We start from the raw sequence: 230,686 nt of genomic DNA, 5'->3' as shown, positions 1-230,686 counted from the left end.
GCATCATCCGCGTCGGCGCGGAGGTGCGCGCCGGAGACATCCTCGTGGGAAAGGTCACGCCAAAGGGCGAGACGGAGCTGAACGCCGAGGAGCGCCTGCTGCGCGCCATCTTCGGCGAGAAGGCGCGCGAGGTGCGCGATACCTCGCTGCGCGTGCCGCACGGCGAATATGGAATCATTGTCGACGTAAAGGTCTTTACGCGTGAAAACTGCGACGAGCTTTCGCCGGGCGTCAATATGGTCGTGCGTTGCTACATTGCACAGAAGCGCAAGATCAGCGTCGGCGACAAGATGGCCGGACGCCATGGCAACAAGGGCGTTGTCTCGCGCGTGCTGCCGCAGGAGGATATGCCGTATTTGCCCGACGGGCGGCCGCTCGATATCGTGCTCAACCCCTTGGGCGTTCCGTCGCGTATGAACATCGGACAGGTGCTTGAGGTCCACCTCGGGCGCGCAGCGGCGGAGCTTGGCTGGAAGGTCATGACGCCGGTCTTTGACGGCGCGGATGAGACGGACATCGCCGACTGCCTGGAGCAGGCGGGGCTCTCGCGCGACGGCAAGACCTGGCTGCACGACGGCCGTACCGGCGAGCTGTTTGACAATCCGGTTACAGTTGGTTATATGTATTATCTCAAGCTGCACCACCTGGTCGACGATAAGATCCATGCGCGTTCCACAGGCCCGTATTCGCTTGTTACGCAGCAGCCGCTCGGCGGTAAGGCGCAGTTCGGCGGCCAGCGTTTCGGCGAGATGGAGGTTTGGGCGCTCGAAGCGTATGGCGCGGCCTACACGCTTCAGGAGATTCTGACGGTCAAGTCGGACGACGTTGTCGGACGCGTCAAGACGTTCGAATCGATCGTCAAGGGCAAGAATGTGCCGCAGCCGGGTATTCCTGAATCGTTCAAGGTTCTGATCAAGGAGCTTCAGTCGCTTGGGCTTGACATGCGCGTGCTTGACAAGGACAACAATGAGATCGATCTCAAGCAGACCTTTGACGATGACGATAACATGGGGCTGACCCCGGTTGACGATTCGCTGATGGACGGCGTCGAGGTTGCGTCCGAATTCGAGGACGGATTTGATATCGAACATCCCGATCCGGACGCCGACGCCGACGCAGATATCGATCTGCTCGACGTTGACCTGACGGATAATGACATCGAGGAAAGCTTCGACCCGATTGAGGAGCTGGGCCTGGGCGGAATCGCGAATGACGACAGCTTCTGAGACAAGCAGAACGACCGATATTGCCGCCTGCAAAAGAAGAGAGGGGTTCGCTTTTGGAATTTAATGTTTTTGAATCGATAAAAATCGGACTGGCGTCGCCGGAACTCGTCCGCGAATGGTCGTGGGGCGAGGTCAAGAAGCCGGAAACCATCAACTACCGCACCCTCAAGCCCGAGCGCGAAGGGCTGTTCTGCGAAAAGATCTTTGGACCAACAAAGGACTGGGAATGCTATTGCGGCCGTTACAAGCGCATCCGCTACAAGGGCAAGGTCTGCGAACGCTGCGGCGTCGAGGTCACGCGCTCCAAGGTGCGCCGCGAGCGCATGGGCCACATCGAGCTGGCCGCGCCGGTTTCGCATATCTGGTATTTTAAGGGGACGAGCAGCCGTATGGGGTTGCTGCTCAATATGTCGCCGCGCCTGCTGGAGAAGGTGCTCTATTTTGCGTCGTATATTGTCATCGATCCAGGCGTTACGAATCTAAAAAAATACACGCTGCTTTCCGAAAAGGAATACCGCGACCTCAAGGAGGCGTATGAGGATGATTTCCGCGCCGGTATGGGCGCGGAGGCCGTCAAGGAGCTGCTGGCCGAGCTTGATCTCGACAAGCTTTCGGAGGAGCTGAAAACGGACCTCGAAACAGCCGCCGGTCAGAAGCGCGTCAAGCTGCTCAAGCGCCTTGAGGTGGTCGAGGCGTTCCGCCAGAGCCACAACCGGCCCGAGTGGATGATTTTGGATGTTGTGCCGGTCATTCCGCCGGATATCCGCCCGATGGTCCAGCTTGACGGCGGGCGCTTTGCAACGAGCGACCTCAACGATCTGTACCGCCGCGTCATCAACCGCAACAACCGTCTGAAAAAGCTTTTGGAGCTGGGTGCGCCTGACATCATCGTGCGTAACGAAAAGCGCATGCTCCAGGAGGCGGTCGACGCGCTGATCGACAACGGCCGCCGCGGCCGTCCGGTCACGGGGCCGAGCAATCGCCCGCTCAAGTCGCTGTCCGACATGCTCAAGGGCAAGCAGGGACGCTTCCGTCAAAACCTGCTCGGTAAGCGCGTCGACTACTCGGGCCGTTCCGTTATTGTCGTCGGCCCGGAGCTGAAGATGTATCAGTGCGGCCTGCCCAAGGAGATGGCGCTCGAGCTGTTTAAGCCGTTCGTCATGAAGCGCTTGGTTGACCTCAAGGTTGCCACCAACATCAAAAATGCGCGAAAAATGGTTGAGCGCGCGAGCGTCAAGGACGTATGGGACGCGCTCGAGGTCGTCATCAAGGACCATCCCGTGTTGCTCAACCGCGCGCCGACGCTGCACAGGCTCGGCATTCAGGCGTTTGAGCCGGTCCTCGTTGAGGGCCGCGCGCTCAAGCTTCATCCGCTCGTCTGCACCGCATACAATGCCGACTTTGACGGCGATCAGATGGCTGTGCACGTTCCGCTTTCCGCGGAGGCGCAGTCCGAAGCGCGCTTTTTGATGCTCGCCGCGAACAACCTGCTCAAGCCGTCCGACGGAAAGCCTGTCGCTGTCCCAACACAGGACATGGTCCTCGGCTCGTATTATCTGACGATGCTGCGCGAGGAGGAGCCGGGCGCCGGCAAGGTGTTCCGCGACTTCAGCGAGGCCACTATGGCGTATCAGGCGGGCGCGGTCGGGCTCCATGCGCCGATCAAGGTGCGCGTCACACGCCAGGTCGGCGACGAGCGCGTCTCGCATATCATCGACACAACGGTCGGACGCATCATCTTCAACGATCCCATCCCGCAGGATTTGGGCTATGTGGACCGCAACGATCCGGAGCATGTGTTCGATCTTGAAATCGGGTTCCTGGTGCGTAAAAAGGAGCTTGGAAAGATCATCGACCGCTGCATCCGCACGTACGGGACCGCCAAAACGGCTGAGGTGCTCGACCGCATCAAGGCGCAGGGCTTTAAATATTCTACGCGCGGCGCGGTCACCGTCGCCGTTTACGATGCAGTCATCCCGCCTGAGAAAGCGGAGTTTATCGCGGCGGCCGATAAGCAGGTCGACGCGATCAAGCGCCAGTATGACCGCGGCTTTATCTCCGAGGATGTGCGGTACGAGCGTGTCGTCTCAACATGGAACGACTGTACGGCCAAGGTCAAGGACGCGCTGCAAAAGACGCTTGACGAGCGCAATCCGATCTATATGATGGCCGATTCCGGCGCCCGCGGTTCGATGGACCAGATCCGTCAGCTTGCCGGTATGCGCGGCCTGATTGCAAACACATCCGGTCGCGCGATTGAAATCCCGATCAAGGCGAACTATCGCGAGGGCCTGAATATCCTGGAATATTTCAATTCCTCGCGAGGCGCGCGCAAGGGTCTGGCCGACACAGCGCTGCGCACAGCGGACTCCGGCTATCTGACCCGCCGCCTGGTCGATGTCTCGCAGGACGTGATTGTACGCGAGCATGACTGCGGCACGCATGAGGGTATCGTCGTCTGCGACATCGTCGACAGCGGCCGTGTTATTGAAGATTTTGTCGAGCGCATGGTCGGCCGTTATGCGGCCGACGACGTGATCGATCCAAATACGGGCGAGCTGATCGTCGGCCGCGATCAAATGATGACCGAGGCTGACGCGCAGCGCATCAAGGCGGCGGGCTTCACAGAGCTGAAGATCCGCACGCCGCTCAACTGTGAATCGAAAATCGGCGTCTGCGCCAAATGTTACGGCGCGAACCTCGCCAACGGGCAGCCTGTGGGCGTCGGTGAAGCAGTCGGCATCATTGCGGCGCAGTCGATCGGCGAGCCGGGCACGCAGCTGACAATGCGCACATTCCACACAGGCGGTATCGCGTCCGCCGCTGATATCACGCAGGGCCTTCCGCGTGTTGAGGAGCTGTTTGAGGCGCGCAAGCCGAAAAACAGCGCGGTCATTTCGCATCTCGACGGAATCGTTTCATTTGAAAAGGATCAGAAGGGCGGCGACTTTGTCGTCGTCACGGCCGACGACGGCGAGCGGTTCGAACGCCAGGTCGTTTACGGATCGACGCTGCGCGTCTCCGAAGGCGACGTTGTGCGCAAGGGCGACATGATTACCGAAGGCGCGGTCGAGCCGAATGAGATCCTCATGGTTTCCGGCCATCTGGCCGTTCAGGACTACCTGATCAAAGAAGTGCAGAGAACGTACCGGACACAGGGCGTTGACATCAATGATAAACACATCGAGGTCATTGTCCGTCAGATGATGCGCAAGGTCAAGATTGACGACGGCGGAGACACCGGGTTGATCACCGGCGCGAATGTCGATAAGAGCGAGCTTCTGCGCGTCAATGCGGAGATTGAACGTAAAAATGCCGAGGACGGCGGCGCGCGCCGTCCCGCCACAGGGCTGCCGGTTCTGCTTGGTATCACAAAGGCGTCGCTCGCGACGGAGAGCTTCATGTCGGCCGCTTCCTTCCAGGAGACGACGCGCGTGCTGACCGAGGCCGCGATCAAGGGCAAGGTCGACAAGCTCCAGGGGCTAAAGGAAAACGTCATCATCGGTAAGCTTGTCCCGGCTGGTACAGGCACGGTTTCCTACGATGCGCTCGAACTTGTGAACGCAGGCGGCCTGTCCGATCACGGCGGCTATGAGTTTATCAGCAGCATCAGCGGCGCCGACGATATGCAGCCGGCCTAATGAGACGGTTTTGTTGTGCAAACGTACGAAATATGTAAAATCTGACTGTATGTATTGACAAAGAGTGGTCGAAAGAGCTATAATCAAATACTGTGGGATTGGCCCACAGACAGGGTTTCACCGGGGCAAAGCAGCCGCTTTGCCCCGTGAAATAAAGTTCACATTTTTTTGTAAGGAGGTGCAATATGCCAACCTTTAATCAGCTCGTTCGTAAGGGCAGGGAAGTGACTGCCAAGAAATCCACGGCTCCCGCGCTGCTGAAAGGATGGAACGCCAAAAAGAGGGTTGCCATCGATCAGACTTCGCCGCAGAAAAGGGGCGTGTGCACGGCGATCCGTACGTCCACGCCGAAAAAGCCGAACTCCGCGCTTCGTAAGGTGGCCAGGGTCAGGCTGTCGAATGGTTTCGAGGTCACATCCTATATTCCGGGCATCGGCCACAATCTTCAGGAACACAGCGTTGTCCTGATCCGCGGCGGCCGTGTCAAGGACCTGCCTGGCGTGCGTTATCACATCATCCGCGGCACACTTGACGCGCAGGGCGTCGCCAAGAGGATGCAGGCCCGCTCCAAATACGGTGCGAAGCGTCCGAAGGCTGGTGCCAAGAAGTAATAAAACTGCTGATTATTCTGCCAGTGATTGGCTACCATATAGATGGGCCGATGATTGGCGCGAACGGGAGTTTTGTCACTTTCGAGTACCAATGATTTCATTATAATTGTGAAGGAGGGAAGCGAAGTGCCAAGAAGAGGTCAAATTGCAAAACGCGACGTTTTGCCGGACCCGCTGTACAATTCGAAGCTCGTCACCCGGCTGATCAACAACATCATGTATGACGGCAAAAAGGGCGTCGCGCAGAAAATCGTATACGGCGCATTCGATATCGTCAAGGAAAAGACGGGTAAGGACCCGCTTGAAGCGTTCCAGCAGTCCATGGAGAACATCATGCCTGTCCTCGAGGTCAAGGCCCGCCGCGTCGGCGGCGCGACCTATCAGGTCCCGATGGAGGTACGCCCGGAGCGGCGGCAGACGCTTGGTCTGCGCTGGCTGACAACATACGCGCGCAACCGCGGTGAAAAGACCATGAGAGAGCGCCTTGCCGGCGAGATCATGGATTCTCTCAACCAGACCGGCGGCGCCGTCAAAAAGCGCGAAGATACCCACAAGATGGCGGAAGCCAACAGGGCGTTTGCGCATTACAGGTGGTAATTTTCCGCCTGCGCGCCGCCTGACGGCGGCGTAACCTATGGACCTTGATTTTTACCGGCGGCGTCAGCGGCTGCTGAACCGGCGTCGGAGCGCAAGAAATAAGGGAGGACACTATGCCTAGAGATGTATCTCTGGAAATGACACGCAATATCGGCATAATGGCCCACATTGACGCCGGCAAGACGACGACCACCGAGCGTATCCTGTATTATACGGGAATCAACCACAAGATCGGTGAGACACATGAAGGCACGGCGACAATGGACTGGATGGCGCAGGAGCAGGAGCGCGGCATTACGATCACGTCCGCTGCCACCACAGCCTACTGGAAGGGCCACCGAATCAACATCATCGACACACCCGGACACGTTGACTTCACAGTTGAGGTTGAGCGTTCGCTGAAGGTGCTCGATGGCTCGGTTACGGTTTTCTGCGCCAAGGGCGGCGTCGAACCGCAGTCCGAAACTGTTTGGCGCCAGGCCAACAAATATAATGTCCCGCGCATGGGATACGTCAATAAGATGGATATCATGGGCGCGGATTTCTACCACGTTATTGATATGATGCGCAAGCGTCTGAAATGTAACGCGGTTCCGATTCAGCTGCCAATCGGCGCTGAAACATTCTTCAAGGGTATCATCGACCTCATCGAGATGAAAGCCGACGTCTATTATGACGACCTCGGAAAGGACATGCGCGTTGAGGAAATCCCGGAGGATATGCTCGAAAAGGCGCAGCAGTACCGCGAGGAGCTGCTGGAGAGCCTGGCCGATCAGGATGAGGCCCTGATGGAGAAGTATCTCGCGGGCGAGGAAATCTCTACCGATGAGATCAAGGCGGCTATCCGCAAGGCCACGATTGCCAACACGATCGTTCCGGTCTGCTGCGGTACGTCCTACAAGAATAAAGGTGTGCAGAAGCTGCTCGACGCGATCGTTGATTTCATGCCTGCGCCGACTGATGTTCCGAACATCAAGGGAACCAATCCTGAGACAGAGGAAGAGGAGGAGCGCAAGCCGGGCGATAAGGAGCCGTTCGCGGCCCTGGCGTTCAAAATCGCGACTGACCCGTATGTGGGCAAGCTCTGTTTCTTCCGCGTCTATTCCGGTATGGTCGATGCGGGAACATCCGTTTACAATTCCAGCAAGCAGAATTCCGAGCGTATGGGCCGCATCCTCCAGATGCACGCCAACCATCGTAAGGATCTTGAAACATGCTATTGCGGCGATATCGCGGCGGCTGTCGGCCTTAAAAACACGACGACGGGCGATACGCTCTGTGATCCCAAACATCCGATTATCCTTGAGTCCATGGAATTCCCCGAGCCGGTTATCGATTTGGCGATTGAGCCCAAGACGAAAGCCGGCCAGGAGAAGATGGCGATCGGCCTGAGCAAGCTGGCCGAGGAGGATCCGACCTTCCGCACCTATACCGACGCGGAAACGGGCCAGACGATCATTGCCGGTATGGGAGAGCTTCATCTGGAGATCATTGTCGACCGCCTGCTGCGCGAGTTTAAGGTGGAGGCAAATGTTGGTAAGCCGCAGGTCGCCTATAAAGAGACGATCCGCAAGATGGCTGATGTCGATCACAAGTATGCCCGTCAGTCCGGCGGTAAAGGCCAGTACGGTCATGTCAAGATCAAGATTGAGCCGAACGAGAGCGGCAAGGGCTATGAGTTTGTCAACGCAATCGTCGGCGGCGCAATTCCCAAGGAGTATATCGGTCCGATCGACCAAGGTATTCAGGGCGCGATGCAGGCCGGTGTTCTGGCCGGTTATCCGGTTGTCGATGTCAAGGTTACTTTGTACGATGGCTCCTATCACGAGGTCGACTCGTCTGAAATGGCGTTTAAGATCGCCGCGTCCATGGCGTTCAAGATGGCGATGGCAAAGGCCGATCCGGTTATTCTCGAACCGATCATGCGCGTTACGGTCAATACGCCCGAGGATTACATGGGCGACGTCATCGGCGACCTGAACAGCCGCCGCGGCCAGATCCAGGGCATGGAAGCTGTTTTCGGCGCTCAGGAGATCAAGGCGTTCGTACCGCTTTCCGAGATGTTTGGCTACTCCAACGACCTGCGTTCTAAGACGCAGGGCCGCGGCAGCTATGTCATGGAGCCGAGCCACTATATCGAGGTGCCCAAGTCGATTGCTGAGGGAATTATGAGCACACGCGGCAAAAAAGCCGAATAATGCTTGCTTTTTTTCCTGTGAATTGGTAGAATACAAATCATAGACAAGGCGTGTCGTTTCAGCGCCAGCAAGCTATTTTCCTGAAACAAAGAGTTTTTATTAAAGGGAGGAACATTTTCGATGGCAAAGGCACATTTTGAAAGAACCAAGCCCCACGTAAACATTGGTACGATCGGACACGTCGACCACGGCAAGACCACGCTGACCGCTGCGATCACCAAGTATCTGTCTCTGAAGGGCCAGGCCCAGTTCGAGGCTTATGACATGATCGATAAGGCTCCGGAGGAGCGCGAGCGCGGCATCACGATCAACACCGCGCACGTTGAGTATGAGACTGACAAGCGCCACTATGCGCACGTTGACTGCCCCGGACATGCCGACTATATCAAGAACATGATCACCGGCGCTGCTCAGATGGACGGCGCGATCCTGGTTATCGCCGGTACCGACGGCCCGATGGCGCAGACCAAGGAGCACATCCTGTTGGCCCGTCAGGTTGGCGTTCCTGCGATCGTTGTTTTCATGAACAAGGTCGATCAGATGGACGGCGACGAGGAGATGATCGAGCTTGTCGAGATGGAAATCCGCGAGACGCTCTCCAAGTATGAATTCCCGGGCGATGATATTCCGATCATCAAGGGTTCCGCACTCAAGGCGCTCGAGGCCCCCAACAATCCGGACGATCCGGCTTACGATTGCATTAAAGAGCTGATGGATGCTGTCGACAACTATATCCCGACTCCGGAGCGCAAATCCGACCTGCCGTTCCTGATGCCGGTTGAGGACGTCTTCACGATCACCGGACGCGGTACTGTTGCGACCGGCCGTGTCGAGCGTGGCCAGCTGCGCACCAGCGACGAGGTTGAGATCATCGGTCTGACCGAGGAGCGTAAAAAGACAGTTGTTACCGGTATCGAGATGTTCCGCAAGATCCTCGATTACGCTGAGGCGGGCGACAATATCGGCGCTCTGCTCCGTGGTATTCAGCGCACCGAGATCGAGCGCGGTCAGGTTTTGTGCAAGCCCGGCTCCATTCATCCGCACACCAAGTTCCGTGGCCAGGTTTATATCCTGAAGAAGGAAGAAGGCGGCCGTCACACCCCGTTCTTCAACAATTATCGTCCGCAGTTCTATTTCCGCACGACCGATGTCACAGGCGTCATCACGCTGCCGGAAGGCACCGAGATGTGCATGCCGGGCGACAACGTCGAGATGGACGTTGAACTGATCACAGAGATCGCGATCGAGGAAGGTCTGCGTTTCGCGATTCGTGAAGGCGGCCGCACTGTTGGTTCGGGCGTTGTCACCAAGATCAACGAATAAGTTTTTTAATAAAATGCGCCCCATGTGCATGGGGCGCATTTTTTGTGCGTTCATCATTGATTTTTTATCAAACACACTTGACAATGATAGGGATCGTGCTATAATAAATGACGAAAATAGTCTGTTTCAGGGCGAGGTGCAAGTCCTCACTGGCGGTAAAGTCCGCGACCCGGCGTAAGCCGGCTGAATGGGTGCAATTCCCATACCAACGGTAATAGTCCGGATGAAAGAAACGGCATGTATCCGCGGATTTCCGTCGATATGCCCACGCCCTTGCGCTGCGCGCAGGGGTGTTTTCATTTTCCCCGACAGACTCCAACATAATCTTGGAGGGTCACATATGAAAGTAACCGAAACGACACGTAAACTCACCACGATGGCTATGCTTACCGCGATCTCGATTGTGCTGGTAGCGTTTGTCCATTTCCCGTTGTTGCCGGCGGCGCCATGGATGGAATATGATCCCGCCGATATCCCGATTTTCATCGGAACGTTCCTGTTTGGTCCGGCAGCGGGGCTTGGTTTGACTGCGGTTGTAGCGATTATTCAGGGGACGACCGTCAGCGCAGGTTCAGGGTGGATCGGTATTGTGATGCATTTTTTGGCGACCGGCACCTTTGCGCTGTTGGCAGGAACGATCTATCGCCGCCGTCACACACGCGGCGGTGCGGCCGTGGCTTTGATTATGGGCGTGCTTGCGATGACGGCTGTCATGGTCGGCTGTAACTTGATTTTCACGCCGATCTTTATGGGGACCCCTATTGACGCTGTGATCCCGATGCTGCTTCCGGTAATTGTACCCTTCAATCTTGTCAAGGCAGGCATCAACGCCGTTATCACCTACTTGGTTTATAAACCTGTGGCGCGCCTTGTCCGGATTGAGATTCAGACGGTGTGACGCTTGACAAAGCCGTGCGTATCGTGTAGAATAGGGTCAGGATTTAAAAATGAATATGCTTCTACCTTATAAAGAGCGGCGGAGGGACTGGCCCTGTGAAGCCCGGCAACCTGCATTGCAAGGTGCCAAATCCAGCGGTATGACCGAGAGATGAGGATGTATAAAAACGCCCGGCGGTCAACCGGGCGTTTTTTTGTCGCCGAACGCAGGAATCTGTCGATTTATTTGCACTGCGTAAATAGCGTATGTCCGACCGTTGGCGGATGCGCTACAATGAAGGTTTTGAAGGAGGTTTTCTATGCGGTATCATTCATTTGGCAAAAAGCTTCTTAGCTGTTCCATGGCAGCCTGTATTTGCCTTGGTCTTGCGCCGGCGGCGTGGGCGGCGGATAGTTATAACGATTTTGATTATATTACAGGTCACGTCAATTTACAGACTGGAGGACAATTGAAGATCACACGGCCTGCGGACGATCTGACGACATCGGCTTCCAGTTATTTTATTACAGGCAACTCCGACCCGGATCAGCCGTTGACAATGAACGGCGAATCCGTTGCAGTTCGCGGTGCTGGCGGCAGCTTTGGTGTGCTTGTTTCGATTGACGAGGGTGTGAATACATTTGTGTTCCGTCAGGGCGGCGCTTCGGCTGCTGTTGAAATTACAAAGGGCGTTGACGCGGTTGCAACGATCGGCGACGTCCGTTCGCCAGCGCCTGACTACGACTGCGCGGCCTATTCGGGCGACCAGATTACTTTATCGTGTGTCGCGCCATCCGGCGCATCGGTGACAGCCAGACTTGGCGGCCGTACGGTTACGCTCAATCAGGCGGTGGCTACAGCCCGAGAGGGTGTTCCCGCCACGTTTTCCGCGCGGTTAACCGCACCCTCCGCCAATGGGACGGAGGAACTTGGGCCTGTCACTTATACAATGCAGTACAATGGCAAAACGGCGTCTGCCACCTCCGAGGGCAGCGTGTTTATCAACGGCGACGGCCGTCTTGTGGTCCAGGTCAAGAATACGGCCGCGAGTCTCTATCTGGATGAGAATTTGAGCGCCTTTATTGAATCGCCGCGCGGCGGCGGCGCCGATTTGGTCGCGGAAATAAAAGGAAACCTTTACAGGCTTTCAACCGGCGGATGGATTCCGCGTTCGTCGGTGCGCCCGCTCACTGGCAGCGTTTCTTTAAAAAACAAGGTGTCCGATGTCACGATTGATGTCTCAGAAAAGGGCGAGACATATACGCTGAGTGGGACGGCTAATCCGATGTTCCGCGCTTATATGGATGAGGAAAAGCTGTTTGTGCGTCTTTACAATACGACAGGAATCAAATCCATCAAGCCATATACTGACAGCGGCTTATTCAGTTCGGTTAAGGTGTCGGAGGAGGACGGCAGTACTGTTTTGCAGTTTATGCTCAGCGGTCAGCGCCGGCTGTGGGGTTATGACATCAGTTATGAAAATGGAAATACTTTGATCTATGCGAAATATGCGCCGCGTCTCTCCGGAGGCGGCCAGCCTTTGGCGGGCGTTACAATCGCGGTGGATGCCGGCCATGGCGGAACCGATCCGGGGGCAATTGGAATTCCGGGCACGGACGGCGCGATGGAAAAGGATATCACGCTAGCTTCAGCGATTGCAGTGCAAAAACGCCTGGAGTCCCTGGGTGCGCATGTAGTCATGTGCCGCACGGATGACAGCGACGTATCCATGAATGATCGTATGGATCTGACGCGCGCCTATGAGGCGGATTTGTTTATTTCCCTGCACTGCAACAGCCTGAACTACTCCCAGGATATGAACAAGATCGGCGGCACAGAGGTTTATTACTATGAGAGCATCGCAAAAGCACTTGCAACAACGCTGTCCGCCAATCTGTCCGGATATACGTCGCGAACCAACCGCGGACCGAAACAGTCAAATTTTCGTGTGACGCTCAATACCTTTGCGCCGTCGGTGCTGGTGGAAATGGGATTTGTGACAAATCCGGCCGAATATGACAGCATGACTTCCCGGCAGGGAATTTATCGCACAGCCAACGCCATTGGCGACGGGGTATTGGCGCTGTTAAGTTGATTGACCAGGCCAGGGAGGGCCGTCACGATAGAAAGGAGAGCATTATAAATGACAAAGTATTTGTTTACATCGGAGTCCGTGACCGAAGGGCATCCCGATAAAATCTGCGATCAGATTTCAGATGCGGTGCTTGACGCGATCATCGCCAAGGATCCAGGCGCGCGTGTGGCGTGTGAAACGGCCGTTACCACAGGCATGGTGATGATTATGGGCGAGATATCAACATCCTGTTACGTTGATATCCCGGCGCTTGCGCGCAGCGTTATCAAGGAGATTGGATATGACCGCGCAAAATATGGATTTGATTCCCAAACCTGCGCCGTGCTCACAAGCATTGACGAGCAGTCCGGCGATATCGCGCAGGGAGTCGATCAGGCGCTCGAACAGCGCGAGGGCACGTCTGATGAAGCCGATACGACCGGCGCGGGCGATCAGGGGATGATGTTTGGTTATGCGGCGGATGAGACGCCGGAGCTGATGCCGATGCCTGTTTCTTTGGCGCACAAACTGGCCAAACGCCTTTCTCAGGTGCGCCGCGACGGTACGCTTGCTTATCTGCGTCCCGATGGAAAAACGCAGGTTACGGTTGAATATGTTGACGATAAGCCGGTGCGCATCAATGCGGTTGTTATTTCAAATCAGCATGCGCCGGAGGTTTCATTGGAGCAAATCCGCGCCGATGTGATCGAGCATGTGATCAAGCCCACGATTCCCGCGGGGCTGATGGATACTGATACAAAGATTTATGTCAATCCGACGGGACGTTTCGTCATTGGCGGCCCGCAGGGGGATTCCGGGCTGACTGGACGCAAGATCATCGTCGATACATATGGCGGGTTCGGGCGCCACGGCGGCGGCGCATTTTCGGGAAAGGATCCCACGAAGGTAGACCGTTCGGCTGCTTATGCGGCGCGGTGGGTTGCTAAAAATATTGTCGCCGCGAAGCTCGCGCGCCGCTGCGAAGTGCAGCTCGCCTATGCAATCGGCGTAGCGCGTCCGGTTTCGGTCAACGTCAATACGTTTGGTACCGGCGCAGTCAGCGATGAAAAGCTTGCCGAGGCGGTCAACAAGGTATTTGACCTGCGTCCCGCGGTCATTATCCGTTCTCTGGACTTGCGCCGGCCGATTTACCGGCAGCTCGCAGCCTACGGCCATATGGGCCGCGAGGAGCTTGGCGTAAACTGGGAAAAAACAGATAAAATTGATGCGATTTTAGCGGCTGTTAAGGAATAACCGTCAATTTTGATGAACACAAAATCACCTCGGAACATACGATGGTTTCGAGGTGATTTTTTATGATCGACACAGTTTGTTGGTTCCTATTTGTGGCGCTGGCTTGTATCGGGTTTGTACATACGGCGGCCTGGATTGCGGTACGTCTAAGCTGTAAAGGCAATCGTGTTTACAAAATTGTGCCGGTCGGCGGCGAGCATGCAGGCGATCAGATGTCGCTGTTTTACGCCTGTTTGCAGTGGGAGTCGAATCCAAGCCGTGAATCGTTTATTCTTTATGATGTTGGGCTTGATGAAGCAGGTGTGCGGGACTGCGCGGCGCTGGCCAAAAGCGCCGGTGCGGCCTTTGTCCGCTCCCCATCCGAGCTTGACGCCCGCCTGCGCTCCTGCTTTTTCGAAAAAAAGCTTCGGCAAAAAACTTTCCGGCCTTTTTGAAAAAAAGCTTGGCAAAAAACTTTAGTCGGCTGCGCCGCGAACAGTGGGGCAGGTTCCGGCATTTATACAGGCCGCACCTGCCCCGGGGCTGGGTCCATGGGATAGGGGCGGCCCGCCCCTTCCGCCGGACGTACTGGCGTGCGCCCAATATGATCGCGCCAAGCAGAGGTGGGGATAACATAAGGGGAGGCGTCGCTCGACCCTCCCCTTGTGAGGCGCGCTGAGGGGCGCTGCCGCGGCTTGTCCGCGCCCGGCGGCTATAGCCGCCGGAAAGCCCCGAATAGCCGGCCGGGCAAGCGCAGCGGCCGACGGTGAGCGACCCGCGCACGGGTCGCGCGCGCCAGCCGGCCGGGCAAGCGCAGCGGCCGACGGTGAGCGACCCGCGCACGGGTTGCGCGCGCCAGCCGGCCGGGCAAGCGCAGCGGCCGACGGTGAGCGACCCGCGCACGGGTCGCGCGCGCCAGCCGGCCGGGCAAGCGCAGCGCCCGGCGGTGAGTGGCCCGCGCACGGGTCGCGCGCGCCGCCGCAAGAGCCTGCTCAGGCACGCCGCCTGTCCCCGGCAAAATCCACGACAGACGCTATGCAGCCGGCGTGGATTTTGCAAGCGCTTTGCTTTTTGGCCTTTTTTCCAAAAGGATTTCGCGGAACAAACAGCACAGGACGTATCCTTCGCAGGTGCGTTTACAATCCGCGAAATCTGTATTATAATGGAACAAAGCAGAACAGAGCGGGGAGGAACGGACATTTTGGAGGCCGGCGAGCGTTACAGGGTGGAAGGCGGCGTGGAGACGATTGTTTACCGCAACGAAGAAAATGGATTTACTGTACTGGAGCTGTCAACAGAAGCGGAGCTTTTGACAGTGGTTGGCGAATTTTCGGATATCGTGGTTGGCGAAACATTGATTGTAACCGGAGCCTATACAACACATGCTAAATACGGTATGCAGTTGCGCGCAGAAGCATATGAGCGCCTGATGCCGGCGACTGCCTCCGCGATTGCAAGCTACCTGTCGTCGGGCGCTGTTAAGGGCGTCGGGCCGGCCATTGCACGCAGATTGGTCCGGGCCTTTGGCGATGACACGCTCACAGTGATGGAACAAAATCCGGCAAAGCTCGCTGAGGTGCAGGGAATTTCGCCTAAAAAAGCGGAGCAAATTTCCAATGAGTATAAAAAGTTGTTTGGAATCCGATCTGTAATGCTAAATCTTGAAAAATTGGGAATCCCTGCGCCATATGCCATTAAAACATGGAAAAAATATGGGGCTGCGGCACAGGAGGTTGTGTCGGAAAATCCTTATGCGCTCTGTATTGAGGAGATCGGCGTCCCGTTTGAGCTGGCTGACGCGGCCGCTGAGCGAAACGGTCTGGCGCCGGACAGCTACGAACGGATTTCCGCGGGTCTGCTGCATGTGCTGCGTCACAATGTATCGAACAACGGGCATACCTGTCTGCCGGAGGAAAAGCTGCTGGAGACAGCCGCGCTGCTTGTAGAGACGGATACCTATCATGTTTCGGATGCGTTGGAGGAGCTGATTGCGCGCGGCGAGCTTGTGCGGTTGGCTGTAAAGGATCGCAGCTTTCTATACCTGCCGCGCTATTATGAGGCGGAATGCTGCATCGTCAACCGGTTGTCGCTGATGCTCTCCAACGGCTCCGCGGAGCGCGCGCCGGATACGGAGGAGATTCTTAGCCGGTTGGAATGCGAAAGTGGTATTGTGTATGCAGAGTTCCAGCGCGCGGCGATTGTTACAGCGGTCACATCGCCGCTGATGATCCTGACCGGCGGACCCGGTACTGGCAAAACGACGGCCATCTCGGCGATCATCCGATTGCTCGGACAGATGGGGGAAAAGGTGGCGCTGGCTGCTCCGACCGGACGCGCAGCCAAGCGCATGTCGGAATTGACAGGTGCGGAATCAAAAACAATCCATCGCCTGTTGGAAGTCGATTTCGCCGATGGCTCGGGCTTGATGAAATTCAAGCGGAATGAGAAAAATCCGCTGCCGTTTGACGCAGTCATCATCGATGAGACGTCGATGATGGATACGCTGTTGTTTGAATCACTGCTGCGCGCGCTGAAATTTTCCTGTAGGCTGATCCTTGTCGGCGATCCGGATCAGCTTCCGTCAGTTGGCGCGGGCAATATTCTGGGCGATCTGATTGCAGGCGGCCATCTGCCGGTTGTGCATCTGACGGAGATCTTCCGTCAGGCAGCAAAAAGCCTGATTGTAACAAATGCGCATGCCGTTGTCGCGGGGGAATATCCGCGGCTTGACGCGCGTGACAACGACTTTTTCTTTTTACCGGACGCCTCGGCGGCGCATGCCTGCACGACAGCGGCGGATTTGTGCGCGCGGCGTTTGCCCAAGCGGTATGGCTTTTCGCCAATGTGGGACATTCAGGTGATCGCGCCGACGCGCGTCGGCGCGGCTGGTACGACAGAGCTAAACCGCGTGCTGCAAAATGCAGTCAATCCGCCGGACCCCAGCAAAAAGGAATACACCTCTGGACCGGTTACGTTCCGGGAAGGAGACAAGGTGATGCAGATCCGGAATAACTATGATCTGGTGTGGCAGAAGGACGGCGGAGAGGACGGTATGGGTGTCTTTAACGGGGACATCGGCGTGATTGATTTGATTAACCGGCCAAGCGCGACGATCGTCGTTCGGTTCGATGAAGACCGCCTGGCGGAATATTCATTTGATATGGCCAACGAACTGGAGCTGGCCTATGCAATCACGGTTCATAAAAGCCAGGGCAATGAATACGATGCGGTGATCCTGCCGCTGATGGAGGGAAAAAGCCGGATGTATTACCGAAGCCTGCTTTATACCGCGATTACCCGTGCAAAAAAGCTGCTGATCATCCTTGGCGCCGCATCGGCCGTTAAAACGATGGTGGACAACCACAAACGTTCGCGCCGGTATGCAAATCTGCGTTATCTGCTTGACGAGGTGTGTGGTGGCTAGCGTATTTTGGGAGCGGGCGCTGACGCTGCTGTTTCCACATAAATGCTTTCTGTGCGGCCGGGTGCTTGCGGGAATGGGCTGGTTATGCAGCGAATGTGCGCCGCCATATGCGGGCGTGCTCTGTACACATTGTGGAAAACCTGCGGCCGACTGTATCTGCGGGCGATGTGATTCGTTTTATGCCGGCGCGACGGCGCCGCTTCTTTATATTGGCAGCGCGCGGGAAGGAATGTACCGCTTTAAATACGACGGCCGGTTGTATTACGCCCCATTTTTAGCTGCGCTGATGGAGCGGCGTGTGCGCGCCGACTTCGCGGATGTGCCGTTTGATTTTGTGACGTATGTGCCGATGCATCCGAAAAAGCGCCGTCAGCGCGGTTATTGCCAGACGGAGCTGTTGGCGCGGGCGCTCGCCAAACGGCTCGGGTTGCCTGTAGCTGATGGATTCATCACGCATACGGGATTGGGCGGCGCACAGATGGAGCAGAAGGGTTTTGATGCGCGTGAAGCGAATGCCCGCCAGGCGTTTGTAGCCTGTAAAGGCAAACGCATTGCCAACGGGACGGTTTTGCTTGTTGACGATGTGCTGACGAGCGGTGCGACTGTACGACGCTGCGCCGCGCTGCTGCTTGAACGCGGTGCGCGATCCGTTTATGTGGTCACAGCGATGACGACGCCGCGCATACATAAGGGAGGCCAAATACAGCGTTGAAAGTTGAAAAAAGGGGAAAAATACAGTATAATATGCGCAGGAGAAACGGCTTTGCCGTTTGCGGCCGCCATCCGGCGTCAACCGCTGCAAAGCAGCGGACTGCGCATGGTATATCGCAGCCAAAACTGTCTTTGCCGTTTTAGCAGCCGCAAAGCGGTTATTGTACAACTTTATGGCCAGGGCGATGCGCGGGCGCGGGCCACTTCTGCCCCGATGGCCGATTATACCGTCTTATGGCAGGTTTATCAGTTTATCTTTTGGGATGTGACGCTGTTCATCGTGGACAAAAAATGCCGGAGCAAAACATGACGGGAGGACTGAACATGAGTTCGATTGATATTGGAATTGATCTTGGCACCTCGACGGTGCTTGTTTACAATGGCTCGCAAGGGATTGTGCTGCGCGAGCCGTCGGTCGTCGCGGTCAATACAAAAACAGGCGAAACGCTCAGCGTAGGCGCGGAGGCGTATGAAATGATCGGAAAGACACCCGCGCGTATTACGGCGATCCGACCGCTTTGCGACGGCGTCATTTCCGATTATAAGATGACGGAAGCCATGATTAAGTATTTTATGAAGAAGGCGTGTCCAAGCAATGTGGTCAAGCCGCGTGTTGCGTTGTGCATCCCGTCGTTGATTACAGGGGTGGAGGCGAACGCCGCCGTTGACGCGGCCGGCGCGGCCGGCGCGCGCAGCGTGTATTTGATCGAGGAGCCGGTGGCAGCCGCGATCGGCGCAGGAATCGATATTTCAAAGCCGAACGGCAATTTGATCCTCGATATTGGCGGCGGTACCAGCGACATTGCGGTGCTGTCGCTCAACGGAATTGTTTGTAAAAATTCAATCAAGCTGGCCGGCGATAAGTTTAATGCTGCAATCATCCGCTATGTGCGCGGTAAATATAACGTCCTGATCGGCGAACGTATGGCTGAACGGGTGAAGATTGCGATTGCGAGCATTGATCCGGACGCGGAAAACCTGACCTATGAAATCAAGGGACGTCATCTGGCGACGGGCCTGCCCACACGCGTGGAGCTGTCGCGCACGGAATTGTATCCGGTGATGCTGGAGCTTGTGGAGGAGATCCGCGCAGCGGTCCATTCCGTTGTGGAGCGGACGCCGCCGGAGCTTGTCGGCGATATCTATGAAAACGGTATGGTGATGACCGGCGGCGGCGCAATGCTGCATGGGCTTGACAAGCACATGAGCGCCAAGCTGAAGATGCCGGTTGGACTGGCCGAGAATCCGGTGGAATGCGTTGCGATCGGTACAGGCCGGTCGTTTGAATACATTAGCCAGCTGGTCGGTGGCTTTATCACATCGTCGCCGCACAAAAACTGAATACAAGGTTCTGAATCAGCGAGCGGTTATAGCAGCCGCATAAAAACCTCCCTGAATTGGCATACTTTTAGCGATACCAATTCAGGGAGGTTTTTCATATGCCGCTAACCGCCAAGGAGCTGGCCGCAATTGAGGATCAGCTTGGCGTTGAACAAACACTGATCAAAAAATTCACCATGTATGCGCATATGGCGTCCGATCCGCAGCTGCGCACGCAGTTTGAAAACAATTCTGCGCGCCATCAGAATCATTACAACCGGCTGCTTACGCAGCTTGGGCAGGGAGGCGGCAAGTGAGTATGCGGCAGATTCCATTCGGCGACCGCGAGATGATGGAGGATGCGCTGGCAAGCCAGAAGTTTGCAGCGCATGGATACAACCTTTACGCAAATGAATGCGCCTCCCCCGCTGTTATGGGGGAGCTGATGACGATTCTGAATGAGGAACATCAAATTCAACACGAGATATTTGATGAAATGCTCAAACGCGGCTGGTATACGTCGGAACCTGTACAGCAAACGCAGATCGACGCGTGCCGCCGCCGTTTTGAACAGAATACAGTTTGACAAAAAAATGAGCCGGAGCGATGGAGCTCGGCTCATTTTTTCGACTCCACGCTGGAATCCTCCATATGCGAAAGCGCATATTCACAACACTGAATAATGATCTGATTGACAGAGACATCCTTTTCCTGAGAAAGCTTTGTAATCCGTTCTAAAAGACTTTTGGGGATAAAAATGGTGCGATTGACTTTTTCTGGCTTTTCAATTTGAAACATGAACATCACCTGACTAGATTATAGACAAGATTATAAACCATATATACAATTAAATTTTAATTTAATATTTAAATTGAAATTTAAACTGTTTGGATGTATAATCAGAAGGGGACAAATTGGATGCTAGCACGGCTTCAAATTGCCCTTATTATTTCCTCTGCGGCTGGCCGGATTCAGTTCCGAGTTTCCGGTAATGGAGGCGCAGAAAAAAGGCCCGGGATAATCCCGGGCCTTTTTTTAAAAACGGACGCTTTGCGCGCCCATGCATTTGCGGCTGACGCGGCCGGAGTGAAAGGCTACAGATCGCGGCGGATCGAAACTTCCAGCTGATTATATGGAATATGAATTCCGGCGGCGTCAAAACGCCGCTTGACCTCCTCAAGCAAATCATAATTCAGCGTCCAGTAGTCGGCTGTATCCACCCAGACACGGCACCCGATCCGGATGGCCGAATCGCCGTGCTCCACCATCCGGACGATTGGCTCAGGGTCGCTGTGCGCCAGTGGATTGTCATACACAATTTCACAAATGATTTTCTTGGCCTGTTCAAAATCATCGTCATAACCAATTGAAAATACAAGGTCGAGCCTGCGCGTCTCCTGCGCGGTAAAGTTTGTGATCTCCGCCTTGGCAACATCGCCGTTTGGAACGTGCACCAACTTATTGTCTACTGTTCTGATCACTGTATAGTTGAGACGGATTTCCTGAACGGTTCCCTCATTGCCGTTGATATTGACATAATCGCCAAGCGCGAACGGCTTTGTGAACAGGACCGACATGCCGCCTGCTAAATTGGCGAGCGAATCCTTGACAGCCAGCGAAATAGCCAAGCCAAATACACCGAACATGGTGATCAGCGACCCGGCGGCTGAAGGCACAAGCACAGTTACAACGATGATGGCCAACAGGATATAGAGCAGTGCGCTGAGGATTGAAACGATGAAATTATGCAGCGTTATATCCAGGCGCGAATGTTTGAGCAAATTGCGCGCAAATTTTGCGGCCCAGCGCACAAGGATGATGCCGACCAGAAGAATCAGTGCGGCCGTCAAGAGCTTGGGCAGCAGATCCAACAATTTTCCAAGAAGATAGTGCAACCGCGTGTCTGACGGCATCTGTGCGATGGTGTCGACCGCGTTTTGGAATTCAGCGGCGGTTGAATTTGTTTCGAGCGCATTCGCGATATCTGTTTCCATGGAAAAGCCTCCTTGCGTTTGGAATGCAGCCACCGGACGGCGCCACGGAAAGATGCGGACGCCCGTGCAGCGGGCCGAGGATTAAGCCCAAGCCTGGTGCGCTTTGATATAGGCTGACGGCGGCATTCCGGTGATTCGTTTAAATACGCGTGAAAAATACAGCGGGTCTTCGTAGCCGACGGAAGCGGCAACCGCTGAAATAGGCAGCGAGGAATGGCCAAGCAGCTCGCACGCCTGTGAAATACGGAATTTTGCAAGGTACTCGTTGGGCGGCGTGCCAATATGCTGCATAAAGACGCGGTACAGATGGCTTCGGCTGATGCCGACAGAGGCGGCGACCGCTTCGATGTCGATATGTCCGGAATAGTTATGCGCGATAAACCGGATGGCACTTTCGACATACTCCAGCGACAGTCCCGCGGCCGGCGCGGGTGCGCCGGCCTGCTCGGTAAGCAGAGCCAGAAAGATGTAGAGCATTCCGATTGCGCGCAGCTCGCTTGAACGCGTGGTTCCCGACGCACGGTAAATATCGGCAATGGCTTCGCGGATTTCATCGGGCTGTTCAAACCGGACGACAGGCCGTTCGCGTGTAAAGGGCGTCTGCGCGATCATCAGACGCGCTTCCGCACCGTTGAAGCCGGCCCAGCAGTATTCCCATGGATCGGCCGCGTCGGCACGGTAAGTAACGACGACAGACGGATAGACGATAAAGGTATCGCCGGCCTCTACTTCATGTGTAACGCCGTCGGCCGTGTAAATGCCGCGCCCGGCGATCACATGGTGAACCAGAAAATGGTCGCGCAGGCCCGGACCCCAGGCATACAACGGCTCGCATCGCTGCGCTCCGGCGTTATAGATTGCAATCGGCAGGCTTTCGCGCGTTTTTGTTTTATAGGAATGTTTGAAAATCCCAGACGCCATGTTCACGCCCTCCCGCTATCATGGATGTCTATTGACATCATACCAGAAATCTATGCGCCGGCGCAACAAAAATCCATAAAAATGATTGTTTTTTCTGTTGTAATAAGGCCACCTTTGCGTTAAGCTATAGGAAACAGGAAATTTTGGGACGTGGCATCCGGCAGACGCATTCAAAAGATGGGAGGTCAACAGATGGATACGATCGAGACGATTACAAGGATTGATAGCGGCGCATTCGACGGGGTGTTCAGCTATCTTTATAGCGAAAAGGCGCAGGAGCAGCGTGCGCGCTATAAAAATGCGGCGCTTCAGTTTGAAACGTTGTTTGGCGCGGGCCGTGAGATCCGCTTGTTCAGCGCGCCGGGACGCACCGAGGTGGGTGGGAACCACACGGATCATCAGCACGGGCGTGTTCTGGCGGCGGGCGTCAACCTCGATGTGATCGCGGTGGCGTCCAAGAACAATGATCGGATCATCCGCATCAAGTCGGAGGGCTTCCCAATGGATGTGGTTGACCTGTCGAATCTGTCGGCGCGCGATGACGAGCGCAACACAGCCGCCGCGTTGATCCGGGGCGTGGCGGCCCGGCTTACCGCGATGGGCCATCCGGTCGCCGGATTTGACGCCTATACGACTTCAAACGTGCTCAAAGGCTCGGGGCTGTCGTCGTCGGCTGCGTTTGAAACGATCGTTGGAACAATGCTTGGCTGCCTGTATGCGGACGGTTCGGTCGATGCCGTGCAGATCGCGCAGATCGGGCAGTATGCCGAGAACGTTTATTTCGGTAAGCCGAGCGGCCTGATGGATCAGATGGCCTGTTCGGTTGGCGGGTTCATTACGATCGATTTCGCCGACCCGAAACAGCCGGTCGTCGAAAAGGTTGATTTCGATTTTGCGCATTCCGGTTACAAGCTCTGCATCGTTGATACGGGCGGCAATCACGCCGACCTGACCGGCGATTATGCGTCGGCGCCCGTTGAGATGTGTTCCGTCGCCCAGGCGCTCGGCAAAGAAGTGCTGCGGGATATCGCGCCGGAGATATTTTACGAGCGCGTTGCTTCGCTGCGCGGCAAATGCACCGACCGCGCGCTGCTGCGCGCTTTCCATTTCTATGGCGACGACGCGCGTGTGCCGCGTCAGGTCGCGGCGCTGCGCGCCGGTGATTTTGAGACGTTCAAGGCGCTTGTTATTGAAAGCGGACGCTCATCGTTTATGTATCTGCAAAACGTCTATACCTGCAAAAATCCGGATGAGCAGGGGCTTTCGCTCGCGTTGGCCATGAGCGAGCACCTGCTTGCGGGACACGGCGCGTGGCGCGTCCATGGCGGGGGCTTCGCCGGCACCATACAGAGTTTCGTGCCAGATGGTCTGCTTGGGATGTACCGGGAAAAAATGGAGGCTGTCTTTGGGGCGGGAAGCTGCCACGTGCTTTCGATCCGTCCAGTGGGCGGCGTTGAGATCACACCGGAACTTGGAGCATAACAGGAACTGATAAACAGGAGGAATCAACAATGGCAGAATTGAGATGGCATCCACTTACACAGGATTGGGTCATGATCGCGTCGCACCGGCAGGCGCGGCCGCAGATGCCCAAGGACTGGTGTCCGTTCTGTCCTGGCTCCGGCAAGGTGCCCGAGCATTATGACGTCTATAAATATGACAACGATTTTCCGGCGTTGAGCCAGGACCCGCCCGCACCTGACGATGTGGCCAACGATTTCTTTAAAACAGCGCCCGCATACGGCAAATGCGAAGTGATTCTTTATTCGCCCGGCCATACGACGACTGTGCCGGAGCTTTCAGACGACCACATGGAGAAGCTGGTCGATCTGTGGTGCGAGCGGTTCGACGCGCTGCGGCAGGATGAACAGATCAAATATGTGTTTATCTTTGAAAACCGCGGCGAAGCGGTTGGCGTCACGATGCCGCATCCGCACGGCCAGATTTACGGATACTCCTTTGTGCCGAAAAAGATCGAGCTGGAGCTTGCGTCCGCCAAGGACTATTTTGAGGAAAAGGGCCGCTGCCTGTTCTGCGATATGCTGAAAGCGGAGCTTGATTTTCAAAAGCGCGTCATCTTTTCCAATGAGCACTTCACTGTGTTTTTGCCGTTCTTTACGGAATATCCGTATGGTGTGTATATCTTCGCCAATTCACACAAAAGCAATCTGAACGAGCTCACACAGGAGGAGCGTCGCGCACTGGCTGTGACGATTAAGCACACGGTAGGTATGCTCGACAGCCTTTTTGATTATAAGTTCCCGTATATGATGTGTATGCACAACGCGCCGGTCAATGGGCCGGATGTTCACGATAGCTATCACTTCCACATTGAATTTTTCCCGCCGATGCGCAGCGCGGACAAAATTAAATACAACGCCTCGTCGGAAACCGGCGTTTGGGCGCACTGCAATCCGACCTGCCCGGAACAGACGGCGCAGGAGCTGCGCGAAGCATACGGACGCTACATGAAAACGCTTGCGTAATTCGATTGGTAAAAGTTCATAAAGCGCCGCCGGAACGGGCGGCGCTTTTTATGTCTAAATTGTGTACGTGGAAATGAACAGGCCAAAGTTTGTTAAAATTTTTTCAAAATTTTTTGGAAAAGCAATTGCATATCACCACAAGATATAGTATAATAAATTCTAGTTTCGATTTTTTGGGGAGAGCAATTGAATTGTAGTTAATAAACATTAAAAATAAATTAGCAAGGAGAATTATTATGGAAAATATGACCCTTGCGGGTGCGGTTATCATCACCGGACTCGTCGTCGTGTTCACGACCTTGCTCCTTTTATGGTTCATTGTGGCCATCATGGGTAAGATTTTCACGGCGATCTCGCAGAAAAACCAGCCGCAGAAGCCGGTTCAGCCAGCGCCGCCAGCGCCAAAGGAACCGCCGAAAGTGGCGCCCCAGCAGGCGTCTGCGCAGGCGCCTGCCGCCCGGGCAGCCGCGCCGTCCGCGCCGCCGGCGCCTGTGGTACAGCAGCCGGTTATGGCGGTTGAAGATGGGATTGGGGAAGAGATTGTAGCGGTGATCACGGCTGCGATTGCCGCGATGATCGATTCTCCGGCAATCCCTGTCCCGGCTGTGGAAGGTCCCGCCCCGGAGAGCGGATTTGTCGTGCGTAGCATCCGCCGCGCCGAACGTACGGTGTGGTCGCAGGCAGGACTTGCCCAGAACACGCAGCCGTTTTAAACGGTAACGCTGCCTGTGCGGGCGGTAATGGCATGTACGGACGAAAAACCGCATTTTAAACGAAAGGGCTGACAACATGCTTGAAATTTTTCTGGATTCAGTTCAAAAGCTGATCAATGGTTCAGGCTTTTTAAACCTGACCGGCGGTCAGGCGCTGATGATTTTTGTTTCATTTGTGCTTCTGTATCTTGCGATTGGCCGCGGCTTCGAGCCGTTGCTTCTGCTGCCAATCGCGTTTGGTATGCTTTTGACAAACCTGCCGATGGCCGGCCTGTACCATCCCGAGATCTTCATCAACGATACAGGGCATATCCTGTGGGAGCAGCTCGGAAACGGCGGCGGCCTGCTTGACTATCTGTATCTGGGCGTCAAGCTCGGAATCTATCCGCCGTTGATCTTCCTCGGCGTCGGTTGTATGACCGACTTCGGCCCGTTGATCGCCAATCCCAAGAGCTTCGTGATGGGCGCTGCGGCGCAGGTTGGTATTTTTATTGCTTTCTTTGGAGCATTGCTGCTCGGTTTTACAGGCCCAGAAGCTGGCTCGATCGGTATCATCGGCGGCGCTGACGGCCCGACAGCGATCTTTACAACGACACAGCTTGCCCCGCATCTGCTTGGTTCGGTTGCGATCGCGGCATATTCCTATATGGCGCTGGTGCCGATTATTCAGCCGCCGATTATGAAGCTGCTGACCACCAAGAAAATGCGTGCGATCAGAATGGAGCAGCTGCGTCCGGTTTCCAAGCTGGAGCGCATCGTGTTCCCAATCCTTGTTGCGGTTATTGTTTCCTTCCTCGTTCCTGATACGGCCCCGCTGATCGGTATGCTGATGCTTGGCAACCTGTTCCGCGAGTCCGGCGTCGCTGACCGTCTGAGCAAAACGGCGCAGAACGAGCTGATGAATATCGTTACGATTTTCCTCGGCACCACGGTTGGCGCGACTGCCAGCGCGGAACGTTTCCTGACGCCGCAGACATTGAAGATCATAGCCCTTGGCCTGTGCGCTTTCGCCATCGGCACCGCCGGCGGTGTGCTGCTCGGTGATCTGATGTGCTTGGTCACTGGCGGCAAAATCAATCCGCTGATCGGTTCCGCGGGCGTTTCCGCCGTTCCGATGGCCGCGCGTGTTTCGCAGAAGGTTGGCCAGAAGGAGAACCCCACGAACTTCCTGTTGATGCACGCCATGGGACCGAACGTTTCTGGCGTTATCGGTTCGGCTGTGGCCGCCGGCGTTCTGCTGGCGATCCTCAAACCGCTTGTCTAAAATGGCGATCCGATCAAGGTAAACAAAAGGACGGCCTGAGGGGCCGTCCTTTTTTCGTTCACAGGCAGCGCAAAGTGTGGTACAATATGCGCAGGGCAAACAGCTTTGCTGTTTGTAGCCGCCATTCGGCGGAAACCGCTGCAAAGCAGCGGACTGCGCATACTCCGCCACAGCCAAAACCGGCGTTGCCGGTTTTACTGCCGCACAGCGGCAGACAAGTCCTTTCCGGCTTGCCGCTGTGGTACAATGGGTGTTGGAATAAACTGATTATCAGGAAAAAACTTGAGGAGAGCGACATGGAACGATCATTGTCAGAACGTTTTTTATCCGTCAGGCGGCGCATTATCGATGATTTTTTTGTCCGGATGAATCCAATGCAGCGCCAGGCGGTTTATGCGGTTGACGGGCCGGTGTTGATTCTTGCCGGCGCGGGCAGCGGAAAGACGACTGTGATTATCAACCGCATTGCGAATATGATCCAGTTCGGCGACGCATATACGAGCACGCATATACCGGAACATTTGAATGAAGATGACGTCGCATTTTTAGAGGAATATGCTGCTGGGGACAGCTGGGATATGGACCGTGCTTTTTCATTGATTCGAAACCGGACGGTTATGCCATGGAATATTCTTGCCATTACCTTTACAAACAAAGCGGCCGGGGAGCTGCGCGACCGCCTTGCTGCGATGCTGGGCTCTGTGGCTTCGGATGTTCATGCATCGACCTTTCACTCAGCATGCGTGCGGATTTTACGGCGCGAGATTGAACGGATCGGATATGGCCGGAGTTTTGCAATCTATGATACAGATGATTCGATACGCTTGATTAAAGCGGCGCTCAAAGAGCTGAATGTGGATGAGAAACGTTTTTCCCCAAGGTCTATCCTGTCAGAGATCGGACGTGCCAAAGATGAACTGCGTACACCGGCTGATTTTGCAGCGACCGTAGGGGAGGACTATCGTCTCCAGGTCGTCTCCAAGGTGTATGAGCGGTATCAGCGTCAGCTTGAAAACGCCAATGCCGTCGATTTTGACGATATCATCATGCTGACGGTGCGGGTATTCCAGCAATATCCGGACGCGCTCGAGACATACCGCCGCCGATATCGTTATGTGATGGTTGACGAGTATCAGGACACGAATCACGCCCAATTTGAGCTGGTGCGCCTGCTCGCCTCTGAAAGCGGAAATCTGTGTGTTGTCGGTGATGACGATCAGAGCATTTACAAGTTCCGCGGCGCGACGATTGAGAATATTTTGCAGTTTGAGGATACATTCCCAGGCGCGCGTGTGTTCCGCCTGGAGCAGAACTACCGCAGCACAGGTACGATTCTTGACGCGGCCAATGCAGTTATTGAGCACAATACGGCCCGAAAGGGAAAGACACTCTGGACGCAAAACGACACTGGCGGTAAGGTGCGTGTTTATCGTGCTGCGGATGAGGGCGAGGAGGCGCGTTTTCTCTGCGACACCATCCAGGAGAACGTCAAAAACGGCGCGCGCTATGCCGGTCATGTGGTGCTTTACCGCATGAACGCCCAATCGCAGGCGATTGAACGCGGCCTGACCAAAGCTGCGATTCCCTACAGAATCATTGGTGGGCTGCGATTTTATGAACGCAAGGAAATAAAGGATGTCGTCGCTTATTTAAGCGTTATTAACAATCAGACCGATACATTGCGCCTCCGCCGCATTATCAACGAGCCGAAACGGAAAATCGGTGAAAGCACCATCGCGGCTGTCGCGGAGCTTGCGGCGGGCGAGGGGCGAAACGTATTTGATGTGCTGGCGCATGCCGATGAGTATGCCTCGCTAGGCCGTAAGGCGCAGGATTTAATGGCGTTTGCCGCAATGATTCAAAAGCTGATTGATTTGGCGGACAAGGTTCCGCTTGATGAACTGCTGGATACCCTGCTCGAGGAAACCGGATATCTGCGTATGCTTCAGGCACAAGGGCTTGAAGGGCAGACGCGTATTGAAAATATCGAGGAATTAAAGTCTACGATGCACCGTTATGAGGAGGAAACAGACGAACCGTCCTTATCCGGTTTTCTGGAGGAGATATCGCTTTATACGGATTTGGATAACTACGATCCTGCCGCTGATATGGTGGTATTGATGACCATGCACTCCGCTAAGGGGCTTGAATTTGATTATGTATTTGTGGTTGGCGCCGAGGAAGGGCTTTTCCCGGGGATGCAGGCGATGAATAATCCCGAACAGATCGAGGAGGAACGCAGACTTGCATATGTCTCGATCACGCGCGCGAAAAAGCAGCTCTATATTTCGACAGCGGCGCAGAGAATGCTGTTTGGCCAGACAATGCGAAACCGTCCGTCGCGCTTTTTGGGCGAGGTGCCGCAGCAGTTGTGCGAGGTGACGGACCAGACAGTTCTGCGGCGGCAGATGGTGGAAAATCTGCCGCCACGCCGCCCGCGTATGACGCAGGCGGACAAGATGCTCGGCGTCGGCTATGCGCCGGCCGCACAGGCGGGCGAATGCGATTGGAAGTCTGGCGACCCGGTTGTGCATAAGGTGTTTGGTCCCGGTATGGTTTTGTCTGTTACACCGATGGGTAACGATCAGCTTGTCGAAGTAGCCTTCGAATCTGTCGGAACAAAGAAGGTTATGGCGAAATTCGCGCGATTACGCAGGAATTAACGAATAATCCGTCGATTCTTCATAGTTTATTCACGGTAATCTCCTGTTGTTCGACAAATTGCGCCAATTACTTAGCGTATAATTATTTTGTTGATAGATATGATATCCTGTCGAATGAATGAAAGGTGGGTTGCCGGATGGCGAAAATTAAAATGTGGATGTTGGCCTCTCAGATTGAATGGAACTGGAAACGGATCAGAAGAAACAGAAGCCGCATGGAGGCTTTGTTTGAGGCCGGTGCGCGCTATACATCCCCTGCGTTGGCTCGTTTGGATGTCCGTACGGCAGAAATCGGGTACAAGACCCGTTTGCTGGAACGTACATATCGGATACTTGCCGGATTGGACTAGAAACCGATTTGTGGAAAGCTTATCCAAAATACGTTTTGTATTGTGAAAAAGCCGTGCTTTGCACGGCTTTTTCACATGGGTATTTTAGCGGTATGGCCAGCCGTAAGAGGCGGTACAGGGCCGATAAGCGAAAGGATTGCCTACCGGAGTCTGGTAAATTGACGAATGCTTGTACACATGATAAAATAAATGCAAAGCATTTATTTTATCCCCATATGGCCGGGGCGATACGCGGGCGCAGCCCGCTGCCGCCCTGATGGCCAATTTTATCATGCCGCCTTGCGGACATGATAAAATAAATGCAAAGCATTTATTTTATCCCATATGGCCGGGGCGATACGCGGGCGCAGCCCGCTGCCGCCCTGATGGCCAATTTTATCATGCCGCCTTGCGGACATGATAAAATAAATGCAAAGCATTTATTTTATCCCATATGGCCGGGGCGATCTCTTCCTGTCAACATAGTAGCGTGGTATCCTGGATTTGTTCTGCGTTTACGGCGTTGCGGAATCGGACCGCATAGCTCTTTTTATGCCGATAGGCAGCATTGGTTGTAAGGAGCATTGCCTGAAAGAGAAAAAAACGTCCCGCGGGCAGTTAGTGCCGGTGAAAACTTTCTCTGCTGATGCACAAATAAACAGAATGCTCATAAAATGTATTGAGTACAGCTCAAAACATTACTAGGAGGATTCATATGGCAGAGCAAAAGACGGCCCCAGTTACCGCTACCGGGGCGAACTGCTTTAAGGAAGCAGTATGCATAGATGCCGGTAGGATTTATGATTCCTGTACCGACAAGGATTGCCTGACCGATCTTCAGGTCTACTTCACCGACCGCGCGCAGCCGGTGATCGATAACGCAATCAGCGTCAAGTGCAAGGATGTGGAGATCCTTACCGCTTATTTGGACGTTGAGCCGGTTCCGTTTAACAAAGGGTTCTATGCGGTTGATATCACATTCTTTTTCAAGGTAACTGTCGCCGCGTATTCCTCGCCGACGATCCCGCCTGCGACGGTTGTCGGCATTGCTGCTTTCGCCAAGAAAGTGATTCTGTACGGGTCTGACGGAAACGTCAAGGTTTACTGCTCCACAGACGCGCGCAATTGCTGCGAGCACGATAACACCAATATGCCTAAGGCCAGCGTGCATGTCGTCGACCCGATGTGCCTCGATTCCAAGCTGGTGGAATGCGGCCCGGGCCGTATGTTCGAGTGCGGCGTGACGCTTCCGGCGTCGATCTGCTCCAAGTTCGACGGCGATTTCACCGTGTGCAAGCCGCAGAAAGTCGTGCTGATCACCATCGGGCTTTTTACAATCGTCCAACTGGAACGCTGCGTTCAGATGATGATCCCGGCGTATGATTATTGCGTGCCCGACAAGGAAAGCACCAGCACAACGGACGATCCGTGCGAGGTCTTTAAGAAAATCAAGTTCCCGGTCAATCAGTTTTTCCCCCCAAAGCTTTCGGAGTGCGACCAGATGTGACCTACAGTGCAGGCGGCCGCAGTGGCCCCTGCGCGGACGGGAAATAACCATAATCGCCCGGTGAAGCTGAAAGGCAGCATGTCTTTTGGTTTCACCGGGCTGGAAATGAAAAAAGGAGGAGAGTCAAATGCCGAAGGCAAGATTGCGGGTTACGCTGATCAGCCACACGCCCGCGCCTGAAAAAACCATCGCGGCGGCGGCGAAGCTCTGTTATTCGCCGGCGTCGCTTGCGGATTTAATGGACAGCCTTACCGACGAGAAAGCGGCCGATTTTGTACAGATGCTTGCTTCGATCGGTCACGAAAGCCCAATCGAGCACGCAAGCTTTACGTTTGGCATTGAGGGCGTCTCACGCGCCTTTCTTGCACAGCTTACGCGCCACAGGATCGCATCCTACAGCGTGCAGAGCCAGCGGTATGTACGCGAGGCGCAGTTTGATTACGTCATGCCGCCCGAAATTGAGGCCGATCCGCAGGCGGCCGCGGCCTTCGAGGAGGCGATGTGCGACGCACAGGCGCATTACGACCGGATCGCCGCGCTTTTAAAGGCGCGGCATACGGCTGCTTTTATCGCGGACGGCGACGATGAAAAAACGGCTGTGCGCCGTGCGGAGAAACAGGCGATTGAAGACGCCCGTTTTGTGCTGCCAAACGCCTGCGACACCAAGCTGATTGTCACGATGAACGCGCGCAGTCTGCTCAATTTTTTTGCACATCGCTGCTGCAAGCGCGCACAGTGGGAAATCCGTGAGGTGGCCGACCAGATGCTTTCACTTGTGTGCGGGGTGGCGCCGACGCTGTTTTCGAAGGCTGGACCGTCGTGCTACACAGGTGCGTGTCATGAGGGGAAAATGAGCTGCGGCGACGCGCGCGGGATGCGCGCACATATCGCGTGCATCCATGGCGTAAAGGCGGAGGACGACGCATGAAAGGCCGGCTCATTGTAATCGACGGGTTGGATGGAGCCGGCAAGCAGACACAGGCGGCTCTGCTCCTGGAGCGCCTGGCGCGCGCGGGCGTTCCCGCGCGCGGCATCAGCTTTCCGGATTATACGCATCCTTCGTCTGCGCTTGTCAAGCAGTATCTGGCGGGTGAATTCGGACAGGCGGACGACGTGTCGGCCTATGCGGCCAGCAGCTTTTACGCGGTTGACAGGTTTGCAAGCTATGTCGGATACTGGAAGGACGACTATTTGGCGGGGCATACTATCATTGCCGACCGTTATGCGACATCAAACCTAATTCACCAGATGAGCAAGCTGCCGCGCGGACAGTGGGACGCGTTTATGGATTGGAGCGCCGATTTTGAATATGAAAAGCTTGATCTTCCAAAGCCGGACGCCGTGCTGTTTTTGGATATGCATCCCGACGTGTCGGAGCGGCTTCTGATGAAGCGGTACGGCGGCGACGCGGCCAAAAAGGATATTCATGAAGCAAACGCTGCTTATATGCGCCGGTGCCGCGTCTGTGCGCTTTATGCGGCCCAACGGTGCGGCTGGAACACGGTGCGCTGTTCAGACGACCGCGAGGCGTTTTTACCAGAGGCGATCGCCGAACGCATCTGGAAGGTCCTGACGGACGGCGGCAAATAAGAACCTGTATTCACAGCTGGAGGATGCAGGGCAAAAAATTTAGAAGCTGTACCAATGGGGGCGAAAGGCCCGCCTGGACGGCGCTTGGCGACTGTGAATACAGATTCTAAAGGGGTTATTTTCATTTATGGTATTGGATTTCAAACCGATTGAATTGTCGGACAAGGCATGGATCGACCCGCTGCTGCGCATGGGGAATTTCCGTGGCAGCGAGTACGCGTTCTCCAACAATTTTATTTACCGCAAGCTTTATCACATTGAGGTCGCGCGCATGAATGATTTCTATCTCGTGCGTTCCGGCCGGGACGGCCAGCCCCGGTCGTATCTGTTTCCGTCCGGCAGCGGCGACGTAAAGCCGGTGATCGAGGCGCTGTCGGCCGACGCCGCGCTGCGCGGCGAGCCGCTTGTGATGAGCGGCGTGACGAAAGAGGGCGCCGCAACGCTGGAAACGCTGTTTCCGGGACGCTTCACATTCGAGGAGACGCGGGAACATTTTGACTACATTTATGAAAGCGAAAAGCTGATCACGCTGTCCGGCAAAAAGCTGCACAGCAAGCGCAATTTTATCAACCGTTTTCAGGCGGAGCACGAAGGCGCCTGGTCGTTTGAGACGATTACCCCGGAGAATATTGATGAATGCTGGAATATGAATACCCGGTGGTGTGAGTTGAATGGCTGCGGCGAGGACCCGAGCCTGATGGAAGAGCTGTGCGCCGTGCGCAACTGCTTTGAGAATTTTTCGGCGCTTGGCCTGCACGGCGGACTTCTGCGGGTTGACGGGCGTGTTGTGGCGTATACGATGGGCCTTCCGCTCAATTCGGATACGTTCATCGTCCACATTGAAAAGGCGTTTTCGGATGTGGCTGGCGCATACCCGATGATCAACAGGGAGTTTACCGCGCATAACTGCGCCGGTTTCAAATATGTGAACCGTGAGGACGACGTGGGCGACGAGGGGCTTCGGCGGGCCAAGCTTTCCTATAAGCCAGCGATCCTGCTTGAAAAATTTGTTGTGACCGAACGGTGATACAGGGAGGGACAACGCATGATCCGTTTCGCGGACGAGGGAATGCGCGGGCAGTTGAGGGAACTGTGGAGCGCATGTTTTGGGGACAGCAACGCATATGTGGACCTGTATTTTGAACAGCACGACGCCGCGCGTCATACGATGGTTTTTCTGGATGGGGAGCGCATCGCTTCCATGCTTTCGCTGCTTCCGATGACTGTTGTGACGCAGGCCGGCATCTTGCCGGCGCGTTATGTTTACGCCGTCGCGACGCTGCCGTCATATCGCGGGCGCGGCGTCAGCACAAAGCTGCTTGCGGCCGCGCACAAGGCGATGCGCGAGGCGGGCGTCAAGCTGTCGGTACTCGTGCCGTCAAACGCGGCGCTTTACAATTTCTATGGTAAGCGCGGCTTCGACACGGAATTTTACAGCGGCCGCGCCATTGTCCCGCGCGGCCAGATCATGCCGTATGAAAAGAGCTTTGCCATCTCGGAGGCGACCGCCTCTGAATTTATGCTGCTGCGCGAACGGGCCTTTGCCGGGCGCACGATGTTTGTCCGGTGGGATGGCGATGCGCTCGCCTATCGTTTGACGGAAACGGCTTTCAGCGGCGGTGAAACGCTTCTGCTTGAAGCGGGCGGGACACGGGCCGTGGCGGTTTGCCGCAATGACGGCGGGAGTGTGCGCGTCAAAGAGCTTGCGCTCGACGGCATGGATGTGCGGACAGCCCTGTCTGTGCTGCAAAGTAAATACAACGCCGATGAATATCACCTGACCCTGCCGCCGGATATGGCCTGTCCCTATCCGCTTGAACGCGTGGCGGCAGGTGTGAGCTGCTGGTACGACGCGGCGGCGCGTGAACGGGTGTTTAAACATCCCGGCCGCGCGCCCTACATCAGCCTTGTGCTCGATTAAAAGAAAAGATAACGGCGTGCCGCCGGCCGAAATAGCGGTTGATTTCAGAATTTGGGGAGGCAGTTTATGATTTATGTATTTTTAGCCGAAGGGTTTGAGGAGATCGAGGCCCTCGCACCCGTCGATGTGCTGCGGCGTGCCCGCCTGGAGGTTCAGACTGTGGGCGTGGGCGGCCGAAAGATCACCGGATCGCATGGAATCACGGTCGTCTGTGATCTTGTGGACGACGAGGCGCGCATAGACGGTCTTGAAATGGTCGTGTTGCCGGGTGGTGTGCCCGGCACGCCGAACCTGGAGGCGTCGCCTGTAGTGCAGCGGTTTGTCGATTATGCGGCGCAGAACGATCTGTGGCTGGCTGCGATCTGCGCCGCGCCTTCAATTCTTGGGCATAAGGGCCTGTTGGACGGGATGGAGGCGACTGCCAATCCCGGCTTTCAGGATCAATTGGGCGCTGCGCGCCTTTCAGGCGGCTACGTCTGCGCCGACGGGCGTTTTGTGACGGCGCGCGGAATGGGCGTGGCTGTGGATTTTGGACTCAAGCTTGTTGAGGTTTTGACGGATGCCGCGCGCGCCGGAGAGATCCGGGCGGCTTTGCAATGCAGGGCGTAGATATCCGGCCGCTCAAGCAGCGGCTGCGCGTGGAGATCAAGGAGTGGCGGCGCGCAATGGCGCCGGAGAAAAAACAGGCCGCGGACGCGCGAATCTTGCGGCGCGTCACGGGGCTTCGCGAGTATGCGTCGTGCGGCACGGTGCTGACATACGTTTCAAAGCCGATTGAGGTGGATACCATCGCTCTGATTGAGCGTGCGCTTGCCGACGGCAAGCGGGTCGCGGCTCCGCGCTGCGTGGAGGGCCGTCGCGAGATGGAAATTTTTCTGATCCGTTCGCTGGAGGATCTTGCTCCGCAGACCTTCGGCGTGCTGGAACCTGTCCGCGAACGCTGCGCGCTTTTAGAGAGCTTCGCAGACAGCATATGCATCGTCCCGGCGCTCGCCTATGACCGCCGCGGCTATCGTCTCGGTTACGGGGCGGGGTACTACGATCGATTCCTGTCGCTGTATACAGGTCCGAAAATCGGTGTGATTTATGCGCACAACCTGCGCCCGCGCCTTTGGCACGGCAGGTACGACGTGCCGGTCGATCTGATTGTGACGGAATCACGCCTGTTTTGCTGCGCGCCCGTAGGAAACAAACAGCGGACATTCGACCGCTGATCATGATGGAGGTTGTGTTATGAAAAAGAAATTGGGATTGGCTGGCGTTCTGACGCTGTTGACGGTTTTATGCCTTGTATTGTCCGCGTGCTCCAGCAAGAGCGACAAGGCGTATCCGGTTGTAATCGAGGGGACAGAGATCATCGTTGGCCAAACAAAAGCGGGCGCTCTGTTTGACGCCGGCTTTACAATGAAAAGCATAGCTCCGGGCATGATCGGAGCAGCGGATGTCAGCCCGTCACAGCCGATGGATGCAAACTCCTATTACACTGGCATCTATATGTTGAAGGATGATGTAAAGCGCGTCACATTGGCTCTTGTGACTGAAAAGGAGAGCGTCTCCGTTCAAAATGCTGTTATTGCGTCCGTCAAGGTTGACTCGGAGCTTGATCATCCGCTTGAGGGCGTCAGCTTTGACGGGGTGGCTCTGACCGATTTAACCCCTTCTGTATTGAAAGAGCATGTGCCTGACGCAAAGGACTACGAGGATGGTACCTCCAGCTATTTCTATGGCAGCAGCTATTCTGTATGTGTCAATTATATAGACGGGAAGCCGGCTTCGCTTGAGGTCAAGAGGAACTATGATGTTGATTATTCGTCCTGACCGGCAGATCATAAAAACGGCGGCCCCGGATTGACCGGGACCGCCATTTTGGATGCGCAGAACTGTCAGCAGCAGCCAAAACCAAAGATGATGATAATGATAAGGATGATCCAGAGCCAGGAGCCGTAGCCATAACCGCCAAAGCCGCCGCAGCAGTTGTTGAAGCAGCCATTACCGCAGTAGTTCTGCATGTTGCAACCATTGTTATAACACATTTTGTTGACACCTCGCAAATTGATGAATTTGTTTTATACTATGTTGGGCGCGTGAAATGGGTGCATTGAATTTGAAGCCGACAGATGGGCAGGATCGTTTGTAAATGTGTACAGGCAGACTGTAAATATTTTATGACCAGCCTATAAAATATTTGATTATTATGGCGGATTGAGGTATTATATATGGTATAATAACCGCAAAGCGGTTATTATACCGGCGTTATGGCCAGGGCGATACGCGGGCGCAGCCCGCTGCTGCCCTGACGGCCAATTATACCATGCCGCTTTGCGGACATGGTATATATTGTTTTTTTCCGCCAGACACGGCGCGACCGGCGCCGGATGGGGTAAGGAGGACGCATGAACAATCAGAATGAATTTGAAGATTTGATCAGAAAATTCAAGCTGGATGACGATAGCGAAGCGGAGCAGACCGGATCTCACCAAGGTCCGCAGCACCGTCCGGCTTTTAACTACGAAGATGACCAGCGCCGTTATGCCCAGGCACGCAGCCATACCGCCGCGGCAACTGTGCAGCGTCCGGCAGGACAGCCCGGGGCACGGCCAGCCGTTTCCCAGGCGGCGCCGGCCGGACATAATACGCAGCGCCCCGCGCAGCCGTCCGGGACGACGCCCGGCCATGCGCAGCGTCCTGCGCAGCCGTCCGGGATAACGCCTGGCCATGCGCAGCGTCCCGCTCAGCCGGGCGCAAGGCAGCCAGCCGGCATGCGGATACAACGCGCTGACGCGCAGCCGGGCGGGAAGAATCCCGACGGCAACCAGCCGCCGCGCGGCAGGGACAGGACGTTTCGTGTCAATATCAACGACAAGGCTGCTTACGAGCCGCAGCCGGCTGGCGCGGGCGGAGGTCCGCCGCACGGCGGCCCTGGCGGCGACGATTACGACGACGACGGATCGTCCGGCGGCGGAGCGGGACGCTGGTTCAAGGCGCTTGTTGTTTTGTTGATCGCCTTGGGTGTCTCGGTATTTCTGGCAATGTTCGCCCTGCAAAGTGCAAGCGACCTGTTTGGGCTCAATAAGCCCGAGGGCGAGATTTCGTTTGAACTGCCGGAGAATCTGTCGCTTTCACAGATCGCTTCTCTGCTCAAGGAGTCCGGCGTGATCACGCAGCCGCTGACATTCCAGCTTTACGCGGGGCTTAAAAACGACGCGGAGGATCTGCTGCCGGGCACATACACGCTTAACATGAATATGGGCTATGATGAAATCCTGACCGTGTTCCGCACCGGTACAGGCCCGCAGGAATTGACGCTGATTTTCTATGAGGGTATGACGCTTTCGGATATCGCAAAGAAGATGGAGCAATACGATGTCTGCGGCGAACAAGAGCTGTACGATTATCTTGATGGCAACGATTTTTCCGACCGGTATGAATTTTTGAAGGACATTCCGGACGATCCGAACCGCTATCGCCGCTATGAGGGTTATTTCTTCCCGGATACGTATAATTTCTATGAGAATGAGGATCCGAGCATCATCGTGCAGAAGTTCTTCAACCGTTTTGAAGAAATGGTCTATACGGACGAGTTGCGCGCACAGATGGCAAGCCAGAACCTGACGCTTGACCAGGCGGTTACGCTCGCCTCTATCATTCAAAAGGAAGCCGCGAAGACGGCCGACATGAAGATGGTGTCGTCCATCTTCCACAAGCGTTTGGACAATCCGGATACCTTCCCGCGGCTTGAGTCCGATGTTACAATTATGTATGTCGAAGATGATATCAAGCCGTATCTGGACGATGCGGCCAACCCGGACTATCAGCCGATGTACGATGCATACAACACGTATGTCTGTACGGGACTTCCGGTCGGCCCGATCTCCAATCCCGGCATGGACGCTATCAAAGCGGCCATCTATCCGGAGGATACCGAATACTACTTCTTCCTGGCGGACAGGGAGGGCAAGTTCTATTACGCCGCGACCGTTGAAGAACATGCGGCCAATATTGAAGCCGCAGGCATTGAGGGCGTGCACGGTATTGCCATGCCGGGCGAGGGCGAATAGCGGGCGGCGTTAAAAAGGAGAATCACCGCTTGCAAACCTTAGAGATCCTTTCCCCGGCAGGCGATTGGGAGCGGCTGGAGGCGGCTGTGCGCTTCGGCGCGGATGCGGTTTACCTCGGCGGCGCGCAGTTTGATATGCGCGCCGCAGCCGTGGGCTTTGGTCCAAAGGAGCTTGCGCGGGCAGTTGCATATGCGCATGAAAACGATGTGCGAGTGTATCTTGTCTGCAATACGCTTGCGACGAACGAGGAAACCGACCGTTTGCCGGATTTTCTTGAGATGGCGCGCTGCGCCGGCGTGGATGCGTTGATTATCGCCGATATCGGCGTGATGATGGCGGCGCGCCGCATTGTGCCAAAAATGGCGCTGCATGTTTCAACGCAGGCCGGCGTCGTCAACTGGCGGACAGCCGAGGAGCTGCACCGGCTTGGCGCTTCACGCGTTGTGCTCGCGCGGGAGCTGTCTCTGGAGGCGATCGGCGTAATCCGTGCGCGTACCTCGCCGGAGCTGGAGCTTGAGGCGTTTGTGCATGGGGCGATGTGTATGTCGGTGTCCGGACGGTGCCTGCTCAGCAGCTATCTGACCGGCCGCGACGCCAACCGGGGCGAATGTGCCCAGCCGTGCCGCTGGAGCTACCGGCTCGTGGAGGAAAAACGGCCCGGCCGGTATTTTCCCATCGTTCAGCAGGAGCGCGGCAGCTATATCCTCAATGCCGACGATTTGTGCATGATCGGTCACCTGGACCGGCTGGCAGAGGCGGGGATAACTTCGTTTAAGATCGAAGGCCGCGCGAAATCGGCCTACTATACGGCATGTGTCACGGCAGCTTACCGCGCTGCCGCGGACGCCTATTTTGCCGCGCCCGACGCATACAGGCCGCCATCCTGGGCGCTTGACGAGGTGGAAAAGGTAAGCCACCGCTGCTATTCCACGGGCTTTTATTTTGGAATGCCGGGCCAGAATTGTGAGACAAGCGGTTATGTACGCGGATGGGATGTGATCGCTTCCGTGGAGGGATGGGCCGGCGGCCGGCTGATTGTACAGGAGCGAAACGCATTTTCATGCGGGGAGCATGCCGAGCTGCTCGTTCCGAGGGAGGCGCCGCGCCCGCTGTTTATTGAGGAAATTTTCGACGTTGAACTGGGCGCGCCCGTGGAGCGCGCGTGCCATCCGATGCGCCGGTATGAGCTGCCATGCGCAGGCCCCGTGCCGCCCGGCTCCATGCTGCGCCGCCGCGCGGTACAGGGGTGAGGGTATATGATAACCGGCGGCTTTCAGCGTGCCGTTTGACGATGAATTGATAAAGAGGAAAGGTTGAACGATATGTCCGGACATTCCAAATGGGCGAATATCAAACGCAAAAAGGAAAAAACCGATGGCCAGCGCGCCAAGATTTTTACGAAGATTGGCCGCGAGATCACAGTCGCGGCGCGTGAGGGAGGCCCCGATCCGAACAACAACAGCCGTCTGGCAACGCTGATTGCCAAAGCGAAGGCCAACAATGTGCCAAATGATAATATCGAACGTTTGCTTAAAAAGGCCGGCGAGGGCAAGGAGGACTACGAGGAGATTACATACGAGGGGTACGGCCCTTCGGGTGTTGCGCTCATCGTGGAAACCCTGACCGACAACCGCAACCGTACAGCGGGCGATCTGCGCCATTATTTTGATAAGTGCGGGGGCAACCTGGGGCAGACGGGCAGCGTGTCATTTTTATTTGAGCGGCGTGGCATGATCTACATCGAGAACGAAGATAACAAGATCGACGAGGAAAAGGTCATGGACGATTGTTTCGAGGTAGGCGCGACTGATTTTAATTATGAGGATGGCATGATCACCATCACGACCGAGCCGAATGACGTGGCCAAGGTCGCGGCCGCTTTACAGGAGAAGGGGTACACGTACGACTCCGCCGAGGCGGAGTATATCCCCATGACCAAGTCGAAGATCGACGACGAGGCGCTGCTTCAGAAGATGGAAAAACTGCTCGATCTTCTTGAGGAAAACGACGACGTGCAGAATGTCTATCACAACTGGGATATGCCTGAGGAGCCGGACGAGGATTAAGAAAGCTACCGAATCTTCTCTGACCCTTTAGGGAAAAGGTTTCAGTAAAAACAATGCCCGGCTGCGCCGCGGAATTTTTATTCCGCGGCGCGCTTTTTTTATGCGTACAGTGCGCGGTGCACTCCTGTCGGTTCGCCGCGAAAAGCGGCGCAAGCTGTTGGAATATAGAGGGATGGGTCGATCGATTCCGGCTGCATTCCTTGATTTGGCAAATAAAAGTGCTTGCAATTTGGGTGAGGGACAAGTATAATAAAGAAGCGAAAGTGGTGAAAAGTGGTTAAGAGTGGAGAATACTCCATTGAAATGGTGAGGATTTTCCCAATGGGGGTGAAGGGATGCTGACGGGCCAATATGCGCATAACCTCGACGTCAAGGGCCGTGTCAACTTCCCGGCGCGCCTGCGCGAGGAGCTTGGCGACCGGTTCGTCGTGACCCGCGGGCTGGATAACTGCCTGTTTGTCTATTCGATGGAGGAATGGGAGCGTCTTGCGGCCAAGCTGCGCGAGCTGCCCATCAGCAAATCCGCGCCGCTCAACCGCTTTTTCTTCGCGGGAGCCGCCGAGGTGGAGCCGGACCGCCAGGGGCGGGTCGTGCTTCCAGCGCATCTGCGCGAATATGCGGGGCTTGAACGCGATGTAACGATCGCGGGCGTCTCCAACCGCGCCGAGATTTGGGATACGGCGCGCTGGGAGGCGCAGAACGAGCTGCTTACATCAGAAGCCATCGCCGGTGCGATGGACGATTTGGGGTTCTAGCCTATGGACGAACTGCATTTTTCTCATGTGCCCGTGCTGCTTGATGCCTGTCTGGAGGGGTTGAATATCCGCTCGGACGGCATTTATGTCGACGGCACGGCCGGTGGCGCGGGGCATTCGCGCGCGATCGCAGGACGTTTGGACGGCGGCCGGCTGATCGCGCTTGACAAGGATCCCGATGCTGTGGCGGTGGCGTCCGGACGGCTTGCGCCGTTTGGCTGCGCAACGGTTGTGCAGAGCGATTTTTCCGAGCTGTGCACGGTGTTGGACAGGCTTGGTGTCGAGGCGGTCGATGGTATTCTGCTCGATTTAGGCGTGTCGTCCTACCAGCTTGATACGCCGGAGCGCGGATTTTCCTACGCGCATGACGCCCCGCTCGACATGCGCATGACAAAAACGGGACTCAGCGCCCGCGACGTGGTCAACACCTACAGCTTCAAGGAGCTGTGCCGCGTATTCCGCGATTACGGCGAGGAAAAATTCGCACCGGCAATCGCAAAAAATATTTTGAAATCCAGAACGCAGCGCCCAATTGCAACGACAGCAGAATTGGCGGCAATGATTGGCGCGTCGATTCCCGCAAGGGCACGGCGCGAAGGGGGCAACCCTGCAAAGCGCGTCTTTCAAGCGATTCGCATTGAGGTAAACGGGGAACTCTCCAGCCTGTCTGATTTTCTCAGTGAAGCGTTTGAAAGGCTCCGCTCAGGCGGACGCATGGCGATCATCACCTTCCACTCGCTCGAGGATCGTATGGTCAAGCAGCGATTTGCGGCGCTTTGCAGGGGATGCACCTGCCCTCCTGATTTTCCGGTTTGTGTCTGCGGCAATCAGCCGCGCGGGCGGCTTGTTAATCGTAAGCCGATTGAAGCCGGGGAGCAGGAGCTTGCCGCCAACAGCAGAAGTAAAAGCGCGAAGCTGCGTGTTATTGAAAAGCTATAAAGCCTAGGAACCTGTATTTGCAGATTCTTAAACCGTCCACGCACATGGGCGGACAGGGCGCGCCAAAAGATAAAAAGATCAGGCGCGTTTCAAAGAGACAGAGAGAAAGAGACAGCACAGAGATTGGGTGAAAGGGGTCGGCCATGCAAGTACGCTACGCATCAAATTCAGGCGCCGCATATGATCTGAACCGGTTTAGCGCGCGCAGACAGCGCAGCAGAAAACCGGAGTTGACAATTGCGCCGTCGTCGGCAAAGGCACGCGCGCGCGCGGGTATGGTGGCCGCGTTCAAGACAGCGGCGGTGCTTGCGCTGGTAGCCGCGTTTGTGGTGACTATGCTTTACAGCCGTGCAGTGCTGACGGAGCTGAACCAACAGATCGCGGCTCAGACAAACGCGCTGGCGGATGCACAGAGTGAAAACACACGCTTGTCCGCGCAGCTTGACGCGAAGGTTTCGCTGCGCAATGTGGAGGAATACGCTACACAGGCGCTCGGCATGGTGTCGATTGATAAAAGCCAGATTACATATGTTGACTTGAGTGAAGGAGACAAGATTGAGCTGACGATGGATTCCCCCCGGTTGTCGCTGATGGATCGCATCCGTGTTGCAATCAGCAACGCCAAAAATCCGGAGGACTAAAACAGGCGCCGCGCCAATAAATATAAGAATGGCATGAAAAGCAAGAAGGATGCGAAGGGGCAATACCCCGCTATGCTTCTTGCTTTCCTCGCATTTTGGCCTGGATTCGACGGCAAACGCCGCGTTTCGTATCTGTGTCCATGCGGCGGGCGGTGCAACTTTTGCAAAGGAACGGTATAAAAGAATGGCAAAGTCTCCAACCTACCATATGAAAAGCCGCATGGTTATCGTGCTTGTCGCGATGATCGTGCTCGGCTTCTGTGTTGTGCTGCATCAGCTGTTCGTGCTCCAGATCGTGGAGGGCGAGTCGATGCAGGCGCGTGCGCTTCAGCATCAGCTGCGCACAACACGCATTGGAGCAAAACGCGGTGTCATCTACGATACAAACGGTGAAAAGCTGGCTGTCAGTGCGGACGTTTCGTCGGTTTGTATTGCGCCAAAGCTGGCTGATACGCCTGAAAAAGAGGAGGCTATCATCAATCTGCTGGCGGAATATATTGGCGCGGATAAGGAAACCGTCAAAAAGAAACTGGCTCGCAAAGGCTCCTATTATGAGGTTGTCAAGGAGAAGGTCGAGGACGACCAGGCGGACGCATTGATGGCGGCGGTCGGTGAAAACGGGTTAACGGGCGTTGTTTTCCTCGAGGAGGACACCCGCCGTTATTATCCATATGGTAATTTCGCTTCGGCTGTGCTCGGTTTTGCAAATAATGATAACCACGGCGCGTATGGGCTTGAGGCGTACTATGAAAAGACGCTTGCCGGAACACCGGGACGCGTTGTGTCGATGAAAAACGGCGCGGGCGTTGACATGGATATGCAGTATGTCCAGCGGTATGAGGCGCAGGATGGCAATTCGCTTGTACTGACGATCGACGAGACAATTCAGCATTACCTTGAGAAGAACCTTGAGATTGCGCTGGCCGAACATCGCGTGCGCAACCGTGTGACTGGCATCGTGATGGACCCAAAGACAGGCGCGGTGCTCGCGATGGCCTCCAAGCCGGATTTCGACCCGAATAATCCGTATGACATCATCGATGAAAACGTCGCCAAGAAGCTTGAGGAGGAGCTGGCCGCGCTGCCGCAGGACGAATCGGAGGAGTCGCAGAAGGCGCGCCAGCAGGCCCGGATGGAGACGCTTTACTCGCTGTGGCGCAATTATGCAATCTCCGACCCATATGAGCCCGGCTCGGTTTTTAAGATTGTGACAGCAGCCGGGGCGATGGAATGCGGCGCAGTAACAACGCAGTCGGGCTTTAACTGCCTGGGCTATGTGACTGTCAATGATACGCAGTATCACTGCTGGTACTGGACCGGACATCACTCCGGTCATGGGGCGCAGGATTTGACGCACGCCGTGATGAATTCCTGCAACCCGGCATTCATCGATATCGGACAGCGCATGGGTGCGCAGAACTTCGCGGAAAACTTTGCGAATTTCGGCCTGACGCAGCCAACTGGAATCGATATGCCGGGCGAGGCTGGAAGCATCTACCATGGGACCTATTCTGTCAACGATCTGGCGTCCTCCTCGTTTGGTCAGACGTTTAAGGTCACGCCGATTCAGATGATCACAGCCGCCTGCGCGGCTATCAACGGCGGGCAGCTTATGCAGCCGTATGTCGTCAAGCAGATCATCGACAGTGAGGGTAACGTCATTTCAAATACGGAACCGGTTGTCAAGCGGCAGGTCGTTTCCAAGGAGGTTTCCAGGGAAATGGCGCTGATCCTTGAACAGGTTGTAGGCGGAGGCGGATCCGGTAAGCAGGCCGCCATTCCCGGCTACCGTGTCGGCGGAAAAACGGGTACATCTGAACAGCTCGATGACCGCAAGGAGGATGGACGTATCCCAAATACCTTGTCGTTTTTCGGCTTCGCGCCGATCGACGATCCGCAGGTGGCGTGTCTTGTGCTGCTTGACGACCCCGATATTTACAACGCCTTCGGCTCGACCGTCGCGGCGCCAATTGTCGGCTCCATTCTGGCGGAGACGCTGCCGTACATGGGCATCGAGCCGCAGTATACCAAGGAGGAGCTTGAAAATACCGAGACGCAGGCGCCTTACCTGCTCAACTATGATCTGCATGAGGCGGAGTATGAGGTGCGCCGCCGCGGACTGAAGTTCCGTGTGATTGGCAACGGAGCAAAGGTGCTTAAACAGGTCCCGGCTGCGGGCGAAATCATCCCACAGGACGGCGTCATCGTGCTGTATACTGAGGAGGAAGGCGCGGGAGAATTAATTCTGGTACCGGACGTCGTCGGAAAGACGCTCCAGGAGGCCAACCAGACGATCGTTGGTTCAGGGCTGAAAATCAGCGTCCGGGGTGAACAGATCGAAGGCACACACAGCGTTGTTTCAGCACAGTCGCCCGACGCCGGCGAGATGGTGGAAGCAGGCGCCGTGGTGACGGTCGAATGCGTGGCGGCAGAGCCTCCCGCGCAGCCATAGCGGCCATATTTTTAACATCTCAGTTTTGTCCGCACGCCGTTCGGCGCGCGGATACGACCGAAAGGGGAATCTTTATGCGCCTTTACGAACTGCTTGACGGGCTTGACGCTGCCCGCCCGGACAGGGACTGTGAAATCACCAGCGTCACCTCCGATTCACGGCAGGTGGAGCCTGGGACGCTGTTTGTCTGTATCCGCGGCACGCGCGCCGACGGGCATGATTACGCGGTAAAGGCCGTAGAGTCCGGCGCTGCCGCCATCCTGTGCGAACGCGCCCTGGGACTGGAAAACGAGATTGTCTGCCGTGACACACATTATGCCTACGGCATCGTCTGCGGCAACTGGTATGGCAATCCCGCCCGCCGCCTGTGCCTGGCCGGCGTGACCGGCACCAATGGGAAAACGACGGTCAGCTATATGGTCAAATACATCCTGGAGTCGGCCGGCCATCAGACAGGGCTGATCGGGACCATTCACAATGAGATCGGAGACATCACACTGCCCGCCAAGCATACGACGCCCGATCCGCTCGCCCTGCATGGGATGCTCGCGCGCATGGCGGACGCGGGATGTGAATATGTCGTCATGGAGTGTTCGTCGCACGCGCTTGACCAACAGCGGTTGGCGGGACTGCGCTTCGCAAGCGTTGGGTTTACCAATCTGACACAGGATCATCTCGATTATCACGGCGATATGGAAAGCTATTACCATGCGAAAAAAAAGCTGTTTTCGATGTGTGATGCGGCCGCGGTCAATATAGACGACGCCTATGGCGAGCGCCTGGCGGCGGAGGTACGGCATATCTGTCCGGTGACAACGTTTTCCACCGCTTCGGACGCGGCGGATTTCACCGCCAAGGATATCCGCCCCGCGCCCGATTCGAGCCGCTTTATGATTGTCGGCAAAGGCGCGATCGCACGTGTGCGCCTGCCGATCCCAGGGGATTTTTCGGTCGAGAACGCAATGACGGCGGCTGTCATGTGTATGGCGCTCGGTCTGACGCTCGAACAGGCGGCGCAGGGCTTAAATACCTGCCAGGGGGTTGTGGGCCGCATTGAAGTGCTGCCGACAGGGACGGATTATGTCGTGATCCGCGATTACGCACATAGCCCCGACGGGCTGGAAAAGATCATTACAACGATGCAGAAATTTGCGCATGGACGTGTTGTAACACTGTTTGGCTGCGCCGGCAACCGTGACCGTACAAAGCGTAAAAAGATGGCTGAAATTGTGGCGCGCCTGTCCGACTTTGTGATCCTCACATCGGATAATCCACGCGATGAGGACGAGATGCAGATCATTGAGGATGCGAAGCCCGGCCTGTTGGAGCATCCGGATACGCCGTATGAAATCATTCCGGACCGATATGCGGCGATCGAATGGGCGCTTGACCATTCGAAAAAGGACGATGTGCTGATCCTGGCTGGTAAGGGCCACGAGGATTATCAGGTGTTGCACGGTGAGACGATTTGCTTTGACGAGCGGCAGATCGTGCTGAAACTGCTGGAAAAAAAGAAAGGATCGTGAATCGTGGAACGCATGACGCTTAAGGAAATCGCCGCGGCCATCGGCGCGGACGGGACATTTGAAGGCGCTGTCGGCTGCGTCTCCACCGACTCGCGCGCCTTGCCGCCGGGCTGCCTGTTTGTGGCGCTGGAGGGCGAGCGGTTCGACGGACACGATTATATCACGGCGGCGCTGCGCGGCGGGGCCGCGTGCGCCGTTGCGCATGAGCGGCGCGACTACGGCGCGGGAGCTGTCATGTACGTAAAAAATACGCAGCGCGCGCTGATGGATATCGCGCGCGCCTATCGGGCGCGTTTTGACATCCATTGCATCGGTGTCACGGGCAGCGTTGGAAAAACGACGACAAAGGATATGATCGCGGCGGTTGTATCCGCCGGATTCCAGACGCTCAAAACAGAAGGAAACCTCAACAACGAAATCGGCCTGCCAAAGACGCTGTTTGGCCTGACGCGCGGCCATGAGGCGGCTGTCGTCGAGATGGGGATGCAGGGTTTGGGAGAGATCGCCGCGTTGGCCGGCGCAGCGCGGCCGACGCTCGGCGTTATCACCAATATCGGCGTCAGCCACATTGAACAGCTCGGCAGCCGTGAAAATATCCTGAAGGCGAAGCTGGAGCTGGCCGATGCTTTGCCGGACGGCGCGCCGCTGTTTTTGTGCGGCGATGATGATCTGCTTAAAAAGGTGTCGATTCCGCGTCTGGAGGCGCGCCTTTACGGCGTCGAAAATCCCGCGTGCGCGCTGCGCGCTGCGGATATCCACGAATTGGATGCGCAGACGGCGTTCACGCTGAATTATCCCGGGGGGCAGGTCGGCGTGACCATCCCGTGCATCGGGCTGCACAATGTGCGCAACGCCGCCGCGGCCTGCGGTGTCGGGCTGGCGCTGGGCATCCCGGCGGAAAAATGCGCGGCCGCACTCGCGGCCTATATCCCGTCCGGTATGCGTCAGCGCGTGGTCCACTGGGGCAGTGTGACGGTTGTGGAGGACTGCTATAACGCCTCGCCCGATTCAATGCGCGCGGCGCTTACGACGCTTTCGGCCATGCGGTGTGGCGGCCGGCGTATCGCGGTGCTCGGCGGAATGCTGGAATTAGGCGAACTCTCGCGGGCGGCGCACCGTGAAATCGGGCGGGCCGCCGCAGCGGCGGGCGTCGATTTGCTGCTTGCATATGGCGGCGACGCCTGCTATTATAGTCAGGGCGCGAAGGAAGGCGGCGTCGAGTCCGAAACCTTCGACGACAAGACGGATTTGCTCGCGCGTCTGCGCGGCGCGCTCGGCCCGGGCGACATTGTCTGGGTAAAGGGCAGCCGCGGGATGCGCATGGAGGAAGTCCTCCAAGGACTGTATAAGGGAGAGCGCATTGATGAATAATAACACAGTGTTGATTTTGACGACTTTGATTTCCTTTGTGATCAGCGCGTCGCTTGGGATCGTCCTGATCCCATTTCTGCACAAAATCCATTTCGGACAGACAATCCTTGACATCGGCCCGGCATGGCACAAGAAAAAACAGGGCACGCCGATCATGGGCGGATTTATGTTCATCATTTCGATCCCGATCGCGGTGATCACCGGTTATATGCTGCTCAGGGCATACCAGCCGCAGCTTTTGTCAGCGCAGGGCGGCGTCAAGCTGTTTGACAGCTGGATTATGGCGATGGGCTTCGGCGCAGTCGGGTTTATGGACGACTATATCAAGGTTGTCAAAAAGCAGAACCTGGGATTGACGGCGCGTCAAAAGTATATGATGCAATTGGTCATTGCGGCGGTCTATCTGGTGATGCTCTATATGGCGGGCGACCGGTCAACCTCCGTGGCCATCCCGTTTGTCGGGCGCATCGAGCTTGGACCGCTCTACTATGTGTTCGCGCTGATTGTGATCACAGGGTTTGTCAATGCGGTCAACCTGACAGACGGCGTCGACGGGCTTTCCTCGTCGGTGACGTTTGTAAACGCTCTGGCGATGCTCGTCGTGACTGGTATCCTTGGCTTTGCCGAGACGGGCCTGGCGTCGGCGGCGCTGGCCGGCGGCCTGCTCGGCTATCTGATCTGGAACTTTTATCCGGCCAAGGTGTTCATGGGCGACACAGGCTCGCTGTTTATGGGCGGTATGGTTGTGGGGCTTGCGTTTCAGGTCGGGTTGCCGCTGCTGCTTGTGCTGACGGGCGTTATCTATTGGTGCGAGGCGCTGTCGGTCATATTGCAGGTCATCAGCTTTAAAACGACAGGCAAGCGCATCTTTAAGATGAGTCCGATTCACCATCACTTTGAATTGAGCGGCTGGAGTGAGGTACGCATCGTGGGGACCTTCGCGGCGGTCGGACTTTGCGGCGGCGCGCTTGGCGTCTGGTCGGTGCTGCTGCTGTAACGGCCGGCAGGGATATTTGAAAGGGGGCGTGCCGATGGACGCGGCACATTCGGCGGGAAAGGCCCGCAAAAAACGCATCCGCGCGGAAAGAAACGGCATCGATCTGACATTTTTGTTTCTGGTGCTGATCCTGCTTTCGATCGGCCTGATCATGATGTTTTCCGCAAGCTACGCCTCCTCCTATTACGAGACGGGCGACAGTTTCTATTACATTAAGCGTCAGCTTTTGTTCGCAGTGGTCGGCGTTGTGATGATGCTGGCCATCGCGAACATCGACTACCATATCCTGCACCGCTTCGCATTCCTGATTTATGCGGGTACGCTGTTTTTGCTTGTCGTTGTACTGATCGTGCCGACGCGAGAGGACGCCAAGCGGTGGATCAATCTGGGCTTTACAACCTTCCAGCCGTCGGAGCTGGCAAAGTTTGCGATCGTTTTGATCTTTGCGCATCTGATATCGGTCAACTATGAACGTATGAAAAACCCACGCTACGGCGTCTGGCCGTTTCTTGTGCTGCTTGGCGTCGTCGTTATGCTGATGCTGCTCGAGCCGCATCTGTCCGGCACCATCCTGATCGTTTCAATCGGCGTTGTAATGATGTTCGTCGGCGGTACAGATTTGAAATGGTTCATGCTCGGCGGCGTGCTTATCGGCGTGGCGATTGTTGCGGCGGTCCTGATACCGGGCGTCGTTCCATATGCTATGGACCGCCTCCAGTATTGGATTGACCCGTGGAGCGACCCGCAGAACAAAGGCTTTCAGACCATCCAGTCGCTCTATGCGATCGGCTCGGGCGGCCTGATGGGCGTGGGCATCGGCAACTCCCGTCAAAAGCACCTGTATCTGCCGGAGCCGCACAATGACTTTGTATTCTCCGTCGTCTGCGAGGAGCTTGGCTTCATCGGCGCGACGCTGATTATCCTGTTGTTTGTGTTGCTGATCTGGCGCGGTTACGTCGTCGCGATGCGCTGCCGCGACCGGTTCGGTTCAATGCTTGCCGTCGGGCTGACGACACAGGTGGGCGTGCAGACGGTTCTCAATATCGCCGTTGTGAGCAACACGATCCCGAATACAGGCATCAGCCTGCCGTTTTTTTCCTATGGAGGCACGGCGCTTGTCATGCTGCTGTGTGAAATGGGTGTTATCCTGTCCGTTTCACGTCAGACGAATATCGAAAAGGAGTAGAACGTTGCGCGTCTGCTCCGAAGGGAGGGTCCGCTGTGAAAATCCTGTTCGCCTGCGGCGGCACGGCGGGGCATATCAACCCGGCGCTTGCCGTGGCCGGATATATCCGTGCGAGGCGCCCTGAAACGGAAATCCTGTTTGCGGGGAATCCCAAGGGGATGGAGGCGCGGCTCGTACCGCAGGCGGGCTATGCGTTCGCTCCCATCGAGATCATGGGCTTTCAGCGTAAGCTGAGCTGGTTTAATATCCGCTATAATATACGCTCCATCGGATGCCTGATGCGTTCCTGGAAGCGCGCCAGGCAGATGATTCGCACGTTTGACCCGGATGTGATCGTCGGTACAGGCGGTTATGTAAGCGGACCGGTGCTACGTGAAGGAAGTAAGCTTGGCGTCAAAACGCTCACGCATGAGTCGAACGCTTTTCCGGGCGTGACGACAAAGCTTCTGGCGCGCACGGCCGATAAGGTGCTCATTTCCGTTGAGGAGGCGCGGCGTTTTCTGCCATCCGGACGCGATTATATCGTCAGCGGCAACCCCGTGCGCGAACAGATCATATTTGCCGACCGTGAAAAGGCGCGTGCGCGCCTGGGAATCGGCGGCAGAATCTGCATTGTTTCGTTTGGCGGCAGCCTCGGCGCGCGCCGCATCAATGAGGCGGTCGCGGGGCTGATGGCCTGGGAGCAGGCGCGCGGCGGCGTCTATCACATCCACGCGACAGGCTCCTATGAAAAGGACCGGTTCCCGCAGCAGCTCGCGGCGGCCGGCGTCGACCCGAAAGCGCCCGGATTGGATATCAGGACCTACATCGACGATATGCCCGACTGCCTTGCGGCGGCCGATCTTGTTATCTCGCGCGCGGGCGCGATGACGCTCAGCGAGCTGGAGGCCAGCGGCACGGCCTGCGTGCTGATCCCGTCCCCGAATGTGGCCGAAAACCACCAGTATCACAACGCCAAGGTGCTGGAGGAGCGCGGCGCCGCCGTTGTCATAGAGGAAAAAAACCTGTCGCCGGAGCTTTTGCGTTCCACAGTCGCAGGCCTGTGCGAGGACCCCGAAACGCTGCGCCGTCTGGGGAAAAACGCGCAGACGATGGCGGTGCTTGACGCCAACGAACGAATTTACAGGGAAATTATATCTTTGATCGGATAAATAGGCGTCCGCCCCTTATCACCACCCGTGCCCGAGCGGCATAGGATGGTTTTGCAAGGGCTTCCCGTACCCTTGCGAAAAGCGAAAGGGTGCGTGAAGATGGCTGAATTTATCATCGAAGGGAAGCGCCGGCTGGAAGGAAGCCTCGCCGTACATGGGGCGAAGAACTCCGCGCTTCCGATTTTGGCGGCCACGCTGCTGCCTGGAGACTGTGTGATACATAATTGCCCCCGGCTTACCGACGTCGACGCGGCCTGCAACATTCTGCGGCATCTCGGCTCCGAGACAGAGCGCGCCGGCACAAGTATTCATGTTGGCGCAGGCGAAGGCTGCCGCTGCTGTATCCCAGATGAGCTGATGCGCCGTATGCGCTCGTCGATCGTCTTCCTTGGCGCGATCATCGCCAAATGTGGCCGTGCGCGTATTTCCATGCCCGGTGGCTGCGAATTAGGGCCGCGCCCGATCGACCTGCATCTGGCCGCTCTTGAAAAGCTTGGCGTGACGATTGAGGAGGATCACGGTTATCTGGAGTGCACTGTCCGCGACCGGCTGCGCGGCGCGCGGATTGCCTTGCCGTTTCCCAGCGTCGGCGCGACGGAAAACGTCATGATCGCCGCCACGCTTGCCGAGGGGGAAACGGTGATTAAAAATGCGGCGCGAGAGCCGGAGATCAGCGATCTGGCGGTATTTCTCAATGCCTGCGGCGCGCGTGTGCGTATCACGGCGGATGGGGATTTACACATTACAGGCGTCAAAGAGCTACATACGGCCGAGCATCGAGTGATTCCGGACCGCATCGCGGCGGCGACTTACCTTTCGGCCGCTGCTGCGACAGGTGGGGATGTGGAGCTGACCAATGTCTGTACAGAGCATTTGGCGGCGGTGCTGCCCTGCTTTGAGGAGATGGGCTGCGTGCTGCACATCGCGCCCGATAAGGTGCGCCTGTGCGCGCCAAAGCGCCTGCATCCGCTTCGTTCTGTGCGCACAATGCCTTATCCAGGTTTCCCGACCGACGCGCAGTCGCCGCTGATGGCGGCAGCCTGCCTAGCCGATGGAAACAGCGTCTTTATTGAAAATATCTTTGAAAGCCGTTATAAACATGTTCCGGAACTTGCCCGTATGGGTGCGGATATCAAGGTGGAGGGACGTGTCGCGCTTGTGCAGGGCGTGCCGAAGCTGCACAGCGCAGACGTGCGCTGTACCGATCTGCGCGGCGGAGCAGCGATCGCCATTGCGGCGCTTTCGGCGGACGGAGAGACACGGTTAAGTGATATTGGGCATATCGACCGCGGATATGAACAATTTGAGGAAAATCTTAAAAAAATCGGCGCCAAAATTCGGAGAGGAGCATAACTTATTTGCCTAAATGTATATGACGTGTTATAATATGCGCAGAGCAACCAATAAAACTGTTTGCAGCCGCCATCCGGCGGCGCGGCGAATTGCCGCGTGGGCTTTGGTGTGCGCGCCGCTTTTTTAAGCGGCGCGGCGAACAAGCGGATACCGCGCCGCGGCATCCGCTGACGCCCCTGTTTGCGCCAAAGCGGAGAAGCTTATATATAAACGGCGGGTCGACAAATTCGCCGTGAAATCGCGGCCGTTTAGCGGTATACTGTCTTCTGGCGGGTCTGTTGACAAAGCCGCGTCTGAAAAGGCACAGCCGCTTGATTCCAGCGCTTTTGACAAAATACTTGCCGGGCCGCAACGGCTTGCCCGAGCTTTTGGTTCAGGACCTGGTTGAGAGAAGCTGCCTTGTTTTCGTAAACAGCAGGGAACAAAGGACAGAAAACACAGGAACCGATTTAAGGCTTGTTTGAAAAATTCGCAAATTTTGATTTTTCAAACAGCCCCTGGATTCCTTTTGATACATATTCACACAAAGAACGGTGTTTTCGATTTTAAGCAGCCTCCCAATCCGCCGAAAAACAATCATTTTTGGCGATTCCTTGCTTGTCGACAGCCCCTGGCGGCACATATTGAGCGGTGCGCGGGAGCCAGATCTTGGAGGACGCGCAATGAAACAAAAAATCATATCCTTCGGCGGCCCTATCCGGCGTGCTTCGCCGGATCGCAACAGGGCCGCCGCAGCGGTCAACGCGCGCCGGCGGCGTAAACGTGCTGGCCGCCAAACCCTGCATTACATACTGATATTGCTGGCAGCGGCGGCGATCATGCTGCTTTTATCCCTAACGGTGTTGTTTCGCGTTGAGACGATCGAGGTCACGGGCTCGACACGGTATGCTGCGGGCGAGCTGCTTGACGCGTTGGGCGTACAGGTTGGGGACAACCTGTTTCGCGTCAGCGCGCGCGGGGTGGAAAAGCGTTTAACCGAAAAGTTTCCATATGTACAGTCCGTAAAGCTGCACCGCGTCCTGCCGGCCAAGCTGGTCGTTGAGATCACACAGGCCAGGCCGTTGGGCGCGGTGGAAACGGCGGGCGGATATGTCGTTATCGGCCGCGACGGCCGCGTACTGGAAATCGGCGCTCAGGCTGTACCCGACGGCGTCATGATTATTTCAGGTATGTACCTTTACCAGCCGCAGATTGGGCGTGTGCTCGGCCAGGGGTATTCGGGGGATGAACAGAAGCAGGCGGCGCTTGAGAAGGAAGCTTTCAAGATGCTGTCCCTGCTCAGCGATGCGATTGCCCAGACGGAGTTCGAAAAAATTACGTTTGTGGATTTTACGGACAGGCTCAATATGCTGCTCATCTATGACAATCGCGTGATTTTGGAGTTGGGCACAGAGGCGGATCTGCCGTACAAGCTGCGCTTTGCAAAAAATGTGCTTGAATCAGAGCTGGAAAGCTCGTTTACAGGTACGCTTGATGTGTCGCTCGCTCCGACAAAGAAGACCGTTTACGCGCTGCCGGGCGATATCACGGCGGAGCTTGAGAAGCGCCGTGCGAGCGCCGCTGTACAACAGGAGCAGGCGGAACCGGACAGCAGCGCTCCAGCCACATCATCCGAGCCGGCTGATCCAAGCCTGGCTGTCGTGCCGGGAACGGCGCCCGCCTCCTCTCAGGAGGAAAATGTTTCTTCTAGTGCGGATGAACAAAGCCAGGCTTCATCGGCGGTTGATGATTTTCTCGCTGTGATTCCGGGGACAGCCCCTTCCGCCGTGAAGGATCCGGCTGCTTCATCGTCGTCCGCATCGGAAAGTGCGGAGTAGATTTTGTGAAAAAATTTACATAGGGCCAGTGGAGCGGCTGGCAGCATTTTGGTGAAAAACAATCAAGGGAAATATTACATTTTGCCTTCCGGGGATCGATTGCTATTGATTTGCTCCAGTGAATCTGGTAAAATAATATCTAATAGTACATGTGCGGTATAGGCCCGTTTGCTGAGGGACGGCACCCGCTGGATAGTATTACGATGGGGGAACAGCGATGTTAATGAACTTCGACATGGCGAACGACGATGCGGAGAATGTCGTATCGATCAAGGTGGTCGGTGTCGGCGGTGGCGGCGGAAACGCCATCAATCGGATGGTGCAGTCCGGTATGCGAAGCGTGGAATTTATTTCCATTAATACCGATAACCAGGCGCTGATCCGCTCACAGGCTACATATAAGCTTCATATCGGGGATAAGCTCACGCGCGGTAAGGGCGCGGGTGGGAACCCTGAAAAAGGCCAGCGCGCCGCCGAAGAAAGCAGGGATGAGATCGCTGCGGCCCTCAAGGGCACCGATATGGTCTTTATCACAGCCGGAATGGGCGGCGGTACTGGTACAGGCGGCGCTCCGGTTGTGGCTGAGGTCGCGCACGAAATGGGAATCCTTACTGTCGGTATTGTTACCAAGCCGTTTTTGTTTGAGGGCAAGCGCCGCATGGATCAGGCTGAGATGGGCGTCACGGCGCTGCGCGAGCATGTGGACGCGCTGCTCGTCATTCCAAATGAGCGCCTCAAGCTGATTTCCGAGGAAAAGATTACGCTTCAGAACGCGTTTTCCGCTGCGGACGATGTGCTCAAGCAGGGCGTACAGAGCATCTCAGACCTTGTGAATATCCCCGGCGTGGTTAACCTCGACTTTGCCGACGTTACCGCAATCATGAAGGACGCCGGCTATGCGCATATGGGCGTCGGCAGCGCTTCCGGCAAGGATAAGGCGCGGGCCGCCGCTGAAAAGGCGATTTCCTCGCCGCTTCTGGAGACTTCCATCAATGGCGCGAAGGGTGTGATTGTCAATATTACGGCGTCGCCCGATATCGATCTGGACGATATCGACGTCGCTTCGTCGATGATCCATGATGCGGCGCACCCCGATGTCAATCTGATCTGGGGCGCCACGTTTGACGAGACGCTTCAGGACGAAATGCGTATCACAGTAATCGCAACCGGCTTTGACAACGATAAGAATTTTATCCTGCCCAATTATAATTTCGGCGGACGCTCGGCCCCGGCAGGGAAAAAGGGTGCGGCTCCCGCTGCGCAGACGCAGACACAGCCGGAGCCGGAAACCAGCAGCGATGACGATGATAATTTCTTCGACATTCTGTCAATATTCAACAACAAGAAAAACTAACCGCAAAAAGAGAGTATTGCCAGAGACGGTGATGCTCTCTCTTTTTGTAAAATCCATGTAAACGCCCCGCGGCGCGGGTACGGAAGGGGAACGGACAGATGAACGAACAGAACAGGCCGATTTTATATCATAACCGCGAACTGAGCTGGCTTAAATTCAATCAACGTGTGCTTGAGCAGGCCGATGAAGCGTCGATCCCGCTGCTGGAGCGATTGAAATTCATATCCATCTTTGGCAGCAATCTCGATGAATTTTTCATGATCCGCGTCGGCACCCTGACGGACGCGTCGATGATTGAGCCGGATACAGTCGACAATAAAAGCGGCATGAATCCTGTTGAGCAGTTGGAAGCGATCTTTACGCAGACGCGCGCATTAATCGCCCGCAAGGACGAAACATATCGCCGGCTGGCTGCCGATATGGCGCGAGAGGGCATCCGCCATCTCGATATCGATGCGCTTGATAATGAGCAAACGGCGTTTCTGGAGGAATATTTTCGCACGGAGGTCATGCCGATGCTCTCGCCGCAGATCATCGACAAGCACCATCCGTTCCCGTTTTTAAAAAACAAGGAGACATATATCTGTACGCAGCTCCAGACAAAGGGCGAGTTTGTCAAGCTGGCGATCATCCCGGTTTCCGGGTTTGACCGCATTATATATCTGCCGTTTGACATCAATAAATTCGTGCTGCTGGAGGAGCTGGTGCTCAAATACTGCGAACACATTTTTTCGGGATATGTCGTTGTAGCCAAAACGATTTTCCGGGTGACGCGAAACGCGGATATTAATGTCGACGAGGCGCTTTACGACCACGATATGGATTACCGCAGCGTCATGGAGGAGATGGTCAAAAGCCGCCGCAAACTGATGCCGGTTCGTCTGGAGTTTCAGGGTGGCGCCAACGACGCGGTAATCGAGCAGCTTTGCCGCAAGCTGGAGCTTTCGCGCGACCGCGTATTCTTTAATGTGACGCCGCTCGATATGTCATTTGGCTTCGCGCTGTGCAGCAAGATGGAACGGCGCGGGCTCAAGCAGTTTTTTTATCCTCCGCTGATCCCACAGGACAGCGAGATGGTGCAGCCCGGCAAGCCGCTGATTCCACAGATCGAAGATCACGATATCATATTGTCGTATCCGTTTGAGAGCATGAAGCCGTTCATCGCGCTAGTGCTCGAAGCGGCCGACGACCCAGCGGTTATGTCGATCAAAATGACGCTGTACCGAGTCGCGCGTGAAAGCCAGATCGTGGCCGCGCTGATCAAGGCTGCGGAAAACGGCAAGGAGGTCCATGTCGTCGTTGAACTGCGCGCCCGCTTTGATGAGGAAAACAATATCATCTGGTCCAAACGGCTTGAGGAGGCCGGCGTCAATGTCGTCTATGGGCTTGGTCAGTATAAGGTGCATTCCAAGCTGCTTGTCATTACACGGCGTGTCGGCGACAAGACGAGTTTCATCACGCAGGTGGGCACGGGTAATTACAATGAGAGCACCGCGCGCCAGTATACGGATTTAAGCCTGATGACCGCCAACCGCGAATTCGGCGAGGACGGCCTGCGCATCTTTACGGGGATTTTAACGGATAATCCCGCCGACGGCACAAAGCATCTGATTGCCGCCCCGGTTACGATGAAGCCGGCGATGCTGCGCTATATCGATCGTGAAATCCGTTATGCCAACGAGGGCGAGCCGGCCGCGATCACCATCAAGATCAATTCGCTGACGGACAAGGATCTGATCGACAAGCTGATCGAAGCTTCAATGGCCGGCGTCAAAATCCGCATGGTCATCCGCGGCATCTGTTGCCTGCGTGTCGGCGTGCCTGGTTATACGGACAACATCGAGGTTGTGAGCATCGTTGGACGTTTTCTGGAGCATTCGCGTATCTATGTGTTCGGCACACCGGAGCGGTGCCGGATGTATATTTCGTCAGCCGATTTTATGACGCGCAATATGGAGCGGCGCGTCGAGGTGGCCGCCCCGATCTACGACGAGGCGATCCGGGCGCGCATCCTGCGGCTTGTAGACCTGGAATTTTCTGACAATGTCAAGGGGCGCCGCCTGTTGGAAAACGGCGAATATACACCTGTAAAGAATCAAAAGCCGCCCACAGACAGTCAGATCGATCTGTACAAAGCAGCATACATGCGCGCTGAAAACACGGCGGAGCGCCGTGCGGCGCAGCCGGTGACGCCGCGGACAGAGGGCAGGCGGAAAAAGCGCCAGGCCACGCTGCTCGAGCGGCTGCGCGGCCTGCTTGGAAAGTGAGGGGTCTGATGCTTTATTCAATTCGTCCGGTGCGCCCCGGGGACGCGCCGGGCATCAACGCCATCCGCTCGATGCGCGGTGCAATGGAAAATATGCTTGGAATGCCCTCGAACCGTGATGAGCAAGCGGAGCGTTTTCTGGCGTCGCTGGGGAGTGACGATCATTATTTTGTCGCGGTCGTCACGCTTGAGGACGGTATGGAGCAGGTGGTCGGTTCAGTCAATCTGCGCGTGGAAAGCGGCCGCATGCGCCACTCAGGCGGGATTGGACTGATGGTGCATCCCGAATTTCAGGGCCGGGGCATCGGTCGGGCGCTGCTTAACGCAGCGCTTGATATTGCCGACAACTGGCTGATGCTTGTGCGCGTGGAGCTGACTGTCTTTACAGATAATGCGCGCGCCATCGCGCTGTATCAGTCGGCCGGTTTCGAGGTCGAAGGGACCAGGCGCATAGGCGCGATTCGCAACGGCGCATATGTCGATGAATACTATATGGGCCGTATCCGTCAAAGCTGCGCGCAGGAGGAAAAAACGCAGGGCGCTTGACAAACGGCGCATAAAACGGTTAAACTGGAGTATGATTGATAGAAAACCCCCGCGTCCAGATAACAGGCGCGGGGGCGATGTTTGACGCGATGCGTCCGCAGACTATGGCAGTGACGGAGGCTGACAGATGCCAAAAAAAACGACTACAGATTACGGAAACGACAGTATTTCGTCGCTCAAGGGCGCTGACCGCGTGCGCAAACGCCCAGGTGTTATCTTCGGCTCGGACGGGCTTGAGGGATGCCAGCACGCGATGTTTGAAATCCTCTCGAATTCCATTGACGAGGCGCGCGAGGGGCATGGGAATAAAATTCTGATCACACGTTACCTCGACCGGTCCATTGAGATCGAGGACTTTGGCCGCGGGATCCCGGTTGATTTCAACCAGCGCGAGGGCCGGTACAATTGGGAGCTGGTGTTCTGCGAGCTGTACGCCGGCGGCAAATACCAGACGAACGAGGGCGAAAGCTACGAATACTCGCTCGGGCTTAACGGCCTGGGCCTTTGTGCGACACAGTATGCGTCTGAATATATGGACGTGGAGATTTACCGCGACGGCATGAAGTATACGCTTCATTTTGAACACGGCGAAAATGCGGGGGGCCTGCACAAGGAGGAGACGCGCCGCAAACAGACCGGGTCGAAAATCCGATGGAAGCCCGATTTACAGGTGTTTACCGAGATCGATATCCCGCTTGAGTTTTATATGGATACGATCAAGCGCCAGGCGGTCGTCAATGACGGCGTAACGTTTATCCTGAGAAATGAAACGGATTCCGGTTTTGAGGAGACGACGTTTCGCTATGAAAACGGCATCGTCGACTATGTGACGGAGCTTGCCGGGGAGGAGCCGCTTACGCCGGTTCAATTCTGGAAGGCTGAGCGGCGCGGGCGCGACCGCGAGGACAAACCGGAATATAAAGTGCGGCTGTCGGTTGCATTCTGCTTTTCCAACCGAGTCAAACGGTGTGAATATTACCACAATTCAAGTTGGCTGGAATACGGCGGTTCGCCGGAGCGCGCCGTCAAGCTTGCATTTGTTTATATGATAGACGGCTATATCAAAAACGCTGGCAAATACCAGAAGGGTGAAAGCAAAATTACGTTTGCCGACGTCGAAGATTGCCTTGTGCTTGTCTCATCGAGCTTTTCAACGCAGACCTCCTATGAGAACCAGACAAAAAAGGCGATCACAAATAAATTCATCTATGAGGCGATGAACGATTTCCTGCGCCATCAGATGGAGGTTTATTTCCTCGAAAATCCCGATGAGGCGGCCCGTATCGCCGAGCAGGTGCTCATCAACAAGCGCAGCCGTGAAAATGCGGAGCGCACGCGGCTCAACCTGAAAAAGAAGCTGGCCGGCACGGTCGATATGTCCAACCGTGTGCAGAAGTTTGTGGACTGCCGCACAAAGGACGTATCGCGCCGCGAGATCTACATCGTGGAGGGCGACAGCGCGCTCGGCTCCTGCAAGCTCGGCCGCGACAGTGAGTTTCAGGCGATCATCCCGGTGCGCGGAAAAATCCTCAACTGTCTGAAAGCGGAATACGATAAGATATTTAAAAACGATATCATTGTCGATATCTTCAAGGTGCTCGGCTGTGGCGTTGAGGTCACGACGAAATCAAACAAGGATTTTTCCTCGTTTGACCTGGAAGGGCTGCGGTGGAACAAAATTGTCATCTGCACCGACGCGGATGTCGACGGGTTCCAGATCCGCACGCTGATTTTAACGATGCTGTTCCGCCTGGCGCCGACGCTTATTGAGCGCGGGCGCGTCTACATCGCGGAATCGCCGCTGTATGAGATCACAACGAAGGACAAGACGTATTTTGCCTATACCGAGCAGGAAAAAGCGCATGCGCTCGCCCAGATCGGCGACGCCAAATATACAATCCAGCGTTCAAAGGGGCTTGGCGAGAACGAGCCGGATATGATGTGGCTGACGACGATGAACCCGGAGACGCGCCGCCTGATCCGTGTCACGCCGTCGCAGGCGCAGGAGACGTCCGACATGTTCGACCTGCTGCTTGGCGACAACCTGGCCGGGCGCAAGGAATTTATCGCCGAAAACGGAAGCCGCTATCTTGAGATGGCGGATATTTCGTGAGCCGCGGCCGTTTTAATTGAGGTGCAGACATGGCAGCAAAACGCCAAAAGAAAGAACCGAAAAAAAGTGTGAACACGTCGGCGGTCATTGAAAATGCCGGCGTGCTGATCGAGCAGCCGATCGTATCGACGCTTGAGGAAAATTACATGCCGTATGCGATGAGCGTCATTGTTTCGCGCGCCATCCCGGAGATCGACGGCTTTAAACCGTCGCACCGCAAGCTGCTCTACACAATGTATAAGATGGGCCTGCTCACTGGGGCGCGCACAAAGTCGGCCAATGTCGTCGGCGCGACGATGAAGCTCAACCCCCACGGCGACCAGGCGATTTATGAGACGCTTGTGCGCATGTCGCGCGGCTGCGAGGCGCTTTTGCATCCGTATGTCGACAGCAAGGGAAACTTCGGCAAGGCGTACAGCCGCGACATGGCCTACGCCGCCTCGCGCTACACGGAGGTCAAGCTCGATCCGATCGCAAACGAGCTGTTCCGCGACATCGACGAGGACACCGTCGATATGGTCGATAACTACGACAATACGATGAAGGAACCGACGCTGTTTCCGGTGACGTTCCCATCGGTGCTTGTCAACTCCAACATCGGTATTGCCGTCGGCATGGCCAGCTCGATCTGCCCGTTTAATCTCGCAGAGGTCTGCGAGACAACGATCGCGGTGCTGAAAAATTCGGAGCATGACCTGCTTGAGACGCTGCACGCGCCCGATTTCCCGGGCGGCGGCTATATCGTCTATGACGAACAGGCGCTCCGCCGGATTTACGACACAGGGCGCGGCGGTATCCGCGTGCGCGCGCGCTATACGTATGACCGCGCCAACAACTGTATCGATGTTACAGAAATCCCGCCGACAGCGACCGTCGAGGCGATCATGGACAAGGTGGTCGACCTGGTGAAGGCGGGTAAGATCCGCGAGATCTCGGATATGCGCGATGAGACGGATTTAAATGGGCTGAAGCTGACCTTTGATCTCAAGCGCGGCGTCGACCCTGACCGCCTGATGCAGCGGCTCTTTAAGCTGACGCCTCTGGAGGATTCGTTCTCCTGCAACTTTAACGTTTTGATCGGCGGGATGCCGCGCGTCTGCGGCGTGCGCACGCTGATCGAGGAATGGGCGGCGTTTAGAAGTGAATGTGTGCGCCGGCGCGTGTTCCGCCAGCTGAACAAGAAAAAGGAAAAGCTGCATCTGCTGGAGGGCCTGTCCAAGATTCTGCTTGATATCGATAAGGCCGTGCGGATTGTGCGGGAGACGCAGGAGGAACGCGAAGTTGTGCCGAACCTGATGATTGGCTTTGGTATCGACGAGATGCAGGCCGAGTATGTCGCGGAGATCCGTCTGCGCCAGCTCAACCGGGAGCATATTCTCAAGCGCACGGAGGAAATCGGCCAGCTTCGCGAGGACATCGCGGAGATGGAATCGATTTTGGAGCACCGCGAAAAAATCCGCGCGATCATTATTTCCGAGCTGGAAACTGTCGGAAAGAAGTATGCAAAGCCGCGCCGGAGCCTGCTTTATTATCCAACGGAGGGCGAGGATGAAGCAGGGGAGGAGCCGGCGCCGGATTACGCCGTTCATCTGTTTTTTACGCGTGAGGGTTATTTTAAAAAGATCACGCCGCAATCGCTGCGCATGAGCGGCGAGCATAAGCTCAAGGAGGGCGACGCGATCACGCAGGCGGCGGAGGCGACCAACAACAGCGATCTGCTGTTCTTCACCGACCGCGGGCAGGTCTACAAGGCCAAAGCAAGCGATTTTGACGATACAAAGGCAAGCGTGATGGGCGATTATATCCCGGCGCGCCTTGGCATGGACGAGGGCGAGAGCGCCGTTTATATGGCGGTGACAGCCGACTATGCCGGGTATATGCTGTTCGTTTTCCAAAATGGCAAGGCCGCCAAGGTCGACCTGGCCGGATACGCGACAAAAACAAACCGTAAAAAGCTTGTCGGCGCTTACAGCATGGCGGCGCCGCTGGCCGGAATTTTCCAGTTGGCGCAGGATGCGGAGTATCTTTTGACCTCGTCGGCCGGGCGCATGTTGATCGTGCATACGGGTGCGGTCGCTGCCAAGACGACGCGTTCGACGCAGGGCGTCGCCGTGATGACACTGAAAAAGAACAATTTTGTCGAGCAGGTGCGCCCGTTTGAGGAGGGGATGGTAGCAAATCCCCATCGGTTCCGCACCAAGACGCTGCCGGCTGCCGGCGCGCTGCCCCGCGCGGAGGACGCCGGGGAGCAGCTCACGCTTGGATAAAAAACAAAAGCCGGACGGCAGAGGCCGTCCGGCTCGGGTTTTATCCCCGTGCAAACGCAAGGTTCGAGGTAAAAACCAAGCTTAGTATACGCATCCCCGCAGAAAACATACACGCGGCAAAAATTTTCCAAACGGGTTGCAATTGCCGCTGTAATCTGTTATAATTTTATCTGTTATCTATTTGGGTACGATGGAATCGGAGGTTGAAAATATGGGTGTGATTGAAGTGATCGGCGGCGTCATCCTTCTGGTGGCCGCTGTGATTGTGATTGTGTCAGCTATGCTTCAGGAGGGCAAGCAGGGCGCTTTAAACGCGCTGGCCGGCTCCAATGAGTCGTCTTATCTGGGCAAAAACAAAAACAGAAGCTTTCAGGCGACTTTGGTGCGTGTCACAAAATATTTTGGCATCGTTTTTATGGTCGTGACGCTGGCTGTCTATTTTATCAGCGCCGCGCTCAAGTAATACAGATTAAAAAGGCTTCCGCCACGGCGGAAGCCTTTTTTAATACGCCGCGTGTTCCGGCAGGAGGGCTTACGTGCGGCAAAAGGGCGTGACGGTTTTGACAAGCGTTTCATGCTCGCAGAATTCCTCGAAGAAGCGCTCGCCCGTGCCAGCGAAGCCGCATTTTTCATAGAAGGGCACAGCATAAAGCTGCGCGCCAAGCACAATTTTTTCGGCGCCCTGTTCACAGGCGGCGGCTTCGAGGCGATCCATCAACAGACGGCCGAGCTGACGGCCGCGATACTGCTTTAAAACGGCGATACGCCCAATATGAAACGCACCGTGTTCATCACGGTAAACGCGCCCGGTCGCGGCCGGCTTGCCGTCAATATAGACGATCATATGATCAGAAATGGCGTCGAATGCGTCCGCATCCGGGATTGTGAAGCCCTGTTCCTTTGTGAATACCTCGTCGCGGACGAAAAAGGCGTCGGAAAGATCGTCCCTGCCGTTTAAGAAGCGGATTTCCATAAACGTCCTCCAAAAGCGCCGCCAACCGGCTGCACAGGGCATGGCCGCATCGTTGGCGGCAGCTATGCTTTGGACGTGCGGTTTGCTTCGGTCCGGCGTGCGCGTTAATTTTACTGTTCCATTATACGCTGTCATACCTGGAAAATCAACCGCAGCGCCAGCATCAGAATGACGCCGGGAATTCCGAGAATGGTTGCAATTGAAACAGATATGGGGCCGGGAACGATTGTGACGCCGGTAAAGGCGCTGAGATAGGCGACGCTGAACAGCGCCAGGTTGCCGGTGACGGCGGAGAAAAGAAGCGCGCGCAGAAATTTGCCGGAACGCCAGAGCGCAACCAGGACGGCGATGCACGTGGCTCCAGCCGCGGCAAGCAGCAGGGATTGGGACATCATTGATACCTCCGCTCTGGGCGGCTCTTGAGCCGCCCGCATGTCAGCCGCCTTAAATCCGGCGCTCCGGCTTTAAGGCGGGCTTCTGTCAAAAGCATATGCGCGCGGACATGCAAAAAGACCGCCCTGTATGGGGGCGGTCTGGATTTGCAGGCGCATAGAGAGGGAGCCTGTAAGCCGGGTTCTGTCGTGGACGACGATCTTTCTTGGCCGCGCGTCGCCGCGCGGCTCCAGCCGCCTTTCGGGACCCGGCGGGCAGCCGCATTGTCCCAGTTGGCGTTGCTTCGGATAGGGTTTACATGGCAATGCGGTTGCCCGCATTCCGGTGAGCTCTTACCTCGCCTTTCCATCCTTACCGCAAAAGCGCGGCGGTATCTTTCTGTTGCACTTTCCCTCGGGTCGCCCCGGCCTGCCGTTAGCAGGTATCCCGCCCTGTGAAGCCCGGACTTTCCTCACGCCCATGGGGCGCGCCGCCGTCCGGCCCGCTCTCTATACATGTTTCATTGTACTATAAATTGGGCCTGGGCGTCAACAGAAGATTTTTCTCCTGCAAAATAGCCTTGCAATCCATGTGAATTCGGAGGAAAAATCTAAAAAACTGCAATATTTGTATTGCATTGTTGCAATTTGTTCCGTATAATAAAAAAGAAGGGAACAGAAACAAGGACTCTTGTTTTGTCAATATAGTGCGTTAAATTGATAGCTTGTAAAATTGCTGTGCGGTATTTTCCAAGCCGCAGCCTGGTTTGTTCAAGACGCCGAAATTGTGGTAAAATTTTTGACAATACAGTATATCCATGCTATGATTGAAAAAAATTTTATAATACAATGGACGCAATCAATAAAGGAGTGTTCGATATGATGGAGATCAAGGTCATGCTGACCGACCATCCCAAGGCCAAGCCCGACGAAAATAATCTCGGCTTTGGCCATATCTTTACTGACCACATGTTCCTAATGGATTATACCGCCGATCAGGGGTGGCATGATCCGCGCATTGTGCCATATGGGCCGATTCCGATGGATCCGTCGTCATCGTGCTTTCATTATGCGCAGGAAATTTTTGAGGGCATGAAGGCGTATCGTACCGCCGAGGGAAAAATCCAGTTCTTCCGCCCTGGTCAGAACTTTAAACGCCTGAACACCTCCTGCGAACGTATGGTTGTGCCGAAGCTTGACGAGGAGCTTCTGATGGAAGGGCTCAGGCAGCTTGTTACAATCGACAAAGATTGGGTCCCCTCCGCGCCGGGAACGTCGCTGTATATCCGCCCCTTCGTGATCGCCAACCAGGAGGTCCTGGGCGTGCATCCGTCGACACATTATATCTATTGTGTCATTCTTTCGCCGTCAGGCGCCTATTATGCGGGCGGTATCAACCCGGTGCGTATCTATGTCGAGACGAAATATGTCCGCGCGTCGCGCGGCGGCATGGGCGCTTACAAAACGGGCGGAAATTACGCAGCTTCCCTGATCGCACAGGAGGAGGCCGAAAAGCAGGGCTATTCGCAGGTTCTTTGGCTTGACGGCGTTGAGCGCAAGTATGTCGAAGAAGTCGGCTCGATGAATGTGTTCTTTAAGATCGACGGCGAGATTGTTACGCCGGAGCTTGACGGGTCAATATTGCCGGGCATCACGCGCAAATCCGTGATCCAGCTTTTGGAGTCCTGGGGGATGAAGGTGTCCGAACGCAAACTCTCCATCCATGAGCTTGAGCAGGCGGCCAGGGCCGGCAAGCTGGACGAGGCCTGGGGCACCGGCACCGCTGCGGTCATCTCCCCGATCGGTGAGCTGAAATGTGGCGATATCACCACGATCATCAATGAAAATAAGATCGGTCCTGTCAGCCAAAAGCTGTATGATACGCTGACCGATATCCAGTGGGGCCGTATCCCCGATCCGTTTGGTTGGATCACGCCCTGCTGCTGAACAGTTTCCAGTAGTCAGAAAGCCCGCTCGCCCGTTATACAGGCGGGCGGGCTTTGATTGAATGCGAGGTGACGGCATGGAGGAATATACAACGATTCGGGCGGCGGCATCCGATGAATTTGTCGAAAGGCGCTCCCGCTTTATCGGATATATCGCGCCGGTGTGTACCGAGGAGGAAGCGGCGGCCTTTGTCTCCGAAAAAAAGGCGCTCCACTGGGACGCGTCGCACAACGTCTATGCATATATTCTGCGCGAGGGACAGACGCGCCGCTATTCGGACGACGGCGAGCCGCAGGGAACAGCGGGCGTGCCGGTGCTCGAGGTGCTCCTGCGTGAGGGATTGGTTGATGTTGTAGCCGTTGTCACACGTTATTTCGGCGGCGTGCTGCTCGGCGCGGGAGGCCTTGTGCGCGCATATTCACACGCTGCCAAGCTGGCGGTCGACGCGTCCGAGCGCATGATTATGAGCGAATGCGCCGAGCTGTCGGCAGTGTTTTCATATGACCAGTACGGCCGCATTGAACGGTTGCTCGCAAAATACGGCGCCCGCACGCTGGGATCAGATTTCGCGGCGGATGTAACACTGAGCGTTCTGATGAAGGCGAATCGGGTCGAAGCGTTTCAAAAGGACCTCGCGGAGCTGACGGCGGGCCGGGTGGCGGCATGTGTGGAGGACCGCCGGTATGACTGCATCCCGTGAAAAAAATCAGATTTTGTAAGTTCCTGCCTTTTGCAAGAAATTTTTGCTTCAGGCAGGAATTTTTTTATTTGCGGAGTATAATATATTAGAACATACAATCAAAACGGGCAAAAATCTGCTGGGAAAGGAGGCGCGCGCCATGACCATCTGCGAGCAGACGCAGGTTTTGCAGGCGCAGATTTTATCGGAGTACGCCTGCCTGTCGCAGCACTCGCGCGGACGCGCCCGTTCGGAAGAAAAATGCCCGATCCGCACGCCGTTTGCGCGAGACCGCGACCGAATCATCCACTGCAAAGCGTTTCGCAGATTGATGCATAAGACGCAGGTGTTTTTGTCGCCGGAGAGCGATCATTACCGCACGCGTCTGACGCATACGCTTGAGGTCAACCAGATCGCAAAGACGCTTGCGGTCGCGCTGCGGCTGAATGAGGAGCTGACCGAGGCGATCGCGCTTGGCCACGATCTGGGGCATACGCCCTTTGGGCACGCGGGCGAACGGGCGCTGCGGGAGGTTTGCCCGCATGGTTTTTCACACGCGCAGCAGAGCGTACGCGTCGCAGACCGTCTGGAGAAGGGCGGCGCGGGGCTGAATCTGACCTGGGAGGTACGCAACGGCATCGCCTGCCATTCCTATTCCAACCCTTCGCCGGAAGGACGCGCAGCCACGCTTGAAGGGCGAATCGTCTATTTTGCGGACAAGATCGCCTATCTCAACCACGATCTTGAGGATGCGCTGCGCGCACGGGTACTGTATGACGACGATATTCCATGGACAATCAAGTATACGCTTGGACGAACGAAGTCACAGCGCATCACGACGCTGATCACCTCGCTGATCGGCCACAGCACGGACGATATCTGTATGGATGAGCAGATTGGCGAAGCGTTTGCCCAGTTCAATTCGTTTATGTATGAAGCGGTGTACCTGAACCCCACGGCCAAGGGCGAGGAGGGCAAGGCGGAGAACGTGGTCAAAAGCCTGTATGGGTATTTTACAGAGCATCCGCAGGCGCTGCCGGGAGAATACCAGGACATTTTGGAAGGCGAGGGCGCGCCGCGCGCCGCCTGCGATTATATATCGGGTATGTCGGACCGATTCGCGGTCGCTACATATGAAAATCTGTTTGTACCAAAGCCGTGGTCCCTGTGAGCGCGCCGCGCCATTTCAGAAAGGAGGACCGTTTATTTGATATCCGATCTGTTCTTGCAGGAATTAAAAAATAACAGCGACATCGAGCAGGTGGTGTCCTCCTATGTCCGCTTAAAGCGGCGCGGCCGGATTGCCAACGGGCTGTGCCCGTTCCATTCGGAGAAGTCGCCGTCGTTTACCGTATATCCGGACAACCAGTCGTTTTATTGCTTTGGTTGCGGTGCGGGCGGCGATGTGATCACATTTATCCGCAAGATTGAAAACCTTGAATACGTCGAGGCGGTCCGTTTCTTGGCGCAGCGCGCCGGTATGGCGATGCCGGAGGAGGTCGCGGACGACGGCGCGGCGAAACTGAAGATGCGTGTTTATGCGCTCAACCGGGCGCTGGCGCGGCATTTTCACGATTGCCTGAAAAGCCCTGCGGGAAAGCCGGGGCTTGACTATCTGCATGGACGCGGGCTGACAAACCGCACAATCACACATTTCGGGCTGGGATATGCGCCTGAGGCATGGGACGGCGCCGTTAAATTCCTGCGCGCGCAGGGGTACCAGAACGAGGAACTGCTGGCGGCCGCTGTGGCGGCGCGCGGCAGAAACGGAGGACTGTACGATCAGTTCCGGGGAAGGGTGATTTTTCCGATTATCGATCTGCGCGGCAATGTGATCGGCTTCGGGGGCCGCGTCATGGGCGATGCGCGCGGCCCGAAGTATCTCAACTCCTCCGATACGCCCGTGTTCAAAAAAAGCCGCAACCTGTTTGCACTCAATTTTGCAAAGGCGTCGAAGCGCGGCGGCCTGATTCTCTGCGAAGGATATATGGATGTGATCGCGATGCACCAGGCGGGCTTTAACAATGCCGTCGCCACGCTTGGAACGGCGCTGACGTCGGAGCAGTCGCGGTTGATCGCGCAGTACGCGCAGGAGGTTGTTTTATCATATGATTCCGACGGGCCGGGTCAGGCGGCGACAAAGCGCGCCGTTGCGCTGCTCGGGGAGACGGGGGTGAAAATCCGTATTCTCTCAATGGCCGGCGCCAAGGATCCGGACGAATACATCAAAAAGTTTGGCGCCGAGCGTTTTTCGCTGTTGCTGGCGGGGGCGTCGAACGCGACGGAGTATGAGATTGAAAAGCTGCGGAGAAAATATGACTGTGACACCGCCGAGGGCAAGGTTGCGTTCCTGCGCGAATTTGCCGCGCTGATGGCTTCGGTGCCGAACGCCGTTGAGCGCGACGTGTATGTTTCAAAGACGGCGGCGGAGCTTGAAGTGGCTAAAAATGCGATTGAAACGCAGCTTAAATATGAACAGAAGCGCGCCGCCAAACGCCGCCGGGGCGACGCCTCTCAGCTGCGCGTTTACAGCGAGTCCGGGCCTGCCGAGCAGCGGCGCGATCCGCAGCGGGCGCGTTTTATCCGGTTCGCGCTTGCCGAGGATAAGATTTTGGCGATTCTGATGAAGAATCCCGATTATTATGAACGTGCGGCGCAGCGTATCGGGCTTGAAGACTTTGTGACGGACCGCAACCGTTCAATTGCAAAGGCCCTGTTTGAGCGTCTGGCCGCGGGACAGTCGGCGGAGCTGCCGCTGCTTTCCGCACAGCTCGACGAGGAGCAGATGGCCGCAGCGGCCGGGCTGCTTAATTCCATCTCTGGCCTTGCCTTTGGCCCAGAGGATCTTGACAGCTATATCGATACATTACTCAGCTTCAAAACAGTTAAATCACAGGATGAAGTGGCTGCCATGACGGACGACGATCTGAAGGCGTACATAGCCGCTTTGGCGTCCAAAAAGAAGTAAACAGAGGCTCCGCTGTGTCCGAAGGATGCGGCTGGCTTTCGTGGAAAACAGGCAACAGGATTGATAATAGGGGGACCGCATCAATGGGTGTACAGGAAAAAAAGGCGATCTTGAAGGAGCTTTTGGAGAGCGGAAAGGCCAAGGGGAAACTGACGACAAAGGAGATCAGCGACGCTCTGGAGGAGCTGGATTACGACGTTGAACAGGTCGATAAAATGTATGACCTGCTTGAACAAAACAATATTGAGATCATCGAGGACATGGTTACGCCCGTTGAGGAGGATTTCAAGGACCTGGGAAAGGGCGCTGACCTCGATGTTGCGCTCGCGGCTGAGGGCATCAATATCGACGACCCGGTCAAGGTCTATCTCAAGGAGATCGGCCGTGTGCCGCTTCTGTCGGCCGACGAGGAGATCGATCTGGCCGTGCGCATGGCGCAGGGCGACATTGACGCGCGCAAACGGCTTTCCGAGGCAAATCTGCGTCTGGTTGTCAGCATCGCCAAGCGTTATGTCGGACGCGGGATGCAGTTTCTTGACCTGATTCAGGAGGGCAATCTCGGATTGATCAAGGCCGTCGAGAAGTTCGACCATACAAAGGGGTTCAAATTTTCCACCTATGCGACCTGGTGGATTCGCCAGGCGATCACACGCGCCATTGCCGATCAGGCGCGGACCATCCGTATCCCGGTGCATATGGTTGAGACGATCAACAAGGTAAAGAAGGTTTCGTCGCTTCTGCTGCACAAAAACGGTCATGAACCGACTGCGGAGGAGATTTCAGCGGAACTTGACATGCCGGTGGACAAAGTGCGCGAGATCATGCGCGTGGCGCAGGAGCCGGTCTCGCTTGAAACGCCGATCGGCGAGGAGGAGGACAGCCATCTGGGCGACTTTATTCCCGACGAGGACGCGCCGGCGCCCGATACGGCCGCGTCCCATACGCTGCTGCGCGAACAGCTTTCTGAGGTTCTCCAGACATTGACGCCGCGCGAGGAAAAGGTGCTCCGCCTGCGCTTCGGCCTCGAGGACGGCCGCAGCCGCACGCTTGAGGAGGTTGGCCGGGAGTTTAACGTCACGCGTGAACGGATCCGCCAGATCGAAGCGAAGGCGCTGCGCAAGCTGCGCCATCCATCACGCAGCAAAAAGCTGAAGGATTTTCTCGATTGATCAAAAAAAGCCCCGCTGCGGCGGGGCTTTTTTTCTGGCTATGCAGTTCATTTGACAGCACCGGACCTTTTATAAAAGCGCAAATTCCGGACTGTCAATAATCGGCTTCATGGAGCACAGGCAGAACGGATGGCCGGCGGGATCGAGCATAACGCGCCAGCCGTCGGAAAACTGCTTCTCCGCGGGCCTTGCCCCGCATGAGACGGCGTGCCGGACCGCCTGCTCTAAGTCGTCAACGGCAAAATCCAAATGCGCCATCTGCTGCTGCGTTCCAGGTGTTTGCGGCCAGATGGGCGGCTCATACGCGGGATCTCTTTGGAACATGATGCCGGGGTACGCTCCCTGCGCCTTTCCTGGCGCGCCGACACACGCGAATTCTCCATCGTGAAACGCGATTTCCCAACCGAGAAGCGCCGCATAAAATTTTGCTAATTTATACGGGTCCCTGCAATCCAATGTAAACGCATATAATTTGATTTTCAGCTCATCGGCCATATAAAAATCTCCCATACTGTATTGTTACTGGAGGAGGGCTTGTAGAAAAAGGCCGTAGTTTCGATTTTTCAAACAGCCTCCAGACGGCCGCGTCGCGTCCAGCGTGATTCAATCATATCATATTGGCTTATCAGATTCAAGGATTCAGTGAGTATCCGTGAATTTAATCCGGTATGCCGTGGATGCCATTGCGTTTGATGATCTCGTTTTTGCAGACAGTCATAACGCCGGATATCACGCGGTTTTTGGGGGAAGGGCTCTATACACAAAAATACGCAAAAGCCCCGGCGGTTTCTGCCGCCGGGGCTGGGTTGTATATGGGGAGGCGAAATGTGTCACGCGCCTTTAGGCGTCCAATATTTCAGGAACTCCTGTCCTTCTGAACTGACTGGCGAGGTCAAAACCTGTTTGATTGGACCTGATTCGACAATGCGCCCGTGAGAAAAGAGAAGAACTTGGTCTGCAAGGCGATAGGCTTGCGCCAGCGAGTGTGTGGAAAAGAGAAGGGTACAGCCTGTGTTCTGCCAGTAGGAAATGATCGCCTCCTCCAGCAGAGAAAGCGACGCGCGTTTTTCATGGGCCAGATAAGTGGCCTTGTCGGTAAGGACATACGCCTGTTCCTCGGCCGCCATGCTGAGACAGGCGCCCATCCCCTGGCCGGCTGAGACATACCAGCTTTGTCCGGCGGGATCAATTTCGGCCTTATCCCAGATTTTCAGCTCCGCCTTATGCGTGCCGCTTTCATCCCCTCAGGAGATGAATTTTTGTCCGGCATTCGCAATAGCCTGGAACGCCTCGGAGGCGCTGGTGCAATCCTTCACCCCAACCGGGTCATCCGCAGGGCCAACCAGGACAAAAAAGTTATACATGAAGGGAATGCGCTCTTTGGCAAAGCCTTCGGAGATGAACTCCTCCTCCGAAGCCTTTGCGTGAACCAGAAGGGCGTCCGCATCGCCGGTGCGTCCTTTTTCAATGGCCGCGCCGGTACCGGCGGAAGTGATCTCCAGCTTATAACCGGTATCCGCCTCAAAAACAGGCTGCAAATAGGGGAGCAGCCCCGAATCGTTTACGGAAGTGGTGGTTGATAACCGGATGACTGGGTTTTCCACCTCCGGCGCTTCAGAACCGGACGGTTGCTCCGGAGTGGGAGCAGACTCCGGGGCGGGGGCAGGATCGGTAGCGGGAGCGGAAGAGGACGCGGACGGGGCTGCGGTTTGCGAGCAGGCGCAGAGACCAATCACCATAAACACCGCAAGAAGGATGCAAATCAATTTTTTCTTAGACTTCATTTCGCTCGCTTCTCCTTATCAACTTTTTAAGTGTCATAGTAAAGCGTCTGAACCACAGGGATTATAGTCAGGCATTCTGCTGGGACGATTGAGCTTTCAGATTGTGGCAGTTCGTTTCTTTTGTGAAGAAAACCGCCGCCATAGCCACTACGGCGCAAATCAAGCAGATAAAGAATGCGCGGCTGCAATTAGCGGGATCCGCAGGGAGGGAAGAAACCTTGTCAAAGGCGTTGCCGACGACTACCGGAAGGATAGCGGCCCCGGCAAAGCCGACAATATTGACCACTGAGGTGGAAATTCCCACATATTCCGGGGCGTTTACTTCCTTTACAATAGAGAAGCAGAGAACCACGACGGGACAGCCAGCCCCGATCAACACCATGCTCAACGCCAGGATCCCCGTCGGGAGGCGTTTTCCGCCAAGCCCTGCCAAAAGGAACCAGCCGATCAGATTCGCCATGACGGCGGCTACTACCACCTTGCGCCGGCCGAGCACATCGGAAACCTTTCCGGCAAAAATCGACGCGATCGCGAGGGACAGGGCGCAAATAAGAGTATACTTGCTGGCCTCCACTTTGTCAAATTCATAGATGACCATCACCGTCCTGCGGGCGCCCAAAGTGTCGGCGAGGATGCCCGCTGGAATTTGCATGAATATGTAAACATAGAAGTAGATGGACCCAAGGGCCGCAAAGGACCCGGAGGTCATCTTTGCGTTTCCAGTTTAGGAGCGCCGCCTCCTGCGTGCGCGCCGCTGCGTAGGAGGCGGTGATTTCCGGCGGCTGGACCAAGAAGGGCTGTTCCGATTCTGAGACGGTTTCCTCTTCGATATCCGGCAGATTCGCCAGTCTGTAAACTCTACCGCTCAGGCCGTTTACCACCATTTGCGCATGGACGAATCGCTTTTTCACAATCCGGCCCTTGATGGCCCCGGTAACACTGGTTAAAAAGTAGGGATAGTAGAGCAGGGAGAACGTAAGCGGTACCCGTACCTTCCGCAGGGGTTTGTATTTTTTCAGTATCTGTTCCGGGGTGAACTGGAGCCCCGTATTAGGTATCTGCAAGCATTTCACCCTGCCTTTCTACCGGTTGAGTTATTTAGAGGAGGATACACCCGCGGTTTTATAGGCCTCCCAAAGGGAGTCTACATCCTCCTGGCTGCCGTTTTTGGTGGTTAGCGAAATCAAAATGAATAAAATGGGGGTAACGATCATCCCCACGGTCAACCCGCTGATTTTCGTGATCCCGGCGGTGGTCATTGCCTGCCACGCAGGGATCAGAATCATGGTAACGATCATTTGAATCGTGACCGCTTTGCAGGTGGCTTTCTTCCAGAGGACGACGCCAACCATCGGCATCACAAAGGTAAACACCGTGAAGCCGAAAGCAAACAGTACAATCCAGAAGATGATAGAGGGCGGGTTGATCGCGAACAGGAAGCAAATCAAAACGATCAGGCCTGCCGCAGCCCTGTCCCAGGCCACCGGATTTTTGTGATACACCTTGGGGGCGACGATATCCATAATATCATGGGAAACCGCAGAGGCGGCCACAACAATCAGCCCGCTGACCGTGGACATAATAGCGGACAACACCGCCGCCATCACCAGGCCGGCCATAGTGGGCGAGAGCACCGTTTGTGTCAGGATGGGCATAACCGCGTCTGAATTGGGGACGGTGGAGGGATCCAGAATATCATGGGAAACCGCAGAGGCGGCCACAACAATCAGCCCGCTGACTGTGGACATAATAGCGGACAACACCGCCGCCATCACCAGGCCGGCCATAGTGGGCGGGAGTACCGTTTGTGTCAGAATGGGCATAACCGCGTCTGAATTGGGGACGGTGGAGGGATCCAGAATCAGCCGGCCCAGCATAGCGGAGGGCAGCAGGCACCAGATCAGGATGCTGGAGAACACCGTGGCGATGACCATGGCGCTTTTGGCGACGCGGGTATCACGCATGCTGAACAGAGCCACAGCCTGCTGAGGCTGGGCGATGCCGACGATGCAGCCGATGACGCTCATGGTAATGATCATGATAATTGGCATCCCGCCGCCACCGTCCAGCGCCAGCATATTCGGGGCGGTTTCCGCCAGCCGGCGGTTCATCTCAACGAGAAAATCCAAACGGAAAGAGCCGAACGCCGTTTGGACTGTTGCCACCAACAGGATGATGACGCCGAAAACCATGACGATGCCCTGAATCAGGTCGGTCCAGACCGTGGCCGTATATCCGCCGATGATGCTGTACAGTCCGACAACAATAACTCCGACTATCAGTCCGGTGAGATAGGTAGTTCCAAAGATGCTGGAGAAAATTTCTCCGGAAGCCTTGAACTGTGCGATCAGGCTTCCGCCCAGGCCGACCAGAATCGCTATGGCCGACAGAACACGCAGATGCTTTCCGCCATACCGCTTTTCCAGCAGCTGCGGAACCGTAAGCACCTTGAAATGCTCACAGGCGATTTTCAAACGTTCTCCAAAGCACCTAAAGGAGAGAAAGTAGGCGATAGGTGTCCACATCCCCTGTAAAAACGCGGGATAACCCAGGCCAAACGCCATACCAGGGGTGCCGATCAGCTTGGTTCCGCTCTCCAGCGTGGCGGCGAACTTAAACGCGGTAAACCAGGGACCAAAGCTCTTGCCGCCCAGCAGGAAACCTTCCGAGCTTTTTACCCGTCTGGAAGCGATAACGCCAATGGCGATCATCAACAGAAAATAGAGCACTATAATAACGACTAACATTTATTACCCCCCTTTATACATCTCTAACGGCTGGTGTCGTTTTTGGACTTGCTAAACCAATATATTCCGTAACCGATGACGCCGACGATCTGGACTACCTGAACCACAATGTAGAAAATAAAACTGTTCATTGGCAAACCCAACATACGCGGTACCTCCTTTTGCAATTTAGCATTCAGCCTCCGGAAACAAAGGGGACGATTTTCAATTCCAGCTCCGGCTGCATGATGATGAATTGGTCCAACTCGCGGGGCAAAAGCATCCGGTCTTTCCAGATCAGCAGATGATAGGGATACAGGCGTCCCTCCGCCGGGTTGAACAGGAACTCTTGAACAAAGGGCTCCTCAATGGTAGCTACTCATAAAACAGTATCAACCAACAAACTGAAATAGGGTAGCTGTCATACGGGGTGCAGAAAAAGGCGAGTGAGAAACAAAGCGTTTCTTGCCCGCTTTTTTCATGCCCCTTGTTACGCAGTAGGGGCTTAAAAAGCATTGATACAGGCGGCTTTGTGGGCGCATTTCCCATGCGGCAAGGGATTTATACCTTTTCCCTCAAAAACGCCTTTCTACTGCGTAACAAAACCGCGGTAATTATCCGGCGGAGCATAGACCGCCTATCTCGGATTGCCCTATGTTGGAAAAGCCTACGTTGGAAAATCCAACGCAATTAAATAAAGATATAAATAACTAAAGAAAAACCAAATACGGATTTAATCAAATACCGATTCCATTCCTATCCTTTCCTTTCCCTTAATCCCTTTCCAAAAGAAGCGGCAGAGCCGCCGGAAAGGAATGGAATGGAAATAGCAACACAAAGAAATATCGTTTGCTATGTTACGCAATAGAACGCCATTTTTAAGGGTGGGAGTATAAAACCATTGTGCCTGCCCCTATCGCCGCTGTAATGCCGCTTAAATCAAGCGAGAAAAGCACTCTATCGCGTAACACATTCCATAATGGATTGAGAGCGTAAGCGGTTTATCCGCTTACGCTCTCTTAGCCGCCTAACAGCAAAGACAGGGAAAGCCGTCAAGGACGCGCAAGCGTGCATTTTATCCTTGACGGCTTTTTCTGGCTTTGCTACTGCCTACCTGTCAAAACGGAATTGCAGGATAGCTTTGATAAGCTGTGCTTTCAGACTGTCTTGAATATCGTCATTGATATGTCCCCGATAGGTAGACAGGTATTTGATATGTCCGGCATAGTGCCGCAATACCGCATCTATGGCTTCCGGTTCTCCAGCGACAGCTTTTTCAATGACTTCAAAGGGTATCAGCTTCTTGCTCCTCATGTTCTGATTTCAACCATTCCTTTCTCAACTGCTTTAATGCCGCGTGTTTCCAGTAATTCGCTGTGCTTCTGCTCCGCCCGTACTCGTTCCCGACTTCTGTATCAGTGTAACCGAGGAAGAAATACATCAGCAGGACAGCGCGCCGCTGTTCTGGCAATCTGGCTAATGCGTCCGCTAACCGTTTGCTTGCCACAACAATTTTCTGCCCTTTCACAACAAAAACAGTTGGAATGTCGTATTGCTCAAAGTAATTGTCTGTCGTGAACGGCTCAAAGTGCGTTTCGGACATCAGATAGTCAAGCGATACTTCCCGCTTCTGCTTCCGTCCAAAATCGCGGTATGCGCTGATTGCCGCGTTACGGAGAACAGTTCTGCAAAAGGCGGCAAAGGCATATTCGATATGCTCCATGAATTGTTCAGAATACCTCATTTTTTCATCACCCCCTTTCTTCCCAGTAGGGGGCTATTACAACAAACGCCCATGCGACATAAAGCCACATGAGTGTTTGGGTAATACATGATTATCAGGTTCCTGAAGCCGTTCCAATAATATGAATTATTAAGACATACTAAATGAATAGATAATTCATATTGACAGGCAGACGGATACAATGCCTTGTATTGGATTTTTTTAACAAATTATACTTAAAAAATAAAAAGGACATGGCGACACCTCCTCGATACCGTCATATCCTTAGAAAAGTTATTGATAGATTAATTTCGTTGTTTTACATAGCCCGATAGCAAGTATAAGAGTCAAGATTTCTGCCACAAATGGAGCAATCCAAATAGCGTCGCTTCCAAAGAGTATAGGAATACAGAAAATGGCAAGTGCTTTCAGCACAATACCTCTGCTAATTGCTATGGCATTTGCCGATCCTGTTCTTTTTGTCGAAAACAGAAATGCTGTGTAAATAAGGTTCAGTGCCATAGGGATAAAGGACAGGCTAAATAATGGCAAAGCTGCCGAAGCTGTTTGTACAAGGTCGGGGTCCTGATTAAATATGCAAATTACGGGCTTATCAAAAATAAATAATGCTCCGTATATTAAAATTGACAAAATGCTGTTAATGATAATTCCGCAACGGAAATACCAGTTTATTTCCGCTGTATCTTGCTTGCCGTAACAATACCCCCAAAGAGGCTGTAAACCTTGCGCTACACCAGAAAGGATAGCGTTTGCAAGAGAGTAAATAAAACTCAAAACGCTAAAGGTAGATACGCCAATATCCCCTATTAGGCTTGCCAACATAAGATTATAGCAAAGTGCGGTAACAGGTGTTGTGAGTTGCGTAACGGCTTCTGGCACACCACGCTTGCATATTTTTTTCATCAGTGAAAAATCAATTTTGAATGGCTTAATCCGCAGTTCGCCCTTTTTTCGCACGAAATGGGAAAGCAGGACAAGGACGGAAAGAACCTGCCCCAAACCGGACGCAACTGCCGCGCCAATCACACCCATATCTAACGGGAAGATAAACAGCCAATCCAAAAAGATATTTGCTGCTGCACCTACGCACATTCCTGCAAAGGAAAGAGCAGGTGATCCGTCATTTCTGACAAAAACAGAAAGACAGGTACTCATGAGCATAGGAATGGAAAAAGCAGAATAATAAAACAAATAATCTGCTGACATTTTCCGCATTTCTTCACTTAGTTTTCCTGCACCGCTTAAATCAACAATCTGCTGAGAAAATGCCATACCCACAACCATAAGCAATATGGAAAGAAGAACAGTTAAAGAAAATGCCGTCATAAAAGCATGATTTGCACCGTCTTTATCTCCCCGCCCCATTCTGATAGCAACAACGGTTGCGCCGCCCATAGGGAACATGGCTGCGATAGCAACAACAAAAGTGATAAACGGAACACCAATATTGACAGCCCCCAACGCAGCCGAGCCGACGCCTTGCCCGACAAAGATTCCGTCCATAACGTTGTAAAGATAAGTTACAAATAATCCACCCAATGCAGGGAAGATGTAAGAAAATAAAGATTTTGTTTTTGTGTTCATCAAGATACCTCCCATAAAGGAAGCGGGATAAAGCCCTTTCAGCTTTATCCCGCTACATAAAACAAGAAGTGGGATAAAGCCCCAAATGGTCTTATCCCACTTCAACAATCTTATTCGATTGCAAGTCCTCTGACAAGCAAAAATATTGTAACATGGAAGCTATTCAAAGTCAACAGAATTGATGATAGCAGATTTCTCAAAGATAGTTGCGGAAAACTTTCGAAAATGAAGCAAATTGCTTTTTATGCCATTTGGGGAGAGATAGAAATAAAAAAGCTAAATTTTTTCTTAAATCTTTGGCAAAATCGCCATGCGCGGTGTAGTAGGTAATGAAAGAAAAATTGAGAGGGTTTGGGATACTTCCCAACAAGCAAAATGCAACGCATTTTCGGAAAAGGGTACTCTTTTCCTATGCTTGCTGCGAAACTTATCACATTACAAAACAAGGAAAGGACGGGAAAGGAATGGAACGGAAACGAAAAATCAAGGATGGGCATATTGTAGTGGAAAATCCGCTGTTTCAAGAATTACCAACGCATGAAGTAACAATAAAATCCGGTAGGACGCTCTATCGCTTTACGGGCAGCTATGACGGGGAAAGGAGCCTGCCCCACAAGGTTTTACGCCTTATGGAGCAGGAACGGGGCAAAAAAGATGTTGATTAAAAATGCCGGAGCCGATAAAATAGGGGTAAGCAATCCTGTATTGGCAGACTGCCCGCCGATGAAAGGAGCAGAAACTATGTTAAGGCAGTCTGGCAAAATTACCGCCCTCTATTGCCGCTTATCGCGCGACGATGAATTGCAGGGCGACAGCAACAGCATTGTTAATCAAGAGGACATTTGTCAAGGATATTTTCACCCTAAAAACGCAATGTTTCCTTTCCCATGATACCAGCGTTATTCAATACTACCCCACATAAAGGCAGAGGACAGCACCTTGTAGATGCTGTCCTCTGTGTAGTTAGCCAAACCCTAAGCAGAAGGCACAAATCTCACATTTCCCCTATGGCGAACAAAATCTCAATAATGGTCCCGCGTCCATTCCCGCTATGCAATTTGATTTCTGCGTGATGATACTGCGCGATATGCTTGACAATCGACAGCCCCAGCCCGGTGCCACCGGAAGCCTTGGAGCGGCTTTTATCCACTCGGAAAAACCGTTCAAACACTCTGGCCTGGTACTCCGGTGGAATGCCGATCCCGGTGTCTTTCACGGAAACCGTTATGCCAGTATCGCCTGCTGAAACAGAAAGCTCCACTCTGCCGCCGTCAATGTTGTATTTGATGGCATTGTCTATCAGATTATAGAGCATTTCATATAGGAAGCTCCGCACTCCGTCTACCATCAGATTTTCACCTGAAACAGACAGGTCAATATGCCGTTCCTCCGCCCGCTCCCAAAGAGTGGAAGCCGCGCTGCGAGCCAGCTCCAGAAGGTTTACCTCTTCCTTTGCCGGTGCGATTCCCTCGTCCAGCTGCGACAGGTGGATGATGTCCTCCACCAGCGCTACCAGCCGCGCTGCCTCTGTGCGGATCACGCCCACGAACTGCGGAAGATCCTCTTGCTTGACAAGGCCGTTCTCCAACAGCTCGGCGCTGCCCATGATGGATTGCAGGGGGGTTTTCAATTCGTGGGACACGTTGGCGGTAAACTCCCGGCGGCTGCGCTCCGCGGCGGCCTGTTCTGTCACGTCAAAGGCCAGCAACACCGTTCCTGCCGCAGCACCGTCCGCCGTGATCTGACTGATGTCAAACTGAACCTCCCGGTCGTTTCGCATCGCGCGGACTTCGCTGTGTCCCCCTTCCAGCGCGGTCTGAATGGCGAGGTTGATCTCATGGTCACGGTCTACCACAAGGAAGTCCTGCCCAACGCAGGCGCTGCTTGCATGGAAGATCGCCCTCGCAGCGGGGTTGATGCTTAAAATCACACCCTTTCTGTCCAGAAGGACAAGCCCCTCGCTCATGTTTTCTGTGATCTGTTCAAATTCCTCGGTTTTCCTTCTCAATTCCCGGAGCTGCGCCTCGATCTGCCTGTGCTGCTGGTGGATGCGTCCCAGGAGGGGGGATAATTCCTCATAGGCGTCGTTTTCCAATGGCCTGTCCAAGTCCAGACGGTTCAGCGGCGCAACGATGCTTTTCGCCATCCGATGGGCCAGCAGAGCGGAGAGAATGGCCGCTATGATTGCAGTCAGCAAAATCGGCTGAAGCATCCCCATTGCCAGGGCAAACACCGTCAGCTGGCTGATGGAAATGCGCAGGATGGTTCCGTCCGTCAGCCGCTGTGCATAATACAGCGTCCGTTCAGTCAGTGTCTCCGAGTAGCGGACCCCGCCGCTTTCACCTTCGGCCAGGGCCTCTTTTACCTCCGCCCGGCCCGCGTGGTTTTCCATCTCCGCCGCCGGGACGTGGGTATCAAACAGCACTTCGCCGTCAGCGGCGATCCAGGTCAGACGAAAATCTGCTGTGGATGGGAATCGATAGGGGGAAGCCAACTGCTCCAGGTAATCCAAGCCGTCCGCCTCTACTCCATAGGAGGCCAGACGGAGTTCATCCCGCAGTTGTTTCTCCTGGACGTTTCTGTAATAGTCATACAGACAGCCCATGATGATCACCAGGCTTGCCAGGAGAACGGAAACCGCCGCCAGCAGGATAGAACGGAAGATTTTCTTTGTCATGTCTTTGCCTCCAACCGGTAGCCGATATGCCGCACCGTTTCAATCATCCCGCCATAGTCCCCCAGCTTCTGCCGGAGCGTTTTGATGTGCATATCCACCGTCCGCGTTTCCCCAGCATAATCCACGCCCCAAATATCGGACAAAAGCTGTTCTCTGGTGAACGCAACACCGGGACGGGAAAGGAACAGCCGGAGCAGTTCAAATTCTTTGTAGGTAAGCGGGATACGCGCTCCGTCTGCGGTAACTGTCCGTTCTTCCAGATCAACCGTCAGGCCACTGGCTGTCAGCTGCTTTGCTGCGGGGGTGGGACGGCAGCGGCGCAGGACGGCTTTTACTCTCGATACCATTTCCATCATGCCGAAGGGTTTCACCAGATAATCGTCCGCACCCAAATCCAGGCTTTGAATTTTGTCGTACTCCGCGCCCTTGGCGGTGGCCATGATGATTGGAATATTCGCAAGATGCGCCGCCGCTTTCATTCGCCGCAGCAGCTCCACGCCGTCCATTCCCGGCAGCATAACATCCAGAATGACAAGCTCCGGCCTCTCTGTTTCCAGTGCCGCCAGAAACGCTCCGCCGTCCTCAAAGCCCCTGGCCTCGAAGCCGGTGGATCGCAGGGTGTAAAGCTCAATCTCCCGGATGCTGGCATCGTCCTCTACACACCAGATCATAACGTTTCTCCTTTATGTTCGCCCGTCACGGCAAAAATCACCCATTCTGCAATGTTGACCGCGTGATCTCCAATGCGCTCCAGATACTTGTCGATCATCAGCAAATCAAGGGCGTGTCCGCCGCAGGCGGGATTTGCCGCGATATTCCCAATCAGCACCTGTTTTACCCGGTCAAAGCATTGATCCACAATGTCGTCGTGGGCAATCACCAGCCTGGCCCGGACCGTATCCTTCTGGACGTAGGAATCCACGCTTTCCGTAACCATCCTGATGACCTCCGCCGCCATTTCCCGAATATGGCCCACATCCTCCGGCACATATCCCTGGGCCAGGCACGCCCGTATGATCTCTGCGATGTCGGCGGCCTGATCTCCGATGCGCTCCATATCTGTGATGATCTTCATGGCGGCGGAGATTTGCCGCAGGTCGCGGGCCACCGGCTGCTGCTGGAGCAGCAGTTTCAGACACAGCGTTTCAATATCCCGCTCCATCTGGTCGATCCCGCCCTCCAATGGCTTGACCTGTTCCGCCAACGTGCTGTCACCATTCTCCAACGCCTTCGCCGCCTTGGAGATGGCCTCCTCGCACAGCGCGCCCATCTGGATCAGCTCCGTATTCAGAAGGGCGAGCTGGCTGTCAAATCTGCTCCGCATCACCCAAACCTCCCTGTGATATAGTCCTCGGTCCGCTGATCCTCCGGTTGAGAGAACAGCTTTTCCGTTTCGTCATACTCGATCAGCTCTCCCAAGAGGAAGAACGCCGTGCGGTCTGAAATACGCACCGCCTGCTGCATGTTGTGGGTCACGATAACAATAGTGTACCGCTCTTTCAGCTGCATTGCAAGCTCCTCAATTTTAGAGGTGGAAATAGGGTCCAGGGCGCTGGTGGGTTCGTCCATCAGCAGCACCTTCGGCTCCACGGCCAGGGCGCGGGCGATGCAAAGCCGCTGCTGCTGGCCCCCGGACAGGCCCAGGGCGTTCTTTTTCAGCCGGTCTTTTACCTCGTCCCAAATGGCCGCGCCCCGGAGGGACTGCTCCACAAGTTCGTCCAGCTTGGCTTTGCTTTTGATGCCGTGGGTGCGGGGGCCGTAGGCGATGTTATCATAGATGCTCATGGGGAAAGGGTTGGGTTTCTGGAACACCATGCCGATCTCCTTGCGCAGAGTGCTTACATCCAGGCCGGGGGCAAAAATGTCCGTATCCTGATACTGCACCTCCCCGGTAATCCTGACGCCGGGGATCAGATCATTCATGCGGTTCAGCGTTTTCAGAAAGGTTGACTTTCCGCAGCCGGAAGGGCCGATCAGGGCGGTGATGTTTTTTTCTGGGATTTGGATATTGATATTTTTTAATGCCTGGGCGCTGCCATACCACAGGCATAAATTTTTTGCGGTGATCGCGTTGCTCATAGCGCCCTCCTTTTCCTGAAATACCAGCCTACCAGGGCGGCGGTCAGGTTGACCGCCAGCGTCAGCAGCATCAGGATCGCGGCGATGGCAAAGGCCACGCCAAACTCCCCCTGCTCCTTTGCGTAGACATACAGCGCCACGGTGAGGGTAGCCCCCGGACTGGTCAGGCCGGTAAAAAAGCCGTTCAGCGCATGGGCGAAGCCCGCTGTAAACAGCAGCGCCGCCGATTCCCCCAAAATGCGCCCCACCGACAGGATACAGCCGGTGATGATGCCGTCCGCACATCCGGGCAGTACCACCGTGCGGATGACCCGCCACTTCCCGGCCCCCAGGCCAAAGGCCCCCTCCCGGTAACTTTGCGGAACCGTCCTCAAACTCTCTTGGGTCGTTCTCATGACAGTTGGCAGGTTCATCATCACCAGGGTCAGCGCACCGGCCAGCAGGGAAGTCCCGAACACGCCGGTAAACACCAGCATCCCCACAAGGCCGTAGATGATGGACGGGATGCCGGAGAGGGTTTCCGCCGCGTACTCGATGACAGACACCAGACGCTTATTTGCGGCGTACTCGGTCAGATAGACCGCCGCCCCTGCCCCCAAAGGCAGGACGATCAGCAGGGCGGCAAGGATGATGTAGATGGTGTTCAAAATGTCCGGCAGGATACCGATGGTGTCCGACAGGTAGCTGGGTTTGGTGGTCAGCAGCTCCCAGGACAGGTTGGGGAGGCCCGCAGCCAGCACATAGCCTATGAGGAACAACGCCAGAGCGCACACCAGCAGCACCGACAGGGCGCACAGCAGCCCCATTACACCGATATAGGCCCTCCGGGATGGGGAGATTGGTCTGTCCAGCATAATCAGCCCTCCTTTTGCCCCTTGAGGAAGAAATTCAACACGGCGTTGATCAGCATGATGAACAGAAACAGCACCAGGGCGATGGAGAACAGCGCCTGCCTCTGTAGGCCGCTGGAATAGGACATTTCGCTGGATACCGCCGTGGTAAGAAATCGGACGCTTTCAAACAGTGAGGGCATATTTGCCGCGTTGCCGGATACCATCATCACCGCCATAGCCTCCCCGATGGCCCGGCCTACTCCCAGCACCACCGCCGCCGCGATGCCGCTTCGCGCCGCAGGGACGGATACCCGAAAATAGGTTTCTATCGAGGTCGCGCCGAGGGCCAGGGATGCGTCCTCGTACTCTTTCGGTACTGCCTCCAGCGCGGTAATGGATACTTTGATGATGGAGGGCAGAATCATGACCGACAGGACGATGATTGCCGCCAGCAGGCTGGCCCCGTCCGGCACATGGAACAGCGCCCGGATACCCGGTACAAGCACCAGCATCCCCACCAGACCGTAGACCACAGATGGAATACCCGCCAGGAGGCTGACAGCGGATTCCGCAACGGCTTTCACATTTGCAGGGGCCATTTTCGCCAGATAAACCGCCGCGAAAAACCCCACGGGAACGCCGAATAGAATGGCTCCGGCTGTGCCGTAAATGCTTGTGAGAATGAATGGAAGGATGCCGTATGAGGGCTGTGCGGCGGTAGATTCCCAGGTGTCACCCAGTAGAAAGGGCACAAGCCCGATCTGCCGGATGGCAGGGATGCCGGAGACCACCAAATATACGGTAATCAGCAAGACACAGCCTACCGTAACCAATCCCAGCATCAGAAATATCCCGTGGACTGCGGTTTCCAGCAGTTGCTTTCTACTGCGCATAGTCAATTTGCCGCCACAGCGCCCGCGCCAGAGATCAGCTCCGCCGCATCAGGGGAGGTTGCGAAGTCGAAGAACTTTTGCGCTTGCTCCGAAAGGGGCGTGTCCGTCTTGGTGACCAGGACAAAGGGCCGCTGAATGACATAGCTGCCGTCCTTCACCGCATCCTCTGTGGGTGCTACGCCGCCTACTGTGACGGCCCGCACGGTGTCCTTGACGGAGGCGAGGGAGGCGTAGCCGATGGCATCCGGGTTCTGGGACACGGCGGTAATCACATCGCCGGTGGAGGTCAGCTCCTGGCGGTACTGGCAGTTGTCTGCTGTGCCGGTGATGGATTCAAAGCCGTCCCTGGTTCCGCTGCCGGCTTCCCGGCCAATCAGGACAATCTCCGCATCCTGTCCGCCGATGTCCTTCCAGTTGGTGATCTCGCCGGTGTAGATTCTGGCGATGGTATCTACATCAAGTTCGGATACAGGATTGTCGGGATTCACGATCACCGCGATACCGTCATAGGCCAGCACCGTCCCGGTCAGCCCCTGGGCGGATTCCTCCGCCTTCAGGTCGCGGCTGCTGAGGCCAATGTCACAGCGCCCCTCCAAAACCGCCTGGATGCCAGAGCCGGAGCCGGTGGGGTTGTAGGTGAAGGTCACACGGTCGTTCTGCGCCTCAAACGCCTCACCCAACGCACCGATCACCTTCTCCATAGAGGTAGAGCCATCAGTGGTGACGGTGCCGGACGTTTTCTGTGAACATCCCGCCATAACCGACAGGGCTAGCACAGCAACCAGCATAAGACTTGCAAATTTTTTCATGTTCAAATTCTCTCCTTTCAACTTTTGGGGTACGAGAAAAGAATACTGCTGGTGTGTAAAATTCAAAAGAGAGGTATTGTAAAATGAATGTAAAATCGGGTATCACCATTGTAGCAAGCAGTGCCTTTGTTCCCACAAAGGCTCGAAACTGCGGTTCCCGGCGTTGCCGGAAACCGCAGTTTCTGCTTGTTGGGGCCGTACCCCAAACCCTGTGAACAGCCCCGTTGCCGGGGCTGGCTGCGCGTTCGGTTCCCGAACGCTGTTGTCCCTGCGGAGCAGGGACAGACAGGGCTTGCGCCCCTTAGAGAGCCGGAGAAATGGCAGACGCAGCCTTGCCGGAAAAGGAAAAAACGAGGCTGGCCTGCACCTCTGTCCGCTATCGGATAGCGGCAAGACTGGCAAGGGACTGCCTGGACAATTCCCATATCTCGTCCAGGCGTTTCTGCAAATCCTCAATGTCCACAGCATAGATGCTCCCGGTTTCGTTCGCCCGCTTTGCGTACTGGTTCAGATTATCGGAGCATCGCCGGAGCATGACAGTAAGCTGGCGCACATCCTTCAGGTCCAGCCGGATACAAATTCCGTCCAGCGCCATCTTGCGGACATAGGCGCTCATGGTCAGAATACCGGCATCCTCCATCTTGAGTTTTATCCGCTCCTTGTCCTCCGGCGAAATACGGATTTTCAATTCTTCGTTCAACCTGCTCATAATTTTTTGCTTCCTCCCATCGCAAATACAATCAGCCGTTTTTGATTTTTGGCATCATGCCGCAAGTCAGATTTTCAAAAAAATGGCCGGACACAGGAGGCAAAATCCCATGTCCGGCGCATATTCCATATTTCCGTTACAGATAGTGGTGGTATCATATTCTGTCCGCACCACTAATCCCGTGGTTTTCGTTACGGTTAGTGGTGGTGTTCAATTTGAACACCACCAACAGCCGTAACATTCTAAGCCTTTTTCGTTACGGATAATCGAATGATACTTCTTTGCACTTGATTATCTGTAACGGTTGTTCTCTATTTCGTTACGATTGAGGTAAGTGGCCTTTTTGACCACATACCTTACCCGTAACGCTCTGGCGGTAAGCCCGCTGGCGGCAGGCATTGGAGCAGTAGACCGCATCCGACCGCTTGGGCGTGAAGGTCTTTCCGCAGCCCTTGCATACCCGGTTTTGCCGTCTTTCCAGCCGCCGCTGCTTCAAGTCCTTCTGATAGCCGCGATTTCCGCACAGGTGGTAATAGCAGTATTTCTTGGTTTCAATCAATGTGTAGAAATCCCGCCCGCAGCCTTTGCAGATGATCTTCCGCACAGCCGAGTACGGCCTTATCCCGGCGAGTTTTTCTTCATACCACTGCTTCAGCGTTTCCTGATTTTCGTATTCCCAATCACAGTTCCACATGGAGTTTTCCTTCTTTCCATAGGACAGGGCGGGTCCAATCCTGACCCGCCCCATCGTCGTGTTTATACGGTTTCCTGCTCCTCCGTCCGCTTCTGCTGATACCGCATTTTGCTGTGCGCTTTCCGCTGGCAAGCCTCACAGCAGTATTTCACATCGCTTCTGGTCGTGGTGAACACCTTCCCGCAGTTGCCGCAGACACATTCGCGGCTCCTGCCTGTTGCTGCCTCCTGCCGGTAGAACTTCGCCCGGCAGTTCGAACCGCAGAACAGCGTATTCGACCGCGAGGATTCAAATTCTTCTCCACAGCATTTGCAGACCAGCTTGAACGGCTGGCCGACTGCGTGTTCGCCGGCCTTAATCTTCTGATAGCGTTCCCGGCTCTTGACGCGGTGCCGGTGCAGGGAGGCCTGCCGCTTTTCTTCCTCTGGCGTCAGCTCCGGGGCCGGGAGGTCAAACCGCCCGATGAATTTCAGGTAGATGTCCACCTGCTGCGTCCTGTCACCGTCAATCTTTTCCGGGGCGTGGACAATGATCTTCTCGATGAACTCGTTTATCATCGGCGTAGTCAGTTCCGAAAAATCGGTGTATTTCTTTGCAAGAGCGAGGAACCGTTCCACATTGGCGGTATCCTGCTCGAAGCTGTCCAGCGCCGATTCCGCCTCCGTGACGGACTGGCGGAGCGCCGTCTGCTCCTGCTCATACTCGGCAAAGAGAGTGTCAAAGCGTTCCTCACCAATGCGCCCCACCGCGTAGGATTCATACAGCTTCTTGATGATGGTGTCCAGTTCCTCACAGCGCCGCCTGTCCTTGTTCAGCTTGCGCTTCAGTTCCTTTGCCGCCTGCGCTTGCCGGACTTCGGACGCTGCCCGAACCTTTTGGATAAACTCCGCTTTATTGGAGATAGCATAGGCGCTGGCAGAGCGGATAGTCTCCAGGATCAGCGTCCGCAGGGCTTTGGTGGAGATGTGGTGATTGCTGCAAGCGTTGTCGTGATATTGGCGGGCCAGCGTGTAAGTGGAGCAGTCGAACCAATCTGACGGGTAGGGCTTGGCAGCGTTTCCCCTCGACCGATGGTTGTACAGCTTTGCGCCGCAGTCGGCGCAGTAGAGAAGCCCGGTCAGAGGATTGGCCTCGCCCAGCGTATCATGGCGGCGGGGCGTCTTTCTCAATTTTTGGGCAAGTTCCCACGTCTCCTTATCCACGATAGCATCGTGGGTGTTCTCAAGGATGAGCCAATCTTCCGGCGCATTTCGGACGGCGATTTTGTCCTTGTAGGATTCTTTATGCGAACGGAAGTTTACAGTATGCCCCATATACTCCGGCTTGGAGAGGATCTGCCCCACCGCAAAACCGTTCCAGCTATAAGGCCGGGGGATGTCCTCTCTGCTTTTCCAGACGCCCCGCCCCTGCCTTGCAAAATAAGCGGCAGGTGTTTCGACCTTCTCCTCGCAGAGCATTGTGGCGATTTCATACGGCCCGTGGCCCTCGATGGTAAGCTGGAAGATGCGCCGCACGACCGCCGCCGCTTCCTCATCGATCAGCCAGTGGTATTTGTCGTTGGGGTCTTTCCGATAGCCATAGATGGCGCAGTTGGTGGTGGGCTTGCCGGACTCTCCCTTGACCCGGATGGCGGTGCGCTGCTTGCGGCTCAGGTCCCTCAGATACCACTCGCTCATGATGTTGACAAACGGTGCAAACTCGCTGGAACTGGGATCATCGCTGTCGATGCTGTTGCCAATGGCGATGAAGCGCACCCCAAATTTGCGAAAGAGGACCTCCGTGTAAAATCCTGTCTGAAGGTAATCTCTGCCGATCCTGCTCATGTCCTTCGTCAGCACCAGAGCCACTTTTCCGGCCTCAATGTCGACCACCAGCCGTTTCCACGCCGGTCTGTCGAAAGGCGGCGTTAGATAACGATACTTCTCAAAACACAAGAAAATCAATGGGTATGGACGGCAGGCAAGCATGGTATGTACGAAACAAAAAAGCGGTGTTCTCTGCCTCGCTCTGGCTGGGAACGCCGCTTTATGCGCTGAAAGGAGCAGAAATGACAGTATTTCATGTTGCGAAGAACACAAATTACACAGTCATGTCTAATCATCATCTGCGGAACCGGGAACTGTCCCTAAAGGCCAAGGGCCTGCTATCGCAGATGCTCAGTCTCCCGGAAAAGTGGGACTACACCCTGCAAGGACTGGCCCACATAAACCGGGAACAGCTTGACGCCATCCGTCAGGCCGTCCACGAGCTGGAGCGAGCCGGGTATATCGTGCGGGTGAGGGAACGGGACAGCCGAGGACGGCTGCGGGGAGCGGAGTACACCATCTACGAACAGCCGCAAGCGCCGTCAGCTTTACCGACGTTGGAATAACCTGCGTCGGGAAAACCGATGTTGGAAAATCCTATGTAGGTAAATCCGACGCAATAAAATAAAGATATAAGTAAATAAAGAGAAATCAAGTAAAGACTTATCAATTACCCATTCCATTCCTTTCCTATCCTTTCCCCCTCCCTTGGAGGACAAGCGGCAAAGCCGCCGGAAGGGAATGGAAGGGAAGCGAGAAGCAAACGGTCATATAGTAGCAGGGGTTATTATGGTCGTTATCTGACCCGCAGAAACCGTACAGACGCGAAGCGGGTGTACGGTTTCTGCGGGTGTCACAAGAGGGCCGCAGGCCCTCTTGTGTAACAGCACAGTTTACAGTCCATCAGAAGCCAGGACAGGAGCGCCGGAGTGTCGGCCTCCCGCCCTGGCTTTTTGTGTCCTGCTGTACGCCGTTAGAAGCCCGTTTTGGCGGGTGCAGGTCAAATCGTACTGCCCCCCTATCGACCACAGCCGGAAAGCCTTGAAATATCAGGGCCGTTTTGCCTCTAAAGCGTTACACATCAGCCCTATCTTTGCGGCAGGGGTTTCTCGCCCATTTCTACGCAGTTAGAAACCCATTTTTGAGGGTGCAGGTCAAATCGTATTACCCCTTGTGCGACCGCCTCTTGAACGTCCTGAAAACAGGCCGCTGGATAGGGCCTAAATGCGTAGACTGGTGGGCTGATTTAGGGCTGTCAGCCAAAGTGTCGGATAGAGGGGCTATGTAGAAAGAGTTACCTCCATTTTCGGGAGAACAGATATAAACACCTTGCCCCTTTCCGATACCCACGAAAAAAGCCTGTGTTTTCAATACCTCCGGGAGCTACTTTTTCTACGCCAAACCCCTGACTTCTGCCATTCTCTTATTCCTGTGCTTTGGAGCAGATTTTTCGGTAATCAGTTTGACAGAATATATTGCCGTGGCTGCCATACCCATGCGGGTGCTGCCTCCGTTCTGTATAAGGGTTTGGGACTATCCCAACAAGCAAAACGGACACGGCCCGGCTGGGGCCAGATTAGGCCGTTTTGCGGGAGTGTGGCCACACTCCCTATGCTTGCTACGTTAGCGTTCCCACCACATCGAGAACCCCAAAACTCCAAAATTTACTGTCATTTCATACCCATTCCACATTCCAGTGCTATACTACCCTGAAAAGGGGGGACTACGATGGCAACATTACTAATTGTTGAGGACGACCGTAAGACCAACGATGCGATTTGTGAATATCTAAAGCCCGCAGGCCACAAGGTTATCCCGGCCTATGATGGCGGGGAGGCGTTACAGATTTTCCGTGAGAACAGCATCGACCTTGTTGTGCTGGACATCATGCTGCCCCATGTCAGCGGTCTGTCCATTCTGCATGAGATACGGCGGACAAGCACAACGCCCATTCTGATGCTTACAGCTCTTGAGGATGAATATACCCAGGTCAGAAGTTTTGACGAGCAGGCCGATGACTACATGACAAAGCCCTTTTCTATGGTATTGCTGGGGAGGCGGATCACCGCCCTCCTGCGGCGAAGCGGACAGGCCCCGTTACCCCAAACGATAACCTTTGGCGATGTGACCGTCGATTTCTCCGGCTACACCGCCAACGACAGCGCCGGGAAAATCGACATCATGCCAAAGGAAATTGATTTGCTCCGGCTGCTGGTGGAGCATAAAGGGCTGGTGTTGACCCGTTCGCAGATTTTGGACGAACTGTGGGGCGCTGACTATCCGATCATCGACCGAACCGTGGACACCTACATCAAAAATCTGCGGAAGAAGCTGCGGCTTGACTGTATCGTGACGGTCAAGGGCATCGGTTATAAATACGAGGTACAGCCATGAGACGATTAAAACTGTTTCCAAAAATATTCCTCTATACCATGAGCATCATGCTCTTTGTCATTGTTGTCACGCATGGATTGATTTATCTGCTTGCCCCACGGTTGCAGCTTGCGGTGAGTACCCAGGAAGATGTTGTTGTCAGTATCCGACAGGAGCAATTTGTGACCGAGGCAGTAGAAAAAGCCCTGCCCATCTCGTTAAGCTGTTCCCTGCTGATTTCCGTTGTCTGTTCCCTCCTGTTTTCCAAAGCGATTGCCGACCCTATCAAGAAAATTTCTGCGTCAACCGAGCAGATGATGAAATTAGACCACGGAGCAAGCTGCCCTATCCATACAAAGGATGAAATTGGTACACTGGCGCAGAACGTCAATGATCTGTACTCTAATCTGCTGTCTACCATTGAACATTTAGAACGGGAAAAAGACGCTGTGCGTGATATGGAGCGGGCCAAGGTGGACTTCCTGCGGGCGGCGTCCCATGAACTGAAAACACCTGTGACCGCATTGAACGCCACACTGGAAAACATGATTTTAGGCGTTGGAAAGTATCAGGACTACGCAACATACCTCCCGGAGTGCAAGGAAATGGTAGAGCAGCTTTCCGGTATGATACATGAAATATTGGAAACCTCCAAGCTGAATTTGACTGCCGAAGCGCCAAAACAGGTTGATGTGTCTGAACTGCTGGCGGAACTGTGCGAACCCTACCAACTGATTGCGGCGGCACATCAAATTACGTTCTCTCTTGACCTGCCGGTACAATTCCCCGCGACACTTCCGGCTGGCCCGTTCAGTAAGGCGGTATCAAATGTTCTCGCAAACGCTGTTGCCTATACGGAGGCCGGGAAAGTGGTTTCCGTCTACATGGAGGGGCGCAGCCTCGTGGTAGAAAATGAGTGCCAGCCTATCCCTGACGATGAAATTCGCCGTCTGTTTGAGCCGTTCTACCGTCCAGATTTCTCCCGGAGCCGGGAGAGTGGAGGCAACGGCCTGGGCCTCTATATCGTGGACACGCTTTTGACCTCTATGGACGTTCCCTATTCTTTTAAGCCGATGAAGTCCCCGACTGGGATGTGTTTTACCATTCAGCTATAAATGCGGAAAACTCCCCGGCTGGGGAGTTTTTCATTTCTGCCTAAATTCCATATACGTTTCATACCCATTCCACATTGGGATGCTATTCTGCGAGTGCGTTCAGAAGAACAGCACAACAATATGGAGGTATCGACCATGAGCATTTTCAAAAGGGCGTTTTTATACGTCACGCGAAAACGGGGGAAAACACTTCTCCTGTTCGCCATCCTGCTGATTATGGCAACCTTTGTCCTCACGGGCTTTTCCATCTGGAAAGCGTCGGAGGCCGCGCAGCTTGACCTGCGGCAGAGCCTGGGCGGAAAATTTGACGTTTTCGTGGATTGGAGCAACAGCCCCTATGTGGTGAAGGAACCCGTCAAAGATGAAGTGGACGAGGAAAGCGGAAAGACATCAAGCAGCTTTCTCATGTACTCCACCGTACAATTTACCCCGGAAAATATCGCGGCCATTAAGGGTGTTTCCGGCGTGAAGTATTGCAGCGCAAGGCAGGACAATCTTCTTCCGCTTGACGGGCTTTCCCTGTTTCCCGGAACGATCTCGACCGATGCAAAGTATCAGGGCTACACAAAGGCGCTGGGCGTTTGCAGCACGGAGGACGACGAACTTTTCACCACCGGCACACTGACGCTGGCAGAGGGGCGGCATATCTCCACTGATGATACCCATGTGGCAATCATCAGCCAGGACTTGGCGGAACGGAACGAGCTGAAAATCGGTGACTACCTCACCGCCCACAGTTACAGCGTGGAAGAACAGGGCTTTACCGGGCCGGAAATCAGGGTGCAGATCATCGGACTGTTTACCCCTCATGCGGTGGAGCAGTTTGGGGAAACCGTCACCACCTACGACAAAATCCAGAACCGGGTGTTTGTGGATTTGCAGACCTCAAAAGAGTTTGACGGCGGAGAAATCAACTACGGCTTTTCCGCGCTCCACGTTACCATAGACGACCCGCAGGACATGGCGCGGGTGGTGGCCGAAGTCAAGGCCCTGCCGGGAATTGACTGGAAAGCCTTTACCGTGGAGGTGGACAATGAAACCTACGAAAACGCCGCCGCTCCGCTGGCTACGCTGAATGAATTGGTCGTGACCCTGCTGGTGGTGATTATCGTTGTCAGCGCCATCATTCTGGCCCTGATATTGACCCTTTGGACAAAGACCCGCATCCATGAGATCGGCGTATTCCTGTCCGTGGGTATCAGGAAATCGGCTATTATCGGGCAGTATTTGATTGAGGTGCTGCTGATTGCCGTCCTCGCCTTTGGCCTGTCCTATTTCACCAGCAACGCCATAGCGGGGCAGATTGGCAACCACCTGTTGGAGCAGAGTATGCAGACCGAGCCGGAGGACGATAACGATGTTGTATCTGCTGCCGTTGCGGTTGATGTGGGTGCGGACAATCTTATCCAAAAGCCCCTGCCTACGGAGAACGGCATCCAAGTGTCCGTTGGGCTGGACAACCTCGCCCAACTCTATCTGATCGGCCTTGCCATTGTCATTGTGGCCGTCAGTACATCGTCCATCACGGTCATGCGGCTGAAACCCCGTGAAATCCTGTCAAAAATGAGCTAAAGGAGGGGCAATCATGCCTACACTGGAATTAAAAAATGTTTCTTACGCCTACGAAAAGAGTAAGGCGGTTTTGCAGAATGTTAGCGCAGAGTTAGAAACCGGGAAGATGTATGCCATCCTCGGCCCGTCCGGGTCGGGCAAGACCACGCTGCTGTCCCTATTGGGCGGGCTGGATGTGCCAACGCAGGGAAGCGTTTTGTTTGACGGTGAGGACATTACGACAAAGGGCCTGGAACACCACCGCAGGAACCATATCTCGCTGATTTTCCAAAGCTATAATCTGATCGACTACATGACGCCCATCGAGAATGTACGGCTTACCGCCAAGCTGGACGCCGCCCCCATTCTGGAACGGCTGGGGCTGGAGCAAGACGAGATTGCCCGGAACGTGCTGAAACTGTCCGGCGGACAGCAACAGCGGGTGGCGATTGCGCGGGCACTGGCCTCCGATGCCCCGGTCATTCTGGCGGACGAGCCGACCGGGAACCTGGACGCCGACACCGCCGAGGAGATCACAGCGATTTTGAAAGAGAGCGCCCATGCGTTCGGGAAGTGCGTGGTGGTCGTCACGCACGACCGCGAGGTGGCAAGGCAGGCGGATGTGGTGTTGGAAATCAAACGAGGACATTTGAAAGAGAGGGAAGTGTGATGAAGAAAATTGCTATTATTTTGGCGTGTATGCTGGCCTGCTTTTCGCTGTTCACCGGCTGTACAAATCAGAAAGACGGCGGCGATCAGGACACGAATTTGGGGAACTCCGTGGAAATTGATGATACGGATATTGAAATCGACACTGAACCGGGGTTGGACACCGAGGGCAATTCCGACGATGTAACTTTACCTGATGGCTTTACTTACAGCTTCCGCGACCCGGATAATGCAGACGGCATTGTAGTCACACCGAGGAAGTAAAAAAATTCCCGTTTCACACAGGTTCCATATTGGCTTTATATAGGTTCCACATGGCGGCGGTACTTTGGTAAAAAGTGCCGCCGCTGTGATTTTGGCGGCTTTGGGAGGTAGCCGCTATGTGGGTATTACACTGTAGACAACTAGGAAAGCAGTTGTCAAAAAAAGTCCGTCCCCTGCATGGGGGAATTGCGGCTATGAAGTTATACTATACGATGCAGATATAGCAAACTATACAGTGCAAACCGCCCGGTGGGTCTGTGACCTGCCGGGCGGTTTTTGTCGTTTCCAGTGGCCCGGAAAATTTTCTTCACTTTTTTCTCTGCGGAAAGCGGTTTTGCGCGCAAAACCTGTGCCGCTGAACGCTCTGTTAGCGGAAAGGGAAAGTACCACCACCATCCCCAAACGAAAGGGGGTGAGAAGATGGACACCAACCCCCGTGACTATGGCGAACGGCGCAAGTTTGACGCCTTTTGCAAGACCGTGTTGAAGCATGAGGCAATCGACTACATCCGGGAAATGAAGCGGCGGGCCAGCCGGGAAACGTCCTTGGAGCGTCTGCCCCAAACGGCGATGGACAAGCTGTGTTCGACTGACGACTATCCCAGCGACAACTATGTGTTCTCTTACTGTGGCTGCGACCTGTCGATCAGAAGCCAACAAGTGGCCGACGCCTTTGCCAGTCTGCCGGAGCAGGAGCAAAGCATTTTGATTTTGCGCCTGGTTCTGGACTTGACAGACAGCGAGATTGGCAAGGCCTTGGGACTGTCCCGGAGTGCCGTCCAGCGGCGCAGAACAAAATCGCTGAACGTCCTGCGGACGAAGCTGACAGCGAGGAAAGGAGGTTAGCACCATGAAGCGCCGGAACTACAAGGGCCGTGAATTGCTGCCGTTGGCGGTGAGCGATGCGGCCCGCGCCGGGGATGCCGATGCTGTGGAACAGGTCTTGCGGTATTACGAGGGCTACATAAACAAGCTCTGTACCCGGACGGTCTACGACGAAAACGGCTGTCCCCACGCCTGCCTGGATGAGTACATGAAAAGCCGTCTGGAAAACAAGCTCATCCGCGCCATTCTCGGCGTGAACTGATAATCGGCCCCAGCGGGAGGAACAGCTTACCCTTTCCCTGTTCCTCCTGCCTGCGGGCCTTGTCCTGCGTTTTGGAAAGGGGGAACACCTTTGCCGAAAAATCAGCGTGAAGTCACCACGACAAAACATCAAATCGGCAAAACAACTTATTTTGTCTGCGCCTCACCCAGCGACCAAGCCACGGACAGCCTGGACAGGAAAATCCGAAAACTTATCAAAAAGGACATGGAACAAAGCAAAATATTTGACAAACAGTGAATTTTTGAGCTGACACGGGCGGCGGTCTATGGTAAAATGGCATCAGTACATAACCATGCTTGCCTGCCGCCGGAAAGGAGGACTACCATGTTGCAGGCAGGCAAAATCACCGCCCTCTATTGCAGGTTGAGCCAAGAGGATATGCAGGCTGGGGAGAGCGAGAGTATCCAAAATCAAAAGCTGATTTTACAACGGTACGCTGATGAACATTTTTTCCTGAACACCCGCTTTTTTATTGATGATGGATTTTCCGGGGTCAGCTTCGAGCGTGAGGGGCTTCAAGCCATGCTCCGTGAAGTTGAGGCCGGAAATGTGGCGACGGTCATTACCAAGGACTTATCCCGCCTGGGCCGAAATTATCTGAAAACCGGGGAACTTATCGAAATCGTTTTCCCGGAGTACGATGTGCGCTACATCGCTATCAATGACGGTGTGGACACAGCGCGAGAGGACAACGAATTTACCCCTCTGAGGAATTGGTTCAATGAGTTTTACGCCCGCGACACATCCAAGAAAATCCGGGCTGTCAAACAGGCCAAGGCCCAGCGGGGAGAGCGTGTCAATGGAGAAGTACCGTATGGCTATCTGGCAGACCCGGATGACCGCAATCATCTTATTCCCGACCCGGAAACGGCCCATATTGTCAAGCAGATTTTCGCCATGTATGTGCGGGGCGACCGCATGTGCGAAATCCAAAACTGGCTGCGGGATAATGAGATTTTGACGGTGGGAGAATTGCGCTACCGGCGTACTGGCAGCACTCGTCACCCCCGCCCCCAACTGAACGCCTGGTACAACTGGCCGGATAAGACGCTGTATGACATCCTCACTCGACAGGAGTATTTGGGACATACCATCACAGCGAAAACCTGCAAGGTGTCTTATAAATCCAAAAAGACACGGAAAAACCCGGAGGACAAGCGGTATTTCTTTCCCAACACTCACGAACCGTTGGTTGACGAGGAAACCTTTGCCCTTGCCCAAAAGCGTATCGCCACCCGACACCGGCCCACAAAATCGGAGGAAATCGACCTGTTTTCGGGGTTGCTGTTCTGCGGGGACTGCGGCTACAAAATGTATCTTCAAAAGGGCGCCGGAACCCTGGAACGAAAGCACGCTTACACCTGTGGCAACTACCGCAACCGGGCCAGAAACGACTTTCTCTGCACAACGCACTACATCCGTAAAAGCGTTTTGAAAGAACTTGTCCTTGCCGATTTACAGCGGGTTTTGGTCTATGTGAAAGAGCATGAGCAGGAGTTTGTTCGTACCGCCGCCGAGTGTGGGGAGCAGGCCGCGAAAAAGGCCCTTGCCCAGAAGCGGAAAGAACTGGGCAAGGCAGAACGCCGGATGGATGAACTTAATCTGTTGTTCCGCAAACTTTACGAGGACATGGCCTTGGGCCGCTTGTCAAGTGAGCAGTTTGCGCTTCTGACCTCCGGCTATGAGGACGAGAAAGCGGCGATGGCGAAACGGACGGCGGAACTGCGGAAAGAGATTGACAGCGCCGCCGAGCGTGGGGCGGATGTGAAGCGGTTTGTCGCTCTGGTATGCCGGTACTCGGAGATCAGCGAGCTGACCTATGAAAGCGTCCATGAATTTATCGACCGCATTTTAGTCCATGAGCTGGACAGGGAAACGAACACCCGGAAAATCGAGATTTTTTACAGCTTCGTGGGTAAGGTAGACAGCGGCGATGAACCTACGGAAAGTACGTCTTATTTCCGGCAAATTGGTGCTGATGTCAAGAGTTTTGCCGTCTGATAATACAAAATGCTGGGGTAAGACAGCGCACCATCTTTTATGGTTACGCTATCTTACCCCAGCAAAGTTGCCGCCCGACCATCCGTCATCGGTGTAATGGACGATATTGGAGAAGCTATGCTGGGCGGCGTAGCCCTCCAGGTACTTTTTCTGATTTACGATCGAATTACTGTCCCCAGCGGATTCATCGTCACGAGAGAGCCTCTCGTATAAAGCCGTTATCTTTTCCTCAGTCTGTCTTGCGCTCATGACGCGCTCCTTTCAGACTGACGGCTCATTTGTGGTGCATCCATTGTACCACGTTCCCCGCCATTTTGCAGCCCCTCATTTCGGATCATCCGCAAAATTTTTTCTTCCATCGTCTCGCCGCCGTTGTCGGAAAAGACCACCTTCACCTTGTAGGTGGTGGAGCCGATGCGCCGGATCATATACCGGCAGTTTTGGCTTTCGTTGTTTTTCGTCATGGTGTCCTTTCTCATATCATTGAAACTCAAAAACAGAAATTTCTGATATGGGAAGCCGTTTCCCCGAAGCAGTTCCTGACAGGCAAATCCCTTTGTTGGTGCTGTGCCGTTGTGTCTCACCCTCGGTACGCTCGCTTTCGGTCATGGCATACTTCACCGGCGTGATAGCTGCTTGGACGGTCGTTCAGTTGTCAATCACACCACCTTTCTGCTTCTGGATTTTTGGTTATGTATGAGAAAGGAAAAGCAGATACAAAAAACCGCCCACGGATTTTTCCGCAGTCGGTTATGTATCTGCCAAATGAAATATGTGTACTATATAGACATCAAATATTCAGTTTAAATATGAACTCATTATAATCCAAACATTTGTTCTTGTCAAGCCCTGCCGAAGAAAATTTTTGAGGGAGGCGGCGAATAGGCGGTCAGCGATGGTACAAATGCAAAGGAAAAACTCCCGCAAGGTTCCGCCCATAGAGGGAGCCTTGCGGAAGCCTGTACACTCTTGCGCTGGTGCAAATGCCGGGTGAAAGTCATGTATAAATCAGTTCTCGCTTGATACTTTCCTCGGCGCGGTTTACAATGCTATTCATGGCCTTGACCCATTCCCACTGTGATCGGCGCTTCAAGTCCTCAGTCACGCCCTCGGCGGCCATCTGCCTGATGATGAGCCGATAGCGATCCTGCGCCTGCTCGTCCAGGTCGGCAAGGTAGTTGTGCAGCTTGCCTGTCAAAATCAGGTGGTTGAGCAGAAGCGGATTCGTTTCCTCCAGATACGCCCGGTGCATCCGCCCCCACTTCCCGATGGGGCGGTCATCGTCCTCCGGCAGTCCAATAGCCGGGATGTAGTAGTCCCCGGCAAGGACATAATCAAGGCCGGTTGCCTCGTCATGGATGCTCAGTTTCAATTCCTCCATAGCGTTCCTCCGTCATTTCAAAAGTTTTCGGTAGCGGCTACCAATAATGCGATATGGGCTTTATCTCCTTTCCTACAACCGCAAGTCCTATTCACCACAAATGAGCCGCAGTCATATGTATTTGGTGGCAGAAACCACCCTCTACATATTAACTCTCAAAAGGCGATTTTAAGTAAATACGCAAAAGAAAACCAATTCTCAAACACCACGTTTTTCGTGGACGACGGGTATTCTGGAACAAACTTCAACCGTCCGAGTTGGAGCGAACTTCTGGAACGAATTGAAAACGGAGAAGTGGCAACGCTGATTGTCAAGGATATGTCGCGGCTTGGTCGTGATTATCTGAAAGTAGGATTTTATACCGAAGTCCTGTTTGTGGAAAAGGGTGTTCGGTTTATCGCTATCAACAACGGCATAGACAGCGCAAACCAACAGGACAGCGACTTTACCCCCTTTTTGAATATCATCAATGAATGGTACGCAAAGGATACAAGCAAGAAAATCCGCGCTGTGATGAAGTCAAAGGGAGAAGCAGGAGAACACCTCTGCACAAATCCGCCCTATGGCTACATGAAAGACCCGGACAACAGGAAACGGTGGATTGTGGACGGAGAAGCTGCCGAAGTAGTCAAGCGGATATTCGCTCTTTGTCTGGACGGTTACGGGCCGTCGCAGATTGCCCGTATTCTGAAAGAAGATAAAGTCATAACGCCAACAACCTATTTTCAGCAGACAGGCAGGGCAACGAGGAACGCGCCGCCGGACAATCTTTATGATTGGGATAACAAGACAGTATCAGGCATTTTGGAGCGTCCAGAATATCAAGGGCATACGGTAAACTTCAAGACTTATAAACAGTCCTACAAGAGCAAGAAAACCTGTTACAATCCAGAGGAAAAATGGCTTGTGTTTGAGAATACCCACGAAGCAATCATTGACGCCGACACTTGGGCGCGGGTGCAGGAATTACGGAAGAACAAACGCCGCCCGACGAGGACAGGAAAGACAAATATGTTCTCCGGCATTGTGCGTTGTGCCGATTGCGGCGAAAAGCTGTATTACTGCACAAGCAAGAATTTTGAAGCAAGACAAGACCATTTTGTCTGCTCTACTTCAAGGCTTAAAGGGAAAGATGTTTGCCCTACTCATTTTATCCGCGCCGTTGTCTTGGAACAGGGCGTACTCGCCCACATGAGATTGACGATTGCCTGTGTCGCAAACCATGAAGAACAATTCCGAAAAGCTATGGGTGCGAAGCAGAAAGCCGAAGCGAAAAAAGAACTGGCAGCGAAGCGGCGGCAACTGACGCAAGCAGAACGGCGGATAGAGGAACTTGACCGATTATTCAAGCGTATTTATGAGGACAACGCCAATGGGAAACTATCTGACAGCAGATTTCAAATGCTCTCCGACGATTACGAACAGGAGCAGGAAGAACTGCGGGAAAAGCTGTTGCGATTGAACGAAGAAATTAACGAACAGGAAGAACAAACAGAGAACATTGACAGGTTTATCAGCAAAGTACGGAAATATCTTGACTTGGACGAATTAACGCCCTCTGTCTTAAACGACATGGTAAAGGCGGTGCACGTTCACGCGCCGGATAAGTCAAAGGGGCATAGGGAACAGCAGATTGACATTTCTTATGACCTTGTGGGAATACTCCCCGCGTCTTTACTGAATGACCTGCAAAATGGAGAAACGGCATAGTCCGCAAGCTACGCCGTTTCCCGAAAACATTTCCAATACTGTCTTATGAGTGCTGCCCCAAGGGCCAGCCTTTTTAAAAGTTCCAGCAGCAAGATCCCTTTGGCAACCTGCCGGGAATACACATGCAGTTCGTCCGGCTGGTTTGCGCAGGAGGCCCGCAATGTAACATTGCAATCCGTTCCCATCTGTTCCGCCCACCTTTCTAATCACACGTAGAATTGCCCGATTCCCAGTTCCTCCATGCGCTCTTTTGATGGTTTTCCGCTGTCTGGATCAAAACCATATCCGGCAAAATAATGACGGCGTATCTCGTAAAAATCAACCGTGTTCCGCTTCCCGGCGAGGGCGCCCTCGAAAATAGGCTTTTCCACCAGTCTGGGAGGGAACTGTATCTTGTCGAACGTGAGTCCTTCCCGCAGGGAGAACATCTGCCGCAGAGTGTGGGTACGTTCACCTGCATCCAGGAAATCCTGCGCTGTGAAGTCATCCCACCCGGCAAAGCCCTGGATAATGGAGATGACGTCGAGATGAGAGGAAGCCCCCAGGGTATACGCGCAGAATCCACAGGAGGAAAAAGCGCTGTAATACTTGGAACCCCGGGCATAGAGCCGCCCCAAGGCATCCATATCCCCCTCGGGTACATCGAACGGCTGGAACTCCGGATATGGTCCCAAAGGCATCTTCAACTGTAAAAGCTGCCCGCCGCTGCACCGCTCATGACGGGCGGGAGTCGGGTCGGAAATATAGGTAACTCCGCGGGAGGGCGCTTCATAGCGGAAGTCGTGGAACGCAGGTTCTTGCCCCCCGATATGCACGCCATATTTTTCGCTTCCGCGGCCGATTCGTTCCACAGCGCGTTTGACGCCGTCCGCCAGCACCTCTCCGCCGAAACCTTCCCTTTCGCAGATTTGCCGGGTAAGCTCAATAATCCCTTTGGGCTCCCCCCAACGCAGTTCCAGCCCGCCGGTATCCTCCAGGGTCAGAATTCCGTTTTCGAAACACTCCACGGCGAAAGCCACCACATGGCCACAGGAAATGGTATCAACACCCGCCTTGTCACACAACTCCTGCGCTTTGAAGCAGGCCTCAATGTCATCGCACATGACAAAGGGGGCGAACGCCTGAATCGTCTCATATTCCGGGAGCCGGGCCTCTTCAACTTTAAACGGTCCATCCTTCACCTGAACCGTTCCTCCGCAGGCGATGGGGCAATACATGCAGCCATGCCGCTTGGTGCGGTATTTCAGGACGTTTTCCCCGTTGATCTTCTCATGCTGGGGATAGCTCTCCTCTCCCGCCAGCGACCAATTCTTGATTGGGCCAATTCCAGCCTGGATGCCGATGCTCATGAATCCACAGGAACCGTACTTTCGCATGACGTCAATGACAAAGCAATTGGTAGAGCGAATATAAGCCCGGAACTCATCGTTGCATTTTTCACCAACTCTGGATCATTGATCTCAATACGCTGGCTGCCTTTCGCCACAATCGCTTTCAAATTTTTAGAACCCATAACAGCGCCGACACCGGAACGGGCTGCCGCCCGGTCGTCAAACATAATGGCGGAAATCAACGTGCGGCGTTCTCCGGCCGGGCCGATACTTGCGCAGCAGAAACTCTCCAGTCCCAATTCCTCGCCCAGCCTGGTCTTGACGGCTACGGTGTCCGGACCGGCGAGATGTTCCCCGTCCCGGATTTCAATTTGTCCGTCGCCGACCTGTATGTAAGAGAGCGAAGGCGCCTTCCCGCGGATAACCAACGCGTCAAAGCCGCATTTTTTCAGCTCGTTTCCAAACCGGCCGCCCGCATTGGAATCCCCGAAGCCGCCGGTGATCGGCGATTTGGTCATGACCATGACGCGGGGGCTTGCCGGGGCGGCGGAACCGGTAAGGAAACCGGACGCGATGCAAAGGATATTGTCTTCCCCCAGCGGGTCGGCGCCGATGGGAACCATCTCGTTGACCAACCAGGCGCCAAGCCCTTCGCCGCCCAGCACTTTTTTATAGAATGCCTCGTCCCGAGATTCGACAGTGACCTGCCCCTTTGTGAGGTCTACAATGGCAATTTTTCCGCAATACCCATAACGCATGGGCTTCCTCCTTCCTGGCATCTGTGAAATGAAAACTCCACTTGGGATGAAAGGCGGCTTTGGCCGTCCAAAGCCGCCTTTCGAGGTGGTTGCATGAGAAATCAGACGTAATAACCGTCGGTAACAGGAGCCATCTGGCCCAGGAAAACGGTACGGTATTTAATGAACGGATACCGCACAACCTTGAAGCCGACCAGCTTGTCACGGTTCTTGTAAATATCGCCAATCACCGCCGCTGTATAATCCAGATGACGGTAGCTGTAAACCCTCCTGGGGATCGCGAGGCGTGTCAAATCTACCTCGGGCAGGCTGATAATAGCGCCGGTTTCTTCGTCGCGGGTGCTGAACGCCAGGTTGCCAAGCTCACTTGCACGGATACCGCCTTCAATGTACATGGCCGTGGTGATAGCCACGCCCGGATATTCCTCCGGTTTAATATGTGGGGCGAAGCTCTTGTTGTCAATCCAGACGCCGTGGCCGCCTACAGGAGTGGTGATGGGAACACCGTATTTCTGGAGCTGCTCACCCAGATAAAGGGCATGGTTGATGCGGTATTTCAGGTAGTCCTCGTCACTGCCTTCCATATAACCGATCGCAAGGGCTTCCAGATCGCGGCCAGCCATACCGCCGTACGTTGCGTAGCCTTCCCACATCAGGCAGATTGACTGCATCTTCTCATAGAGCTCGTCGTCATTGACGCCCACAAAGCCGCCGATATTGACCATACCGTCTTTTTTGGAGCTGACAACGCAGGCGTCTGTATAGGAGCAGATTTCCTTGATAATGGCCCGGACAGGGGTGTTCTCATAGCCAGGCTCACGCAGCTTGATCAAATAAGCGTTTTCACAGATGCGGGCCGCGTCCAGGACAACCTTCAAACCATACTTATCAGCGACGGCCTTGATCTGGCGCAGATTCTCCATGGAGACAGGCTGTCCACCAGCATTGTTACAGGTAACAGTGACCTCGATAAACGCTACATTCTCACGGCCTTCAGTCTCAATCAGATGCACCAGCTTATCGATGTCCACATTTCCCTTGAAGGGGCAGTCGCTTTGCAGCTTGACGCCCTCGTCAATGATCAGGTTGCGCATGACGCCGCCGGCATTTTTCACACGGTCAGGGGAGAAATGCATATTGTTGGGAACAAATTGGCCCGGTTTAATCATGGTTTGGAAGACAATCTTCTCTGCGCCGCGGCCCTGATGGGCGGGAAGGATGTGCTTGTATCCGAACAGCTCTTTCAGGGTGCTCTCCAGCTTAAACCAGCTTTTGGCGCTTCCGTAGGCTTCGTCGCCGATCATGATGCCGCCCCACTGGGCGTCGCTCATAGCGGTGGTGCCGCTGTCGGTCAGATAGTCGACAAAGATGTTTTCGGAATGAATTTTGAAGGTGTTGTATCCCGCTTCTCTGATGAAGCCGATGCGTTCTTCCCTCGAATAAATCTTCAACGGGGAAACCGAATGGATTTTAAAGGGTTCCGGTTGGATGCGCTCAAAGATTTCGTCTCTTGCCATAATAGATTCCTCCTGTTAAAATTTGATGTTGCGGATAATAAATGATTAATTATAATAATAATAATTTATTATCACAATAGGCAATAATTTATCGCATCATTGTGGGGAAAATTATTGATTATTATGGTAATAATTTATCATTACATCGCCGTTTTTAATATTCCGCTTTTTCAAAAGCGGAATATTAAAGAGATCGCCTGAAATTTTACCCATCAAGATAAATATCCAAGATAACGGTACACAGTAGCCTCTGACACATTAAGCTTGCGGGAAACCAGCCCTACAACTCCCTTTAATTGGAAAACGCCTTTGTTGTGGATGCGCTCGATCACCATAATCCGTTCCTCTGGAGTCATTCGGTCAGGGGAAACGTCGGATTCTGCCAGAACGCCGTCAATGATCGATTCCGCCAGCCCCTCAAAAGAACCAACATCGTAAGAAGCTGGAGGAGCTGGAGGGGCCGGCTCCGAGGGGGGAGCGGTCCCGAGAAGCCCTTCTAAAAGGCGAGACATTTCCCGGAGGCCTGGGAGAGGAATATTTACGCAGAGCAAACCCTTAATCGTGCCATCCTCTCCCATGATTAGAAGGTCTCCTGTTTTGAGATCTTTTTTCTCAAGGATTTTGGATTTCAATTCGGACAAATCTTCCGAGTCTTTGACAGATTCCTGGATTGCCCGCAGGGTAAAGTTGGAAATAGAGTCTCCAACCTGCCGGCCTGTGATCTGCCCATTGCGGATGGCTATGATGGTTTTCCCCGGCTTGGAGAAATCGTGCAGGGTAAACTCAATTCCATTGCCAAAGGTATTTGCCAGAAAATCTAACAGCGGGATAAAGTCTTCAATTCTTCCATTATAAATCATATGTTTCCTTTGCTAACTTATCGCCAACTTATTGACAAAAAATTATTGTTATGATAAATTTTTCATTATCGATATGTTTAGTATATAGAATTTCTGGGAAATGTCAAGTGATGTTTAGAAAAAACGGCAAATTTAACAAGATGAAGGGGGCGCTTTTGACACTCGTCCTAATGTTTCCGCGGATATAGAAGGATTCATTTCCAGAAGGGAGCGGCAGAGAAGATGGATGTACGATATGAGAAGAATCTGGGCCCTCTTGCTTTGGAGGAGATTGCGCTCTTATGGCGAAAGCGGGTTTGTGTGGTGGGGTGTGGCGGCCTGGGCGGATTCTGTATAGAGGAGCTTGCCCGGCTGGGTATAGGCGCTTTGACGGTGGTGGATGGCGACCGGTTTCAAGAGAGCAATCTAAACCGGCAGATTGGCTGCGCGGAGCGGACGCTTGGACAGTTTAAAGCGTCCTGGGCGGCTGGCCGGGTAACAGAAATCAATAAAAGCGTGCAGGCGCGGGCCTGGAATGTTTTTCTGACGGAAGAAAACGCAGGAGAATTGCTGGCGGGACACGACCTGATTCTGGATGCGCTGGACCGGCCGGAGCCTCGGGTCCTGCTGGAAAGGGAGGCGGGACGGCTGGGAATCCCGCTGGTGCATGGGGCTGTCGGCGGATGGGGCGGGCAGGTTACCAGTGTTTTCCCCGGGGATCGGGTGCTGGAACTGCTCTATGACGGGCTGAAGGAACCGGCTCCACAGAGTGGCGTCGTTGTAATGGCGGTGGCTGCCGTGGCCTCTCTTCAGACGGGCGAGGCCGCCCAAGTTCTGTTGGGACGGCCGGGACTGCGGGGAATCTTGCTGCGGATGAATTTATCCCGGCTGTCCTTCGAAAAGATACGGCTGTTCCGGGAGTAGCCCCTTTTGGGCAATGAAGAAAGGTTGTGGGAGCAATGAAACTGCTAAGGGTTGATGACCTGGAGAAAGCGCGGCAAAAGTTGTTGGATTGCGCCTTGAGCTGGGAAGCGCCAGTTGAGGAAATTGGATTGGAGAACGCCTGTGGGCGGATTCTGGCGCAAACCATCCTTGCCCGGGAGGAGCTTCCCGGATTTTACAGGTTCACAGTGGATGGCTACGCGGTAAAGGCGGCGGACACCTCCGGAGCAGGAGAGAGCATTCCCGCTTTTTTAAAAATGGCGGGCGATATTCAAATGGGACAGCCCTCAGAGGTTTCCCTGTCCGCGGGCCAGTGCGCTTATGTGCCCACTGGCGGTATGCTCCCGGAAGGAGCGGACGCTGTGGTCATGGTCGAATACAGTGAGCGCCTGGGGCAAGAGGTGGCGGTATACGCCCCCGCCGCGCCCGGCCAGGGCGTGGTACGGCCAGATGAGGATATCCGCCCCGGGGATGCCGTAGCATGCCGGGGCACCTGTCTTCGCCCCCAGGAGATCGGCGCGCTGGCGGCCGCCGGAATCTGTAGCGTCCCGGTATACAAGCCTTTCCGGGTAACGCTGATTTCAACGGGAGACGAACTGGTCGCCCCTGCGGATTCCCCAAAGCCGGGACAGGTACGGGATGTGAACCGCTATGCCCTGGCGGCGTTGGCCCGGCGAAACGGGTTCGCGGTTGTAAGGGCTGTTACTCTGCCGGACGTGGAACCCTTATTGGAGCAGACGGTCCGGCAGTCCCTTTTGGACAGCGACCTGATCGCGGTATCCGGAGGAAGCTCACAGGGGGAACAGGACAAGCCCCACGCCGTTTTAGACCGGGTGGGCGCCCCGGGCGTTTTTACCCATGGGCTGGCGCTAAAGCCGGGGAAACCCACTATTTTGGGCCTGGACAGCGCAAGCAATACTCTGCTGGCTGGGCTGCCGGGGCATCCGGTTTCGGCCATGATGGTGTTCGATTTGTTATTTTGCTGGCTGATACGCCGGAAAACAGGCCAGCTGGAGCCTCCGTGCTTTCCGGCAATGTTGACGGCTAATGTGCCTGCTTCCCCAGGAAAGACCACCTGTCAAATGGTAAAGCTGCGGCAGGCGGACGAAGGCCGGTATACGGAAAGTCCGGGCTGATTACCACCTTGACCCGGGCCGACGGATATCTGATGATTGAAAGGAATCGGGAGGGGCTGGCCGGGGGAACGCAAGTGCTTGTACATCCATTTTCAGGAGGGGATTTTTATGGCTAAACGAAATTTGTATCTCAACAGCCTCCCAGTAAAAGAGGCGCGGGAACGCTACATGGCGGCGCTGCGGGACACGTGCCGGCCCTCCTTTGAGGAGATTGCTGTTGTCCAGTCTCTGGGCCGCGTCACCCGGGCGGCGGTATACGCGAAATACTGTTCTCCCCTCTGCAACTCCGCGGCCATGGACAGCATCGCTGTGCGGGCCGCAGACACCACCGGAGCAGATGAGAACGCCCCCCTGCGTCTGAAGCTGGGGGAGGAATTCATCGTTGTGGACACCGGCGATCCTGTCCGCCCGCCGTTGGATGCGGTTATTATGGCGGAGGATGTTCAAGAGGCGGACAGCCAGACAGTTGTTATCCGGGCGGCGGCGTCTCCCTGGCAGCATGTCCGGCCGGTGGGAGAGGATATCGTAGCGGGCGAGATGCTGCTGGGAAGCCGCCACCAAATTCGTCCGGTAGATATAGGCGTACTGCTCTCCGGCGGGATTACCTCCGTGGAGGTCTACGCAGCGCCCAGGGTAGCGATCTTACCCACCGGCACAGAGCTCATTGAGCCGGACCAAGTTCCCAAGGAGGGGGATATTCTGGAGTCAAATACCAGAATGTTCGAGGGGCTGGTACAGGAGGGCGGCGGCATCGGAGAGCGGTTTGCCCCCATTCCGGACGACTATGCCCTTTTAAAAGAACGGGTTTCCCAGGCGGTGGAGGACTATGACATGGTACTGATCAATGCTGGTTCCAGCGCCGGTACAGAGGATTACACCGCGCATGTGCTGCGGGAACTGGGAGACGTTGTGGTACATGGCGTGGCCATGAAGCCGGGCAAACCGGTCATCCTGGCGGTGATCCAGGGAAAGCCAGTCATTGGACTGCCGGGGTATCCGGTATCCGCGTATCTGGCGTTTAAGAATTTTGCGGCGCCGGTTTTGGAATGTCTTTCCGGCAGACAAACCAGCGGCGGAGAGCGGGTATCCGCCGTATTGACCAGGCAGTTGGTCTCTTCCCTGAAATATCGGGAGTATGTTCGGGTTAAAGTCGGTGAGGTGGACGGACGCCTGGTGGCAGCCCCGCTGGCCCGGGGCGCCGGGGCTGCGATGAGTCTGGTGCGGGCGGACGGCTTCTGTGTCATTGAACAGGACAGTGAAGGCGCGCAGGCTGGAGAAACTGTGCCGGTCGAGCTGTTTCGCTCCCGGGCGCAGATTGAGGGGACGTTGGTATCCATTGGCAGCCATGATTTGATTCTGGATGTCATCGCGGATCTGATGCCCGTCCGGCATCCGGGATATTACCTATCCAGCAGCCATGTGGGCAGCATGGCTGGCCTGATGAGCCTTTCCCGGGAAGAAGCCCACATGGCCCCCATTCATTTGCTGGAGGAGTCGAATGGAGAGTATAATGTTCCCTATTTGCGGAGGATCTCTGCAAAAGAGCCGATGGCGCTCATAAAAGGGGTTGGCCGTATACAGGGGCTGATGGTGGCAAAGGGCAACCCGAAGAAAATTCAATCGATCCAGGACTTGACCCGCTTCCGGTATGTAAACCGGCAACGAGGGGCTGGCACGCGCATTTTGCTGGACTATCTGCTGAAAAAAGAAAATATCTCTCCCATGGAGATTGAGGGTTATACCCGGGAGGCCGCCACACATATGGCCGTAGCAGCAGCTGTGGCCGACGGAGGAGCGGACGCGGGAATGGGGGTTTTCTCAGCGGCGCGCGCGATGGGGCTGGATTTTATTCCAATCGGAGAGGAAGAATATGATTTCGCTCTCCCGAAAAAATTCCTGGAGCTTCCCCAGATCAAAGCCTTTTTGGAGACGCTCACGTCGCCTGAGCTGTCGCAAAAACTTGAGGAGCTGGGCGGATATTCCAGCGGCCGGTTGGGCGAGATCATCATTCTCTGAGAAAACTGGGAATTTGAATGTGCCTAAAGCGCCTTGAAATACAGCGCAAAAAAGCTGTGAAGCAATTGCTTCACAGCTTTTTTCTTTTACAACAAAAAGCCGGACGAACCCTTGAACCATCTTCATCGAAAATAACATCCAAACATCAATGCAGCTGGTTTTCAATTGACCAGCGACGGCGTACAGCATGGGCGAAACGGGAAAGCTCGGTCAGGGAAGAGATAAAATAGCGAGTTTCTGTGGGATGTCAGACGGATGGCTTGACAAAATAATTGATCTGTATTATACTTATAAGGTATACTTTTTGCTGCGGCGGGTGGCTGCGGCGGATTGAAGGGGCGAAAACATGTATATTACGCTTGAGGCGGATTATGCCGTGCGCATTGTGGACTGCCTGGCGCAGCATCAGGTGCGCATGGACGCAAAAAGCCTTTCCGCGGCAACAGGGGTGACGTTACGGTTCGCTTTGAAAATTTTGCGCAAGCTTGTCGCGGAGGGGATTGTACGCTCCTATAAGGGCACGCAGGGCGGCTATGAGCTGGCGCGCCCAGCTGGAGAGATTGCTCTTGGCGAGGTGATCGAGATTGTCGAAGGTCCGATCGTAATCAGCCGTTGTGTCGGCGATGATACCTTTCAGTGCTCGCGTGTGGAAAAATGCGCCTGCCGCTTTAATAAGACGTATACAGAGATTGCGCAGCTTGTGCGTGAGCGCCTGTATGCGGTCAATTTTGAACCATGAGCGCCGCTCTGCTGGCTGGTCTGCTGATGGGAATAGCGTGGGCGCTGATCGATGTATGGCTGCTGCGGCGTGCGATTAAAAAGGCGTGTTCAGTTCCCGAGCAGGCGCAGCATTTGATGGCGGTGACGCTCACAGCACGCTATCTGTTGACCTTCGCCGTACTGGCTGTTGCGCTGTTGATCCCAGGTGTGGACGCGTTGGGAGTCGTGATCTCATTGATTGTACAAAAGGTCGCTGTCGCCGTTATGGCGCTGCGGCAGAAATGAAGAAGCTGACCTGGACTTTCCGCTCTTGAGGCGGATTTGGAACACCGCATTGGTGAAAGGATGTATACAAGATGACGGAATGGGAAAAGATGTTGTCCGGCGCGCTTTACAATGCTGGCGATAAAGAGCTGGCGGAGGCGCGTATGCGTGCGCGCAGGCTTTGCAGACAGTATAATGAATTGCCGCCGGACGCGGAGGAAGCGCGCGACCGCGTGCGTATGGAGCTGCTTGGCGGATATAAGCAGTATGCATATATGGAGCCGCCGGTGTGGTTCGATTATGGCTGTCACCTTTTTGTCGGAGAGAATTTTTATGCCAACTATAATCTGACTGTGCTCGATTGCGCGCATGTGACCATTGGCGACAATGTGATGCTCGGCCCGAATGTTTCTATTTATACAGCGACGCATCCGCTTGATGCGCGGGAACGTGCGTCCGGACTTGAAATGGCGCGCCCCATCACAATTGGCAACGACGTTTGGATTGGTGGAAATACAGTGATCAATCCGGGCGTGACAATCGGCGATGGAGCTGTAATTGGTTCGGGCAGCGTCGTAACGCGCGATATCCCTGCGGGTGTAATCGCAGTGGGAAACCCCTGCCATGTACTGCGCCCAATCACAGAAGCCGATCGCATAGGGATTATGTTATAAGCAATCGCCGCATGTAAAGATATGTTTCAATGAACGCCATCCCGAACCATCTCCGGTTCGTGCAAGCAAAAAGAATCCGCCGGTACCGGCGGATTCTTTTTTCAAACAAGCCCTGGTCCGGCCATGCACAGATGTGAAAGGTGTCTACAACAAAATATCTGAACCGTGCACGGATATAGAGGTATGAAAAAAACCGGCTATAATAACCGGCTTTTTTCAACAAAATTGGTGCGGTGGATGGGACTTGAACCCACACGCTCGCGCACACGCCCCTCAAACGTGCCTGTCTGCCTATTCCAGCACCACCGCATATTCATTTTTCCATTTATCCATAAAAGGATGGGGAAAGAAACCCTTGTCCAGATTTTGCACTCGGCAACCTCGACGAAGATTATCTTACCATAACGAGAGGAACATGTCAAGAAAAAAAGAAAAAAATATGGAAAATCTGTGTAAGGGCGTGATGACTTCAAGTATAATTGCTGTAAATCGCAACGATTGCAGAACAAATGAATGCATATGAATGCATATTTTCCATGAAAGCGGCGAATATACAGTGAAGAAACTGTGGAATGACCGGTGGAATTCTTGGGTGAAACTGTGGAAAGCCGCATAAAATGGGCGAATGGTATTGTGGAAAACTTGGTGGAAAGTGTTTATAACTGTTTGTATATCTAAAGGCGGGCAGCGATGCTCACAAAATTCAAACATTGTTTGCTTTACAAACACTGCGGAATCTGATAAAATGCAGAATTACAGGTAATGAATTTACGACCAATAGGAGCATGACGGGATGTATAAAGAAAAGCCGGTAAAAATCAACCGTGGGGACAATCCCCATCATTTTTTGACAGTGGTGATCCTGCTCGCTTTCGCTGTGGTCGTTTCGCTGGTGATTGCAATTGTATGGCAGAAAGTATCTGACAAGGATGCGGATTTGAGCCGGTATCAAACGCTGTCGTCGGTCGTCAGCGGGACACAACAGGCAGAGTCCGAAGCAGAGCAGATGTATTCTTCTGCTGCAAAATCGTCGTCCTTGCCGGAGGAATCCGAACCGGAGGAGCAGAAATTACCCATATTTGACGGCGCGGTACCGGAATCGGAACGTGTAATGGGTGAATATTTTGACGACGCTGTATTTGTAGGCGATTCAATCACAGAAGGGATCATGCTCTATGGCGTGATGTCCAACACGACCGTATATGCTGGGACAGGCATCAATCTTCTGACCGTTTATTCTGCACAAACAGTCAAGCAGGAGGATGAGTCGCGTATCCCGATCATGGATGCGCTTGATACAAAGCAGTTTGCAAAGGTCTATGTCATGCTCGGAGGCAACGAAGCACGTGAAGATGTGGGTACATTTATTTCGCATTACAGCGAGGTAATCGACGATCTGAAAATGAAGCAGCCGCAGGCACTCATTTATATTCAATCGATTTTGCCGGTAACCAAAAATAACAACTATAACCTGGACAACACACATATCGATGCCTTCAATGAGGCGTTGCTCACGCTTTGCAAGGAAAAAGAGGTCTACTTTGTGAATGTAGCCGAATGCATGAAGGATGAAAATGGAATGCTGCCCGATGAAGCTTCGCCGGCTGACGGAATGCATTTTGGGCCGGATTATTATACAAAGTGGTTTGAATATTTAAAAACACATACAGTGGAGCAAGCCTAAATAATATTGACAAAGAGGGATGTATCAGATGATGAAAAAATGGATTGCAGTTGTGTTGGCGGCGGTCTGCGCCTTCTCCATGGCGGCCTGCGGCGGCAAGTCGGGCGGTAAGGAGCCGGCGGCGGCCGATGTTGTGCAGGCAGTCGCGCAGGGTTTGACATTCAAGGACACGATGATGACAGTTGATCAGGATGTATTCTATAATTTCTATGACATCGATGCTCAAAAGGTCGCGGATATTTCCATGTATACGAGCAGTTCACGTGCGACGGCCGAGGAGGTAACGGTCATTCGCATGAAGGACGCGGCTGATATCCAGCTTGCGCAGGATGCCATTGCCGCACGTATCGAGGATCAAAAGCGTTCTTATGAGAGTTATATGCCTGACGAGATGCCCAAAATCAACAATGCCGCTGTTTATACACATGGCAGCTATGCGATTCTGATTGTGGCGGATGATACATCGGGTGCGGAAAAAACCTTTGAAGCACAGTTTTAAAGAGTCCTGAACGAATTGGAGGGGGCGGCGCGGATGCGCCGCCCCTCTTTTTGGAAACTGGGTAAAATCAGCCCGCATGGCGTCGAATCAGACAGAATAAGGCCGTTTGTACAGATTATGTAAATTTTTTGTCGATTCGCTGCGCCATACGATTGCAATCGTGATTTTTTGTGGTATAATAACCGCAGAGCGGTTATTATACGTTTTATGGCCAGGGCGATATGCGGGCGCGGCCCGCTGCCGCCCGAATGGCCAATTATACCATGCCGCTTCGCGAATCCGGCGCAGTGGCGTCGGCCAGTGTGCTAATATGCAATTGAGTTTTTGGGAGGTGACGGCGTGAATCCCGACCCTGGAAGTACAGGTTATTCATTTATTATGCGATTATTCATTACTCCGGGGGCACGCCGTATGGTGTAAAGCGGCCCCTGACAGAAAGGGGCTTTTTTTGCATGCTCAATTTTTATAAGACGGTTGACAATCGTATTCTGCGTTTGGATGCGCCGGAGCCGGGATGCTGGATTTCTGCGATCAGTCCGACAGAGGCGGAGGTCGCTTTTCTGACGAATGACCTGGCGGTTGAACCGGATTTTGTGCGCGCCGCGCTCGACGAGGAGGAAAGCTCCCGTATTGAGAACGAGGAAGGGCAGACGCTTGTTATTGTGGACTATCCGTCGGCTGAGGAGCAGGCTGACGAAAATAAGACGCTGCTTTATACCACGCTGCCGATGGGCATTATCAGCACGCCTGATTATGTTATCACCGTTTGCATCGAGGAAAACTTGACGATCAGCGATATGGCTGAAGGGCGGGTCAAGGGGCTTCAAACAGCGCTGAAAACGCGTTTTTTGCTTTTAACGCTGCTGAGGATCGCACAGAGGTTTCTTGTTTACCTCAAGCAGATCGATAAGATTTCATCAAGTACCGAGCAGCGGCTGCACCTGTCTATGCGCAATAAGGAGCTGATACAGCTGCTTGGACTGGAAAAATCGCTCGTCTATTTTTCTACATCGCTCAAGTCCGACGAGGTGACGCTCGAAAAAATCCTGCGTGGGCGGATCATTAAGCTCTATGAGGAGGACGAGGATCTACTTGAGGACGTGCTGATCGAAGTCAAGCAGGCCATCGAGATGTGTAATATCTATTCTGGTATCCTTTCCGGGACCATGGATGCGTTCGCTTCGGTGATTTCCAACAATCTGAACATTGTTATGAAGATTCTGACCGCGATCACAATTGTCATGGCGATCCCCAATATGGTTTTCAGCTTCTATGGGATGAACGTCACGGGGCTGCCTTTTCCTGTCTGGTGGGTCCCAATTGCAATATCAATCGTGATTGCAGGAATCGGGGCTTTTATTCTTGTGAAAAAGGATATGTTTCATTGATCATTTCGGCTGTCCAAGCGGGCAGGCACAAAAAGTGCGGACCTTTAAAGGTCCGCACTTTTTGTGCTCTGTTTCCTATTAAAAGCGGACATACCGGGCAATCCCGGCATGTCCGCTTTTGGTTTGCTTACAGCCCGTGACAGGCGTCGCATTCGCCAACCTCGCCGACGATGGGGGTCGGGTCGACGCCGTTTTTGCGATAATAGTCGGACAGCGCTGCCTTAACCGCCTGCTCGGCGAGCACAGAGCAGTGGATCTTGGAGGCAGGAAGCCCATCGAGCGCCTCGACCACCGCTTTGTTTGAAAGCTTGAGCGCGTCCTCGATGGTGGAACCCTTGATCATGTCGGTCGCCATGGAACTTGTAGCGATGGCCGCGCCGCAGCCGAACGTTTTAAACTTTGCGTCCTCAATCACGCCGTCCTTGATTCTCAAATACATTTTCATGATATCGCCGCATTTCGCGTTGCCGACCTCGCCGATGCCGTCGGCATTTTCAATTTCCCCAACATTGTGCGGATTGGCGAAATGCTCCAAAACTTTATCAGAATACAGCATATTCAACAGTCCTTTCTGTATATACAAATTTACAGTGCGATCGTTTTACGCCCTTTCTGGATATCCTCCCAGAGCGGGGAGATATCGCGTGTGCGGGCAACGACGGCTTTGACCGAATCGATGATGTGATCGACCTCCTCCGGCGTGGTCCAATCGCTGATGGTGATGCGCAAAGATCCGTGCGCAACCTCATGGGAAAGACCAAGCGCCAAAAGGACGTGGCTTGGATCGAGCGAGCCGGTCGTGCATGCCGACCCCGACGACGCGCAGACGCCGGCCATATCAAGTCCGAGCAGCAGCGCTTCACCCTCCGCACCGACAAACGACAGGTTCGCGTTGCCCGCCAGACGGCGCTCCCGGTCGCCGTTCAGGCGCGACATCGGCAGTGTGAGCAGCTCGTCGATGATTTTATTGCGCAGCGGCGTGACCTTGGCCGCCTTGGCGGGGATATCGGCGCAGGCGATTTCCATAGCGCGGCCAAGTCCAATGATTGACGCCACGTTTTCCGTACCGGCGCGGCGTCCGCGCTCCTGTTCACCGCCGTCAATGAGGTTGGGCAGCACAATTCCCTTTTTGATATAGAGCGCGCCTACGCCTTTGGGCGCATGGATTTTGTGTCCGGAAAGGGAGAGCATATCGATGTTCTGCGCGGCGACATTGATCTCGACATTGCCGACCGCCTGCACGGCGTCGGTGTGGAACCACACGCCGTGTTCGCGGCAGAACGCGCCGATCTCAGAAATCGGCATGATGGTGCCGATTTCATTGTTGGCGTACATGATCGATACAAGCGCCGTATCGGGGCGGATGGCGTCGGCGACCTGCTGCACGGAGATCAGGCCGTTGCGGTCGACCGGAAGATATGTGACCTCGAAGCCCTCTTTTTCGAGCGCCGCGCATGTGTGGAGCACCGCGTGATGCTCAAACACGGTTGTGATCAGATGTTTCTTTCCCTTGGCGGCGAGCTTGTGCGCCGCGCCTTTGATCGCCCAGTTGTCGCTTTCGGAGCCACAGCCGGTAAAGTAGATCTCCGCAGGCTGCGCGCCGAGCGCGGCGGCGACCTGTTTGCGTGCGTCCTCAATGGCAAAGCCGGCGGTGCGGCCAAGTTCATAGATACTCGAGGGATTGCCGTAGCCTTCGGTCAGCCAGGGCATCATCGCATCGAGGACCTCCTTTGAAATCTGAGTTGTCGCAGCGTTATCCGCATAAACAAACTGTTTCATATCAATATCACCATCCTGTTATGGAGTTATTATATTGCTTTACAAATCAATTGTATACCTTTTTGGTGTTGTTTTCAAGAGGAAGCGCAAAATTTTACGGTTTTCACCGAAAGCGGGCGATCGCCGCGACAGCCAGAGCATCACAGCGTTCATTTTCCGGATGGCCAGCATGTCCCTTGACCCAGTGGAATGTGACCTTGTGGCGGCCGAGCAGAGGCAGCAGCAGTTTCCAAAGGTCGGCGTTTTTGGCAGGTTCTCCGGGGGCGCGCATCCAGTTTTTCTTCTGCCAGCCGTAGACCCAGCCCTTTGATACGGCGTCCGAAACGTATTTGGAGTCGGTTGTCAGCGTGACGCTGCACGGCTCCTTGAGCGCCGAAAGCGCCTCGATGACCGCGGTCAGCTCCATGCGGTTGTTTGTTGTCTGCGCCTGGCCGCCGGAAAGTTCCTTTTCATGTTCTCCAAAGCGCAGCACGGCGCCCCATCCGCCAGCGCCGGGATTGCCGGAGCAGGCGCCGTCGGTAAATATTTCAACTTGTTTGATGTTTTCCGCCTCCAAGCCGTCGATCGTATCGGCGGACCCACCGCGCAGTACGCGGCAAAATCCTTTCCTTATTGTATACGATTTTGCTCCGTGATACAAGCCCCCGGCCGCCAAAAAACGGAAACACATGAAATTTAACCGCAAAGTACGTGCTGGTATTAAAGTATGAAAATTTCGTCCATACTAAATGAAAAGTCAAATGGGGCTGTCCATGGAGCCGCCATTTCGAAATGGCGGCGTTTGCTTCAAATGCGGCGGCAGCTCTTATTTACAGTTGGAGGATCATCATGAAAGCAGTCATCATGGCGGGCGGCCGGGGCACGCGCCTGCGTCCGCTCACCGAACGCTGCCCCAAGCCGATGACGCGCCTGTGCGGGAGGCCCGTTGTAGAATATATTCTGGAGCTGCTCGCGAAAAACGGCGTGACTGAAAGTGTCCTGACGCTGCAATATCTGCCGGATCAGATCGTTTCGCATTTTCCGGACAACAGATTCGCGGGCGTCGAGCTCTCGTTTTGTGAGGAAGCGCAGCCGCTCGGCACGGCGGGAAGCGTCAAAAATGCGGCTGGCCAAATCCGGGAGGATCTGCTTGTAATCAGCGGCGACGCGCTGTGCGATTTCGCGCTGCGTGAAGCGATGGAGCAGCACGCGGCACGGTGCGCGGACGCTACCATTGTTACGGCGCGCGTCGGCGATCCGCGTGAATACGGCCTTGTGATTGCGGACAGCGGTGGACGCGTGACGGGGTTTATTGAGAAGCCGTCTTTTGCGCAGGCGACAAGCGAGCTTGCAAATACCGGCATTTATATTCTGTCCCCACGCGCCGTGGAAATGATTCCGGAGGGGCAAATTTATGATTTTGCAGCCGATCTCTTTCCGCGTATGCTCAAGAAGGGCATGGCGGTCGATAGCTGCACACTGTCCGGATATTGGTGCGATATCGGGGATCTGGAGGCATACCGCCGCGCTCAGGCCGATTTGCTGGCAGGGCGCGTAAACGTAACGCTTCGCGGCCAACGCGATGAGTCAGGCAGCGTGTTTGCGGCGCGCCGCCCGTCCGGCCGCTATGAAATAGAAGCGCCTGTCTATATCGGCGAAGGGGTCAACATTGGGGATAACGCTGTGATCGGTGCGGGGACGGTGCTTGACGACGGCTGTACCGTTGCGGCGGGCGCGGCGGCTAAGGGCAGCATTCTGCTGCCGCACAGCCTGCTGTCGGAACGGGCGGCCGCAGTCAACGCCATTGTCTGTACAGGCGCGGCGCTGAAAAGCCGGGCGGCCCTGTTTGATGGGGCGGCTGTCGGGGAGGATGCTGTAGTTGGCGCAGGAACGATCGTTCGTGAAGGCGTGCGCATTGCGGGCGGTGTGCGCATACAGGACGGCACGGCCGTTTCGGGGCATATCACAGAGCGCGGCGGCGCGGCGTGCACGTTTGACGATGAAGGGCTTTGCGGTGAAATCGGCGTCGAGCTGACGCCGGAATTGGCCGCGCGTGTCGGCTGCGCGGTCGGCACGGTGGCCAAGGGCCGTCCCGTCGGCGTCGCAGCGGCCCGCTCGCGCAGTGCGCGCGCCCTGTGCGACGCGCTGATCACAGGCGTGCGTTCGACCGGTGCGTCCGTTCTCGATTTTGGATGCGTGTTTGAGGCAATGTTCGGTTTTGCGATGGGATACAACGCGCTGACACTCGGTGTTTATATCAGCGCCGGGGAACCGGGCGCGATCCGTGTGCTGTGTGACACGGGGCTGCCTGCGCCGCGCCGTGTCGAGCGCGAGATCGAGCTAATGCTCGCCCGCGGCGAATTTGCGCGCGCGCCGCGCGACGGATTTGGGGACCGCGTGGATATGTCGGGTATCGGCGTCATGTATATGACCGAGCTGCTGAGGCTGGCGCCGGAAGGGCTTGAAGGGATGCGCGCGCATGTGTCCTGTCCCGATGAATCGGTTGGCCGCCTGTTGTCGGACGCGCTGGAAAAGCTTGGCTGCGAGCGGGCGCCGTCCGGTATCCGGCTGATGCTTTCTCCCGACGGCTGCCGCCTTTCGCTTTTCGACGGGAATGTGCGCATCGGATGGCGCAGGGCCGTAGCGGCTTACTGTATGTCACAGTTTGAGCAGGATCGCGATGTGGCGGTTGAGAACGACTTTCCACGCGCGCTTGATGTGTTTGCAAAGCAGCGCGGCCATCGTGTCTACCGCTACCTTTTGTGTCCGGCTGATGGTTCAGACGCCGAGGGCCGCCGCCTGGCGGCGCAGCAGCAGAGCGCGCGCGACGGACTGATGCTGGCGATCCAATTGCTCGGATATATGAAACGGCATGGCTTCGGCCTGGAGGAGCTTGACCGCCAGCTTCCCGGTTTTGCCGTCGAGGAGAGCGCGGTCAAGCTCGACCGGCCGCCAGCGCGCCTGCTGGAGCAGTTCTCACAGGAACGCGCCGGGGAGGGGGTCGTCGTGCGTGGCGACCGCGGCGTGGTTTTGCTGCGGCCGCGAAAAAACGGGCGGGAAATCCGTGTCTTTGCCGAGGCTGCCAACTGGGAGACGGCGCGGGAGTTGAGCGCCGACATTGCACGTGAGCTGACAGACATGCTTGACAAGGACGGGAAAAAAGAGTAGACTATATCATGATATTTTGTGTCCGGTTGATAAAAATGGAAAAAGGTCCGGCGGTAAACCAGCACATATGTTGGCAGGCTTTGCGGCCTTTTTAATAAGCAGAGGCGGAGCCGCCGCGCGTTACCGCGGCGGCCGCGTTGCTTAATTGAAAAAGGTTCATATACACGCCTATCCTTTCAGCCCGCGCTTTTGCGGCTCCCGGCGTATTGTGGAAACCCGGAGCGGCCGTATGATCGGAATCAGCGGGGGAGGATGGGTTTGTGTTTTGCAGCGCCTGAGAGCTGCTCAAAAGATCAAAAAGGATTGTTTTTCCTCATAAGCAATGGTGCCCTCAGTGCGAAAGGCGTCAGAACCCCCAGCGGGATGACGCGGCTTTTGCCTTGGGCCTGTTTGTTATGGGTAATAGAAGAAGCCTTTTTGCTCTCATGGCTTGTTTGGGAACTGAGAAGATACAGAAAGTGGTGTTTTCGGATTTTTGACAGCCTCCTCTGCGCTCCAACTGTCCGGATTTTCAAAATTAGAACCTGTATGCACAGCCGGGGGATGCCGGGCGGGCGAGGTTTCGTGTGCGATCAAGGCGAATTTTTGCAGGCGGGCTGTCGCCCGGCAAAAAAATTTGACGTGGAGCGTGGGCAAAAGGCCCGCTTGGACGGCGCTTGGCGACTGTGAATACAGGTTCTTAGATTGTGATTGCAGCAATACGGAGGTATATTTTGTGACAGATGATAAGAAGGTCGGCGGAAAGCTGACAGAGGAGCAGCTCAGTATGGGTGTGGAGGCGCTTGAAAAGCGTTCCGTAGTGGAGCGCGCCGCGCCGCGAAAGAAAAAGACCCGCCAGCCGGTAAAGGAAACGGCTGCCAGGCTGCTTCAGAAGGTAACGCCGGAACAGGCGGGGGAGACGCCCGCTAAGCCGGCGGCCAAAAAGAATGCATCCCGCACAGAGAAGCCGGCCAAGAAGGAACCGCAGAAGCGGGATGCGGCAAAGAAAGAGCCGGCCCGCAAGGAGCCGGCCAAGAAGGAAAATGGCGAGCAGCGCCAGCCAAAGCGTGGGCGCAAGCCGTCCCAAAAGGCGTCCGCCCCGATCGGCGCGACGATCGAGCTTTCCGAGGCTGGAAAGGCCCGCCAGGAGAAGGCGGCGCGCCCGGCCGGACGGACCAAGAAAAGCCGTGCCAAGGAGCAGCGTAAGACGCCGGTGCGTATCATTCCGCTCGGCGGCCTGTTGGAGGTCGGCAAGAACATCACCGTTTATGAATGCATGAACGATATGTTTATTATCGACTGCGGCATGACCTTCCCAGATGAGAATATGCTCGGCGTCGATCTCGTACTGCCGGACTTCACCTATGTGCAGAAGAACCGCGACAAGCTGCGCGGCATCGTGATCACGCACGGCCATGAGGATCATATCGGCGCGTTGCCGTACTTTTTAAAACAGATCAACGTTCCGGTCTACGCGACGCGCCTTACGCTTGGACTGATCGAGAATAAGCTGCGGGAGCATGGCCTTTATGGCAAGGTCAAGCTGGTGCAGATCGCGCCCCGCGAAACGATCAAGCTCGGCTGCATGGAGGTTGAATTTATCCGCGTCAACCACTCCATCCCCGACGCGGTCGCGCTGGGCATCCACACGCCGGCCGGCGTCATCATCCAGACAGGCGACTTTAAGATTGACTACACGCCGATTATCGGCGATATCATCGACCTGGCCCGCTTCGGCGAGCTTGGCGGACAAGGCGTGCTGGCGCTTTTATCCGATTCTACAAACGCGGAGCGGCCCGGCTTTACCCCGACCGAGGTCACGGTCGCGGACAGCTTCGACAAGCTCTTTAAGCAGGCCGGACACAAGCGCATCATCATCGCGACGTTCTCCTCAAATATCCACCGGATGCAGCTCATCTGCGAAGCGGCCGCGAAGCACGGGCGCAAGGTTGCCGTTTCCGGACGCAGCATGATCAACGCGGTCGCCGTTTCTACAGAGCTTGGATATCTCAAGCCGCCCAACGGCGTTATGATCGATATCGACGATATCAATCGCTACCGCCCCGAGGACGTCGTGCTGATTACGACGGGCAGCCAGGGAGAACCGATGAGCGCGCTTTCGCGTATGGCGTCGAACGATCACCGCAAGGTGACGGTTACGCCCGACGATTTCATCATCATCAGCGCGACGCCGATCCCTGGAAATGAAAAGACGGTCGGACGCGTCGTCAATGAGCTGATGCGCCTGGGCGCAGACGTGATTTACGAGAGGATGTACGAGGTGCACGTTTCGGGCCACGCCTGCCAGGAGGAACTGAAGATTATGCTGGCGCTGACAAAGCCGAAATTCTTTTTCCCGGTGCATGGCGAATACAAGCAGCTCAAACGCCATGCGTCGCTTGGTCTTGCGATGGGCATTGCGCCGGAGAATATTTTCATCGGTGAAAACGGCCATGTGTTTGAGCTTGACGGCGTTTCCGTCAAAACAGGCGAGATTGTGCCGTCAGGCCGCGTGTTGGTCGACGGGCTTGGCGTCGGCGATGTCGGCAGCATTGTGCTGCGCGACCGCAAGCATCTTGGTGAGGACGGCCTGATCGTCGTTGTAACGACGATCGACGGCACCAGCGGCGAAATTGTAGCGGGACCGGATATTATTTCGCGTGGGTTCGTCTACGTGCGCGAGGCGGAGGATATGCTCTCAGAGGCGCGCTCCATTGCAAAGCAGACGGTTCAGGACTGCGTGGGCGGGCGTATGCGCGACTGGGGCAACATCAAAACGCAGGTGCGCGACGCGCTGTCGTCCTATTTTTACGGGCGCACCAAGCGCAGCCCGATGATCCTGCCTGTGATCCAGGAGGTCTGACAGGGCGCGCCTGCGCCTGTCGAATATTGCCGCGCGCAGCGCGGCAAAGAGGGAGGCCGGGGACCATTGGTCCCCGGCCTCCCTGCGCTTTTCAATAGGACAGCGCGGGATCAAATTTTGCGGCCCATAGCGCGCCCAGCGTTTCAAGGTCTGATTTGAATTCCGCGGGCGTCTGCTCCGGCTTTTGTTCGATTTCCTCCAGGATTTCGAAGGTAAAGGCATCCTTTCCGAACGCCTTCCAGTCGGTCTGCAATTTGGCATAGACGCAGTTGTCCGTTTTTTGTGAAAAGGCGAACCGGTTTTGCGTACCGCGCGGATTGGTCGGTGTCTCGAGGAGATACCGGCCGTTGATCGAATTGCGGATGATCGTTACGCCTGCGGTCAGAGGACGGCTTTTGTAGGCGGCGATCAGATCTTTTTTACGTTGGTCCATCTTTAGTACCCCATTTCCTTCAAAAGGCGCGCGAGAACAGAGAAGCGTTCGCCCAACAGCTCGCCGTCGCGCCCAAGCGCATCGGCGAACAGGCGGATATCCTCCCTGATCATCGGGTTATCGGTGCAGATGCCCACGGTCATCGCGTCGCCCTGCAAGCCGATGCGCCCAATCTGTGGCTGATCAGGATCGAAAAATTGCTCATGGCGGTAGCTTTCGTCCCGAAAATACTGCTGCGCGCGGCAGATCAAGATCGCAAGGTCGATCACGCGGTGCAGCGGCAGCTCCTCGGACTGGCGCGACCATTTTTCGCCTGTATACCGCCAGACCTTGGCGGAGATATCAACACGGCCGCGGTCATTCCATTGGGCAAGACCGAGCGAAAGCCCCTTTGCGTCGCTTTCATAAGCGGCCCGGCCGTCGATACGGTCGTATCCCTGTGCGGCGACGACGGGCTTATGCTTGAGTGTGGTCGGAATATTCATCTGCGTACCCTCTTTTTTAAAATTAGTAAATTACTAAATTAGTAAAATCAATATAACACAGTCAGTTGGAACTGTCAAGCCGGCTGAACAAAAAAACCGGTTCCGCCATGGCGGAACCGGAATGCATCAACTGTCGATATAGGTCAGAAGCGCTTCGGGCGGACGCGCCGCAACCTGATAAAGCGGCGTATCGGAAGCGGAATTTTCAATGCGCAAAAGGATACGCCCGTCCTGAAAATACACGAAATAGATCAGTTCATTTTTATCCTTGTCAACGGGGCCGATCGTGATTTCATACAGCGCGCCGGACGGATCCAAAACACCACCGTACGCTTCAGAAGGGGCGAGGATGCCTGCCAGCTCGTTTATCTGCGGCGCATAATCGTCCGCTTTGCGCAGAGGGCCTTCCACTGATTTCACAAGAGCGCCGCGCGCGCCGCCCTGCATCTGATAGATGCGGATATAAAAGTCTTGACGTTGCGCCTTTCCTGATTGAAACAGCGCGAAGATGATAACGAGCAGGGCGACAGGCTTGAGCCAGGTGTTCCGCTTCATAAACGCTCCTTTGATCAGGCGCCCCCATGCTGTGGGGCGCGCCAGTTTGTAAGCCCTATGATAGACCATGCAAAGCTGCTTGTCAACCGCCGCGGGAGGGGTGGATCAGACCTCGATTCTGTAAGCCTCATCGCCGGAATATTGCTCATAAACGAGCCGTTTTCTCATATGCGCCCTCCTGACATGAATTTGATGCAAGCGCTGATTCACACGGCGCCCATCGTCCAACTGTATGCACTGCGCATCAGGGGAAACGCTGCATACAGTATACCACAAAAATCCTTTTCCCGCCCAGGGGCAAAAGAGGCAGGCTGTACAGATTTGGATTGCAACAAAGAAAGCGTTGTGTTATAATAAAAACTGTATGGTTATCCGAACGAAGCGCGGACGGAGCAGGCAAGCCCGGCCCGACGACATTGTTGACAGGCGAGGTTACGAAGTGAAGAAAAGTACAAATCCGTTTCGTTCTCTGGCATATATTGCGGTTGGATGCTGCCTGGCGATCACGCTGGCGACGCTGTTTTTCAACCTGCGGCTGTTTTATGTCTGCCTGGGTGTGACGGCCGCGTGCGGTGCGCTGCTCACCTATCTGATGCGCCGCATCAAAAAGGATATCAACTCTCTTCTGACCAAAATGGGGCAGGCGTTGACCACGGTGCAGCGCGAAACCATGCAAACCTTTCCAATCCCGGTGTTCGTCTGCGGCGAGCAGGGGGAGATCATTTGGTGCAACGAGCTTGCACAATCCTCCGTGCTGGAGCATGAGGAGACATACGGCCGCAGCATTTATACGATTCTGACCGGTGCGGACGTAACGCGCCGCTGCCCGGAGGGCGGCTATGAGGTTGATTACAAGGGCCGCCATTTCACCGCCTATGTAACGCACGCGTCTGCTGAGAGCGACCCGCTGTATATTGTTTACTTCTTTGAAAATACTGAGCTGAAGCGCTACGCGCGCGAATATTTTGAGACGCGCCCCTCAATGATGCTGCTGCTGGTTGATAACTATGAGGAGCTTCAGCAGAACATGAAGGACAATGAGCGCACGCGCGTGATGGGACAGATCGAGTACACGATCAGTAAGGCTGTGACGGAAAGCGGCGGCCTGCTTTTAAAGACGGAACGCGACCGGTTTACCGTCATCATTGAGGAACGCAATCTGCGTGGAATCATTTCATCGCGTTTCCCGATATTGGAGCAGGTGCGCGCCATTGAGACGGAAAACAAGATGGTCGCGACGCTCTCCATCGGCGTCGGACGCGACGCGGCCGACCTGGAGGAGAGCGAGCGGTACGCGCGCCAGGCGCTCGATATGGCGCTCGGCCGCGGCGGCGACCAGGCGGCTGTTCGCGGCGCGTCGGGCTATGAATTTTTCGGCGGCGTTTCCAGCGGGACAGAGAAGCGCACCAAGGTCAAAACGCGTATCGTCGCAACGGCGCTGGCGGAATTGATTTCCGGAAGCGACAACGTGCTCGTAATGGGGCACAGGGCGGCGGATCTTGACTGCTTCGGGGCATGTGTCGGCGTGATGCGCGCGGCGCGTCTGATGGGCAGGGAGGCGTATATCGTCATCCGGCGGGATAAGTGTCTCGTGCGGCAGGAATATGACAAGCTTCTGGAAAACGGCTTTGAGGGGATGCTGCTCGAGCCGGAGGCTGCCGAGCTGCTTGTTACGCGGAAAACGCTGCTGGTCATCTGCGACACGCATGTGCGCAATATTTTGGAATCCACCCAGATTTTTGACGCGTGCCGCAGCGTCGTTGTGATCGACCACCACCGCAAGATGGTCGGGCATATCGACAATGCCGTGATTTTTTATCATGAGCCGTATGCATCGAGCGCGTCGGAGATGGTCACGGAGCTTGTACAGTATTTTGGCGATAAATTGCGTCTTGGCCGCCTGGAGGCGGAGGCGCTGCTTGCCGGCATTATGCTCGACACCAAGAATTTTGTTATCAAGACGGGCGTGCGCACCTTTGAGGCGGCGGCCTATCTGCGGCGGATCGGTGCGGATACCGTTGAGGTGCGCAAGATGTTCTCCTCAACAATGGAGGCGTATCAGCGCAAGGCGATGCTGGTCGCCCATGCAAAGGTATACCGCGGCTGTGCGATCGCCGTGTCGCCCGACCACGACGCGCCTGATATCCAGGTGACGGCCGCGCAGGCCGCGGATGAGCTTTTGAATATCAGCGGCGTGCAGGCGTCGTTTCTTGTGTTCGGTCTAAACGGCGGGATGTCGTTTTCGGCGCGCAGCATGGGCCAGGTCAACGTTCAGATCATCATGGAGAAGCTTGGCGGCGGCGGCCATCATACAATGGCGGGCGCGCAGCTTGCCGGCATCGATGGAGATAAGGCATATGAACTGCTGATTGCGGCGATTGACTCCTATTTTGAGGAAAACAGCCGCAAATAAACAGCGTATTTGATCGATTGGAGGAATCAAACATGCAGGTTATTTTAAAACAGGACGTCAAGGGCAGCGGTAAAAAGGGGGAGCTGGTCAAGGTTTCGGACGGATATGCGCGCAATTTCCTGCTGCCGAAGGGGCTTGCGGTTGAGGCGAACGCACAGGCGTTGGGAGAAATGAAGGCCAAGCAGGCCGCCGCCGCACATAAAGCCGCTGTGGAGCAGCAGGCGGCGGAGGAGCTTGCCGCGAAGATCAAGGGTCAGACCGTCAAGCTGACCGCCAAGGCCGGCGCAAACGGAAAGCTTTTCGGATCGGTCACATCGAAGGAAATTTCCGAGGCGATTGAGCGCGCGTTCGGCGCTGCAATCGACAAGCGTAAGATCGTGCTTGACAGCGACATCAAGGCGTTTGGGAGCTACACCGTTCAGGTCAAGCTGCATCCGGGCGTCACAGCGGACGTTTATGTCGTTGTCGGCGAAAACGATTGACAAATTGCGCGCGAACCGGCGATGACGCGCAGCGTGGGATTGCCGGCGCGAATGCGTTTTCCGGGTTAAAGGGGCGCGGTTTGTCCGCACGCGGCGCTTATGCGCAGAAAACTTACAAAGGATGGAAATTGATGGCGATGCGCGGCTCGTGCACGGGCCGCGTGTTCCTTGGAGGGTGTTTTGTTGGCTGATTTGGAATTGGGCGAGTATGGCCGGCAGATGCCCTACAGCCTGGAGGCCGAGCAAAGCGTGCTCGGCGCGGTTCTGATTGATCCGGTTTGCTTTGCGCTCGTGATGGAGAGTCTGCGCGCGGATACGTTTTACCGCCCGCAGCACCGGCAGATTTTTGAAGTGATGTCCACGATGTTCAATCTGAACAAAACGATGGACTTTATTACAATCCTCGATGCGGTCAAAAGCGAGGGCATATTTGACACCGACGAGGACGCGAAAATTTATCTGACCAATCTCGCGCAGGTGGTGCCTTCGGCGGCGAATGTCGAAGCGTACTGCAAAATCGTGCGCGAGAAATATTATGTGCGCCGTCTGATTGAGGCTTCACGCGGCATTATTGAAATGGCGTCGGATTCACAGGCCGAATCCGACGTGCTGCTCGATTCGGCGGAACAAAGCATTTTCGATATCCGGCAGGGGCGCAATACAAGCTCTTTTAAACATATCCGCACAGCCATTACCGAGACGTATGAGGTGCTCCAGCGTTTGTCCGGCGAGGACCGGGACAAATACCGCGGCATCCCGACCGGCTTTTCCATGCTTGACCGCGTGATTACTGGGCTTAACCGCACGGATCTGATTTTGATCGCGGCGCGTCCCGGTATGGGTAAGACATCGTTTGCGCTCAACATCGCGGAGAATGTCGCGACAAAAACGGATAAAACCGTAGCGATTTTTTCGCTTGAAATGAGCAGCGAGCAGTTGGCCCAGCGGCTTTTGTCGTCGCAGGCGTCCGTTGAGGGGCAGCTGCTGCGCACGGGCGAATTGACCGGCGACGATTGGGTGCGCATTGCGATGGCTTCGCAGACGCTCTCCAAGGCTGATATCTACCTTGACGACACGCCGGGCATCACCATCGGCGAGATGAAAGCAAAGCTGCGCCGGCTGCGCAAGGTCGACCTTGTGATTATCGATTATCTCCAGCTTATGTCGTCCGGACGGCGTTCGGAGAACCGCGTGCAGGAGGTCAGCGAGATTACACGAAACCTGAAGATCATGGCAAAAGAGCTGAATGTTCCGGTCATCACGCTGTCGCAGCTCTCGCGCGGCCCGGAATCCCGCTCCGACCATAAACCGATGCTGTCCGACCTGCGTGAATCCGGTTCGATTGAACAGGACGCTGATATCGTGCTGCTTTTGTTCCGCGAGGATTATTACGCGCGTGAGGACGCCGAGGAACGCAATGTTGCAAACTGTGATATTGCCAAGAACCGTCACGGCGAGGTGGGCGTTGTAAAGCTCGGATGGGACAACCGTTATACAAGATTTACGAATTTGGAGCTGGGACGCGATGAACCATAAAGCGCGCGCGACAATTGAAGAATTCTCCATGCTGGAGCAGGGTGACATAGTGGCTGCGGCCGTATCCGGCGGGGCTGACTCGGTCGCCCTGCTCGATTTTTTATGCGCGCAGCTCAACCTTGGGCTGACGGTGCGCGCCTGCCATCTCAACCACTGCCTGCGCGGCGAGGAAAGCGACCGCGACGAACAGTTCGTGCGCACGATGTGCGCCCAGTATGGCGTAGCGCTCGATGTGCGGCGCGTGGATGTGCGCGCGCTGGCGCATACGCGAGGCCTTTCGCTTGAGACGGCCGCGCGCGAAGCGCGGTATGCGTTTTTTGAGGAGGTCGCGCGCGCGCACGGCTGCAAAATCGCAACGGCGCACACGCTGTCGGATGCGGCCGAGACAGTCGTTTTGAACCTTGCGCGCGGCACAGGAATAGCGGGGCTTTGCGGCATCCCGCCGGTGCGCGGCGGCATTGTGCGGCCGCTGATCGGCTGCACACGCGCCGAAACAGAGGCGTACTGCGCGGCGCATGGCCTGTGCTATGTGACGGACAGCACCAATCTGACGGACAGCTGCACGCGCAACCACATACGCCACAATGTCCTGCCGCAGCTCTTTCGTGTGAATCCCGGCGCGCTGGAAGCCGTCGGACGTATGACCGCGGCGCTGCGCCGCGATGAGGACTATCTGTCCGGCGCGGCGCGTGATGCACGCGCGCTGGCGGCGCGCGGCAAAGGATACGACCTTGAGACGCTGCGCGCGCTGCATCCGGCGGTGCGCACGCGCGTCATCGCGGTGCTTTTGGAGGAAGGCGGCGCAGAGCGTTCGGCGCAGCGCATCGCATACATTGAAGCGATGCTTGAGGGCGGGCGGCGGCGCGTCATGCAGGTCGGGCCGAGTCTGTATGTCGTCGCGGACGGCGGCCTGTTGTATCTTGAGCGCCGAAAAAAGACGCCTCTGGAGCCGATAGAGCCGCACCTGCTGCGGCGCGAAGCGATCGATGGGGCGCGGATTTCACTGGGCGATGGAAAAGCGATTGAATTTTCTGTGGTAAACTGTGCAGATTATGAAATTTTTGATAATAATGGTGGAAGGCTCTTAAAAAACGCCGCCGATTATGATAAAATAAATAATGGTATCTTTTTGCGGTCCCGACAGGCAGGGGACCGGATACAGCCCGTTGGACGCGGCTGTACAAAGCTGCTGAAAAAATTATATTCCGAGATGGGCGCGGCCGACCGGGAACGTCTGTGTGTGCTGGCTGACGAGAACGGGGTGTTCTTTGCAGAGGGCGTCGGTGTCGACGAACGCGTCCGAGTGGATAAAGTGACCACGCATATAATGTTGATCACTTTCGCGCGTGATGGCGCGGACAATTGTATGGCGCCGGAGGAGGAAACAGCATGAAAAACATAGAGCAGGATATTTTAAAAGTTTTAATCGATGAAAAGAGTATACGGGAAAAGGTGCAGTCGCTTGGCGCGCAGATATCGCGCGACTATGAGGGGAAAAAGCTGCTCGTACTCGGCGTGCTCAAAGGTTCGTTTGTGTTTATGGCGGATTTGATCCGTGCGATCACGGTACCGTGCGAAGTCGAATTCATGGCTGTGTCGAGCTATCGTTCCGGCGTAAAATCGTCAGGAGTGGTTAAGATAATCAAGGATATTGACATCAACCCGCTTGACTACAACGTCCTGATTGTTGAGGACATCCTTGACAGCGGCCTGACGCTCAGCTACTTGCGCGACCTGCTGATGCAGCGCGACGCTTCCGATATCAAGATCGCCACCCTGCTTGACAAGCCAGCCCGCCGTGTGGCCGATATCTCGGCTGATTACACCTGCTTTGAGGTGCCGGATGAATTCGTCGTCGGCTATGGCCTCGATTTTGCGGAGCGTTATCGCAACCTGCCCTATGTGGGCGTGCTCAAACCGGAGATTTACGAAAAATAAATAGGATATATGGCGCTGCTCTGCGCCCCGCACGGCCGTGGTAGTCCGGCCGTATTGGGGGGGGCCGGACGGCGGGGCGGCTATGCCCCTGTGTACGCAATGATTTGACAGGAGTGAATCTGATTTGAACAAAAAAACAAAGGGCGTCGGCATTTGGCTTTCGATGTTCCTGCTGCTGATGCTCATGGCGGTGCTGCTGTTTTCTTCCATGAAGCAGCCAACCTCGACGGAAAAATACTCCGATGTGCTCGGTTACTTCCAGCGTCAGGAGGTCAAGTCGTTTGTTTTCGACCTCGGAACGGGCGATCTGGAAATGACATTTACAGACGGCAAGACGAAGGCTTACCGTGTGCCGAATGTAAATCTGTTTATCAACGATGTTTACGCCGAGCGGTATGACGGCTCGGATAACTATATACAGCAGTATAACAAAGCGCATCCCGACGCGCCGATGCAATATGACCTGCTGCCGATTAAGACAACGCCCTGGTGGGTCAGCCTGATTCCAACGCTTGTTCTTGTCGGGCTTTTGGTGTTCTTTTACTTCATGATGATGAAGCAGGCGCGCGGCGGCGGTACGAGCGGTGTGATGGGATTCGGAAAGGCGAAGCCCCGTCAGCCGGAGGAAATGCCAAAGGTGACGTTTAACGACGTGGCGGGCGCGGATGAGGAAAAGGAGGAGCTTGTCGAAATCGTTGAGTTCCTCAAGAATCCATCAAAATTTAATTCGCTGGGCGCGCGCATCCCCAAGGGCGTGCTGCTGATGGGACCTCCCGGAACAGGTAAGACACTGCTGGCCAAGGCTGTGGCGGGCGAGGCTGGCGTGCCATTTTTCTCTATTTCCGGTTCTGATTTTGTGGAAATGTTTGTCGGCGTCGGTGCATCGCGTGTGCGCGACCTGTTCGAGCAGGCGAAGAAAAATTCGCCCTCAATCATCTTTATCGATGAAATCGACGCTGTTGGGCGCCACCGCGGCGCCGGGCTTGGCGGCGGCCACGATGAACGTGAACAGACGCTCAACCAGTTGCTTGTTGAAATGGATGGCTTTGGCACCAACAGCGGCGTCATCGTAATTGCTGCGACAAACCGCCGCGATATCCTCGATCCGGCGCTGCTTCGTCCCGGACGCTTTGACCGCCAGATTGCCGTGGGTTATCCCGATATCAAAGGGCGCGAGGCGATTCTGCGCGTCCATACGAAAAACAAGCCGATCGCGCCTGATGTAAACCTCAAGACGATCGCGGCTTCGACAGCCGGCTTTACCGGCGCGGACCTTGAAAACCTCACAAACGAGGCGGCGCTGCTGGCCGCCAAGAAGAACCATAAGGCGATTACGATGGTTGAGATTGAGGAGGCGACGATCAAGGTGATCGCCGGACCCGAGAAAAAGAGCCATGTTGTAACTGAAAAGGATAAGAAGCTGACATCCTACCATGAGGCGGGCCACGCGGTTTGCACCTATTATCTGCCGACGCAGGACCCGGTACACCAGATTTCCATTGTGCCACGTGGAATGGCCGGCGGTTATACGCTGTCGCTGCCTAGCGAAGATAAGACGTATGTGACCAAACGTGAAATGAATGAGGATATTGTCACACTGTTGGGCGGCCGTGTCGCCGAAAAGCTTGTGCTTGACGATATCTCCACAGGCGCTTCCAACGATATTGAACGTGCTACAAAAGTTGCGCGCAACATGGTGGTTCGTTATGGTTTCTCTGAAAAGCTTGGCCCGATTGTCTATGGACACGACGATAACGAGGTGTTTCTTGGACGCGACTTCTCGAGCACGCCGAGTTATTCGGAAACGGTGGCTGCGGAGATTGATACGGAAATCCGCGAGATCATCGATACAGCGTATGAACGTGCCGTTGATATTCTGACCGAGCACATGGGGCAGCTTCATGAGGTTGCGAAGTACCTGTTTGATAACGAAAAAATGGATGAAAAGACGTTTGCCGATATGATGGCTGGAAAAAGCGCTATTCATCTGGAAAAATCCGCGGACAGCACGGAGCAGGACAGCGCACAGACTGCTGTCAGCATGGAGGAAGCCGCGGACGAAGTCGGTCAAGATCCAACGGTTTAAGCGGAGCTGTTGACAAATCGGGCGGCGGCGGTTTTCAGGGCGCGGTTTGTCGGCAGACCCAATTGTTGCGGAGGTTATGAGGATGCTGTTTGATAAGATTATCACTCTTTCGCTGAACCCTGTCGCTGATATTACCTTATATGTGGACCGATATGAGATGGGCGGGGAAAACACCGTAACAAGCGAGCTGTATGACGCGGCTGGAAAGGCGGTTGATGTTTCGCGCGTGCTGCGCAGCTATGAGATTGCGAACACGGCGCTGATTGTGGCGGGTCAGGAAAACAGCAAGCGATACTTTGAACGGCTGCGCGATGAAAATGTTGCCACGCGCGTCATTTATATGGAGGGGCGTATCCGCGAAAACCTGAGCATCCTCACGCCTGACGGAACAATGACGCGCATTATCCGCAAAAGCCCCAAGATTAAGCACCACACCATCGATGAACTGGAAACGGCGCTTTCGGAGGAAATCCGGCCGACTACGCTTGTCGTCGTCGCCGGTGTGATGCCGGACGGCATCACGGATGAAATTTTCTGCGAAATCTGCGCGTTTATCAAGGAGTGCGGCGGAATCATTGCGCTTGATACAAAATCCGCGACACTCGAAAATGTCGCGCAGATCAAGCCATGGGTGATCAAACCGAACTATGAGGAGCTGTGTACGCTTGTGGGCCGCCCACTTGAAACGACTGAAGAAATGAAGGAAGCGGTCAAACAGGTGGCTGACGCAGGGGCGAAGCATGTGCTGGCAAGCTTTGGCGCGGAAGGCATGATTTATACGGACGGCTTGGTTACATACAAGGCCGATGTCCCCGAGCTTTCCGAAATCAAATCGACTATCGGCGCCGGCGACGCGGCGCTGGCCGGGTTTATCATCGCGCACGATTATAAGTATGATGTCAAAAAATCGGTTCAGTTTGCGGCTGCGTTTGGTACAGCCTCCTGCCTGGTGGAAGGGACCAATCCGCCCCGACGGATATCTGTCGCGATGGTCAATAACCAGGTGTCTGTTTATAGCATTTAATTTGAGAATCGGGAGAAAATCCGGACCAGGGCTTGTTTTGAAAAAGACGATATTTCCGATTTTTCAAACAGCCCCTAAGTCCGGATTTTTTCGGAAGGGGAGTACGGTATGAAGGAACTGCTTGTCGTCGTTGATTATCAAAATGACTTTGTGTCCGGGAGCCTGGGTTTTGAAGGGGCGGCGTCCCTTGAGGATACGATCTGCCGTAAGATTGAGGCGTACCGTTCGCGTGGCGCGGACATTGTTTTTACATTTGATACGCATGATGCAGATTATCTGAACACACAGGAGGGAAAGTGTCTGCCGGTCGTGCACTGTGTGCGCGACACACCGGGCTGGCAGCTTTGCGGCCGTGTCGCCGCCTATTGCGAACCCAATACGATCTGTTTTTACAAGCCTGTGTTTGGTTCAAAACAGCTCGCCGATTATGCAGGCGCGCAGGGATATGACGCTGTGGAGCTATGCGGGCTTGTATCAAATATCTGCGTGCTTTCCAATGCGGTGCTGATTAAGGCGGCTTTGCCGGAGGCGGTTGTGATTGTCGACGCACAGTGTACGGCCTGCGCCGATGAAGCGATGAATCAAAAGGCGCTTGATGTTATGGAAGGGCTGCAAATCCAGGTGATCAATCGCTGACTAGTTTGTGCGGCGGGACATGAAGAACAGGAATCAGCATATCGGAGGTGAGCGGATGGTCTGTAAAAAATGCGGCAGGAATGTCAAGGGCGATTTCAAATTCTGCCCTTACTGCGGCGAGCGGCTTGTCAGCGATTTTCACGATCATTACAGTGAGCTGGATCCGCCGTTTGTCGTCCGGGAACCGGACGTTCCTGACACAGCGTCCGATTTTTATACATACGATCCCAGTGAGCAGGCGCCGGATTTTGGAGCATTCGAGGACGATATCTATGAGCAGAAGGCGCCGCGCGGCCGCGCGGCGGAGGACGATGATTCATACTTTGTCTATCAGCCGCAGGAGCCACCGCCTGGGCTGATCTTTCATGCGCCTGATCCAGACGATCTCAAGGAGGAACGCCCGGTGCGCAGCGAACGGCGCGCCTTTGAAAAGCGCGCGCCGGGATTGGTGTTCAAGCTGTTTTTAATCCTCTTGATTTTGGCGCTGGCTGCGGGCGTCACAATTTTTGGATACTATCTGCTGCGTTCTCCTGCGCCGTTTGAAAATTTTGATCTGGCTGCGACTTTTGCGATGCTCCCTCCTCTGTAAATGAGCCGGCGTTATTTACGTAGGGTAATTTGGACAAGCCTATTGAAAAAAGACAATACACAGTGTATAATATAGACAGCCGCATATGAATTTGTCCGCAGATATGGAGGGGGGCCTTTCGCAGGCAGCCATAGGACGGCCATATGTGCAGAGTTGGGCGGAGCCTCACAGTGTGCGGCTCCGCCTGATATTTTTGGAGGGACAGAATGGAGAGAAGCGTTTTGGTCGCAATGAGCGGAGGTGTTGACAGCTCCGTTGCGGCATTGCTGCTCAAAAAGCAGGGATACAAGGTAGCCGGCGCAACTTTTGAGCTGTTTGACGGCTGCCCGGAGGGGAATGTCCTGGACGCGCGCGCCGTCTGTGACCGCCTTGGAATCCGGCATTATGTATTTGATTACCGGGCTTTATTTCAGAAACACGTTCTGGAACATTTCGTGGACAGTTATCTGACAGGAAAAACACCAAACCCATGTGTCGCCTGTAACCGTTCGGTCAAATTCGGCGCGTTTTTACAGGACGCCATACGCTTGGGATATACGCATATTTCCACTGGGCATTACGCCGGCGTCGCCTATGATCGGGCAGCCGGCCGCTATTGCCTTCAGCGCAGCAGGCAGACGCGCAAAGATCAATCATACGTACTGTATCATCTGTCACAGGAGCAGCTTTCACGGTTGCTGTTGCCGGTTGACGGTTATACAAAGGACGAGGTGCGGGCGTTTGCCGCCGAAGCCGGCTTGCCGGTTCAGGCGAAGGCTGACAGCCAGGACATCTGCTTTGTGCCGGATGGCGACTATGCCGCTTTTATTGAGCGTTATACTGGCAAAGCAAGCGAACCTGGGAATTTTATCAATGACGCTGGCCATGTGATTGGGCGTCACCGCGGCGTGCTTCATTATACCATCGGGCAGCGGCGCGGCCTCGGGGTGGCCTTTGGAACGCACAAGTATGTCAGCCGCTTGGACCCGGCTACCAATACAGTGACGCTGTCGGACGAATCCGCAGTGTTCTGTGATAAGCTGACCGCAGACGATCTGCGGCTGATCGCCTTTGATATGCTAAAAACGCCTCTGCGGGCCTGTGCGAAGATCCGTTATGCGCATACGCCTGCACCTGCAACGATCACTCCGCTGGGGGAGGGAAAGATATGGGTTCAATTCGACGCGCCGCAGCGCGCCATTACGCCGGGACAAGCCGTTGTTTTCTATGACAATGACCGCGTGCTCGGCGGCGCGACGATTTCCGCCGCCGGCTGACGCCCTGTTTTTTCATTGCTTTGATGAAAACGGCAGCATCATTTATGAATGATGCTGCCGTTTTAGCTGGACGCGCCGCTGTCCGCGGCGCGTCTAAAGAAAAAAGGATCGGAATGCGGCCCGACGTTGTTCGTTTAGTCCAACTCGACAGCGCCAGTGTAGAGCTGGTAATAACGGCCATGTTCTTTGAGCAGATCGTCATGGCTGCCACGCTCAATAATTTCGCCCTGTTCAAGCACCATGATGGCGTTTGAATTGCGAACGGTTGACAGACGATGCGCGATGATAAACGTTGTGCGGCCCTGCATCAGCCGGTCGAGGCCATGTTCAATATGGCGTTCCGTGCGGGTGTCGACGGAGCTGGTCGCCTCGTCAAGAATTAAAATCGGAGCGTCGGCCACGGCGGCACGTGCGATATTGAGCAATTGACGCTGTCCCTGGCTCAGGTTCGCGCCGTCACCCTCGATCACTGTATCATAGCCATGCGGCAGGCGGGAGATAAATGAATGCGCCGAGGCAAGCTTTGCGGCGTCCTCAACCTCCTGGTCGGTCGCGTCAAGCCGGCCGTAGCGGATGTTTTCACGCACGGTTCCAGTAAAAAGGTGCGTATCCTGTAGTACCATTGACAGCGAACGGCGCAGACTGTCCTTTTTAATTTTACGGATATCAATGCCGTCAATTGTAATGACACCCTCCCGGATATCATAAAAACGTGTCAAAAGATTGGTGATCGTTGTTTTGCCGGCACCTGTCGAACCTACAAAGGCAATTTTTTGCCCGGGCTTTGCGTACAGGGAGATATGCTTGAGAATTGTTTTATCCTCGTTGTAGCCAAAGGTCACGTCCTCAAATTTGACATCGCCGCGCACCGGGACACATGCGGCCGGATGACCCGAATCATCATATTGCTGCCAGAAAAACGCGCCGTTTTCATGGACCAGGTCCGCCGCGTGCGGCGGATCGGGGTCCTCGGCCGCCTCGCACATCACCTCGTGGATGCGCTCTGCGCCCGCGATCGCTGTGATAACAGCGTTATATTGGCTCGACGCCTCAGTGATTGGGCGGCTGAATTGACGCGTTAGCTGTAAGAATACGACAAGCCCGCCGACGCTGATATGCCCAAAGACGGCAAGTACGCCGCCAATCATGGCGACAAGCGCATAATTGATCGTGGAAATATTCATCATCACCGGCATCATCAGACCGGAATAGCTCTGCGCTATTGTTGCGGTTTGCTGCAAATCCCCATTGAGCCGGTCAAATTCAGCAAGCGCGTCCGGCTCATGGCAGAACACCTTGACAACCTTTTGTCCTGTAATAATTTCCTCAACGTATCCATTGACGCGGCCAAGGTTTGCCTGCTGTGCGACAAAATATTTGCTGCTGGCGCGCATCAGACGGCCAGCGACAAAGAACATGACCGGCGTCATCAGAAGCGTCAGAATTGTCAGAGGGATGCTCTTGCTGATCATCAGCGCGAGGATACCGGCGAGGGTGATGACGCTCGAGAACAGCGAAGTCAACGAATTGGCAAGAGCATCGTTGAGTGTGTCCACATCGTTGGAAAAACGGCTCATCATTTCGCCATGCGTATGGGTGTCATAATAACGGACCGACAAATCCTGCAAATGATCAAACAGGTCGCGGCGCAGGTCGTTGATGGAACGCTGTGTGGCCGTCATCATCAAACGCATTTGCAGATAGCTGGCGGCGACAGCGACAAGATAGATGCAAAGCAAAGTGATAACGCCCTGCAAAAGCCCTGTGAACCGCTCTGATACGGAAAGCGCGCGCACCGGCTCCAAAAAATTGTCGATGATCGGCTGCAACATGGCCGTACCGGCCAGCGACGCGCCGATATTGAAAAGAACCATCAGTCCCGCGAGAAAGAGAAGCGGCTTGCGGCGGCGCAGGTAGCTCCAGACAAACGCGATTGAAGCGCCAAAATTTTTCGGCTTTTCCATTGCGGATTGTTTGCGGTTCGGCATTACGCATTCCCCTCCTTTTCCTGCTGTGAATAATAGATTTCCTGATAATCCTCGCTGGTGGCGAGCAGCTGCTCATGTGTACCGATGGCTGAAATACGGCCGTCGGAAAGGATAATGATCTGATCTGCATCCTTGACAGAGGAGATACGCTGCGCGATGATAAATTTCGTTGTCCGGCGCAGCGTGGTGCAAAAGGCTTCGCGGATTTTGGCCTCGGTTGCGGTATCGACGGCGCTGGTGCTGTCGTCCAGAATAAGGATCGGCGGTTTTTTCAGCATAGCGCGCGCAATGCAAAGCCGCTGCTTTTGTCCGCCGGAGACATTGACGCCTCCCTGTTCAATCCAGGTGTCGTATCCCTTTGGAAAGCTCATGATAAAGTCGTGCGCCTGAGCGGCCTTGGCGGCCTCGATCACCTCGCCGTCAGTGGCATGCTCATTGCCCCACTTGATGTTGTCGCGTATTGTGCCTGAAAACAGGGTGTTTTTCTGGAGTACAACGCCGATCTGGCTGCGCAGCGATTCGATCGTATAATTGCGCACATCGCGGCCGTCGATCAGAACGCGCCCTTCAGTCACATCATACAGGCGCGGGATCAATTGGACCAGAGAGCTTTTACCAGCGCCCGTGCCGCCGATCACAGCGATGGTCTGGCCGGGCTTTGCCTCAAAATCGATATCTGTCAGGATGTTATTTGGATGCTCCGGATCATACTTGAAGCACACATGTTCAAATTTTACATCGCCTTTGATTGTGTATTCCTGTGCGTTAGGGATATCCGTTAAATCAATTTCGGCGGACAGGACTTCGATTGCCCGCTTATATGAAGCGGATGCGCGGGAAATCAGGACAAACATCATAGAAAGCATCATCAAAGACATAAGGATCTGGAAAATGTAATTGATAAAGGCGACCATATCGGCTGCGGTCAGCAAGCCACCGATCACCTGGCTGCCGCCAAACCAAACAACCGCTACAGTGGAGAGATTCATAACCAGCATCATGACCGGCATACTGAAGATGACGACATTCATTGCGCGCAGGGAGGCATCGGTTAGGCTGTCATTGGAGACCTTAAATTTTTTCTTTTCAAAATCCTGGCGCACAAAGGATTTGACGACGCGCACGTTTGTCAGATTTTCCTGCACGCTGCCGTTGAGGGCGTCAACGCGCACCTGCAGTTTGTTGAATAGAGGCAGTGCGCGCGTGATAATGAGTCCAAGAGATAACAAAAGGATAGGGATAATTACAACAAGAATGACTGCAAGCTCGGCGTTCATGCGAATGGCCATAATCATGGCGAAAACGAACATGAGCGGCGCGCGGATCATCAGCCGCAGCGTCATAATACCCGCGTTTTGGAGCAGTGTTACGTCGTTTGTCAACCGCGTCGCAAGCGATGCGGTTGAAAAAGCGTCGATGTTTTTAAACGAAAATTGCTGTACCTTTTCAAAGAGACCGCGACGAAGGCCGGCTGCAAAGCCGACGCCAGCCTTTGCGGAATGACGTGCATTGCCAAAACCCGCCAAAATGGCGATCAGTGCGAACAGGATCATAAGGGAACCGGTGCCGACGATATAAGAAATGTTGCCCGACTGAATACCAATGCCGACAATGTTGGACATCAGCGTCGGCTGAGTCACCTCACACACAACGTCGAGCAGCATAAACGCCACTGCGATGGCAACCGACTTTTTATAAGGCGTGAGATACGACATTACTTGCCGCAAGAGGATTCCTCCTTTTTTTGTAAATTGTCTCGAAATACCCGGAGATTTGCCGCCATACGCGACAACAAGGAGATAAGCTGTTCGAATTCCGCCGCGCTGAAATCCTCAAATGAACGTTCTGTGATTTGGTCAATTACCTTCTCGGCGTAATCGGCGGATTCCACGCCAGCCTGTGTCAGTTCGATCCGATTGGAGCGCAAGTCCTGCTGATCCGGCACACGCCGCACCAGTCCGGAACGTTCCAGACGCTTGAGTGAGATTGCAATGGTGGCGGGACTGATGTGCAGTGCGCGCGCCAATTCCTTTTGATTGCATGCGCCCATATGTTTGAGCATGAACAGCAGAGACTGTTGTCCTATATGAATATTATGGGCACAAAGCAGACGGTTTGCGCATTGCTTGTGCAGGGAAATTAAGTCCCAATGTAAATGAACGGCACGATGTAAATCTGCTGGTTGCCCCTGGGATGAAGCGCGCGGGTCTTTCATGATGACAGCTCCTTTTTAAACGGCTACACAATCAAAAAGTTAGACAGCTAATCGTTAGCTGTCTAATTAATGGTAATCCTTCATGAGGAATTTGTCAACGAGATTCTGTAAAAATTCACAAATCATTTGCATTCTGATTATACAAGGTATACAATGTTTAGAGAAGCCGCCCACAAGTGCCAGCTGGGAATTATATAGCGACAGCTGCGGTATAGTCTGGCAATTTTTCCAAAAGCGTGATACAATATGCGCAGGGCAAATGGCCAAGCCGTTTGCAGCCGCCAGATGGCGGCTGCCGTATGGTCAGACTTTATAATAACCTGGTATCAATAACTGCTTTGCGGTTTTTATACCCATATTGATTCGGCCGCCCGGATGATCTGATGGGTGCGCTCCGCTGTTTTTCCAATCTATCATCCAAGCCGTGGACAACCTGGCACAGTGGTTTGTTTCGCCTTTGCGGCATTGAGCGCATAGGTTGATCAGAATTTTTATGTGTATCTGTATACAAACGATATCATACATCAAGGAGGCTGTATTGTGCGTTTTGACCGGCCATACTTATTTGATGGTGCGTTTGGCACCTATTATTTTTCAAAAACAGGCAATGAGGCCCCTTGTGAGCTGGCTAATCTGACTGCTCCGCAAACAGTCCTGGATATTCATCGCGAATATATAGCGTCCGGTTGTGATGCGCTTAAAACAAATACATTTGCGGCCAATCCTGTATCTATTTCCGATTCCGTACGGCTTAACGAGATCATCGCGGCTGGTTGGTCGCTCGCACAGCGCGCTGCACAGGAGAGCGGCGCGCGCGTATTCGCCGATATTGGTGGGATCTGCGCCGATACGGCAGAGATGGATTATCTCACAATTGTCCGGAATTTTCTGGATCTTGGCGCGCATGATTTTTTGTTTGAGACGCTGGCTTCTTATCAGGATGTGCGGCCCGCAGTCGACCTGATCCGCCAAAGTGTTCCAGATGCGATGGTGATTGTATCCTTTGCCGTTTCACAGGATGGCTATTCTCGACGTGGATTGTATTGCCGCACACTGTTTGACCAGGCGGAGTCTGATCCATGTGTCGATGCTGTGGGACTCAATTGCTCTTGCGGCCCGAGCCATATGCGCAGCTTGCTTCGTGCGCTTGGACAGCGTGTGAAGCCTGTTGTCGCAATGCCGAATGCGGGATATCCTTCATCGCTCAATGGACGTGTTTTTTTTGAGGATAACGCTGATTATTTTGCTCAGCAGCTCGCCGCTTTGTATATGGACGGCGCCGACATTCTCGGCGGATGCTGCGGCACAACGCCGCAGCATATCCGCCGTGCCGCCGCCGCACTGGCGGCCGCCGCAGCCCGCCCCGAAGGGGCGGGCTGGCCGGAGCCGCTAGCGGCTCCGGCCACAGGCGCTGACGCGCCTGGCGGCGGCCGCCCGGGCCTGCTACACAAGGAAATTGCGGTTGAACTTGATCCGCCGTTTGACTACGATTGTTCATTTGTGCTGGCGGCTGCATCAGAGCTGCGCGCATGCGGCGTTGATCTGATCACAGTGACCGATTCGCCGTTGTCACGCACACGCGCGGACAGCCTGATGACAGCCGCGAAAATCAGACGCGAAGCGGGGATTGAGGTGATGCCGCACATCTCCTGCCGGGACAAAAACCATATCGCTTTGCGTGCGGGGCTGCTCGGCGCGGCGTTCGAAGGGATCAACCGCGCACTGATAGTCACGGGAGATCCGCCGATGCAAGCTGGGACGCGCGGCTCGGACGGTGTGTATCACCTCAGTTCATTCGATTTGATCGCATGGATTCACAGCATGAACAATGAGGTGTTTGCAGACGCGCCGTTTTTAATTGGCGGCGCGCTCAATGTGAACGCTGTAAATTTCGGCGTGGAACTTGCACGCGCAAAAAAGAAGTTGTCGCTTGGAGCCTCCATGCTGTTTACACAGCCGATTTTTAGTGACGAAGCTGTCGACAATTTTCTGTATGCCCGCCAGGAGTTAAAAGATTGCCGCCTGTTTGCGGGAATTTTGCCGGTTGCAGGCTATAAAAATGCGCTCTTTTTAATCAATGAGGTGTCCGGGATTGAAATTCCAGACACTGTCGTGCGTTCTTTGGAAGGAAAGACGCCGGATGAAGCCGCTGCGATTTCTGTTGCGTACAGTGCGGGCATTATGCAGCGTGTCTATGACGCGGCTGATGGCTTTTATATTATGACCCCATTGAAAAAGGTGAACATTGTGCGGGGATTGATCGAAGAAATCAGGAGGTATGAACAATGATTCTCATTGGCGAAAAGCTCAACAGTTCGATTCCGCGTGCGCAGCAGGCGTTTGAAGCCCGCGACACGCAGACAGTAGTAGAGCTGATTCGGATGCAGGCTGCGGCAGGCGCAGCTTTTCTGGATGTCAACACAGCGATTTGTGCAGCCGATGAACAAGCGGCTATGCTGTGGACAATCGGGTTGATACGTGAAAATTGTGATTGTGGAATTATGATCGATACAGCCGATCCAACGGTGATGGCAGCAGCGGTACACGCAGCTGGCGACCGTCCTCTGATTCTCAATTCCGCCACGATCACCGACCGCTTTGATGTGGTGACATCGCTTGCAAAGGAGAGTGGTGCGGCCATTGTCGGCCTGCCGATCGACGAGGATATGCCGCATAGCCTGGAGGAAAAATGCCAAAAGCTGGATTGTCTGGTTGAAAAACTGCGCGCCGCAAGCATTCCGGACGACCGGATTTACGCGGATGTGCTTGTGGAGACGCTTGCCACGGATGGCGAGAGCGCGAAAAATGCGCTTGGCGCGATTCTGTATATGGCGCGAGCGTATCCCGATGTCAAGACAACATGTGGTCTTTCGAATGTGTCGTTTGGTTTGCCGCGCCGTGCGTTGATCAATAGTGCATTCGTTTCAGCGGCCATGGCTGCGGGGCTTTCCAGTGCGATCATCGACCCAGTATCACCCGCAATGCGTGATGCAATCGCAGCGGCGCGCGTTGTGGCTGGATTAGACGATTATTGTATGGATTATATTACTTATATTCGTGGAAATGAGTAATTTTTCCAATAATAAATACGAAATGTATAATATATAAGGGGTGTGCCATATGATCAAATTCAATCACTTTAATTTCAATGTGCTCGACTTGCAAAAGAGCCTTGATTTCTATCAAGCAGCCCTGAACCTGACTGTAGTGCGTGAAAAAAATGCTTCGGACGGTTCATTTAAGCTTGTGTATCTCGGTGATGGCGAAAGCGATTTCACACTGGAGCTGACCTGGCTGCGCGACCGTAAGGAACCATACAATCTTGGGGATCTGGAATATCATCTCGCTTTTGTAACGGATGACTACGCGGCGCTGCATGAAAAACACCAGCAAATGGGCGTCATCTGCTTTGAAAATCCGGGAATGGGCATCTATTTCATCCATGATCCGGACGGCTACTGGATCGAAATTGTCCCCCAAAAAGGCTGATCGCAATGATAAAGGGTTACGCGCTGGAAAACAGCGCGTAACCCTTTGATTTTACAGCGATGTAGAAAATACTTTTGCCAATCGTTCATTGATGAAATAATTTCATAAAATTCCTTTTGCTTTTACAAAGTGCACAGATATTTCATCTATAATTTAAATTTCTTTTTCAAAAAAGTTTCATTGAGAAGATGATTTGTTTCGTATTCTCCATTATAAAAGACAGCCCAGTTATTAAAAATGCAAGGGAGACTTTTTGCTTTCTGCAACGTATCTACAGCAATCAAATTTAGGGGTATACTGTTTCTATTACAGTATTCTTTTACTTGCTCAATACAATTAGGAATGTAAGGGCATTGTAAACCATAATAGATTGTCAGTTCTTTTTCGCTGATTTTCATTTCTTTTACAGTTTCAGAAAAATAAGGTTTTTCCCCATTAAAAGACAGAGCCAATAACTCATATCCGTCTCCCGCTGTATCAACGACTTCAAAGCCATATTTAAGCAAAAATTTTTTGTCTGATAAAAACGGCTTTTTCTTCTTGGAGCTAAGAACACAAACGCCCGATCTTCCTTTTTCCTTTGCGTCATCGATACAATACTCAAGCAGTGATTTTGCATACCCTTTTCCTTTGAAAGAACCGGATACCCAAAGACAATAAATATATAAATAGTTATCTCCATAAACAGGCGCCCATGCTGTTTCTAAAGGAGCATACTCAATGAAAACTTTTCCCTTTTCATCAAGTTTGCGGAAAATATGACCTTCCGCAATTCGTTCTTTTAACCATTGTTTTTTTACAGCCACTCCAGCTTGATGTTTTTTATCTGCAATCGCACAACATAAATGTTCTTTATCCACGTTGTCAATTGTCAAGTTTATAAACTGTTCACTCATATGCTTGCCTTCTCTACTCATATTATAACAATTAAACCTTGACGCCGCATATCATGCTTTGTTTTTTATATGTTTTTTGCTTCATTTGACAGGGTTTTTTGTAAGCAGACAGGCTCGATGACTTTATGAATGTACCGCTAACAGCGAGCCTCTTTCCGGCGGCGGCGCATTTTATTCAGTCTGTGCCCGGGCCTGGTCAAATGTAAGCGGAAGCGTCAACGCATCGAGCTGCGGCGCGGCAATCCAGTCGGGATTGCTGCAATCGCCGAATTTGACCGTATGGACGATTGCGCCCGCCGTCAGGCATTGATTGTGCGGAATATCCGGCGTTGTCACAACGTACATACCAGGCAGCAGTAAACGAAAAACAGCCGAAGCGCCGCGATATTCAGCGTATACAACCTCTCCGCTCTGTACAAGCACCAGTTCCTGTAACGCGGCATGTGAGTGGCTGCTTTCCCAGACGGGTTCCCCGGCTGCATTCTCACAACGGATATAGCTGCTTTTGTCCGGACCGATCAATCGGAAACGCAGCTCTCCATTGTCCATGCGCTCGTGGTTTGTCGAAACGCCGTGCTGCTCAAACGCCGCGTTGCACGAGATTGCTTCCATATTACCACCCCTGTCATGATTGAATATTGATTGCGAGCGGACACTCAAGCACATCCACAAGCGCGAGCGTTGAAGGGTCGATCACATTGATATAAGCCATACCCTCATGGCTGCCCGATGAAAGCGGCCTTGACAGATTGGCATCCAGTATGTACTGATTAGGCGCGATATATTGTGAGCGGTACAAAACGGTTTCGTTATTGTCTGCAACGATTTCAAGGACCATCAAATATCGATTGAAAGCAGGATTCTGAACACAAATGTCTCCACCGCTGCCGTCGGACGAAAAGGTGGGAGCCGCATTGATGCGGTACCCAAACAACCCATTGCCGGGAGCACGCTCGCTGTGCGGCGCGCCCGGAAGCACACCCGTCTGCGCAGCAGGATCAAGCCCTTCGACACGAAACTGCGCCGCGACCTCGCTGGAGGACCCGGCCCTGTGCAGGAAGAAAAAGGCCCCCGCTGCGATCAGGACGATAACGAACAACGTGGACAAAAGTACAGGCAGTATCCCCATACGTTTTTTTTGTTTAACAGTCATTGGAACGCACCTCCGCGGCAGGGATTGAAAACAGCCGGCGTCCTGTCAAAGCGAGGGCTTTTTACAAGAAGCCAAAGCCAGACTCAAATGATTTTGCGCAGGATTTTCGGGCGGAACCATCCGCGATAAATATGAAGCGCCTGCGTCAGCAAATAATCATACATAAACAATGTAAAGTTTACAATTGCCAGAATGACGACAATAGTATAACGCCCGAAATCGCCCCAGCCCTCAAGCATATCAGGGACCCCAAAAATGAAGAGCATCACATAGTAAAAAGCCACGACGACTACATTAAACAGCAGCAGCTTGAACATGGCGGAAAAAATATGCGGCAAACGTTCTATCCAGGGTTTGGCCAGCGGGTAGTAGCCAAGCAGCATGATATACATCATGACGGCCTCGCGGTCCGGAATAATCAGCAGAGCGAGCAGCGAAGTCGCCGTGTAGACGAGCATCGCGGTTTTCAGACCGTTTTCTTCGCGCACGGAAATCAAAACGATCCCGGCCAGCGCGGGGAAGATATACGAGGAGAAGGGGATCAGCCCGGTCATAAACATGAGCAGCAGGCACAGGGCGGAGGAAAGACCGCCAAGGGCGACCTGGGTGCTTTTTTTCATCTGGCGGCTGCTGTGGGACGCCGCCGGGTCCCAATCCGGCTGCCGTGTCATCAGAAACAGCCGCTGCCGCATGCGTCAAGGCAGCAATTGGCGCAGTATATGGCCGCGCAGATATCGCAGCAGCTGCATCCGCCGACCGTTGTGTTCGTTCCAAAAGGGCTTTGATTGTAGCGCGGCTGCCCGTTCTGCCGCTGCCAGACAAGCTGATTGTAAGCAGCGCTGTATTCGCTGTTCTGCGGGTTGAGCTGGCAGGCGCGCTGAAAGCACTGGAGCGCGTCGTCAAGCCAACCACGCGAATAATAGATACTGCCCTTTAGAAAATGCCATTCAGCGTCGCGGTTTGCTGCGGCCACGCCGTCGAGCAGCTCCTGAGCTTCAGCAAGACGGCCGGAATTGATCATGCGGCGGATATCGGAGAATTGAGACGCGCCGGAATAAGCTCCCGCGCCGGCCGGCCCGCCCGCGGATTGTCCCGACCTGCGCTGCGCGACGATCGCGTCATACGCCTGGTTGATCTCCTGCATCTTTTCCTCAGCCAGATCGGACAGGGGATTATTTGCATAGTTGTCCGGATGATATTTTTTGGCAAGCTCGCGGTATGCGATTTTTACCTGTTCATCGGTGGCGTTCGGCGAGATCCCAAGCACCTTGTACGGATCTGTCATCTGTGTTCATTCTCCTTCGGCAACAAAATTCGTTCAACGGTTTCCCGCAGACCGAGATAGATCACATTATCAAGAATCGGCTTATATTCGCCAAGTTCCAGAAGCTCGTACGCTTTGATGATTTCCCCTATGGTTAAAAAAAGCGAACCTTTCGCGTTTTCGCGTACATCGGCCAGCCGCTGCGGCTCAGGCGCGTCCAGATGCTCGCGCAGCACAAACGCGTTGTAGCTGCCATGGCGGATATCCTCCTCGAGATCGTCGAGCGCGTCGGCAAGGTACACATACCGTCCAAGCAGATAGCCGAATCGCTCCAGTACGCGCCGCTGGCTGCCGTCATGCGAAAGAAGCCCGCAGATATGCGAAAGCGCGAGCGCCGACGGCTCTGCCGCACGGTCGACGCTGTCGCACCGCTCGTCCTCAACAAGGCTCTGCATACTGATCGTTTCATAAATAATCGAGGCCACGTCCGGGGTGCGGTCCGACGCTTTTTTGTAAGCGGCGCGCGCGAACGGCATACACAAAAGCGTCAGAAAGCGGGCGCCGGTTCCGCCGTCCGTATAGTTGTCGAGCGCCTTGTAGTAAAACATGATCATCGCGACGTCGGACGAAAACGACAGCCATGAACAGCTTTGCAGGCAGGGACGCTTTTTAAGCGGGTTGAGCATGCAGCGCCCCGGCGCAAACGACGAATCCTTTTCGTCAAGCGACATGCCGAGCAGCGTGAGAAACGTGAAGTCAAAGCTGAGCGTCATGCGCGCGAACGGGCCATACTGCCGCCCAAGCTGCTTGCACAGGCCGCAGTAGACAGCCTGATACGTTTCATATTCACAGACGCGCAGCATCCCTTTACTGGGTCTTATATATCCAAACATGAATGTAGTGTCTCCAATTTTATCGGATTATGAACACAGGTGCAGTGATGAAGAATACACAATGAATGTTTATTATTTTACACGAAGCAGACAGAAATGTGTTTAATAAAGTATGAATTTGTGCATATCAATGGGGTTTTATGCGCTGGCAACGGGCGGAATTTATCAAAAGATGGCGGTTAAGCCTTGATTTTACATGTGGTTCGCGGTATGATAGGAAAAGGGTTTAATGGGTAAATGCGCTAAAGCGGCGTAGGAAGGAACGGAGGAAACCAACCGATGATTTACAACAGGCACGCCGAGACAATGCCGCGCAGGCAGCTAGAGGCGCTCCAACTGGAGCGTATGAAGCATGTGGTGCGGTATTGCTATGACAATGTCCGGCTGTACCACGACCGGTTTGACGCGGCCGGCATCGATCCTGACAAGTTTAAAACGCTCTCCGACATCAAGTACATACCGCCGACCACAAAGGACGACCTGCGCGACCACTATCCGTTTGGATTGTTTGCAGTACCGCGCAAGCAGATTGTACGCATCCACGCGTCGTCAGGAACAACGGGCAAGCCGACGGTCGTGGGATATACAAAAAACGATCTCGACATGTGGTCCGAAGTGATGGCGCGCCTGATCGCCGCGGTTGGCGTGGGCGACGAGGATATGGCGCAGATTTGTTTTGGATACGGCCTGTTTACAGGCGCGCTCGGCCTGCATTATGGGCTTGAGCGTCTTGGCGCCGCTGTTGTGCCGTCGTCAAGCGGCAACAGTGAAAAGCAGATCATGCTGATGAAGGATTTCGGCACGACAACGTTGATCGCGACGCCGACATACGCGCTGTATCTCGGCGAGCTGGCTGCCGAAATGGGTTATACGCCCGCTGATTTTAAGCTGCGTGTCGGCCTGTTCGGTTCGGAGGGGAGCACGCCGGAGATGCGCGCCAAGATTGAGGAAAAGCTCGGCCTGTTTGCGACCGACAATTACGGTATGAGCGAGCTGATCGGGCCGGGCGTATCGGGCGAATGCGAATACCGCGACGGATTGCATATCAATGAGGATCACTTTTTTGCAGAGGTGGTCGACCCGGAGACGCTCGCGGAGAAGGACGAGGGCGAGGTCGGCGAACTGGTCATCACAACGATGACCAAAGAGGCGCTGCCGCTGCTGCGGTACCGCACGCGGGACCTTTCACGAATCACCTATGCGCCGTGCAAATGCGGCCGGACAACGGCGCGTATGGACAAAATTATGGGGCGCAGCGACGATATGCTTAAAATCAAAGGCGTCAACGTGTTCCCATCGCAGATTGAAAGCGTGCTCATGCCGATGGAGCAGGTCAGCCCGCATTATATGCTTTACGTGCGCCATGAGGGATATACGGATACGCTCGAGGTCAAGGTTGAGCTGATCGACGCGTCGCTGCTGGAACGCTATTCCGATCTGGAGCGTCTGACAGATATGATTCATTCGCGCCTGCGCACGGTGCTCGGCATCGATGCAAAGGTCACGCTCGTCCAGCCAAAGACGATCGAGCGGTTTTCCGGAAAGGCCAAGCGCGTTGTCGACCTGCGGTAAAAGATCCATACAGTTTTTGGCTTCGCAGCGCAGGGCGTTCTGTTTGCGGCGCAGCCTGCATAGACGCAGAGGCCGTCCCACTGTTCGCGGCGCAGCCTGCATAGGCGCAGAGGCCGCCCCACTGTTCGCGGCGTAGCCGACTAAAGTTTTTTGCCGAGGCTTTTTTTCAAAAAAGCCGGGAAGTTTTTTGCCGAGGCTTTTTTTCAAAAAAGCCGGGAAGTTTTTTGCGAGGCTTTTTTTCAAAAAAGCCGGGAAGTTTTTTGCGAGGCTTTTTTTCAAAAAAGCCGGGAAGTTTTTTGCGAGGCTTTTTTTCAAAAAAGCCGGGAAGTTTTTTGCGAGGCTTTTTTTCAAAAAAGCCGGGAAGTTTTTTGCGAGGCTTTTTTTTCAAAAAAGCCGGGAAGAGGGGCAAGATGAAACAATTGATGTTGGGCAATCAGGCGGTTGCCAGAGGGCTTTTTGAGGCGGGCTGCCGGTTTGTGTCGAGCTATCCGGGGACGCCGTCGACTGAAATTTCCGAATATGCAAGCGGGTATGAGGAAATTTATGCGGAATGGGCGCCGAATGAGAAGGTTGCGTGTGAGGCCGCGCTCGGCGCGGCCATTGGCGGCGCGCGCTCCTTCTGCGCGATGAAGCATGTCGGTCTGAACGTCGCGGCGGACCCGCTGTTTACAGCCGCCTATACGGGCGTCAACGGCGGGATGGTCATCGGCGTTGCCGACGATCCCGGGATGCATTCGTCCCAGAATGAGCAGGATTCGCGCCATTATGCAATCGCGGCCAAGCTGCCGATGGTCGAGCCTTCCGATTCGCAGGAGTGCATCGATTTTGTCAAGGCCGCTTATGAGATATCGGAAACGTATGATACGCCGGTGATCTTCCGCACGTGTACGCGCATTGCACATTCACAGAGCATCATCAAGACGGCGGAGCGTGAGGAGCGTCCCCTGCGCGATTATGTAAAAGATCCTAAAAAATATGTCATGATGCCAGGAAACGCGATCGGCCGTCACGTGTTTGTCGAGGAACGCATGAGAAGGCTCGCGGAGCTGGCGGAGACAACGCCGCTCAACCGCGTCGAGCTGGCCGGGCGCGGCGTCGGCTTTATCACATCGGGCACGTGCTACCAGTATGTAAAGGAGGCGTTCCCTCAGGCAAGCGTGCTCAAGCTCGGACTGGTCAATCCGCTGCCGGAAAAGCTGATCCGCAACTTTGCGGCGCAGGTGGAAACGCTCTATGTCGTGGAGGAGCTTGACCCGGTGATCGAGACGCACTGCCGCGCCATCGGCGTGCGCGTCGACGGCGGCAAGGACCGCCTGGGGCTGCTTGGCGAATATTCGCAGCGCGAGATCGCCGCCGCGTTCGGCGCTCCCGTGCCGGAGTGCTCCGACTTCGGCGAGCCGGTCCCGGTGCGCCCGCCAGTGCTCTGCCCGGGCTGCCCGCACCGCGGCCTGTTCTATACGCTGCACAAGCTCGGCGTCATGGTCAGCGGCGATATCGGATGCTATACGCTCGGCGCGCTGCCTCCGCTTGGCGCGCTCGACACAACGATCTGCATGGGCGCGTCGATTTCGGGGCTGCACGGCTTTAACAAGGCGCGTGGCTGCGACAGCGCCAAAAAATCGGTTGCGGTGATCGGCGACAGCACGTTCATGCATTCAGGTATCACCGGGCTGATCAATATTACATACAATCTCGGCAATTCAACTGTAATCGTGCTCGACAATTCGATCACCGGCATGACGGGCCACCAGCAGAACCCGACGACCGGGCTGACGCTGAAAAACCAGCCGGCGCCGCAGGTAAGCATTGAAAAAATCTGCGAGGCCGCCGGCGTCCGGCGCGTCCGCGTCGTTGATCCGAACGAGCTGAAAGAACTTGAGCAGATCGTGCGCGAGGAGCTTGAAGCGGACGAGCCGTCCGTCATCATCGCGCGCCGTCCATGCGTGCTGCTCAAATATGTCAAGCACGCACCGCCGTTTGTGATCGACGATGAAAAATGCAAAAAGTGCAAGGCGTGTATGCGTATCGGATGCCCGGCAATCAGCATTACGGATGGACGCGTCGTCATTGATGAAACGCTGTGCGTCGGGTGCGACCTGTGTACGAAACTGTGCAGCTTCGGCGCGATTAAATCTTCGGAGGTGCGTGTGTGATGGCGGATGTAAAAAGCGTTATGATTGTCGGCGTCGGCGGGCAAGGCTCGCTGCTCGCTTCCAAGCTGCTTGGCAACGTTCTGATGGCGCAGGGATACGACGTGAAGGTGTCTGAGGTACACGGCATGAGCCAGCGCGGCGGCTCGGTTGTGACGTATGTGCGCTACGGCGGCCGGGTGTATTCGCCTATTGTCGCACGCGGCGAGGCCGACGCGATCGTATCGTTTGAGCGGCTTGAGGCCGCGCGGTGGCTGCCGTATCTCAAACAGGGCGGCCGCCTGATTGTCAACGACCAGCGCATTTCCCCAATGCCGGTCATCACCGGCGCGATGGAGTATCCGGCCGGCATCATTGAAAAGCTGCGCGGCAAGGGCGCGGATGTCGTCGCCTGCGACGCGCTGGCGCTCGCCGGGCAGGCTGGCAGCGCCAAGGCGGTCAATGTGGTGCTGATGGGCGTGCTCTCCACGCTGCTCGATATCCCGGAAACCGCGTGGCAGGCCGCGCTTGAGGCGTGTGTGCCGCCAAAGTTTTTGGAGCTGAACAAAAAGGCGTTCGCGCTTGGCCGGGCGTATCGATAAACAGAAAATCTGACACAGAAAGGATCGATCTCCATTGGCAAACTATTACCAGCCGGAAATTGAGCGCGCCTCGCGGGAACAGATCAAAGCGTGGCAGGACGAACGTCTCGTGGAAACGGTGCGCCACGTCTATGCGAACGTCCCCTATTATAAACGCTTGATGGATGAAAAGGGCGTAGCGCCCGGGGATATCAAGTCGCGCGAGGATCTTTACAAGCTGCCGTTTCTGACAAAAAACGACCTGCGCGAGGCATATCCTTACGGCCTGCTGGCCGTTCCGCTTGACGACTGCGTGCGCATCCAGTCGACGAGCGGGACCACCGGAAAACGCGTCGTTGCATTCTATACGCAGGGCGACATCGATCTGTGGGAAGACTGCTGCGCCCGCGCGATTGTGGCCGCCGGCGGCACGAAAAGCGACGTTGTGCAGGTCGCCTACGGCTATGGCCTGTTCACAGGCGGACCGGGACTTAACGGCGGTTCGCATAAGGTCGGCTGTCTGACGCTGCCAATGTCGTCCGGCAATACGCAGCGCCAGATTCAGTTCATCCAAGACCTGCATTCCACGATTTTATGCTGCACGCCCTCCTATGCGGCGTTTATCGGGGAGACGTTCCAGGAGATGGGTATCGCACCCGACGAAATCAGCTTGAAAGCCGGTATCTTCGGCGCGGAGGCGTGGAGTGAGGAAATGCGCCGGGATATCGAGCGAAAGCTCGGCATTCACGCGTATGACATTTATGGACTGACGGAGATCTCCGGGCCGGGCGTTTCGTTTGAATGCGAGGCGCAGACCGGGATGCATATCAACGAGGATCATTTTATCGCCGAGATCATCAACCCGGAAACAGGCGAGGTGCTCCCCGACGGGGAAAAGGGCGAACTGGTCTTTACGAGCATCACGAAGAAAGCGTTTCCGCTGCTGCGCTACCGCACACGCGATATCTGTGTACTCAACCGCGAACCGTGCCCGTGCGGACGCACGCATGTCAAAATGTCCAAGCCGATGGGGCGCAGCGACGATATGCTCATTATCCGCGGCGTTAACGTGTTCCCGTCGCAGATCGAAACGGTCCTGCTCAATCATGGCTATCCGGCCAATTACCAGATTATAGTCGACCGTGTAAAGAACAGCGACACGCTGGATGTCCAGGTCGAAATGACAAACGAGATGTTCGCTGATACCGTCAAGGGCGTTTCGGCGCGTGAAAAAGAGCTTGTCGACGGGCTGCGTGCGATGCTCGGCCTGGCGGCGAATGTGCATCTTGTTTCGCCAAAAACGATTGAGCGCAGCGAGGGCAAGGCCAAACGCATTATCGACAAACGTAAAATTTAATGGTATACTGAAAAAAAGGCCCGCCGAGCCGGATATGGCCGGGGGTACATAAAATAACAGCCATTGCGGCAGAACGGGTGTTGATTTATGGTCATCAAGCAGTTGTCCGTCTTTGTGGAGAACCAGCCCGGAAGGCTCGCCGAGGTCACAGACGTGCTGAGTAAAAACGATATCGATATCCGGGCGCTTTCCATCGCGGATACAACCAACTTTGGAATTCTGCGCCTGATTGTCGATCATCCGGCGCGCGCCGAAAGCCGGCTCAAGGAGCAGGGCTTTACGGTTTCACAGACGGATGTGATCGGCGTCGGTATTACTGATCAGCCCGGCGGTCTTGCCGTTGCGCTGCGCATTTTGGCGGACGAGGGGATCGCGGTCGAATATATGTATGCGTTCGTCAGCAAGGCGGAAAAGACGGCGTTTGTGATCCTGCGCGTAGAGAATAACGCACAGGCCGAGCAGGTGCTTTCCGCCAAGGGAATCCCGATCCTTACAAGCGAGGATGTCCTGCTACGCAGCCAGCTTTGATCGTGGTCAATCGGTGATGTAAAAAATGACGGCCGGCGGCGGATTTTCCACCGCCGGCTTTTTTGGAGGGAAGAATGGATGTCAATTGAAAAGGTGCGCGCCTATTTTGAGGCGCGCGGACGTGCGGGCGATATCCTGGAATTTTCGCAGTCGAGCGCGACTGTGGAGCTGGCCGCGCAGGCAGCCGGCGTGATTGCGGCGCGCATCGCAAAGACGCTGTCGTTTCGGCAGGGGGAAGGGTGTATCCTGCTCGTCGCGGCCGGGGACGCGCGCGTGGACAACAAAAAGTTCAAGGCGCGTTTTGGCATGAAGGCGTCGATGCTTTCGCCCGACGAGGTGCGCGCGCTGACGGGACACGCCGTCGGAGGCGTTTGCCCGTTTGCGATTGAAAACGACGCCGTCACGGTCTATCTTGACGAATCGCTGCGGCGCTTCGATACGGTTTTCCCGGCGGCCGGCAGCGACCATTCTGCGATCGAGCTTGGCTGTGACGAGTTATATGAATATGCGAATGCCGCCGGATGGGTCGACGTCTGCAAGCTATCAGAATGATTATCCGCAAGCCGGCGCACACGAATCTGTATAAATACAACTGAAAAAGCGAGGGGCCGGAAGGTCCCTCGCTTTTTCAGATTTACCGTCCGACGCTGGCCCGCCGCAGCTTTTGTACGGTTTCAGCCACGCTTTCCTGGTGAAGCTCCGACGCCTTGAAACGGAATAGGGCAAAGTTAAGATTGAACAGGCTCCCCAGACCGAGCGCGGAAATCACCGTACCGATTCCGACGCGTCCGCCCAAAAGCCAACCAAGCAGGATGACAAACAGTTCGACCGCTGCGCGGCACAGACCGACCGAGCGGCCGGTTTTGCGCGCCAGCGCCACCATCAGGGCGTCCCGGGGTCCGGAACCCAGTGCGGTCCTCATGTAAAGCCAGGTGCCAATAACCAACAGCTCCAGGCCGCAAAGCAGCATCAAAATCCCTGACGGCAGGGAAGTCATCAATGGAATCCAATGAAGCGCCAAAAGGCAGTCGATCAGGATCGCGCACACAACGATATTAAGGATGGTCCCAAAGCCAAAGCTTTCTTTGCAGGCGACCGCGACTCCGATGGCGACCGCGCCCACGAGCGCTGAAGCTGTTCCATAGGTAATCCCCAAAGTATGGGACAGCCCTTCCTGAAGGACGCTCCAGGGTTCCAGCCCCACATTCGCCTGAAGCATCATCACGATACCGACCGCGCTGACAACAAGTCCCAGGATCAGCGTTCCGGTCCGCCGGCAATATTCACGGATCATGTTCTGAGCCTCCTTTTCGTCTTAGAAGCTGTACCAATTTGGTGGAAGTATATGTTGGGGGGACATACATGGATTGGCGTAAAAATTTTTTTGTCTGGCAAGGAAGGAAACCTCAGGAATCCTGGCGGATTTCAAGCCCTTCTGACACAGTTCAGACGGGGGATTTTCCGCCAAGGCGTGTGCGTCCCCCATTGGTATAGCTTCTTAAGGATACCATTCGCCCCATCTGCCACAGGCGATAAAACCCACTTGCTCATAAAGCCGGGCCACCCCGTCATATCCGGAGATCAACCGGGGCGTCTTGCCCTTTTCCAGGATACGCCGGACAAGGAAACGGCTGATTTGCAGGCCATATCCATGATGACGGTATTCGGGTACGACAGCAACAGCGCCTATAACGCCGCATTCGTCATCCCCGGAGATGATGCAGCCGGTCCCAATCACTTGCCCATCCTGTTCGAGCTGGTAAAGCTCCGACAGCCCCAATGCGCAGCGGCGTTCCAGATCCGCCGCCCATGGATCGAATCGAAGATGTGTCCGGTAGTATTCATGACTGCGTTGGAGCACGTCAAAGACGGCATGCAGTTCTCCCGGGGAAAGCGGCGCACAGACACCGTCCTGCGCGCCGCCCTGATAGACCATATAATAGGAGCTGTCAGTCGTTCCGCCCAGGATTTTCTGTAGGGCTTCGCATTGCCCCCAATTGGTATCAATTTCCTGCACGCCGAGGGACTGGGCCAGCGCGGCGATCGGTTCGGGCGCTGCCTGTTCGTTTGCCGAAACCGTGAGTACGCCGCCGAATAGGGAGAGGGCGGCTGTTGGACAGCCGTCCTTTTCACATAGATAAAAGCGCGCCGGGCTGCCCTCCAGGCCATAGGTCCGCAGAAGGGTCAGCGCTCGGGAACCAAAAACCCGCTCATAGGCGCAGGCTGTCTGGAAATCGGAAATTCTGGCATCTGTCAGTTCATGCAGCATGAAACCGTCTCCAATCTGTTTATTCCGCCGCGTCCTCCCGCCGGATTTGGGAGAGGTAACGGTATACGCTCGCCTGAGAGCACTGAAGGATATCAGCCACAGATTTGACCGCTCCCTTGAGCAGGAAGATTCCGTCGCTCTCCAGGGTATGGATGATCTGGAGGCGTTCCTCCGGCGTCAGCCGCACAGGGGACAGATCCAGCCGCTTCAGTTCCCTCAAAACAGCGTCCTCGGCCACGCCGCCGCTGGAGTTGTGGAACTGCTCCACAGCCGGCAGAGCATACGGCGCGTCGGAGACGCGCGTTTCATCCACCTGGAAGTTGGTATCCACAAACTGGTCCGGGTGGCACAGGCGCAGGATGCTTTCGCTCACAGCATGATAACGGCTGTCGTCGAAATTGATGCACAGCATCCCGATCAGTTTTCCATTATGCTTGATGAACAGCGTGGAGGAACGCAGCGTCCGTCCTTCGGTGGACACACCGCGGTAATGCGTAATATAGTCCTTTTTTTCATAACTTTTGTCCATCAGAATTTTAAGGGCTATATTGGTCAGAGGCGCGCCGACCTCCCGCCCGCTCACATGGCTGTTGGCAATGGCGACAATGGAACGGTTTTTGTCCGTCAGGTCATGCAGAGCAACCTCATAATCCGGTCCCAAGGTATGTCCCAGAAATTCCGTCAGCCTTATATAATGCTGAAGCATCGGATTCGTCATATCGTTACCTTTCGGCCAGATAATGTTCTGGCATGATCATAAAAATGTGCCTAAATCCATTATATCGGTTGATTGGAATTTTGTCAAAGCTATTTAGGAATTTTTTATTGCGATAAGAAATATATTTGATAAAATTTTTTAAATTGTTGTTATTTTATATAAATATATATAACTATAAGAAACAATTTAAACAAATCGTAAAATTAAAGCGAAATAACAATTGACAACTTTTATATTTGTGATAAAATTATTGCAGAGTTAGAAAAAGGAGGATCGATCCTATGAAAAAAATAATCAGCACTGACCGCGCGCCGGCGGCGATCGGCCCGTATTCCCAGGCGATCGGGCTGGGCGGCCTGGTGATCACTTCCGGCCAGCTCCCGCTTGATCCGGCGACCGGCGCTTTCCCGGAGGGAATCCAGGCGCAGACCCGCCAGTCCCTGACCAACGTCAAGGCGATCCTGGAGGAAGCGGGAAGCAGCATGGACAAGGTTGTCAAGACGACTGTTTTTCTCAGCGATATGAACAACTTCGGCGCTATGAACGAGGTGTACGCCACCTTCTTCAGCGAAGGTGCATTCCCCGCCCGTTCGGCCGTGGAGGTCGCCCGCCTGCCCAAGGATGCGCTCGTTGAGATTGAGGTCATCGCCGAGGCATGACTGTCAGGCCGCAATTTTAATTTGGTAAAGGTACTGTCCGCCAGTCGTAGTTGCCTGAAACGGGAAACTGGTAAACGATGACCGGGGTATCCTCTGAAATTGATACGCACAGCGTCAAATATGGAGGTATAAGTATTATGAAAGAGTATCCGCTGAATGTTCCCGTCCCCCACCATTTCACCTTTGCAGTCCGTGATGTGCCCAATGTAACCGTCGAGCAGCGCGAGCGCGCCCTGAAGGCCACTCATTACAATGAGTTTGCGTTCCCGTCCGGCATGCTAACCGTGGATATGCTGTCCGACTCCGGCACCACCGCCATGACCAACCAGCAATGGGCGTCCCTGTTTTTGGGCGACGAGGCGTATGGCCGCAACACCGGTTATTATGTGCTGCTGGATACGTTCCGCGATATTTTTGAGCGCGGCGGCGAAAAGAACTGGAAAAAGTCTATCGACCTGGTCCGCACCGACTGCCGCGATGTGGAAAGAATGATGGATGAGCTGTACCTGTGCGAGTATGAAGGCGGCCTGTTTAACGGTGGAGCGGCCCAGATGGAACGCCCCAACACCTTCATCATTCAACAGGGACGCGCGGCTGAGTCCGTGCTGATGGAGATCGTCAAGAACATTCTGGCCAGGCGCCACCCCGGTAAGGTCTTTACCATCCCCTCCAACGGCCACTTTGACACCACCGAGGGCAACATTAAGCAGATGGGTTCGGTGCCCCGCAACCTGTACAACAAGGAGCTGTTGTACGAGATTCCCGAAGGCGGCCGGTATGAAAAGAACCCGTTCAAGGGCAACATGGATATTGAAAAGCTGGAGCAGCTCATCAATGCCGTCGGCCCTGAGAACGTACCGCTGATTTTCACCTGCATCACCAATAACCCCATCTGCGGCCAGCCTGTTTCCATGGCCAATATCAAAGAGATCAACCGTGTCGCGCATAAATACGACATTCCGCTGGTGTTCGACGTTGCGCGCTGGGCTGAAAACTGCTACTTCATCAAGATGAATGAGGAAGGCTACGCTGATAAGTCCATCGCCGAGATCGCCACGGAGATGTTCTCCTACTGCGACGCGTTCTCCATGTCCGCCAAGAAGGACGGTCACGCCAATATGGGCGGAATGCTTGCTTTCCGCGACAAGGGTCTGTTCTGGAAGAAGTTCTCCGACTTCAACGAGGATGGCACAATCAAGACCGATGTGGGCGTTATCTTAAAGGTCAAGCAGATCTCCTGCTACGGCAACGATTCCTACGGCGGCATGTCCGGCCGCGACATCATGGCGCTGGCTGTCGGTATGTACGAGTCCTGCGATTTCAACTACATGCATGAGCGCATTGCCCAGTGCAATTACCTGGCGGAAGGCTTTTATAAGGCCGGCGTCAAGGGTGTTGTGCTTCCGGCCGGCGGACACGCTGTATACATCAATATGGATGAGTTCTTCGACGGCAAACGCGGCCACGACACCTTCGCAGGCGAGGGCTTCTCTCTGGAGCTGATCCGCCGCTATGGTATCCGTGTTTCCGAGCTTGGCGACTATTCCATGGAATATGACCTGAAAACCCCTGAGCAGCAGGCTGAGCTGGCAAATGTGGTTCGTTTTGCGATCGACCGCAGCCGTTTGACCCAGGAGCATCTGGATTATGTCATTGCCGCTGTCAAGGCGCTGTACGAGGATCGCGAGAGCATTCCCAATATGCGCATCACCTGGGGCCACAATCTTCCGATGCGTCATTTCCATGCGTTTTTGGAGCCATATGCCAACGAATAAAAGTGAAAGTCATATTCAGGGCTTTTACTACATAAACAGTTAAACGTAACTGTGCCACGGGGAAGCGCACGGCAGGAGGCGGGCGTTCGCAATTGATAAAGGCTTTTGGCGAACCTCGCCTCCCTTCTTTTATCTGTGAGAGGGATTTTTTAACAGGCGATACATTTGCAGAGAGAGGTGGATTTATATGTCAGCTCCTGAAAACACCACGGCAAAACGAGACGGCTTTAACAGCAAATGGGGATTTATTCTCGCATGTATTGGTTCTGCTGTAGGTATGGGAAACATCTGGAGATTCCCAATTATGGTCACAAAGTATGGCGGCCTGACCTTCCTGGTCCCATATTTTATCTTTGTGATTTTGATTGGCGCCACCGGCGTAATCGGTGAATTTGCACTCGGACGCTCTGCCGGCGCCGGCCCGATTGGCGCCTTTGGCAAATGTACAGAGCTTCGTACCGGCAAGAAAAATGCCGGCGAGGCCATCGGCGTCATTCCAATCATCGGTTCCATGGCGTTGGCGATCGGTTATACAGTGGTCATGGGCTGGATTTTTAAGTACACGGTTATGGCGTTCAGTGGCGAACTGTCAGCCATGGGACAGGATATGTCTGTGATTGGGCCGGCGTTCGATACGATTTCCGTTGATAACTTTCCATGGATCATTGTCGCGATTGTGGTCAGCCTGATCATCATGGCTCTGGGTGTCGCAAACGGTATCGAAATTGCCAACAAGATCATGATGCCGGTTCTGTTTTTCCTGTTTGTCGCGCTTGGCATCTATATCTTTACACTGCCCGGCGCAAGTGAAGGCTACAAATTTATTCTGACACTGAATCCTGCGGGGCTGGCCAGTGTGGAGCTGTGGGTTTTCGCATTTGGTCAAGCGTTTTTCTCCCTGTCGGTGGCTGGTAACGGCAGCGTTATCTACGGCTCTTATCTGCCTAAAAATGAGGACCTTCCAATTTCTGCGCGCAACGTGGCTGTTTTTGACACGATGGCGGCCCTGTTGGCAGCGTTTGTAATCATCCCGGCCATCGCTGCCAGCGGCATGGCCATGAACGATGTATCCGCCGGACCTGGCCTGATGTTTGTGTATCTGGTTAACATCATCAACGGTATGCCTGCCGGCAGGGTTATCGCGATCGTATTCTATGTTTGTGTGCTCTTTGCAGGCGTCAGCTCGATTATCAACCTTTATGAGGCCCCGGTGGCAACCCTTCAAGAAAAATTCGGCCTTAAACGGGCGCCTGCGACCGCAGTTATCCTGGTGATCGGCTGTGCGGTTGCCATTATGATCCAGGCAATTACATCCCAGTGGATGGATGTGGTTTCCATCTATATCTGCCCTCTGGGCGCGCTGCTGGCAGGCGTTATGTTCTTCTGGATCGCTGGCAAGGAATATGTCCTGAAAGCGGTCAATGAAGGCAGACTGAAACCAATTGGTAATTGGTTCTATCCGCTGGCGAAGTATGTTTACTGCATCCTGGCGGTTGTCGCTCTGGTTGCAGGCATTATCTTTGGCGGTATCGGCTGATCCGGCCGCACGGTTTCAGATCATAATCATCATCACTACCATACAGAAAGCCCGCGGCCGTGTGTTTCCACGGCCGCGGGCTTTCTCCGCACTTGGGCGGTTGTATTATGCTGCAAAGTACTGGAGCACAGCGTCAGCGACGGCGTTGCCGTATTTAAACATGGCGTATTCATCTGCGATTTCCTCATATTCCGTGGGGTTGCAGATGTAACCTGATTCGACAAGCACCGCCGGACAACCGGTCATCATCGTAACGCGGTACCATGACTGTTCAGTAAACCGCAGCTTGCGGCCTGTATCCTCCGCGAGGCTCCAGCCAATCTTTTCAGCGAGCAGCTCAGACTGGTCGTTGTAATAGTAGACCTCAATACCGGAAACATCATTGGAATCAACTGTTTCAGAGAGGGAATTGTGGTGGCTCGAAATAAACATATCGGCGTCAAACTGTTCCGCCAACCCGACGCGTTCATTGAGCGTCATATTTTCATCGTTGTGCAGAATATGCACCTTTGCGCCGAGCGCCGTCAGACGGCTTTCAATGGCGTAAGAGTCCGCCAGATTTAAAATATTTTCAAACGGCCCGTTTGGACCAGGGATGCCGGCTGCTCCAGGATCGTCGCCACCGTGACCGGGATCAAGCACAACCGTAATACCGGAAAGGGGCTTTGCCGAAGCGCGGTTAAGCGTCGGCCGCTGTTTGAGATAGATCACCGTGTCATTGTCATTGAAGCGGACATCCCAACCGAGCAGCCGCACGCCCTCATTTAAATGGAATGTGAGCGTCACGGTGTTCTGCTCCGTACTGCCTTCAATTGATGAACACAGCTTGCTGTCAAGCGCGGCTGTGCTTAGGTTTTCAAAGCCGGTTACATTATAAAGCCGGATTGTAACGCTTCCGTCATCCGCTACGCCGTCAAACGCGGGGCGGGCAGTTCCGCGGATTATGAGTTTTTCACCCTTATCCGTTTGCTCCAGCGAAAGCGAGGAAGCGTTTGTTTCCGCTGTCTGGGAGCCTTCCAGGATATCGACTGCGCCCTTGAGTACATAACCGCCTGATGAAAGGTGGTAATAACTGCCGACATTCTCCGTGATGTAATCGACGCAATCCTCCTTGAGGATGGTTGTATATTTGCCGTCGTCAGCGGCGTTGGCATTGACCGGTACGATGAACGTTTTCATAACTGCAACAGGGCGCGCGCCGTTTCCGCAGGCGTAGACATCGCCGGCCGACTGCTGCTCGGAATTGACGCCGCCGTATTCAAGCGTATAGGCGACAGGTCCTATATTCCTGACCTCTCCGTCCTGTGCGAGCGACGAAACATCGATGGTTGCCTGATAGGTGACGGCAACGCCGTCCGCAGCCTGTGCGACCGGTTCAAGCGCCGCGGTCAATCCGCCGACCGACGCGGTAACGGTTCCGCCGCCCGGGGCAGTGCACGAGAGCTTGAGCGATTGTCCAGGGAGTACGGCCTCAGCGCTCAACGGGTAGACGGAGCTTTTCACAATGGCACTGATGGCCGCAGACGCAGACGGTTGATTGCGTACAATGGTAGCCGTCTTGTTGACGCCGTCCTGCGTAAAGGTATAGGTATTTGTGCCGTATGGCACATTGACCAGCACGCCCCAAAGCCCGGAGGGAGAGCGGGTGATCTCCGTGCCGTTGTAGAATACCGGCAGGCTTGGGTCGGACGTGCCGGTGATGAAGTAGCTTTCCCAATCCGAACCGACAGTCAGCGTTTCTGTCGGACGCGTCACAGCGAATTCTGTGCTGAAGGTCAGATCGGGCATATTCGCCGGCTCGGTCTGTGCAAACGAGGCGGCCAGGGAATAAGCGGCGGCACGTGAATCGGTGTGCAGCGAGGAAAAGCTGTTGACGACCAGGCCGCTGCCGGCAGCGCGCTCCTGATAGAGGATTGCGTCGGCAAGATGGGAAAACGCCCTGTCGTCGCTCGCGGTATACAACAGGTAGTATGGGACGCCGGAGGTTCGCCAGACAGCCAGCACGCTGGGGAGTTCCTGTTCAGTAAGTCCGGCCAGATCAGGGACGGCAAAATCAAGCGAGCCGCTTGCCAAAAGTGAAGCGGCATTTGGCGAAGCGCCGGACGAGAGCATCATGCCAAGACGCTGGCCCTCCTTTTGGCGCAGGGCGCCCCGCATCTGCGCCGCCGTTTCAGCGAGCGCGGCCGCATAATTGTCAATGGTTGCGAATCCGGAGGGGTCCACGCCGTCAAGCACGATTCCCGCAATGTCATAGCGGGTGGCGAGCTCAGCCGCCACAGAGCCGGCGAGCTGCTGAACGCCCGGCTCTGTGGGATTTAGCGTACCATCTGCCGTCACCCAGTTCGGATTTTTTGACGCGGGCGAGGATGCTGCAAGCTCCCCGTCTGATACCGCAAACGGATCAATGACCGCATAAACCTGGATTCCGGATTCCTTGCACACGCTGACGAGATAATCAAGCGGGTCAAAGAAAGCGAACGCGCCCTGCTGCCCCATCCAATAGGCGCTGGAAGGCAGGATTGACGAGCGGTAAAGAGCGTCGCAGGACGGCGCGGCTTCAAAGAACACAGCGTTGTAGCCGTATTCCGCGGCGAACGCGGCGATTTCATTGAGCTGCGCGCGCTGCTCCTTTGCGGAGAGTCCAGGCTCAGATGGGAAGTCGGCGTTGCCGCGTGTGCGGACAGTCAGCGCGCGTAATTTCTCTCCGGCAGGGGGGATGCCGGCGGGCGGCGTTTTGGGCGAAATGGGAGCGGTCAACAGGTCGCTGGCATACAAAACGGCGCAGGTGGCCGCGATGATTGCCAGGGACGCCAGCAGGGTGCGCAGAATGGTGCGTTTTGTCTCGTGCTTCATGAATCTGTTCCTCAATTACAATTTAAAATCGGATGGATCAAAAGCCGGCAGTGCGTTGGGCCGTTTGGGCACGCGCTTGAGCGGTGCGTAACGGTATTTCCGGCAGGAGGCATGCGGCGCAGTGACGCCGCGTTTTTCACAGAGGACGGTTTCGCCTGAGCGTGTGATAAACCCATATTTACAATATTGGCAGGCTGGCGGGATCTCATTGGAAAAAAGCTGTGAGCGACGCATAACGCTCCCTCCTTTCAAACAGCTTACAAAGTGTGGAATCGACCGGCTGGAGATCGAATGAAATTTTTGCTTGTTCTAGTTTCGAATCCTCCCGATACAATCCGGTATTGTTTCATTATACAGGATTCGACGCCTTATTTCCATATACAAATCTTTAACAGATCACTTATTCTGTCATGCAGGCATTTTTGCGCGGTCCGGCTGGCAGCAGGATGGCGCACATACAAATCAGGCAGAGCGCCGTAACCAGCCGGTTCGGCGTATTCGGGGCGGCGGCCGCATGTACGCCGCCCGCCGCCATTACAGAGAGCGTTTGCGCTGGAAGGAGCTGATAGAACAGACTGGCCAGCAAAGCGGTGATCGCGCCGTGCGCCAGCCGCGAGCGGTAAAACGGCCCAAAACGCGGGAGGTTTTCCTGAGAAAAACAGGCGCGCACCTGGAACATGATGCTCAGAGAGGAGAAGGAGGTGAGAAAAGCGCAGAGCGTAAATCCGGCGCGTCCGCCAAGCGCGCCCGCCTGGATGCAGCCGTTTGTGACCTCCAGCACCCCGGAGAGCGCGGCGGAAAAAAACGGCGCGCCGAGCGCCGGGAACAGCGCGCCAAGCGATTGGGCCAGCGCGCCGACCGCGCCGGCCGCAGAAAGCAGCGCCGTGATGGCTGCAAACGCGACGACAAATGCGCAGACAGACAGCATGGAGGCGCTTGCGCTGCGTACCGCTGCCACAAAGGCCCCGCGTTCGGAGGGGAAACGATGATGCGGGCCGGCTGCCGGCCGGTCCGCATGAGCGCCGGAAAAAACAAACGCGCCGACAATAAAGGCGCTGAGAAGCTGTGCGGCGAGCAGGAGAACCCCCGCGGACCGGCTGTGCAGAAGCCCCGCGCCGACTGCCGAAATAAGGAAGGACGGCCCTGCGTTGACACAGCAGCAGAGCGCGCGCGATGCGGTATCTCTGTCGGTTTCGCCGCGCGCCAGCATGTCGGAAAGCATACGCGCCCCGACCGGAAATCCCCCCAAAAAGCTCATCAGAAGCACGGCGCCCATGTTTTCCGGCATTTTGAGCACGCGGTGTGAAAATACGGATACAGCGCGTGAAAGCGCGCTGCCCGCGCCAGTCGACGTGATCAACCCCGCGAGAATCATAAATGGGAATAGCGATGGAATCAATATATCCGCGCAGTTTGCAAGCCCTGCGCGCACGCCGGCGGCGACCTCCTGCGTTTTCCATAGCAGGCATACAGCGACCGCAGCAGCGGCGCCCGCCCCAAGAAAATGGCTTCGCCTCATATACCGCAACCCCTTATTACATAAAATGGCCGGTCCGTTAATATGTATGTAACGAACGGTCAAAAGAATGATACCGAAATTTTGTATCCCGCCGTATCGTGGGATCAGGACAAGGGGGAAGGCCTGTGTTTGGACGCAGGAAATCGAAGCCGCGGCGCGGTACGATCGCAGAGGTCGTATCGCGCTCGCTGGAGATACCCGTCGATGTAGCCGGAGGGCTCGCGCAGGTGGAGCTGCTTGGCAACCGGGAAGCAGCGGTTGAGCATTGCCAGAACGTGTTGGAATATAACGACGATGTGATTCGTCTGAATACGGGCAAGCTGATCCTCAAGTTTACCGGCCGCGGCCTGACCCTCAAATGTATGAGCGGCGACCGGGTCACTGTCACAGGCTTTTTCAAATCCCTTGAGTTTTCACAGTGAATCCTGCTGTTTTGGAAAAGCGGACGCTCCGCTTGACCGGCTGCGTCGCGAATAGCGAACGGGGCGCTTTACAGCGGAACGAAGGATCAAAATCATCTGTAGGGAGGCGGGAATTTGCTGTTTGTCAGGCTGCTGCGCTGGCTGCGCGGTTATGTTTGTTTTTCGGCGCGGTCCGGTTCTGTGGAACGTCTGATGAGCCTGTGCGCGCACCATCATATTGTCCTCTGGGGCTGCCGGCGTACGGAAACCGGAATTACAGGCTTTACAACGGCGCGCGGATACCGGCGCCTGCATCCATACGTTCGTAAGGCCGGCGTGACAGCGCGCGTCGGCAAACGATATGGCCTGCCGTTTCTGCTGCACCGATACCGCCGGCGCACCGGTATCGCGGCCGGTGTGCTGATCTGCATTCTGTTCTTAACGATTTCACAGCAGTTTGTATGGGTGGTGCGCATCGAGGGCAACGAACGCATCGATTCACAGGTGTTGTATCAGGCGCTTGAGGAAATGGGTGTGCACCGCGGCGCGCGCAAGGGTGCGGTTGATGAGCGCGAGATCGCGCGGGCGCTGCCTGTCGCAGTCGATGGGCTTGCCTGGGCGGCGCTCAACATACAGGGGACGACGGCAACGCTGCTCGTTCATGAACGCACCGATCCGCCTCCGAAAATTGATACAAATATCCCGGCCAATGTCGTAGCCGCGGCTGACGGCCAGATTGTGCGCATGGAGATCACAGACGGCCGCGCCGCAGCCAAAATCGGCGACGCTGTACACACAGGCGACATCATTGTCAGCGGCATCATTGAGGATCGCTGGGGCATGACGCATCTTCTGCGCGCCAACGCGCGTGTATTCGCGCGTGTGCCGCAGACGCTTGAGGCGCGCGTTCCGCTTGCGCTCGAGGAGCCCGTCCCGACGGGCCGCATTGTGAAACGCCGCTATCTGGAGCTGCCCGGCGTGCGCCTGCCGCTGTTCATCTACAGCGGCCTGGAGGGCGATTACAAGCTGGAGCGTGTGACGGGGCAGCCCCGGGTCGGGCCGGTAGAACTGCCGTTTTGTGTGACGCGCGAGACGTACATCTTTTACGAATTGCAGAAACAGCAGTTAGGGCAGGAAGCGGCTCTGCGCATCGCACAGCGGCAGCTCGGGGCGCTGGAGCGCGAGGCGTGGGATCAGGACGCTGTCAAAAAACGGGAGGTTTCCGCTTCGGTGGAAAACGGTGAGCTTGTGCTGCGCGGCGATTATATCGTTGAAATGAATATTGCGCGGCAGGTCGAGATACCGGTCACACAATACAGCCAGGAAAAAGAGGAGAAAAAACCAGCGCGCGCCGGCGGCTACTGACCGCCGGCGCTTTGCTGCCAATGAGCGTGCAAACAGAATTGATTCAAAAAACTGGAGAAATTTCACAAAATATTCACAAATAACTGGTGAAACTGCTTGTTATTTACCAATCGATTTGCTATACTATACACGGGGTATTGGGTGTTGTTAAGAGCAGGAAACGGACTAGGGATTGTTTGAAAATAGAGGAATTGCCGAATTTTTTGCAAACAGCAGGGGAACGCAAGGCAAAAAAAGCAGGAATCCTTCGGATTCCGGGGCTTTTTAACGCGGCGTCTGCCCCTGTTTGTAGAAAAAGACGGGAATTTTGATTTTTCAAACAGCCCCTAGGCAAGGGGACGGATGAAAAAATAATGATAGAACAACTGGTAAATATAGACCGGATGGAACATGCGCTCGCCCTGTTTGGCAGCTTTGACGAAAATATCAGGCTGATTGAGCAGGAGTATGGGGTGACTGTCACCTGCCGCGGTACGGAGATCAAGGTCTTTGGCGATGAACAGGGCGTGTCGCTTGCCGTGCGCACGATCACAGGTCTGCTTTCGCTCATCAATAAGGGCGAAACGCTCAGCGACCAGAATGTGCGCTATGTGATGGCGATGGTCAGCGAGGGGCGCGAGGACAAGGTCGCTTCGCTCGCCGACGACGTTGTATGCATCACAACGACTGGCAAGCCAGTCAAGGCAAAGACGCTCGGGCAGAAAAAATATATCGAGATGATCCGTTCCAATACGATTACAATCGGCGTCGGGCCAGCTGGAACAGGCAAGACATATCTTGCCGTCGCAATGGCGGTGCGCGCGTTTCGCGCGCATGAAATCAACCGCATCATTCTGACAAGACCGGCTGTGGAGGCAGGGGAGAAGCTGGGGTTCTTGCCAGGAGATTTGCAGAATAAGGTCGACCCGTATCTGCGCCCGCTGTATGACGCGCTGTTCGACATGCTCGGCGCTGAAAATTTCCAAAAGTATGTAGAGCGGCAGAATATCGAGGTCGCGCCGCTCGCCTATATGCGCGGACGCACGCTCGACGACAGTTTTATCATCCTTGACGAGGCGCAGAATACGACGCCGGAGCAGATGAAAATGTTTCTCACGCGCCTTGGTTTTAATTCCAAGGCGATTATCACAGGCGATGTCACACAGATTGATCTGCCGGATACAAAACGGTCGGGGCTTTTGGAGGCCGTCAAGGTGCTTAAAAACGTCGACGATATTGGTATCCTGCATTTTACGGAAAAGGATGTTGTGCGCCATCGGCTTGTGCAGGCGATCATCAAAGCGTATGAGCGGTATTATGAGGAGGGTAAACGCAACAGATGACGGAACGTGTAAAGGTCCTGATTTCCAACAGACAGAAGGATGTTAAAATACCAAGCGGAATTCGTCTGCTGATCCGGCGCTGCTGCCACGCGGTGTTGATCGCGGAGAATTTCCATGAAAGTGCGGAGATCAGCGTCAGCTTTGTCAACAATGAGCAAATCCGCCAGCTCAATGCCGAATACAGGCAAAAGGATGCGCCAACGGATGTTTTGTCGTTCCCACTGGGGTCCGGCGGCGAATATGACCGCAACATGGAGACAGGCGCGCTGCAGCTTGGCGATATTGTAATTTCGGTCGAAAAGGCTGTGGAGCAGGCGCGTATGTACGGCCATTCGCTCCAGCGCGAAATTGGCTTTTTAACAGTTCATTCCATGCTTCATCTGCTCGGTTACGACCATGAGGCGGGCGGGCTGGAAATGGTGCACATGCGCGAAAAAGAGGAAAGCGTGTTGGCAAGCCTGGGGCTTGAGCGCGACGGCAGCTACGTTTTGCCGGAAGATGTTAAATAAAATAGCCGCACTTGGGCGCAGTTTTGGATATGCGCTGTGCGGAATTATGCACTGCATCCGCCGGGAACGCAATTTCCGCATCCATCTTGTCGCCGCGGCGTACGTTCTGGCGCTCGCGGCGTATCTGCACATTACAGGCGCGCGCCTTGCTTTGCTGTTTTTGACTATCGGCGGCGTGCTTGCGCTCGAGCTGGTCAACACCGCGGCCGAGGCGCTGGTCGATCTTGTTTCTCCGCAGCGCCGGCCGCTGGCGAAAATCGCTAAGGATACGGCCGCCGGAGCGGTGCTGGTGTTTGCCGCATCTGCTGTCGGCGTGGGAGCCGTGCTGCTCTGGCAGCCGCGCGCGCTGACGGCGCTGCTGCTGGATACGCTGACTTCGCCCATACGCTTTCTGGCGCTGGCCGCTTCGGCGCTGATCGCCGGATGGTTTGTTTTTGGATTTTCGCAGGGGGATCACAAAAAGGAGAATTTATGAACGCAACACAACCGCAATATGAGACAAAATCGGCTTTCGTCGCTATTGTCGGCCGGCCGAACGTCGGGAAATCAAGCCTGCTGAACGCCTTGGTCGGCGAAAAGGTGGCAATCGTTTCGAGCAAGCCGCAGACGACGCGCACACGTATCACGGGCGTGCTGACGCAGGGCGATACGCAGCTTGTGTTCATTGATACGCCCGGGCTGCATAAGCCGCGGACAAAGCTGTCGGAATATATGGTCAAGCAGGTGGGCGACAGCGTGGCGGACGTCGATGTCGCCGTGCTTGTCGTGGAGCCTGGTGATGAGATCCAGAAGGTCGAGCAGAGCCTCATCGATTCCTTTAAGGCGCAGCGCATCCCGGCGGTGCTTGTCATCAACAAAATCGATACGCTGGCCGAAAAGGAGAAGCTGATGGCGCAGATCGCCCTGTTTATGCGGGCGTATACGTTTGAGGCGGTCGTTCCGATTTCGGCGCTGCATGGCAGCGGCGTGGGCGATGTGCTGTCCGAGCTGAGACGTTTTGCAACTCCGTCGCCGTTTTTCTTTGACAAAGATACGCTGACCGATCAGCCGGAACGCGTGATTGTGGCGGAAATCGTGCGCGAAAAGCTGCTGCGCCGCCTGTTTGACGAGGTACCGCACGGCACGGCCGTTTCGGTCGAGTCGATGAAGGAGCGCCCGGACAAGGATGTTATGGACATCCAGGTACAGATCTATTGCGAGCGCGAAAGCCATAAAGGCATGATTATTGGTAAGGGCGGCGCGATGTTAAAAAAGATCGCGTCCCAGGCGCGGCAGGATATCGAGCATTTCCTCGGTTGCCGCGTCAACCTGCAATGTTGGGTCAAGGTGCGCGAGGACTGGCGCAACCGGGAAAATATCATCCGCTCATTCGGATATAATTGACGGTCTGTTCTGCGCCGCTGCTCTTCAGAAGCGATGCGCCGCAGGCGGATGGGCAGACCTTGAAAAAATGCTGTCAAGTGGCAAAATAGTGGAAAGGGAGCAAAGCTTTCCCTACAATAAGCGGCAGGGTGCGGGGAACAATACAACCACATCATATTTTGGAGGTGGCGGTGTTGAAACCCGACGAGACGATGGCGTTTAACACATTTTTACAGTCCGGAAAAATCGAGGATTATATGCGTTATGTCGGTGTAAAGCGGCAAGCGCAGGCAACTGCGGCGCAAAACGCCGCAGCCGCGGGGGAAAACGGTGCATATCACAACCGAGGCGATCGTCCTGAGGGCACGATCGGTTGACGAATTTGACTGCGTGCTGACGCTCCTGACTAAGGAGCGCGGCGTCATATCCGCCTACGCACGGGGCGCTAAGAAGCCGCGCGGAACGCTGCGCGTTCCAGCCGAGCTTCTCAGCTACTCGTGTTTTGTGTTGTTTTCAAATAAAGATCGATACAGCGTCGACCGCGCCGATCTGGAAACCGTGTTTATGGGGGTGCGCGGCGATGTGTGTAAGCTGTCTTTGGCGTCGTACCTGTGTGAGTTGACGGCCGAAACAGCTCCGCGCGGCGAATGCGCGCAGGAGTATCTGCGCCTGCTGCTCAATTCCCTGTATCTGCTCGACCGGGATAAACGCGCCTGCGCGTTTATCAAACCCCTATACGAGCTGCGGCTTATGACGATGGCGGGCTATATGCCGAACCTTGTCGCATGCCGCGGATGCGGCTGTTTTGAATCGGAGCTGATGTATTTTCTGCCGCTGACGGGTGAGCTTGCCTGCGGCAAGTGCATCGCCAACGTGCCGCCGGACCAGCCGCGGATGCGTCTTTCCGGCGGCGTGCTGGCTGCGATGCGGCACATTCTGTACGCGCCGTTTGAGCGGCTGTTCGCCTTTACGCTGCCGCAGGAGCAGCTTGCGTATCTGGGGGAGGTCACACAGTATTATGTCCAGGTCCAGCTCGACAAACGCTTCTCAACGCTCGATTTTTACCTGACGATCAAGGATTAGGGCCTGTTTTGCCAAACAGAATCTTTCAGGCGGCACAGGCCGTTACAGGGGACAAAAGATGGATAAATATTGTAAAGCAATTGAATTAGATAAGGTGCTTATGCGCCTGGCGCGCCATTGCTCGTGTGAGGACAGCCGCGCGCTGGCGCTTGCGATTGAACCGGCGCGCGACATCCGTGATGTGCGTGAGCTGATGCGGCGCACGGTCGATGCGAACACATTGACAAACCGTTATTCGACGCCGTCGATCGGCGGCGTGACAAATTGTTCCGCCGCGCTCAAACGCGCGGCGGTCGGGGCGCGCCTGTCGCCGCGTGAGCTGCTCGACGTGGCGCGTGTGCTGCGCGCGATTGAGACGATTGAACGCTGGCGCAGCCAGCTGGAAGGTGATCCGACAAGCCTGGAATTTTTGCTCGACTGCGTTGTGGCGCTGCCGTCATTGCAGCGCGCCATATCGACGGCGATCGTGTCGGAGGATGAAATCGCAGACGCGGCCAGCCCGGCGCTTGCCGACATCCGTCGGAAAATCCGGAGCGCCGGCGCCAAGGCGCGCGAGGTGCTCGACCGGCTGGTGCGTTCGGCGACGTATCAGAAATATTTGCAGGAAAACATCATCACACAGCGCGACGGCCGCTTTGTTGTGCCGGTGCGGCAGGAATACCGCAACGAGATCAAGGGGCTGGTGCACGATACGTCTGGATCGGGCGCGACGGTTTTCATTGAGCCGATGGGCGTTGTCGAGGCCAACAATGAAATCCGGATTCTGCAAGGGCAGGAACAGGCGGAGATCGACCGCATTCTGTATGAGCTTTCAGCGCAGACCGGCGCGTGCGCCGACAGCATCGGCGGCAGCTATGAAGCGATCGTCGAGCTTGATCTTTACTTTGCGAAAAGCCGTTTGGCCGATGAGATGCGCGCCACCGAACCTGCGATCAGCGAGACGGGCGCGGCAGAACTGAAACGGGCGCGCCATCCGCTATTGCCCGCAGACCGTGTCGTACCGATTGACCTGCGGCTCGGCGGCGATTTTGACACGCTTGTTGTCACCGGGCCGAACACAGGCGGCAAAACCGTTGCGATTAAAACGCTCGGCCTGCTGTCAGCGATGGCGCAGTGCGGCTTGATGCTCCCCGCGGCCGACGGGAGCACGGTGCCCGTTTTTGAAAGGCTTTTGGTTGACATCGGCGACGAACAGAGCATTGAACAGAGCTTATCCACCTTTTCGGCGCATATGACGAATATCATCCGGATTCTTGGTGAGGCTGACAGCCGTTCGCTTGTGCTGCTCGACGAGCTTGGCGCGGGCACTGATCCAGTGGAAGGCGCGGCGCTTGCCGTCGCCGTGATTGAGCGGCTGCGTGCCCAGGGCGCGAAGGTGGTGGCCACGACACATTACGCCGAGATTAAAATGTACGCGCTCAACACGCCGGGCGTTGAAAACGCAAGCTGTGAATTTGACGTTGCAACGCTGCGGCCGACCTACCGGCTTCTGATCGGCGTGCCGGGTCGTTCAAACGCGTTTGCTATCTGTGAGCGCCTCGGATTGCCATCCAGTGTGATCGAGGCGGCACGGGCGCATGTTTCCGGTGAAAATCTGCGCTTTGAGGAGGTTGTCTCGCAGCTCGAGCAGACGCGGCAGGAGCTGGAGCGCGCACGCGCGCAGGCCGAGAGCCAGCGCGCCGGCGCGCAGCGCGAACGCGACGAGGCCGACGCGCTGCGCAGAACGATGGAGCAGGAACGCGAGCGTGAAATTGAGCGCGCGCGCGTGCAGGCGCGCGGGATTGTGGAACAGGCCGGGATGCAGGCTCAGAAACTTCTTGACGAGCTTGAAGAGCTGCGCCGGCAAAAGGACAGCGCCGGCTTCGCGGAGCGCGCCGCGCAGGCCAAATCGGCTTTCAAGGCGAATATGCGCCGTCTGCACGACCTTGCCGACCCCGTAACGCGCAAGAATATCGAACAGTACACACCTGAGCGGCCGCTTAAACGCGGCGACACGGTGCGCCTTGTATCGCTCGGACGTGAAGGAACGGTCCTGTCCGCACCCGATGGACAGGGGTTTGTGCAGGTACAGGCGGGGATTATCAAGACGAAGGTGCATCAGTCGGAACTGCGCCTGGTTGATACAAAGGACAGGCGCGTAACGGTTGGCGGCGCCGGTGTCTCGACGCGCGGCGTTTCATCGAAGGTTTCGCGTGATGTAAAAACGGAGGTGGACCTGCGCGGCATGACGACCGACGAAGCGCTGATGGAGCTTGACCGGTTTATCGATGCGAGTGTGCTGTCGAACGTCCCGACCGTCACAATCATCCATGGCAAAGGTACCGGCGCGCTGCGCGCTGCGGTACAGCAGCGTTTGAAGAAGCACCGCAGTGTGAAATCGTTCCGCCTTGGCACATTTGGCGAAGGGGAGTCCGGCGTCACCGTTGCGGAATTGAAATGACGCCGCGCTTTACAGGCAGCTCCGTTTATGGTATGATATCATTAGGTGAAAAATTATTGATTTTGATAGATTGCGAGTGATGAAGGTTTGGAAAAAAAGGTGACGAAGGCAGGCGCGCTGACGTATAAAGGGCGTCCGTTGGTGCGCAGTGGGAATACAATCTATTACGGCGACATGGGCGACAAATATGTTGCGATGTTACAGATCCTGGCGGAGGCGCCGTTTCAGGGCGAACAGCTTCCAAGCAAGGTTTCTGTGCAGATCTGGTCAACAGACGACGAGCTGCGGCCGCGCGACCGCGTTGTAAAAAAGACAGAGAAATCAAACCTGTACGACGCGCTTAATATTGCTTCGATTTGGCTGGAGCGTCAGCTTTCCGGCAAGTAAACGGAAAAAGGCCCGGTAACGAACGATTCGTTATCGGGCTTTTGTGTAAAGACTGGAGGATATAGCCATGACAGAATTGCATCTTCATCTCGATGGCTCCATGCGGCCGCAGACCATCTTCGAGCTGGCATCACACCAGGGGATTTCTCTGCCTGCCGCCGATGCAAAGGCTCTGCGCGCCTATCTTGAGGTACCGGCGGACTGCCCGTCGCTGACGGACTATTTAAAACGGTTTGATTTGCCGCTTGCCGTGCTTCAAACGCCGGATGCGCTGGAACGCGCCGCGTTCGAACTGTCGGAGGACCTTTACCGGCTCGGCGTTGAGCGGGCGGAAATCCGTTTTGCGCCGCAGTTTTCAACAAGCGGCGGCATGACACAGGACGACGCCGTGTGCGCGGCTGTCGCTGGGGCGCGCCGTGCGATGGAAACGTATCCTGCGTTTCGCTGCGGATTGATCCTGTGTTGTATGCGCGGCAGCGGCAATCAGGCCGCCAATGAGGAAACGCTGCGGCTTGTCGGGAAGCATTTGCCTGGCGGGGTTGTGTGCGCCATCGATTTAGCCGGTGCAGAGGCGTTGTTTCCAACTTCCGATTATGCAGGATTATTTGAACAGGCCCACGCGCAGCAGATTCCAATGACCATTCACGCAGGGGAGGCCGACGGGCCGGACAGTATCCGGCAGGCGCTTTCCTTTGGGACAAAGCGCATCGGACATGGGATCGCGGCCGCCGGCGATCCGGCGCTGATGCGTCAGCTGGCTGAAGCCGGTGTGACGCTTGAGGTATGCCCGACAAGCAATGTGCAGACAAAGGGGGCGGTCAGCTTGGATCGGCATCCCATCCGCGCGCTGTTTGACGCGGGTGTGCGCGTGACGGTCAATTCTGACAACATGACGGTATCCAATACCGATCTGCCGCGTGAAATTGCGCTTTTAAAAACACACCTCGGTTTTACCGACGGAGAGATCGGGACGATGCAGCGATACGCGCGCGAGGCGTCGTTTTTAAGAGAGTGAGACTTTAAAATGTCCTCCATGCAAAGCGGTTCCCGTACCAGCCAAAGCTGGCACGGGAACCGCTTTTATACATGAATCAATCCGCATATGTTCAGTCGGCCGCGCCCTGCTCGATGTGCGGGATGTCGGTCAGGCCGAGCAGAAAATCAGTGGAGACGTTGAAATAGGCTGCGAGCTTGACGAGAAAATCGAACGAGGCGCTGATGCCGCCTGTCTCAAGCTCTTTGATATTCTGAGCAGTAAGGCCGATGGCTTGCGCAACCTCCTCGACGGTTTTACCCTCCGCCACACGCAATTCATTGAGCCGTTCGCCGAAGGACCTTTTGTTAAACACGGGGGTAGCCTCCTTAATTTAAGTCTGTGATTGACAACCGGCCAGTGGCCGTTTGATAACAGTATATGGCTGATGCGGATAGATAAGTTAAAGGAATCCGCCATCGGCCGCGATCACCTGTCCGGTGATGAATCCCGCGCTGTCGGACGCTAAAAACAGTGCGAGCCGCGCGATGTCCTCCGGCGTTCCGAGCGTACCAAGCGGCGTTTCCAAACGCAGGGCTTCAAGTGCCTGAGGACCAAGCTGCGCGTTCATATCCGTGTCGATCACGCCCGGCGCGATGCAGTTGACCGTTATTCCGGAAGGACCGACCTCCTTGGCAAGCGCCCTTGTAAAGCCGATCACCGCCGCCTTGGAGGCGGAATAATGGACCTCGCATGACGCGCCGGAAATCCCCCAGATCGAGGAAACGTTGATAATCCGTCCGTACTTTCTGCGGATCATCTGCGGCAGGAGTCCATGGCAGACATAAAACATGCTTGTAATATTGACGCCGAGCATATGCGCCCAATCCTGCGCGGTGATATCACAGAACAGCTTCTGCTGTGCGATTCCGGCGTTATTGATCAGCACGTCGATATGGCCAAAGCGATCCAATACCTGCGCCGTCATCCGGGCGGCCTGCGTTTCATCCGAGAGATCGGCGCGAAAGAGCGCCGCATCACAACCAGCAGCGGACAGCTCGTCCAAAAGCGAACGCGCAGATACCTCATCCTGGCGGTAGCAGGCCGCGACGCTATAGCTTTCCCGCGCGAAAATCTTGGCGCACGTTCTGCCAATTCCGCGCGACGCGCCGGTTATCAATACAGTCCGAGACATGAACGCCCTCCATAGACAAAAGCCTCCGCCGTAAGCGGAGACTGCTTCTACCGCTGTCTACCCCCGCCTGTGCAGCGCAATTGCGCCGCACAGGCGGTATAGACAGGCGCTAATCGTTCAGATAGCTTTTGACCAGCATTTGCAGCAGCTCATCGCGATCGATCCTGCGGATCAGGCTGCGCGCGTTATTATGCGTGGTGATATAGGTCGGATCCTCTGAAAGGATATAGCCGACGATCTGGTTGATGGGATTATACCCCTTTTGACGAAGCGCGTCATACACCTCAGTCAGGATGGCCTTCATCTGCTGCTCTTTATCCTCATGAATTGAAAAGGATATGGTTGGCTCGTGCATGGCTTTCACCTCGTTTGGGCAAGTTAAAAATACGCGGGAACGGGCTTGATAAACCCTGTCCTTATGTTCACCATTTTACAACATATTTCGCCGGATGGCAAGTGTATAAAACCTGGAGGCTGTTTAAAAAATAAAAATTCCTTTTTTGACATATGGGATGTATTGCGCATATAAAACCGGACATACGGCTATCCCGACGGCTTCTCCGCTGTAAAAGCTCTGAGGAAGCATCTATGCTATTGTATGGGACTGCCGGTGCAAATATTCTATGGGATATTTGACAGGCGCGGGAACAAAAAGAGCGGCCGCGCGATTGCGCGGCCGCTCCGGTTGTGCGTGCTGGTGTCCGCCGTCTCTCATTAACAGGCTCTTAACTGCGAAGCTGTGCGCCAATGGCGCCAAGCGCCTTGAGTGCGCGCTTGACGGCGGCGTCGGACTCCTCGTCGGTAAGCGTGCGGTCAGCCGCGCGCATTATCAGTGAATAAGCGACGCTCTTTTGACCCTCGGCGACCTGCGCGCCGCGGTAGACGTCGAACAGCGTCAACTCCTCAAGCGTGTTGCCGACGGCGGAACGGATCGCCTTTTCAAGCGCGGCGACCGGTAATGCGTCGTCGCAGATCAGCGCCAAATCGCGCGTCGCGGCTGGGAAACGCGGAAGCGGGCGATAGCCGCACTCGGGCGCGACGTTTTCAAACAGGACAATTTCGTCCAGGTAAGCGATATAGGCGCGCGTGCCGATCTGATAATTTTCACAGACAGCCGGATGAACCTCGCCGATCATACCGGCGCATTTCCCACCGGCCAGAATCTGCGCGCAGCGGCCGGGGTGGAACGCTGCGTCCTCCGCGCTGGATTCATATTCGCAGCCGTCCACACCTGCCGCGCGCAGTAGCGTTTCAACGATTCCTTTAAGCGCGAAGAAATCATAGGCGTCTCCATAAAGCCCAAGTGTTATTACTGGGCGCTCGTCAGGTAGCTCGCGACCCTTCTGCGGCAGATAGACGGTGCCGATCTCATAAAGCGCGGCGGCTTTGTTGCGGTTGTTGTAATTGCGCGCGAGCACCTCAAGCATCGACGGCACAGTCATGGTGCGCATGACGCTCGTATCTTCGCCGAGCGGATTTTGGATGGTGACGCAGGCGCGCAGCGGACTGTTGGCCGGCAGGTTGATTTTATCGTAATATTTGGGGCTGATAAAGGAATAGGTCGCGACTTCATAAAGCCCCTGGGCAAGCAGCGTTTGATGGATCAGACGTTCAAATTTCTGTTTGGCCGTATAACCGCCGTCAGCTGTGCCGCGGATGGCTGTAACGGGGATCTTGTCATAGCCGTAAAAGCGTGCGATCTCCTCGGCGATATCGGCCTTGTGCTCCAGGTCGCTGCGGAAGGAAGGGGGCAGGATATCGTCGCCGTCGATTTTGCATTCCAGGCGCGTGAGGATGCGGCGCATCTCCTCGACCGGGACCTCAATACCCAGAAAACGATTGATCCATTCGGGTTCAAGCTTGATACGGCGCGGCTCATGGCAGGCGTTGTCGACGTCGATCATGCCGCCGACGACCTCGCCCGCGCCGAGCAGCTCGACAAGCTCGCAGGCGCGCTGGACGGCCGGAATGGTGGTGGCGGGATCAAGCTGTTTTTCAAAGCGGCCGGAGGCCTCCGTGCGCATACCAAGCTTTTTGGCGGTCGTGCGCACGGACGGGCCGTCGAAGCAGGCCGATTCGAACACGATCATATTTGTATCGTCCATGATACCGCTGTATTCGCCGCCCATGACGCCCGCGACGGCGGAGGGCTTCGCCGCGTCGGCGATGACGAGCATCTCGGGGGACAGCGTGCGTGTGATGCCGTCAAGCGTCATAATGGTTTCACCAGGCCTGGCGTTGCGAACAATGATTTTTCCGCTCTCAACATATCTATAATCAAACGCGTGCATCGGCTGGCCATATTCCAGCATGACATAGTTTGTGATGTCGACAATGTTATTGATCGGACGCACGCCGCTGGCGCGCAGGCGCTCGCGCATCCAGCGCGGCGACGGTTCGATTTTGATATTTTTGACCATGCGCGCCGTGTAGCGCGGGCACAGCGCGGGGGCTGTGACCTCGACGGAAAGATAGCTGTGAATATCCTCGGCCGCGCCTTTGACGGCGGGCGCTTTGATGTTGAGCGGGCGATTGAACGTGACGGCCGCTTCGCGCGCCAGCCCCGTGACGGACAGACAATCCGGCCGGTTTGAGGTGATTTCAAATTCAACGCACGTGTCGTTTAGGCCGATCGCGGATTGAATATCTTGTCCGGGCGTCATATCAGGCTCCTGTAAAATGAAGATGCCGTCTTCAATCGCATAGGGAAAGTCGTGCGTTGTCAAACCAAGCTCGGCCAGCGAACAGAGCATACCGTTCGATTCAACGCCGCGCAGCTTGCCCTTTTTGATATGCGTGCCGTCCGGCAGCCAGGAATCGTGCATGGCGACAGGGACATAATCGCCGGCGTGCACATTCTGGGCGCCGGTGACAATCTGGACAGGCGCGCCTGTGCCGGCGTCGACCTGGCAGGTAAACATATGGTCGGAATCAGGATGACGGACGATTTCCGTCACCTTGCCGACAACGACGTTTTTGATCTTCTCGCCCTCCGTCTCATACCCTTCCACCTTGGAACCGGACATGGTCATCGCTTCGGCAAATTCATGGGCGGTAATCCCGCCGACATCCACATAGTCGGCGAGCCACTTCATTGATAAATTCATAGCATGCAGCCTCCTTGCAATCAGAACTGGTTTAGGAAACGCAGATCGTTTTCATAGAACAGACGCAGATCGTCGATGCCATAGCGGCGCATGACGATGCGTTCAAGGCCCATGCCAAACGCGAAGCCGCTGTATTCCTCCGGATCAATGCCGCAGATGGAGAGCACCTTCGGATGCACCATACCGCAGCCGAGCAATTCGATCCAGCCCTCGCCCTTGCACAGGCGGCAGCCCTCGCCATGGCAGGCGAAGCACTGCACGTCCAATTCGGCGGACGGCTCGGTGAACGGGAAGTGGTGCGGACGGAAACGCACGACGGATTCGTCACCGTAAAGGCGCTTGACGAACAGCTCCAGCGTTCCCTTCAGGTCGGCCATCGTGACTCCCCGGTCAACGACAAGCCCTTCGACCTGGTGAAAGAGCGGCGAGTGCGTCGCATCGACCGCATCGGAGCGGTAGACGCGCCCCGGCGCAATGACGCGAATAGGCGGCTTTTGTTTCTCCATTGTGCGCACCTGTACCGGAGACGTCTGCGTGCGCAGAATCACATTGTCGGAAATATAAAATGTGTCCTGCGTGTCGCGCGCCGGATGGTTTTTCGGGATGTTGAGCGCCTCGAAGTTGTAGTAATCCGTTTCGACCTCCGGGCCTTCCGCAATCGAAAAGCCCATGCCGAGAAAAATTTCCTTGACCTCGTCGAGCACCTTTGTCAAGGGGTGTGCCTTGCCAAGCGGCGCGGCACGCCCAGGCAGCGTTACGTCAAGTTTTTCAGCGTTTAGCCGGTGTTCAAGCTGCGCGGCGCGCACGGCAGATATACGCTCGTCGATCAGCCGTTCGATGGCGGCGCGCACCTCGTTGGCGAGCTGTCCGACTTTGGGGCGCTCCTCAGCGGAGAGCTTACCCATCTGCTTGAGAATAGCGGTCAACTCTCCCTTTTTGCCGAGATAGCGCACACGCAGGTCATCAATAGCCCGCGGATCGGCCGCTGAGCCCAGCGCCTCAGCGGCCTGCTTCTGAATGGTTTGCAGCGCGTTGATCATTTCTGGTTCATCCTTCCGTTAAAATGGAATGTGTAAACAGTATTATCTTTACAGTCTTTCGTCAGCTTTCAGGCGTGTGATAACAGCGGGAATATCAACTGATGATTTGCCAGCAGATTTTCTCCAAGGACAAAGAGCGTTGTATCGTCCGCATGGTACGCCCGAATATCGTCAGCCGCGCTGTCTGACGGCGTGAATCCGAGCGCCGTTGTATATAGATCGGGCGGCAGGAGTGCCGAAAGAATGTTATTGAGCGGCTGTTTCGTTTTTCCATACAAATCGTAGCACAACAATTCGCCGTCCATCGGCTCTGCGACAGCCGCCACGCCGCAGTCTTCAATGAAAAAGATCCGCTCCCTCAGGGACTGCGCGCAGTAAAACATGAGCAGGTCCCGGTTATCCAGCATTGGGAATGCGGAATAGGGGTTGCCTTCGGCATACAGCCGCAGGAACAGCGCACGATCGGCGCTGTCGTCCATATCAAGCCTGCGGACCTGCGTTTCCCGCCGTGCGATTGAACGCCGGTGGATCCATTCTTCTGTGGGAGAAAAGCCGAATTTCGGATAAAAGCCGCACGCGTTGTCGTTTGCAAACAGGTAAATGGCGTCGCATTGGCCGCGCCACTGTTGTAAAATCAACTCCATTAAAAACCGGCACAACCCACGTTCCCGGTAAGCAGGATCGGTCATCACAGTACCAATTTGGATATAGCGCCGGGCGCGCCCTTCAAAGACGGTATCCATCAGGTTGACGGAAACATTGGATACGGCGGTTTCCCCATCGAACAGGGTATAGGGGAGATAACGCGCTCCCCAGTAACCGCCCATAAACCACGACGCAAAGTCAAGGTCGAAGATTTTTCGCGCCAATGCGAAAAACGCTGTGTGTGCAGCCGGATTGTCCCGTACATTATGCTCCAAATGGTATACTTTTCCGCTTATTATACAATTATTCATAATACTCCTCCGCCAGATAGCGCATGGCCATTTTGCCGTGCTTTTACACAACAAAATAAAAACCGTCCGTCCACAAAGGGACGAACGGCAGAACGCCAATCCGTGGTACCACCCAAATTCCCACACGGCAACCCGCATAGACACTTTCGTGCCTGTAACGGGACATCCCGTCGCGGCCTACAACAAGATGCTTCAGCCGCGCCGCTCGCGGGCGAACTTCGCACTTTCGGCCATGGTTTGCTTTCAGCCGGCGGCAAACCTCTCTGTGATGGCGCTGCAAAGGGCTACTTTTCCCGTTCTTAGCGTTTTGATTCCTTGTATGATAACTGTATGACGGCTATTATAGCACGCTGGCATTCGTTTTGCAAGCGGTTTTGCGCCGCTTTTTAAAGGATCGCGTCGTCGTGGCCGCAGTCATCGTCGCCATCGTCAACAATTTCACCGACACGCATCCGACGGGCAATCTTCATTTCCTCCACCTGTTTATGGATCAGCTCTTTGACCTCACGTGGTTTCCTGATATTTTTCAGCTCAAGCTTGGGGAGGCTTTTGTCGGAGGACTGCACGAATACGGTTCCCACGCGGAAAATACGCTGCCACAACGAAATGGACAGGCTGATATCACGTACACGATAGAGGATGACCTCCTCCTGCTTCATATTAAGAAGCCCTGTTTCCAAAAACAGCCTGTCATCCGACAGGGAATAGCGGGTAAATGTGATGGGCATACCACAGATGCGCTTGCGGTCGTGCCAGAGAATTGTGATGCCTTCCATAATAAAAATCCTCCATTCCGCCGCGGAATGCGGCACAAACAGAAATAAAATGTTTCCCCGGCGGATGGGGGATTTTTTTCGCCGTCATTGCCGGTTGCCCCAAAGGGGCGAGGCAATGGGCGATTGAAAGCCAGTGTGAAAATTCACACTGTCCTCCATTCCGCCGCGGAATGCGGCACAAACAGAAATAGAATGTTCCCCCGGCGGATGGGGGATTTTTTTCGCCGTCATTGCCGGTTGCCCCGAAGGGGCGAGGCAATGGACGATTGAAAGCCAGTGTGAAAATTCACACTGTCCTCCATTCCGCCGCGGAATGCGGCACAAACAGAAATAAAATGTTCCCCCGGCGGATGGGGGATTTTTTTCGCCGTCATTGCCGGTTGCCCCGAAGGGGCGAGGCAATGGGCGATTGAAAGCCAGTGTGAAAATTCACACTGTCCTCCATTCCGCCGCGGAATGCGGCACAAACAGAAATAAAATGTTCCCCCGGCGGATGGGGGATTTTAACGCCATGATCTCCAAACCAATTTAAGCGGCGACCGAAAATCTCAATAGGTTTTAAAAAAGAATAGCATAGAATTGTGCGCTTGTAAAGCCGCCTGCCGCTTGATATGGATGTATCAGGGGGTTATAATAACCGCAGAGCGGTTATTATAACAGGTTATGCCCAACGGCTCGCCGCTTACGCGGCAACCGCCTTTTGATGGGCAATTATACCATGCCGCTTCGCGGACATGGTATAATAACCGCGGAGCGGTTATTATACCGGGTTATGGCCAGGGCGATACGCGGGCGCGGCCCGCTGCCGCCCCGATGGCCAATTATACCATGCCGCTTCGCAGACATGGTATAATAACCGCAGGGCGGTTATTATACGCGTTATGGCCAGGGCGATACGCGGGCGCGGCCCGCTGCCGCCCCGATGGCCAATTATACCATGCCGCTTCGCAGACATGGTATAATAACCGCAGGGCGGTTATTATACGCGTTATGGCCAGGGCGATACGCGGGCGCGGCCCGCTGCCGCCCCGATGGCCAATTATACCATGCCGCTTCGCGGACATGGTATAATATAGAAAATTGAGCAGGGGGGCAGCCCAGTGAAACAGATACAGATTGAGGTTTGTTGCGGTTCGGTTGAGGACTGCAAAAAAGCGCAGCACGCCGGCGCAAGCAGGATCGAGCTGGTACAGGCGCATACGCTCGGCGGATTGACGCCGTCAGCCGGGGAAGTGGCAATGGCTAAGCGCGCCGTCGACATTCCGGTTATGGCAATCATCCGGCCGCGCATGGCGGGCTTTTATTACAGCGAGGATGACTATGATGCAATGTGCTTTGACGCCCGGCATCTGCTGGAGCTTGGAGCGGATGGCATTGTGTTCGGATTTCTATTGCCGGACGGCTCTCTGGACTATGAGCGATGCGCGCGGTTCGTCGAGCTTGCGCGTAGCAAACAGACCGTGTTTCACCGTGCTATCGACATCACACGCGATCCGTTTAACGCCGTTGAGCGCTTGGTTGGGCTTGGTGTGACGCGTATTCTGACAAGCGGCTTTTCAGCGGGAAGCTATGACGGCCGCGCGCAGATATGCGCGCTTCAAAGGCAGTTTGGCGATCGCATCGAAATCATGGCCGGCGGCGGAATTACAGAGCAGAATATTGCCGCCCTGATCAAAGAAACCGGTGTGCGCCATGTGCATTTCGGGGGTACGGCGCGTTTCGCTGATCCGTCCTGCTCCTATAGGCCGGGTATCGCGTTCGGCGCGTCAGAGCTGCCGCCGGACGACTGTTATATCGCTGTCGATGAGTCGCGTGTGCGCGTTATGGCGGCCGCGGCGCGTACCGTAGTATAGACCCGGCAAAAACTTTAGTTGGCTGAACGTTTTATAGAAGAAGGCCGCCCGCGTCAGCGGGCGGCCTTTATGATTTGTTTAACCTGTCTGGTTTTACTTCAATGCTCCTTCACCGCCCATCAGCCTTGTCATTTCCTCCACCTTTTCCAAAGGAAAAGGCGGAAGCGCAACAGGCTTCATGGCCAACGACATAAGCTTCATGGGATTATCGTCCGCCGCAATACGGTTTGAACTTAATTTTCCGCAAATGCGGCAACGATGAATCACCGCCCATTCTCCATGCTTTCTGACCCATACGGCGATTGGTTCCATGACGCCGCCGCAATCAGCCATTCGGTCGCCCGGTTCATCGTCCAGATGCTGGCTGCATAAACAATTGGAGCAATGGTTTCGATGTGAGCTGCCAGCCCCGGCTGGGACGACCGTTCTTCCGCAAACCTTACATACAAAGCTTTCATGACAGGCATGTGTTTTAAAATACCCTTTTTCGAATGATTTTTTCTTATTGTCTCGTTTCATTACGAAACATCCTCCAAAAAGTAAAATGATACTTTTGGGAGGTTTGAGCCTAGATTGTCTTTCGCAAACCTCCCGGTTAGCAGACAATTACCGATGCACAGTTGTTTTTCATATACGCGCTCCTAAAAAATTATAATAACAAGTCCGGCAGGGGAGCCGATTGGCTCCACAAGCCACACATGTACATAATGATTTTATCACAGCTTCAACCTTTTGTCTACAGATAACTGTAAGGCTCCAGCTGTGACCAATCGCGCGCTGGCAAACACGGCGGATCCAACCGCGAACACAACCCACATGGAACCGCTTCCTTTCATTGGACTAGGCTAATTGCCTATGTAGGAACCCGATTTAGCCATCCGCGCACGTTCCTTGGAATAGCCGTAGAGCGCATCCGGAAAGTGCCCGCGCAGCGCGTCGATCACTTCTCTGGTGTCGCAATGGGAGAAGCCGCGAATACTGGCGGCATAATGGACGCCACTGCGGTCGTAAAAGTGGACGGCGGCGTTCGTACCGATCTGGACGCTGAGGGCGACCGGGTTCTCCGAAACAGGCAGGCCATTCAAAGTGAGATAGATCCATGCGGCGTCGCCATAGCTGAGAAAGCACGGCATATTGGAATTCTGCAAAGTGAAATAAATGCGCCGCGCGCCATACAGGAGCGTACCATTTTGAAGCGAAGCGGCCTCCTGTTCAATTTCCATACGATCCGAATTGGCGAGCATACGATAGCGTTCCAAGGTCGCCTTTCGGGAACGGCGGCCGACGAAAAAGAAAAGGATGCCGATTGTCAGCAGAACACCAAATGCCACCATGAACAGAAAAAGTGCGACGATTGAAACCGTTTGGATCAGGTAGCCAAATGGCATGCCCCAAAAAGTGCCTGTCTCAAAGACTGAAAAGGTCAGAAAAACCATAACCAGGCAGGCCGCCGAGATTGCCAGAAGCAGCAGCGGCCGGCGCGACCGACGCATCAGACGTTTGTAAAACTGGAACGACATCGTTTATTCCGCCTTTCCAAGCGTCCCCAGGCTCGCGGCCTTGAGGTAAGCGTTGATAAAACCGTCGAGATCGCCGTCCATAACAGCGTTGATATTGCCGCTTTCAAATCCGGTGCGGTGATCCTTAGCGAGCGTATACGGCATGAAAACATAGGAACGGATCTGCGATCCCCAGGCGATCTGCATCTGTTCGCCCTTGATCTCATTGATGTTGGCCAGGTGCTCACGCTCCTTGATTTCTACAAGCTTTGCCGTGAGCATTTTCATACACATCTCGCGGTTTTGAAACTGGCTGCGTTCATTTTGACACGAGACGACGATTCCGGTTGGGATGTGCGTCAGGCGCACGGCCGAGGAGGTTTTGTTGATATGCTGGCCGCCCGCGCCGGAGGAGCGGAACACATCCATCTTGATGTCCTCGGGATTGATTTCAACGGAGTGATCGTCGGGCAGCTCCGGCAGCACCTCGACTGAGGCAAACGACGTGTGCCGGCGGCCGGACGCGTCAAACGGCGAGACGCGCACAAGACGGTGCACGCCGGCCTCGGACCGCAGAAAGCCGTAGGCATTGCCGCCGGTGATCAGGATCGAGGCGCTTTTAAGACCCGCCTCATCGCCGTCGAGATAGTCCAGGATTTTATACGTAAAGCCGTGGCGTTCAGCCCAACGCGTATACATGCGGTAGAGCATCTGCGCCCAATCCTGCGCCTCTGTGCCGCCGGCGCCCGCGTGGAATGTCATAATGGCGTTGTTTGCATCGTATTCGCCGGTAAGCAGCGTGGAGAGCTTTTGAGTTTCAAGCTCGGACTCAAACTTTTCCACGTCGGCCAGGGCCTCCGGATAGACGGATTCGTCGTTTTCCTCATCGGCCAGCCCAATAAGCGTAAGCGTGTCGTCATAAAGGGCGTTTAGTTTGTCGCAGGCTTCCAGCTTGCCCCTGACGCGCGCTGTTTCAAGCTGGTTTTTCTGTGAACGCTCTACATCGTTCCAGAACCCGGGAGCCGTCGTCTGCTCCTCCAGCTCGGCGAGCTTTCTGCGCAGACCGTCATATCCGATCGCCTGCGCGAATTCGTCAAGCTCCGCGCGATGCGCTTCCAGGCGCAAACGCAGTTCCTCAAATTGCAGCATATAATAGGTTCCATCCTTTCTGGGGGGTGTGGTACGTGCCGGACGGGCGCAGTCCGCAAACCGAAAAGCAGGCACATATTATCAGCATATATTATAGTATTTTTTCCCGTTTAAGTAAAGATAATCTTTATTTGGGATACGGATTCCTAAGCTCCGTACAGCGTTTAAAAGCATCGAATCAGCGCATTTACACGAAAAATTCATAATTATACCCTTGAATTCCGGCAGGTTTCTTTGTATGATAACACATTAGAAGTAATGCGGGACCGTGCGGGTCTCAAAGGATCAGGGGTTGATTTCTTGGCAAATTATACGGGCGCGCGCTGCCCTGTGTGCAATAAGCGGTTCACAGACAACGACGATATTGTCGTTTGTCCGATCTGCGGCGCGCCGCACCATCGTGAATGTTACAACAGGCTGGGACATTGCGTCCTGGCGGAACTGCATATCGACGGGCATACCTGGCAGCCTCCCGAACGTGGGGAGAACGCCCAGGATCCGGATGCGGCTGTCTGCCCGGCGTGCGGCGCGAAAAATCCGGCGACGGGAATCTTCTGCCAAAAGTGCGGCGCGCCCTTGAGCCGGCAGCCCGCGGCGGGTTTTGGCGGGCAGACGCCATTGGGAGCGCAGCCGCCGTTCGGCCGGCCGGGCGGTCCCCAGGCAAATCCGTATACATCCGCGTTTGGCGGTCTTGACCCGGCCGAGGAAATCGAAGGCGTTTCAGCGCGTGATATCGCGCTGTATGTTGGAGAGAATTCCCAATATTTTTTGCCAAGGTTTAAGCAGATCGCTGGACGCAGCGGCTTTACCATCAATTTCAGCGCGCTGTTTTTCAACTTTTTTTATTTCTTCTACCGCAAGATGTACGGCATCGGCGCGGTTCTGCTCGGCCTCCTGGCGGCTTCACAGATCCCGACGCTGTTTGTTTTGCCGGAAACAATCCGGTTTGTTCTTTCACACATGGAGGATATCCTCAACGGATTTAACGTATTCAACTTGTTTGTACCGACAGAGCACCTGTGGGCGTACAGCGCGATGTACTACATGCGCTTTGTACTGCTGGCTGTGGGGATCGTGTTCGCATGCTTTGCCAACCGGCTGTACATGCGCCACGTGCTGAAAAACGTGCGCAAAATCCATGCGCGTTACGAGCAGTCGCCCAGCGGGTTCAACGACAACCGCTACACACAGGCGTTGGCGCATTACGGCAGGACCAACCGCGTCATCGTCATAATTGCGGCGGTTGGATGTGTGATCGCATACTTTGGCGTCTATATGGTCATGATGATGGCGATGATGCAATAAAATAAGGCCCGCCATCCGTGTGCGCGACGACGGGCCTGTCAGTCGGAGGGTTATTATGAAAGTTCGCAAGGCAGTCATTCCCGCCGCCGGATTGGGTACGCGCGTGCTGCCCGCATCCAAGGCCGTTCCGAAGGAGATGCTTCCGATTGTGGACAAGCCCGCCATCCAGTACATCGTGGAGGAGGCTGTCGCAAGCGGGATCGAGGATATCCTGATCATCACAAACCGCGGCAAATCGTTGATTGAGGACCATTTTGATCATGCGCCGGAATTGGAGGAAAAGCTGCTTTCCTCTGGCAAACAGGATTTGTATGACGAGGTGGTCGCCTTGGCGCGCCTGTGCAACATCCAGTATGTCCGCCAAAAGGAAACGCGCGGTCTGGGGCATGCGGTCTGGTGCGCAAAGTCCTTTGTCGGCAACGAGCCGTTTGCCGTGCTGTATGGAGACGACGTTATCATTTCCGACAAGCCCGCGATTGGCCAGTTGATCGGCGTGCATGAGGAGTTCGGCAAGGGCGTTGTCGGCATCAAGCAGGTAGCGCAGGAGCTGCTGCCGAGCTACTGCACGCTTGGCGTCAATGCGGTGCGCGATAATATTTACGATGTGTTCGACATGATTGAAAAGCCGATGCCTGAGGAGATTATTTCCAACTTTGCCATTCTTGGGCGTTGCGTGCTGACGCCGGATATTTTTGATATCCTTGAGCACACGCCGCCTTCCCGCAACGGGGAGGTGCAGTTGACCGACGCGATGCGCACCATTGCCCGCCACGGCGGCATGATGGGCATTGAATATGAAGGTACCCGCTATGATATGGGCAGCAAGCTTGGAATCCTGCAAGCGATCGTTGAGGTCGGCCTGAGCCATCCCGATATTGGGGCCGGTTTCCGCTCATATCTGCGAGAGATTTCACAGTCCCTGTGAATCACGCAAAGACAGCCTGGTAAAGCGAAAAAGGGCGGCCCGCCGGAGCGGGCCGCCCTTTTCTGGTTTCTCTCCCCTCACACTGTTACACGAACCTCGTCAAGATGATCGACCGCAATGTCCAATTCATCGAGAAGGTACTCGCAAAGCTCGTTATACAGGGAATCGTCCGGAAGATCGCCGTCGACATAGCGTGACTCGGCTTTGCGGATGACTGAGACAAGGTGATTGATTTCGTCGAGATATTCATTGAAGATTCGATAATAACGCTGCTTGCTGTTCATGATGTACTGCTCCTCTTTGAATCGTCATTCAAATGGATGACGTATACGTATATAATACGCTCCATTTGCTAGACTGTCAATGTAAACTTATCGTTACGAGGTCGTGCAAATGGAGCTGAACTATTACAGGCGCCTGCGCGAATTGCGGGAGGATCATGACTATTCGCAGGCCGATATTGGAAAGCGGTTGGGTATGTCCAAGCAACAGTATTTTTTGTATGAAAAGGGATACCGCGATATACCAACGCCAGTGCTAATCGCGCTTGCGGATCTGTATGGAACAAGCGTAGATTACCTGGTGGGACGCACGGACAATCCATCGCCCCCGCAGCGATGAGGTGTCCTTAAAGGACTATAACCGAATGGTTATTATTAAAATAATTATACGTCTTCCTTGATAAACTGTCAATAGAACTGAACAGTTGGATTGGGAGGCGAACAATGACGTCAAATTATTACAGAAGGCTGTATGATTTGCGCATCGACCATGACCTGACACAGAAAGATGTGGGCACATATCTTGGAATGAGCCAGCCGCAGTATTACCGCTATGAACGCGGATACCGCGACATCCCGACGCATGTCCTGATCGCGCTTGCAAAGCTTTATGACACAAGCGTCGACTACATTCTTGGCCTCACGGATGATCCCGAACCCCACAGGGAACATCCGGGTATATAATCCATACATTGAGGCTGATGGCAAAGCCGCCGCCCTAAAACATCGCCTTTGTTTTCTGAGGCGCTTTACTTATCAGCAGCCACGCCATCCGCCGCGAGGGACGCCGCGTTTTTTCGCGGCGTCCCTCGCTCTGCCATGTGATTGCGGATGGCTGCATAAATCCTGCCCTCGGCTGCCAACAATAAGGAAAGCGATTTTGCAGGAAAGCGAGGGGTTGCCGTTTGTTGGGCAGACGGGCCGCTGGAATTTATGTTGTATTGGTGCTGATTTTTACAGGTATGCTTTGCCGCATGTATGCGCTTTCAATGGGGGAGACGCTTTCATCCGCGGCCAATACGCAGAGCGCGTTTGTACTTGGCGTGGACGGCACGCGCGGGATTATTTATGATTGCAAGCTGCGTCCGCTCGTGGGCGAAAAAACGCATCTGGTGGCCGCGGTACAGCCGTCGCCCGAGGCGTTTACCGCGCTGACAGAAGCGCGTGAAAAGGGGCTTGACGCGCCGCTTCCCGACGAGGGACAGACAAAGCCGTATCTGATGGAGCTTGACGGCCATGAGGTTTATTCGCGCGGCGTCGAAATGTTTGAGGCGGTCCAGCGGTATTCGAACGATCAGCTTGCGCCGCATATCGTCGGTTATCTCAACCCGGAAAAGACGAACGGCGTCGCCGGTATAGAAATGGCGTATGACGATTTGCTGCGCCAATACGACGGCAGCCTCAAGCTGCGTTATACGCTCGATGCGGCGGGCAGATCGCTTTCGCTCGGCGCGCCGGAGATCGTGCAGGACAACTATAAAAGCGAGGGCGGCGTGGCGCTCACGATCGACGCGGACATCCAGCGCGCGGCGCAGCGGGCGATGAAGGATGTCAAAAAGGGGGCGGCTGTTGTGATGGACGTCGAAACGGGAGATATCAAAGCGTCGGTCTCCATGCCCGCCTATGATGCCAACAACCTTGCGGACAGCCTGCACAATCCGGATGGACCGTTTGTCAACCGTGCGTTTTCACAGTACAGCGTCGGTTCCACCTTTAAGCTCGTTGTAGCCGCAGCCGCTTTGGAGAGCGGTTACGGCCGTTATACGCCGTATACCTGCAAGGGCTATGAGGATGTTGAGGGACATATCTTTTACTGCCACTGGCGCAACGGGCACGGTGAAATCGATTTAAAAAAGGCCATCGAAGTGTCCTGCAATCCGTTCTTCATCGATCTGGGGTTGCGCGTGGGCGGTAAACGCATCGTGTCGATGGCGCGTGAAATCGGCTTTTCGCGTGCGGCCCAGTTTACCGACGATATCAAAACACAAAGCGGGACCCTGCCGGATGACACGGAGCTGTCGCTTGATACGGCCGTGGCCAACTTTTCGTTTGGACAGGGGTCCCTGACCGCCACACCGATCCAGGTGGCGCAGATGATCTGTACCGTCGCAAACGGAGGCTACGCTGTGACGCCCCGCCTGGTGGAGGGATTCACAGACGACGGAAAAACCTATTACGAGCATACGGCCGCATATGCGCCAAGCCAGGTATTTTCAAAACGAACTTCCGATATCCTGCGCGAATGCCTTGTTTCCAATGTTGAGAAGGGCAGCGGCATGAAAGCAAAGCCCTCGTTTGGAACGGCCGGCGGAAAAACAGCCTCGGCGCAGACCGGCGTTTATGAAACGCCGGGCGAGGAGGACAGCGAGATCGTACACGCATGGTTTGCCGGCTACTTTCCGGCTGAAACGCCCAAATACGCGATTGTTGTGCTGGTGGAGGGCGGCGATTCCGGTTCCGATGTGGCCGCGCCGATCTTTAAGGAGATTGCAGACGAAATCCTGCTGCGCGAGATGTGATCCGCTTGTAATCGTGCGGCAAAAGCGGTATAATAACTGGTAATACCAATTCATGGTTCCAATAACTCCGGACGCGGAGCGCGTTTGGATGACAGCCTGTGAGGGGATACGCTGTATGAGTGCATATATCATTGTGACCGATTCAAATGCCGACCTGGTGCCGGACTTTGCGGCTGAAAATCAGATTTTGGAGCTTGAGCTTACGTATACGATCGACGGCAGCACCTATCGCTGCAACGATCCCGCGCTTTCCCGGCACGCGTTTTATGACATGATGCGCGCGGGGAAGATGCCGATCACAGCGCAGGTCAATGTCGAGGAGGCGCGCACACAGCTGGAAGAGCAGCTCAAGCATGGGAACGACCTCTTATGCATCATGTTTTCCTCCGCGCTTTCCGGTACGTATAACAGCGTGCGCGTCGCCGCGCAGGAGCTTGAGGCAAAGTATCCGGAGCGCCGTGTCGTCGTGATCGATTCGCTCGCAGCGTCCGCGGGACAGGGGATGCTGGTCGCGCGTGCCGTGAATTACAGGGAACAGGGCCTGCCGCTTGAGGAAAATGCGGCGCGCATACATGAGGATATTTTACATCAGGCGCATCTGTTCACGGTTGACGACCTCAATCATCTGCACCGGGGCGGACGCGTTTCCGCGGCGACGGCGCTTGTGGGCACTATGCTGGGCATCAAGCCGGTGCTGCATGTGGACGACGAGGGCCGGCTGATCCCAACGGGCAAGGTGCGCGGGCGTAGGCAGTCGCTGCTCGCGCTCGTCGAGGGCATGGCGCGCCAGATGGATCGCGCGCGGTGCGACCGTTTCGCCATCAGCCACGGCGATTGCATTGAGGACGCGCAGTTTGTGGCTGACGAGGTGTGCAAACGCTTTGGGCTGTGCGACTACAGCATCAGCTATGTCGGCCCGACGATCGGCGCACATTCCGGCCCGGGGACGGTCGCGCTGTTTTTCTATGCAAAGCAGCGGTGACGCTTTACCGCATCTGTGTGCGGACATCCATACACGGATGCGGCTTGGTGAAAAACAGTTGAAATTTGGAATTGCATATGGTATAATCTTTTAGTATTTGAAATAAGAGCATGACCGGTGTGTGCCCAGACATGCGGGTATGCGGGTCCTGTGCGACAGAGCGCCGTGAACCATGTCAGGCGGGGAACCGAGCAGCATTAAGCGGTTTGTGATGTGCGCCGCAGGTAATCTGCATGCCCGCATATGTGGGCACACACTTTTAGAACCTGTATTCGCAGCCGGGAAATGCTGGATAGACGAGGGATTTTGTATCCGGTCAAGGCATATTTTCGCAGGCGGGCTGCCGCCCGGCAAGAAAATTTAACGCAAAGCGGGGCAAAAGCCCCATCCAGACAGCGTTAAACGGCAGTGAATACAGGTTCTTATTGCCGGCCGGGAGGTGAAAACGATGTATCAGGCGCTTTACCGAAAGTGGCGGCCGAAAACGTTCGACGATGTGGTCGGGCAGGCTCATATCACCGCCACGCTGAAAAACGAGGTGGCTGCGGGCAAATTTTCACATGCATATCTGTTTACCGGCTCGCGCGGGACCGGCAAGACGACCTGCTCGAAAATCGTTGCAAAGGCGGTCAACTGCGAGCGGCCCGTTGACGGCAATCCGTGCAACGAATGCGCCGCCTGCCGCGGTATTGACGACGGTTCGGTGCTCGACGTCGTGGAGATCGACGCTGCGAGCAACAACGGCGTCGACAACATCCGCCAGCTCCGTGAGGAGGCGTATTTTCTTCCTTCCACCGTCAAATACCGCGTATATATTCTCGACGAATGCCACATGCTTTCACAGGGCGCGGTCAACGCCCTGCTGAAAATTCTGGAGGAGCCGCCGGAACATGTTGTGTTTATCCTGGCCACCACGGAAATACACAAGGTGCTGCCAACCATTCTTTCGCGCTGCCAGCGGTTCGATTTCCACCGCATCCGTTCGCGCGTCATCGCGGACAGGCTCCTCTATATCGCGGGGCAGGAGTCTTTTTCCCTCGCTGACGACGCTGCTCTTCTGATCGCGCGCCTGTCAGACGGAGGTATGCGCGACGCGCTCTCGCTGCTTGACCTGTGCGCTTCGTTTGGAACCGACATTACCGTGCAGGCGGTGACGCAGGCCGCCGGGCTGGCCGGGCAGTCGCATCTGTTTGAAATCGCCGATGCGGCGATCGCGCGCGACCCGGCCGCGGCGCTCATGGTCGTCGGACGCCTGAGCGAACAGTCGTGCGATTTTTCGCGCCTGTGCGAGCAGATGATCGGCCATTACCGCAATTTGATGATTGTCAAAACAGTCCGTGAGGCGGACGATCTCGTACAGGGCACGCCAGAGGATTTAGAGCGTCTGTGTACGCAGGCCGGCAGGATTTCGCTCGGTGCAATCATGTATGCGCTCGGCGTTCTGCAAAACGCCGCGACGGGCCTGACGCGCACGGCGTTTAAACGCACGGAGCTGGAGATGGCGATTGTCCGCCTGTGCGACGAGCGCATGGGCGACGGCCTGGAGGGCGTGCTGGACCGTCTGGAGAAGCTGGAGAAGGCGGTGCGTCTTGGCGCCGCACAGGCGCCGGCCGCGCCGCCAGCGCCGCCGGAAGCGTCCGGGGCGGCGGATATGCAGCCCGCGGCCCCGATCAATGCGAAGCCGGTATCCGCCGCAGTCCCTTCAAAGCCGAAATCAACGGGCGGCACGGCGCAGGTGACACCGTTCGGCGATTGGGCGCGCGTATTGGAGGAGCTCGCAAAAATCAATGCGGCTTTGCGCGGCGCAATGAACGATTCACGGGCGTTTGTACATGGCGAAATGATGCTGATCGACTGTCAAAACGAACTGTTCCGCACGCTTTTGCGCACCAGTATTGCTGCAAAGGAGAGCCTGCGTGACGCGATTTTAGCAGTCACAGGGCATAAATATAATCTTGGACCATATAACCCCGGCAAGTACGCGCCTGCCGCTGCGCCGTCAGATCCTCTGGAAGGGATGCTCAAAAGGGCGAGCGAGCTGGACGTGCCTGTCGAACTGAAATAAAAAGGCCCGTGAAATTGGGCCGCTTGTGTTGGAGGAATGAATCAGATGAAAGCAAGATTGCCGCAGGGAATGGGCGGGGGCCCGCAGAATATGAACGCGATGATCCGTCAGGCGCAGAAAATGCAGGAGGATATGAAAGCAAAGCAGGAGGAACTTGAACAGCTCACGTTCAAGACGACATCCGGCGGCGGTATGGTCGAGGTGACGATCAGCGGTAAAAAGGAGGTCCAGTCGATCGTTCTCAAGCCTGAAATTGTCGACCCCGAGGACATCGATATGCTCCAGGATTTGATTGTCGCGGCTGTCAACGAAGCGATCCGTACGGTTGAGGAGACAACAAACGCCGAGATGGAGAAGATCACTGGAAGCCTCCAGATTCCTGGTATGATGTAACGTGTGATGGCGTATCATGTAGTACCGCTTGTAAAGCTGATTGAACAGTTTGAGAGGTTGCCTGGTATCGGGCGCAAATCGGCGCAGCGCCTCGCGTTTTATGTGCTCAATCTGCCGCGCGACAAGGCGCAGCAGTTTGCCGACGCGATTGTTGAGGCGCATGATAAAATTAAAAAGTGCAGTATTTGTCAAAGCCTGACTGAAACAGAAGTTTGTCCAATCTGTTCGGATAAATCACGCGATGCGTCCATAATCTGCGTTGTGGAAAATTCGCAGGATGTGCTCGCGTTCGAGCGTACGCGGGAGTATAGAGGGTTGTACCATGTGCTGCACGGATTGATCTCGCCAATGGATGGTATCGGGCCGGAACAGCTTCATATCAAAGAGCTGCTTGCGCGCATTTCAGCCGGCGGCGTCGACGAGGTCGTCATGGCGACAAATCCAACGGTTGAAGGCGAGGCGACTGCGATGTATATTGCGCGCCTGCTCAAACCGATGGGCGTGCGCGTGACGCGCCTTGCATATGGAATTCCAGTCGGCGGCAACTTGGAATACGCCGACGAAGTGACGCTGTTCCGTGCGCTTGAGGGGCGAAGCGAACTTTAATTACATAGGGTTCGTACCTGTGCCGTCCATGCAGACGGTTTTTCACAGAAAGGATGGGGCGTTTCTTCAAACGCCGGACAATAGATGTTTCAATTTGGTGATTCCGGACGTGAGGAACTTAAGCGCGCGCTCAAATTCGCCGTAACCGGCGTCGGCAACACCGTGGTCGACTTTGTTGTTTTTACCGTGTTGGCTGTGTGGCTCGGCGCCAATGTTTCGTTTTCACAATTCTGCGGATATTCTGCGGGGATGCTCAACAGCTATCTGATCAACCGAAGCTGGACCTTTCAAACAAAGGATCGCTTTTTCAGTTTGCAAATGGCGCGTTTTGTAGCGGCCAATGTGGCGGTTATGCTTTTAAGCATGGCCCTGATTCAGGCGGGAATCGTTTATCTTGGAATGAGCAAACTCGTGGCGAAGCTGTTTACAACAGCTTTTACAATTGCGGTTAATTTCTTAATCAGTCGATTTTGGGTATTCCGAAAGTAGATTCCATGGAAAGGGGGAAACATCTGTGGAAAAGGTATCCACCAAAACAATTTCAGTCAATAAAAAAGCGCGTCACGATTACTTCGTGGAGGAAAGCTTTGAAGCCGGCATCGAGTTGTTTGGAACCGAGGTCAAATCGCTGCGCAAAAATGCATGCAACCTCAAGGACAGTTGGTGCGATATCACCGGTGGGGAACTTTTTATCAAGCAGATGCATATTTCCCCATATGAACAGGGCAATATTTTTAACAAGGACCCATACCGGCCACGGCGGCTTTTGATGCATCGTCGTGAAATTAATAAGCTTATGGGACTGATTGCACAGCAGGGGTACACATTGATTCCGCTGTCCCTTTATTTTAAAGGGTCGCGTGTCAAGGTACAGCTTGGATTGTGCAAGGGCAAGAAGCTTTATGATAAGCGCGACGACATGGCGCGCCGCGCGGCACAGCGCGATATTGACCGCGCCTTGCGGGATAGACAAAAGGCGTAAAACTGTGTATAATACAAATGGGAGCGATTCTCCCTTACTATGGGGATGTAAAGGTTTCGACGGGGATCTCGAAGTCCAGGCAGCGGGTAGAGGAGCATGCGCCTCTATAAAAGTATGACGTTTTTAAATTAGACGACAACGATAATTTAGCTTTTGCGGCTTAATTAAGCCGCCGTTCCGCCGCGGAGTACCACGGCTGCGGATGGGGCGTCGATGAGTGGTGAACGATCGGTCCGAGCGCCTCGTAGGGCATGATTGTATTGGGGGCTACCAAACTGCATAGCCTGTCGGACGGCGATGCGGCGCGGGAATCTTAAAAGACCGACTGCACCCGGAGAAGCTTGGGTGGACTGGTTTTCGGACAGGGGTTCAATTCCCCTCATCTCCACCACCGGGTAAGGGCCTGGAGCCATTTCGCGCTCCGGGCCTTTTCCTATATCTAAAACAACTGCCCGCGTCTGGGGTGGTTCTAAACTGGGCAGGCTTGCCATTTTAGTTGCTGATCGAACTCTTGGAGCTGGGTTCGATGGGAGAAGCATCAGCTCCGTCAAATGGATATTGCGTGAACACCCGCTTTTTCAAAGGCGGCTTTTCTGTATTGGTGTGGCTGTGATGTCGAAACAACACAGGGGATGTCAAGAAATCTTGTCTTGACATCCCCTGTGTTATTATACCTATGAGGCGCTTTCGATTATACCAGCATGTTCTTCCTGTTACACTGAACATGGTCTATACACCTGAAAAAGCCGTGTTAAAAAAGAGCAACACAAAAAAGCCTGCCGTAAACAGGCTGAAGCAAAAGGAAAATGTGTAAATCATGTGTCAGATAGAGGGGGGCGTGAGTAAGACAGGGACAGATAAACAGGTCCCGTGGCTGAGCTTATCAAGCGTTTTTAATGAGGATTGAACTTTGGCGCGCTCAATTTGGGCATAGCCTTTCACACTCAGTCCGCTTTTCCAGGCCAATTCCTCTTGGGACAGATTGTTTTCATTGCGGAAACGCAGTAGATTGAACGCCAAAATATCTTTTGATTCCACAATGGCCCCTCCTTGAAGTCATTAGGGTCATTGTAAAATAAAGTGGGATTTTTATCCAGGTGTAATTGGTTCTTGACAAAGAATGAGTCCAGTATTCTGATTGATTTGTTCATGTGCGATTTTCACATACCTATTTATGTTTGGAGGATATTGTTGAAATCTTAGCATTGAATTTCAGTTGTGTAAAAGGGCAATTATTTCACAAAGGCCATCAAAAAGAAATATGCAAATACAAATTTAGCAGAAACGACAAAAAAGCTCGAAATGATTTTGCGAATAATCCAATTGACAAGCAAAAGGCAAGTTGCTAAAATAAAGAAAACGTTAAAGTTGATGTTTAATAGAAGGCGAAACGAAGCCTTTTATATTTATGCCTTTTACTAAAACGTTAACTATAACAATAATTAAAACAAGGAGGATTTATCATGGGAAACAAAAAGATTCGTCTTGGACTTGTCGGCGTCGGCAACTGTGCGGCGTCCTTGGTGGAGGGAATCGTCTTTTACAAGGATCAGGAAACTGCAGACAGAGTCGGCGGTCTGATGCATTATAATGTCGGAGGATACGAGCCGCAGGACATCCAAGTCGTCGTAGGTTTTGATGTCGATGCCAAGAAAGTCGGTAAGGACGTCAGCCAGGCGATTTGGGAAAAACCGAACTGTGCCTATAAGATCTGCGATGTTCCGCATCTCAACGCGCCTGTATTAAAGGCCCCGGTGCTGGATGGAGCTCCCGAACATCTGCGTCATTACTACGGCAAGGATTATTTTGTTATCGATGAAAACCAGCAGCCCGTTGATGTTGCGCAGACCTTGATCGATTATAAGGTTGATGTCATTCTGATCAATTTGCCGACCGGTTCCCATGATGCGGTCCGTTTCTATGTAGATTGCGCCAAGAAGGCAAAATGCGGCGTGGTCAACGGCATCCCCGAATTCATCGCTTCCGACCCGAAGATCGCTGCTGAATGCAAAGAAGCCGGTATCCCTGTGCTTGGCGACGATTGGAAAAGCCAGATTGGCGCTACCATCGTTCATCGCGCGCTTGCCAAGCTGTTCGAGGACCGTGGCATCCGGATTGATAAATCCTATCAGCTCAACTTTGCGGGCAACACGGATTTCATCAACTTGGTTATGCGCGGCGAAACGAAGCATGTTTCCAAACATGACGCGATCTCCTCGATTCTGAAGAAGAAGGATACTGCAATTGCTCCCGGCTTCGCTTTTGTGGATAATCAGGGCGATCAAAAAACCGCGGAGATTTACATAGAAGGAGCCAAATTTGGCAACGCGCCTGTTAAGCTTCAACTCCATCTTGAAGTTGAGGATGCGCCGAATTCCGGAGGAATCAGCATCGATGCGGTTCGCTGCTGTATGCTGGCGAAGGACCGCGGCATTTCCGGAGCGATTGAAGCGCCTTCTTCCTATTTCTTCAAGCATCCGCCTGTTCAGTTTACCGACGATGTCTGTAAGGAGAAGGTCAACGATTTCATCGCTGGTAAATAAACGATCCGCTGGCTTACAGTGCGACTGATGATAGGAAAATGAGTATGGCGAAGAATTTGGATGTAGTCACCATCGGCAGCATCATCAAGGAAACGATCGTCTATCCTGACAAACAGATTGGTCCTGTGATCGGCAGCCCGGCGGCCTATGCCTCCCTGGTAATGGCCGCTCAGGGCTGTAAAGTGGGAATCGTCACCTACTATGGCTATGATATGGAGAACATGATCTCTGAATTAGATGCCCTGGATCGAACTGGCTTTATCCCATTTGCGTATACCACCACTAACAATCTGGTGTACCGTCAGGACGGGACCAAATATGTGGAATATACTCGTAAAACGCCTGATATCCGCTTTGAGGATATCAACGATCAGTACCTTGAAGCTGATTTTTTCAAAATCTGCCCCATGAATTATGAGGTGGAACTTGACCTGATTGAACAGCTTGATGCGATGGGAAAAACAGTATTTGTCGATTTAGGCGGATACGGCGGCGCGACCAGCGAGGTCCGCCACTCCGTCGAAACGGAGTACGGAAAGACGGTCATAGACACCATCTGCAAAAACTGTTCGATCGTCAAGGCCAGCGAGGAGGATCTCGCTTCAATCATCCCGGGCAAAACCGCAGAGCAGGCAGCACAGTATCTGCGCGATGCAGGCGCCAGGATTGTGGTTGTGACGCTCGGCAGCAGAGGCGTCCTATACAAAATCGGCGACGGTGCAATCCGTTACAGGGAGCCTTGCAATGCTGTCAGCGAGGCGCCGGACGGCTCCCTCAACTTTACTGGAGCCGGGGACAGTTTCGGAGCGGGCTTTATGGCTTCCTACTGCCGCGACCGGGATGTCGACAAGGCGGTGATCAATGGCAACGCCACCGCCTCAATCGTGATTCAACGGCCGGGCGGCTGTTATTTCAAGCGGATGCCGGATAAGCAAAGCGTAGAGGAGCGCATCTCTTCGTGTTGATTCCAGCATTGCGAAGCACAACATAACCCACATATCCAAAACAGTCATCACAACAGAAAGGAAAAAGCATATGAGCAAGATCGGCGTTGGCATTATCGGCGCAGGTTCAATCGCGGATATCGGTCATTGCCCCTCAATTGAGGCGCTTCCAAATGCGTATCTGGCGGCGCTCTGCGACACCAATACGGAGTTTTTGGACAAGATGTCCCGCAAGTGGAATCCAAAGAAAACGTACGTTGATTATCACGACATGCTCGAGGATAAAGATGTTCAGGTCGTTATCGTCGGCACTCCAAACCGCCTGCATGCGCAGGAAGCCATCGACGCGATGCGCGCCAAAAAGCATGTAATCGTCGAAAAACCATTTGCCTGTACCCATGCTGAAGCGTGGAAAATGGTTGACGTTTGCCATGAGGAAGGCGTATTCCTGATGGCTGGAACCAACCAGCGGTTCTGGGAACAGAACATGATCGCCCGCAAGTTGATTGACGATGGATTCATTGGCAAACCGCAGATGGGACGCTCCTCGCTGCATGAAGGCTGGTCGCTCTATCATGAGCAGCTTTCCTTCACGCGTTTCCGCCAGAACGCGCATGAAGCGGGCGCCGGCGCTCTGTTCGATCTCGGCGCGCACCGTGCTGATCTTTTGATGTACCTGATGGGCAGCCGCCCCAAACGCGTCATGGGTATCATCAAGGCGTTCGGTCAGGATTATACGGAGCTTGACGACTCTTTCTGGATCACCATCGAATTTGAAAACGGCGCGACCGGCGTTATCAGCGGCGACCGCTATTCCCCAGCGGTTTCCAACATCTCGGAGGTCTACGGTACCGAGGGAACCATCTTTACCGGCTCCGAGGCCACGAATCCCTTCCAGACCGCACCGCTGGCAGTTTTCACAAACAAGGATTTCAAGCAGAACGAACTGCCGGAGATCGTCCGCGAATACCGTTACCCGCAGCTTTTCTGGTCCGAGGACATCATGCAGCCGAACGGCCATGTTCCCAAGCGTTGGGTCCCGATCTATCCAAAGCGCGGCTGGGCTTATAAGACCATGCTGGAGCACTTTTTGCATTGCGTGGAGACGGGAACCGCGCCTTCGCTTACACCGGAGGACAGCGCCCTCGTAACCGATGTGCTCGTCGGCGCTTACCTTTCCATGAAGACGAATTCATGGGTCGAGGTCGGCCGCCAGATGGAAAACTATATTGTTCCACACTATGACGCCCCGGAGATCCGGTGAGCCGCGAAGGTTCCGTCCGCATCATTCCATAACCTGAATGACAGAGGAGGATAAAAAATGAAAAAGACATTGTTGGCGATTTTCACCGTAGTGGCCATGCTTTTCACCATGACAGCTTGTGGCGGGACAGCCGCCCCCTCTACTCCAGACACACCTGCGGCGCCGGCAGCGTCGCAGGCGCAGGATACAGCTTCCACACCGGCTACGGAGCCTTCGGGCGGCAGCTTTACGATCGGTTTCTCGTTCCCGACGAGCAACAATGAGTTCTGGCAGAACGCGGTCAACTACTTCAAGATGGCCTCGTCCGACCTCGGCTTCACCCCGCTCTCCGACGACTGCAACGGCGATACCGCCGAGCAGCTCTCCGATGTGGAAACCATGATTTCCTCCGGCATCAACGCTCTCGTGCTTGCTCCGCAGGATTCCTCGGTTGTTCCGGGCATTTTGAGCGCCTGTAACGAAAAGAACATCCCGGTCGTTATCATCGACCGCCTGCCGGATGCGGATATTGTGGCAGGACAGGATTATATCGCCTTTGTCGGCCCGAATGATGAGGAAGCCGGCTATCAGGAAGCGGTCGCGCTGTTCAATGCGGGCGTTAAAAACCTCGTGGCGGTTGGCGGCATCCAGGGGACCTCGGTCGCTATGGGGCGCAACGAAGGCTTGATGCGCGCGTTGGAGGAGCATCCGGAGGTTACGCTGCTCCAGTCCGATTACGCAGGCGAAAACTGGGATGACGGCGACAAATCCTTCCGGAATATGTATTCCGCGCATCCGGATCTTGACGGTGTCTGGTGCTACAATGATTCGCTGGCGCTTTCTGCGGTCAATGTTCTGACCGAATCCGGAAAAGTCGAGTCGGTCAAGGTCGGCGGTATGGACTGCCTGTCTGACGCGGTCGCGTCGATGGAAGCCAGCCAGCTTTATTTTTCCTGCGGCGGCCATTACATGATGCCGGCTATGGCGTCCGTTATCCTGTATGATACCTTAAACGGCATTACCTATGACGGTGTCTCGAACGTTCAGCTCAATCTGCTCAACGTCACTACGGAAAATGTCGCCGCGTTCCGGGAGAGATATCTCGACAACCCGGAACCGATCAATTGGACACAATACAGCAAAGTCTACAATCCGGATGTACCGTATTCCTTTGAAACGATGCTTACCATGGATTGACCAGCACCTATTCCCTATAAGACGCCTAAAGCCCTTGCCGGGCAAAGCCCCGGCAAGGGCTGCTGAAAATAAGCCGAGGAGGGAGCACTTTGGAAAATGCGCTTGTCCTGAAAGGAATTAAAAAGTATTTTCCCGGCACAAAGGCGCTGGACTGGGACAGCGATCAGATTGTTGAATTTAAAGCGGGGGAAATCCACGGCCTTGTGGGAGAAAACGGCGCGGGCAAATCCACGTTGTTCCAGGTTTTGATGGGTATTCACGACATGACGGAAGGCGAGATGACCCTTTTCGGAAAGCCCTACCGGCCTGGCTCCTCCCGCGAAGCGGAGGAAGCCGGCGTCGCGATCATCATGCAGCAGCCCAATTTTGCCTTCAATCTGACAGTGGCCGAAAACATCTTTCTGGGACGGGACAAAACGTTTTTGAACAAGGCGGGCGCCATTGACTGGAAACGGCAGAATGCGGCGGCCGCGGAGATTTTACACGAATACCATTACGACCACATCAAGCCGACCGATATTGTGGGAAACCTCAAATTTGAGGAACGTAAGCAGGTTGAAATTGCGCGGGCGCTTTCAGTGCGTGCGAAGGTTCTCTTGGTGGACGAAACTTCAGCCGCGATTTCTAAGGAGAGCGTAGAGGGCCTTTACACCCTTCTGCGGGAACAGAAGGAGCAGGGTGTCTGCGTCATCTATATCTCCCACTTCATTGATGAGGTCTACAGCCTGTGCGACCGGCTTACGGTCCTGCGGGACGGAAAACTGATCACCCGGATGAACGTTTCTGAAACCACGCCGCAGATGATCATCAACAGCATGGTCGGCCGCAATATTTCCTCTGAAAACTACCGAAGCGACGACAACAGCTCCATTGGGGAAGTCATGGTGGAATTAAAGGATTTTACCATGGAAGGTGAATTTGAGAATATCAACCTGACCGTGCGCGCTGGTGAAATTGTCGGGATCGCCGGCATCGGCGGCTGCGGCTCCGAGGCGCTTGGCCGCGCGCTGTTTGGCTATGAGCGCGCCACCGGCGGAGAACTGGTCTATAAGGGAACATCCGGAAGGATGAAATCGCCTTTAGAGGCAATCCGCAGCCATATCGGCTACATACCAAAGGACCGGGATACGGAAGGACTTTTTTTGATCTACGATTCAGTATGGAATATCTCGTCTGCCAACCTGACTGCGATGTCCCACGCGGGGATGATCGATCACAAAAAGGAGCGGGAAACGGCCCGCAGAGCGGTCAAAGAATTCCGTATCAAGACGCCGTCCGAACTGACCAACGTCTCCAGCCTGAGCGGCGGCAACCGTCAGAAAGTGGTGATCGCGAAATGGATTGAAAACCATTCCGAGTTTTTGATCGTCTGTTCACCCACACGTGGCGTCGACGTTGGAGCAAAGTACGAAATTTATCATTTCCTGGAGCGCCTGAAAAACGAGGGCAAATCGATTCTGCTCATTTCTGATGAGCTTCCGGAGCTGATCGGCATGTGCGACCGGATCTATGCGTTTAAAGGCGGCAAAAATTCCGGGGAATTTACCCGCGGCAAAGACTTTTCAGAGGAACTGATCATGGCAAAAATGGTCTAGAGGCTGCTTGGAAAGGAAATTTATCTGCTTTCAAACAAGCCCTGAATAAATGTTGCATTTAAAGCAACCGCTTAATATAAAAGGTCGAATGTTCCGACGAAAAGAAGGAAGGGTTTTGATTATGACATGGGAACATAAAGCGAAGCTGACAAAATTTCTAAAGAAAAACATCTCTCTGCTGGCGTTTGTCATCCTGTTTATCCTGTTTTCCCTGACCTGCGACGGGAAATTTCTGACCATCTCCAATCTGCTCACAATCGGCGGCTCCGCCATGGACCTGCTGATCGTGGCCATGGGCGCCACATTTATCATTTTACTGGGGAGTATCGACCTTTCCGCGGGCTCCATGATGGCGCTCTGCGGCGTTTTGACTGCCAAACTGTTCGCCAAAACTGGCAGCACGGTTCTGACACTGATCATTGTAATGGCAGTCAGTATGCTGATCTACCTGGTGCAGGGATTGGCGCATACCAGGCTGAAGGTCCCCACATTTATCGTCACCCTGGGCTTTCTGTCAATCGCCCGTGCAAGCGCGACGATGATCAGCGGCGGAACAAATACCTCCATCCCTTTCACATCGTCGCTGAAAATCTATCTGGGACTGAAGCCCTGGATTTTGATCATCGGGTTCGGCGTCTTTTTCATCTGTTTGCTGATTGAAAAGTTTACCCTGTTTGGCCGGTACACCAAGCTTGTCGGCGGCGACGAAATCGTTGCAAAACTGAGCGGACTCAATGTGGATAGGATTAAACTCAAGGTATTCATGTTCGCCGGCCTGCTGACCGGCCTGGGCGCCGTCGTAATGGCGGCGCGCATGGGTTCAGGCTCTCCGTCGGTCGGCGACGGATACGAGCTGGACGTTATCTCGGCGGTGGTCCTGGGCGGTACCTCACAACGCGGCGGTATTGGCGGCGTGCGGGGAACGCTGATCGGCGTTCTGACCCTGAAAATGCTCGCCAACGGTCTGGTCCTGTGGGGACTTTCCTCGGAAATTCAGCTGTTCATCAAGGGCTTGATTCTGATCATGGCGGTCTTTGTATCTCAGGAGCGGTCGCGCAATATGGTTGTAAAATAAATTTGTGGGAGAGAGGTTGTCTAACATGGAACCATATACGGATGAGAAAATCATCGACTTCTGCAAGGAGCAGATTCAAAAGGAATCCGACGCCCTGCTGCGTGTCAAAAGCCAGGTGGACGAAGCCTATGCACAGGCCTGCCGGGCGATATTAGACTGCAAGGGGCGGGTAATCGTTACCGGACTTGGCAAGACCGGCCACATCGGCAAAAAGATCGCCGCCACAATGGCAAGCCTGGGCATTCCCGCCTTTTTTGTCCATAGCTGTGAAACGCTGCATGGCGACATGGGGATGATCACAAAGGACGATCTTGTCATCATGATTTCCAACAGTGGGAAATCCTCTGAGATCCTCAACATGTTGGCCCCGCTCAAAATCATCGGCGCCAAGACGATCTCTATCACAAAGGATAAGCATTCCCCGCTGGCTGAGGCGACCGACATCAAAATTCTCTGCGACGCCGGGCCGGAGATCGATCATATGGGCCTTGCGCCTACGGCCAGCTCCACGGGGGCGCTGGCAATCGGCGACGCGCTGGCGACGGTTGTCTGCAAAATGCGCGGCTTTACCAAACAGAATTTTGCCTTGAGCCATCCGGGCGGAGCGCTTGGACAGCAGCTGATCAAGGAGTATATGGAGCAGATATCCAAATAACATGCGAGATGCGGGCGGAGGTGGGAGCATGAACAGGAACGGGGCCGAAAAGCTGCGGTTTACCATCGGTATCTATACAATGATGCTGGTGAGCGCCTTCTGTACCTCGGCTCAGGGGACGCTGCTGTCGGACTTTATCGGGCATTACCAGCTGGAATCCTCGGCACAGGGGCTGATGAGCGCTGCGCAGAGCGCAGGAAATCTCTGCGCGGTCTTTTTGATCGGCCTTCTTGTTGGAAAGCTGCGCAAGAGCACCGTTCTGGCGGTCGCCGCGGCCGTAATGCCATGCGTCTTTTTCCTGCTGGGGATGCAGCCGGCCTTTGCAGCGGCTTTAGGAGCCTTTTTTGTCTATGGAATAGCTTTCGGCTTTCTGGACTCCCTGGCCTCATCGATGATGGCCGATCTCTATCAGAGCGGTTCCGCCCGCTATATGAATCTCTTGCATGGCTGCTATGGCGTGGGAGGGCTGACAGGACCGCTCATCATCCGCTGGATGCGCCTGTCCGGCATCGCATGGTACGGCGTCATGCAGATCTGCGCGCTGGCCGCCCTGATAGCCGCTGCGGCCTATCTGGCGGCGCTCTTGACATCCGGGTCCATCCGGCGGCAGTTTGCGGCGCAGCCAAACCAGATTCACCGCGCTGATTTGGCAGGGTATCTCCGGGAGCGCCGCAAACGCCTGCTGTTGATCTGCTCCTTTCTGTATGGGGCGCATCAGATTGGAATCACTGTGTGGGTGACGCGCTACATTTCAGAATATCTCCATGAACCGCGGTGGGGCGCGGCTGCGCTCTCCTGCTTTTGGCTTGGCATCACAGCGTCGCGGCTGATTTTGGCCCGTTTTCGTCCGCCGCGCAAACGGACGATTCTGATCTGTCACTGCGTTACAGCGGCGGCGACAGCGGCGGGCGTGTTGTCGGGCAGCGGAAGTATCATGACTGTCTGCTGCGGGATTGCCGGTTGTGCGGAGGGGCCTGTGCTTCCGTTTACGCTTGATATCGCGTGCGAATGGGAGGGGGAACGCTCCTATCTTGGAAGCACAATGGTGCTCTTTGCACACTATACGGGATTCATTGTCTGCGCACCGGCCGTCGCGTTTGTCATCGCCCGGATCGGGATCAGGTCGGGAATGATTTTGCCGGCGCTTTTGTCGGCGATCGCAGCGGTTGTATGTGCCCGCTTGATTCGCACGGGAGCAGGCTGTCCAGCGCGGCGGTAAAACCGAGAATAGGGGGACATTATGGGCTTGGATATCCGTTCGATGCACCATGTCTGTATCATATGCAGCGACTACGGGCAGGCTGTCGAATTCTATGTGCACACCTTGGGCCTGACACTCCGGCGGGAACAATACTCACCGGAAAAGAAGCGTCACAAGTTGGAGCTTTATCTCAACGGGGAGTATCTGGTGGAGCTGTTTATTCAAGAAACCGTGCCTGATCCAAAGCAGCCCCCGCACGCGGGCCTGGAGCATCTCTCCTTTCTTGTGGAGGACGTGGAGCAGTCGGTGAACGATCTGAAAAGCCAGGGGGTCAAAACAGGCCCGGTCGCGCTCGATAGGGAAACCGGCAGGCAGTATGCATTTTTTTACGATCCCGACGGGACAAAGCTGGAGCTTTATCAGGCCGGTTGAATCTGTCAATGCTCCCACATCAAAGGAGAAAACAGACAGGCGCTTTTCCCAATGGCAAAATGATATGAGAAAGGCGGCCGCCTTTCGGTGTGCGGAGATCTCTGGTGCGCCGGAGGAAAATGCGGCCGGTACGGTGACAATATGAACGAATCGCAGTTGAAAAGAACCGCGAACAGAATCCGCAGGGGGATTGTGTCCTCCATTCACAGCGCCCGGGCAGGGCATCCGGGCGGTTCTCTTTCGGCGGCGGATATTTTGACCGCCCTGTATTTTCAAGAAATGAATATTGACCCCGCAAATCCGCAGGCGCCTGAACGGGACAGGTTTGTGCTCTCCAAAGGACACGCGGCCCCGGCGCTTTACGCGACGCTGGCGGAACGCGGTTATTTTGATACCGCGGAGCTTAATAATCTGCGCCATATCGGTTCCATTTTGCAGGGGCATCCCGATATGAAACATATCCCCGGCGTCGATATGAGCACCGGCTCCCTGGGACAGGGGATTTCAGCCGCTGTCGGCATGGCGATCTCCGCAAAGCTGCGGGGAGCGGCGTACCGTGTCTACACGCTACTGGGCGACGGCGAACTACAGGAGGGACAGGTTTGGGAGGCGTCCATGCTGGCGGCTCATAGAAAGCTTGACAACCTGACGGTGATTGTTGACAATAATGGCTTACAGATTGACGGCGATATCCAGCAGGTCTGTTCGCCCTATCCCATCGATCAGAAGTTTATGGCCTTTGGATTCCACGTCGTCCGGATCAACGCCCATGATTTCGGACAAATTCTGGATGCGTTCGGTGAAGCGCGCGCTGTAAAAGGCAGACCGACCGCGATCATCGCAAGATCGGTCAAGGGCAGGGGCGTTTCGTTTATGGAAAATCAGGCGTCCTGGCACGGGGTCGCGCCAAATGACGAGCAGTATGCAAAGGCGATGGAAGAACTGAACAGAATGGGGGATGCCTGATGGCGGCGGGAAAGAAAATCGCAACCAGGGAGAGCTACGGAAACACACTGGTGGAGCTTGCAAAGGAGCATGACGACCTGGTCGTTTTGGATGCGGACCTTGCGGGGGCGACCAAGACTGGTATTTTTCAAAAGGCATATCCGGACCGGTTCATCGACTGCGGAATCGCCGAAGGCAATATGATGGGCGTGGCTGCCGGCCTGGCGGCAACAGGGCTGGTGCCATTTGCAAGCTCGTTTGCCATGTTTGCGGCCGGGCGCGCGTTTGAACAGGTGCGCAATTCGATCGGGTATCCGCATTTAAATGTCAAGATCGGCGCGACGCACGCGGGCATCTCTGTCGGGGAGGACGGCGCGACGCATCAGTGCAACGAGGATATCGCGCTGATGCGCACAATCCCGGGGATGGTCGTGATCAACCCTTCGGACGATGTCGAAGCGAAGGCCGCCGTCCGGGCCGCCTACAAACATCAGGGGCCTGTATATCTGCGTTTCGGCCGTTTGGCCGTCCCGGTGGTCAACGATTTTGACGGTTACACGTTTGAGCTGGGAAAAGGCGTTATCCTGCGGGAGGGGACGGATGTAACGATCGTGGCGACGGGGCTGTGCGTCAGCCCTGCGCTGGAAGCCGCTGCGCTCCTGGAAGAAGCAGGCATCCACGCCGAGGTGATCAATATCCACACCATCAAGCCGCTGGATACGGAGCTGATTGCTGCGTCTGCGAAAAAGACAGGACGGGTGATCACGGTCGAGGAGCACTCCGTGATCGGCGGGCTTGGAAGCGCGGTATGTGAAGCGCTTGCGGAAAAATATCCCATTGCAGTTAAAAAGATAGGTATCCAGGATACCTATGGCGAATCAGGTCCGGCGGAAAAGCTGCTTGAAAAATACGGTTTGGACGCGTCGTCCATCTGTTCTGAGGTCCGTGCCTTTGTCGGATAAAACCCGTATGAAACAGCCGGCGATGGCTATGAAGCCATGGCCGGCTGTCCGTGTTTTGGGACGGAATCTTTCTTGACTAAAGCCAATATATGGAGTAGAATAATTTTATTGAGGCGAAATCTTGTGCCGTGGCCTCGATAGCCCTGGCGGCAGTTTGATTCCAACCGGCAAAGAGGTGGGTTCATATGGATATAGAGGTTGTTGTCATTGGGAACATTGTGAAGGAAAATATTATTTTTGTAGATCGCATCATTGGGCCGGTGCTTGGAAGCCCTTGCGCATATTCCTCTATTATCATGGCAAAATTAGGGCTTCAGGTTGGCGTCGTCAGTTATATGGAGGAGAATTTGGAACAAAATTTCCTCAGCCAGTTTGCCCGGGTTGATCTTCAAGGGGTTTTATGGAATAATTTGAATACGGAAGATAATTTGATCTACGACGAGGCGGGCGTCAAAAGTATTGAGTACGCGTGTACCGCGCCGCTGATCAATTTTGAGGATATCTTTCCCGCGTATCTGGATGCGGGGAAATTTTTTATTTGCCCAATGAATTACGAGGTCGATCTCGATATGTGCCGTTGTCTGGCGCGGATGGGAAAGACTGTCATCGTCGATCTCGGCGGATTTGGCGGGACAACCTCTTACCATCATTTTTCCATCTTTACGGCGCGCGGCAAAAAAGTGATTGATACGCTATGCGCGGATGCGACCATCATCAAAGCAAGCAAATCGGATCTTGCGCATATTTTTCCAGGGCAAACCCTGGAGCAGGCGGCCGGCTATATCATACGCGCTGGCGCTAAGGCCGTATTGGTGACAATGGGGGACGCCGGCGCAGCCTACCAGGTGGGAGACGCACAAATCCGTTATGTACCGGCGCTGGAGCTAAGCTGTCCATACGCGGATAAAAATCCGGTGGGCGTGGGCGACGCATTTTCCGCTGGTGTGATCGCGAGTTATCAAACGCTCGACGATCTTCCGCAGGCGGTCACATTCGGAAACGCTGTGGCGGCTCTGGTCGTTTCCGCCGACGGAGGATGCGAAGAAAAGCGGATGCCAAGCAGCGTTATGGTGGCGCAGAAACTGAATGGGCGCATGTCGCCGGCCTAGAGGCTGTTTGAAAAATCCAACGATTTTTCTGTTTTTAAATAAACGGCGACACCTCGGTTGAGGTATGGGGCGATGGGATTAAAGGAGACACTGATATGCAAGAAAAGGTTCGCCTGAAGGATTTGGCGGAGAAACTAAATATCAGCATTACGACAGTCTCAAAAGCGTTAAATGGACATCCGGATATTTCAGAAAAAAGGCGCAAAGAGATCATTGAATACGCGGCGTCTGTCAACTATGTGCCAAATCAGGTTGCCAAAAATTTCCGCCAACAGAGGACCAATACGGTAGGAATTATTTTAAGCGACAATGCTTATCCCTATAATTCCAGAATGCTGCATGGCATGGAGGAAACGCTGGCCGCAAGCGGATACTATCCGATCTTTGTGGACAGCCACCAGGACGCGCGGCGGGAGCTTGAACTGATCCGCAGCCTGCACGCGCTCAATGTGGCGGGCGTGCTTTTGACACCGTCGCATAACGGCCGTGAAAGCTGCGATCTGCTGACCAATTTTCAAATTCCCTATGTGCTGGCAAGAGGCTATATCGACCCGGATCAGGACGCCTACGTGGTTGTTGACGACCGGATGGTTTCCTACATGTCGGTAAAATATTTGTCGTCCTATGATGGAAACAAGATCTTTTTCATCAATTCCATGGAGCGGCTGCCGTCCGCGCAAAACCGTCTGCTTGGTTACAGGCAGGCATTGGCGGATTATGGGATCAAAGAGGAAGATGATTGGGTCATCCAAAATTGTATAGGCCAGCAGGGCGGCTATGAGGTGATGAAGCAGCTTCTGAGGCGGCACAAGCCGCCTTTTTCGGTGATTTGCTACAGCGATTATGTGGCAACAGGCATGATTTGCGCTCTACAGGAGCGCAAAATTCAGATTCCCTCGGAGGTAGCGATCATGGGCGCTGACAATATAGCCATTCTCTCCTATGTAAAGCCGCGTCTTACCACCATCGACCTGCCCAAAAAGCGGCTGGGACAGCGCGCTGCGGAGATGTTGGTGGAGATGATCGAGCATCCGTCGAATGACGCCCCGATCGATTTTAGCAAAATGCGCTACGTTTTTCAGCCGCGTTTGATCATTCGGGAAACAAGCTGATGCCTGCAGGAGAGCCCAGCTGTTTTTAGGGCGCATCGGGCGACGCTTTTAGAACTGGCGGCTTTACGGGACCGGTACGACGGCGCGTATGAAGCAAACACAAAGGTCAAGGTTTTGTGCCTTGGCCTTTCTTTGCCTATGGAGTCGTGTCTAAGCATGTGTTGTCTATAAATAACAGGATGATACCTATCCAAGTTTAGAAGCTGTACCAATGGTACAGCTTCTAAGGAAGGATAAATCAAAAACAAATTGAACAGGGTGATCAGATGACCGCAGATGAACTGATGTTTTTTAGTCCCATGCCCGACGCGCTGCCTCTCTACGAAATGTTGTGCGGCAGACTTCAGGCAGAGTGTCCCGACGCGATATTAAAGGTACAGCAATCACAAATTACCTTTAAGGCGCGATATGGCTTTGCCTTTGTGTCGCTCCGTCGGATGAAGGGTTGTCCGGAGGTGTTTATGATCGTATCGTTCGGCCTTTCGCACCGGCTGGATTCGCCTCGCATAGCGTTGGCCGTGGAGCCATATCCCGGCCGTTGGACGCACCACATGATTATATCTGAAATAGGGCAGATAGATGATGAATTGTTGGGATGGTTGCGGGAAGCGCACGATTTTGCGCTGATGAAATAGGAGTAATTGTAAAAGGGGGGCAAGCGGCATCCGGCGTCTGAGATGCGCCGGCAATGCGGGAAAAGAGCGGCCTCTGCCAAAACTTTTTTCTTTTTACAGATCCACAGGCTGATAAGTACAATGGACAGGCTGACCACAATCACTGTGGGATAGCTATACTTCCACGAAAGCTCTGGTATTCCTGTAAAGTTCATGCCGTACCATCCGAAAAATAGCCGTAGCCGTTTTCACTCTCCCGCAGCTCGCAGGCCATATCATCCAGTTGTGAGTAATAGCGAAACCAAGCCGTAGCCATATGCTGATATTGCTTCAAATTACAAAATCGCCGCCGCTTTCCGAATGCTCCGCCAGATCGGCAAGCGTATAGCTGTCAAAGAAATCATTCACAACCTGATCGAGTTTTTTCCATATGGGAAGAGTGCGGCATTGTGCGGCGCGGGGACAGGTCAGCGCGTGTGGATCCAGGCAGGCGACAGGGGACAGGGAGTTTTCCGTCAACCGGATAATGCTCCCAATCGTATATTGTTTGGGCGTCCTGCTCAGTCTGTAGCCGCCGCCTTTCCCACGCACGCCGATCAGAAAATGTTCCCGCACCAGCACTTTTAAAATTGATTCCAAATATTTCTCCGAAATTTCCTGTCTCTGTGCAATTTCCTTTAAAGGGATGTAGCCCTCCCCCTGATGTTCCGCCAAATCAATCATTACCCGCAGTGCATAACGACCTTTCGTTGAGATCATCATACAAACGCCTCCATTTACAAGTGATTTCTATAACCTATTATACAATTAGGCAGATATGCTTACAACATAGAAAGAAAGGTTTTTAAAATCAGGATTGACATTGTAAAAGAAGCAGCGTGTAGTGCGACTATGTTAATGGGATTTAGGGGAAAGGGAAAGACGGCCGCCATCGCCTATACCATTCAGGCGTTCGTACAGGTGGGGAACCACATTGCCGCGCAGAAAACCATCTGGCGAATATCGCGTTAAAAAGCCTAGAAATCCAAGGATTCCTGTGTTTTTTTGCCTTGCATTCATCCGCAGTTTGCGAACAATCCGGCAATTCCGCTATTTTTAAACAAGCCCTGATTTTTTTCCAGAAATAGTCCGGCTGTATTCTGTTGCGAAATGAACGGTTGCGGTATATGGACGCAGGTGTTATAGTTGTATTGTGGGGATGTTGACAAAACCGCCGCCAGAGCGGAGGCGCTTTGTTCCGGCATGTTTTGCAGAAATACTCGTTAGGGGCTGGTTGAAAAATCAAAATTTCCGTCTTTTTCTACAAACAGGGGCGAATGCTGCGTTAAAAAGCCTCGGAATCCAAAAGGATGCCTGCATTTTTTGTTTTCTTCGCTGAAAAAACGCTTTTGTTTTTGGCGCGGCTTTGTTCATCAACAACCTACTTGTGAGCTGAAAACCTGAAAAAAACAGGAGGACAATCGATGAATGTAAAAGAAAAGGGATTGGGATTTATCTCCGAATTTAAGCAGTTTATTGCACGAGGAAACGTTATGGATATGGCGGTTGGAGTCATTGTCGGCGGAGCGTTTAAAGCAATTGCCGACTCTCTGACTGCCGACATCATAATGCCGATAATCGGGATTCTTGTAAGGGAGAATTCTTTTACGGATCTGCACATCAGCATAAGAGGGGCGACCATCACATACGGGAATTTTATCCAGGCAGTTCTGAATTTTCTGATTATGGCTTTTGTTGTGTTCTGTATGGTGAAGGGGATCAATCGGTTTCATCGCAAAGCTGAAAAAGCGGTTTCGCCGCCGAAGCCGTCCAATGAGGAAAAGCTTCTCACAGAAATCCGCGACTTGCTGAAGGAAAAATAAGTGAGCTTTAAAAGAACCTATACCTGACGGGCTGCCCCTGCATGGGGGAGGGAGCGCCTGAGTCCGGCGTAGGCTCTTTTAACTATGCGGCAATTTGCAAAGATCGCTTTGGACAATGTGAAATATCCACAAAGCATATGAAATATATTCCTGGGCGATATATGCTCAAAGAGGAGATATAGATGGATAGAAGGCTCAGAATTTGTAAAAAATGGGACTGGAAAAATGTCCATATGATTGTTATAATGTGATACATAGACGAATGATTTATAATTGTGTCAAATACACAAGCCAGGATTATAAAATGGTCAGAACGGATTATTTGGGCGCATCACACCACGAATTTTCCTGTATTGTAGATATGCAGGGGGTGCATATTATGTCGATAGGGGTTATGGTAGGCAAGAAAATCAGATTATACAGAAAAAAGGCCGGACTTACACAAAGCCAGTTTGCAAACGAATGCTTTATGAGTGAATCGTATGTCAGCCGGTTCGAACGCGGGCTGGTGGATAATCCGACACAGGCAACGCTCGAACATATCGCCAGTTCAATTGGCACCACCGTGCTGGAGCTGATTCGGGAGAGTGAAGTGCCTGGAATGATCATCAAAGACCGTACACGCCGGGATTTCAGCAGATATATGGAAGTGTTTGAACGTTTCCCTGCGTGGAGGCAGGAGCAGATCCGCAAAATTATGGACGCGCTTTTTTCTGAAGCGGCTGAAAAGCAGTTGTCCCATTCTGATTGCACACGTTCGCTGGTACGCAAATAGGTGGGAGATACATAACAGGCGGAAGCATTGTGGGAAAACCGCGGGTTTCACCAGCGGTTTTATTGGCGTATGCGGAATAGTTTGCAGAAGACTCCTTGTGAAATGGGGTAAACTATGGTATACTGTAAAATCAAACCATACAGATAAGGGAGATATTTATGAAACGATTGATCGCTTTGCTGCTGGCATCGGCCGTGGCCATGGGCTTGGGCGCATGCGGCGCTTCCGATGGCGCGTCGTCGTCCGCGCCGTCTGGCTCTACCTCCTCCGCTGTGCAGTCGGCTGTATCATCTGGGGCGTCGTCTGCGGCAAACGAAAATCTGGCGCAGATTATTAAGATCACCATTACAGAGCCAGCCGGCGCGGCGTCGGCATCCTCATCCGCCGCACAGGCATCCTCCGGGGCGGCTTCGTCACAGCCTGCCGCAGACGCCGCTGGGGCCGGCGATTCGCTTTCCATCGACCCGCTGCCGCCGGCTGAAGAAATTGCCGCGCGGATAGAGGCGATGCAAGATGGAACGGGCGAATACGCCAATTGTCCAATTGCCGAGATGGAGACGAATGCCGGCGTTATAAAGATCCGGCTTTTTCCGGATATCGCGCCAAAGGCCGTTGAAAATTTTGTGACCCATGCCAAAGAAGGGTATTATGATGGCCAGACCTTTCACCGTGTTATCAACGATTTTATGATTCAAGGGGGCGACCCGACCGGCACCGGCATGGGCGGTGAAAGTATTTGGGGCGCGCCGTTTGAGGATGAGTTTTCGGATTATGCCTATAACTTCCGTGGGGCGCTTTCCATGGCGAACGCCGGGGTGAATACAAACGGGAGCCAGTTTTTTATTGTGCAGGCCAAGACCGCGTCCGGCCTCGAGGGGAACGAGCAGCAATATTTGCTTTCAGCTTATATGAACCGCATCGTTGAGGTCGGTCAAAAGCAGATCGACGCGATGGTTGCCTCCGGAGCAAGCGACGAGGAGATTCAGGCGCGTATTACAGAGCTGAATGCTCAAATTCAGGAGATAGCAGACGCCGGTTTGCCGGACAGCTTTGCCGCATCGATGCAGCCTGTGCTTGATACGTACAAACAATTAGGAGGAACGCCGCACCTTGACCGCGTGCATACCGTATTTGGATTTGTATTTGAAGGCATGGATGTTGTCGATCAGATTGCCGCGGACTACGCCACTGAATAAACGTGCGCCGCAGGGATTCATGGGTATGAAAGGCGGGCCAAAACGGCCCGCCCCTTTTTCGGTTTTGTGATTCTGTTTTGGAGAGGAAACAAATGACATTATTCGTAAGAGATAAAATCTTTTATAAAACGACAGCCGCGATCGCGATTCCGATTGCCCTGCAAAACCTCATCACCGTAGCGGTTTCAATGATGGATACCCTGATGATCGGGCAGCTTGGCGAGGTGCAGCTGTCGGCCACGTCGATTGCAAACCAGCTTTGGTTTATGCTGATGGTCGTCTGTTTTGGCGTTGCGGGCGGCGCGAATGTGTTGATTTCGCAGTATTGGGGCAAGCGCGATACGGCTGTGATTAAACGGGTCCAGGCAATTACCTTCAAGGTTGGATTTGCCATATCGATTGTGTTCATGCTGGTCGCCCTGTTGATTCCGGAGCGGTTTATGGGTGTGTTTACGACAGAACAGGCCGTGATTGATTATGGCGTGCAATATTTGCGCATTCTGGGTTGGTCCTATCCGCTTTATGCGATGGCCAATATTGCAATTATGATGCTGCGTTCCGTCGGAACAGTCAATATTTCAATTGCCGTTTATTTAACGTCGCTCATTGTCAACACATCGCTCAACTATGTACTGATCTTCGGAAAGTTCGGCGCTCCGCGTCTTGAGGTGCGCGGCGGCGCGATCGCCACGTTGACGGCGCGCTGCTTCGAGTTTGCCATTGCCTTTACCTATGTGCTGTGGCGTGAAAATAAAATCCGTTTTTCACTAAGGGACCTGTTGCCAAGCAACCGGGAATTATACAGGAAATATGTGTTTATTTCCATCCCGGTCATCGGCAACGAGCTGATGTGGGGAATGGGCGCGTCGATGGTCGCTGTTGTCATCGGGCGCATGGGTACGCATTTTGTGGCGGCAAACAGTATCTATACCGTGCTGAACCAGCTTGTCACAGTGGCGATCTTCGGCGTTGGCAACGCCGCGCTGACGGTTGTTGGCAACACGATCGGCGCGGGTGAATATGAACAGGCAAAGCAGCGTTCTGTCACCTTTATGGCGATTGCGGTTATGTTTGGCGTTCTTTCAGCGGTCGTCACTTTGTTGCTTGGGCCGGTTGTGATTTCATTTTATGATTTCTCCGCCGATACCATTGCCATCGCACACAGCATTACGCATGTCGGGGCGCTTATTGTCTTTTTCCAATCGTTGGCCGTCATCGGTATGGTGGGCGTCCTGCGCGCGGGCGGCGACGCCAAATTTGTATTGGTCTGCGAGGTTGTATTTTTGTGGCTTGTCGCCGTGCCGCTTGGCTTTTTGACAGGTCTTGGCCTTGGCTGGCCGGCGCCTGCGGTGTTCCTGGTGCTCAAATGCGATGAAATATTGAAATCAATTATATCGCTGTTTCGGATCGCCGGATTCAAGTGGCTGCGCGACATCACGATCCGCGACTGAATCATTCCGTACCACGTTTTTGGAGAATTCGTCAAAAAAATGCCCCCTATGTCCCCAGTATTTTTTTATAAGCTTGACAAAATGTCCCGCGCAGGATATAATGTTTTTATCAATTCGGTTGGTCGCGACAGGCGGGCGGAGGAGTAAGACGGCTATGACAAATCGGGCGATATCGGCATCTTTTGCCGTTACCGACGAAACCTTGGCCCAACGCGCTAAAAACGGCGACGATGAGGCGCTGGCTGATTTGATAGAGCGTTATACACCGCTTGTCTGTATGCGTGCACGCGCTTATGCGCGGGGCGTTATGGATGTTGACGATGTCTACCAGGAAGGAATGATTGCGCTGCTGAAGGCGGTGCGCAATTATCGGGAGGATACGGCCGGTAGTTTTCGGACATTTGCGGCTGTATGCGTCAACAATAAGATGCTCAGTGCGGTGACAGCGCACATGCGCGACAAAAACGCGCCGATGCGCAGTTACCTTTCACTCAGCGGGCGGGAAATTCCAGAAGATTTGCTTGCTGCGGTTTCGCCGGAGACAGATCCGGAAAAGCTGGTGATTGCAAGCGAGGAATCTGCTGCGCGCAACCGGCGGATTGAAACTCTTTTGTCCCCATTTGAACGGCAGGTATTAAGATTGTATCTCAGCTCCTACTCCTATGAGGAGATGTCCAGGCAACTCGGTTCCTCTACAAAAGCTGTTGACAACGCCTTGCAAAGAGTGCGGCGAAAGCTGCGGAACGTATTTACCCTAGACTGACGTGTCCGCGCCCCTTTTTCGTGACAGTCCCGAGAGGGATTGCATATAATACCCTTTGGCGCCATTGGCAGAGCTTGGTTTTCAATCTCGGTCCACTCAGTCCAGCGGGTAAATCCAAAAATTTAAGCGAGGTAACCAAAATGTACACAGACAAAACATTAACATGCAAAGAGTGCGGATCCGAGTTTGTTTTCACCGCTGGTGAGCAGGAGTTCTACGCCGAGCGCGGCTTCGTCAATGAGCCGCAGCGCTGCAAAGCCTGCCGCGACGCCCGCAAGAACAACGCCAGACCCCAGAGGGAAATGTTCACCGCTGTCTGCGCCAACTGTGGCTGCGAAGCCAAGGTTCCGTTCCAGCCGCGGGAGGACCGTCCGGTTTATTGTTCCGAGTGCTTTGCCAAGATGAAGGAAAACCAGTAATTTTTTCTGGAACAGCTTTTCAGGGCCGCCGTTAAATCAAACGGCGGCCTTTTTGTCGGATTGACTTGGCGGCTGTAATTGTTCACAGTTTGTTCATTGACATAAATTTTTTAATGAAGTACGCTCTATCTAAGGGTTAACGTTAGCTCTCATTTTGACAAAGGGGAGCGTTTTATGATTCATTCCAGATGGAGTGGTACGCATTATGAAGCAGGGTTGTGTTATGGACAGGCTCTGCGGGCGCAGGGAATCAATCCATTGACGCATTTTCAGCAGTCAAAAGCGCGGATGACCTTTACACGTGCCAGCATCCCGCTGTATGAGGCGTTTTATCCAGCTGTTCTCGACGAGATTTGGGGCATGGCGGATGGGGCGGACCTGGATCGTGAGACAGTTGCAGCGTTTTTACTCTCAATGTACAGTTTTGCGCCTCAAATACATTGTTCCTGTTTTGCGTTTTGTGCGGATGGAAAAACAATGCTTGGCAGAAACAGCGATTTTTTCGCCAGCATCGCGCCATTTTGCGACAGCGCCTTTTACACGCTGGAACACGCATATGCTTTTATCGGCAACACGACGGCCTGGACAGAAATTGAGGATGGCGTTAACGAATGCGGATTGGCTGTCGGTATGACCTTTATATGCCCAGTCTGCCAAAAGCCGGGCTTTGGCGCGGGAATGCTTGTGCGCTGCCTGCTTGAGACGTGCGCCAGCACCCAGGAGGCGCTTGCGATGCTGCACCGGCTGCCAATTGCCTCGGCACAGGTGTTGATCCTCGCTGACCAAAGCGGCGACCTGGCCGCGGTGGAGTGCAATTGTGAACATATTGCAGTGCTTCGGCCGCGTCCGGAGCAGCCGTTTGTGTTTACAACAAATCATTTTAATCATCCGGATATGCAGATCTATCAACCCACAGATGTGGACGACTGGTTTTCCCACTGCCGGTATGAGACATTGCGGAATGCTTTTCAAACCGGCATGCCGTATACCCCTGAATTTGCCGAGTCGCTGTTGTCCGGGCAGATGGGATTTCTCTGCCAATATGACAGCACCAAGGGTGCGGATACAGTTTGGTCCTCTCTGTATGATCTGACAGAGGGTGTCATCCATCGTGCGGAAGGAAATCCATCTCGCAGCGCATTTTTAGAGGACGATCGGCTCGACATGTATTTGCGGGCATAAAATTTCTCGTGAAGGCGGAGGGCCTGACGCAGACCCCTGAATGATATGAAACGGAGGAAAAACAATGAAGTATACAAAGGATTCCCTGGTTGGCGAAGTGCTCGACAATGACGAATCTCTGGCGCGCTATTTTTTGGAAATGGGGATGCATTGCCTGGGCTGCCCCTCATCGCGCGGTGAAACAATCGAGCAAGCCTGCGAAGTACATGGAGCAGATTGCGCGCGCCTGCTCGAGCAGCTCAACGGGACGAAAGACTAATGGCGCGCCGCCTGCCGAAGCTGGACGCGCGGCTGGCCGCAGCCGCGGCGCTTGTGCGCCGCGGCGTGTGCTGTGCTGATATCGGCTGCGACCACGGCTATCTGATTGCATGGCTCACAGCTAGCGGGCAGATTCCCGGCGGATATGCATGCGATGTCCATGAAAAGCCGCTTGCCAAGGCGGCTTTTACATTGTCTGAATATGGTGTGCGCAATCGGGTTGGCTTGATCTGCTGCAATGGACTTATGGGACTTCAGGCGGGCGAGGTTGAGGATATTGTAATTGCCGGTATGGGCGGCGAAACAATCTGGGGAATCATTGATGCGCAGCCTTGGACGCGCGATCCAAAATTGCGTTTTATTTTACAGCCGATGACAAAGGCGGACCGCCTGCGGCGCAGCCTGTATCAAAATGGGTTTGTGGTGTTAAAGGAAACGGCCGTTGTATCGGGAGATTTTCCATATGCCGTTATGCAAGTTTCTTATACTGGCGCGCCGCCTTGCGAGCTAGACGATGCGTTTGCGCTGTGTGGTTTGCTGCTTGATGATCACAGCCCGGATGCACGCCAATACGTCGCCAAGGCGGCACGGCTTGTGCGGGAGCAGTATGAGGGATTAAAAAAGGCTGCTGCTTCACATATGCGCCTGGAGCGATACGAGGCGCTGATCAAGTGTCTGGAACAGGGAGGAATATAAAAATGGCAACTGTCCAAATGGTTTATGCCGCGATTGACGCGGCGGCAGATTTTACACTGGCGCTGGATTTTGATAACTCCGGTCTGTTGGTGGGCGATCCAAATGAACAGGTGCGCGGCGTGCTGGTGGCGCTCGATGTGACGGACAGCGTGATTGACGAGGCCGTATCGCGAGGCGCGAATTTGATTGTGACGCACCATCCGGTGATTTTCCATGCGATGAAACGAGTCACATCTGATACGCTTGTATGGAAACTGGTTCGCGCAGGAATCTCTGTGATCAGTGCGCATACAAATCTTGATATCGCCAAAGGCGGCGTCAATGATCTGCTCGCACAAAAGCTCGCACTCAATGAAATCGAGGTGTTGGAACTGACGCGTACTCCTGATGGGATGGGACGCGCCGGTGTACTGGAACGCGGGATGGCCCCGCCGGAATTTGCTTATTATGTTAAACGGATGCTGGATTTACCAGCCGTACGTTATTGTGACGGCGGCCGGGTTGTTGAACGCGTCGCGGTTTGCGGAGGCTCGGGCGGCAGTTTGCTTGATGCGGCGGTTGAAAAAGGCTGTCAGGCGCTTGTAACGGGCGATATCAAGCATGATGTTATGCTCGACGCTGCGCACCGCGGCGTCACGTTGATCGATGCGGGCCATTTTGGCACGGAAAACCTTGTCGTGCCGTACCTTGCGGACCTTGCACGCTCGGTCTGCGGCGATGTGCAGATTGCGGTCGCGCGTTGTGGTGTCGACAGTGCGACGGTGATCTGATACGTTTAACAGGGATGGGAGGAGGCGGCGCGGCGCGCTGTCCCTTTGGGACAGCGCCGGCGCGAAGGCCCCGCCTTGGCTAGATGTATCATTTGCCGTTGATACAAGCATCAACGCAGCTGGTTTGGCAAAGCGCCATGATGATCGGGCGGGCCTTCGCGCTTCCCGCGCGCTTTGCGCGCGGGGCCGCGCCGCCCTGCCCAAAGGAGATGTACCATGTCCGAACTTTCATTTCTCCATACAGACAGTTACAACGAAACAGATCTGCGAAGTGCAGTCCAGCGCCATTTTGAACTGTTAAATATTCAGATTGCGCCGGATGTGCGTGTTACGATCAAACCAAATCTGATTATGCGCTGCGGCCCAGAGCGTGCCGCCACAACGCATCCTGCGCTTGTTGAAGCGGTTGTATACCAGCTTCAGGCGATGGGTGTGCGCGATATTACCATCGCCGACAGCCCGGGCGGGCTGTATACGCCGCAGCTATTGACAGCGTCCTATGCGGCGACCGGTATGGAAGCCGTGGCGAAAAAATGCGGCGTTAAGCTGAATACCGCGGTTGGTTCGCGGGAGATGCGCGGAGCGGACGCAGCTCTTTGCCGTACATTTGATATAATCGATCCGGTGGCAGACGCGGACTGTGTGATCAATTTGTGCAAACTGAAAACCCATTGCATGACTATGCTTTCCTGTGGCGTAAAAAACCTGTTTGGATGTATTCCGGGGCTGCTCAAGCCCCAATTGCATTATCGCTTTCCGGATACAGACGCGTTTGCGCGGATGCTGACAGACTTGTCGTTGTTGGTGCGGCCGGCCTTGACGATCGTGGACGCGGTGACGGCAATGGAAGGAAACGGTCCGACTGGCGGCCGTGCGCGGCCGCTTGGTTTTACTGCGGCCGCGCGATTCGACGGCTTATATGCGCTTGATCTTGTAATGGCGCATTTGATCGGGTTGACGCCGCGCCAGGTGCCTACAGTCGCCGATGCAATCGAACGAGGCTTGTGCCCACAGGATTGGTCACAGGCGATTATCCTGGGCGATGCTCTGCCGCCGCCCTTTGATGATTTTTTGCCGCCTGATTCCAAACGGCTCGACTTCACAAATAATATTCCTGCGCCGCTCGCCGCTGTGGTGCGCAGGATTGAACCAAAGCTCGCGCCGCGTCCGCATGTGCGCCCACGCGATTGCGTGGGCTGTGGCCGCTGCGCGGAAAGTTGTCCGGCAAAGACGATCCGGATTGAAAATAAAAAAGCAAAAATCGATCTGTCAAACTGTATCCATTGCTTCTGCTGTCAGGAGATGTGTCCAGTGCGTGCAATTGATGTGCACACAGTTAAGCTGTTTCGTTTGTTTTCTAAATCAAGATAAGTCTTTCCAATTTAAACCGCCTGTGGTACAATATGCGCAGGGCAAACGGCTTGGCCGTTTGCAGCCGTCATCCGGCGGCGACCGCTGTGAAACAGCGGGTTGCACATGCTGCACCGCTGCTGAAACCGGCTTTGCCAGTTTCGCTGACGCTGTGGTACAATATGCGCAGTGCAAACGGCTTTGCCGTTTGCAGCCGCCATTTGGCGGCTACCGCTGCAAAACAGCGGGCTGCGCATGTTACACCACAGCCAAAACCAGCACTGCTGGTTTAGCTGCCGCTTTGCGGCAGCCAAGCCCGAAAGGGCTTGCCGCTGTGGTGCAATGAACATACAGTCAAAGGAAATGGGGGCTTGCGGATGAAATCGATTGTGGTCGAAGCACCTGCGAAAATCAACCTTTCATTGGATATCACGGGCATACGTGAAAATGGATATCACAATATTGATACTGTGATGCAGTCGGTTGGCCTGTGTGATACGGTTACGATTTCGCGCATGAGCGGACAGGGCCTTTACATATCCTGCAATCAGCCGCGTATCCCCTGCGATGAAACAAATTATGCGCATATTGCGGCCAGCCGTTTTTTTGAGCGGTTCGGCCGGCCGGACACAGCGATTTCCATTGACATCCAGAAACGGATTCCATCAGAAGCGGGACTTGCTGGAGGAAGTGCGGACGCCGCCGGCGTGCTGGTGGGATTAAACGGTTTGTTGAACGTTGGCGCGGATGTAGATACGCTTTGCAGGATCGGAGTGACAGTCGGCGCGGATGTACCGTTTTGTATCATGGGCGGAACGCGCCGTGCGCGCGGTGTTGGGGAAGAATTCTCCACATTGCCGGCGTTTCCGTCATGCCATATTTTGATTGCGAAGCCGGCGGCTGGTATTTCAACTGCTGAAAGTTATCATAGGTATGATCGCAGCGGCGCGCGCCGCCATCCTGATACGGAGCGCCTTGTGCATTGTCTGGAGCAGGCAGATCTGCAAGGGGTTGCAAAGGAGATGTGTAATGTACTCAGCGAGGTTGCCGGGCTGCCTGCAATTGAAGAAATCCGTGCTGTCATGTTGGCCTGCGGAGCATCCGGAGCTATGATGACGGGAAGCGGATCGGCAGTTTTTGGCCTGTTTACATCGCGCGGGCAAGCGAAGCATTGTATGCGTAAGCTTTATGGGTTAGCGGAGGGCGTTTTTTTGACGCGTCCGGTTGGCTATGGCGCGGTTGTGCTTGATACGCGCGACTAAATAAAAAAAGCACCCTTGCGCTGGCAAAAGACGGCGTGAAGGGTGCTTTTTGCTGTGGATTCAGGCTGTGTTTTCAAAAAGATCGGAGGGGCGGCCGGATCTGTTCGAAAATAGCGCCGTCGCAGAGACGGCGGGCTTTGTCAAATTCATCCTTTTGACGCACAGTCCAGCATAAAAGCGGAATGCGTTGGCGCCTGCACTTTTTGGAGAGGCGTTCTGTAATATCGCTCAGGCGATACGAAATAAAGTGCGGCCGTGCAAGACAGTTAAACAGCATCCGGCTTAAAATAAAGGTGCGCAGTCCCGGCCGTATTCCGTCGTACTCCATACAAGCAAGCTGCCCGCGGATAATCTGAGGCGCATGCCGGCGCAGCCACCAGATGGTAAGCGGGTTGAATGACTCCACGATATACGGACCTGGATAGTCGCGGATAAGCCGAATGAATGTCTGCTCCAAAGCGCCTGGCAGCCCCTTATTCTTCAATTCGACCAACAATGGGACGCGTCCGTTCACACACAACAGTACGTCCCGAAATAACGGGATGCGGCAGTTTGTTCCATCAAGCGCCAGCGTTTGCAGCTCGGCATAGGTGCGATCCTGAATGTTGCCGCTTTTGCCAGTCATCCGCATAAGTGTGTCGTCATGAAAGACAACCGCCTGTCCGTCCTTTGTCAAATGGATATCCAATTCAATCGCATATCCCCCGGCGACAGCGCATTCGAAAGCAGGGAGCGAATTTTCAGGGACCCCCCGCGCGCGGTCATGCAGGCCGCGGTGCGCGATCAAACCATATCGCTTAAAAATCATGCCGGAACCTCACCTTGAATGATCATGTGAAAACGATCTGTATCCTTTTCGCCTCCTATTTTAACACGCCTGTACATTGGATGCAATGCCTGGGGCTTGGAGCGCGTCGACACGAGTGTGAAACCGCCGCCTTTTGACAGAATTTCCGCCCTGCGTCGTTAAAAATTTTTGCATTCCACCAAGGAGTGCGGCAAATTTTTGCCTGGCAGGACAAAAATTCTGCTCAAAATGCGTCAATTTCAACTCATGCCAACACGCTCTAGGTGCTGTTTGAATAATCGGAAATACCGTCTTTTTCTGCAAACAAGGGCGAATGTTACGTTAAAAAACCTCGGAATCCGAACAGGATTCCTACGCTTTTTGCCTTGCATTCATCCGCGGTTTGCGGACAATCCAGCAATTGCTCACGTTCCACAGCGGGCAATAGCGACCTTTCTGACCGACGCACGAAAAGCGGGAACGGTTTAGCTCAAGCCATGTCGTTCCCGCTCAATTTGTTATCCAAGGATTTTTAAGATATTGACAATTTTGCTGATAGAACCGATAGGGTCGTTTGTGTTGATCAGTCTGCCGAGTACGCCCGGCTGACGTGGTGTATTTGTACGCTGCATAGGTCCGTTCCCCATAGGACGCCCCTGTACAGGGCGCCTTCCCTGCATGGAGCGCCCCTGCATCATTGAACGGTTGCCGCTTGGGCGCTGCATTCCACCCTGCGGCCGTCCATTTTGATTCATCGCCATGGCATCGCCTCCCACCTTATCTTATGCAGGATATAAAGAGGTTGCGCGCGTCAATATCCAAACCTGGCTGCTTGTTTTCATGGAAAAATGTTCTATATTTCATGTTTTGTTCACAATATCCCGTTATACTGAGCACAGCGGAATATTTTAACAATGAACAGGAGGAGCACTTCCAAATATGAAAAAGTTTTTTTGCACAGCCACGGCGCTTTTGGCGGCATTTTCCCTAAGTACTGCGGTATTTGCGAGCGGAGGCGTTGTCAAATCGGTCGCTAACGAGATGAATGTCGTCACATTTGAAAGCGGGTCTGAAACGCAAGCCAAGCTGCAATATATGGCCGACTCCGATCCTGACAGTTTTTATGCGGGTCTGTCAACCGACTGGGACGACTGCGCATTCGCTGACGTGTTTGATGATCAGAATGCGTTTTTGTATGCGTTTGAGATCAACCCCTCCATACCATCCACAACGGCGCCTGCCATTGTGATCTATAATCCGTTTGACGCCGACGGTGATGCGGCCGTCAACCCGAAGGACGTGGTATTCTACCGCGTCTCGAATGGAACGCTTGAAGATGTTTCCTCTTATTTCACAGCAGGTAAGAATGATTCCGGTGATACGATCTTTACTGTACGTACCCGCACGCCGGGCACTTATATCCTTGCGGAGAAAGCAGTCGATACGGCGTCTGTTTCAAAGACTGCGGTGACGGCGGAGCCAAAGGAGGCGGCTGCGAAAACAGATGCGACGGGACTTTATTTGCCGTCGCGTCGATAAACAAACGGCCCCGTGCCGTCCACAGCGCGGGGCCGTTTGTTAAAAATGCGTCTGCCCGGCAAGTGGGCAGACGTGCAGGAAAATAGCTGTGAAGCGATGAATAGCCGGTCTTATTTCCGAGCTGCCGGCCGAAAAAAGGAGATATCCGTCTGGGGAAAGCGTCGCTTTCCCCAGACGAATTTATTTATCGAAATGCGTTTCGTGTTCCAGCAAGCAGCGGCAGGATGAGAACGCAGGCCACGAGCAAAAGTCCAAGCCCAAGAAAGATGGAATTGAAGTTGCGCGCTGATGCTGCTTGTATACTGTTGGACACTAAAATCCCTCCCAAATCGTTTCTCCTATATTGTATGGCGGCGGCGCTCTGCTTGACAAAGCTGATATGATGCGCTATACTTTAATAGTTAAAAGCTTTAAATTGAAAAAGAGGGATTCCCATGATTCTTGTACTAAAACCGAATCCCGCACCGCAAAAGGTGCAGGAGCTTCTCGATTCATTCCAGGCCAAAGGGTTTGCAACTCATGTCAGCGAGGGTACGCAGCATACAATCATTGGTCTGATCGGCGATACTTCCCGCCTTGACGCGGATTATATTGCAACAATCGACATAGTTGAAAGCGCCAAACGTATCAGTGAGCCATATAAGGCGGTCAATCGAAAAATTCATCCGCAGGATACCTATGTCACAGCCGGGGATGTAAAGATCGGAGAGGGATTGTTCCAGGTGATCGCCGGGCCATGTTCGGTGGAGAGCGAGGAACAGATCATCCATGTTGCACAGTCGGTCAAGGCGAGCGGAGCCACGCTTCTGCGCGGCGGCGCTTTCAAGCCGCGTACCTCGCCGTATGCGTTTCAAGGGCTGCATGCTGACGGGATACGCCTGCTTTTGGAGGCCAAACGCGAAACCGGCCTGCCAATCGTCACAGAAATCATGAATGCGGATTGCCTCGATTTGTTTTCCGAAGTCGATGTTATCCAAGTGGGCGCGCGCAATATGCAAAACTTTGACCTGCTACGTGAACTGGGCCATTGCAATAAACCGATCCTGCTCAAGCGCGGCCTTGCAAATACGGTGGAGGAATGGCTGATGTCAGCCGAATACATCCTGTCCGGCGGCAATCAAAACGTGATTTTGTGCGAGCGCGGTGTGCGTACCTTTGAAACGATGACGCGCAACACACTTGATATATCCGCCGTACCGTTGCTCAAGCGGCTGACTCATCTGCCGGTGATTGTCGATCCGAGCCATGCGACAGGACATGCATGGCTGGTGCCGCCGCTGGCGCGCACGATTGTTGCAGCCGGTGCGGACGGTTTGATGGTAGAGGTGCACAACGACCCGGCAAACGCGCTGTGCGACGGCGCGCAGTCGCTCGATTTGCCCCAGTTTGCGGCACTGATGGAGGATTTGAAAAAGCGCGTTTTATTTGAAGGAAAGAAATTCCAATAAATATTGAAAAAGACACCGCTGGAAACAGCGGTGTCTTTTCATTTATAATAAAATCGTGTATATGCGGGCTTGAAAGCTACTTTTGACAGAATCCAAGCGCGACCTCCGCGCAGGTGGCGGCATCGGGCGTATAGCTGTCCGCGCCAATTTCATCGCAGAAGCTCTGCGTAACTGGCGCCCCGCCGATCATGACGCGTACATTGCCCTTGAGCGGCGATTCGTTGACAAGGCTGACCACATTGCGCATTTCATTCATAGTAGTGGTCAACAACGCTGAACAGGCGATGATATTGGCCTGATGCTCGTCCGCAGCCGCGAGATAACGGGCCGCGGGAACATCCACGCCGAGATCGACAACCTTTAACCCCTTGCCCTCGAGCATCATTTTTACCAAATTTTTCCCAATGTCATGCCGGTCCCCCTTGACTGTTCCAAGCACAACGGTACCGCGCGTTTGGCCGCCGGCGGCAGCCAACAGTGGTTTTAACAATTCAAGTCCGGCATTCATAGCGCGCGCAGCAATCATGACTTCAGGGATAAAGACTTTATTGGCTTTGAATTTTTCGCCGATTACGCCCATGCCTGCCAAAAGACCGCCCTCAAGAATTTGCTCTGCGGTCAGGCCCTCCTGAATGGCTTGTGTAATATGTTCCTTGACAGCAGGCGCACGGCCCTGTTGCAAACAGAGGCTGATATCTTCCAATATTTGTGACAATGTGTTACCCTCCACAGATAAGACTATGGTATCATCATACTGCAATGCGCTCCTAAATTCAAGCGTTAAAGTCAAAATCTGCGACGGCTTGCTTTTCCAGCATAACCAGAGAGCTGGCAGACCAGCGATCTAAGCGTTTCCAATATCGTAAAGCTTATATGAATAAATTTGAATATTCACAATTTGTTCATATTTGATCGTTATCATCAAAAGTACTTGCTGTAAGCGTGCAGGCGCACTGCTTGTGGCAGGATGCAAATTTCTTGCAAGGAGGATGATTTATGGAGAAACCTGCGGTCGAATCGATTGTTAAGACAGCAGGGAATGGGACAAAAAGATGGTATAATATGCGCAATACAAATGGCAAAGCCGTTTGTAGCCGCCATCCGGCGGCGGCCGCTGCAAAGCAGCGGACTGCGCATGTTACACCACAGCCGAAACCGGCGTTGCCGGTTTCATTGCCGCTTTGCGGCAGACAAGCCCAAAAGGGCTTGCCGCTGTGGTATAACAGAATGAAAAAACAGACGGCGGCTATAACTGCTGTGATGTGCGTTTTTTTGTTTGCAACACACACACAGGCGCTCGAGATACCGACGCGTGTGACGCGCACCATTACAACGACACAGAAAATTCCATTTGAAACTTCTTAT

At 54.6% G+C, this 230,686-nt stretch carries 221 protein-coding genes, 1 tRNA gene, 3 other RNA genes, 4 pseudogenes, 2 riboswitches and 1 other annotated feature (2 of these 232 only partly in view); of the genes and pseudogenes, 157 read left to right on the top strand and 72 right to left on the bottom strand.

The genetic code is table 11. The features are described from left to right. The 15 genes from rpoB to FMM72_RS09670 all read left to right on the top strand — a co-directional run. Positions 1-1,226, top strand: the 3' portion of a protein-coding gene (rpoB, locus tag FMM72_RS09740; RefSeq protein WP_162221298.1) for a DNA-directed RNA polymerase subunit beta. Its footprint begins 2,530 nt before the window's first position; the window shows 1,226 of its 3,756 coding nt (coding positions 2,531-3,756); its start codon lies off the left edge, out of view; its stop codon occupies positions 1,224-1,226. Between the two features lie 53 nt (positions 1,227-1,279). Further along, positions 1,280-4,867 (top strand): DNA-directed RNA polymerase subunit beta', encoded by a 3,588-nt coding sequence (gene rpoC, locus FMM72_RS09735; protein WP_243151695.1) that lies wholly within the window; start codon positions 1,280-1,282, stop codon positions 4,865-4,867. A 185-nt stretch (positions 4,868-5,052) separates the two neighbouring features. Next, positions 5,053-5,478 carry a 30S ribosomal protein S12 gene (gene rpsL, locus FMM72_RS09730; protein WP_006873007.1) on the top strand — a complete coding sequence of 142 codons (426 nt, stop codon included), beginning with the start codon at positions 5,053-5,055 and terminating at the stop codon, positions 5,476-5,478. Between the two features lie 126 nt (positions 5,479-5,604). Further along, positions 5,605-6,075 carry a 30S ribosomal protein S7 gene (rpsG, locus tag FMM72_RS09725; RefSeq protein ID WP_024729918.1) on the top strand — a complete coding sequence of 157 codons (471 nt, stop codon included), beginning with the start codon at positions 5,605-5,607 and terminating at the stop codon, positions 6,073-6,075. Positions 6,076-6,188: 113 nt separating this feature from the next. Further along, positions 6,189-8,273 carry an elongation factor G gene (gene fusA / locus FMM72_RS09720; protein WP_160210355.1) on the top strand — a complete coding sequence of 695 codons (2,085 nt, stop codon included), beginning with the start codon at positions 6,189-6,191 and terminating at the stop codon, positions 8,271-8,273. A 120-nt stretch (positions 8,274-8,393) separates the two neighbouring features. After that, on the top strand, positions 8,394-9,596 hold the full coding sequence (gene tuf, locus FMM72_RS09715; RefSeq protein WP_162221297.1) for an elongation factor Tu: 1,203 nt from the start codon (positions 8,394-8,396) through the stop codon (positions 9,594-9,596). 118 nt (positions 9,597-9,714) lie between these two features. Continuing rightward, positions 9,715-9,835: riboswitch (FMN riboswitch) on the top strand. A 101-nt stretch (positions 9,836-9,936) separates the two neighbouring features. Then, complete coding sequence (locus tag FMM72_RS09710) at positions 9,937-10,494, top strand: ECF transporter S component (protein WP_160210353.1); 558 nt, start codon at positions 9,937-9,939, stop codon at positions 10,492-10,494. 63 nt (positions 10,495-10,557) lie between these two features. After that, a riboswitch (SAM riboswitch) is annotated at positions 10,558-10,651 on the top strand. Positions 10,652-10,792: 141 nt separating this feature from the next. After that, complete coding sequence (locus FMM72_RS09705) at positions 10,793-12,568, top strand: N-acetylmuramoyl-L-alanine amidase (RefSeq protein ID WP_162221296.1); 1,776 nt, start codon at positions 10,793-10,795, stop codon at positions 12,566-12,568. 48 nt (positions 12,569-12,616) lie between these two features. After that, positions 12,617-13,801, top strand: a complete 1,185-nt coding sequence (metK, locus tag FMM72_RS09700) for a methionine adenosyltransferase (RefSeq protein WP_160210351.1) — start codon at positions 12,617-12,619, stop codon at positions 13,799-13,801. Between the two features lie 62 nt (positions 13,802-13,863). Then, the gene (locus FMM72_RS09695; RefSeq protein WP_160210350.1) at positions 13,864-14,235 is read left to right on the top strand and encodes a hypothetical protein; all 372 of its coding nucleotides are present in this window, start codon (positions 13,864-13,866) and stop codon (positions 14,233-14,235) included. A 746-nt stretch (positions 14,236-14,981) separates the two neighbouring features. After that, positions 14,982-17,204 carry an SF1B family DNA helicase RecD2 gene (gene recD2, locus FMM72_RS09690; protein WP_306815424.1) on the top strand — a complete coding sequence of 741 codons (2,223 nt, stop codon included), beginning with the start codon at positions 14,982-14,984 and terminating at the stop codon, positions 17,202-17,204. After that, positions 17,197-17,916: a ComF family protein gene (locus FMM72_RS17540; protein ID WP_160210348.1), complete on the top strand. Its 720-nt coding sequence runs from the start codon at positions 17,197-17,199 to the stop codon at positions 17,914-17,916. Before recD2 ends, FMM72_RS17540 begins: the two co-directional genes overlap by 8 nt. A 323-nt stretch (positions 17,917-18,239) precedes the next feature. Further along, on the top strand, positions 18,240-19,256 hold the full coding sequence (locus FMM72_RS09680; RefSeq protein ID WP_160210347.1) for a rod shape-determining protein: 1,017 nt from the start codon (positions 18,240-18,242) through the stop codon (positions 19,254-19,256). Between the two features lie 98 nt (positions 19,257-19,354). Further along, a complete protein-coding gene (locus FMM72_RS09675; protein WP_160210346.1) occupies positions 19,355-19,552 on the top strand; it encodes a spore coat protein in 198 nt (65 codons plus the stop codon). Between the two features lie 2 nt (positions 19,553-19,554). Further along, entirely contained in the window at positions 19,555-19,821 is a 267-nt protein-coding gene (locus FMM72_RS09670) for a spore coat protein (RefSeq protein ID WP_160210373.1), read from the top strand. 32 nt (positions 19,822-19,853) lie between these two features. On the opposite strand, the gene FMM72_RS09665 is transcribed toward FMM72_RS09670, so the two are convergent. The 3 genes from FMM72_RS09665 to FMM72_RS09655 form a co-directional block, all read right to left on the bottom strand. After that, on the bottom strand, positions 19,854-20,033 hold the full coding sequence (locus tag FMM72_RS09665) for a hypothetical protein (RefSeq protein WP_243157767.1): 180 nt from the start codon (positions 20,031-20,033) through the stop codon (positions 19,854-19,856). 296 nt (positions 20,034-20,329) lie between these two features. Further along, positions 20,330-21,229, bottom strand: a complete 900-nt coding sequence (locus FMM72_RS09660) for a mechanosensitive ion channel family protein (RefSeq protein WP_160210330.1) — start codon at positions 21,227-21,229, stop codon at positions 20,330-20,332. 81 nt (positions 21,230-21,310) lie between these two features. After that, positions 21,311-22,150: an AraC family transcriptional regulator gene (locus FMM72_RS09655; protein WP_162221293.1), complete on the bottom strand. Its 840-nt coding sequence runs from the start codon at positions 22,148-22,150 to the stop codon at positions 21,311-21,313. Positions 22,151-22,342: 192 nt separating this feature from the next. Between FMM72_RS09655 and FMM72_RS09650 the strand changes: the two genes are divergently transcribed. The 14 genes from FMM72_RS09650 (at position 22,343) to FMM72_RS09585 (ending at position 36,441) form a co-directional block, all read left to right on the top strand. Then, entirely contained in the window at positions 22,343-23,632 is a 1,290-nt protein-coding gene (locus tag FMM72_RS09650) for a galactokinase (protein WP_243157766.1), read from the top strand. A 29-nt stretch (positions 23,633-23,661) separates the two neighbouring features. After that, positions 23,662-24,636, top strand: a complete 975-nt coding sequence (gene galT, locus FMM72_RS09645) for a galactose-1-phosphate uridylyltransferase (RefSeq protein WP_162221292.1) — start codon at positions 23,662-23,664, stop codon at positions 24,634-24,636. A 236-nt stretch (positions 24,637-24,872) separates the two neighbouring features. Beyond that, a complete protein-coding gene (locus FMM72_RS09640; RefSeq protein WP_162221291.1) occupies positions 24,873-25,349 on the top strand; it encodes an OadG family transporter subunit in 477 nt (158 codons plus the stop codon). A 76-nt stretch (positions 25,350-25,425) separates the two neighbouring features. After that, on the top strand, positions 25,426-26,613 hold the full coding sequence (locus tag FMM72_RS09635) for a sodium ion-translocating decarboxylase subunit beta (RefSeq protein ID WP_162221290.1): 1,188 nt from the start codon (positions 25,426-25,428) through the stop codon (positions 26,611-26,613). 296 nt (positions 26,614-26,909) lie between these two features. Further along, positions 26,910-29,276, top strand: coding sequence for an ATP-dependent helicase (locus FMM72_RS09630; RefSeq protein WP_162221289.1), 2,367 nt, complete (start codon positions 26,910-26,912; stop codon positions 29,274-29,276). Between the two features lie 137 nt (positions 29,277-29,413). Continuing rightward, on the top strand, positions 29,414-29,626 hold the full coding sequence (locus tag FMM72_RS09625; RefSeq protein ID WP_160210324.1) for a hypothetical protein: 213 nt from the start codon (positions 29,414-29,416) through the stop codon (positions 29,624-29,626). A gap of 694 nt (positions 29,627-30,320) precedes the next feature. Further along, complete coding sequence (locus tag FMM72_RS09620) at positions 30,321-31,112, top strand: hypothetical protein (RefSeq protein ID WP_160210374.1); 792 nt, start codon at positions 30,321-30,323, stop codon at positions 31,110-31,112. Between the two features lie 127 nt (positions 31,113-31,239). Further along, the gene (gene thyX / locus FMM72_RS09615) at positions 31,240-32,040 is read left to right on the top strand and encodes an FAD-dependent thymidylate synthase (protein WP_162221288.1); all 801 of its coding nucleotides are present in this window, start codon (positions 31,240-31,242) and stop codon (positions 32,038-32,040) included. Next, the gene (locus FMM72_RS09610; protein WP_162221287.1) at positions 32,037-32,702 is read left to right on the top strand and encodes a dTMP kinase; all 666 of its coding nucleotides are present in this window, start codon (positions 32,037-32,039) and stop codon (positions 32,700-32,702) included. Before thyX ends, FMM72_RS09610 begins: the two co-directional genes overlap by 4 nt. 127 nt (positions 32,703-32,829) lie before the next feature. Beyond that, positions 32,830-33,729, top strand: coding sequence for a DUF2156 domain-containing protein (locus FMM72_RS09605; protein ID WP_160210377.1), 900 nt, complete (start codon positions 32,830-32,832; stop codon positions 33,727-33,729). Positions 33,730-33,747: 18 nt separating this feature from the next. Continuing rightward, positions 33,748-34,623: a GNAT family N-acetyltransferase gene (locus tag FMM72_RS09600; RefSeq protein ID WP_160210378.1), complete on the top strand. Its 876-nt coding sequence runs from the start codon at positions 33,748-33,750 to the stop codon at positions 34,621-34,623. 66 nt (positions 34,624-34,689) lie between these two features. Continuing rightward, positions 34,690-35,232 carry a DJ-1 family glyoxalase III gene (locus FMM72_RS09595; RefSeq protein WP_160210379.1) on the top strand — a complete coding sequence of 181 codons (543 nt, stop codon included), beginning with the start codon at positions 34,690-34,692 and terminating at the stop codon, positions 35,230-35,232. After that, positions 35,220-35,837 (top strand): 5-formyltetrahydrofolate cyclo-ligase, encoded by a 618-nt coding sequence (locus tag FMM72_RS09590; RefSeq protein ID WP_162221286.1) that lies wholly within the window; start codon positions 35,220-35,222, stop codon positions 35,835-35,837. The genes FMM72_RS09595 and FMM72_RS09590 overlap by 13 nt, the downstream gene beginning before the upstream one ends. Before the next feature lie 19 nt (positions 35,838-35,856). Continuing rightward, the gene (locus FMM72_RS09585; RefSeq protein ID WP_160210381.1) at positions 35,857-36,441 is read left to right on the top strand and encodes a hypothetical protein; all 585 of its coding nucleotides are present in this window, start codon (positions 35,857-35,859) and stop codon (positions 36,439-36,441) included. A gap of 65 nt (positions 36,442-36,506) precedes the next feature. Here FMM72_RS09585 and FMM72_RS16970 read toward each other — a convergent pair whose 3' ends face one another. Beyond that, positions 36,507-36,656, bottom strand: coding sequence for a hypothetical protein (locus tag FMM72_RS16970; RefSeq protein ID WP_180322910.1), 150 nt, complete (start codon positions 36,654-36,656; stop codon positions 36,507-36,509). A 360-nt stretch (positions 36,657-37,016) separates the two neighbouring features. Here FMM72_RS16970 and mltG point away from each other — a divergent pair, with 360 nt between their 5' ends. The 20 genes from mltG to secG all read left to right on the top strand — a co-directional run bounded on the left by mltG (position 37,017) and on the right by secG (position 63,944). Then, positions 37,017-38,681: an endolytic transglycosylase MltG gene (gene mltG, locus FMM72_RS09575; RefSeq protein WP_162221285.1), complete on the top strand. Its 1,665-nt coding sequence runs from the start codon at positions 37,017-37,019 to the stop codon at positions 38,679-38,681. Positions 38,682-38,710: 29 nt separating this feature from the next. Continuing rightward, the gene (locus tag FMM72_RS09570; protein ID WP_160210383.1) at positions 38,711-39,931 is read left to right on the top strand and encodes a peptidase U32 family protein; all 1,221 of its coding nucleotides are present in this window, start codon (positions 38,711-38,713) and stop codon (positions 39,929-39,931) included. A 72-nt stretch (positions 39,932-40,003) separates the two neighbouring features. Then, positions 40,004-40,747 (top strand): YebC/PmpR family DNA-binding transcriptional regulator, encoded by a 744-nt coding sequence (locus FMM72_RS09565; RefSeq protein WP_160210423.1) that lies wholly within the window; start codon positions 40,004-40,006, stop codon positions 40,745-40,747. A 335-nt stretch (positions 40,748-41,082) separates the two neighbouring features. Further along, complete coding sequence (gene mraZ, locus FMM72_RS09560; RefSeq protein WP_160210384.1) at positions 41,083-41,502, top strand: division/cell wall cluster transcriptional repressor MraZ; 420 nt, start codon at positions 41,083-41,085, stop codon at positions 41,500-41,502. A 3-nt stretch (positions 41,503-41,505) separates the two neighbouring features. Then, entirely contained in the window at positions 41,506-42,441 is a 936-nt protein-coding gene (rsmH, locus tag FMM72_RS09555; protein ID WP_162221284.1) for a 16S rRNA (cytosine(1402)-N(4))-methyltransferase RsmH, read from the top strand. Between the two features lie 143 nt (positions 42,442-42,584). Then, on the top strand, positions 42,585-43,082 hold the full coding sequence (locus FMM72_RS09550; protein ID WP_160210386.1) for a hypothetical protein: 498 nt from the start codon (positions 42,585-42,587) through the stop codon (positions 43,080-43,082). Positions 43,083-43,266: 184 nt separating this feature from the next. Beyond that, a complete protein-coding gene (locus FMM72_RS09545) occupies positions 43,267-45,534 on the top strand; it encodes a penicillin-binding transpeptidase domain-containing protein (RefSeq protein WP_162221283.1) in 2,268 nt (755 codons plus the stop codon). Between the two features lie 74 nt (positions 45,535-45,608). After that, positions 45,609-47,060, top strand: a complete 1,452-nt coding sequence (locus FMM72_RS09540; RefSeq protein WP_162221282.1) for a UDP-N-acetylmuramoyl-L-alanyl-D-glutamate--2,6-diaminopimelate ligase — start codon at positions 45,609-45,611, stop codon at positions 47,058-47,060. Between the two features lie 12 nt (positions 47,061-47,072). Continuing rightward, positions 47,073-48,431 carry a UDP-N-acetylmuramoyl-tripeptide--D-alanyl-D-alanine ligase gene (locus tag FMM72_RS09535; protein WP_243157775.1) on the top strand — a complete coding sequence of 453 codons (1,359 nt, stop codon included), beginning with the start codon at positions 47,073-47,075 and terminating at the stop codon, positions 48,429-48,431. Continuing rightward, positions 48,424-49,428: a phospho-N-acetylmuramoyl-pentapeptide-transferase gene (gene mraY, locus FMM72_RS09530; RefSeq protein WP_162221280.1), complete on the top strand. Its 1,005-nt coding sequence runs from the start codon at positions 48,424-48,426 to the stop codon at positions 49,426-49,428. Before FMM72_RS09535 ends, mraY begins: the two co-directional genes overlap by 8 nt. A 34-nt stretch (positions 49,429-49,462) precedes the next feature. Then, positions 49,463-50,614, top strand: coding sequence for a putative lipid II flippase FtsW (gene ftsW, locus FMM72_RS09525; RefSeq protein WP_006876399.1), 1,152 nt, complete (start codon positions 49,463-49,465; stop codon positions 50,612-50,614). A 35-nt stretch (positions 50,615-50,649) separates the two neighbouring features. Beyond that, positions 50,650-51,765: an undecaprenyldiphospho-muramoylpentapeptide beta-N-acetylglucosaminyltransferase gene (murG, locus tag FMM72_RS09520; RefSeq protein WP_162221279.1), complete on the top strand. Its 1,116-nt coding sequence runs from the start codon at positions 50,650-50,652 to the stop codon at positions 51,763-51,765. A gap of 99 nt (positions 51,766-51,864) precedes the next feature. Continuing rightward, positions 51,865-53,118, top strand: a complete 1,254-nt coding sequence (gene murA, locus FMM72_RS09515; RefSeq protein WP_162221278.1) for a UDP-N-acetylglucosamine 1-carboxyvinyltransferase — start codon at positions 51,865-51,867, stop codon at positions 53,116-53,118. A gap of 662 nt (positions 53,119-53,780) precedes the next feature. Beyond that, positions 53,781-54,935: a cell division protein FtsQ/DivIB gene (locus FMM72_RS09510; RefSeq protein WP_160210393.1), complete on the top strand. Its 1,155-nt coding sequence runs from the start codon at positions 53,781-53,783 to the stop codon at positions 54,933-54,935. 217 nt (positions 54,936-55,152) lie between these two features. After that, the gene (gene ftsZ, locus FMM72_RS09505; protein ID WP_160210394.1) at positions 55,153-56,289 is read left to right on the top strand and encodes a cell division protein FtsZ; all 1,137 of its coding nucleotides are present in this window, start codon (positions 55,153-55,155) and stop codon (positions 56,287-56,289) included. Positions 56,290-56,387: 98 nt separating this feature from the next. After that, positions 56,388-58,556, top strand: coding sequence for a polyphosphate kinase 1 (gene ppk1, locus FMM72_RS09500; RefSeq protein ID WP_160210395.1), 2,169 nt, complete (start codon positions 56,388-56,390; stop codon positions 58,554-58,556). An 8-nt stretch (positions 58,557-58,564) separates the two neighbouring features. Continuing rightward, positions 58,565-59,101: a GNAT family N-acetyltransferase gene (locus FMM72_RS09495; protein ID WP_160210396.1), complete on the top strand. Its 537-nt coding sequence runs from the start codon at positions 58,565-58,567 to the stop codon at positions 59,099-59,101. Positions 59,102-59,228: 127 nt separating this feature from the next. Next, a complete protein-coding gene (locus FMM72_RS09490; RefSeq protein WP_162221277.1) occupies positions 59,229-61,214 on the top strand; it encodes a DNA gyrase/topoisomerase IV subunit B in 1,986 nt (661 codons plus the stop codon). Positions 61,215-61,243: 29 nt separating this feature from the next. After that, the gene (locus FMM72_RS09485; RefSeq protein WP_162221276.1) at positions 61,244-63,481 is read left to right on the top strand and encodes a DNA gyrase subunit A; all 2,238 of its coding nucleotides are present in this window, start codon (positions 61,244-61,246) and stop codon (positions 63,479-63,481) included. Between the two features lie 211 nt (positions 63,482-63,692). Further along, positions 63,693-63,944, top strand: a complete 252-nt coding sequence (secG, locus tag FMM72_RS09480) for a preprotein translocase subunit SecG (RefSeq protein ID WP_055243940.1) — start codon at positions 63,693-63,695, stop codon at positions 63,942-63,944. A 69-nt stretch (positions 63,945-64,013) separates the two neighbouring features. Here the strand turns inward: secG and FMM72_RS09475 are convergent, their stop codons facing one another. The 3 genes from FMM72_RS09475 to rnpB all read right to left on the bottom strand — a co-directional run bounded on the left by FMM72_RS09475 (position 64,014) and on the right by rnpB (position 65,335). After that, positions 64,014-64,454: a GNAT family N-acetyltransferase gene (locus FMM72_RS09475; RefSeq protein ID WP_162221275.1), complete on the bottom strand. Its 441-nt coding sequence runs from the start codon at positions 64,452-64,454 to the stop codon at positions 64,014-64,016. 131 nt (positions 64,455-64,585) lie between these two features. Further along, positions 64,586-64,849, bottom strand: a complete 264-nt coding sequence (locus FMM72_RS09470; RefSeq protein WP_160210401.1) for a pro-sigmaK processing inhibitor BofA family protein — start codon at positions 64,847-64,849, stop codon at positions 64,586-64,588. A 154-nt stretch (positions 64,850-65,003) separates the two neighbouring features. Then, an RNA gene (gene rnpB, locus FMM72_RS09465) (RNase P RNA component class A) lies at positions 65,004-65,335 on the bottom strand. A 372-nt stretch (positions 65,336-65,707) separates the two neighbouring features. Between rnpB and FMM72_RS09460 the strand changes: the two genes are divergently transcribed. The 5 genes from FMM72_RS09460 (at position 65,708) to rpoD (ending at position 71,588) form a co-directional block, all read left to right on the top strand. Then, positions 65,708-66,772, top strand: a complete 1,065-nt coding sequence (locus FMM72_RS09460) for a branched-chain amino acid aminotransferase (protein ID WP_201758572.1) — start codon at positions 65,708-65,710, stop codon at positions 66,770-66,772. A gap of 61 nt (positions 66,773-66,833) precedes the next feature. After that, the gene (locus FMM72_RS09455) at positions 66,834-67,472 is read left to right on the top strand and encodes a YigZ family protein (RefSeq protein WP_180322907.1); all 639 of its coding nucleotides are present in this window, start codon (positions 66,834-66,836) and stop codon (positions 67,470-67,472) included. A 139-nt stretch (positions 67,473-67,611) separates the two neighbouring features. Further along, the gene (locus FMM72_RS09450; protein WP_162221274.1) at positions 67,612-68,622 is read left to right on the top strand and encodes a deoxyguanosinetriphosphate triphosphohydrolase; all 1,011 of its coding nucleotides are present in this window, start codon (positions 67,612-67,614) and stop codon (positions 68,620-68,622) included. Between the two features lie 36 nt (positions 68,623-68,658). After that, complete coding sequence (gene dnaG / locus FMM72_RS09445; protein WP_162221273.1) at positions 68,659-70,419, top strand: DNA primase; 1,761 nt, start codon at positions 68,659-68,661, stop codon at positions 70,417-70,419. Between the two features lie 83 nt (positions 70,420-70,502). Further along, positions 70,503-71,588: an RNA polymerase sigma factor RpoD gene (rpoD, locus tag FMM72_RS09440; RefSeq protein WP_160210406.1), complete on the top strand. Its 1,086-nt coding sequence runs from the start codon at positions 70,503-70,505 to the stop codon at positions 71,586-71,588. Positions 71,589-71,657: 69 nt separating this feature from the next. Here the strand turns inward: rpoD and FMM72_RS09435 are convergent, their stop codons facing one another. The 8 genes and pseudogenes from FMM72_RS09435 to FMM72_RS09390 all read right to left on the bottom strand — a co-directional run bounded on the left by FMM72_RS09435 (position 71,658) and on the right by FMM72_RS09390 (position 79,426). Continuing rightward, positions 71,658-72,083, bottom strand: coding sequence for a VOC family protein (locus FMM72_RS09435; protein ID WP_162221272.1), 426 nt, complete (start codon positions 72,081-72,083; stop codon positions 71,658-71,660). A 335-nt stretch (positions 72,084-72,418) separates the two neighbouring features. Beyond that, positions 72,419-73,327: pseudogene (locus FMM72_RS17535) on the bottom strand (substrate-binding domain-containing protein). A gap of 112 nt (positions 73,328-73,439) precedes the next feature. Beyond that, complete coding sequence (locus FMM72_RS09420) at positions 73,440-73,970, bottom strand: MFS transporter (protein ID WP_162221269.1); 531 nt, start codon at positions 73,968-73,970, stop codon at positions 73,440-73,442. Further along, positions 73,957-74,436: a hypothetical protein gene (locus tag FMM72_RS09415; protein WP_160210410.1), complete on the bottom strand. Its 480-nt coding sequence runs from the start codon at positions 74,434-74,436 to the stop codon at positions 73,957-73,959. The genes FMM72_RS09420 and FMM72_RS09415 overlap by 14 nt, the downstream gene beginning before the upstream one ends. A 30-nt stretch (positions 74,437-74,466) precedes the next feature. Next, on the bottom strand, positions 74,467-76,119 hold the full coding sequence (locus tag FMM72_RS09410) for a sodium:solute symporter family transporter (RefSeq protein WP_162221268.1): 1,653 nt from the start codon (positions 76,117-76,119) through the stop codon (positions 74,467-74,469). A 1,089-nt stretch (positions 76,120-77,208) separates the two neighbouring features. Beyond that, entirely contained in the window at positions 77,209-77,412 is a 204-nt protein-coding gene (locus FMM72_RS09400) for a helix-turn-helix domain-containing protein (RefSeq protein ID WP_022742174.1), read from the bottom strand. Further along, positions 77,384-77,842, bottom strand: coding sequence for an RNA polymerase sigma factor (locus FMM72_RS09395; RefSeq protein ID WP_016227949.1), 459 nt, complete (start codon positions 77,840-77,842; stop codon positions 77,384-77,386). Before FMM72_RS09395 ends, FMM72_RS09400 begins: the two co-directional genes overlap by 29 nt. A 273-nt stretch (positions 77,843-78,115) precedes the next feature. Further along, positions 78,116-79,426, bottom strand: a complete 1,311-nt coding sequence (locus FMM72_RS09390; RefSeq protein WP_162221267.1) for an MATE family efflux transporter — start codon at positions 79,424-79,426, stop codon at positions 78,116-78,118. A gap of 329 nt (positions 79,427-79,755) precedes the next feature. On the opposite strand from FMM72_RS09390, the gene FMM72_RS17195 reads away from it, so the two are divergent. Next, entirely contained in the window at positions 79,756-80,091 is a 336-nt protein-coding gene (locus FMM72_RS17195; RefSeq protein WP_022742173.1) for a hypothetical protein, read from the top strand. Then, positions 80,081-80,317, top strand: a complete 237-nt coding sequence (locus FMM72_RS09380; protein WP_162221082.1) for a hypothetical protein — start codon at positions 80,081-80,083, stop codon at positions 80,315-80,317. Before FMM72_RS17195 ends, FMM72_RS09380 begins: the two co-directional genes overlap by 11 nt. 103 nt (positions 80,318-80,420) lie before the next feature. Here FMM72_RS09380 and FMM72_RS09375 read toward each other — a convergent pair whose 3' ends face one another. From FMM72_RS09375 to FMM72_RS09330, 10 genes are all read right to left on the bottom strand, one after another. Further along, on the bottom strand, positions 80,421-82,103 hold the full coding sequence (locus FMM72_RS09375) for a sensor histidine kinase (RefSeq protein WP_162221266.1): 1,683 nt from the start codon (positions 82,101-82,103) through the stop codon (positions 80,421-80,423). Continuing rightward, positions 82,100-82,774, bottom strand: a complete 675-nt coding sequence (locus FMM72_RS09370) for a response regulator transcription factor (RefSeq protein WP_162221265.1) — start codon at positions 82,772-82,774, stop codon at positions 82,100-82,102. The genes FMM72_RS09375 and FMM72_RS09370 overlap by 4 nt, the downstream gene beginning before the upstream one ends. Next, a complete protein-coding gene (phoU, locus tag FMM72_RS09365; protein WP_162221264.1) occupies positions 82,771-83,427 on the bottom strand; it encodes a phosphate signaling complex protein PhoU in 657 nt (218 codons plus the stop codon). Before phoU ends, FMM72_RS09370 begins: the two co-directional genes overlap by 4 nt. Further along, positions 83,427-84,182, bottom strand: a complete 756-nt coding sequence (gene pstB / locus FMM72_RS09360; RefSeq protein ID WP_162221263.1) for a phosphate ABC transporter ATP-binding protein PstB — start codon at positions 84,180-84,182, stop codon at positions 83,427-83,429. Before pstB ends, phoU begins: the two co-directional genes overlap by 1 nt. Beyond that, positions 84,179-85,036: a phosphate ABC transporter permease PstA gene (gene pstA / locus FMM72_RS09355; protein ID WP_162221262.1), complete on the bottom strand. Its 858-nt coding sequence runs from the start codon at positions 85,034-85,036 to the stop codon at positions 84,179-84,181. Before pstA ends, pstB begins: the two co-directional genes overlap by 4 nt. Before the next feature lie 2 nt (positions 85,037-85,038). Next, complete coding sequence (gene pstC / locus FMM72_RS09350; protein WP_162221261.1) at positions 85,039-85,908, bottom strand: phosphate ABC transporter permease subunit PstC; 870 nt, start codon at positions 85,906-85,908, stop codon at positions 85,039-85,041. 2 nt (positions 85,909-85,910) lie between these two features. Next, positions 85,911-86,717: a phosphate ABC transporter substrate-binding protein gene (locus tag FMM72_RS09345; protein ID WP_162221260.1), complete on the bottom strand. Its 807-nt coding sequence runs from the start codon at positions 86,715-86,717 to the stop codon at positions 85,911-85,913. 376 nt (positions 86,718-87,093) lie between these two features. After that, positions 87,094-87,426: a plasmid mobilization protein gene (locus tag FMM72_RS09340; protein ID WP_162221259.1), complete on the bottom strand. Its 333-nt coding sequence runs from the start codon at positions 87,424-87,426 to the stop codon at positions 87,094-87,096. A gap of 319 nt (positions 87,427-87,745) precedes the next feature. Further along, positions 87,746-88,120 (bottom strand): hypothetical protein, encoded by a 375-nt coding sequence (locus tag FMM72_RS09335; RefSeq protein ID WP_162221258.1) that lies wholly within the window; start codon positions 88,118-88,120, stop codon positions 87,746-87,748. A gap of 62 nt (positions 88,121-88,182) precedes the next feature. Beyond that, positions 88,183-90,087, bottom strand: a complete 1,905-nt coding sequence (locus FMM72_RS09330; protein WP_162221257.1) for a recombinase family protein — start codon at positions 90,085-90,087, stop codon at positions 88,183-88,185. Between the two features lie 80 nt (positions 90,088-90,167). Here FMM72_RS09330 and FMM72_RS09325 point away from each other — a divergent pair. The 10 genes and pseudogenes from FMM72_RS09325 to FMM72_RS09280 form a co-directional block, all read left to right on the top strand. Further along, positions 90,168-90,488 (top strand): annotated as a pseudogene (locus FMM72_RS09325) (helix-turn-helix domain-containing protein); the annotation flags it as partial. Positions 90,489-91,653: 1,165 nt separating this feature from the next. Then, entirely contained in the window at positions 91,654-92,319 is a 666-nt protein-coding gene (locus FMM72_RS09320; protein ID WP_162221256.1) for a response regulator transcription factor, read from the top strand. Next, a complete protein-coding gene (locus FMM72_RS09315; RefSeq protein WP_016321956.1) occupies positions 92,316-93,413 on the top strand; it encodes a sensor histidine kinase in 1,098 nt (365 codons plus the stop codon). The genes FMM72_RS09320 and FMM72_RS09315 overlap by 4 nt, the downstream gene beginning before the upstream one ends. Positions 93,414-93,548: 135 nt before the next feature. Continuing rightward, entirely contained in the window at positions 93,549-94,985 is a 1,437-nt protein-coding gene (locus FMM72_RS09310) for an ABC transporter permease (protein WP_162221255.1), read from the top strand. 13 nt (positions 94,986-94,998) lie between these two features. After that, positions 94,999-95,634 carry an ABC transporter ATP-binding protein gene (locus tag FMM72_RS09305; RefSeq protein ID WP_162221254.1) on the top strand — a complete coding sequence of 212 codons (636 nt, stop codon included), beginning with the start codon at positions 94,999-95,001 and terminating at the stop codon, positions 95,632-95,634. Continuing rightward, positions 95,634-95,897, top strand: coding sequence for a hypothetical protein (locus FMM72_RS09300; protein WP_162221253.1), 264 nt, complete (start codon positions 95,634-95,636; stop codon positions 95,895-95,897). Before FMM72_RS09305 ends, FMM72_RS09300 begins: the two co-directional genes overlap by 1 nt. A gap of 420 nt (positions 95,898-96,317) precedes the next feature. Further along, entirely contained in the window at positions 96,318-96,743 is a 426-nt protein-coding gene (locus tag FMM72_RS09295) for an RNA polymerase sigma factor (protein ID WP_162221252.1), read from the top strand. 4 nt (positions 96,744-96,747) lie between these two features. Further along, a complete protein-coding gene (locus FMM72_RS09290; protein WP_162221251.1) occupies positions 96,748-96,984 on the top strand; it encodes a helix-turn-helix domain-containing protein in 237 nt (78 codons plus the stop codon). 90 nt (positions 96,985-97,074) lie between these two features. After that, positions 97,075-97,242 (top strand): hypothetical protein, encoded by a 168-nt coding sequence (locus FMM72_RS09285; RefSeq protein ID WP_162221250.1) that lies wholly within the window; start codon positions 97,075-97,077, stop codon positions 97,240-97,242. 87 nt (positions 97,243-97,329) lie between these two features. Next, the gene (locus FMM72_RS09280) at positions 97,330-99,006 is read left to right on the top strand and encodes a recombinase family protein (RefSeq protein ID WP_162221249.1); all 1,677 of its coding nucleotides are present in this window, start codon (positions 97,330-97,332) and stop codon (positions 99,004-99,006) included. A 63-nt stretch (positions 99,007-99,069) separates the two neighbouring features. On the opposite strand, the pseudogene FMM72_RS17610 reads toward FMM72_RS09280, so the two are convergent. The 3 genes and pseudogenes from FMM72_RS17610 to FMM72_RS09270 form a co-directional block, all read right to left on the bottom strand. Further along, positions 99,070-99,255: pseudogene (locus tag FMM72_RS17610) on the bottom strand (recombinase family protein); the annotation flags it as partial. Next, positions 99,252-99,485 carry a transposon-encoded TnpW family protein gene (locus tag FMM72_RS09275; RefSeq protein WP_243157764.1) on the bottom strand — a complete coding sequence of 78 codons (234 nt, stop codon included), beginning with the start codon at positions 99,483-99,485 and terminating at the stop codon, positions 99,252-99,254. The gene FMM72_RS09275 and the pseudogene FMM72_RS17610, both read right to left, overlap by 4 nt. Before the next feature lie 518 nt (positions 99,486-100,003). After that, a complete protein-coding gene (locus tag FMM72_RS09270) occupies positions 100,004-100,387 on the bottom strand; it encodes a TnpV protein (protein WP_162221247.1) in 384 nt (127 codons plus the stop codon). On the opposite strand from FMM72_RS09270, the gene FMM72_RS09265 reads away from it, so the two are divergent. Continuing rightward, entirely contained in the window at positions 100,361-102,097 is a 1,737-nt protein-coding gene (locus FMM72_RS09265; protein WP_162221246.1) for a recombinase family protein, read from the top strand. The genes FMM72_RS09270 and FMM72_RS09265 overlap by 27 nt on opposite strands. A gap of 206 nt (positions 102,098-102,303) precedes the next feature. Here the strand turns inward: FMM72_RS09265 and FMM72_RS09260 are convergent, their stop codons facing one another. From FMM72_RS09260 to FMM72_RS09245, 4 genes are all read right to left on the bottom strand, one after another. Continuing rightward, positions 102,304-103,446: an aldehyde ferredoxin oxidoreductase C-terminal domain-containing protein gene (locus FMM72_RS09260; RefSeq protein ID WP_162221245.1), complete on the bottom strand. Its 1,143-nt coding sequence runs from the start codon at positions 103,444-103,446 to the stop codon at positions 102,304-102,306. Then, the gene (locus FMM72_RS09255; protein WP_160210414.1) at positions 103,443-104,186 is read right to left on the bottom strand and encodes an aldehyde ferredoxin oxidoreductase N-terminal domain-containing protein; all 744 of its coding nucleotides are present in this window, start codon (positions 104,184-104,186) and stop codon (positions 103,443-103,445) included. The genes FMM72_RS09260 and FMM72_RS09255 overlap by 4 nt, the downstream gene beginning before the upstream one ends. A 101-nt stretch (positions 104,187-104,287) precedes the next feature. Beyond that, the gene (locus FMM72_RS09250) at positions 104,288-105,703 is read right to left on the bottom strand and encodes a tryptophanase (RefSeq protein ID WP_160210415.1); all 1,416 of its coding nucleotides are present in this window, start codon (positions 105,701-105,703) and stop codon (positions 104,288-104,290) included. A gap of 212 nt (positions 105,704-105,915) precedes the next feature. Further along, positions 105,916-106,563 carry a helix-turn-helix transcriptional regulator gene (locus FMM72_RS09245; protein WP_162221244.1) on the bottom strand — a complete coding sequence of 216 codons (648 nt, stop codon included), beginning with the start codon at positions 106,561-106,563 and terminating at the stop codon, positions 105,916-105,918. A gap of 222 nt (positions 106,564-106,785) precedes the next feature. Here FMM72_RS09245 and FMM72_RS09240 point away from each other — a divergent pair, with 222 nt between their 5' ends. From FMM72_RS09240 to FMM72_RS09215, 7 genes are all read left to right on the top strand, one after another. Further along, a complete protein-coding gene (locus FMM72_RS09240; RefSeq protein ID WP_160210417.1) occupies positions 106,786-107,466 on the top strand; it encodes a HesA/MoeB/ThiF family protein in 681 nt (226 codons plus the stop codon). 35 nt (positions 107,467-107,501) lie between these two features. Continuing rightward, positions 107,502-108,620, top strand: coding sequence for a molybdopterin molybdotransferase MoeA (locus FMM72_RS09235; protein ID WP_243157763.1), 1,119 nt, complete (start codon positions 107,502-107,504; stop codon positions 108,618-108,620). Between the two features lie 8 nt (positions 108,621-108,628). Continuing rightward, entirely contained in the window at positions 108,629-108,736 is a 108-nt protein-coding gene (locus tag FMM72_RS17605) for a hypothetical protein (RefSeq protein WP_243157762.1), read from the top strand. After that, a complete protein-coding gene (locus FMM72_RS09230) occupies positions 108,729-110,636 on the top strand; it encodes a molybdopterin biosynthesis protein (protein ID WP_162221243.1) in 1,908 nt (635 codons plus the stop codon). The genes FMM72_RS17605 and FMM72_RS09230 overlap by 8 nt, the downstream gene beginning before the upstream one ends. Before the next feature lie 346 nt (positions 110,637-110,982). Then, a complete protein-coding gene (locus tag FMM72_RS09225) occupies positions 110,983-111,375 on the top strand; it encodes an RrF2 family transcriptional regulator (RefSeq protein ID WP_160210420.1) in 393 nt (130 codons plus the stop codon). Continuing rightward, positions 111,372-111,641, top strand: coding sequence for an ATP synthase subunit I (locus FMM72_RS09220; protein ID WP_290881221.1), 270 nt, complete (start codon positions 111,372-111,374; stop codon positions 111,639-111,641). Before FMM72_RS09225 ends, FMM72_RS09220 begins: the two co-directional genes overlap by 4 nt. A 71-nt stretch (positions 111,642-111,712) precedes the next feature. Then, positions 111,713-112,294 carry a sugar O-acetyltransferase gene (locus tag FMM72_RS09215; RefSeq protein WP_160210422.1) on the top strand — a complete coding sequence of 194 codons (582 nt, stop codon included), beginning with the start codon at positions 111,713-111,715 and terminating at the stop codon, positions 112,292-112,294. A 226-nt stretch (positions 112,295-112,520) separates the two neighbouring features. Here FMM72_RS09215 and FMM72_RS09210 read toward each other — a convergent pair. Next, a tRNA-Leu gene (locus FMM72_RS09210) sits at positions 112,521-112,603 on the bottom strand. Positions 112,604-113,087: 484 nt separating this feature from the next. Here FMM72_RS09210 and FMM72_RS09205 point away from each other — a divergent pair. From FMM72_RS09205 to FMM72_RS09195, 3 genes are all read left to right on the top strand, one after another. After that, the gene (locus FMM72_RS09205) at positions 113,088-113,978 is read left to right on the top strand and encodes a GDSL-type esterase/lipase family protein (protein WP_160209687.1); all 891 of its coding nucleotides are present in this window, start codon (positions 113,088-113,090) and stop codon (positions 113,976-113,978) included. 28 nt (positions 113,979-114,006) lie between these two features. After that, complete coding sequence (locus FMM72_RS09200) at positions 114,007-114,477, top strand: DUF4358 domain-containing protein (RefSeq protein ID WP_162221242.1); 471 nt, start codon at positions 114,007-114,009, stop codon at positions 114,475-114,477. A gap of 452 nt (positions 114,478-114,929) precedes the next feature. Beyond that, complete coding sequence (locus FMM72_RS09195) at positions 114,930-115,865, top strand: magnesium transporter CorA family protein (RefSeq protein WP_160209685.1); 936 nt, start codon at positions 114,930-114,932, stop codon at positions 115,863-115,865. Positions 115,866-115,992: 127 nt separating this feature from the next. Here FMM72_RS09195 and nifU read toward each other — a convergent pair whose 3' ends face one another. The 3 genes from nifU to rnhA form a co-directional block, all read right to left on the bottom strand. Further along, a complete protein-coding gene (nifU, locus tag FMM72_RS09190; protein WP_160209684.1) occupies positions 115,993-116,421 on the bottom strand; it encodes a Fe-S cluster assembly scaffold protein NifU in 429 nt (142 codons plus the stop codon). Between the two features lie 29 nt (positions 116,422-116,450). Next, the gene (gene nifS, locus FMM72_RS09185; RefSeq protein WP_162221241.1) at positions 116,451-117,644 is read right to left on the bottom strand and encodes a cysteine desulfurase NifS; all 1,194 of its coding nucleotides are present in this window, start codon (positions 117,642-117,644) and stop codon (positions 116,451-116,453) included. Between the two features lie 103 nt (positions 117,645-117,747). Continuing rightward, complete coding sequence (gene rnhA, locus FMM72_RS09180) at positions 117,748-118,185, bottom strand: ribonuclease HI (RefSeq protein WP_024729976.1); 438 nt, start codon at positions 118,183-118,185, stop codon at positions 117,748-117,750. Positions 118,186-118,472: 287 nt separating this feature from the next. Here rnhA and FMM72_RS09175 point away from each other — a divergent pair, with 287 nt between their 5' ends. Both FMM72_RS09175 and FMM72_RS09170 read left to right on the top strand, forming a co-directional pair. Continuing rightward, positions 118,473-120,791, top strand: coding sequence for a sugar phosphate nucleotidyltransferase (locus tag FMM72_RS09175; protein WP_162221240.1), 2,319 nt, complete (start codon positions 118,473-118,475; stop codon positions 120,789-120,791). A gap of 766 nt (positions 120,792-121,557) precedes the next feature. Continuing rightward, positions 121,558-123,633 (top strand): RNase J family beta-CASP ribonuclease, encoded by a 2,076-nt coding sequence (locus FMM72_RS09170; RefSeq protein WP_160209695.1) that lies wholly within the window; start codon positions 121,558-121,560, stop codon positions 123,631-123,633. Positions 123,634-123,724: 91 nt separating this feature from the next. Here the strand turns inward: FMM72_RS09170 and FMM72_RS09165 are convergent, their stop codons facing one another. The 3 genes from FMM72_RS09165 to FMM72_RS09155 form a co-directional block, all read right to left on the bottom strand. Continuing rightward, positions 123,725-124,066, bottom strand: coding sequence for a GIY-YIG nuclease family protein (locus tag FMM72_RS09165; protein ID WP_162221239.1), 342 nt, complete (start codon positions 124,064-124,066; stop codon positions 123,725-123,727). 2 nt (positions 124,067-124,068) lie between these two features. Next, positions 124,069-124,551: a DUF6530 family protein gene (locus FMM72_RS09160; RefSeq protein WP_160209680.1), complete on the bottom strand. Its 483-nt coding sequence runs from the start codon at positions 124,549-124,551 to the stop codon at positions 124,069-124,071. A 126-nt stretch (positions 124,552-124,677) separates the two neighbouring features. Continuing rightward, positions 124,678-125,106 carry a hypothetical protein gene (locus FMM72_RS09155; protein ID WP_160209679.1) on the bottom strand — a complete coding sequence of 143 codons (429 nt, stop codon included), beginning with the start codon at positions 125,104-125,106 and terminating at the stop codon, positions 124,678-124,680. 439 nt (positions 125,107-125,545) lie between these two features. On the opposite strand from FMM72_RS09155, the gene FMM72_RS17530 reads away from it, so the two are divergent. The 10 genes from FMM72_RS17530 to mnmA all read left to right on the top strand — a co-directional run bounded on the left by FMM72_RS17530 (position 125,546) and on the right by mnmA (position 137,066). Next, a complete protein-coding gene (locus tag FMM72_RS17530) occupies positions 125,546-127,519 on the top strand; it encodes a DHH family phosphoesterase (protein ID WP_162221238.1) in 1,974 nt (657 codons plus the stop codon). A gap of 32 nt (positions 127,520-127,551) precedes the next feature. Beyond that, positions 127,552-128,001 carry a 50S ribosomal protein L9 gene (rplI, locus tag FMM72_RS09145; protein ID WP_160209677.1) on the top strand — a complete coding sequence of 150 codons (450 nt, stop codon included), beginning with the start codon at positions 127,552-127,554 and terminating at the stop codon, positions 127,999-128,001. A gap of 219 nt (positions 128,002-128,220) precedes the next feature. Then, on the top strand, positions 128,221-129,537 hold the full coding sequence (gene dnaB, locus FMM72_RS09140) for a replicative DNA helicase (RefSeq protein ID WP_160209694.1): 1,317 nt from the start codon (positions 128,221-128,223) through the stop codon (positions 129,535-129,537). Further along, a complete protein-coding gene (gene tilS / locus FMM72_RS09135) occupies positions 129,527-130,930 on the top strand; it encodes a tRNA lysidine(34) synthetase TilS (RefSeq protein ID WP_162221237.1) in 1,404 nt (467 codons plus the stop codon). Before dnaB ends, tilS begins: the two co-directional genes overlap by 11 nt. After that, entirely contained in the window at positions 130,927-131,475 is a 549-nt protein-coding gene (gene hpt, locus FMM72_RS09130; protein ID WP_180322906.1) for a hypoxanthine phosphoribosyltransferase, read from the top strand. The genes tilS and hpt overlap by 4 nt, the downstream gene beginning before the upstream one ends. 178 nt (positions 131,476-131,653) lie before the next feature. Next, complete coding sequence (gene ftsH, locus FMM72_RS09125; protein ID WP_243151626.1) at positions 131,654-133,561, top strand: ATP-dependent zinc metalloprotease FtsH; 1,908 nt, start codon at positions 131,654-131,656, stop codon at positions 133,559-133,561. An 82-nt stretch (positions 133,562-133,643) separates the two neighbouring features. Further along, complete coding sequence (locus FMM72_RS09120) at positions 133,644-134,585, top strand: 1-phosphofructokinase family hexose kinase (RefSeq protein WP_160209674.1); 942 nt, start codon at positions 133,644-133,646, stop codon at positions 134,583-134,585. A gap of 108 nt (positions 134,586-134,693) precedes the next feature. Next, complete coding sequence (locus FMM72_RS09115) at positions 134,694-135,221, top strand: cysteine hydrolase family protein (protein WP_162221236.1); 528 nt, start codon at positions 134,694-134,696, stop codon at positions 135,219-135,221. Between the two features lie 55 nt (positions 135,222-135,276). Continuing rightward, on the top strand, positions 135,277-135,810 hold the full coding sequence (locus tag FMM72_RS09110; protein ID WP_160209672.1) for a zinc-ribbon domain-containing protein: 534 nt from the start codon (positions 135,277-135,279) through the stop codon (positions 135,808-135,810). 206 nt (positions 135,811-136,016) lie between these two features. Beyond that, a complete protein-coding gene (gene mnmA / locus FMM72_RS09105) occupies positions 136,017-137,066 on the top strand; it encodes a tRNA 2-thiouridine(34) synthase MnmA (protein WP_162221235.1) in 1,050 nt (349 codons plus the stop codon). Positions 137,067-137,200: 134 nt separating this feature from the next. On the opposite strand, the gene FMM72_RS09100 is transcribed toward mnmA, so the two are convergent. Genes FMM72_RS09100 through FMM72_RS09090 form a run of 3 tightly spaced genes read right to left on the bottom strand, consistent with a single transcriptional unit; the run spans position 137,201 to position 141,269 of the window. Further along, positions 137,201-139,054: an ABC transporter ATP-binding protein gene (locus tag FMM72_RS09100; RefSeq protein ID WP_162221234.1), complete on the bottom strand. Its 1,854-nt coding sequence runs from the start codon at positions 139,052-139,054 to the stop codon at positions 137,201-137,203. Beyond that, positions 139,054-140,769 (bottom strand): ABC transporter ATP-binding protein, encoded by a 1,716-nt coding sequence (locus FMM72_RS09095; protein WP_162221317.1) that lies wholly within the window; start codon positions 140,767-140,769, stop codon positions 139,054-139,056. The genes FMM72_RS09100 and FMM72_RS09095 overlap by 1 nt, the downstream gene beginning before the upstream one ends. Further along, positions 140,769-141,269 carry a MarR family winged helix-turn-helix transcriptional regulator gene (locus tag FMM72_RS09090; protein ID WP_160209669.1) on the bottom strand — a complete coding sequence of 167 codons (501 nt, stop codon included), beginning with the start codon at positions 141,267-141,269 and terminating at the stop codon, positions 140,769-140,771. The genes FMM72_RS09095 and FMM72_RS09090 overlap by 1 nt, the downstream gene beginning before the upstream one ends. A gap of 540 nt (positions 141,270-141,809) precedes the next feature. Here FMM72_RS09090 and FMM72_RS09085 point away from each other — a divergent pair. The 3 genes from FMM72_RS09085 to FMM72_RS09075 are packed head-to-tail and all read left to right on the top strand — an operon-like array spanning position 141,810 to position 144,758. Then, positions 141,810-143,558, top strand: a complete 1,749-nt coding sequence (locus tag FMM72_RS09085; protein ID WP_162221233.1) for a bifunctional homocysteine S-methyltransferase/methylenetetrahydrofolate reductase — start codon at positions 141,810-141,812, stop codon at positions 143,556-143,558. After that, on the top strand, positions 143,555-144,340 hold the full coding sequence (locus FMM72_RS09080) for a dihydropteroate synthase (protein ID WP_162221232.1): 786 nt from the start codon (positions 143,555-143,557) through the stop codon (positions 144,338-144,340). Before FMM72_RS09085 ends, FMM72_RS09080 begins: the two co-directional genes overlap by 4 nt. Before the next feature lie 49 nt (positions 144,341-144,389). Continuing rightward, positions 144,390-144,758, top strand: coding sequence for a VOC family protein (locus FMM72_RS09075; RefSeq protein WP_160209666.1), 369 nt, complete (start codon positions 144,390-144,392; stop codon positions 144,756-144,758). Between the two features lie 146 nt (positions 144,759-144,904). Here FMM72_RS09075 and FMM72_RS09070 read toward each other — a convergent pair whose 3' ends face one another. The 6 genes from FMM72_RS09070 to FMM72_RS09045 all read right to left on the bottom strand — a co-directional run bounded on the left by FMM72_RS09070 (position 144,905) and on the right by FMM72_RS09045 (position 148,964). Further along, complete coding sequence (locus FMM72_RS09070) at positions 144,905-145,654, bottom strand: N-acetyltransferase (RefSeq protein WP_162221231.1); 750 nt, start codon at positions 145,652-145,654, stop codon at positions 144,905-144,907. A 171-nt stretch (positions 145,655-145,825) separates the two neighbouring features. Then, positions 145,826-146,266: a hypothetical protein gene (locus tag FMM72_RS09065; protein WP_162221230.1), complete on the bottom strand. Its 441-nt coding sequence runs from the start codon at positions 146,264-146,266 to the stop codon at positions 145,826-145,828. A 13-nt stretch (positions 146,267-146,279) separates the two neighbouring features. After that, positions 146,280-146,807, bottom strand: coding sequence for a hypothetical protein (locus tag FMM72_RS09060; protein ID WP_160209663.1), 528 nt, complete (start codon positions 146,805-146,807; stop codon positions 146,280-146,282). A gap of 83 nt (positions 146,808-146,890) precedes the next feature. Beyond that, a complete protein-coding gene (locus FMM72_RS09055; RefSeq protein WP_162221229.1) occupies positions 146,891-147,427 on the bottom strand; it encodes a hypothetical protein in 537 nt (178 codons plus the stop codon). Positions 147,428-147,477: 50 nt separating this feature from the next. Next, complete coding sequence (locus tag FMM72_RS09050; RefSeq protein WP_160209661.1) at positions 147,478-148,092, bottom strand: J domain-containing protein; 615 nt, start codon at positions 148,090-148,092, stop codon at positions 147,478-147,480. After that, positions 148,089-148,964: a DUF5685 family protein gene (locus FMM72_RS09045; protein ID WP_160209660.1), complete on the bottom strand. Its 876-nt coding sequence runs from the start codon at positions 148,962-148,964 to the stop codon at positions 148,089-148,091. The genes FMM72_RS09050 and FMM72_RS09045 overlap by 4 nt, the downstream gene beginning before the upstream one ends. A 279-nt stretch (positions 148,965-149,243) precedes the next feature. Here FMM72_RS09045 and FMM72_RS09040 point away from each other — a divergent pair, with 279 nt between their 5' ends. From FMM72_RS09040 to FMM72_RS09010, 7 genes are all read left to right on the top strand, one after another. Continuing rightward, positions 149,244-150,536: a phenylacetate--CoA ligase family protein gene (locus tag FMM72_RS09040; RefSeq protein WP_160209659.1), complete on the top strand. Its 1,293-nt coding sequence runs from the start codon at positions 149,244-149,246 to the stop codon at positions 150,534-150,536. Between the two features lie 187 nt (positions 150,537-150,723). Next, entirely contained in the window at positions 150,724-150,996 is a 273-nt protein-coding gene (locus FMM72_RS17040) for a hypothetical protein (protein ID WP_207710332.1), read from the top strand. Next, positions 150,947-152,689 carry an indolepyruvate ferredoxin oxidoreductase subunit alpha gene (gene iorA, locus FMM72_RS09030; RefSeq protein ID WP_162221227.1) on the top strand — a complete coding sequence of 581 codons (1,743 nt, stop codon included), beginning with the start codon at positions 150,947-150,949 and terminating at the stop codon, positions 152,687-152,689. The genes FMM72_RS17040 and iorA overlap by 50 nt, the downstream gene beginning before the upstream one ends. Further along, on the top strand, positions 152,689-153,267 hold the full coding sequence (locus FMM72_RS09025; protein WP_162221226.1) for an indolepyruvate oxidoreductase subunit beta: 579 nt from the start codon (positions 152,689-152,691) through the stop codon (positions 153,265-153,267). Before iorA ends, FMM72_RS09025 begins: the two co-directional genes overlap by 1 nt. 34 nt (positions 153,268-153,301) lie before the next feature. Further along, positions 153,302-154,603: a phenylacetate--CoA ligase family protein gene (locus FMM72_RS09020; protein WP_162221225.1), complete on the top strand. Its 1,302-nt coding sequence runs from the start codon at positions 153,302-153,304 to the stop codon at positions 154,601-154,603. An 87-nt stretch (positions 154,604-154,690) separates the two neighbouring features. Beyond that, positions 154,691-155,131, top strand: coding sequence for an ACT domain-containing protein (locus tag FMM72_RS09015; protein ID WP_160209655.1), 441 nt, complete (start codon positions 154,691-154,693; stop codon positions 155,129-155,131). A 78-nt stretch (positions 155,132-155,209) separates the two neighbouring features. Then, positions 155,210-155,683, top strand: a complete 474-nt coding sequence (locus FMM72_RS09010; protein WP_160209654.1) for a YbaK/EbsC family protein — start codon at positions 155,210-155,212, stop codon at positions 155,681-155,683. A gap of 82 nt (positions 155,684-155,765) precedes the next feature. Here FMM72_RS09010 and FMM72_RS09005 read toward each other — a convergent pair whose 3' ends face one another. The 3 genes from FMM72_RS09005 to FMM72_RS08995 form a co-directional block, all read right to left on the bottom strand. Then, positions 155,766-156,425, bottom strand: coding sequence for a YczE/YyaS/YitT family protein (locus tag FMM72_RS09005; RefSeq protein ID WP_162221224.1), 660 nt, complete (start codon positions 156,423-156,425; stop codon positions 155,766-155,768). Between the two features lie 204 nt (positions 156,426-156,629). Then, on the bottom strand, positions 156,630-157,400 hold the full coding sequence (locus FMM72_RS09000; RefSeq protein ID WP_162221223.1) for a GNAT family N-acetyltransferase: 771 nt from the start codon (positions 157,398-157,400) through the stop codon (positions 156,630-156,632). A gap of 19 nt (positions 157,401-157,419) precedes the next feature. Next, positions 157,420-158,118 carry a helix-turn-helix transcriptional regulator gene (locus tag FMM72_RS08995; RefSeq protein WP_162221222.1) on the bottom strand — a complete coding sequence of 233 codons (699 nt, stop codon included), beginning with the start codon at positions 158,116-158,118 and terminating at the stop codon, positions 157,420-157,422. A gap of 281 nt (positions 158,119-158,399) precedes the next feature. On the opposite strand from FMM72_RS08995, the gene FMM72_RS08990 reads away from it, so the two are divergent. The 3 genes from FMM72_RS08990 (at position 158,400) to FMM72_RS08980 (ending at position 162,089) form a co-directional block, all read left to right on the top strand. Next, complete coding sequence (locus FMM72_RS08990) at positions 158,400-158,777, top strand: RidA family protein (protein ID WP_160209650.1); 378 nt, start codon at positions 158,400-158,402, stop codon at positions 158,775-158,777. A 137-nt stretch (positions 158,778-158,914) separates the two neighbouring features. Next, a complete protein-coding gene (locus FMM72_RS08985) occupies positions 158,915-160,552 on the top strand; it encodes a tryptophanase (protein WP_160209649.1) in 1,638 nt (545 codons plus the stop codon). Positions 160,553-160,739: 187 nt separating this feature from the next. Continuing rightward, positions 160,740-162,089, top strand: a complete 1,350-nt coding sequence (locus tag FMM72_RS08980; RefSeq protein WP_160209648.1) for a sodium-dependent transporter — start codon at positions 160,740-160,742, stop codon at positions 162,087-162,089. Between the two features lie 105 nt (positions 162,090-162,194). Here the strand turns inward: FMM72_RS08980 and FMM72_RS08975 are convergent, their stop codons facing one another. From FMM72_RS08975 to FMM72_RS08965, 3 genes are all read right to left on the bottom strand, one after another. Beyond that, entirely contained in the window at positions 162,195-164,942 is a 2,748-nt protein-coding gene (locus FMM72_RS08975; protein WP_162221221.1) for an N-acetylmuramoyl-L-alanine amidase, read from the bottom strand. 15 nt (positions 164,943-164,957) lie between these two features. Continuing rightward, the gene (locus tag FMM72_RS08970) at positions 164,958-165,176 is read right to left on the bottom strand and encodes a hypothetical protein (RefSeq protein ID WP_160209646.1); all 219 of its coding nucleotides are present in this window, start codon (positions 165,174-165,176) and stop codon (positions 164,958-164,960) included. A gap of 166 nt (positions 165,177-165,342) precedes the next feature. After that, a complete protein-coding gene (locus tag FMM72_RS08965; protein ID WP_162221220.1) occupies positions 165,343-166,461 on the bottom strand; it encodes a hypothetical protein in 1,119 nt (372 codons plus the stop codon). 125 nt (positions 166,462-166,586) lie between these two features. Here FMM72_RS08965 and FMM72_RS17525 point away from each other — a divergent pair, with 125 nt between their 5' ends. The 11 genes from FMM72_RS17525 (at position 166,587) to add (ending at position 176,345) form a co-directional block, all read left to right on the top strand. Beyond that, positions 166,587-166,883: a YabP/YqfC family sporulation protein gene (locus FMM72_RS17525; RefSeq protein ID WP_160209644.1), complete on the top strand. Its 297-nt coding sequence runs from the start codon at positions 166,587-166,589 to the stop codon at positions 166,881-166,883. Between the two features lie 114 nt (positions 166,884-166,997). Then, the gene (locus FMM72_RS08955; RefSeq protein ID WP_160209643.1) at positions 166,998-168,227 is read left to right on the top strand and encodes a sporulation protein YqfD; all 1,230 of its coding nucleotides are present in this window, start codon (positions 166,998-167,000) and stop codon (positions 168,225-168,227) included. Positions 168,228-168,580: 353 nt separating this feature from the next. After that, positions 168,581-169,549: a PhoH family protein gene (locus FMM72_RS08950; protein ID WP_160209642.1), complete on the top strand. Its 969-nt coding sequence runs from the start codon at positions 168,581-168,583 to the stop codon at positions 169,547-169,549. Next, on the top strand, positions 169,546-170,058 hold the full coding sequence (ybeY, locus tag FMM72_RS08945) for an rRNA maturation RNase YbeY (RefSeq protein WP_160209641.1): 513 nt from the start codon (positions 169,546-169,548) through the stop codon (positions 170,056-170,058). Before FMM72_RS08950 ends, ybeY begins: the two co-directional genes overlap by 4 nt. Beyond that, positions 170,048-170,533, top strand: coding sequence for a diacylglycerol kinase family protein (locus FMM72_RS08940; RefSeq protein WP_162221219.1), 486 nt, complete (start codon positions 170,048-170,050; stop codon positions 170,531-170,533). The genes ybeY and FMM72_RS08940 overlap by 11 nt, the downstream gene beginning before the upstream one ends. Next, on the top strand, positions 170,530-171,441 hold the full coding sequence (gene era, locus FMM72_RS08935; protein ID WP_162221218.1) for a GTPase Era: 912 nt from the start codon (positions 170,530-170,532) through the stop codon (positions 171,439-171,441). Before FMM72_RS08940 ends, era begins: the two co-directional genes overlap by 4 nt. A 173-nt stretch (positions 171,442-171,614) precedes the next feature. After that, positions 171,615-171,797 carry a hypothetical protein gene (locus FMM72_RS08930; protein ID WP_160209638.1) on the top strand — a complete coding sequence of 61 codons (183 nt, stop codon included), beginning with the start codon at positions 171,615-171,617 and terminating at the stop codon, positions 171,795-171,797. Continuing rightward, positions 171,751-172,503: a DNA repair protein RecO gene (recO, locus tag FMM72_RS08925; protein ID WP_162221217.1), complete on the top strand. Its 753-nt coding sequence runs from the start codon at positions 171,751-171,753 to the stop codon at positions 172,501-172,503. Before FMM72_RS08930 ends, recO begins: the two co-directional genes overlap by 47 nt. A gap of 58 nt (positions 172,504-172,561) precedes the next feature. Further along, positions 172,562-174,943: an endonuclease MutS2 gene (locus FMM72_RS08920; RefSeq protein ID WP_160209636.1), complete on the top strand. Its 2,382-nt coding sequence runs from the start codon at positions 172,562-172,564 to the stop codon at positions 174,941-174,943. 87 nt (positions 174,944-175,030) lie between these two features. Continuing rightward, the gene (locus FMM72_RS08915) at positions 175,031-175,330 is read left to right on the top strand and encodes a hypothetical protein (RefSeq protein WP_160209635.1); all 300 of its coding nucleotides are present in this window, start codon (positions 175,031-175,033) and stop codon (positions 175,328-175,330) included. A 67-nt stretch (positions 175,331-175,397) separates the two neighbouring features. Further along, entirely contained in the window at positions 175,398-176,345 is a 948-nt protein-coding gene (gene add / locus FMM72_RS08910) for an adenosine deaminase (protein WP_160209634.1), read from the top strand. 91 nt (positions 176,346-176,436) lie between these two features. Here add and FMM72_RS08905 read toward each other — a convergent pair whose 3' ends face one another. The 7 genes from FMM72_RS08905 to FMM72_RS08875 form a co-directional block, all read right to left on the bottom strand. Then, positions 176,437-176,679, bottom strand: a complete 243-nt coding sequence (locus FMM72_RS08905; RefSeq protein WP_160209633.1) for a helix-turn-helix domain-containing protein — start codon at positions 176,677-176,679, stop codon at positions 176,437-176,439. An 87-nt stretch (positions 176,680-176,766) separates the two neighbouring features. Further along, a complete protein-coding gene (gene ymfI, locus FMM72_RS08900) occupies positions 176,767-177,498 on the bottom strand; it encodes an elongation factor P 5-aminopentanone reductase (protein WP_162221216.1) in 732 nt (243 codons plus the stop codon). A gap of 109 nt (positions 177,499-177,607) precedes the next feature. Continuing rightward, a complete protein-coding gene (locus FMM72_RS08895; RefSeq protein WP_160209631.1) occupies positions 177,608-177,853 on the bottom strand; it encodes an IreB family regulatory phosphoprotein in 246 nt (81 codons plus the stop codon). Between the two features lie 370 nt (positions 177,854-178,223). Further along, complete coding sequence (pheT, locus tag FMM72_RS08890) at positions 178,224-180,605, bottom strand: phenylalanine--tRNA ligase subunit beta (RefSeq protein ID WP_162221215.1); 2,382 nt, start codon at positions 180,603-180,605, stop codon at positions 178,224-178,226. Positions 180,606-180,625: 20 nt separating this feature from the next. Continuing rightward, a complete protein-coding gene (gene pheS / locus FMM72_RS08885) occupies positions 180,626-181,645 on the bottom strand; it encodes a phenylalanine--tRNA ligase subunit alpha (protein WP_160209629.1) in 1,020 nt (339 codons plus the stop codon). A 68-nt stretch (positions 181,646-181,713) separates the two neighbouring features. Next, positions 181,714-182,601 carry a GNAT family N-acetyltransferase gene (locus tag FMM72_RS08880; RefSeq protein WP_162221214.1) on the bottom strand — a complete coding sequence of 296 codons (888 nt, stop codon included), beginning with the start codon at positions 182,599-182,601 and terminating at the stop codon, positions 181,714-181,716. A 73-nt stretch (positions 182,602-182,674) separates the two neighbouring features. Next, positions 182,675-182,911 (bottom strand) — a binding site (T-box leader). A gap of 76 nt (positions 182,912-182,987) precedes the next feature. After that, entirely contained in the window at positions 182,988-183,377 is a 390-nt protein-coding gene (locus FMM72_RS08875) for a PH domain-containing protein (protein ID WP_160209627.1), read from the bottom strand. Between the two features lie 1,100 nt (positions 183,378-184,477). On the opposite strand from FMM72_RS08875, the gene FMM72_RS08870 reads away from it, so the two are divergent. Then, positions 184,478-185,230, top strand: a complete 753-nt coding sequence (locus FMM72_RS08870; RefSeq protein ID WP_162221213.1) for a copper homeostasis protein CutC — start codon at positions 184,478-184,480, stop codon at positions 185,228-185,230. Between the two features lie 93 nt (positions 185,231-185,323). On the opposite strand, the gene FMM72_RS08865 is transcribed toward FMM72_RS08870, so the two are convergent. From FMM72_RS08865 to prfB, 3 genes are all read right to left on the bottom strand, one after another. Then, a complete protein-coding gene (locus FMM72_RS08865; protein ID WP_160209625.1) occupies positions 185,324-185,749 on the bottom strand; it encodes an RNHCP domain-containing protein in 426 nt (141 codons plus the stop codon). Positions 185,750-186,075: 326 nt separating this feature from the next. Further along, complete coding sequence (locus FMM72_RS08860) at positions 186,076-186,750, bottom strand: hypothetical protein (protein WP_162221212.1); 675 nt, start codon at positions 186,748-186,750, stop codon at positions 186,076-186,078. Positions 186,751-186,753: 3 nt separating this feature from the next. Then, the gene (gene prfB, locus FMM72_RS08855) at positions 186,754-187,878 is read right to left on the bottom strand and encodes a peptide chain release factor 2 (protein WP_160209623.1); all 1,125 of its coding nucleotides are present in this window, start codon (positions 187,876-187,878) and stop codon (positions 186,754-186,756) included. Between the two features lie 300 nt (positions 187,879-188,178). Between prfB and FMM72_RS08850 the strand changes: the two genes are divergently transcribed. Together FMM72_RS08850 and galU are read left to right on the top strand one after the other, a co-directional pair. Next, the gene (locus FMM72_RS08850; RefSeq protein ID WP_162221211.1) at positions 188,179-189,183 is read left to right on the top strand and encodes an RING finger protein; all 1,005 of its coding nucleotides are present in this window, start codon (positions 188,179-188,181) and stop codon (positions 189,181-189,183) included. A 55-nt stretch (positions 189,184-189,238) separates the two neighbouring features. Beyond that, complete coding sequence (gene galU, locus FMM72_RS08845; RefSeq protein ID WP_180322905.1) at positions 189,239-190,108, top strand: UTP--glucose-1-phosphate uridylyltransferase GalU; 870 nt, start codon at positions 189,239-189,241, stop codon at positions 190,106-190,108. A gap of 77 nt (positions 190,109-190,185) precedes the next feature. Here the strand turns inward: galU and FMM72_RS08840 are convergent, their stop codons facing one another. Then, the gene (locus tag FMM72_RS08840) at positions 190,186-190,392 is read right to left on the bottom strand and encodes a hypothetical protein (protein WP_162221210.1); all 207 of its coding nucleotides are present in this window, start codon (positions 190,390-190,392) and stop codon (positions 190,186-190,188) included. Positions 190,393-190,501: 109 nt separating this feature from the next. Between FMM72_RS08840 and FMM72_RS08835 the strand changes: the two genes are divergently transcribed. The 11 genes from FMM72_RS08835 to ssrA all read left to right on the top strand — a co-directional run bounded on the left by FMM72_RS08835 (position 190,502) and on the right by ssrA (position 198,327). Beyond that, a complete protein-coding gene (locus FMM72_RS08835; RefSeq protein WP_006876259.1) occupies positions 190,502-190,729 on the top strand; it encodes a helix-turn-helix domain-containing protein in 228 nt (75 codons plus the stop codon). Positions 190,730-190,833: 104 nt separating this feature from the next. Further along, a complete protein-coding gene (locus FMM72_RS08830) occupies positions 190,834-191,073 on the top strand; it encodes a helix-turn-helix domain-containing protein (RefSeq protein ID WP_160209620.1) in 240 nt (79 codons plus the stop codon). 221 nt (positions 191,074-191,294) lie between these two features. After that, positions 191,295-192,908 (top strand): peptidoglycan D,D-transpeptidase FtsI family protein, encoded by a 1,614-nt coding sequence (locus FMM72_RS08825; protein ID WP_160209619.1) that lies wholly within the window; start codon positions 191,295-191,297, stop codon positions 192,906-192,908. Positions 192,909-193,023: 115 nt separating this feature from the next. After that, the gene (locus tag FMM72_RS08820; protein ID WP_162221209.1) at positions 193,024-193,890 is read left to right on the top strand and encodes a DegV family protein; all 867 of its coding nucleotides are present in this window, start codon (positions 193,024-193,026) and stop codon (positions 193,888-193,890) included. Between the two features lie 139 nt (positions 193,891-194,029). Further along, positions 194,030-194,128, top strand: an RNA gene (gene ffs / locus FMM72_RS08815) — signal recognition particle sRNA small type. A gap of 210 nt (positions 194,129-194,338) precedes the next feature. Further along, entirely contained in the window at positions 194,339-195,955 is a 1,617-nt protein-coding gene (gene dnaX, locus FMM72_RS08810) for a DNA polymerase III subunit gamma/tau (RefSeq protein WP_160209617.1), read from the top strand. A 45-nt stretch (positions 195,956-196,000) separates the two neighbouring features. Next, positions 196,001-196,348 (top strand): YbaB/EbfC family nucleoid-associated protein, encoded by a 348-nt coding sequence (locus FMM72_RS08805; protein WP_160209616.1) that lies wholly within the window; start codon positions 196,001-196,003, stop codon positions 196,346-196,348. A gap of 6 nt (positions 196,349-196,354) precedes the next feature. After that, positions 196,355-196,954: a recombination mediator RecR gene (gene recR, locus FMM72_RS08800; RefSeq protein ID WP_162221208.1), complete on the top strand. Its 600-nt coding sequence runs from the start codon at positions 196,355-196,357 to the stop codon at positions 196,952-196,954. Positions 196,955-197,038: 84 nt separating this feature from the next. Beyond that, entirely contained in the window at positions 197,039-197,443 is a 405-nt protein-coding gene (locus FMM72_RS08795) for a GtrA family protein (protein WP_162221207.1), read from the top strand. Positions 197,444-197,468: 25 nt separating this feature from the next. Beyond that, a complete protein-coding gene (smpB, locus tag FMM72_RS08790) occupies positions 197,469-197,936 on the top strand; it encodes an SsrA-binding protein SmpB (protein WP_160209613.1) in 468 nt (155 codons plus the stop codon). A 41-nt stretch (positions 197,937-197,977) separates the two neighbouring features. After that, positions 197,978-198,327, top strand: a transfer-messenger RNA (tmRNA) gene (gene ssrA, locus FMM72_RS08785). Between the two features lie 431 nt (positions 198,328-198,758). Here the strand turns inward: ssrA and FMM72_RS08780 are convergent. Next, positions 198,759-198,974, bottom strand: coding sequence for a helix-turn-helix transcriptional regulator (locus tag FMM72_RS08780; RefSeq protein WP_162221206.1), 216 nt, complete (start codon positions 198,972-198,974; stop codon positions 198,759-198,761). 425 nt (positions 198,975-199,399) lie between these two features. Between FMM72_RS08780 and FMM72_RS08775 the strand changes: the two genes are divergently transcribed. The 14 genes from FMM72_RS08775 to FMM72_RS08710 all read left to right on the top strand — a co-directional run bounded on the left by FMM72_RS08775 (position 199,400) and on the right by FMM72_RS08710 (position 213,584). After that, complete coding sequence (locus tag FMM72_RS08775) at positions 199,400-200,479, top strand: inositol-3-phosphate synthase (protein WP_160208955.1); 1,080 nt, start codon at positions 199,400-199,402, stop codon at positions 200,477-200,479. Positions 200,480-200,523: 44 nt separating this feature from the next. After that, entirely contained in the window at positions 200,524-201,444 is a 921-nt protein-coding gene (locus FMM72_RS08770; RefSeq protein ID WP_243151567.1) for a carbohydrate kinase family protein, read from the top strand. A gap of 70 nt (positions 201,445-201,514) precedes the next feature. Further along, positions 201,515-202,687, top strand: a complete 1,173-nt coding sequence (locus tag FMM72_RS08765) for a Gfo/Idh/MocA family protein (protein WP_160208957.1) — start codon at positions 201,515-201,517, stop codon at positions 202,685-202,687. Positions 202,688-202,744: 57 nt separating this feature from the next. After that, entirely contained in the window at positions 202,745-203,863 is a 1,119-nt protein-coding gene (locus FMM72_RS08760) for an ABC transporter substrate-binding protein (protein ID WP_162221205.1), read from the top strand. Between the two features lie 89 nt (positions 203,864-203,952). Further along, complete coding sequence (locus FMM72_RS08755) at positions 203,953-205,458, top strand: sugar ABC transporter ATP-binding protein (RefSeq protein WP_162221204.1); 1,506 nt, start codon at positions 203,953-203,955, stop codon at positions 205,456-205,458. 121 nt (positions 205,459-205,579) lie between these two features. Further along, positions 205,580-206,533 (top strand): ABC transporter permease, encoded by a 954-nt coding sequence (locus tag FMM72_RS08750; protein ID WP_243151568.1) that lies wholly within the window; start codon positions 205,580-205,582, stop codon positions 206,531-206,533. 25 nt (positions 206,534-206,558) lie between these two features. Then, positions 206,559-207,188 carry a KpsF/GutQ family sugar-phosphate isomerase gene (locus tag FMM72_RS08745; protein WP_162221203.1) on the top strand — a complete coding sequence of 210 codons (630 nt, stop codon included), beginning with the start codon at positions 206,559-206,561 and terminating at the stop codon, positions 207,186-207,188. 28 nt (positions 207,189-207,216) lie between these two features. After that, on the top strand, positions 207,217-208,407 hold the full coding sequence (locus FMM72_RS08740; RefSeq protein ID WP_160208962.1) for an MFS transporter: 1,191 nt from the start codon (positions 207,217-207,219) through the stop codon (positions 208,405-208,407). A gap of 21 nt (positions 208,408-208,428) precedes the next feature. Next, a complete protein-coding gene (locus FMM72_RS08735) occupies positions 208,429-208,821 on the top strand; it encodes a VOC family protein (protein ID WP_160208963.1) in 393 nt (130 codons plus the stop codon). A 141-nt stretch (positions 208,822-208,962) separates the two neighbouring features. Then, positions 208,963-209,787, top strand: coding sequence for a transketolase (locus tag FMM72_RS08730; RefSeq protein WP_160209052.1), 825 nt, complete (start codon positions 208,963-208,965; stop codon positions 209,785-209,787). After that, on the top strand, positions 209,787-210,728 hold the full coding sequence (locus FMM72_RS08725) for a transketolase family protein (protein ID WP_162221202.1): 942 nt from the start codon (positions 209,787-209,789) through the stop codon (positions 210,726-210,728). Before FMM72_RS08730 ends, FMM72_RS08725 begins: the two co-directional genes overlap by 1 nt. 185 nt (positions 210,729-210,913) lie before the next feature. Then, positions 210,914-211,837, top strand: coding sequence for a carbohydrate kinase family protein (locus FMM72_RS08720; RefSeq protein ID WP_160208965.1), 924 nt, complete (start codon positions 210,914-210,916; stop codon positions 211,835-211,837). 95 nt (positions 211,838-211,932) lie between these two features. After that, positions 211,933-212,949 carry a LacI family DNA-binding transcriptional regulator gene (locus tag FMM72_RS08715; RefSeq protein ID WP_160208966.1) on the top strand — a complete coding sequence of 339 codons (1,017 nt, stop codon included), beginning with the start codon at positions 211,933-211,935 and terminating at the stop codon, positions 212,947-212,949. 266 nt (positions 212,950-213,215) lie between these two features. Beyond that, on the top strand, positions 213,216-213,584 hold the full coding sequence (locus tag FMM72_RS08710) for a DUF5655 domain-containing protein (RefSeq protein ID WP_160208967.1): 369 nt from the start codon (positions 213,216-213,218) through the stop codon (positions 213,582-213,584). Between the two features lie 146 nt (positions 213,585-213,730). Here FMM72_RS08710 and FMM72_RS17175 read toward each other — a convergent pair. The 3 genes and pseudogenes from FMM72_RS17175 to FMM72_RS08700 form a co-directional block, all read right to left on the bottom strand. After that, positions 213,731-213,778, bottom strand: a pseudogene (locus FMM72_RS17175) (hypothetical protein); the annotation flags it as partial. Further along, positions 213,775-213,897 carry a hypothetical protein gene (locus FMM72_RS17400; protein ID WP_257430953.1) on the bottom strand — a complete coding sequence of 41 codons (123 nt, stop codon included), beginning with the start codon at positions 213,895-213,897 and terminating at the stop codon, positions 213,775-213,777. The pseudogene FMM72_RS17175 and the gene FMM72_RS17400, both read right to left, overlap by 4 nt. Next, entirely contained in the window at positions 213,894-214,325 is a 432-nt protein-coding gene (locus tag FMM72_RS08700) for an RrF2 family transcriptional regulator (protein WP_162221201.1), read from the bottom strand. Before FMM72_RS08700 ends, FMM72_RS17400 begins: the two co-directional genes overlap by 4 nt. 701 nt (positions 214,326-215,026) lie before the next feature. On the opposite strand from FMM72_RS08700, the gene mscL reads away from it, so the two are divergent. From mscL to ispE, 13 genes are all read left to right on the top strand, one after another. Then, positions 215,027-215,425 (top strand): large-conductance mechanosensitive channel protein MscL, encoded by a 399-nt coding sequence (gene mscL / locus FMM72_RS08695; RefSeq protein WP_160208969.1) that lies wholly within the window; start codon positions 215,027-215,029, stop codon positions 215,423-215,425. A gap of 379 nt (positions 215,426-215,804) precedes the next feature. Then, positions 215,805-216,200 carry a helix-turn-helix domain-containing protein gene (locus FMM72_RS08690; protein ID WP_160208970.1) on the top strand — a complete coding sequence of 132 codons (396 nt, stop codon included), beginning with the start codon at positions 215,805-215,807 and terminating at the stop codon, positions 216,198-216,200. Positions 216,201-216,358: 158 nt separating this feature from the next. Beyond that, positions 216,359-217,396 (top strand): peptidylprolyl isomerase, encoded by a 1,038-nt coding sequence (locus FMM72_RS08685; RefSeq protein ID WP_207710331.1) that lies wholly within the window; start codon positions 216,359-216,361, stop codon positions 217,394-217,396. 92 nt (positions 217,397-217,488) lie between these two features. Next, a complete protein-coding gene (locus FMM72_RS08680; protein WP_162221200.1) occupies positions 217,489-218,847 on the top strand; it encodes an MATE family efflux transporter in 1,359 nt (452 codons plus the stop codon). A 154-nt stretch (positions 218,848-219,001) separates the two neighbouring features. After that, positions 219,002-219,610, top strand: coding sequence for a sigma-70 family RNA polymerase sigma factor (locus FMM72_RS08675; RefSeq protein ID WP_162221199.1), 609 nt, complete (start codon positions 219,002-219,004; stop codon positions 219,608-219,610). A 140-nt stretch (positions 219,611-219,750) separates the two neighbouring features. After that, complete coding sequence (locus FMM72_RS08670) at positions 219,751-220,029, top strand: zinc-ribbon domain containing protein (RefSeq protein ID WP_006876143.1); 279 nt, start codon at positions 219,751-219,753, stop codon at positions 220,027-220,029. A gap of 174 nt (positions 220,030-220,203) precedes the next feature. Next, positions 220,204-221,211, top strand: a complete 1,008-nt coding sequence (locus FMM72_RS08665) for a C45 family autoproteolytic acyltransferase/hydolase (RefSeq protein ID WP_162221198.1) — start codon at positions 220,204-220,206, stop codon at positions 221,209-221,211. 64 nt (positions 221,212-221,275) lie between these two features. Next, a complete protein-coding gene (locus FMM72_RS08660) occupies positions 221,276-221,470 on the top strand; it encodes a DUF1858 domain-containing protein (protein ID WP_162221197.1) in 195 nt (64 codons plus the stop codon). Further along, positions 221,470-222,165: a class I SAM-dependent methyltransferase gene (locus tag FMM72_RS08655; RefSeq protein WP_160208975.1), complete on the top strand. Its 696-nt coding sequence runs from the start codon at positions 221,470-221,472 to the stop codon at positions 222,163-222,165. The genes FMM72_RS08660 and FMM72_RS08655 overlap by 1 nt, the downstream gene beginning before the upstream one ends. A gap of 2 nt (positions 222,166-222,167) precedes the next feature. Further along, positions 222,168-222,935: a Nif3-like dinuclear metal center hexameric protein gene (locus FMM72_RS08650; protein ID WP_162221196.1), complete on the top strand. Its 768-nt coding sequence runs from the start codon at positions 222,168-222,170 to the stop codon at positions 222,933-222,935. A 216-nt stretch (positions 222,936-223,151) separates the two neighbouring features. Then, positions 223,152-224,306 (top strand): DUF362 domain-containing protein, encoded by a 1,155-nt coding sequence (locus FMM72_RS08645; protein ID WP_162221195.1) that lies wholly within the window; start codon positions 223,152-223,154, stop codon positions 224,304-224,306. Positions 224,307-224,392: 86 nt separating this feature from the next. Further along, positions 224,393-224,578, top strand: coding sequence for a hypothetical protein (locus FMM72_RS08640; RefSeq protein WP_162221194.1), 186 nt, complete (start codon positions 224,393-224,395; stop codon positions 224,576-224,578). A gap of 84 nt (positions 224,579-224,662) precedes the next feature. Next, positions 224,663-225,547 (top strand): 4-(cytidine 5'-diphospho)-2-C-methyl-D-erythritol kinase, encoded by an 885-nt coding sequence (ispE, locus tag FMM72_RS08635; protein WP_162221193.1) that lies wholly within the window; start codon positions 224,663-224,665, stop codon positions 225,545-225,547. A 73-nt stretch (positions 225,548-225,620) separates the two neighbouring features. On the opposite strand, the gene FMM72_RS08630 is transcribed toward ispE, so the two are convergent. Both FMM72_RS08630 and FMM72_RS08625 read right to left on the bottom strand, forming a co-directional pair. Beyond that, a complete protein-coding gene (locus tag FMM72_RS08630) occupies positions 225,621-226,355 on the bottom strand; it encodes a glycerophosphodiester phosphodiesterase family protein (RefSeq protein ID WP_160208980.1) in 735 nt (244 codons plus the stop codon). Positions 226,356-226,852: 497 nt separating this feature from the next. Then, positions 226,853-227,095, bottom strand: coding sequence for a hypothetical protein (locus FMM72_RS08625; RefSeq protein ID WP_160209293.1), 243 nt, complete (start codon positions 227,093-227,095; stop codon positions 226,853-226,855). Positions 227,096-227,273: 178 nt separating this feature from the next. On the opposite strand from FMM72_RS08625, the gene FMM72_RS08620 reads away from it, so the two are divergent. Together FMM72_RS08620 and aroF are read left to right on the top strand one after the other, a co-directional pair. Then, positions 227,274-227,873 carry a hypothetical protein gene (locus FMM72_RS08620; RefSeq protein WP_162221192.1) on the top strand — a complete coding sequence of 200 codons (600 nt, stop codon included), beginning with the start codon at positions 227,274-227,276 and terminating at the stop codon, positions 227,871-227,873. 434 nt (positions 227,874-228,307) lie between these two features. Then, positions 228,308-229,321 carry a 3-deoxy-7-phosphoheptulonate synthase gene (aroF, locus tag FMM72_RS08615; RefSeq protein WP_160209291.1) on the top strand — a complete coding sequence of 338 codons (1,014 nt, stop codon included), beginning with the start codon at positions 228,308-228,310 and terminating at the stop codon, positions 229,319-229,321. A 76-nt stretch (positions 229,322-229,397) separates the two neighbouring features. Here aroF and FMM72_RS08610 read toward each other — a convergent pair whose 3' ends face one another. Beyond that, positions 229,398-230,036 (bottom strand): corrinoid protein, encoded by a 639-nt coding sequence (locus FMM72_RS08610; RefSeq protein ID WP_243151583.1) that lies wholly within the window; start codon positions 230,034-230,036, stop codon positions 229,398-229,400. 281 nt (positions 230,037-230,317) lie between these two features. On the opposite strand from FMM72_RS08610, the gene FMM72_RS08605 reads away from it, so the two are divergent. Further along, positions 230,318-230,686, top strand: partial view of a M23 family metallopeptidase gene (locus FMM72_RS08605; protein ID WP_160209289.1) — the 5' portion only. The gene runs 582 nt beyond the window's last position; 369 of the gene's 951 nt are visible here — the first part of the coding sequence; the start codon lies at positions 230,318-230,320; its stop codon lies off the right edge, out of view.

Origin of the sequence: Anaerotruncus colihominis, from assembly GCF_010206195.1 — a bacterium.
Lineage (GTDB): Bacteria > Bacillota > Clostridia > Oscillospirales > Ruminococcaceae > Anaerotruncus > Anaerotruncus colihominis_A.
Note: the sequence above shows the minus strand (reverse complement) of the source record. Positions and strands in the feature narration are given on the sequence as shown.

Excerpts from the sequence above, each read along its gene's own strand:
- rpsL (WP_006873007.1), top strand. The coding sequence starts at position 5,053 with ATGCCAACCTTTAATCAGCTCGTTCGTAAGGGCAGGGAAGTGACTGCC.
- fusA (WP_160210355.1), top strand. The coding sequence starts at position 6,189 with ATGCCTAGAGATGTATCTCTGGAAATGACACGCAATATCGGCATAATG.
- tuf (WP_162221297.1), top strand. The coding sequence starts at position 8,394 with ATGGCAAAGGCACATTTTGAAAGAACCAAGCCCCACGTAAACATTGGT.
- FMM72_RS09710 (WP_160210353.1), top strand. The coding sequence starts at position 9,937 with ATGAAAGTAACCGAAACGACACGTAAACTCACCACGATGGCTATGCTT.
- FMM72_RS09705 (WP_162221296.1), top strand. The coding sequence starts at position 10,793 with ATGCGGTATCATTCATTTGGCAAAAAGCTTCTTAGCTGTTCCATGGCA.
- metK (WP_160210351.1), top strand. The coding sequence starts at position 12,617 with ATGACAAAGTATTTGTTTACATCGGAGTCCGTGACCGAAGGGCATCCC.
- FMM72_RS09695 (WP_160210350.1), top strand. The coding sequence starts at position 13,864 with ATGATCGACACAGTTTGTTGGTTCCTATTTGTGGCGCTGGCTTGTATC.
- FMM72_RS09680 (WP_160210347.1), top strand. The coding sequence starts at position 18,240 with ATGAGTTCGATTGATATTGGAATTGATCTTGGCACCTCGACGGTGCTT.
- FMM72_RS09675 (WP_160210346.1), top strand. The coding sequence starts at position 19,355 with ATGCCGCTAACCGCCAAGGAGCTGGCCGCAATTGAGGATCAGCTTGGC.
- FMM72_RS09670 (WP_160210373.1), top strand. The coding sequence starts at position 19,555 with ATGCGGCAGATTCCATTCGGCGACCGCGAGATGATGGAGGATGCGCTG.
- FMM72_RS09665 (WP_243157767.1), bottom strand. The coding sequence starts at position 20,033 with ATGTTTCAAATTGAAAAGCCAGAAAAAGTCAATCGCACCATTTTTATC.
- FMM72_RS09660 (WP_160210330.1), bottom strand. The coding sequence starts at position 21,229 with ATGGAAACAGATATCGCGAATGCGCTCGAAACAAATTCAACCGCCGCT.
- FMM72_RS09655 (WP_162221293.1), bottom strand. The coding sequence starts at position 22,150 with ATGGCGTCTGGGATTTTCAAACATTCCTATAAAACAAAAACGCGCGAA.
- FMM72_RS09650 (WP_243157766.1), top strand. The coding sequence starts at position 22,343 with ATGGATACGATCGAGACGATTACAAGGATTGATAGCGGCGCATTCGAC.
- galT (WP_162221292.1), top strand. The coding sequence starts at position 23,662 with ATGGCAGAATTGAGATGGCATCCACTTACACAGGATTGGGTCATGATC.
- FMM72_RS09640 (WP_162221291.1), top strand. The coding sequence starts at position 24,873 with ATGGAAAATATGACCCTTGCGGGTGCGGTTATCATCACCGGACTCGTC.
- FMM72_RS09635 (WP_162221290.1), top strand. The coding sequence starts at position 25,426 with ATGCTTGAAATTTTTCTGGATTCAGTTCAAAAGCTGATCAATGGTTCA.
- FMM72_RS09630 (WP_162221289.1), top strand. The coding sequence starts at position 26,910 with ATGGAACGATCATTGTCAGAACGTTTTTTATCCGTCAGGCGGCGCATT.
- FMM72_RS09625 (WP_160210324.1), top strand. The coding sequence starts at position 29,414 with ATGGCGAAAATTAAAATGTGGATGTTGGCCTCTCAGATTGAATGGAAC.
- FMM72_RS09620 (WP_160210374.1), top strand. The coding sequence starts at position 30,321 with ATGGCAGAGCAAAAGACGGCCCCAGTTACCGCTACCGGGGCGAACTGC.
- thyX (WP_162221288.1), top strand. The coding sequence starts at position 31,240 with ATGCCGAAGGCAAGATTGCGGGTTACGCTGATCAGCCACACGCCCGCG.
- FMM72_RS09610 (WP_162221287.1), top strand. The coding sequence starts at position 32,037 with ATGAAAGGCCGGCTCATTGTAATCGACGGGTTGGATGGAGCCGGCAAG.
- FMM72_RS09605 (WP_160210377.1), top strand. The coding sequence starts at position 32,830 with ATGGTATTGGATTTCAAACCGATTGAATTGTCGGACAAGGCATGGATC.
- FMM72_RS09600 (WP_160210378.1), top strand. The coding sequence starts at position 33,748 with ATGATCCGTTTCGCGGACGAGGGAATGCGCGGGCAGTTGAGGGAACTG.
- FMM72_RS09595 (WP_160210379.1), top strand. The coding sequence starts at position 34,690 with ATGATTTATGTATTTTTAGCCGAAGGGTTTGAGGAGATCGAGGCCCTC.
- FMM72_RS09590 (WP_162221286.1), top strand. The coding sequence starts at position 35,220 with ATGCAGGGCGTAGATATCCGGCCGCTCAAGCAGCGGCTGCGCGTGGAG.
- FMM72_RS09585 (WP_160210381.1), top strand. The coding sequence starts at position 35,857 with ATGAAAAAGAAATTGGGATTGGCTGGCGTTCTGACGCTGTTGACGGTT.
- FMM72_RS16970 (WP_180322910.1), bottom strand. The coding sequence starts at position 36,656 with ATGTGTTATAACAATGGTTGCAACATGCAGAACTACTGCGGTAATGGC.
- mltG (WP_162221285.1), top strand. The coding sequence starts at position 37,017 with ATGAACAATCAGAATGAATTTGAAGATTTGATCAGAAAATTCAAGCTG.
- FMM72_RS09565 (WP_160210423.1), top strand. The coding sequence starts at position 40,004 with ATGTCCGGACATTCCAAATGGGCGAATATCAAACGCAAAAAGGAAAAA.
- mraZ (WP_160210384.1), top strand. The coding sequence starts at position 41,083 with ATGCTGACGGGCCAATATGCGCATAACCTCGACGTCAAGGGCCGTGTC.
- rsmH (WP_162221284.1), top strand. The coding sequence starts at position 41,506 with ATGGACGAACTGCATTTTTCTCATGTGCCCGTGCTGCTTGATGCCTGT.
- FMM72_RS09550 (WP_160210386.1), top strand. The coding sequence starts at position 42,585 with ATGCAAGTACGCTACGCATCAAATTCAGGCGCCGCATATGATCTGAAC.
- FMM72_RS09545 (WP_162221283.1), top strand. The coding sequence starts at position 43,267 with ATGGCAAAGTCTCCAACCTACCATATGAAAAGCCGCATGGTTATCGTG.
- FMM72_RS09540 (WP_162221282.1), top strand. The coding sequence starts at position 45,609 with ATGCGCCTTTACGAACTGCTTGACGGGCTTGACGCTGCCCGCCCGGAC.
- FMM72_RS09535 (WP_243157775.1), top strand. The coding sequence starts at position 47,073 with ATGACGCTTAAGGAAATCGCCGCGGCCATCGGCGCGGACGGGACATTT.
- mraY (WP_162221280.1), top strand. The coding sequence starts at position 48,424 with ATGAATAATAACACAGTGTTGATTTTGACGACTTTGATTTCCTTTGTG.
- ftsW (WP_006876399.1), top strand. The coding sequence starts at position 49,463 with ATGGACGCGGCACATTCGGCGGGAAAGGCCCGCAAAAAACGCATCCGC.
- murA (WP_162221278.1), top strand. The coding sequence starts at position 51,865 with ATGGCTGAATTTATCATCGAAGGGAAGCGCCGGCTGGAAGGAAGCCTC.
- FMM72_RS09510 (WP_160210393.1), top strand. The coding sequence starts at position 53,781 with ATGAAACAAAAAATCATATCCTTCGGCGGCCCTATCCGGCGTGCTTCG.
- ftsZ (WP_160210394.1), top strand. The coding sequence starts at position 55,153 with ATGTTAATGAACTTCGACATGGCGAACGACGATGCGGAGAATGTCGTA.
- ppk1 (WP_160210395.1), top strand. The coding sequence starts at position 56,388 with ATGAACGAACAGAACAGGCCGATTTTATATCATAACCGCGAACTGAGC.
- FMM72_RS09495 (WP_160210396.1), top strand. The coding sequence starts at position 58,565 with ATGCTTTATTCAATTCGTCCGGTGCGCCCCGGGGACGCGCCGGGCATC.
- FMM72_RS09490 (WP_162221277.1), top strand. The coding sequence starts at position 59,229 with ATGCCAAAAAAAACGACTACAGATTACGGAAACGACAGTATTTCGTCG.
- FMM72_RS09485 (WP_162221276.1), top strand. The coding sequence starts at position 61,244 with ATGGCAGCAAAACGCCAAAAGAAAGAACCGAAAAAAAGTGTGAACACG.
- secG (WP_055243940.1), top strand. The coding sequence starts at position 63,693 with ATGGGTGTGATTGAAGTGATCGGCGGCGTCATCCTTCTGGTGGCCGCT.
- FMM72_RS09475 (WP_162221275.1), bottom strand. The coding sequence starts at position 64,454 with ATGGAAATCCGCTTCTTAAACGGCAGGGACGATCTTTCCGACGCCTTT.
- FMM72_RS09470 (WP_160210401.1), bottom strand. The coding sequence starts at position 64,849 with ATGATGTCCCAATCCCTGCTGCTTGCCGCGGCTGGAGCCACGTGCATC.
- FMM72_RS09460 (WP_201758572.1), top strand. The coding sequence starts at position 65,708 with ATGGAGATCAAGGTCATGCTGACCGACCATCCCAAGGCCAAGCCCGAC.
- FMM72_RS09455 (WP_180322907.1), top strand. The coding sequence starts at position 66,834 with ATGCGAGGTGACGGCATGGAGGAATATACAACGATTCGGGCGGCGGCA.
- FMM72_RS09450 (WP_162221274.1), top strand. The coding sequence starts at position 67,612 with ATGACCATCTGCGAGCAGACGCAGGTTTTGCAGGCGCAGATTTTATCG.
- rpoD (WP_160210406.1), top strand. The coding sequence starts at position 70,503 with ATGGGTGTACAGGAAAAAAAGGCGATCTTGAAGGAGCTTTTGGAGAGC.
- FMM72_RS09435 (WP_162221272.1), bottom strand. The coding sequence starts at position 72,083 with ATGGCCGATGAGCTGAAAATCAAATTATATGCGTTTACATTGGATTGC.
- FMM72_RS09420 (WP_162221269.1), bottom strand. The coding sequence starts at position 73,970 with ATGGTCATCTATGAATTTGACAAAGTGGAGGCCAGCAAGTATACTCTT.
- FMM72_RS09410 (WP_162221268.1), bottom strand. The coding sequence starts at position 76,119 with ATGTTAGTCGTTATTATAGTGCTCTATTTTCTGTTGATGATCGCCATT.
- FMM72_RS09400 (WP_022742174.1), bottom strand. The coding sequence starts at position 77,412 with ATGAGGAGCAAGAAGCTGATACCCTTTGAAGTCATTGAAAAAGCTGTC.
- FMM72_RS09395 (WP_016227949.1), bottom strand. The coding sequence starts at position 77,842 with ATGAGGTATTCTGAACAATTCATGGAGCATATCGAATATGCCTTTGCC.
- FMM72_RS09390 (WP_162221267.1), bottom strand. The coding sequence starts at position 79,426 with ATGAACACAAAAACAAAATCTTTATTTTCTTACATCTTCCCTGCATTG.
- FMM72_RS17195 (WP_022742173.1), top strand. The coding sequence starts at position 79,756 with ATGAAAGAAAAATTGAGAGGGTTTGGGATACTTCCCAACAAGCAAAAT.
- FMM72_RS09380 (WP_162221082.1), top strand. The coding sequence starts at position 80,081 with ATGTTGATTAAAAATGCCGGAGCCGATAAAATAGGGGTAAGCAATCCT.
- FMM72_RS09375 (WP_162221266.1), bottom strand. The coding sequence starts at position 82,103 with ATGACAAAGAAAATCTTCCGTTCTATCCTGCTGGCGGCGGTTTCCGTT.
- FMM72_RS09370 (WP_162221265.1), bottom strand. The coding sequence starts at position 82,774 with ATGATCTGGTGTGTAGAGGACGATGCCAGCATCCGGGAGATTGAGCTT.
- phoU (WP_162221264.1), bottom strand. The coding sequence starts at position 83,427 with ATGCGGAGCAGATTTGACAGCCAGCTCGCCCTTCTGAATACGGAGCTG.
- pstB (WP_162221263.1), bottom strand. The coding sequence starts at position 84,182 with ATGAGCAACGCGATCACCGCAAAAAATTTATGCCTGTGGTATGGCAGC.
- pstA (WP_162221262.1), bottom strand. The coding sequence starts at position 85,036 with ATGCTGGACAGACCAATCTCCCCATCCCGGAGGGCCTATATCGGTGTA.
- pstC (WP_162221261.1), bottom strand. The coding sequence starts at position 85,908 with ATGCGCAGTAGAAAGCAACTGCTGGAAACCGCAGTCCACGGGATATTT.
- FMM72_RS09345 (WP_162221260.1), bottom strand. The coding sequence starts at position 86,717 with ATGAAAAAATTTGCAAGTCTTATGCTGGTTGCTGTGCTAGCCCTGTCG.
- FMM72_RS09340 (WP_162221259.1), bottom strand. The coding sequence starts at position 87,426 with ATGAGCAGGTTGAACGAAGAATTGAAAATCCGTATTTCGCCGGAGGAC.
- FMM72_RS09335 (WP_162221258.1), bottom strand. The coding sequence starts at position 88,120 with ATGTGGAACTGTGATTGGGAATACGAAAATCAGGAAACGCTGAAGCAG.
- FMM72_RS09330 (WP_162221257.1), bottom strand. The coding sequence starts at position 90,087 with ATGCTTGCCTGCCGTCCATACCCATTGATTTTCTTGTGTTTTGAGAAG.
- FMM72_RS09320 (WP_162221256.1), top strand. The coding sequence starts at position 91,654 with ATGGCAACATTACTAATTGTTGAGGACGACCGTAAGACCAACGATGCG.
- FMM72_RS09315 (WP_016321956.1), top strand. The coding sequence starts at position 92,316 with ATGAGACGATTAAAACTGTTTCCAAAAATATTCCTCTATACCATGAGC.
- FMM72_RS09310 (WP_162221255.1), top strand. The coding sequence starts at position 93,549 with ATGAGCATTTTCAAAAGGGCGTTTTTATACGTCACGCGAAAACGGGGG.
- FMM72_RS09305 (WP_162221254.1), top strand. The coding sequence starts at position 94,999 with ATGCCTACACTGGAATTAAAAAATGTTTCTTACGCCTACGAAAAGAGT.
- FMM72_RS09300 (WP_162221253.1), top strand. The coding sequence starts at position 95,634 with ATGAAGAAAATTGCTATTATTTTGGCGTGTATGCTGGCCTGCTTTTCG.
- FMM72_RS09295 (WP_162221252.1), top strand. The coding sequence starts at position 96,318 with ATGGACACCAACCCCCGTGACTATGGCGAACGGCGCAAGTTTGACGCC.
- FMM72_RS09290 (WP_162221251.1), top strand. The coding sequence starts at position 96,748 with ATGAAGCGCCGGAACTACAAGGGCCGTGAATTGCTGCCGTTGGCGGTG.
- FMM72_RS09280 (WP_162221249.1), top strand. The coding sequence starts at position 97,330 with ATGTTGCAGGCAGGCAAAATCACCGCCCTCTATTGCAGGTTGAGCCAA.
- FMM72_RS09275 (WP_243157764.1), bottom strand. The coding sequence starts at position 99,485 with ATGAGAAAGGACACCATGACGAAAAACAACGAAAGCCAAAACTGCCGG.
- FMM72_RS09265 (WP_162221246.1), top strand. The coding sequence starts at position 100,361 with ATGGATGCTCAGTTTCAATTCCTCCATAGCGTTCCTCCGTCATTTCAA.
- FMM72_RS09270 (WP_162221247.1), bottom strand. The coding sequence starts at position 100,387 with ATGGAGGAATTGAAACTGAGCATCCATGACGAGGCAACCGGCCTTGAT.
- FMM72_RS09260 (WP_162221245.1), bottom strand. The coding sequence starts at position 103,446 with ATGAGCATCGGCATCCAGGCTGGAATTGGCCCAATCAAGAATTGGTCG.
- FMM72_RS09255 (WP_160210414.1), bottom strand. The coding sequence starts at position 104,186 with ATGCGTTATGGGTATTGCGGAAAAATTGCCATTGTAGACCTCACAAAG.
- FMM72_RS09250 (WP_160210415.1), bottom strand. The coding sequence starts at position 105,703 with ATGGCAAGAGACGAAATCTTTGAGCGCATCCAACCGGAACCCTTTAAA.
- FMM72_RS09245 (WP_162221244.1), bottom strand. The coding sequence starts at position 106,563 with ATGATTTATAATGGAAGAATTGAAGACTTTATCCCGCTGTTAGATTTT.
- FMM72_RS09240 (WP_160210417.1), top strand. The coding sequence starts at position 106,786 with ATGGATGTACGATATGAGAAGAATCTGGGCCCTCTTGCTTTGGAGGAG.
- FMM72_RS09235 (WP_243157763.1), top strand. The coding sequence starts at position 107,502 with ATGAAACTGCTAAGGGTTGATGACCTGGAGAAAGCGCGGCAAAAGTTG.
- FMM72_RS09230 (WP_162221243.1), top strand. The coding sequence starts at position 108,729 with ATGGCTAAACGAAATTTGTATCTCAACAGCCTCCCAGTAAAAGAGGCG.
- FMM72_RS09225 (WP_160210420.1), top strand. The coding sequence starts at position 110,983 with ATGTATATTACGCTTGAGGCGGATTATGCCGTGCGCATTGTGGACTGC.
- FMM72_RS09220 (WP_290881221.1), top strand. The coding sequence starts at position 111,372 with ATGAGCGCCGCTCTGCTGGCTGGTCTGCTGATGGGAATAGCGTGGGCG.
- FMM72_RS09215 (WP_160210422.1), top strand. The coding sequence starts at position 111,713 with ATGACGGAATGGGAAAAGATGTTGTCCGGCGCGCTTTACAATGCTGGC.
- FMM72_RS09205 (WP_160209687.1), top strand. The coding sequence starts at position 113,088 with ATGTATAAAGAAAAGCCGGTAAAAATCAACCGTGGGGACAATCCCCAT.
- FMM72_RS09200 (WP_162221242.1), top strand. The coding sequence starts at position 114,007 with ATGATGAAAAAATGGATTGCAGTTGTGTTGGCGGCGGTCTGCGCCTTC.
- FMM72_RS09195 (WP_160209685.1), top strand. The coding sequence starts at position 114,930 with ATGCTCAATTTTTATAAGACGGTTGACAATCGTATTCTGCGTTTGGAT.
- nifU (WP_160209684.1), bottom strand. The coding sequence starts at position 116,421 with ATGCTGTATTCTGATAAAGTTTTGGAGCATTTCGCCAATCCGCACAAT.
- nifS (WP_162221241.1), bottom strand. The coding sequence starts at position 117,644 with ATGAAACAGTTTGTTTATGCGGATAACGCTGCGACAACTCAGATTTCA.
- FMM72_RS09175 (WP_162221240.1), top strand. The coding sequence starts at position 118,473 with ATGAAAGCAGTCATCATGGCGGGCGGCCGGGGCACGCGCCTGCGTCCG.
- FMM72_RS09170 (WP_160209695.1), top strand. The coding sequence starts at position 121,558 with ATGGGTGTGGAGGCGCTTGAAAAGCGTTCCGTAGTGGAGCGCGCCGCG.
- FMM72_RS09165 (WP_162221239.1), bottom strand. The coding sequence starts at position 124,066 with ATGGACCAACGTAAAAAAGATCTGATCGCCGCCTACAAAAGCCGTCCT.
- FMM72_RS09160 (WP_160209680.1), bottom strand. The coding sequence starts at position 124,551 with ATGAATATTCCGACCACACTCAAGCATAAGCCCGTCGTCGCCGCACAG.
- FMM72_RS09155 (WP_160209679.1), bottom strand. The coding sequence starts at position 125,106 with ATGAAGCGGAACACCTGGCTCAAGCCTGTCGCCCTGCTCGTTATCATC.
- rplI (WP_160209677.1), top strand. The coding sequence starts at position 127,552 with ATGCAGGTTATTTTAAAACAGGACGTCAAGGGCAGCGGTAAAAAGGGG.
- dnaB (WP_160209694.1), top strand. The coding sequence starts at position 128,221 with ATGCCCTACAGCCTGGAGGCCGAGCAAAGCGTGCTCGGCGCGGTTCTG.
- tilS (WP_162221237.1), top strand. The coding sequence starts at position 129,527 with ATGAACCATAAAGCGCGCGCGACAATTGAAGAATTCTCCATGCTGGAG.
- hpt (WP_180322906.1), top strand. The coding sequence starts at position 130,927 with ATGAAAAACATAGAGCAGGATATTTTAAAAGTTTTAATCGATGAAAAG.
- ftsH (WP_243151626.1), top strand. The coding sequence starts at position 131,654 with ATGCTCATGGCGGTGCTGCTGTTTTCTTCCATGAAGCAGCCAACCTCG.
- FMM72_RS09120 (WP_160209674.1), top strand. The coding sequence starts at position 133,644 with ATGCTGTTTGATAAGATTATCACTCTTTCGCTGAACCCTGTCGCTGAT.
- FMM72_RS09115 (WP_162221236.1), top strand. The coding sequence starts at position 134,694 with ATGAAGGAACTGCTTGTCGTCGTTGATTATCAAAATGACTTTGTGTCC.
- FMM72_RS09110 (WP_160209672.1), top strand. The coding sequence starts at position 135,277 with ATGGTCTGTAAAAAATGCGGCAGGAATGTCAAGGGCGATTTCAAATTC.
- mnmA (WP_162221235.1), top strand. The coding sequence starts at position 136,017 with ATGGAGAGAAGCGTTTTGGTCGCAATGAGCGGAGGTGTTGACAGCTCC.
- FMM72_RS09100 (WP_162221234.1), bottom strand. The coding sequence starts at position 139,054 with ATGCCGAACCGCAAACAATCCGCAATGGAAAAGCCGAAAAATTTTGGC.
- FMM72_RS09095 (WP_162221317.1), bottom strand. The coding sequence starts at position 140,769 with ATGTCGTATCTCACGCCTTATAAAAAGTCGGTTGCCATCGCAGTGGCG.
- FMM72_RS09090 (WP_160209669.1), bottom strand. The coding sequence starts at position 141,269 with ATGAAAGACCCGCGCGCTTCATCCCAGGGGCAACCAGCAGATTTACAT.
- FMM72_RS09080 (WP_162221232.1), top strand. The coding sequence starts at position 143,555 with ATGATTCTCATTGGCGAAAAGCTCAACAGTTCGATTCCGCGTGCGCAG.
- FMM72_RS09075 (WP_160209666.1), top strand. The coding sequence starts at position 144,390 with ATGATCAAATTCAATCACTTTAATTTCAATGTGCTCGACTTGCAAAAG.
- FMM72_RS09070 (WP_162221231.1), bottom strand. The coding sequence starts at position 145,654 with ATGAGTGAACAGTTTATAAACTTGACAATTGACAACGTGGATAAAGAA.
- FMM72_RS09065 (WP_162221230.1), bottom strand. The coding sequence starts at position 146,266 with ATGGAAGCAATCTCGTGCAACGCGGCGTTTGAGCAGCACGGCGTTTCG.
- FMM72_RS09060 (WP_160209663.1), bottom strand. The coding sequence starts at position 146,807 with ATGACTGTTAAACAAAAAAAACGTATGGGGATACTGCCTGTACTTTTG.
- FMM72_RS09055 (WP_162221229.1), bottom strand. The coding sequence starts at position 147,427 with ATGAAAAAAAGCACCCAGGTCGCCCTTGGCGGTCTTTCCTCCGCCCTG.
- FMM72_RS09050 (WP_160209661.1), bottom strand. The coding sequence starts at position 148,092 with ATGACAGATCCGTACAAGGTGCTTGGGATCTCGCCGAACGCCACCGAT.
- FMM72_RS09045 (WP_160209660.1), bottom strand. The coding sequence starts at position 148,964 with ATGTTTGGATATATAAGACCCAGTAAAGGGATGCTGCGCGTCTGTGAA.
- FMM72_RS09040 (WP_160209659.1), top strand. The coding sequence starts at position 149,244 with ATGATTTACAACAGGCACGCCGAGACAATGCCGCGCAGGCAGCTAGAG.
- iorA (WP_162221227.1), top strand. The coding sequence starts at position 150,947 with ATGAAACAATTGATGTTGGGCAATCAGGCGGTTGCCAGAGGGCTTTTT.
- FMM72_RS09025 (WP_162221226.1), top strand. The coding sequence starts at position 152,689 with ATGGCGGATGTAAAAAGCGTTATGATTGTCGGCGTCGGCGGGCAAGGC.
- FMM72_RS09015 (WP_160209655.1), top strand. The coding sequence starts at position 154,691 with ATGGTCATCAAGCAGTTGTCCGTCTTTGTGGAGAACCAGCCCGGAAGG.
- FMM72_RS09010 (WP_160209654.1), top strand. The coding sequence starts at position 155,210 with ATGTCAATTGAAAAGGTGCGCGCCTATTTTGAGGCGCGCGGACGTGCG.
- FMM72_RS09005 (WP_162221224.1), bottom strand. The coding sequence starts at position 156,425 with ATGATCCGTGAATATTGCCGGCGGACCGGAACGCTGATCCTGGGACTT.
- FMM72_RS09000 (WP_162221223.1), bottom strand. The coding sequence starts at position 157,400 with ATGCTGCATGAACTGACAGATGCCAGAATTTCCGATTTCCAGACAGCC.
- FMM72_RS08995 (WP_162221222.1), bottom strand. The coding sequence starts at position 158,118 with ATGACGAATCCGATGCTTCAGCATTATATAAGGCTGACGGAATTTCTG.
- FMM72_RS08990 (WP_160209650.1), top strand. The coding sequence starts at position 158,400 with ATGAAAAAAATAATCAGCACTGACCGCGCGCCGGCGGCGATCGGCCCG.
- FMM72_RS08985 (WP_160209649.1), top strand. The coding sequence starts at position 158,915 with ATGAAAGAGTATCCGCTGAATGTTCCCGTCCCCCACCATTTCACCTTT.
- FMM72_RS08980 (WP_160209648.1), top strand. The coding sequence starts at position 160,740 with ATGTCAGCTCCTGAAAACACCACGGCAAAACGAGACGGCTTTAACAGC.
- FMM72_RS08975 (WP_162221221.1), bottom strand. The coding sequence starts at position 164,942 with ATGAAGCACGAGACAAAACGCACCATTCTGCGCACCCTGCTGGCGTCC.
- FMM72_RS08970 (WP_160209646.1), bottom strand. The coding sequence starts at position 165,176 with ATGCGTCGCTCACAGCTTTTTTCCAATGAGATCCCGCCAGCCTGCCAA.
- FMM72_RS08965 (WP_162221220.1), bottom strand. The coding sequence starts at position 166,461 with ATGAGGCGAAGCCATTTTCTTGGGGCGGGCGCCGCTGCTGCGGTCGCT.
- FMM72_RS08950 (WP_160209642.1), top strand. The coding sequence starts at position 168,581 with ATGATAGAACAACTGGTAAATATAGACCGGATGGAACATGCGCTCGCC.
- ybeY (WP_160209641.1), top strand. The coding sequence starts at position 169,546 with ATGACGGAACGTGTAAAGGTCCTGATTTCCAACAGACAGAAGGATGTT.
- FMM72_RS08940 (WP_162221219.1), top strand. The coding sequence starts at position 170,048 with ATGTTAAATAAAATAGCCGCACTTGGGCGCAGTTTTGGATATGCGCTG.
- era (WP_162221218.1), top strand. The coding sequence starts at position 170,530 with ATGAACGCAACACAACCGCAATATGAGACAAAATCGGCTTTCGTCGCT.
- FMM72_RS08920 (WP_160209636.1), top strand. The coding sequence starts at position 172,562 with ATGGATAAATATTGTAAAGCAATTGAATTAGATAAGGTGCTTATGCGC.
- add (WP_160209634.1), top strand. The coding sequence starts at position 175,398 with ATGACAGAATTGCATCTTCATCTCGATGGCTCCATGCGGCCGCAGACC.
- ymfI (WP_162221216.1), bottom strand. The coding sequence starts at position 177,498 with ATGTCTCGGACTGTATTGATAACCGGCGCGTCGCGCGGAATTGGCAGA.
- FMM72_RS08895 (WP_160209631.1), bottom strand. The coding sequence starts at position 177,853 with ATGCACGAGCCAACCATATCCTTTTCAATTCATGAGGATAAAGAGCAG.
- pheT (WP_162221215.1), bottom strand. The coding sequence starts at position 180,605 with ATGAATTTATCAATGAAGTGGCTCGCCGACTATGTGGATGTCGGCGGG.
- pheS (WP_160209629.1), bottom strand. The coding sequence starts at position 181,645 with ATGATCAACGCGCTGCAAACCATTCAGAAGCAGGCCGCTGAGGCGCTG.
- FMM72_RS08880 (WP_162221214.1), bottom strand. The coding sequence starts at position 182,601 with ATGAATAATTGTATAATAAGCGGAAAAGTATACCATTTGGAGCATAAT.
- FMM72_RS08875 (WP_160209627.1), bottom strand. The coding sequence starts at position 183,377 with ATGGAAGGCATCACAATTCTCTGGCACGACCGCAAGCGCATCTGTGGT.
- FMM72_RS08865 (WP_160209625.1), bottom strand. The coding sequence starts at position 185,749 with ATGAAACGAGACAATAAGAAAAAATCATTCGAAAAAGGGTATTTTAAA.
- FMM72_RS08860 (WP_162221212.1), bottom strand. The coding sequence starts at position 186,750 with ATGTCGTTCCAGTTTTACAAACGTCTGATGCGTCGGTCGCGCCGGCCG.
- prfB (WP_160209623.1), bottom strand. The coding sequence starts at position 187,878 with ATGCTGCAATTTGAGGAACTGCGTTTGCGCCTGGAAGCGCATCGCGCG.
- galU (WP_180322905.1), top strand. The coding sequence starts at position 189,239 with ATGAAAGTTCGCAAGGCAGTCATTCCCGCCGCCGGATTGGGTACGCGC.
- FMM72_RS08840 (WP_162221210.1), bottom strand. The coding sequence starts at position 190,392 with ATGAACAGCAAGCAGCGTTATTATCGAATCTTCAATGAATATCTCGAC.
- FMM72_RS08835 (WP_006876259.1), top strand. The coding sequence starts at position 190,502 with ATGGAGCTGAACTATTACAGGCGCCTGCGCGAATTGCGGGAGGATCAT.
- FMM72_RS08830 (WP_160209620.1), top strand. The coding sequence starts at position 190,834 with ATGACGTCAAATTATTACAGAAGGCTGTATGATTTGCGCATCGACCAT.
- FMM72_RS08820 (WP_162221209.1), top strand. The coding sequence starts at position 193,024 with ATGAGTGCATATATCATTGTGACCGATTCAAATGCCGACCTGGTGCCG.
- dnaX (WP_160209617.1), top strand. The coding sequence starts at position 194,339 with ATGTATCAGGCGCTTTACCGAAAGTGGCGGCCGAAAACGTTCGACGAT.
- FMM72_RS08805 (WP_160209616.1), top strand. The coding sequence starts at position 196,001 with ATGAAAGCAAGATTGCCGCAGGGAATGGGCGGGGGCCCGCAGAATATG.
- recR (WP_162221208.1), top strand. The coding sequence starts at position 196,355 with ATGGCGTATCATGTAGTACCGCTTGTAAAGCTGATTGAACAGTTTGAG.
- FMM72_RS08795 (WP_162221207.1), top strand. The coding sequence starts at position 197,039 with ATGTTTCAATTTGGTGATTCCGGACGTGAGGAACTTAAGCGCGCGCTC.
- FMM72_RS08775 (WP_160208955.1), top strand. The coding sequence starts at position 199,400 with ATGGGAAACAAAAAGATTCGTCTTGGACTTGTCGGCGTCGGCAACTGT.
- FMM72_RS08770 (WP_243151567.1), top strand. The coding sequence starts at position 200,524 with ATGGCGAAGAATTTGGATGTAGTCACCATCGGCAGCATCATCAAGGAA.
- FMM72_RS08765 (WP_160208957.1), top strand. The coding sequence starts at position 201,515 with ATGAGCAAGATCGGCGTTGGCATTATCGGCGCAGGTTCAATCGCGGAT.
- FMM72_RS08760 (WP_162221205.1), top strand. The coding sequence starts at position 202,745 with ATGAAAAAGACATTGTTGGCGATTTTCACCGTAGTGGCCATGCTTTTC.
- FMM72_RS08750 (WP_243151568.1), top strand. The coding sequence starts at position 205,580 with ATGACATGGGAACATAAAGCGAAGCTGACAAAATTTCTAAAGAAAAAC.
- FMM72_RS08745 (WP_162221203.1), top strand. The coding sequence starts at position 206,559 with ATGGAACCATATACGGATGAGAAAATCATCGACTTCTGCAAGGAGCAG.
- FMM72_RS08740 (WP_160208962.1), top strand. The coding sequence starts at position 207,217 with ATGAACAGGAACGGGGCCGAAAAGCTGCGGTTTACCATCGGTATCTAT.
- FMM72_RS08735 (WP_160208963.1), top strand. The coding sequence starts at position 208,429 with ATGGGCTTGGATATCCGTTCGATGCACCATGTCTGTATCATATGCAGC.
- FMM72_RS08730 (WP_160209052.1), top strand. The coding sequence starts at position 208,963 with ATGAACGAATCGCAGTTGAAAAGAACCGCGAACAGAATCCGCAGGGGG.
- FMM72_RS08725 (WP_162221202.1), top strand. The coding sequence starts at position 209,787 with ATGGCGGCGGGAAAGAAAATCGCAACCAGGGAGAGCTACGGAAACACA.
- FMM72_RS08720 (WP_160208965.1), top strand. The coding sequence starts at position 210,914 with ATGGATATAGAGGTTGTTGTCATTGGGAACATTGTGAAGGAAAATATT.
- FMM72_RS08715 (WP_160208966.1), top strand. The coding sequence starts at position 211,933 with ATGCAAGAAAAGGTTCGCCTGAAGGATTTGGCGGAGAAACTAAATATC.
- FMM72_RS08710 (WP_160208967.1), top strand. The coding sequence starts at position 213,216 with ATGACCGCAGATGAACTGATGTTTTTTAGTCCCATGCCCGACGCGCTG.
- FMM72_RS08700 (WP_162221201.1), bottom strand. The coding sequence starts at position 214,325 with ATGATGATCTCAACGAAAGGTCGTTATGCACTGCGGGTAATGATTGAT.
- mscL (WP_160208969.1), top strand. The coding sequence starts at position 215,027 with ATGAATGTAAAAGAAAAGGGATTGGGATTTATCTCCGAATTTAAGCAG.
- FMM72_RS08690 (WP_160208970.1), top strand. The coding sequence starts at position 215,805 with ATGTCGATAGGGGTTATGGTAGGCAAGAAAATCAGATTATACAGAAAA.
- FMM72_RS08685 (WP_207710331.1), top strand. The coding sequence starts at position 216,359 with ATGAAACGATTGATCGCTTTGCTGCTGGCATCGGCCGTGGCCATGGGC.
- FMM72_RS08680 (WP_162221200.1), top strand. The coding sequence starts at position 217,489 with ATGACATTATTCGTAAGAGATAAAATCTTTTATAAAACGACAGCCGCG.
- FMM72_RS08675 (WP_162221199.1), top strand. The coding sequence starts at position 219,002 with ATGACAAATCGGGCGATATCGGCATCTTTTGCCGTTACCGACGAAACC.
- FMM72_RS08670 (WP_006876143.1), top strand. The coding sequence starts at position 219,751 with ATGTACACAGACAAAACATTAACATGCAAAGAGTGCGGATCCGAGTTT.
- FMM72_RS08665 (WP_162221198.1), top strand. The coding sequence starts at position 220,204 with ATGATTCATTCCAGATGGAGTGGTACGCATTATGAAGCAGGGTTGTGT.
- FMM72_RS08660 (WP_162221197.1), top strand. The coding sequence starts at position 221,276 with ATGAAGTATACAAAGGATTCCCTGGTTGGCGAAGTGCTCGACAATGAC.
- FMM72_RS08655 (WP_160208975.1), top strand. The coding sequence starts at position 221,470 with ATGGCGCGCCGCCTGCCGAAGCTGGACGCGCGGCTGGCCGCAGCCGCG.
- FMM72_RS08650 (WP_162221196.1), top strand. The coding sequence starts at position 222,168 with ATGGCAACTGTCCAAATGGTTTATGCCGCGATTGACGCGGCGGCAGAT.
- FMM72_RS08645 (WP_162221195.1), top strand. The coding sequence starts at position 223,152 with ATGTCCGAACTTTCATTTCTCCATACAGACAGTTACAACGAAACAGAT.
- ispE (WP_162221193.1), top strand. The coding sequence starts at position 224,663 with ATGAAATCGATTGTGGTCGAAGCACCTGCGAAAATCAACCTTTCATTG.
- FMM72_RS08630 (WP_160208980.1), bottom strand. The coding sequence starts at position 226,355 with ATGATTTTTAAGCGATATGGTTTGATCGCGCACCGCGGCCTGCATGAC.
- FMM72_RS08625 (WP_160209293.1), bottom strand. The coding sequence starts at position 227,095 with ATGGCGATGAATCAAAATGGACGGCCGCAGGGTGGAATGCAGCGCCCA.
- FMM72_RS08620 (WP_162221192.1), top strand. The coding sequence starts at position 227,274 with ATGAAAAAGTTTTTTTGCACAGCCACGGCGCTTTTGGCGGCATTTTCC.
- aroF (WP_160209291.1), top strand. The coding sequence starts at position 228,308 with ATGATTCTTGTACTAAAACCGAATCCCGCACCGCAAAAGGTGCAGGAG.